The sequence below is a fragment of the Pseudorhodoferax sp. Leaf274 genome (assembly GCF_001422445.1).
Taxonomy (GTDB): domain Bacteria; phylum Pseudomonadota; class Gammaproteobacteria; order Burkholderiales; family Burkholderiaceae_C; genus Pseudorhodoferax.
On record NZ_LMNA01000001.1, the window covers coordinates 1,001,056 to 1,226,407 of the forward strand.

General features: G+C 71.6%; 193 protein-coding genes and 2 pseudogenes (2 of these 195 running past the window's edge). 108 read left to right on the forward strand and 87 right to left on the reverse strand.

Annotated features, from left to right (window positions below):
* A protein-coding gene (locus ASF44_RS04630; RefSeq protein WP_162243781.1) for a transporter substrate-binding domain-containing protein crosses the window boundary here: on the reverse strand, positions 1-241 show its 5' portion. Its footprint begins 590 nt before the window's first position; 241 of the gene's 831 nt are visible here — the first part of the coding sequence; it begins with the start codon at positions 239-241; its stop codon lies beyond the left edge, outside the window.
* A gap of 164 nt (positions 242-405) precedes the next feature.
* Here ASF44_RS04630 and ASF44_RS04635 point away from each other — a divergent pair, with 164 nt between their 5' ends.
* The 5 genes from ASF44_RS04635 (at position 406) to yccS (ending at position 5,947) form a co-directional block, all read left to right on the forward strand.
* Positions 406-1,494 (forward strand): ABC transporter substrate-binding protein, encoded by a 1,089-nt coding sequence (locus ASF44_RS04635; RefSeq protein WP_056897937.1) that lies wholly within the window; start codon positions 406-408, stop codon positions 1,492-1,494.
* Positions 1,495-1,567: 73 nt separating this feature from the next.
* The gene (locus ASF44_RS04640; RefSeq protein WP_056897938.1) at positions 1,568-2,416 is read left to right on the forward strand and encodes an ABC transporter permease; all 849 of its coding nucleotides are present in this window, start codon (positions 1,568-1,570) and stop codon (positions 2,414-2,416) included.
* Entirely contained in the window at positions 2,413-3,195 is a 783-nt protein-coding gene (locus tag ASF44_RS04645) for an ABC transporter ATP-binding protein (RefSeq protein ID WP_056897939.1), read from the forward strand. The genes ASF44_RS04640 and ASF44_RS04645 overlap by 4 nt, the downstream gene beginning before the upstream one ends.
* Positions 3,192-3,638 (forward strand): hypothetical protein, encoded by a 447-nt coding sequence (locus ASF44_RS04650; protein WP_056897940.1) that lies wholly within the window; start codon positions 3,192-3,194, stop codon positions 3,636-3,638. The genes ASF44_RS04645 and ASF44_RS04650 overlap by 4 nt, the downstream gene beginning before the upstream one ends.
* 170 nt (positions 3,639-3,808) lie before the next feature.
* A complete protein-coding gene (gene yccS, locus ASF44_RS04655) occupies positions 3,809-5,947 on the forward strand; it encodes a YccS family putative transporter (RefSeq protein WP_235579121.1) in 2,139 nt (712 codons plus the stop codon).
* A 27-nt stretch (positions 5,948-5,974) separates the two neighbouring features.
* Here yccS and ASF44_RS04660 read toward each other — a convergent pair whose 3' ends face one another.
* Positions 5,975-6,181, reverse strand: a complete 207-nt coding sequence (locus ASF44_RS04660) for a dodecin (protein WP_056897941.1) — start codon at positions 6,179-6,181, stop codon at positions 5,975-5,977.
* Between the two features lie 45 nt (positions 6,182-6,226).
* The gene (locus ASF44_RS04665) at positions 6,227-6,460 is read right to left on the reverse strand and encodes a hypothetical protein (protein ID WP_056897942.1); all 234 of its coding nucleotides are present in this window, start codon (positions 6,458-6,460) and stop codon (positions 6,227-6,229) included.
* A 170-nt stretch (positions 6,461-6,630) separates the two neighbouring features.
* Here ASF44_RS04665 and ASF44_RS04670 point away from each other — a divergent pair.
* The 6 genes and pseudogenes from ASF44_RS04670 to ASF44_RS04695 form a co-directional block, all read left to right on the forward strand.
* Positions 6,631-7,026, forward strand: a pseudogene (locus tag ASF44_RS04670) (LLM class flavin-dependent oxidoreductase); the annotation flags it as partial.
* A gap of 38 nt (positions 7,027-7,064) precedes the next feature.
* The gene (locus ASF44_RS04675) at positions 7,065-8,600 is read left to right on the forward strand and encodes an FAD/NAD(P)-binding protein (RefSeq protein WP_156374343.1); all 1,536 of its coding nucleotides are present in this window, start codon (positions 7,065-7,067) and stop codon (positions 8,598-8,600) included.
* A gap of 121 nt (positions 8,601-8,721) precedes the next feature.
* On the forward strand, positions 8,722-9,993 hold the full coding sequence (locus tag ASF44_RS04680) for a putative Na+/H+ antiporter (protein ID WP_056897945.1): 1,272 nt from the start codon (positions 8,722-8,724) through the stop codon (positions 9,991-9,993).
* Positions 9,994-10,016: 23 nt separating this feature from the next.
* The gene (locus ASF44_RS04685; protein WP_056897946.1) at positions 10,017-11,381 is read left to right on the forward strand and encodes a chloride channel protein; all 1,365 of its coding nucleotides are present in this window, start codon (positions 10,017-10,019) and stop codon (positions 11,379-11,381) included.
* 225 nt (positions 11,382-11,606) lie between these two features.
* Positions 11,607-13,328 (forward strand): tetratricopeptide repeat protein, encoded by a 1,722-nt coding sequence (locus ASF44_RS04690; RefSeq protein WP_056897947.1) that lies wholly within the window; start codon positions 11,607-11,609, stop codon positions 13,326-13,328.
* Positions 13,329-13,415: 87 nt separating this feature from the next.
* The gene (locus tag ASF44_RS04695; RefSeq protein WP_056897948.1) at positions 13,416-13,679 is read left to right on the forward strand and encodes a helix-turn-helix domain-containing protein; all 264 of its coding nucleotides are present in this window, start codon (positions 13,416-13,418) and stop codon (positions 13,677-13,679) included.
* Between the two features lie 121 nt (positions 13,680-13,800).
* On the opposite strand, the gene ASF44_RS04700 is transcribed toward ASF44_RS04695, so the two are convergent.
* Positions 13,801-14,202 carry a carboxymuconolactone decarboxylase family protein gene (locus tag ASF44_RS04700; RefSeq protein WP_056897949.1) on the reverse strand — a complete coding sequence of 134 codons (402 nt, stop codon included), beginning with the start codon at positions 14,200-14,202 and terminating at the stop codon, positions 13,801-13,803.
* Positions 14,129-14,623, reverse strand: a complete 495-nt coding sequence (locus ASF44_RS04705; protein WP_056897950.1) for a MerR family transcriptional regulator — start codon at positions 14,621-14,623, stop codon at positions 14,129-14,131. Before ASF44_RS04705 ends, ASF44_RS04700 begins: the two co-directional genes overlap by 74 nt.
* A 228-nt stretch (positions 14,624-14,851) precedes the next feature.
* Between ASF44_RS04705 and ASF44_RS04710 the strand changes: the two genes are divergently transcribed.
* The 5 genes from ASF44_RS04710 (at position 14,852) to ASF44_RS04730 (ending at position 20,444) form a co-directional block, all read left to right on the forward strand.
* Positions 14,852-16,462 carry an ABC transporter substrate-binding protein gene (locus ASF44_RS04710; protein WP_056897951.1) on the forward strand — a complete coding sequence of 537 codons (1,611 nt, stop codon included), beginning with the start codon at positions 14,852-14,854 and terminating at the stop codon, positions 16,460-16,462.
* Positions 16,443-17,402 (forward strand): ABC transporter permease, encoded by a 960-nt coding sequence (locus ASF44_RS04715; RefSeq protein ID WP_056897952.1) that lies wholly within the window; start codon positions 16,443-16,445, stop codon positions 17,400-17,402. The genes ASF44_RS04710 and ASF44_RS04715 overlap by 20 nt, the downstream gene beginning before the upstream one ends.
* Positions 17,399-18,256 (forward strand): ABC transporter permease, encoded by an 858-nt coding sequence (locus tag ASF44_RS04720; protein WP_056897953.1) that lies wholly within the window; start codon positions 17,399-17,401, stop codon positions 18,254-18,256. The genes ASF44_RS04715 and ASF44_RS04720 overlap by 4 nt, the downstream gene beginning before the upstream one ends.
* Positions 18,253-19,875 (forward strand): ABC transporter ATP-binding protein, encoded by a 1,623-nt coding sequence (locus tag ASF44_RS04725; protein WP_056897954.1) that lies wholly within the window; start codon positions 18,253-18,255, stop codon positions 19,873-19,875. Before ASF44_RS04720 ends, ASF44_RS04725 begins: the two co-directional genes overlap by 4 nt.
* Positions 19,876-19,943: 68 nt before the next feature.
* Positions 19,944-20,444 (forward strand): hypothetical protein, encoded by a 501-nt coding sequence (locus ASF44_RS04730; protein WP_056897955.1) that lies wholly within the window; start codon positions 19,944-19,946, stop codon positions 20,442-20,444.
* Positions 20,445-20,456: 12 nt separating this feature from the next.
* On the opposite strand, the gene ASF44_RS04735 is transcribed toward ASF44_RS04730, so the two are convergent.
* The 4 genes from ASF44_RS04735 to ASF44_RS04750 are packed head-to-tail and all read right to left on the reverse strand — an operon-like array spanning position 20,457 to position 23,843.
* Entirely contained in the window at positions 20,457-21,113 is a 657-nt protein-coding gene (locus tag ASF44_RS04735) for a methionine ABC transporter permease (protein WP_056897956.1), read from the reverse strand.
* Positions 21,094-22,173, reverse strand: a complete 1,080-nt coding sequence (locus tag ASF44_RS04740; RefSeq protein WP_056897957.1) for a methionine ABC transporter ATP-binding protein — start codon at positions 22,171-22,173, stop codon at positions 21,094-21,096. Before ASF44_RS04740 ends, ASF44_RS04735 begins: the two co-directional genes overlap by 20 nt.
* A gap of 4 nt (positions 22,174-22,177) precedes the next feature.
* A complete protein-coding gene (locus tag ASF44_RS04745) occupies positions 22,178-23,014 on the reverse strand; it encodes a MetQ/NlpA family ABC transporter substrate-binding protein (protein ID WP_056897958.1) in 837 nt (278 codons plus the stop codon).
* A 10-nt stretch (positions 23,015-23,024) separates the two neighbouring features.
* Entirely contained in the window at positions 23,025-23,843 is an 819-nt protein-coding gene (locus ASF44_RS04750) for a MetQ/NlpA family ABC transporter substrate-binding protein (RefSeq protein WP_056897959.1), read from the reverse strand.
* Between the two features lie 427 nt (positions 23,844-24,270).
* Here ASF44_RS04750 and ASF44_RS31510 point away from each other — a divergent pair, with 427 nt between their 5' ends.
* Positions 24,271-24,426, forward strand: coding sequence for a hypothetical protein (locus ASF44_RS31510; protein ID WP_156374344.1), 156 nt, complete (start codon positions 24,271-24,273; stop codon positions 24,424-24,426).
* A 224-nt stretch (positions 24,427-24,650) separates the two neighbouring features.
* Here the strand turns inward: ASF44_RS31510 and ASF44_RS04755 are convergent, their stop codons facing one another.
* The 3 genes from ASF44_RS04755 to ASF44_RS04765 all read right to left on the reverse strand — a co-directional run bounded on the left by ASF44_RS04755 (position 24,651) and on the right by ASF44_RS04765 (position 26,864).
* The gene (locus ASF44_RS04755; RefSeq protein ID WP_200930551.1) at positions 24,651-25,031 is read right to left on the reverse strand and encodes a hypothetical protein; all 381 of its coding nucleotides are present in this window, start codon (positions 25,029-25,031) and stop codon (positions 24,651-24,653) included.
* A 97-nt stretch (positions 25,032-25,128) separates the two neighbouring features.
* Positions 25,129-25,659 carry a PEP-CTERM sorting domain-containing protein gene (locus ASF44_RS04760; protein WP_162243782.1) on the reverse strand — a complete coding sequence of 177 codons (531 nt, stop codon included), beginning with the start codon at positions 25,657-25,659 and terminating at the stop codon, positions 25,129-25,131.
* 113 nt (positions 25,660-25,772) lie between these two features.
* Positions 25,773-26,864 (reverse strand): SPOR domain-containing protein, encoded by a 1,092-nt coding sequence (locus ASF44_RS04765; protein ID WP_056897961.1) that lies wholly within the window; start codon positions 26,862-26,864, stop codon positions 25,773-25,775.
* A gap of 117 nt (positions 26,865-26,981) precedes the next feature.
* Between ASF44_RS04765 and ASF44_RS04770 the strand changes: the two genes are divergently transcribed.
* Positions 26,982-30,425, forward strand: a complete 3,444-nt coding sequence (locus tag ASF44_RS04770) for an EAL domain-containing protein (protein ID WP_156374345.1) — start codon at positions 26,982-26,984, stop codon at positions 30,423-30,425.
* Here the strand turns inward: ASF44_RS04770 and ASF44_RS04775 are convergent.
* From ASF44_RS04775 to ASF44_RS04810, 8 genes are all read right to left on the reverse strand, one after another.
* Positions 30,374-32,467 carry a molybdopterin-dependent oxidoreductase gene (locus tag ASF44_RS04775; protein ID WP_056897963.1) on the reverse strand — a complete coding sequence of 698 codons (2,094 nt, stop codon included), beginning with the start codon at positions 32,465-32,467 and terminating at the stop codon, positions 30,374-30,376. The genes ASF44_RS04770 and ASF44_RS04775 overlap by 52 nt on opposite strands.
* 15 nt (positions 32,468-32,482) lie before the next feature.
* A complete protein-coding gene (gene argE / locus ASF44_RS04780; RefSeq protein WP_056897964.1) occupies positions 32,483-33,640 on the reverse strand; it encodes an acetylornithine deacetylase in 1,158 nt (385 codons plus the stop codon).
* 139 nt (positions 33,641-33,779) lie between these two features.
* On the reverse strand, positions 33,780-55,205 hold the full coding sequence (locus ASF44_RS04785; RefSeq protein WP_056897965.1) for a CARDB domain-containing protein: 21,426 nt from the start codon (positions 55,203-55,205) through the stop codon (positions 33,780-33,782).
* A 47-nt stretch (positions 55,206-55,252) separates the two neighbouring features.
* Positions 55,253-56,122, reverse strand: a complete 870-nt coding sequence (locus ASF44_RS04790; RefSeq protein WP_056897966.1) for an efflux RND transporter periplasmic adaptor subunit — start codon at positions 56,120-56,122, stop codon at positions 55,253-55,255.
* Between the two features lie 13 nt (positions 56,123-56,135).
* On the reverse strand, positions 56,136-58,133 hold the full coding sequence (locus tag ASF44_RS04795; protein ID WP_056897967.1) for a hypothetical protein: 1,998 nt from the start codon (positions 58,131-58,133) through the stop codon (positions 56,136-56,138).
* Between the two features lie 13 nt (positions 58,134-58,146).
* Positions 58,147-60,321, reverse strand: a complete 2,175-nt coding sequence (locus ASF44_RS04800; protein WP_056897968.1) for an efflux RND transporter periplasmic adaptor subunit — start codon at positions 60,319-60,321, stop codon at positions 58,147-58,149.
* Positions 60,322-60,340: 19 nt separating this feature from the next.
* Positions 60,341-62,248, reverse strand: coding sequence for an HlyD family efflux transporter periplasmic adaptor subunit (locus ASF44_RS04805; RefSeq protein WP_056897969.1), 1,908 nt, complete (start codon positions 62,246-62,248; stop codon positions 60,341-60,343).
* 87 nt (positions 62,249-62,335) lie between these two features.
* Entirely contained in the window at positions 62,336-62,995 is a 660-nt protein-coding gene (locus tag ASF44_RS04810) for a PEP-CTERM sorting domain-containing protein (protein ID WP_056897970.1), read from the reverse strand.
* A 219-nt stretch (positions 62,996-63,214) separates the two neighbouring features.
* Here ASF44_RS04810 and ASF44_RS04815 point away from each other — a divergent pair, with 219 nt between their 5' ends.
* The 3 genes from ASF44_RS04815 to ASF44_RS04825 all read left to right on the forward strand — a co-directional run bounded on the left by ASF44_RS04815 (position 63,215) and on the right by ASF44_RS04825 (position 66,624).
* The gene (locus ASF44_RS04815; protein WP_056897971.1) at positions 63,215-64,411 is read left to right on the forward strand and encodes a M20 aminoacylase family protein; all 1,197 of its coding nucleotides are present in this window, start codon (positions 63,215-63,217) and stop codon (positions 64,409-64,411) included.
* Positions 64,412-64,514: 103 nt separating this feature from the next.
* Positions 64,515-65,603 carry a M14 family metallopeptidase gene (locus ASF44_RS04820; protein WP_056897972.1) on the forward strand — a complete coding sequence of 363 codons (1,089 nt, stop codon included), beginning with the start codon at positions 64,515-64,517 and terminating at the stop codon, positions 65,601-65,603.
* A 67-nt stretch (positions 65,604-65,670) separates the two neighbouring features.
* Positions 65,671-66,624 carry a LysR family transcriptional regulator gene (locus ASF44_RS04825; protein WP_056897973.1) on the forward strand — a complete coding sequence of 318 codons (954 nt, stop codon included), beginning with the start codon at positions 65,671-65,673 and terminating at the stop codon, positions 66,622-66,624.
* A gap of 14 nt (positions 66,625-66,638) precedes the next feature.
* Here ASF44_RS04825 and ASF44_RS04830 read toward each other — a convergent pair whose 3' ends face one another.
* From ASF44_RS04830 to ASF44_RS04850, 5 genes are all read right to left on the reverse strand, one after another.
* Positions 66,639-67,403 carry a type III pantothenate kinase gene (locus ASF44_RS04830; protein WP_056897974.1) on the reverse strand — a complete coding sequence of 255 codons (765 nt, stop codon included), beginning with the start codon at positions 67,401-67,403 and terminating at the stop codon, positions 66,639-66,641.
* Positions 67,404-67,463: 60 nt separating this feature from the next.
* Positions 67,464-68,891, reverse strand: coding sequence for an amidase (locus ASF44_RS04835; protein ID WP_056897975.1), 1,428 nt, complete (start codon positions 68,889-68,891; stop codon positions 67,464-67,466).
* Positions 68,892-68,919: 28 nt separating this feature from the next.
* Positions 68,920-69,906 carry an AEC family transporter gene (locus tag ASF44_RS04840; RefSeq protein ID WP_056897976.1) on the reverse strand — a complete coding sequence of 329 codons (987 nt, stop codon included), beginning with the start codon at positions 69,904-69,906 and terminating at the stop codon, positions 68,920-68,922.
* A 31-nt stretch (positions 69,907-69,937) separates the two neighbouring features.
* The gene (locus ASF44_RS04845) at positions 69,938-70,933 is read right to left on the reverse strand and encodes a tripartite tricarboxylate transporter substrate binding protein (RefSeq protein ID WP_056897977.1); all 996 of its coding nucleotides are present in this window, start codon (positions 70,931-70,933) and stop codon (positions 69,938-69,940) included.
* Positions 70,934-71,060: 127 nt separating this feature from the next.
* Positions 71,061-72,632 (reverse strand): methyl-accepting chemotaxis protein, encoded by a 1,572-nt coding sequence (locus ASF44_RS04850; RefSeq protein ID WP_056897978.1) that lies wholly within the window; start codon positions 72,630-72,632, stop codon positions 71,061-71,063.
* 190 nt (positions 72,633-72,822) lie between these two features.
* Here ASF44_RS04850 and ASF44_RS04855 point away from each other — a divergent pair, with 190 nt between their 5' ends.
* From ASF44_RS04855 to ASF44_RS04865, 3 genes are all read left to right on the forward strand, one after another.
* A complete protein-coding gene (locus ASF44_RS04855; RefSeq protein WP_056897979.1) occupies positions 72,823-74,892 on the forward strand; it encodes an ATP-dependent helicase in 2,070 nt (689 codons plus the stop codon).
* A complete protein-coding gene (locus tag ASF44_RS04860; RefSeq protein WP_156374346.1) occupies positions 74,889-75,323 on the forward strand; it encodes a hypothetical protein in 435 nt (144 codons plus the stop codon). The genes ASF44_RS04855 and ASF44_RS04860 overlap by 4 nt, the downstream gene beginning before the upstream one ends.
* Before the next feature lie 80 nt (positions 75,324-75,403).
* A complete protein-coding gene (locus ASF44_RS04865) occupies positions 75,404-76,624 on the forward strand; it encodes a phospholipase A (RefSeq protein WP_056897981.1) in 1,221 nt (406 codons plus the stop codon).
* Here ASF44_RS04865 and ASF44_RS04870 read toward each other — a convergent pair.
* The 4 genes from ASF44_RS04870 to ASF44_RS04885 form a co-directional block, all read right to left on the reverse strand.
* Complete coding sequence (locus ASF44_RS04870; RefSeq protein WP_156374347.1) at positions 76,593-77,057, reverse strand: hypothetical protein; 465 nt, start codon at positions 77,055-77,057, stop codon at positions 76,593-76,595. The genes ASF44_RS04865 and ASF44_RS04870 overlap by 32 nt on opposite strands.
* Positions 77,054-78,376 (reverse strand): hemolysin family protein, encoded by a 1,323-nt coding sequence (locus ASF44_RS04875; RefSeq protein ID WP_056897983.1) that lies wholly within the window; start codon positions 78,374-78,376, stop codon positions 77,054-77,056. Before ASF44_RS04875 ends, ASF44_RS04870 begins: the two co-directional genes overlap by 4 nt.
* 117 nt (positions 78,377-78,493) lie before the next feature.
* Positions 78,494-78,820: a hypothetical protein gene (locus ASF44_RS04880; protein WP_156374348.1), complete on the reverse strand. Its 327-nt coding sequence runs from the start codon at positions 78,818-78,820 to the stop codon at positions 78,494-78,496.
* Between the two features lie 50 nt (positions 78,821-78,870).
* The gene (locus ASF44_RS04885; RefSeq protein ID WP_056897985.1) at positions 78,871-79,245 is read right to left on the reverse strand and encodes a hypothetical protein; all 375 of its coding nucleotides are present in this window, start codon (positions 79,243-79,245) and stop codon (positions 78,871-78,873) included.
* 139 nt (positions 79,246-79,384) lie between these two features.
* Between ASF44_RS04885 and dbpA the strand changes: the two genes are divergently transcribed.
* From dbpA to ASF44_RS04930, 9 genes are all read left to right on the forward strand, one after another.
* Positions 79,385-80,782: an ATP-dependent RNA helicase DbpA gene (gene dbpA, locus ASF44_RS04890; RefSeq protein ID WP_056897986.1), complete on the forward strand. Its 1,398-nt coding sequence runs from the start codon at positions 79,385-79,387 to the stop codon at positions 80,780-80,782.
* A gap of 25 nt (positions 80,783-80,807) precedes the next feature.
* Entirely contained in the window at positions 80,808-81,506 is a 699-nt protein-coding gene (locus ASF44_RS04895) for a TetR/AcrR family transcriptional regulator (RefSeq protein WP_056897987.1), read from the forward strand.
* Between the two features lie 52 nt (positions 81,507-81,558).
* Positions 81,559-82,107, forward strand: coding sequence for a TRAP transporter small permease (locus ASF44_RS04900; protein ID WP_369820892.1), 549 nt, complete (start codon positions 81,559-81,561; stop codon positions 82,105-82,107).
* Positions 82,104-83,384: a TRAP transporter large permease gene (locus ASF44_RS04905; RefSeq protein WP_056897988.1), complete on the forward strand. Its 1,281-nt coding sequence runs from the start codon at positions 82,104-82,106 to the stop codon at positions 83,382-83,384. Before ASF44_RS04900 ends, ASF44_RS04905 begins: the two co-directional genes overlap by 4 nt.
* A gap of 35 nt (positions 83,385-83,419) precedes the next feature.
* On the forward strand, positions 83,420-84,421 hold the full coding sequence (locus tag ASF44_RS04910; RefSeq protein WP_056897989.1) for a TRAP transporter substrate-binding protein: 1,002 nt from the start codon (positions 83,420-83,422) through the stop codon (positions 84,419-84,421).
* 56 nt (positions 84,422-84,477) lie between these two features.
* Positions 84,478-84,924, forward strand: a complete 447-nt coding sequence (aroQ, locus tag ASF44_RS04915; RefSeq protein ID WP_056897990.1) for a type II 3-dehydroquinate dehydratase — start codon at positions 84,478-84,480, stop codon at positions 84,922-84,924.
* A gap of 141 nt (positions 84,925-85,065) precedes the next feature.
* The gene (locus tag ASF44_RS04920) at positions 85,066-85,959 is read left to right on the forward strand and encodes a DUF4394 domain-containing protein (protein WP_056897991.1); all 894 of its coding nucleotides are present in this window, start codon (positions 85,066-85,068) and stop codon (positions 85,957-85,959) included.
* Between the two features lie 26 nt (positions 85,960-85,985).
* Complete coding sequence (locus ASF44_RS04925) at positions 85,986-86,615, forward strand: methylamine utilization protein (RefSeq protein ID WP_056897992.1); 630 nt, start codon at positions 85,986-85,988, stop codon at positions 86,613-86,615.
* Positions 86,612-89,008, forward strand: a complete 2,397-nt coding sequence (locus ASF44_RS04930) for a bifunctional diguanylate cyclase/phosphodiesterase (RefSeq protein ID WP_056897993.1) — start codon at positions 86,612-86,614, stop codon at positions 89,006-89,008. The genes ASF44_RS04925 and ASF44_RS04930 overlap by 4 nt, the downstream gene beginning before the upstream one ends.
* A gap of 43 nt (positions 89,009-89,051) precedes the next feature.
* Here the strand turns inward: ASF44_RS04930 and ASF44_RS04935 are convergent, their stop codons facing one another.
* The 4 genes from ASF44_RS04935 to ASF44_RS04950 all read right to left on the reverse strand — a co-directional run bounded on the left by ASF44_RS04935 (position 89,052) and on the right by ASF44_RS04950 (position 92,315).
* Positions 89,052-89,594 (reverse strand): MOSC domain-containing protein, encoded by a 543-nt coding sequence (locus ASF44_RS04935; protein WP_056897994.1) that lies wholly within the window; start codon positions 89,592-89,594, stop codon positions 89,052-89,054.
* A gap of 92 nt (positions 89,595-89,686) precedes the next feature.
* On the reverse strand, positions 89,687-90,595 hold the full coding sequence (locus tag ASF44_RS04940) for a sugar phosphate isomerase/epimerase (protein WP_056898221.1): 909 nt from the start codon (positions 90,593-90,595) through the stop codon (positions 89,687-89,689).
* 5 nt (positions 90,596-90,600) lie between these two features.
* The gene (locus ASF44_RS04945; protein WP_056898222.1) at positions 90,601-91,509 is read right to left on the reverse strand and encodes a VOC family protein; all 909 of its coding nucleotides are present in this window, start codon (positions 91,507-91,509) and stop codon (positions 90,601-90,603) included.
* Positions 91,510-91,544: 35 nt separating this feature from the next.
* A complete protein-coding gene (locus ASF44_RS04950; RefSeq protein WP_056897995.1) occupies positions 91,545-92,315 on the reverse strand; it encodes an SDR family oxidoreductase in 771 nt (256 codons plus the stop codon).
* Between the two features lie 96 nt (positions 92,316-92,411).
* Between ASF44_RS04950 and ASF44_RS04955 the strand changes: the two genes are divergently transcribed.
* Positions 92,412-93,485 carry an adenylate/guanylate cyclase domain-containing protein gene (locus ASF44_RS04955; protein WP_056897996.1) on the forward strand — a complete coding sequence of 358 codons (1,074 nt, stop codon included), beginning with the start codon at positions 92,412-92,414 and terminating at the stop codon, positions 93,483-93,485.
* 23 nt (positions 93,486-93,508) lie between these two features.
* Here the strand turns inward: ASF44_RS04955 and ASF44_RS04960 are convergent, their stop codons facing one another.
* Positions 93,509-94,312 carry an IclR family transcriptional regulator gene (locus tag ASF44_RS04960; protein ID WP_056897997.1) on the reverse strand — a complete coding sequence of 268 codons (804 nt, stop codon included), beginning with the start codon at positions 94,310-94,312 and terminating at the stop codon, positions 93,509-93,511.
* Between the two features lie 281 nt (positions 94,313-94,593).
* On the opposite strand from ASF44_RS04960, the gene ASF44_RS04965 reads away from it, so the two are divergent.
* On the forward strand, positions 94,594-96,609 hold the full coding sequence (locus ASF44_RS04965; protein WP_235579122.1) for a PQQ-binding-like beta-propeller repeat protein: 2,016 nt from the start codon (positions 94,594-94,596) through the stop codon (positions 96,607-96,609).
* 67 nt (positions 96,610-96,676) lie between these two features.
* Positions 96,677-97,444 (forward strand): PEP-CTERM sorting domain-containing protein, encoded by a 768-nt coding sequence (locus tag ASF44_RS04970; protein ID WP_056897999.1) that lies wholly within the window; start codon positions 96,677-96,679, stop codon positions 97,442-97,444.
* Between the two features lie 76 nt (positions 97,445-97,520).
* On the opposite strand, the gene ASF44_RS32760 is transcribed toward ASF44_RS04970, so the two are convergent.
* Positions 97,521-97,823 carry a PEP-CTERM sorting domain-containing protein gene (locus tag ASF44_RS32760; protein WP_235579123.1) on the reverse strand — a complete coding sequence of 101 codons (303 nt, stop codon included), beginning with the start codon at positions 97,821-97,823 and terminating at the stop codon, positions 97,521-97,523.
* Here ASF44_RS32760 and ASF44_RS32765 point away from each other — a divergent pair.
* From ASF44_RS32765 to ASF44_RS04995, 5 genes are all read left to right on the forward strand, one after another.
* Entirely contained in the window at positions 97,816-98,082 is a 267-nt protein-coding gene (locus ASF44_RS32765; protein ID WP_235579124.1) for a hypothetical protein, read from the forward strand. The genes ASF44_RS32760 and ASF44_RS32765 overlap by 8 nt on opposite strands.
* Before the next feature lie 303 nt (positions 98,083-98,385).
* Entirely contained in the window at positions 98,386-99,363 is a 978-nt protein-coding gene (locus ASF44_RS04980) for a ThuA domain-containing protein (RefSeq protein ID WP_082524516.1), read from the forward strand.
* A gap of 44 nt (positions 99,364-99,407) precedes the next feature.
* A complete protein-coding gene (locus ASF44_RS32770) occupies positions 99,408-99,749 on the forward strand; it encodes a hypothetical protein (RefSeq protein WP_235579125.1) in 342 nt (113 codons plus the stop codon).
* Between the two features lie 11 nt (positions 99,750-99,760).
* Positions 99,761-100,453 carry a ThuA domain-containing protein gene (locus ASF44_RS32775; RefSeq protein ID WP_056898003.1) on the forward strand — a complete coding sequence of 231 codons (693 nt, stop codon included), beginning with the start codon at positions 99,761-99,763 and terminating at the stop codon, positions 100,451-100,453.
* Between the two features lie 2 nt (positions 100,454-100,455).
* Positions 100,456-101,916 carry an ELWxxDGT repeat protein gene (locus ASF44_RS04995; RefSeq protein ID WP_056898004.1) on the forward strand — a complete coding sequence of 487 codons (1,461 nt, stop codon included), beginning with the start codon at positions 100,456-100,458 and terminating at the stop codon, positions 101,914-101,916.
* A 496-nt stretch (positions 101,917-102,412) separates the two neighbouring features.
* Here ASF44_RS04995 and ASF44_RS30825 read toward each other — a convergent pair whose 3' ends face one another.
* The 11 genes from ASF44_RS30825 to ASF44_RS05050 all read right to left on the reverse strand — a co-directional run bounded on the left by ASF44_RS30825 (position 102,413) and on the right by ASF44_RS05050 (position 112,418).
* Positions 102,413-102,793, reverse strand: coding sequence for a type II secretion system protein (locus ASF44_RS30825; RefSeq protein WP_235579138.1), 381 nt, complete (start codon positions 102,791-102,793; stop codon positions 102,413-102,415).
* A gap of 196 nt (positions 102,794-102,989) precedes the next feature.
* The gene (locus tag ASF44_RS05005) at positions 102,990-103,472 is read right to left on the reverse strand and encodes a type II secretion system protein (RefSeq protein WP_056898006.1); all 483 of its coding nucleotides are present in this window, start codon (positions 103,470-103,472) and stop codon (positions 102,990-102,992) included.
* A 71-nt stretch (positions 103,473-103,543) separates the two neighbouring features.
* Entirely contained in the window at positions 103,544-105,760 is a 2,217-nt protein-coding gene (locus ASF44_RS05010) for a secretin N-terminal domain-containing protein (protein WP_056898007.1), read from the reverse strand.
* Positions 105,760-106,353, reverse strand: a complete 594-nt coding sequence (locus ASF44_RS05015; RefSeq protein WP_056898008.1) for a hypothetical protein — start codon at positions 106,351-106,353, stop codon at positions 105,760-105,762. The genes ASF44_RS05010 and ASF44_RS05015 overlap by 1 nt, the downstream gene beginning before the upstream one ends.
* Positions 106,354-106,358: 5 nt before the next feature.
* A complete protein-coding gene (locus tag ASF44_RS05020; protein WP_056898009.1) occupies positions 106,359-106,841 on the reverse strand; it encodes a hypothetical protein in 483 nt (160 codons plus the stop codon).
* On the reverse strand, positions 106,838-107,356 hold the full coding sequence (locus tag ASF44_RS05025) for a PilN domain-containing protein (protein ID WP_056898010.1): 519 nt from the start codon (positions 107,354-107,356) through the stop codon (positions 106,838-106,840). Before ASF44_RS05025 ends, ASF44_RS05020 begins: the two co-directional genes overlap by 4 nt.
* Before the next feature lies 1 nt (position 107,357).
* Positions 107,358-108,155: a hypothetical protein gene (locus tag ASF44_RS05030; protein WP_056898011.1), complete on the reverse strand. Its 798-nt coding sequence runs from the start codon at positions 108,153-108,155 to the stop codon at positions 107,358-107,360.
* Positions 108,133-109,821 (reverse strand): GspE/PulE family protein, encoded by a 1,689-nt coding sequence (locus tag ASF44_RS05035; protein WP_056898012.1) that lies wholly within the window; start codon positions 109,819-109,821, stop codon positions 108,133-108,135. The genes ASF44_RS05030 and ASF44_RS05035 overlap by 23 nt, the downstream gene beginning before the upstream one ends.
* A gap of 73 nt (positions 109,822-109,894) precedes the next feature.
* Positions 109,895-111,106, reverse strand: a complete 1,212-nt coding sequence (locus ASF44_RS05040) for a type II secretion system F family protein (RefSeq protein WP_056898013.1) — start codon at positions 111,104-111,106, stop codon at positions 109,895-109,897.
* A 14-nt stretch (positions 111,107-111,120) separates the two neighbouring features.
* Positions 111,121-111,549: a type II secretion system major pseudopilin GspG gene (gspG, locus tag ASF44_RS05045; protein WP_056898014.1), complete on the reverse strand. Its 429-nt coding sequence runs from the start codon at positions 111,547-111,549 to the stop codon at positions 111,121-111,123.
* A gap of 59 nt (positions 111,550-111,608) precedes the next feature.
* Positions 111,609-112,418 (reverse strand): IclR family transcriptional regulator, encoded by an 810-nt coding sequence (locus ASF44_RS05050; protein WP_056898015.1) that lies wholly within the window; start codon positions 112,416-112,418, stop codon positions 111,609-111,611.
* Positions 112,419-112,540: 122 nt separating this feature from the next.
* Here ASF44_RS05050 and ASF44_RS05055 point away from each other — a divergent pair, with 122 nt between their 5' ends.
* Genes ASF44_RS05055 through ASF44_RS31515 form a run of 5 tightly spaced genes read left to right on the forward strand, consistent with a single transcriptional unit; the run spans position 112,541 to position 116,170 of the window.
* Positions 112,541-113,548, forward strand: coding sequence for a TRAP transporter substrate-binding protein (locus ASF44_RS05055; RefSeq protein ID WP_056898016.1), 1,008 nt, complete (start codon positions 112,541-112,543; stop codon positions 113,546-113,548).
* Positions 113,549-113,578: 30 nt separating this feature from the next.
* Positions 113,579-114,022: a type II 3-dehydroquinate dehydratase gene (locus ASF44_RS05060; protein WP_056898017.1), complete on the forward strand. Its 444-nt coding sequence runs from the start codon at positions 113,579-113,581 to the stop codon at positions 114,020-114,022.
* Between the two features lie 5 nt (positions 114,023-114,027).
* Complete coding sequence (locus ASF44_RS05065; RefSeq protein ID WP_056898018.1) at positions 114,028-114,591, forward strand: TRAP transporter small permease; 564 nt, start codon at positions 114,028-114,030, stop codon at positions 114,589-114,591.
* Positions 114,588-115,868: a TRAP transporter large permease gene (locus tag ASF44_RS05070; protein ID WP_056898019.1), complete on the forward strand. Its 1,281-nt coding sequence runs from the start codon at positions 114,588-114,590 to the stop codon at positions 115,866-115,868. The genes ASF44_RS05065 and ASF44_RS05070 overlap by 4 nt, the downstream gene beginning before the upstream one ends.
* Before the next feature lie 8 nt (positions 115,869-115,876).
* Positions 115,877-116,170: a hypothetical protein gene (locus tag ASF44_RS31515; protein ID WP_156374350.1), complete on the forward strand. Its 294-nt coding sequence runs from the start codon at positions 115,877-115,879 to the stop codon at positions 116,168-116,170.
* On the opposite strand, the gene ASF44_RS05080 is transcribed toward ASF44_RS31515, so the two are convergent.
* From ASF44_RS05080 to ASF44_RS05095, 4 genes are all read right to left on the reverse strand, one after another.
* Positions 116,160-117,143 carry an MDR family oxidoreductase gene (locus ASF44_RS05080; protein WP_056898021.1) on the reverse strand — a complete coding sequence of 328 codons (984 nt, stop codon included), beginning with the start codon at positions 117,141-117,143 and terminating at the stop codon, positions 116,160-116,162. The genes ASF44_RS31515 and ASF44_RS05080 overlap by 11 nt on opposite strands.
* A gap of 49 nt (positions 117,144-117,192) precedes the next feature.
* Positions 117,193-119,160, reverse strand: a complete 1,968-nt coding sequence (locus ASF44_RS05085) for a TRAP transporter large permease subunit (protein WP_056898022.1) — start codon at positions 119,158-119,160, stop codon at positions 117,193-117,195.
* Positions 119,157-119,786 (reverse strand): TRAP transporter small permease subunit, encoded by a 630-nt coding sequence (locus ASF44_RS05090; RefSeq protein WP_056898023.1) that lies wholly within the window; start codon positions 119,784-119,786, stop codon positions 119,157-119,159. Before ASF44_RS05090 ends, ASF44_RS05085 begins: the two co-directional genes overlap by 4 nt.
* Before the next feature lie 74 nt (positions 119,787-119,860).
* Entirely contained in the window at positions 119,861-120,982 is a 1,122-nt protein-coding gene (locus ASF44_RS05095; RefSeq protein ID WP_056898024.1) for a TRAP transporter substrate-binding protein, read from the reverse strand.
* Between the two features lie 145 nt (positions 120,983-121,127).
* Between ASF44_RS05095 and ASF44_RS32785 the strand changes: the two are divergent.
* The 3 genes and pseudogenes from ASF44_RS32785 to ASF44_RS05105 all read left to right on the forward strand — a co-directional run.
* Positions 121,128-121,628, forward strand: a pseudogene (locus ASF44_RS32785) (MBL fold metallo-hydrolase); the annotation flags it as partial.
* Positions 121,629-121,748: 120 nt separating this feature from the next.
* Positions 121,749-122,237 (forward strand): rhodanese-like domain-containing protein, encoded by a 489-nt coding sequence (locus ASF44_RS32790; RefSeq protein ID WP_369820902.1) that lies wholly within the window; start codon positions 121,749-121,751, stop codon positions 122,235-122,237.
* An 18-nt stretch (positions 122,238-122,255) separates the two neighbouring features.
* Complete coding sequence (locus ASF44_RS05105; RefSeq protein ID WP_056898026.1) at positions 122,256-122,525, forward strand: DUF2277 domain-containing protein; 270 nt, start codon at positions 122,256-122,258, stop codon at positions 122,523-122,525.
* Here ASF44_RS05105 and ASF44_RS05110 read toward each other — a convergent pair.
* Complete coding sequence (locus ASF44_RS05110; protein WP_056898027.1) at positions 122,515-123,501, reverse strand: response regulator transcription factor; 987 nt, start codon at positions 123,499-123,501, stop codon at positions 122,515-122,517. The two genes, ASF44_RS05105 and ASF44_RS05110, sit on opposite strands and share 11 nt — an antisense overlap.
* Before the next feature lie 99 nt (positions 123,502-123,600).
* Here ASF44_RS05110 and ASF44_RS05115 point away from each other — a divergent pair, with 99 nt between their 5' ends.
* The gene (locus tag ASF44_RS05115; RefSeq protein WP_056898028.1) at positions 123,601-124,248 is read left to right on the forward strand and encodes a helix-turn-helix transcriptional regulator; all 648 of its coding nucleotides are present in this window, start codon (positions 123,601-123,603) and stop codon (positions 124,246-124,248) included.
* A 1-nt stretch (position 124,249) separates the two neighbouring features.
* On the opposite strand, the gene ASF44_RS05120 is transcribed toward ASF44_RS05115, so the two are convergent.
* The 3 genes from ASF44_RS05120 to ASF44_RS05130 form a co-directional block, all read right to left on the reverse strand.
* On the reverse strand, positions 124,250-125,704 hold the full coding sequence (locus tag ASF44_RS05120; protein ID WP_200930552.1) for an amidase: 1,455 nt from the start codon (positions 125,702-125,704) through the stop codon (positions 124,250-124,252).
* A 28-nt stretch (positions 125,705-125,732) separates the two neighbouring features.
* Entirely contained in the window at positions 125,733-126,155 is a 423-nt protein-coding gene (locus ASF44_RS05125; RefSeq protein WP_056898030.1) for a YgiW/YdeI family stress tolerance OB fold protein, read from the reverse strand.
* 93 nt (positions 126,156-126,248) lie between these two features.
* The gene (locus ASF44_RS05130) at positions 126,249-127,433 is read right to left on the reverse strand and encodes an amylo-alpha-1,6-glucosidase (protein ID WP_056898031.1); all 1,185 of its coding nucleotides are present in this window, start codon (positions 127,431-127,433) and stop codon (positions 126,249-126,251) included.
* Positions 127,434-127,483: 50 nt separating this feature from the next.
* Here ASF44_RS05130 and ASF44_RS05135 point away from each other — a divergent pair, with 50 nt between their 5' ends.
* Positions 127,484-128,584 carry a DNA glycosylase AlkZ-like family protein gene (locus ASF44_RS05135; RefSeq protein ID WP_056898032.1) on the forward strand — a complete coding sequence of 367 codons (1,101 nt, stop codon included), beginning with the start codon at positions 127,484-127,486 and terminating at the stop codon, positions 128,582-128,584.
* A 216-nt stretch (positions 128,585-128,800) separates the two neighbouring features.
* Here the strand turns inward: ASF44_RS05135 and ASF44_RS05140 are convergent, their stop codons facing one another.
* The 3 genes from ASF44_RS05140 to ASF44_RS05150 are packed head-to-tail and all read right to left on the reverse strand — an operon-like array spanning position 128,801 to position 131,483.
* Positions 128,801-129,016, reverse strand: coding sequence for a hypothetical protein (locus ASF44_RS05140; RefSeq protein ID WP_056898033.1), 216 nt, complete (start codon positions 129,014-129,016; stop codon positions 128,801-128,803).
* Positions 129,004-129,789 (reverse strand): class II aldolase/adducin family protein, encoded by a 786-nt coding sequence (locus ASF44_RS05145; RefSeq protein WP_082524520.1) that lies wholly within the window; start codon positions 129,787-129,789, stop codon positions 129,004-129,006. The genes ASF44_RS05140 and ASF44_RS05145 overlap by 13 nt, the downstream gene beginning before the upstream one ends.
* A complete protein-coding gene (locus ASF44_RS05150) occupies positions 129,786-131,483 on the reverse strand; it encodes an FAD-dependent monooxygenase (protein ID WP_056898034.1) in 1,698 nt (565 codons plus the stop codon). Before ASF44_RS05150 ends, ASF44_RS05145 begins: the two co-directional genes overlap by 4 nt.
* A gap of 87 nt (positions 131,484-131,570) precedes the next feature.
* On the opposite strand from ASF44_RS05150, the gene ASF44_RS05155 reads away from it, so the two are divergent.
* On the forward strand, positions 131,571-132,350 hold the full coding sequence (locus tag ASF44_RS05155; protein WP_056898035.1) for a LuxR C-terminal-related transcriptional regulator: 780 nt from the start codon (positions 131,571-131,573) through the stop codon (positions 132,348-132,350).
* Positions 132,351-132,474: 124 nt separating this feature from the next.
* Here the strand turns inward: ASF44_RS05155 and ASF44_RS05160 are convergent, their stop codons facing one another.
* Genes ASF44_RS05160 through glnE form a run of 5 tightly spaced genes read right to left on the reverse strand, consistent with a single transcriptional unit; the run spans position 132,475 to position 137,965 of the window.
* A complete protein-coding gene (locus ASF44_RS05160) occupies positions 132,475-132,699 on the reverse strand; it encodes a hypothetical protein (RefSeq protein ID WP_056898036.1) in 225 nt (74 codons plus the stop codon).
* Positions 132,696-134,267 carry an FAD-dependent oxidoreductase gene (locus tag ASF44_RS05165; protein WP_056898037.1) on the reverse strand — a complete coding sequence of 524 codons (1,572 nt, stop codon included), beginning with the start codon at positions 134,265-134,267 and terminating at the stop codon, positions 132,696-132,698. The genes ASF44_RS05160 and ASF44_RS05165 overlap by 4 nt, the downstream gene beginning before the upstream one ends.
* A 10-nt stretch (positions 134,268-134,277) precedes the next feature.
* Positions 134,278-134,682: a hypothetical protein gene (locus ASF44_RS05170; RefSeq protein WP_156374352.1), complete on the reverse strand. Its 405-nt coding sequence runs from the start codon at positions 134,680-134,682 to the stop codon at positions 134,278-134,280.
* The gene (locus ASF44_RS05175; protein ID WP_235579126.1) at positions 134,679-135,125 is read right to left on the reverse strand and encodes a cytochrome c family protein; all 447 of its coding nucleotides are present in this window, start codon (positions 135,123-135,125) and stop codon (positions 134,679-134,681) included. Before ASF44_RS05175 ends, ASF44_RS05170 begins: the two co-directional genes overlap by 4 nt.
* A 23-nt stretch (positions 135,126-135,148) precedes the next feature.
* Entirely contained in the window at positions 135,149-137,965 is a 2,817-nt protein-coding gene (gene glnE, locus ASF44_RS05180; protein ID WP_082524521.1) for a bifunctional [glutamate--ammonia ligase]-adenylyl-L-tyrosine phosphorylase/[glutamate--ammonia-ligase] adenylyltransferase, read from the reverse strand.
* A gap of 27 nt (positions 137,966-137,992) precedes the next feature.
* On the opposite strand from glnE, the gene ASF44_RS05185 reads away from it, so the two are divergent.
* Genes ASF44_RS05185 through ASF44_RS05200 form a run of 4 tightly spaced genes read left to right on the forward strand, consistent with a single transcriptional unit; the run spans position 137,993 to position 145,583 of the window.
* Positions 137,993-142,039, forward strand: a complete 4,047-nt coding sequence (locus tag ASF44_RS05185; RefSeq protein ID WP_056898039.1) for a YhdP family protein — start codon at positions 137,993-137,995, stop codon at positions 142,037-142,039.
* A complete protein-coding gene (locus ASF44_RS32505) occupies positions 142,036-142,851 on the forward strand; it encodes a carbon-nitrogen hydrolase family protein (protein WP_056898040.1) in 816 nt (271 codons plus the stop codon). The genes ASF44_RS05185 and ASF44_RS32505 overlap by 4 nt, the downstream gene beginning before the upstream one ends.
* Positions 142,852-142,873: 22 nt before the next feature.
* Positions 142,874-144,970, forward strand: a complete 2,097-nt coding sequence (locus ASF44_RS05195; protein ID WP_082524522.1) for a nitrogen regulation protein NR(II) — start codon at positions 142,874-142,876, stop codon at positions 144,968-144,970.
* Positions 144,957-145,583 (forward strand): response regulator transcription factor, encoded by a 627-nt coding sequence (locus tag ASF44_RS05200; protein ID WP_056898041.1) that lies wholly within the window; start codon positions 144,957-144,959, stop codon positions 145,581-145,583. Before ASF44_RS05195 ends, ASF44_RS05200 begins: the two co-directional genes overlap by 14 nt.
* 352 nt (positions 145,584-145,935) lie before the next feature.
* Here the strand turns inward: ASF44_RS05200 and ASF44_RS05205 are convergent, their stop codons facing one another.
* Together ASF44_RS05205 and ASF44_RS33065 are read right to left on the reverse strand one after the other, a co-directional pair.
* Positions 145,936-147,765 carry an ABC transporter ATP-binding protein gene (locus ASF44_RS05205; RefSeq protein WP_200930569.1) on the reverse strand — a complete coding sequence of 610 codons (1,830 nt, stop codon included), beginning with the start codon at positions 147,763-147,765 and terminating at the stop codon, positions 145,936-145,938.
* Between the two features lie 69 nt (positions 147,766-147,834).
* Positions 147,835-147,966, reverse strand: a complete 132-nt coding sequence (locus tag ASF44_RS33065; protein WP_255358188.1) for a hypothetical protein — start codon at positions 147,964-147,966, stop codon at positions 147,835-147,837.
* Between ASF44_RS33065 and ASF44_RS05210 the strand changes: the two genes are divergently transcribed.
* Positions 147,965-149,161: a murein transglycosylase A gene (locus ASF44_RS05210; protein ID WP_235579127.1), complete on the forward strand. Its 1,197-nt coding sequence runs from the start codon at positions 147,965-147,967 to the stop codon at positions 149,159-149,161. The genes ASF44_RS33065 and ASF44_RS05210 overlap by 2 nt on opposite strands.
* Here ASF44_RS05210 and ASF44_RS05215 read toward each other — a convergent pair.
* The 5 genes from ASF44_RS05215 to badH are packed head-to-tail and all read right to left on the reverse strand — an operon-like array spanning position 149,148 to position 154,555.
* Complete coding sequence (locus ASF44_RS05215; RefSeq protein WP_056898044.1) at positions 149,148-150,125, reverse strand: tripartite tricarboxylate transporter substrate binding protein; 978 nt, start codon at positions 150,123-150,125, stop codon at positions 149,148-149,150. The two genes, ASF44_RS05210 and ASF44_RS05215, sit on opposite strands and share 14 nt — an antisense overlap.
* A gap of 28 nt (positions 150,126-150,153) precedes the next feature.
* Positions 150,154-151,794, reverse strand: a complete 1,641-nt coding sequence (gene aliA / locus ASF44_RS05220; protein ID WP_056898045.1) for a cyclohexanecarboxylate-CoA ligase — start codon at positions 151,792-151,794, stop codon at positions 150,154-150,156.
* A gap of 25 nt (positions 151,795-151,819) precedes the next feature.
* Positions 151,820-152,971 (reverse strand): cyclohexanecarboxyl-CoA dehydrogenase, encoded by a 1,152-nt coding sequence (gene aliB / locus ASF44_RS05225; RefSeq protein WP_056898046.1) that lies wholly within the window; start codon positions 152,969-152,971, stop codon positions 151,820-151,822.
* 10 nt (positions 152,972-152,981) lie between these two features.
* Positions 152,982-153,764: a 2-ketocyclohexanecarboxyl-CoA hydrolase gene (gene badI / locus ASF44_RS05230; RefSeq protein WP_056898047.1), complete on the reverse strand. Its 783-nt coding sequence runs from the start codon at positions 153,762-153,764 to the stop codon at positions 152,982-152,984.
* A gap of 23 nt (positions 153,765-153,787) precedes the next feature.
* On the reverse strand, positions 153,788-154,555 hold the full coding sequence (badH, locus tag ASF44_RS05235) for a 2-hydroxycyclohexanecarboxyl-CoA dehydrogenase (protein ID WP_056898048.1): 768 nt from the start codon (positions 154,553-154,555) through the stop codon (positions 153,788-153,790).
* Between the two features lie 145 nt (positions 154,556-154,700).
* On the opposite strand from badH, the gene ASF44_RS05240 reads away from it, so the two are divergent.
* Complete coding sequence (locus tag ASF44_RS05240) at positions 154,701-155,219, forward strand: MarR family winged helix-turn-helix transcriptional regulator (protein WP_056898049.1); 519 nt, start codon at positions 154,701-154,703, stop codon at positions 155,217-155,219.
* Positions 155,220-155,274: 55 nt separating this feature from the next.
* Here ASF44_RS05240 and ASF44_RS05245 read toward each other — a convergent pair whose 3' ends face one another.
* The 3 genes from ASF44_RS05245 to ASF44_RS05255 all read right to left on the reverse strand — a co-directional run bounded on the left by ASF44_RS05245 (position 155,275) and on the right by ASF44_RS05255 (position 157,053).
* The gene (locus ASF44_RS05245; RefSeq protein WP_056898050.1) at positions 155,275-155,697 is read right to left on the reverse strand and encodes a putative toxin-antitoxin system toxin component, PIN family; all 423 of its coding nucleotides are present in this window, start codon (positions 155,695-155,697) and stop codon (positions 155,275-155,277) included.
* Entirely contained in the window at positions 155,681-155,923 is a 243-nt protein-coding gene (locus ASF44_RS05250) for a hypothetical protein (protein WP_056898051.1), read from the reverse strand. The genes ASF44_RS05245 and ASF44_RS05250 overlap by 17 nt, the downstream gene beginning before the upstream one ends.
* Before the next feature lie 110 nt (positions 155,924-156,033).
* A complete protein-coding gene (locus ASF44_RS05255; protein WP_056898052.1) occupies positions 156,034-157,053 on the reverse strand; it encodes a LacI family DNA-binding transcriptional regulator in 1,020 nt (339 codons plus the stop codon).
* Positions 157,054-157,239: 186 nt separating this feature from the next.
* Between ASF44_RS05255 and ptsP the strand changes: the two genes are divergently transcribed.
* From ptsP to ASF44_RS05280, 5 genes are all read left to right on the forward strand, one after another.
* Complete coding sequence (ptsP, locus tag ASF44_RS05260) at positions 157,240-159,768, forward strand: phosphoenolpyruvate--protein phosphotransferase (protein ID WP_056898053.1); 2,529 nt, start codon at positions 157,240-157,242, stop codon at positions 159,766-159,768.
* On the forward strand, positions 159,768-160,730 hold the full coding sequence (locus tag ASF44_RS05265) for a 1-phosphofructokinase family hexose kinase (protein ID WP_056898054.1): 963 nt from the start codon (positions 159,768-159,770) through the stop codon (positions 160,728-160,730). The genes ptsP and ASF44_RS05265 overlap by 1 nt, the downstream gene beginning before the upstream one ends.
* An 18-nt stretch (positions 160,731-160,748) precedes the next feature.
* Positions 160,749-162,482, forward strand: coding sequence for a fructose-specific PTS transporter subunit EIIC (locus ASF44_RS05270; protein WP_056898055.1), 1,734 nt, complete (start codon positions 160,749-160,751; stop codon positions 162,480-162,482).
* Positions 162,483-162,586: 104 nt separating this feature from the next.
* Positions 162,587-163,405, forward strand: coding sequence for a shikimate 5-dehydrogenase (locus ASF44_RS05275; RefSeq protein WP_056898056.1), 819 nt, complete (start codon positions 162,587-162,589; stop codon positions 163,403-163,405).
* A 53-nt stretch (positions 163,406-163,458) separates the two neighbouring features.
* Positions 163,459-164,670, forward strand: a complete 1,212-nt coding sequence (locus ASF44_RS05280) for a 6-phosphofructokinase (RefSeq protein ID WP_056898057.1) — start codon at positions 163,459-163,461, stop codon at positions 164,668-164,670.
* 15 nt (positions 164,671-164,685) lie between these two features.
* Here ASF44_RS05280 and ASF44_RS05285 read toward each other — a convergent pair whose 3' ends face one another.
* Positions 164,686-165,360: an alpha/beta hydrolase gene (locus ASF44_RS05285; protein WP_056898058.1), complete on the reverse strand. Its 675-nt coding sequence runs from the start codon at positions 165,358-165,360 to the stop codon at positions 164,686-164,688.
* A 154-nt stretch (positions 165,361-165,514) separates the two neighbouring features.
* Between ASF44_RS05285 and ASF44_RS05290 the strand changes: the two genes are divergently transcribed.
* Positions 165,515-167,605 (forward strand): TonB-dependent siderophore receptor, encoded by a 2,091-nt coding sequence (locus ASF44_RS05290; protein WP_082524523.1) that lies wholly within the window; start codon positions 165,515-165,517, stop codon positions 167,603-167,605.
* A complete protein-coding gene (locus ASF44_RS05295; RefSeq protein ID WP_056898059.1) occupies positions 167,602-170,025 on the forward strand; it encodes a sulfite reductase flavoprotein subunit alpha in 2,424 nt (807 codons plus the stop codon). The genes ASF44_RS05290 and ASF44_RS05295 overlap by 4 nt, the downstream gene beginning before the upstream one ends.
* Here the strand turns inward: ASF44_RS05295 and ASF44_RS05300 are convergent.
* The 3 genes from ASF44_RS05300 to ASF44_RS05310 are packed head-to-tail and all read right to left on the reverse strand — an operon-like array spanning position 170,019 to position 171,940.
* Positions 170,019-170,492, reverse strand: a complete 474-nt coding sequence (locus ASF44_RS05300) for a TerB family tellurite resistance protein (RefSeq protein ID WP_056898060.1) — start codon at positions 170,490-170,492, stop codon at positions 170,019-170,021. The genes ASF44_RS05295 and ASF44_RS05300 overlap by 7 nt on opposite strands.
* Before the next feature lie 34 nt (positions 170,493-170,526).
* On the reverse strand, positions 170,527-171,072 hold the full coding sequence (locus ASF44_RS05305) for a Rossmann fold nucleotide-binding protein (protein WP_200930553.1): 546 nt from the start codon (positions 171,070-171,072) through the stop codon (positions 170,527-170,529).
* 13 nt (positions 171,073-171,085) lie between these two features.
* The gene (locus tag ASF44_RS05310; RefSeq protein ID WP_369820893.1) at positions 171,086-171,940 is read right to left on the reverse strand and encodes a MurR/RpiR family transcriptional regulator; all 855 of its coding nucleotides are present in this window, start codon (positions 171,938-171,940) and stop codon (positions 171,086-171,088) included.
* Between the two features lie 91 nt (positions 171,941-172,031).
* Between ASF44_RS05310 and iolC the strand changes: the two genes are divergently transcribed.
* The 8 genes from iolC (at position 172,032) to ASF44_RS05350 (ending at position 180,192) form a co-directional block, all read left to right on the forward strand.
* Positions 172,032-173,969, forward strand: a complete 1,938-nt coding sequence (gene iolC / locus ASF44_RS05315) for a 5-dehydro-2-deoxygluconokinase (protein ID WP_056898063.1) — start codon at positions 172,032-172,034, stop codon at positions 173,967-173,969.
* A 55-nt stretch (positions 173,970-174,024) separates the two neighbouring features.
* The gene (locus ASF44_RS05320) at positions 174,025-175,011 is read left to right on the forward strand and encodes a tripartite tricarboxylate transporter substrate binding protein (protein ID WP_056898064.1); all 987 of its coding nucleotides are present in this window, start codon (positions 174,025-174,027) and stop codon (positions 175,009-175,011) included.
* Between the two features lies 1 nt (position 175,012).
* Positions 175,013-175,765, forward strand: coding sequence for an SDR family NAD(P)-dependent oxidoreductase (locus tag ASF44_RS05325; RefSeq protein ID WP_056898065.1), 753 nt, complete (start codon positions 175,013-175,015; stop codon positions 175,763-175,765).
* A 40-nt stretch (positions 175,766-175,805) separates the two neighbouring features.
* A complete protein-coding gene (locus tag ASF44_RS05330; protein WP_056898066.1) occupies positions 175,806-176,630 on the forward strand; it encodes an SDR family NAD(P)-dependent oxidoreductase in 825 nt (274 codons plus the stop codon).
* Between the two features lie 58 nt (positions 176,631-176,688).
* A complete protein-coding gene (locus ASF44_RS05335) occupies positions 176,689-177,324 on the forward strand; it encodes an HAD-IA family hydrolase (RefSeq protein WP_056898067.1) in 636 nt (211 codons plus the stop codon).
* A gap of 47 nt (positions 177,325-177,371) precedes the next feature.
* Positions 177,372-178,397: a tripartite tricarboxylate transporter substrate binding protein gene (locus tag ASF44_RS05340; protein ID WP_056898068.1), complete on the forward strand. Its 1,026-nt coding sequence runs from the start codon at positions 177,372-177,374 to the stop codon at positions 178,395-178,397.
* Positions 178,398-178,567: 170 nt separating this feature from the next.
* Positions 178,568-179,065, forward strand: coding sequence for an N-6 DNA methylase (locus tag ASF44_RS05345; RefSeq protein WP_056898069.1), 498 nt, complete (start codon positions 178,568-178,570; stop codon positions 179,063-179,065).
* Positions 179,066-179,127: 62 nt separating this feature from the next.
* Positions 179,128-180,192 carry a YhcG family protein gene (locus ASF44_RS05350; RefSeq protein WP_200930554.1) on the forward strand — a complete coding sequence of 355 codons (1,065 nt, stop codon included), beginning with the start codon at positions 179,128-179,130 and terminating at the stop codon, positions 180,190-180,192.
* A 258-nt stretch (positions 180,193-180,450) separates the two neighbouring features.
* Here the strand turns inward: ASF44_RS05350 and ASF44_RS05355 are convergent, their stop codons facing one another.
* The gene (locus ASF44_RS05355; RefSeq protein ID WP_056898071.1) at positions 180,451-181,815 is read right to left on the reverse strand and encodes a PLP-dependent aminotransferase family protein; all 1,365 of its coding nucleotides are present in this window, start codon (positions 181,813-181,815) and stop codon (positions 180,451-180,453) included.
* Between the two features lie 282 nt (positions 181,816-182,097).
* On the opposite strand from ASF44_RS05355, the gene ASF44_RS05360 reads away from it, so the two are divergent.
* The 8 genes from ASF44_RS05360 (at position 182,098) to ASF44_RS05395 (ending at position 189,171) form a co-directional block, all read left to right on the forward strand.
* Positions 182,098-182,580, forward strand: coding sequence for an MSMEG_0572/Sll0783 family nitrogen starvation response protein (locus tag ASF44_RS05360; RefSeq protein ID WP_056898072.1), 483 nt, complete (start codon positions 182,098-182,100; stop codon positions 182,578-182,580).
* Positions 182,580-183,581, forward strand: a complete 1,002-nt coding sequence (locus ASF44_RS05365; protein WP_056898073.1) for a Nit6803 family nitrilase — start codon at positions 182,580-182,582, stop codon at positions 183,579-183,581. Before ASF44_RS05360 ends, ASF44_RS05365 begins: the two co-directional genes overlap by 1 nt.
* Before the next feature lie 73 nt (positions 183,582-183,654).
* Positions 183,655-184,746 carry an MSMEG_0568 family radical SAM protein gene (locus ASF44_RS05370; protein WP_056898227.1) on the forward strand — a complete coding sequence of 364 codons (1,092 nt, stop codon included), beginning with the start codon at positions 183,655-183,657 and terminating at the stop codon, positions 184,744-184,746.
* Positions 184,747-184,758: 12 nt separating this feature from the next.
* Positions 184,759-185,337, forward strand: coding sequence for an MSMEG_0567/Sll0786 family nitrogen starvation N-acetyltransferase (locus tag ASF44_RS05375; protein ID WP_056898074.1), 579 nt, complete (start codon positions 184,759-184,761; stop codon positions 185,335-185,337).
* On the forward strand, positions 185,334-186,371 hold the full coding sequence (locus ASF44_RS05380) for a sll0787 family AIR synthase-like protein (RefSeq protein WP_056898075.1): 1,038 nt from the start codon (positions 185,334-185,336) through the stop codon (positions 186,369-186,371). Before ASF44_RS05375 ends, ASF44_RS05380 begins: the two co-directional genes overlap by 4 nt.
* A complete protein-coding gene (locus ASF44_RS05385; protein WP_056898076.1) occupies positions 186,368-187,540 on the forward strand; it encodes an MSMEG_0565 family glycosyltransferase in 1,173 nt (390 codons plus the stop codon). Before ASF44_RS05380 ends, ASF44_RS05385 begins: the two co-directional genes overlap by 4 nt.
* 9 nt (positions 187,541-187,549) lie before the next feature.
* Positions 187,550-187,840, forward strand: coding sequence for an MSMEG_0570 family nitrogen starvation response protein (locus ASF44_RS05390; RefSeq protein WP_056898077.1), 291 nt, complete (start codon positions 187,550-187,552; stop codon positions 187,838-187,840).
* Between the two features lie 20 nt (positions 187,841-187,860).
* The gene (locus ASF44_RS05395; RefSeq protein ID WP_056898078.1) at positions 187,861-189,171 is read left to right on the forward strand and encodes an MSMEG_0569 family flavin-dependent oxidoreductase; all 1,311 of its coding nucleotides are present in this window, start codon (positions 187,861-187,863) and stop codon (positions 189,169-189,171) included.
* Between the two features lie 15 nt (positions 189,172-189,186).
* Here the strand turns inward: ASF44_RS05395 and ASF44_RS05400 are convergent, their stop codons facing one another.
* Positions 189,187-189,657, reverse strand: coding sequence for a hypothetical protein (locus ASF44_RS05400; RefSeq protein WP_056898079.1), 471 nt, complete (start codon positions 189,655-189,657; stop codon positions 189,187-189,189).
* A 53-nt stretch (positions 189,658-189,710) separates the two neighbouring features.
* Between ASF44_RS05400 and ASF44_RS05405 the strand changes: the two genes are divergently transcribed.
* Positions 189,711-190,811: a PQQ-dependent sugar dehydrogenase gene (locus tag ASF44_RS05405; RefSeq protein ID WP_235579128.1), complete on the forward strand. Its 1,101-nt coding sequence runs from the start codon at positions 189,711-189,713 to the stop codon at positions 190,809-190,811.
* 34 nt (positions 190,812-190,845) lie between these two features.
* On the opposite strand, the gene ASF44_RS05410 is transcribed toward ASF44_RS05405, so the two are convergent.
* On the reverse strand, positions 190,846-191,433 hold the full coding sequence (locus ASF44_RS05410) for a DNA-3-methyladenine glycosylase I (protein WP_056898081.1): 588 nt from the start codon (positions 191,431-191,433) through the stop codon (positions 190,846-190,848).
* Positions 191,434-191,553: 120 nt separating this feature from the next.
* Here ASF44_RS05410 and ASF44_RS05415 point away from each other — a divergent pair, with 120 nt between their 5' ends.
* From ASF44_RS05415 to ASF44_RS05445, 7 genes are all read left to right on the forward strand, one after another.
* The gene (locus ASF44_RS05415) at positions 191,554-191,973 is read left to right on the forward strand and encodes a universal stress protein (RefSeq protein ID WP_056898082.1); all 420 of its coding nucleotides are present in this window, start codon (positions 191,554-191,556) and stop codon (positions 191,971-191,973) included.
* A gap of 162 nt (positions 191,974-192,135) precedes the next feature.
* Positions 192,136-194,358 carry a TonB-dependent siderophore receptor gene (locus tag ASF44_RS05420; RefSeq protein ID WP_056898083.1) on the forward strand — a complete coding sequence of 741 codons (2,223 nt, stop codon included), beginning with the start codon at positions 192,136-192,138 and terminating at the stop codon, positions 194,356-194,358.
* Positions 194,359-194,369: 11 nt separating this feature from the next.
* Positions 194,370-195,503, forward strand: coding sequence for a PepSY domain-containing protein (locus ASF44_RS05425; RefSeq protein ID WP_056898084.1), 1,134 nt, complete (start codon positions 194,370-194,372; stop codon positions 195,501-195,503).
* Entirely contained in the window at positions 195,503-195,688 is a 186-nt protein-coding gene (locus tag ASF44_RS05430) for a hypothetical protein (RefSeq protein WP_056898228.1), read from the forward strand. Before ASF44_RS05425 ends, ASF44_RS05430 begins: the two co-directional genes overlap by 1 nt.
* Before the next feature lie 74 nt (positions 195,689-195,762).
* Complete coding sequence (locus tag ASF44_RS05435) at positions 195,763-197,868, forward strand: TonB-dependent siderophore receptor (RefSeq protein ID WP_056898085.1); 2,106 nt, start codon at positions 195,763-195,765, stop codon at positions 197,866-197,868.
* A gap of 12 nt (positions 197,869-197,880) precedes the next feature.
* Positions 197,881-199,995: a TonB-dependent siderophore receptor gene (locus ASF44_RS05440; RefSeq protein WP_082524525.1), complete on the forward strand. Its 2,115-nt coding sequence runs from the start codon at positions 197,881-197,883 to the stop codon at positions 199,993-199,995.
* A 32-nt stretch (positions 199,996-200,027) separates the two neighbouring features.
* The gene (locus ASF44_RS05445) at positions 200,028-202,172 is read left to right on the forward strand and encodes a TonB-dependent siderophore receptor (protein WP_056898087.1); all 2,145 of its coding nucleotides are present in this window, start codon (positions 200,028-200,030) and stop codon (positions 202,170-202,172) included.
* Between the two features lie 13 nt (positions 202,173-202,185).
* Here the strand turns inward: ASF44_RS05445 and ASF44_RS05450 are convergent, their stop codons facing one another.
* Both ASF44_RS05450 and ASF44_RS05455 read right to left on the reverse strand, forming a co-directional pair.
* Positions 202,186-202,809, reverse strand: coding sequence for a Crp/Fnr family transcriptional regulator (locus tag ASF44_RS05450; protein WP_056898088.1), 624 nt, complete (start codon positions 202,807-202,809; stop codon positions 202,186-202,188).
* Between the two features lie 153 nt (positions 202,810-202,962).
* Positions 202,963-203,565, reverse strand: coding sequence for a YigZ family protein (locus tag ASF44_RS05455; RefSeq protein ID WP_056898089.1), 603 nt, complete (start codon positions 203,563-203,565; stop codon positions 202,963-202,965).
* A gap of 149 nt (positions 203,566-203,714) precedes the next feature.
* Between ASF44_RS05455 and ASF44_RS05460 the strand changes: the two genes are divergently transcribed.
* From ASF44_RS05460 to ASF44_RS05500, 9 genes are all read left to right on the forward strand, one after another.
* On the forward strand, positions 203,715-204,332 hold the full coding sequence (locus tag ASF44_RS05460) for a helix-turn-helix domain-containing protein (RefSeq protein WP_200930555.1): 618 nt from the start codon (positions 203,715-203,717) through the stop codon (positions 204,330-204,332).
* Positions 204,333-204,550: 218 nt separating this feature from the next.
* On the forward strand, positions 204,551-204,937 hold the full coding sequence (locus tag ASF44_RS05465) for a RidA family protein (RefSeq protein ID WP_056898090.1): 387 nt from the start codon (positions 204,551-204,553) through the stop codon (positions 204,935-204,937).
* Between the two features lie 90 nt (positions 204,938-205,027).
* A complete protein-coding gene (locus tag ASF44_RS05470; RefSeq protein WP_162243783.1) occupies positions 205,028-205,984 on the forward strand; it encodes a tripartite tricarboxylate transporter substrate binding protein in 957 nt (318 codons plus the stop codon).
* Positions 205,985-206,057: 73 nt separating this feature from the next.
* Complete coding sequence (locus ASF44_RS05475; protein WP_082524526.1) at positions 206,058-206,858, forward strand: ABC transporter permease; 801 nt, start codon at positions 206,058-206,060, stop codon at positions 206,856-206,858.
* Between the two features lie 2 nt (positions 206,859-206,860).
* Positions 206,861-207,814 (forward strand): MlaD family protein, encoded by a 954-nt coding sequence (locus tag ASF44_RS05480; RefSeq protein ID WP_056898093.1) that lies wholly within the window; start codon positions 206,861-206,863, stop codon positions 207,812-207,814.
* Positions 207,811-208,443, forward strand: a complete 633-nt coding sequence (locus tag ASF44_RS05485; protein WP_056898094.1) for a hypothetical protein — start codon at positions 207,811-207,813, stop codon at positions 208,441-208,443. Before ASF44_RS05480 ends, ASF44_RS05485 begins: the two co-directional genes overlap by 4 nt.
* Positions 208,444-208,570: 127 nt before the next feature.
* Positions 208,571-209,245, forward strand: a complete 675-nt coding sequence (locus ASF44_RS05490; protein ID WP_056898095.1) for a CsgG/HfaB family protein — start codon at positions 208,571-208,573, stop codon at positions 209,243-209,245.
* On the forward strand, positions 209,242-209,637 hold the full coding sequence (locus ASF44_RS05495; protein ID WP_200930556.1) for a DUF4810 domain-containing protein: 396 nt from the start codon (positions 209,242-209,244) through the stop codon (positions 209,635-209,637). Before ASF44_RS05490 ends, ASF44_RS05495 begins: the two co-directional genes overlap by 4 nt.
* On the forward strand, positions 209,634-210,305 hold the full coding sequence (locus ASF44_RS05500) for a DUF799 domain-containing protein (RefSeq protein WP_056898097.1): 672 nt from the start codon (positions 209,634-209,636) through the stop codon (positions 210,303-210,305). The genes ASF44_RS05495 and ASF44_RS05500 overlap by 4 nt, the downstream gene beginning before the upstream one ends.
* Positions 210,306-210,309: 4 nt before the next feature.
* Here the strand turns inward: ASF44_RS05500 and ASF44_RS05505 are convergent, their stop codons facing one another.
* Positions 210,310-211,056: a hypothetical protein gene (locus ASF44_RS05505; protein WP_056898098.1), complete on the reverse strand. Its 747-nt coding sequence runs from the start codon at positions 211,054-211,056 to the stop codon at positions 210,310-210,312.
* 146 nt (positions 211,057-211,202) lie between these two features.
* Between ASF44_RS05505 and ASF44_RS05510 the strand changes: the two genes are divergently transcribed.
* Positions 211,203-211,628 carry a YciI family protein gene (locus tag ASF44_RS05510; protein ID WP_056898099.1) on the forward strand — a complete coding sequence of 142 codons (426 nt, stop codon included), beginning with the start codon at positions 211,203-211,205 and terminating at the stop codon, positions 211,626-211,628.
* Between the two features lie 3 nt (positions 211,629-211,631).
* Here ASF44_RS05510 and ASF44_RS05515 read toward each other — a convergent pair whose 3' ends face one another.
* Together ASF44_RS05515 and ASF44_RS05520 are read right to left on the reverse strand one after the other, a co-directional pair.
* Entirely contained in the window at positions 211,632-213,986 is a 2,355-nt protein-coding gene (locus ASF44_RS05515; protein WP_200930557.1) for a FepA family TonB-dependent siderophore receptor, read from the reverse strand.
* Positions 213,987-214,305: 319 nt separating this feature from the next.
* Positions 214,306-214,863, reverse strand: a complete 558-nt coding sequence (locus ASF44_RS05520) for an RNA polymerase sigma factor (protein ID WP_056898100.1) — start codon at positions 214,861-214,863, stop codon at positions 214,306-214,308.
* Positions 214,864-215,059: 196 nt separating this feature from the next.
* Between ASF44_RS05520 and ASF44_RS05525 the strand changes: the two genes are divergently transcribed.
* Positions 215,060-215,686 carry a LysE family translocator gene (locus tag ASF44_RS05525; RefSeq protein WP_056898101.1) on the forward strand — a complete coding sequence of 209 codons (627 nt, stop codon included), beginning with the start codon at positions 215,060-215,062 and terminating at the stop codon, positions 215,684-215,686.
* Positions 215,687-215,692: 6 nt separating this feature from the next.
* On the opposite strand, the gene ASF44_RS05530 is transcribed toward ASF44_RS05525, so the two are convergent.
* Positions 215,693-216,664, reverse strand: a complete 972-nt coding sequence (locus ASF44_RS05530) for a TauD/TfdA family dioxygenase (RefSeq protein WP_056898231.1) — start codon at positions 216,662-216,664, stop codon at positions 215,693-215,695.
* A 25-nt stretch (positions 216,665-216,689) separates the two neighbouring features.
* Positions 216,690-217,718 carry a tripartite tricarboxylate transporter substrate binding protein gene (locus tag ASF44_RS05535; protein WP_082524529.1) on the reverse strand — a complete coding sequence of 343 codons (1,029 nt, stop codon included), beginning with the start codon at positions 217,716-217,718 and terminating at the stop codon, positions 216,690-216,692.
* Positions 217,719-217,880: 162 nt separating this feature from the next.
* Between ASF44_RS05535 and ASF44_RS05540 the strand changes: the two genes are divergently transcribed.
* The 4 genes from ASF44_RS05540 to ASF44_RS05555 all read left to right on the forward strand — a co-directional run bounded on the left by ASF44_RS05540 (position 217,881) and on the right by ASF44_RS05555 (position 220,063).
* Positions 217,881-218,336 carry a metallophosphoesterase family protein gene (locus ASF44_RS05540; protein ID WP_056898102.1) on the forward strand — a complete coding sequence of 152 codons (456 nt, stop codon included), beginning with the start codon at positions 217,881-217,883 and terminating at the stop codon, positions 218,334-218,336.
* Positions 218,337-218,491: 155 nt separating this feature from the next.
* Complete coding sequence (locus ASF44_RS05545) at positions 218,492-219,055, forward strand: GNAT family N-acetyltransferase (RefSeq protein WP_200930558.1); 564 nt, start codon at positions 218,492-218,494, stop codon at positions 219,053-219,055.
* Between the two features lies 1 nt (position 219,056).
* Positions 219,057-219,422, forward strand: a complete 366-nt coding sequence (locus ASF44_RS05550; RefSeq protein WP_056898233.1) for a DUF5329 domain-containing protein — start codon at positions 219,057-219,059, stop codon at positions 219,420-219,422.
* A gap of 11 nt (positions 219,423-219,433) precedes the next feature.
* A complete protein-coding gene (locus ASF44_RS05555; protein ID WP_056898104.1) occupies positions 219,434-220,063 on the forward strand; it encodes a LysE family translocator in 630 nt (209 codons plus the stop codon).
* Here the strand turns inward: ASF44_RS05555 and ASF44_RS05560 are convergent.
* Positions 219,965-221,968: a cyclic nucleotide-binding and patatin-like phospholipase domain-containing protein gene (locus tag ASF44_RS05560; protein WP_082524530.1), complete on the reverse strand. Its 2,004-nt coding sequence runs from the start codon at positions 221,966-221,968 to the stop codon at positions 219,965-219,967. The two genes, ASF44_RS05555 and ASF44_RS05560, sit on opposite strands and share 99 nt — an antisense overlap.
* A 146-nt stretch (positions 221,969-222,114) precedes the next feature.
* Here ASF44_RS05560 and ASF44_RS05565 point away from each other — a divergent pair, with 146 nt between their 5' ends.
* From ASF44_RS05565 to ASF44_RS05580, 4 genes are all read left to right on the forward strand, one after another.
* Positions 222,115-223,287 (forward strand): GNAT family N-acetyltransferase, encoded by a 1,173-nt coding sequence (locus tag ASF44_RS05565; RefSeq protein ID WP_056898105.1) that lies wholly within the window; start codon positions 222,115-222,117, stop codon positions 223,285-223,287.
* Between the two features lie 96 nt (positions 223,288-223,383).
* Positions 223,384-224,511, forward strand: coding sequence for an ABC transporter permease (locus ASF44_RS05570; RefSeq protein ID WP_082524531.1), 1,128 nt, complete (start codon positions 223,384-223,386; stop codon positions 224,509-224,511).
* Positions 224,508-225,326: an ABC transporter ATP-binding protein gene (locus ASF44_RS05575; protein WP_056898106.1), complete on the forward strand. Its 819-nt coding sequence runs from the start codon at positions 224,508-224,510 to the stop codon at positions 225,324-225,326. The genes ASF44_RS05570 and ASF44_RS05575 overlap by 4 nt, the downstream gene beginning before the upstream one ends.
* A 1-nt stretch (position 225,327) precedes the next feature.
* A protein-coding gene (locus ASF44_RS05580) for an MlaD family protein (RefSeq protein ID WP_056898107.1) crosses the window boundary here: on the forward strand, positions 225,328-225,352 show its 5' portion. The gene runs 980 nt beyond the window's last position; only the first 25 of its 1,005 coding nucleotides appear in the window; its start codon is at positions 225,328-225,330; its stop codon lies off the right edge, out of view.

Here is a 225,352-nt window from a genome sequence, read left to right on the forward strand (position 1 = left end):
CGCCCAGGCGTTCGCCGAGCGCGCGGGCCAGCGTCAGTTCATGGCCTTCCTCGGTGTAGGCCCGCGTGGGGCTGTGCAGCGGCATGGCACTGGCCAGCACGCCGATGCGCAGCAGGGGCCAGCGCGCGGGCGGCGGTTCGGGCGGCACCAGGGCCCAGGCGGCCGCCGTCGCGGCGGCGGCACAGGCGAGCGCGAGCAGCCACACGGGCACGCGCTGGACGAGGCGGGGGAGGGCTTGCACGGCGGCGATTGCAGCACCGGCGGCGGCGCCGACCAACTGCGCAATGCGCAGATGCATATGCGAAATGCGCGGTTCACAAGCGGCCCTGCCATTCCAAGAATGCGTGCCGCACGCTGGGCCGCCGGTCCGGTGGCCTTGTCTTTTTCACCGACCACGGGATCCGCATGAACGACGCTTCCTCCACCTCCCTGCGCCGCGGCCTGCGGCGTCCGCTGCATGCCATGGCCATCGCACTGGGCCTGGCGCTCGGTGCCGGCGCCGCCACCGCCGAAGTGCTGCCCGAGATCAACCTGCAACTCTCGCCCTGGACCGTGGTGGCCCGCGAGAAAGGCTTCTTCAAGGAAGAGTTCGACAAGATCGGCACCAGGAAGATCAACCTGATCGCCACCAGCACGGCCGAGCTGATCGGCGCCGAGAGCGCGGCCGTCGGCGGCGGCAAGCTGGCCATCGCCCAGCGCATGATCTACCCGGCCACGGTGCACCGCGCCAACGGGCTGGACGGCGTGGTGGTGTGGGTCTCCGAGCCCTCCAACCGCTACCGCGCGCCCATCCTCGCGCGCGCCGACAACGACAGGATCAAGACCGTGGCCGACCTGGACGGCAAGAAGTTCGGCAGCAGCCGCATCAGCTGCTACTGGTCCTCGCCGTTCGAGACATTGACCAAGGCCGGCCTGCCGCTGGATTCGCGCGAGAAGAAGGGCCGCGTGCGCTACGAGTCCATCGACAACGGCTCGGTCGTGGTCTCGGGCATCCTGTCGGGCGCCATCGACGCGACCTCCGCCCACCTGGCCTCCGGGGCGTTCACGGGCGCCTGGCTGGCCGGCAAGCTCAAGGTGGTGGGCCGTTCGCCCGACGACGGGGTCTACGTGCAGAACGGCGGCCGCGTGACCTACTTCGCCCGGCGCGAGTTCGCCGAGAAGCACCCCGACGTGGTGAAGGCCTTCCTGGCCGCGCGCGAGCGCACCTCCGAGTGGGCCACCGACAACGTGGACGAAGCCGCCAAGATCATCGCCCGCGAAACGCGGGTGCCGGTCGAGGTCGCCAAGTTCCAGATCACCCACCTGGGCCAGTGGGACTTCATGGCCGGCGAGCCCAACGCCGACAAGGCACGCCTGGCCATCAAGACCTTCCGCGACTGGTACATCGCCAACGGCGACGACATCCTGTCCGAGCGCAAGCTCACCGATGCCCAGGTCGATGCCTTCATCGACGGCCGCTTCTTCGTGGGCGGCTCCCACACGATCTACCGATGAGCGCCGCGCTGGGCCGCCCCGAGCAAGCTCGCTCCCCCTCGGGGGGACAGGCCGCAGGCCGAAGGGGGCATCAATGAGCGCGACCGCTGACGTGATCGGCGCCGTGCAGGCGCCAGCTGCTCGGCTCGCCGGGCCGGGAAGGCTGCGCCGCGCGCTCGGCAACGGCGGCTGGATCGGCTTCATGCTGCCGCTGCTGGTGCTGGCCTGGTGGCAGACCGCCGTCTCGCTGCAGTGGGTCGACAAGGTCTTCCTGCCCGAGCCCGTCGCCGTGGTGAAGGCGTTCTGGACCATGCTGACCACGCAGAACCTGCTGCTGGACTTCGTGGTCAGCCTGAACATCGTGGGCCAGGCCTTCCTGTACGGCAGCCTGCTGGGCGTGGGCCTGGGCATCGCGGCCGGGCTGTCGCAGAAGGTCGAGCGCTTCTTCGGGCCGACCTTCGACACCATCCGCCACATCCCGGGCATCGCCTGGTTTCCGCTGATCGTGCTGTGGCTGGGGCTGGGCGCGCCGGCCAAGATCCTGGTGATCGCCAAGTCGGTGTTCTTCCCGGTGTTCCTGAACACGCTGCAGGGCATCCGCAGCGTGGACAAGAACTACGTGGAGCTGGCCGAGGTGCTCACGCTTTCGCGCGGCCAGCTCGTGCGCAAGGTGATCCTGCCGGCCGCCACGCCCAGCATCATGGTCGCGCTGCGCTACGCCGCGGGCCTGGCCTGGGCGCTGGTGGTGGTGGCCGAGGGGCTGAGCGGGCTGGAAGGCCTGGGCTTTCTGATCTTCCGCGCGCAAAGCCTGCTCATGACGGACCAGCTCCTGGTCTGCATGGCGGTGATCGGGCTGATCGGCTTTGCAATCGACCGCGGCATGTACGCGCTGCAGCGGCGCGTGCTGCGCTGGAAGCAGGGCTTCGAAGGAGCTGCCAGATGAGCAAGGGGCAACTGCAGATCCGCGATGTGTCCAAGAGCTACGACGTCGAGGGACGGCCGCGGCTGGACGTGCTGCAGCACGCCAGCTTCGACGTGGCGCCGGGCGCCTTCGTCTCCATCGTCGGCCCCAGCGGCTGCGGCAAGTCGACGCTGCTGCGCCTGATCGCCGGGCTCGACCGTGATTACTCGGGCGACATCCTCGTGCACGGCGAACGCATCGCGGGCGCCAGCCTGTCGCGCGGCATCGTGTTCCAGGACCACCGGCTGCTGCCCTGGCTCACGCTGGAGCAGAACGTGGGGCTGTCGCTGCTCAACTCGCCCTGGCCGCAGGCGCGCAAGCACCAGTCGGTGCGCGAGCACATCGCGCTCGTGGGTCTGTCGGGCTTCGAGAAGGCCTACCCGCACCAGCTGTCGGGCGGCATGGCGCAGCGCGCGGCGATCGCGCGGGCGCTGGTCAACAAGCCCGAGATCCTGCTGCTGGACGAGCCGCTGGGCGCGCTGGACGCGCTCACGCGCATCCGGCTGCAGGAGGAGATCCAGCGCATCTGGCGCGTCGAGGGCGTGACCATGATCCTGGTCACGCACGACGTGGACGAGGCGCTGTTCCTCAGCGACAAGGTGATCGTGATGAACTCCGGCCCGGGCCGCATCGTGCGCGAGCTCGATGTGGCACTGGACCGCCCGCGCGACCGCGCCGGTGCGCGCTTCGCCGCGTACAAGCGCGAGATCCTGTCGGCGATGGGCGAGTACCAGCGCAGCCCGGAGAGCGTCGCCGCATGAAGCCGCTGGCGGCCCTGGCGCTGCTGGCCGCGCTGGCGCAGGCCGCACCCGCCCACGCGGTGGCGGCCGCGCCCAGCGGCGACCTGCCCGACCTGGCGGCCGAGAAGGCGCTGATCTACGCCGGCGAGTACGCGCAGGCTATCGCCCGGCTCGAAGCGCGCGCACGCGCGGTGCAGCACGCCGAGATCTACAACCTGCTGGGCTACAGCCAGCGCCAGCTGCGCCGCTACGACGACGCCGCGCGCAGCTACCAGGAGGCGCTGTTCTTCGACGGCAGCTACCGGCCCGCGCTGCAGTACCAGGGCGAACTGTTCATCGCCACCGGCGACATCGAAGGCGCGCGGCGCAACCTGGGCTACCTGCGCATCGTCTGCGGCCCGGCCGGCTGCGAGGAGATCGACAGGCTGGCGGCGGCGCTGGAGAAGGCCGGGCACCGGCCCTGAGCCGCGCGCGGCCCTGCAAGGCCATGCGCCAGAGGGCGCGCGGCGCTTCGCGCTAAGCTCCGCGGCTTTTGCCGTGCCGCCCGCATGCCACTGTTCCATTGCCAGGCCGATGCCCTGGTTCCCATTGCCGTCCGCGCGCTGAAGCCTGGCTGCGCGCCGCAGGTGCCGCGGTGAGCGCCACGGGCCTGGACTGGCGCGTCACCTGGAGCCGCACGCGCAACCACGAGGGCGTGGCCCGCGGCGTGCGCGCCTTCGTGGCGCTGCTCTGCGTGCTGCTGCTGGGCTGGTGGGCCGGCTGGGACCATCGCTTCATGCCGGCCATGCTGGGCGTGATCGCCAGCGCCCTGGCCGAGTCCGACGACGGCTGGCGGGGCAGGCTGCGCGCGCAGCTGCTGGCGCTGGCGGCGTTCGCGGTGGTCGGCCTGGCGGTGCAGGCCAGCCAGCCGCTGCCGCTGCTCCAGGCCCTGGTGCTGGCCGCCGCGGCGCTCGCGCTGACGCTGGTCGGCGCGTTGGGCGAACGCTACCGCGCGGTGGCGCTCGGGGTGCTGGTGTTCGCCATCTACATTGCGATGCTGGGGCGGCAGGGCCGTGCCGATGGCGCCCTGGTGCTGCTGTTGCTGGGTGCGGCCTGGTATGGCGTGGTGTCGGTGCTGTGGGCGGCGCTGCTGCCGCGCGCGACGCTGCGCCACCGCATGTCGCGCCTGTATGCGCTGCTCGGCGAGCAGCTGCGCCTGAAGGCCCAGCTGCTGGAGCCCGTGCGCGACGTCGACCAGGCCGGGCGCCGCATGGCGCTGGCCCTGCACAACGGCCGCGTGGTGCTGGCCTTGACGGCCACCAAGGAGAGCCTGTTCAGCCGCCTGCATGACAGAGAGGGGAAGGGGGAGGGGCCGCGCCCGGTGTGGCTGCAGCTGGCGATGCGCCAGTACCTCGCCGCGCAGGACATCCACGAGCGCGTGAACTCCTCGCACGAGGACTACGGCCTGCTGTCCGAGACCCTGTTCCATTCGGATGCGCTGTACCGCTGCCAGCGCGTGCTGACCCAGCTGGGCGAGCAGCTGCTCAAGTTCGCCGAGGCGATCGCAGCCCGTGGCAGCCCGGTCCACACCGGCAGCACCGCACGCGCCATCGAGGACATGCAGGCGGCCATCGCGCACCTGCTGGCCGGCCCGCTGCCGCGACAGCCCGAGGCCGCGCGGGCACTCGGCGCGGTGCAGCAGCTGGGCCGCAACCTGGCCGCGATGGCCGGCGTGCTGCCCGCGCTCGAGCAGCCGCTGCAGGGCGGGGCCGGCGAGGCGCTGCACGACCGCGGCCCGCGCGACTGGCGTGCCGCTTGGCAGCGCGTGCGCGAGCAGCTGCATTTGCAGTCGCCGCTGCTGCGGCACGGGCTGCGGCTGGCACTGACGCTGCTGCTGGGCAGCGCCATCGTGGCGACGACCCGTGACCCGCATGCCTACTGGGTGCTGCTGACCATCGTCTTCGTGAGCCAGCCGCGCTATGCCGACACGCGCCACCGCATGGTGCAGCGGGCCACCGGCACGGCGCTGGGCCTGTGCCTGGGCTGGGCGGCGATCCGCCTGTTCCCCGCCACGGTGCTGCAGTCGGCCCTGCTGGTGGTGGCGGGCGGGGTGTTCCTCGGCAGCCGCCACACGCATTACACGCGGGCCACGGCCTCGGTCACGGTGCTATTGCTGCTCAGCTTCCACCAGGCCGGCATGGGCGACGGCGTGATTCCCACGCGCATGCTGGACACCGTGGTCGGCGGCGTGCTGGCCTGGCTGGCCGCATGGCTGGTGCTGCCGAACTGGCAGTCGCGCCAGTGGCCGCAGCTGGCCGAACAGGCCCTGCGCAGCCAGGCCGGGTATCTGCAGGAGATCGTGGCGCAGGCGGGCGCCGGCAAGCAGGACCACCTGGCCTACCGGCTCGCGCGGCGCAACGCCCACAGCGCCGACGCGGCGCTGTCCAACGCCTATGCGTCCATGCTCAGGGAGCCGGCCCATGCGCGGCGCATGTTCGAGGCCTGCGGCCGCTTCCTGGTGCTGTCGCACACGCTGCTCAACTACCTGTCGGCGCTGGGCGCGCACCGCGGCACGCTAGCGGACGCGGGGCAGGACGGGGTGCTGCGCCGCGATGCCGCCGCGCTCGGTGCGCAGCTCACGGCGCTGGCCGGGTGCATGCGCCAGCCGCAGGCACAGATGGCCACCGCGGCCCTGCACGAACCCAGCGCATCGGCCCAGCCGCAGCTGGCGCTGGCCATGCAGCTGCTGCCGCAGTTGCAGCGCGAAGCGCAGACCATGCTGCCAGCGGCGTGACCGGCGCCTGTGGCGCCGGCCCGGGCTTCACTCCAGCGTGAAGCCGATCTTCAGGCCCACCTGCCAGTGGGCCACCTTGCCGTCGACCACATGGCCGCGCGTCTCGGTGACCTGGAACCACTGGATGTTGCGCACCGTCTCGTGCGCCTTGGCGATGGCGGTCTGCACGGCGTCTTCGACGCCCTTGGGCGACGAGCCCGTGAGCTCCAGCGTCTTGTAGACATGGTTGGACATGGTGGTTCTCCTGTGGTGGTGGGGGGATGGACCGTGAACACGGTCTCAGTGTGCGCCAGCGCCGCGCTCGATGAAGGCGCGCGCCTTCGCGGCCAGCGCCACCAGGGCGGTCGATCCGCGCCGGTGGTCGCTGTCGAGTTCCAGCAGGTGGCGCCTGGCCGAGGCGTCCAGCAGTTCCGCGCGCGCGCTGAGCCGGCCGAGGTCGGGCCGGCCGTGCAGGCTGATGCGCACGTCCCATCCGAGGTGGGTGAAGCGGTGGATGTTGGTCAGGGCTTGCATGGGCCCATCCTAGGGCCGGCAGCCGGTCGGGTGGCGCGCTTTTCTTCCATGCTTATGCGGGCATGCGCAGCATCGCTAACCGCATAAGCAAGCGCGCAAAGCGCATTCGACAAGCGCGCCGAGGCTTCCTAAGCTGGCCGGCCCCCCTGCACCGACGCCAAGGATTGCCCGTGCCTTCGAACCGTCAACTGCACCTGGGCGCCTTCATGCGCCCGGTCAGCATCCACACCGGCGCCTGGCGCTACCCAGGCGCCTGGCGCGATGCCAACTTCAACTTCGAGCGGCTCAAGACGCTGGCCCAGGCGCTGGAGCGGGCCTGCTTCGACGCCTTCTTCGTGGCCGACCACCTGGGCCTGGTGGCCACGGCCTCGACCACCTTCGACGAGCCCTTCCACATCGCGCGGCGCTTCGCCTCGCTGGACCACCTGAGCGGCGGGCGCGCGGGCTGGAACATCGTCACCACCTCCAACCCCGACGCGGCGCTGAACTTCGACCCGGACCGCCTGCACACGCTGGACCACAAGGGCCAGTACCTCAGCGTGCGCGGCCCGCTGCACATCGCCCGCCAACCGCTTCTTTCCTGACCGAACCGCTCGTGCACACCATGCCAACTCCTGACACCCGCCCCCATGTCGTCATCGTCGGCGGCGGCCTCGCCGGCACGGCCGTCGCGCTGCGCATCCTGAAGGATGTGGAGCAGCCGATCCGGCTGTCCATCGTCGAATCGCGCCCCACGCTGGGCCTGGGCATCGCCTACGGCACGGCGCACCCCGAGCATCTGGTCAACGGCCTGGCCAAGCTGTTCAGCCTGTACGACGACGAGCCCGACCACCTCGTGCGCTGGCTGCGCGCGGGCGCCGGCGTGGGCGGCTGGCAGCCGCCGGCCGGCGTGGCGATTGAGGAGAGCATGCCGCCGCGCCAGGTCTACGGCGCCTATGTGCTGGCCAGCCTGACGGCGGCGCTGTCGCGCGCGGGCCATCGCGTGGAGTTCCGCCACCTGCGTGCGCGGGCGGTCGACGTGCTCGCGCAGCACGACACCGGCCAGCCGCGCTACCGCGTGGTGCTCGACGACGGCAGCCAGCCGCTGGCCGATGCGCTCGTGCTGGCCACCGGCATCTTCGCCAAGCCGCTCGCGCGCCAGGCCTTCACGGTGGGCGCGGGTGTGGCGCCATCGCCGCGCTACGTGGGCGACATCTGGCAGGCCGGGGCGTGGGACGGCGTGGCGCGGGACGCGCAGATCGTCTACCTGGGCGCGGGCCTCAGTGCCGTCGACAGCCTGATCATGGCCGAGAAGGCGGGCTTCAAGGGCCGGCACCTGGTGCTGAGCCGGCGCGGCCAGGGCGTGCGCGTGCGCGAGGACGTGCAGCCCTGGCCCGACTTCCTGCGCTACGCGCCGGACGCGGTGTCGCTGCGCGACCTGCTGGCGCAGATCCGCGTGCAGCGCCGCGAGATCCGCCGCCAGGGCGCGTCCTGGCAGCGCCTGGTGCCGGCCATCCGCGCCCACGTGCCGCAGCTGTGGACGCTGGCCAGCCCGCGCGACCGCCAGCGCTTCCTGGGCCGGCTGCGGGCCTACTGGGAGGCCGCGTTGCACCGCAGTGCTGCCGCGCCGCTGGCCTGGCAGGCGCGCGTGCACGAAGAGGGCCGGCACCGGCACGAGGCCGGCCGCGTGCAGTCCATCGCCGCGCAGGCCGATGGCCGCCTGGCCGTCGCCTGGCTGCCGCGTGACGGCCGCCCCGTGCAGACGCTGGTGGCCGACCGCGTGGTCAACTGCCTGGGCTTCGATTTCGACTGGCGCCAGATCGACGATCCGCTGGTGCGCCAGCTGGTCGCGCGCGGCCTGGCGCAGCCCGACCCGCTGGGCTTCGGCGTGCAGGCCACGCGCGAGACGCATGCGCTGCGCGACGCGGCCGGCCAGCCCCAGCCCGGGCTGTATGCCGTGGGCCATGCGCTGCGCGGCTTGATCTGGGAATCGAACGCCATCGGCGAGCAGGTGCCGCAGGCCGGCACCGTGGGCCGCGCCATCCTGCAGCAGCTGGCGCCTGCGGCGGCGGCCACCGTGCTGGCGCGCGCGGCCGCCGCGGCCGGTGCGACGGTGCGCGCGCAGCGTGCCGGCCAGGAAGCCGGGACGGCGCCGGGCTGAACCGCCGGCCTGCGAGGCCGTGCAAGGATGCCGCCTAGAATGCCCCGCAGGGTGCTGCGCCGGATCTTCGGCCAGCAGGGCACATGCGTTGGTCGGGCCGCCACGCGGAAAGCGTTCGCCCATGCCCGCACCGTCTCCCGACACGGTCCAGACCATTGCCGCCGTCCTCTTCGGCATCGCCCTCGTCCACACCTTCGCAGCCAAGCAGTTCGAGCGGCTTGCGCACCGGATGCCGGCCCACGCCGGCCTGTTCCACCTGCTCGGCGAGGTCGAGGTCGTCTTCGGCTTCTGGGCCATCGTCCTCGTGGGCGCGATGGCCCTGCTGGCAGGGCCCGCAGACGCGCTGGCCTACGCCGAATCGCGCCAATACACCGAGCCGCTGTTCGTCTTCGTGGTCATGGTGGTCGCGGCTTCGCGGCCGATCTTCCAGGCCGTGACCGTTGCCGTCGGCGCGGTGGCGCAGCGCATGCCGGTGCGAACGCCCCTGGCCACCGCCTGGCTGGGCCTGGCGGCCGTGCCGCTGCTCGGCTCGCTGATCACCGAGCCGGCCGCGATGACCATCGCCGCGCTGCTGCTGTCGTTCCTGGTCTTCCGGCCAGGCGTGCCCGAGGCGCCCAAGTACCTGGCGCTCGGCGTGCTGTTCGTGAACGTCTCCATCGGCGGCACGCTGAGTTCCTTTGCCGCGCCGCCCGTGCTGATGGTGGCCGCCACCTGGAACTGGGACAGCGCGTTCATGGTGGCCAACTTCGGCTGGAAGTCCGCCCTCGCGGTGGTCGTCAACGCCACGCTCGCCACGGTGTTCCTCGCGCGGCATCTGGGCCATGCGCCAGACCCGGCCGACGCCATGGCGCGGTCGGCACCCGTGCCCTGGCCCGTCGTGGCGATCCACATCGCCTTCCTGGCCGGCGTCGTGCTGCTCGCGCACCATCCGGTGGCGTTCCTGGGCCTGTTCCTGCTGTTCCTGGGATTCACCCAGGCGTATGTGCGGCACCAGAACCCACTGATCGTCAAGGAAGCCTTGCTCGTCGCCTTCTTCCTGGCCGGGCTGGTCGTGCTGGGCGGAATGCAGCAATGGTGGCTGCAGCCCATCGTGGCCGACATGTCTTCCGAGGCCTTGTTCTTCGGCGCCGTCGGCCTGACGGCCATCACCGACAACGCCGCGCTGACCTACCTGGGCTCGCTGATCGAAGGCATGACGGACGAGGCCAAGTACGCGCTGGTGGCCGGCGCAGTCGCGGGAGGCGGGCTCACGGTGATCGCCAACGCGCCGAATCCGGCCGGCGTTGCGCTGCTGAAGTCCGGCTTTGCCGACGAGACCGTGAGCGCGGGCGGGCTGTTGCTGGGAGCCCTCGTGCCCACGGCCGTGGCCATGGCCGCGCTGCTGTGGCTGTAGCGCTGCTGACAGAATCCCGTGGCATGCAGCAAGAGCCCGACTTCCTCCAGAACCTGCGCGCCGAGTTCTCCAGCTGGCGCCTGTGGCTCGACCGCGCGATCGTGCTCGGCTACGCCGTGGCCGCCGGGCTGTTCGTGGTGGGCTTCACCGTCGCGGCCGAGTGGGCTTCCCGCTGGTTCGAGCGGCTGCACCATGCCCAGCCCTGGGCCGTGCTGTTCTGGACGCCGGCGCTGACCGCCGGCATCGTCTGGGCCACCCGGCGCTGGTTCCCCGGGGCCGGCGGCTCGGGCATTCCGCAGATCAAGGCGGCGCTCGATCCCGCGGTGCTGGCCGCGCAGCGTGGGCTGTTCGCGTCGCTGCGCCTCACGGTGGCCAAGATCGGCCTGGGTGTCGCCGGGTTCGCGGCCGGCCTGTCGATCGGGCGCGAAGGCCCCTCGGTGCAGGTGGCGGCCGGCGTGATGCAGCATGCGCGGCGCTGGCTCTCGCCGGGCAGCACGATCGACGCGCGGGCGCTGTTGATCGCAGGGGGCGCCGCAGGCATCGCCGCGGCGTTCAACGCGCCGCTGGCCGGCGTGGTGTTCGCCATCGAGGAGCTCTCCGGCCGGTTGGAGGCGCGGGCCAGCGGCGTCATCATCACGGCCATCGTGCTGGCCGGGCTGGTCGCCGTCTCGGCCTTCGGCAACCTGAGCTACTTCGGCATCATCCGCGTGCCGCCGCTGGGCTGGGACCTGCTCGGGCCGGGCCTGCTGGTGGCGCTGGCCAGTGGCGTGGCAGGGGGCCTCTTCGCGCGCCTGATGGTCGCGTCGCTGACCGGCTCGCCGCAACGGCTGAACCGCTGGCGTGCACGCTGGCCGGTGCGTTTCGCGGCCGCGGGCGGGCTGGCCGTCGCCGTGATCGGGCTGGCCACGGGCGGCGCCACGTTCGGCGCGGGTTCCGAGGCCGTCAAGCAGATGCTGGCCGGGCACGACGAGCTCACGCCGCTCTACACGCTGCTCAAGTTCATCGCCACCTGGCTCACGGCCTGGTGCGGCGTGCCGGGCGGCATCTTCGCGCCGTCGCTGTCCATCGGTGCCGGCATCGGCGACGGCATTGCCCAGCTGGCCGGGCCGGGCCTCGGGCCGGCCCTGATCGCCATGGGCATGGCCGGCTTCCTGGCCGCCGTGACACAGGCGCCGTTGACGGCCTTCATCATCGTGATGGAGATGGTCGACGGCCATTCGATGGTGCTGAGCCTCATGGCCAGCGCGATGCTCGCCAGCCTGGTCTCGCGCATGATCAGCCGGCCCCTGTACCACACGCTGGCAGAGCACATGGTGGCCGCGGCGCGCCAGCCGTCCAGCGGCGAGCCGCGCACGGCCCCGGCGGGGCCGCCCGGCACGCCCGGGTAGCGCTTGCGGGCCTGGCGCCCGCGGGAGGCGGCAGGGGCGAAGCAGGCGGTGCGTCCCTGCGCATCCGTTGCGCGCCCGCGGTCTACGCCGATGCGTGGTCGCCATGCGCCGCCGTGCGCACGTGCGGCGCGGCGCCGGATCGCCGGGCGCATACTCGGCCGCACCCAGCCGCCGCCACGCCCCCGTCCATGCACCGTTCCACCTGCTGCATCCCGGCCTTCGCGCATGGCCACTGACGCACTGGTGCGCGTGCTCGATGCGCTTGACAACGGCGATGCCGAAGCGGCCTGCCGGCTCGGCATGCTGGCCCTGCAGGCCGACCCCGAAGACGCCAGGCTGTGGAGCGCCTGCGGCATCGCCGCCCGGCTGTGCGGCCGCGATGAGGAGGCCGAACGCTGCTGGCGCCGCGCGCTCGCGCTGCGGCCCGACGCGCTCGTCACCCACCACCTCGCCAGCCTGCTGCGCGCGCGGGGCCGGGACGGCGAGGCCCTGGCCTGCTACCAGGCGGCTGCCGACGATGGCAGCGCCGACGCGCGCTGCTGGCTCGGCCTGGGCGTGCTGCTCGCGGCCCGCAGGCGCCTGGCGCAGGCCGAGGCGGCCTACCGCAGCGCCCTGGAACTGCAGCCCGACGACGTGGCCGCCCTCACCAACCTGGGCCTGGTGCTGGAGCAGCAGCGCCGGATCGACGAGGCCGAGGCCTGCCAGCGCCGGGCCCTTGCGCTGGCGCCCGACGAGGCCGAGGTGCACAACCACCTGGCCGGCGTGCTGGCGCGCCGCCCGTCTGCCGACGGCCGCTGCGAGGCCGAGGCCGAGTGGCACTACCGCGAGGCGCTGCGCCTGCAGCCGCGGGACGCGCGCCACCTCTCCAACCTGGGCGCGCTGCTTTACGACCTGGGCCGCGTGCACGAGGCCGAGCGCGTCCTGCGCGCCGCCGTGGCGCAGGCGCCCGGCCTGGCTTCGGCACGGATCAACCTGGGCCAGCTGCTGCTGTCGGTGGACCGGCTGGCCGAAGGTTTCGCACAGGCCGCGGCGGGCTACGCGCTGCTGCCGCCCGGCGCGGTGGCGCCCGGCTTTCCCGACCCGCCGCCGCCCGGCGCGGCGCCGCAGTGGACCGGCCAGCCGCTGCAGGGCAAGCGCCTGCTGGTCTGGGCCGGGCAGGGGCATGGCGACCAGTTGCAGTGGTGCCGCTACCTGCCGCTGGTGCGCGGCCAGCACCGGCCCGCGCACATCACGCATGCGGGCGCGGCCGCGCTGCAGGGGCTCCTGCGCGGCATGGCCGGCGCCGACCGGCACATCGCGCTGCACGACGCGCCGGCCGCCTTGCCGCTGCACGACTACTGGGTGCCGCTGCAGAACCTGCCGCTGTTCTGCGGCACGCGCACCGGGTCCGTTCCTGCCCAGGCGCCTTGCCTGCGGCCTGCCTCCGCCGCGCTGGCGCGCTGGGCGCCGCGCATTCCGGCCGCGCCGCTCAAGGTCGGCCTGGTCTGGCGCGGCAACCCAAACCACGACAACGATGCCGACCGCTCGCTGCCGGGCCTGGCCACGCTGGCGCCGCTGTGGCAGGTGCCTGGCGTTGCCTTCGTGAGCCTGCAGAAAGGGGCCGGCGAGGAGGAGGGCCTGCAGCCACCGGCCGGCCAGCCGCTCGTGCACCTGGCCAGCGCCGTGGAGAATTTCGCCGACACGGCGGCGGTGCTGTCCCAGCTCGACCTGCTGGTCTCGGTCGACACCGCCGCCTGCCACCTGGCGGGCGCGCTCGGTCGCCCCTGCTGGGTGCTGCTGCCCGCCTACCGCGTGGACTGGCGCTGGCTGCGCGCGCGCAGCGACACACCCTGGTATCCGCGCACGCGGCTGTTCCGCCAGGGCCGGCGCGGCGACTGGGCGGGCGTGGTGGACGCCGTGCGGCAGGCGCTGGCCCGGCTGCGGCAGGACGCGCCCGGCGCCACTTAGCCCCGCGCGCCGGGTGGTGGCCCGGCCAGCCGGACACCGCGGCCGCAGTGGTGCGGGCCATGGCAGGCTTGTCGGCACAATGGCGGCATGGCCCAAGGCAAACGCATCTCCGTCGACATCGGCAACGAGGCGCTCGGCGCGATCAAGGCGCTCGGCGAGGCCGCCAGGGCCGCGCGCCTGGCGGCGGGCGAAGGGCAGGCCGCCGCGGCGGCGCGCCTGGGCGTGCACGTGCAGACGATCGGCCGCATCGAGGCCGGCGAAGCGGGCGTGGCCATCGGCCATGTGCTGGGCCTGCTGGCGCTCTACGGGCTCGCCGTGCGCAGCGGCCCCGCGGCCACGCCCACGTCCTGAGCGGCGGCATGGCCACGCCGCGACGCCGACATGGCGGATCCTGGCCGGTACGGCCTGGCGGGCGTTTCAGGTGTCCAGGGCGTCGCGGGTGTTTCCGGCGCGCGGCGTGGGATGCCGTGTCTCACGCCGCCACCGCATCGGCAGCGCCGGCCGCGAACACCTCGCGTGCGGCCGCCAGCGCGTTGAGTGCCGCCGGGAAGCCCGCGTACACGGCCATCTGCATGATGACCTCCACGATCTCCGCGCGCGTGACGCCCACGTTCAGCGCTGCCTGCAGGTGCACCTTGAGCTGCGGCGCGGCGTTGCCCATCGCGGTCAACGCGGCCACCACCGCGATCTCGCGGCTGCGCAGGTCCAGGCCGGGGCGCGAATAGATGTCGCCGAAGGGGAACTCGATCAGGTAGCGGGCGAAGTCGGGCGCGATGTCGGCCAGGCTGGCAACGACGTGCTCACCGGCTTGCCCGTCGATCTCGCGCAGCTTGGCGAGGCCCTGCAGGTAACGTGGACTGGTCTCGGGGGACATGGGGATCTTCTCCTTGGCGTGGTGGCGTTGGCGTTGGCGTCGGCGTGTTGCGAAGGGAAGCCTCCAGGCCCCGGTAGTGCCCGATCTTGGCCTGCAGCGCCTGGGCGGCCTGCTGCATCGCGTTGACCGTGGCCAGCACCTGCGCGAGGTGCTGCTCCAGCATGGCGCGCCGTTCGGCGGCGGTGGCGTTCCCCTCGCTGCGCAGCCGCGCGAACGCCTGCATCTGCCCGATGGGCATGCGGGTGTCGCGCAGGCGCAGCAGGAATCCGATCCATTCCATGTCCGAGGCCGCATAGCGGCGCTGGCCGCCAGGCGCACGCGCCACGGGCGCGATCAGGCCCGCGCGCTCGTAGTAGCGCAGCGTGTGCGCGCTCAAGCCCGTGCGTTCGGCGACTTCGGCAATGGTGAGGAGGGATGCCATGGGCGCGATTCTGGAAGTTCGAGCGCACTCTAAGTCAAGCGCCAGCTGCAAGAAGCCGCGGTGGGCCGGCGGCGCGCGCGCCCGCGCCTGCTGCGCAGACCGAGATTGCTTATGCGAAACCATGCTGAGCCGCACGCGGCATTCGCCCTACATTGCCAGCGCCGCCGGCAGCTGCGCACCCATTGCGCGTTCGCCGGCCTGTCGGTTCAACTCGCAAGGATTTCCCTCATGAAGAAGCTCGTGTCGCGCCGCACCGTCGGCGCGCTGGCGCTGTCGTTGCTCGCCACCAGCGCCGTGCTGGCGGCACCCGCTGGCGAGGCCGGCCCGCCCCAACGCGGTGGCCAGCTGGTGGTGGCGCTGCGCGCCGAGCCCGTGCTGCTCAATCCGCTGGTGGACCAGGGCTCGGGCGCGCACTCGGTGCGGCCCGTGCTCGACTCGCTGGTCTGGGACAACGGCGACGGCAGCTACGACCCCTGGCTGGCCGAACGCTGGGACATTTCTGCCGACGCCAGGGTCTACACCTTCCACCTGCGCCGCGACGTGAAGTTCCACGACGGCACGCCGTTCAACGCCGAGGCCGTGAAGGCCAACTTCGACTTCATCGCCAACCCGGCCAACAAGTCCACCGGCTCCACGGCCAAGCTCAAGCCCGTGGCGCGCGTCATCGACGCGTACACGCTGGAGGTGACGCTGGGCACGCCCGAGTCGAGCTTCCTCACGCTGATCGCGGCGCCGTACTTCGGCATCGTCTCCAGGCAGCAGCTGGAGCAGGATCCGAAGTCGCTGGCCAGCAAGCTGATCGGCACCGGCCCCTTCAAGTTCGACCGCTGGGTCAAGGGCCAGAGCCTGTCCTATGTGCGCAACGACGAGTACAACTGGGCGCCGCCCAGGTTCCACCGCGGCAACGCCTACGTGGACAGCGTGCGCTACGTGTTCCTGCCCGAAGACCAGACCCGCTACAACGCGCTGCTGACGGGCGAGGCCCATGTGGTGGACTACATCCCGCCCGAGCACGCCAGGACCGTCAAGGCCGGCAAGTACCAGACCTCGGAGTTCCTGCTGCCCGGCGTGGGCTACAGCCTGCACCTGAACACGCGCCGCCCGCCCTTCGACCAGAAGGAAGTGCGCCTGGCCCTGCTGGCGGGCCTGGACCGCGCCGGCATCGCGAGCGCCGCGAGCTTCGGCGCCTACCCGGTGCAGGAGTACCTGGCCACCAGCACGCCGGACTTCGCCAAGAGCCTCAAGAACAGGATCCGCCACGACCCCAAGCGCGCCGGTGAACTGCTGGACGCCGCGGGCTGGACCCAGCGCGACGCGCAGGGCTACCGCACCAAGGACGGCAAGCGCCTGTCCACCGCGTCGCCCTATGCCGACAACGACCAGCTGGCGCAGCGCACCCTGGAGCAGGTGCAGGTCGACGCCCGCAAGCTGGGCATCGAGATCCAACTGCAACCCGTGACCGCGACCGACCTGGCACAGCGCCTGTACAACGGCAACTACGGCATCCTGGGCTCGTTCCAGTCCGAGGCCACGGGCATGCAGCTGTGGCGCCTGTACGGCAGCGACAACATCAGCGATGGCAGCACGGTGGGCTCGAACGCCTCGTTCCTGAGCATCCCCGAACTCGACGCCGTGCTGGCCAAGGCCCGTGCGTCCGGCAAGGCCGCCGACCGCGCGCGCCACTACGCCGAGGCGCAGGAGATCCTGCCGAACTACGCACCCTCGGTGCCGCTGTACACGCGCGGTCGCCTGGTGGCGGCGCAGTCCAACGTGCATGGCGTGTCCTGGGACAAGGCCTGGCCGCAGCCCTACCTGTTCGATGCCTGGATCGCCAAGTAAGCGCAGCACCCTGCTGCTGCGCCGCCTGGGCCTGGCGCTGCTCACGCTCTGGGGCGCGGCCACGTTCGCGTTCCTCGCGCTGCGCTTGGTGCCCACAGACCCGGCCCTGGTCATCGCCGGGGCAGGGCTGGATGCCGTCGCCATCACCAAGGAGGTGCTGGACGCGATCCGCGTCGAATACCACCTGGACCAGCCGCTCGTCGTGCAGTACCTGCTGTACCTCGGGCGGCTGCTGCGTGGCGACCTCGGCATCTCCTACGCGCAGGACCAGCCCGTGCTGGCCCTGATCGCCGAGCAGGCCTTGCCCACGCTGGCGCTGGCCGGCCTGGCCAGCCTGTTCGCGGTCGTGCTGTCTGCGGGCGTCGCCCTGCTGACCGCAGGGCACCGCACGGCCAGCGCCTTGGCCAGCGCGGTGGAACTGGTGCTTGCCTCCACGCCCGTGTTCTGGGTCGGCTTCCTGCTGATGCTGGGGTTGGCCGTGCAGTGGCGCGTGTTCCCGCTGCTCGACACGGGCGACCTGCGCACGCTGGTGCTGCCCGCGCTGACCATCGCACTGCCCACGGCGGCGCCGCTGGCCCAGGTGCTGCGCCGTGCGCTGGACGAGGTGCTGGAGCAGCCCTTCATCCTCACGGCGCGTGCGCGCGGCCTGTCGCGCCTGGGCGTGAAGCTGCGGCATGCGCTGCGCCATGCCGTGATCCCCTACCTCACGATGCTGGGCTTTTCGTTCGGCGCGCTGCTGGGCGGCGCGGCCATCACCGAGACGCTGTTCGGCCGCCCCGGCCTGGGCCGGCTGCTCGTCAACGCCGTCACGCGGCAGGACATGCCGCTGGTGCTGGGCCTGGTCATCGTCGGCACGCTGGCCTTCATCGCCATCAACACGCTCATCGACATGGCCTACATCCTGATCGACCACCGCATCGACGCGGCGCCTGCCACATGAGTTCGGCCGCTGTTCCTTCCGGCCTGGCGCTGCCGGCCGTGCGCTGGCCCGGCATCGGCGAGCTGTTCGCCGCGCTGAGCCTGGCCGTGGTGCTGCTGTTCGCCGTGGCCGCGCTGTGGCCCGAACTGCTGGCACCCGGCGATCCTCTGGCGGCCGACCGCAGCGCGCTGCTGGCGCCGCCTTCGGTTTCTCATCCCTTCGGCACCGACCAGATCGGCCGCGACGTCTACACGCGCGTGGTGCACGGCGCCCGCTCCTCGCTCGCGCTGGGCTTCGGCGCCGTGGCGCTGGCCGTCACCTTGGGCTCGGCGCTGGGCCTGGTGGCCGGCCTCACGCGCCGCTTCGCGCCGACCATCGTCATGCGGCTGACCGACATCGGCGCGGCCTTCCCCGAGCTGCTGCTGGCCATCTTCATCGTCGCGCTGTTCGGCAGCGGCGTGCTGCATGCCGCGCTGGCCATCGGCGTGGCCGGCATTCCCTACTACACGCGCGTGGTGCGGGCCCAGGCCCTGCGCACGCGCGCCGAGCCGTATGTGGAGGCGGCGCGCGCGCTGGGCCTGTCGCCGGCCGAGGTGCTGTGGCGCCACACCATCCCCAACGCGCTGCGGCCCGTGGGCACCATCGCCACGCTGGGCCTGGGCGGTGCCACGCTGGCGGGCGCGGCGCTGAGCTTCCTGGGCCTGGGCAGCCCGCCGCCCGCGCCCGAGTGGGGTTCCATGCTGACCAATGCGCGCAGCTTTCTGACCATGGGCTGGTGGGCCGCGGTGTTCCCGGGCGCGGCACTGACGGTGTTCGTGGCCAGCACCACGGTGCTGGGGCAGTGGCTGCAGCGGCGGTCGGAGGGCCGGTCATGAGGCTGTTGCCAGAGCATGCGGCGCAAGGCGCTGCGCCCGCCAAGGCCCCGCCGCTCGTGCGCGTGCGCAACCTCGCGGTGGATTTCCGCCAGGGCTGGCACTGGCGCCAGGCCGTCGGCGGCGTGAGCTTCGACATTCCGAGCGGTGGCTGCGTGGCGCTGGTGGGCGAGTCCGGTTCGGGCAAGAGCGTCACGGCGCGCAGCCTGCTGGGCTTGCACGGTGCCGGCGCGCGCGTGCGTGCCGATGCGCTGGAACTGGGCGGCCGCGACCTGCTGCGCCTGCGCGAGCGCCAATGGCGTGCGGTGCGCGGCCGCGAGATCGGCTACATCCTGCAGGACGCGCTGGTCTCGCTCGACCCGCTGCGCAGCATCGGCCAGGAGCTGGCCGAGGCCGTGCGCGCCACGGGCGGCCCGCGCGGCGCAGCCACCCAGGCGCGCGTGATGGAACTGCTGGCACGCGCCCGGCTCGACGGTGCGGCCGAGCGCCTGCACGCCTACCCGGGCCAGCTGTCGGGCGGGCAGCGCCAGCGCGCGCTGATCGCCAGCGCGCTGGCCGGCGCGCCGCCGCTGCTGATCGCCGACGAGCCGACCACGGCGCTGGACGCCTCGGTGCAGCAGCAGATCCTGGCGCTGTTCCGCGAACTGCGCGACGCCGGCACGGCGTTGCTGCTGATCAGCCACGACCTGGGCGTGGTGGCGCAGCTGGCAGACCATGTGCTGGTGCTGCGCGGCGGCGAGGTGGTCGAGTCCGGCCCCACGGCCCAGGTGCTGCGCCGGCCCCGGCACGCCTACACGCGCGCGCTGCTCGACGCGGTGCCGCGCGTCCATGGTCCGGCGCGCGGCGGCGCGCCGGCTGCGCCCGTGGCGCCGGGCGCCGAACCGCTGCTGCGCGTGCAAGGCATCCGCAAGCGCTTCGGCGACCGCGAGGTGGTGCGTGGCGTGGACCTCGTGCTGCACCCGGGCCGCACGCTGGGCCTGGTCGGCGAATCGGGTTCGGGCAAGACCACGCTGGCGCGCATCGTGGCCGGGCTGGAAGTGCCCAGCGCGGGCGAGATCGTCGCCGGCCCGCTGCTGCAGCGTCCAGCCGCCGGCCGCGCGCGCGCGGTCCAGTTCGTCTACCAGGACCCCTTGTCTTCCTTCGACCCGCGCCACACGGTCGGCACCATCCTGGCCGAGGCGCTGGCCCTGCGTTTCGGCCGCGAGCCGCCGGCGCGCGTGCGCGGGCGTGTGGCCGAATGGCTCGCGCGCGTGGAGCTGCCGGCCGCCCTGGCCGCGCGCCGTCCGCTCCTGCTCTCGGGCGGGCAGCGCCAGCGCGTGGCCATCGCCCGCGCGCTGGCCGTGGAGCCGCGGCTGGTCGTCATGGACGAGCCTGTGTCCGCGCTCGACGTCTCGGTGCAGCAGCAGGTGCTGCGGCTCGTGGCGGCGCTGCAGCGCGACACGGGCGCCGCCTTCCTGTTCATCTCGCACGACCTGGGCGTGATCCGGCAGGTCAGCCACGACGTGGCGGTGCTGCAGGGCGGGGTGCTGCGCGAGGCCGGGCCGGCGCACGAGGTGCTGGACCACCCGCGGGACGCCTACACGCAGGCCTTGCTGGGGGCGGTGGCGCGGTTGCCGGCGTGAGGGGCGGCGGGTACGCCGCATGCTTGGCAAGACGGACAATGCGCCGCTGACCCGCCGAGGCCACCACGATGCTCTTTTCTCCGTCCACGTTCCATTCGCTGCCCCCGGGCTTGCTGCGCGACCCGCCGTCGGCGCGGACCAGCGCGATCGCGCAGGCCTTCCGTTCGGGGGGCGTCGACGAAGGGCTGCGCGCCATGAACGCCGGCGTTGCGCACCGCTACTCCGGCATCTTCGCGCTGGACGGCGAGCTGCTGCGCAACACGCACATGTTCGACAAGCTCGGCGAGGTGAGACCCGAGGCGCTGGAGGTGGTCGTGCTCAAGGACAGCTTCTGCCAGATCGTGCTGCGCGAAGGCTATTTCCTGACCGACAACACGCGGCAGGACCGCCGGCTGGACTACAGCCCCTTCCAGGGCGTGGTGATGGCCTACCACGGCGTTCCGCTGCTCAACGACCGCGGCGACCTGCACGGCACGCTGTGCCATTTCGACCTGGTCGAGCAGGCGATCTCGGACGAGGAACTGGCCTGCCTGCAGTTCACTGCCAGGCTGTTGCCGGCGTATCTATAGGGGCGCGGTGGCTCAGGCCCGGTGGTCGGTGCGCCGCGCCAGCCACTCGCCGGCGAACTGCAGCACCGAGACCAGCGCGATCAGGATCACGATGACCTCGAACATCACGCGCGTCTCGTAGCGCTCGTAGCCGTAGCGGATGGCCAGGTCGCCCAGGCCGCCGGCACCGACCGCGCCGGCCATGGCCGAGGCGTTGACCATGGCGATCACGCTGACCGTCATGCCGCCGATGATGCCGGGCAGGGCCTCGGGCAGCAGCACGTGGCGCACGATGTGCCAGCGCTTGCAGCCCATCGCGCGCGCCGCCTCGATGAGGCCGCCGTCCACCTCGTTCAGGCTGACCTGCGCGATGCGCGCGTAGAACGGGATCAGGTTGGCCGCCAGCGGCACCACCGCCGCCCAGGTGCCGAGCGTGGTGCCGACGATGGCGCGCGTGACGGGCAGCAGCGCCACCAGCAGGATGATGAAGGGGATGGCGCGGCAGATGTTGACCGTGACCGACAACCCCTTGTGCAGCCGCGGCCGCGCATAGACGCCGCGCGGCCCCGTCACGTTCAGCACGATGGCCAGCAGCAGGCCCACGCCGATGGCGATGACGGCCGAGACGCCGACCATGGCCAGGGTTTCCAGCAGGGCCTGCAGGTAGCGTTCAAGCGGGGGCAGGGACATGGCCGAGCAGTGCGAGGTGGTCGGCGCCGAGGATCTGGCGCAACCGGTCTTCGGAAGGGGCGGTGTCGGCCGGCAGCGACAGCAGCAGCCGGCCGTGCGCATGGCCGCGGATGCGGTCCAGGCCGCCGTGCAGCAGCTCGGCGCCGGGGCCCAGCGCGGCCAGGGACGCCAGCGGCAGGCCCTGGGCCGGCGTGCGGCCTGCGAAGCCGGCGCTGTAGATGGCGCGGCCGGGCCGGCCGTCCAGCGTGGGCACCAGCGCCTGCGCCAGGTCGGCCGGCAGCTCCTGCTGCAGCGGGCGCAGCAGCGCGCGCGTGGCCTCGGCCTGCGGATCGCCGAACACGCGCCAGACCTCGCCGATCTCCTGGCGCCGGCCCGCGTCCAGCACCAGCACGCGGTCGCAGATGGCGCGGATCACGGCCATGTCGTGCGTGATCAGCACCACGGTGAGGCCGAGCGTCTGGTTGATCTGGCGCAGCAACGCGAGGATGGACTGGGTGGTCTCGGGGTCCAGCGCCGAGGTGGCCTCGTCGCACAGCAGCACCTCCGGGCCGTGCACCAGCGCGCGTGCGATGCCCACGCGCTGCTTCTGGCCACCCGAGAGCTTGGCGGGGTAGACATCGGCCTTGTCGGCCAGGCCGACCAAGGCCAGCAGTTCCTCCACCCGGGCGTGGATGGCGGCGGGACGCCAGCCGGCCACGCGCAGCGGCAGCGCCACGTTCTCGCGCACGGTCTTGGCGGCCAGCAGGTTGAAGTGCTGGAAGATCATGCCGATGCGCCGGCGCAGCGCGACGAGGGCGTCCTCGTCCAGCGCGCCGACCTCGACGCCGTCCACGGTCACCTGGCCGCCGCTGGGCGCCTCCAGTGCATTGATGGCGCGCAGCAGCGTGGACTTGCCGGCGCCGCTGCGGCCGATGATGCCGAACACCTCGCCGCGCAGCACCGAGAAGCTCAGCGCCTCGAGCGCCTGCACGTCGCCGTGCGGGCCGGCGAAGCGCTTGTGCACCTGCTCGAAGACGATGTGGGGCGTGGCGATGTCCACGGCGGGCGGGGGACCGCTCATGGACTCAGAACGCCGGGACGACCGAGCCCTGGTACTTGCTTTCGATGAAGGCACGCACCTCGGGCGACTGGTAGGACTTGACCAGCGGTGCGACCCAGGCCGCGCCGCGGTCCTGCTCGCGCACCACGATGATGTTGACGTAGGGGTTGTTCTCGCGCTTTTCCACCGCGAGCCCGTCGCGCGTGGCGATCAGGCCGGCCTGGTAGGCGAAGGTGTTGACGATGGCCGAGGCGTCCAGGTCTTCCAGCGAACGCGCCAGCACCACGGAGGCGGCCTCTACCAGCTGCACCTTCTTCTTGTAGCCCGTGATGTCGGCCAGCGTGGCCGTGCCCTTGGCCGGATCGAAGCCGTTGCGCAGCGTCAGCACGCCCTGGTCGCGCAGCACCACGAGCGCGCGCGTCTGGTTGCTCGGGTCGTTCGGGATGCCCAGGCGCGCGTTCTCGGGCAGGTCGCCAAAGCGCTTGTGCTTCTTCGAGTAGAAGGCGATGGGCGAGATGTAGGTGTCGCCCACCGAGACCAGCTTGTAGCCGCGCTGCTGCACCTGGTCGCGCAGGAAGGGCACGTGCTGGAACGAGTTGGCCTCCAGGTCGCCGTTGTTGAGCGCCTCGTTGGGGCTGGCCGCGCCCGTCACCACCACGGGCTTGACGTTCAGGCCGTTCTTCTTGGCCACCTGGGTCACCACCTCCCAGATCTCCTCGTCGGTACCGCCGCGCACGCCCACGCGCAGGGTGGGCGTCTGGGCCTGGGCGCCGCCGAAGCGGGCCGCGGTCAGGAACACGGCCAGGGTGCCGATGCGGCGCAGGCTGGCCCGCTTGTCGTTGTGTTGTTGGTTGTTGTGCATGGCAATGTCCTCAGAAGGCCGGCACCAGGGCGCCGTTGAATTGGGTCTCGATGAACCGCTTGACCTCGGGCGACTGGTAGGCCGCCACCAGGCGCTTGGCCCAGGGCTTGTCCTGGTCGGCGCGGCGCACCGCGATCAGGTTGGCGTAGGGGCTCCTGGGCGATTCCTTGATCACGGCGTCGCGCGCCAGCGACAGGCCGGCCTTCTCGGCGTAGTCGTTGTTGATCGAGGCGATGGCCAGGTCGTCCAGCGAGCGCGGCAACTGCGCCGCATCCAGCGCAATGAGCTTGAGCTTCTTCGGGTTGCCCACCACGTCGAGCGGCGTGGCCGTGTTGTTCTTCACGGCCTCGGGCTTGAGCGTGACGAGGCCGGCGCTCTGCAGCAGCAGCAAGGCGCGGTTGCCGTTGGACGGATCGTTCTGGATGCCGACCGAGGCGCCGTCGGGCAGCGCGTCCAGCGACTTGATCTTGCGCGAGTAAAAGCCCAGCGGCGCGGTGACGGTCAGGCCCACGGGCACGATGTCGAAGCCGCGCGCCTTGTTCTGGTTGTCCAGGAAGGGCTGGTGCTGGAAGGCGTTGGCGTCCAGGTCGCCGGCGGCCAGTGCGGCGTTGGGCAGCTGGTAGTCGTTGAACACCACCACGTCGAGCTGCAGGCCCTGCTGGGCGGCGACCTTCTTGACCACCTCGAAGATCTGCTCGGCGTTGCCGACCGAGATGCCGACCTTCAGGCGCTGCTTGTCCTGTGCAAAGGCCGGGCCGGCGCCCAGGGCGAGCAGGGCGGCGGCGGTGCCGGCCAGCAGGTTGCGTCGGTGGCGGAGAAATGGGGTCATGGCGCGCTGTGCGAAGTGTTGGAGCCGGCACTGTCGCTGCGGGCCGTGCGCAGGGGAACGAAGGAAGCCGCATGTGCATATGCGCCGCGCAGTGCCTGCGGCTGCGGCCCAAGAAAAAGCCCCGGAGCTTGCGCGCCGGGGCTGAACGGCCCCAAGAGGCCAGGAGACAAGGGTGAAAACGGGCCGCCTGCAGCAGCGGGCGGCGTTGCCACTCTAGGCCCGCCGGGGTCATGGGCCAAGGAACGAAAACCGATATGCATAGACGCTTTGCGTGGGCGGGGCGCATCCTCGTTTTCCGAGCAAGCATCTGAACAAGTCTTCGTTCGCGCGCGCCTGGGCCGCGCCAAGAATGCAGCCACTGCCCAGTGCCAGGCCGCATCGGCCGGCGCGCAGGAGACCCAACCGACGCGCAAGGAAGCTCTTCACCATGGCCAGCATCCGCCCCCTGCACGACCGCCTGGTCGTCCGATGCAGCGAACCCGAGACCGGGACCGCCAGCGGCATCGCCGGGACGAGCCGGCACCTGCTCCCGGCGCTTGCCTCCGGCGGTGCGCCAGGTGGCTTCGGCGGCGCGGACGTCTGAAGGACGGCCCGCCACGCGGCGGGCCCATCCGGGATTCGACAGGGTTCAGGCTGTGGCCGGGCTTGCGGCGGGCGTGGGGCTCGCGGGGACCGCAAGACCGGCCACGGCCCTGGACCTGGGCTTGTGCAGAGACTCAAGATCGATGCCGGTCCCGGTTCTGGCGCAATGCGCGCACGCACACGCCGCGCAGCAGGATCGCGCGGGACGTGCCCGGCCAGGCGGCTTCAGGGCGCCGCGGTGCCGTCTGGGTCGGGGTCCGAGGCCAGCGGCCCGGATGTGCGCCAGTCCGTCACCGTGGCGCGCGTGTGCGGGCGCGGGTTGTCTGCGTGTGCGGGGCGCGCCGGCGGTGCGCCGGCCCAGCGGCGCAGGCCATCGCGGCCGGACGCGGCGCGCAGCAGCAGCGCGCCGGCCACCATGGCGTGCAGCACCGCGCCCAGCCGGGTCGGTGCGCGCAGGGCGCACAGCGCAAAGGCGCCCGCGCCGAGCAGCGTGGCGGCATGCTCCTGTGGCGCGCTGTCGCGCGCGTCGTCGTAGGCGATGAGCGCGCGCACCTGCTGCTTCAAACCCGTGGCGGACGGGGTGGTGGTGTCGAAGGCGTCTGGCATGGCGTGGTCTCCCAAATAGGGCACCACTGTGCGCGCGACGGCCGGCTTCGGCTGGGCGGGGCGCGGCCATCCCGCCGTCGGAGAAGGCGCCGACCTGTCAGGTGCCGGGGCGGCGGCGGCGGGCACCGGCCCAGCCCGCAGCGCCCAGCGCCGCCAGCCACAGCAGCATGCTGGACGGCTCGGGCACCGCCGAGGCCGTGAACGTGATGGCGTCCTCGCTGTAGCTCGACGCGGTGGTGAACACCTCCATGTAGATCGCCGGGTTGTTGAAGTCGGCGAAGAAGGGGTTGGCGTAGCCACCCGACGCGGTGGTGAAACCGAAGCCATGCACCGTGATCTGTCCCTGCGGGCCGGAGCGGATCAGGTTGTCCAGCGCGTAGGGCGCGTTGCCTGGAATGGCCGCGCCGGTGGGGTACAGGCCGGTGATCGCATCGCCGTTGCGCATGCCGGTGATGGCCGTGATCAGGTGGAAGCCATCGGCATCGGCGGCGTCCGCCGTGGTGAGCGTGCCGCCGGCCTGGATGCCGGTGCCGGCGTAGTTCCAGTTCCAGACGATGTCTGCCCATGCGGGGGTTGCAGCGAGCGCGCTGGCCATGGCAATGGCGGCGAGGGCCTGTGGTGCTTTCATTCGATGTTGGGGAAGGTTGAGAGGCCCGCGCAGCATACCGAGGCAGGCGCGGCCCGGGCCGGCCAGCAGTCCTCCAAACAGAGGATGCGCGGCGGGCCGGTGCGGCCGTGCCGTCAGGCCCCGCCGTCGCGGGCGGCCTTGGCCTGGGGCGCCGCGGGCAGCCGCACCACCACCGCCGGCAGGCCCTGCGCGCGGATGCGCTCGCCCGCGCGCTGCGCCTGCTCCTGCGTGGCGAACGGACCGGCACGCACGCGCTGCTGGCCTGAAGGCGCCAAGGTCTCGCTGCGCGCCGGCAGGCCGGCCGCCTGCAGCCTGGCCAGCGCCGCCTGCGCATTGGCGGCTTCGGCGAACACGCCGATCTGCACGGCGTAGCGGGCCACCGCTCCGGTGGGCCCGGTCGCGGCCGGCGGGGCTTCGGCGGCGGGCGATGCCGCGCGCCGGGGCTCAGCCGCGGCCGCCGCCGTGCTGGCCGTCGTGGCGGGCACCGCCGGGCCGGGGGCGCTGGCTTGGGGGGCCATGGGTGGCGCGGCCGGAGCATCGGTGGCGGGGGCCGTTGCAGGGGCCGGCGCGGAGGCCGCTGCGGGGGATGCGGCCGGCACTGGTTCGGGCCTGGGCGCGGGTACCGGCGCAGTGCGCACGGCAGTGGCCTGCGCGCCGGCGGGTGCAGCCGCCGCCACGCGCACCGCAGGTGGTTGCGCCGGCAGCGGCCGCAGCGCCAAGGCCAGTCCCGCCAGGGCCGCCAGCACGGTGGCCTGCAGGGCCAGCAGCGCGGCCCAGCGGCCCAGGCGGCCGGGTTGGCGCCGCTGCAGTGCGGCGCAGGCCTGGGCGACGCTGGCGTGCGTGGCCACGGCGTCGAGGATGCGGCGGCTGCACACCCGGTGGTAGAGGCTTTCGGCCCCGAGCCCCCAGGCCAGCGAGGCCGCGAGCGTGAGCCCCAGCAACAGCAGGGCCAGCTGCGTGGCGTCGGCGCCGAACACCAGGCGCGCCAGGCCCAGCGCCAGCACGCTGCCCAGCAGCGCCGCGCCGGCCCACAGGGCGGCCGTGCCGATCAGGCCGCGCCAGGCGAGCCAGGCCACTGCCGAGGCGAAGGCCCCCCAGTGCCAGCGGCGCGTGCGCGGCGCCTGCGCAGCACCGGCGTCCAGGGCCTGGAAACGCTGCAGGTAATGCCCGTCCCGGTCCGGGCCAATGGCCGCGCGGTACAACATGGCAGAGACATCCGTCGCATCGACCGGCTTGGAAGAGGGGTCCACCGCACGACTGTCGCACAACCTACACTGTCTGCCCCGCCGTGCCCGCGGCACCGATGGAGATCCGCAGCTTCCATGAGCCCCGCCCCGCCCAGAGTCGTGCACGCGGATGCGCGCATCGTGCTGGATGCCGCGGGGGCGGTCTGCGAGGCGAACGGCAAGGCCGCGCGGCTGCTGCGGCGTTCGCTGGCCCGGCTGCAGGGCCTGTCGCTGCAGGCGGTGTTCGAGGCCCCGGGCGAGGCGGTGTTCGCCGCCGAGTGCGCCTGGGCCCTGCGCGAGTCCTGCGCCGTGGCCTTCGAGGCCTATGCCGCCAGCCTGGACCGCTGGCTCGAGGTGCGCGCCCAGCCGCTGCCCGACGGCCGCCTGCAGGTGCTGCTGCGCGATGTGTCCAGGCGCAAGCAGGCCTCCGACACGCTGCGCGAGGGCGAGGAGCGCTTTCGCCACCTGCTGCGCGCCATGGCCGATGCGGTGTGGGACTGGGACCTGCAGGCCAGCACGGTCTGGTGGAGCGACGGCGCGCAGCGCGTCATGGGGCCGCAGGCCGCCGCCTGGTTCGAGGCCGGCCGCGGCTGGCTGGCCGACGTGCACCCGGAAGACGCCACACGCGTGCAGGCCGCGCTGGACGCGGCATTGGCCGGCAGCCAGGACACCTGGACCGACAGCTTGCGGCTGCAGCGCGACGATGGCGTGGTCGTGCCCGTCAGCTTGCGCGCCTATCTGATCCGCGACGCGGCCGGGCGCGTGCGCCGCGTGGTCGGTGGCCTGGCCGACGTGACGCTGCGGCTGCAGGCCGACCGCGAACTGGCGCGGCTGAGCCGGGCCCAGCGCATGCTCAGCGCCTGCAACGAGACGCTGATCCGCGCCGAGTCCGAGGCGGGCCTGCTGCGCGGCGTGTGCCGCATCTCGGTGGAGATCGGCGGCTACGCCATGGCCTGGGTCGGCTACGCGCACGACGATGCCGGCCGCACCATCGACGTGATGGCCCATGCCGGCGACGACGCCGATTTCATGAAGGGCATCCCGATGTCCTGGGCCGAGGACGGGCCCAACGGCCAGGGCCCGGCCGCGCGCACCGTGCGCAGCGGCGAGCTCGTGATCGTGGAGGACATCGCCCAGGACCCGACCTTCGCACCGTGGCTGGCGCAAGCCCAGGCCAGCGGCTTTCGCGGCGTGGCCTGCCTGCCGCTGCGCGACAAGCAGCGCACCTTCGGATTCTTCTACCTGTATGCGCCCGACGTGGTGCAGATCGGCCGCGACGAGATCGCGCTGCTGCAGGAGCTGGCCAACAACCTGGCCTTCGGCATCGGCAACCTGCAGACCGAGCAGCGCCAGCGCCGGCTGCACGCCGCCGTGCTGCAGGTGGCGGCCGCGGTGTCGGCCTCCACGGGCGACGCCTTCTTCCGCACCATGGCCCAGCACATGGCGCAGGCCGTGGCCGCGCGTGCCGCCTTCATCGGCCGCATGCACCACAGCGGCCACCAGACGGTGCGCAGCATCGCCGCCGTGGTCGATGGCCAGTTCCGCGAGAACGCGGAGTTCGCGCTGCTCGGCACGCCGGCCGAGCCGCTGCTGCACCAGCCCAGCTGCTACACCGAGACGCTGCCGCCGCCTTCGCCGGCCATGGCGCACGCGCTGGGCAGCTGGCGGCCCGCGGCCTATGCCGGCGTGCGGCTGGAGGATTCGGCCGGCGGGCTGCTGGGCATGCTCGTGACGCTGTTCGACGTGCGCCCGCCCGATGTGGCGCTGGTGCTGTCCACCATGCAGATCTTCGCCGCGCGCGTCGGTGCCGAGCTCGAGCGCCAGGAGCAGGACCGCCGGCTGCGCCGCCAGGCCTCGTTGCTGGACCTCGCGCAGGACGCCATCGTGGTCTACGGCATGGACCACCAGGTGCTGTTCTGGAGCCAGGGCGCCGAGCGCCTGTACGGCTGGCGTGGCAGCGAGGTCGGCGAGGACTTCCGCGTGACGCAGCTGCAGCACGACCGCGCCGCGTTCGACCAGGCGCTGCACGACGTGCACGCGCGCGGCGAGTGGAGCGGCGAGCTGGTGCAGACGCGGCGCGACGGCCACGCCGTGACCGTGGGCGCGCGCTGGACGCTGGTGCGCGACGAGCAGGGCGCGCCCGAATCGGTGCTGGCCATCCACACCGACATCACCGAGCGCAAGGCGGCCGAGCGCGAGATCCAGCAGCTGGCCTTCTACGATCCGCTCACGCAGCTGCCCAACCGCCTGCTGCTGATGGAGCGGCTGCAGCATGCGCTGGCCACCGAGCACCGCAGCGGCCGCGGCGGCGCGCTGATGTTCATCGACCTGGACAACTTCAAGACGCTCAACGACACGCTGGGCCACGGCATGGGCGACCTGCTGCTGCAGCAGGTCGCCGCGCGGCTGCTGCACAGCGTGCGCGAGAGCGACACCGTGGCGCGCCTGGGCGGCGACGAGTTCGTCGTGATGCTCGAAGACCTCGGCCAGGACGACCAGGCCGTGGCCCAGCACGCGCGCCAGATCGGCGAGAAGATCCTGTCCGCGCTGAGCACGCCGTTCGCGCTGGCCGGCAACGAGCACCTGTCGACCTGCAGCATCGGCATCGCGCCGTTCCATGGCCACGGCGGCGGCATGGGCGAGCTGCTCAAGCAGGCCGACATCGCCATGTACCAGGCCAAGGGCGCGGGCCGCAACACGCTGCGCTTCTTCGATCCCGGGCTGCAGGCGGCCGTGTCCGCGCGCGCGGCGCTGGAGGCCGACCTGCGCGTGGCGCTGGCCCAGAGCGCGCTGACGCTGCACTACCAGCCCCAGATCGGTGCCGACGGCCGCGTCACCGGGGTGGAGGCGCTGGTGCGCTGGCAGCATCCGCGGCACGGCCCCATCGCGCCGGCCGATTTCATCCCGATGGCCGAGGACACGGGCCTGATCATGCAGCTGGGCCGCTGGGTGCTGCGCCAGGCCTGCTTCCAGCTGGCGCGTTGGGCGCAGAACCCGGCCACGGCCGGCCTGGAGATGGCCATCAACGTGAGCCCGCGCCAGTTCCGCCATCCCGATTTCGTGGCGCAATGCACCAGCGTTCTCGCGCGCACGCGCGCCGATGGGCGACGCCTCAAGTTCGAGCTGACCGAGGGCCTGCTGGTCGAGGACATGGAGGGCACCTCGGCCAAGATGGCGGCGCTCAAGGCCTACGGCGTGGGTTTCGCGCTGGACGATTTCGGCACCGGCTACTCCTCGCTGGCCTACCTGCGCCGGCTGCCGCTGGACCAGATCAAGATCGACCAGTCGTTCGTGCGTGCGCTGGGCCGCGACGCCAACGACGACGCCATCGTGCGCACCATCATCGGCCTGGCGAAGAGCCTGGGCCTGCAGGTCATGGCCGAGGGCGTGGAGACGCAGGCGCAGCGCGACTTCCTGCTGCGCGAGGGCTGCCGCGACTACCAGGGCTACCTGTTCAGCCGCCCGCTGCCGGTGGCCGCGCTGGCCAGCTACCTCGCAGGGGCCGGCGTGTCGGCCGCCACTTCCACCAGGCAGTCGTAGAAGGTCGGCGCGCGGCCCAGGTCGGTCAGGCGCTGGCTGGTCAGCTCGTTCACGTTGCGCCCGTCCAGGCCGAGCTTGCGCCACCAGATGCCCAGGCCGTTGACCACGCCCTCGCGCGCCCGCGTGGAGACGGCCGCGCGCACGCGGTAGGCGCCGCGCGCATTGAACACGCGCACCGTGCTGCCGTCCGCGATGCCGCGCGCGGCCGCGTCCGCCGGGTGGATCTCCAGCAGCTGCTCGCCCTCGATGGCGCGCAGGCTGGTCACGTTGACGAAGCTGGAGTTCAGGAAGTTGCGCGCCGGCGGCGAGATCATGGCCAGCGGGTAATCGGCCGAGCTGCCAATGGCCTCGTGGTTGGGCAGGTAATCGGGCAGGCCGTCCAGGCCCTGGGCTGCCAGCCGGCTGCTGAAGAACTCGCAGCGGCCCGAGGGCGAGGGAAAGCCGCCCTGCGCAAACGGCGCATCCGGCAGGTCCAGCGTGGCGAAGCCGTCCTGCAGCAGCGCGGCGAAGTCCACCTGCCCGCCGAAGGCCTGGCGGCACAGGGCCTCGTCGTCGTCCTGCAGGCAGGGATGGTCCAGGCCCATGCGCGCGGCCAGCGCGCGGAAGATGGCGGTGTTGGGACGGGCCTGGCCCAGCGGCGCGATGGCCGGGCGGTTCAGCAGCACGTCGGTGTGGCCGTAGGCCGAGTGGATGTCCCAGTGTTCGAGCTGGGTGGTGGCCGGCAGCACGTAGTCGGCATGGTCGGCCGTGTCGGTCTGGAACTGCTCCAGCACCACGGTGAACAGGTCCTCGCGCGCGAAGCCGCGCACCACCTTGGCCGATTCGGGCGCCACCGCCACCGGGTTGCTGTTGTAGACCACCACGGCCTCGATCCGCGGGCCGAAGGCGGCGTCGCCCGGGTGCAGCAGCGCATCGCCGATGGTGCTCATGTTGACGGTGCGCGGGCTGCGGCCGGCCAGCAGGTCGGGGCGCTGCAGGGCCGCGCGCTGGACGGGGAATTGGCCGGAACTGCTCAGCAGCACGCCGCCGGCGCGGTGGCGCCAGGCGCCGATCAACGCGGGCAGGCAGGCCACGGCGCGCACGGCGTTGCCGCCGCCGCGGGCGCGCTGCATGCCGTAGTTCAGGCGGATGGCGGCGGGGCCGGCCCCTTCCGAGCTTGCCCTGCAGGCGCCGTAGTCGCGTGCGAGCCGCTCGATCTGCTCCACGGGGATGCCGCAGACCTCGGCCGCGCGCGCGGGCGGCCACTGCAGCGCACGTTCGCGCAACGGCTCCCAGCCCAGCGTGTGCTCGCGCAGGTAATCGTGGTCCAGCCAGTCGTGATGGACAAGCTCGTGCATGAGCGCCAGCGCCAGCGCGGCATCGGTGCCGGGCCGCAGCGCGATGTGCTCATGGCATTTGTCCGCTGTCTCGGTGCGCCGCGGGTCGATGCACACCAGCCGTGCGCCGCGGCGCTTGGCCTCCTGCGCGTAGCGCCAGAAGTGCAGGCTGCTGGCGATCGCATTGCCGCCCCAGACCAGGATCAGCTTCGACTCGGCGAAGAACTCCACCTTCATGCCGACCTTGCCGCCCAGGGTCTGCGTCAGGCCTTCGGCGCCGGCCGAGGCGCAGATGGTGCGGTCCAGCAGCGAGGCGCCCAGCGCGTGGAAGAAGCGCGCCGCGATGCTCTCGCCCTGCACCAGGCCCATGGTGCCGGCGTAGCTGTAGGGCAGCACGGCCTCGGGCGCCCGCGCGGCGATGGCCGACAGGCGCGCGGCGATGTCGTCCAGGGCCTCGTCCCAGCCCACGGGCTCGAACCGGCCCGCGCCCTTGGGGCCGACGCGCTTGAGCGGCTGCAGCAGGCGCTCGGGGTGGTAGCTGCGTTCCACGTAGCGCGAGACCTTGGTGCACAGCACGCCGCCGGTCTGCGCGTGGTCCGGGTTGCCCTGCACGCGCGTGGCCACGCCGTCCGCCACCGTGGTGACGAGCGCGCAGGTGTCGGGGCAGTCGTGCGGGCAGGCGCCGCGCACCTGGCCGTTGCGTGGGGGGGCGAGGACGATGGACATAGGCGGGCGGCTCCGTCAGGCGAGTGCGGGTGTGCTGGCCAGGCCGCGCACGAAGGCCTCGGCGCGCGCCAGTTGGTCCAGGCTCACGTATTCGTCGGGCTGGTGCGCCTGCGTGATGCTGCCGGGGCCGCAGACCACGGTCGGGATGCCGGCGCTCTTGAACAGCCCGGCCTCGGTGCCGAAGGCCACCAGCGTGGTCTGGCGCTCGCCCGAGAGCTGCAGCGCCAGCTGCGTGACGGCGTCGTTGGCCGAGCCGAGGAAGGCCGGCACCTCGCAGATGGTCTCGAAGCGAAAACCCGCGTCGGGCGCCACCTGCTGCATGGGCGGCTCCAGTGCCTGCGCGGCCTGGCGCACCGCCTGCTGCATCGCATGCGCATCGGCGGTGGGCAGGTTGCGGAATTCGTAGCGGAACTCGGCATCTCGCGGCACCACGTTGTCGGCGATGCCGCCGTGGAACTGGCCCACGCTGGCGGTGGAGAACGGCACGTCGAAGCCGGCGTAGCGCGGCTCCTCGCGCTCGAAGCCCTCGGCCATGTCGCGCACCTTGCCGACCAGCCGCGCGGCCATCTCGATGGCGTTGACCGACAGCGGTGTCAGCGAGGAATGCGCCTCCTTGCCGCGCACGCAGCACTTGTAGCGGTACACGCCCTTGTGGGCGATGGCCGGCACCATGTTCGTCGGCTCGCCGACGATGCAGGCCACGGGCCGGATGCCGGCTTCGCGCAGGTCGGCGATGAGTTCGCGCACGCCGAAGCAGCCGACCTCCTCGTCGTAGGACAGCGCCAGGTGCACGGCGAACGGGGCCGATCCCTCGGCCAGCCAGCGCGCGTTGGCCAGCGCCACGGCGATGAAGCCCTTCATGTCGGCGCTGCCGCGGCCGTACAGCCGGCCGTCCCGCACCTGGGCCGACAGCGGATCGACCGACCAGTCCTGCCCGTCCCAGGGCACGGTGTCGGTGTGGCCCGAAAGGACCACGCCGGCGGGCCGGTGCTCGCCCAGCGTGGCGAACAGGTTGGCCTTGGTCCTGTCGGTGTTGTAGGTCAGCCGGCTCGCGATGCCGAGCCCGGCCAGGTGGTCGCGCACGAAGTGGATCAGCGGCAGGTTGCTGACGTGGCTGCGGGTGTCGAGCTGCACCAGGGCCTGGGCGAGCTGCAAGGAGGTGTCGGACAACATCGCGCCATTTTGCGCGCTGGCGTTCCCGTCACACACCTCTGCACCACTTCCACCCCGGCCAGCAGCTGGCCAGCACCGCCAGGCCGCCGGCCGGCAGCAGCAGGCCGCCGGGGCGGTTGCCGCCCGGCGGCGTGCCCCATCAGGCCCTTGCGCCTTGCGACACGGCCGACGGCACCACCTTCAGCGCGACGGTCGGCAGCGCCGCGTCGCGGCTGGCGGCGGCGCTGCGGGTGGCGCTGTCGCTGGAGGCCGTGGCCAGCCCGATGCTGCCGCCGTTGGCCAGCGCGAAGTTCGCCAGGCTGCCGGAGAGGTTCAGCACCGGCACATCGGACTGCACCGGCGTGGCCGGGATCGCCGGGATGGTGGCGGTGGAGCCCGACACCGCCAGCCGGCGCTGCTGGACCATGGCGGAGTCCATCGCGTTCAGGGCACCGTCGCCGTTGACATCGCCCACCACCAGGAAGTCGATGTCGTTGGCCCAGGGCAGGTGGTTGTCCAGCCGCACGATGAGCCGCTGCACGCCCGTCACGTCGGCGGCCTCGTACTTGCCGTTGCCGTCCATGTCGCCGGCGTAGCCGACGAAGACCAGGCCGGCATCGGCCGACTCGGGCCGGGCCGCGCCGTTGACCACCAGCTGGTCGACCACCAGCAGGCCCGCGCTGCCCAGCGTGGCCGTGGCGCTGACCGTGCCGACCACGCCCAGCAGCTGCAGGCTGCCGGCGGGCAGCGCGGATGCGGTGGTGATGGTGATGCGCACGCCACCCTCGGCCGCCTGCACCGTCAGCGTGGCGCCGGCCGGCAGCTGGCTGCCGCGCCGCACCTCGGTGATGCGCAGCAGCGCCGGGTCGGCCTTGAGCAGGAAGCTCAGGCTGGTGACCGTGCCGTCCGTGGACAGCGTGATCGGCATGCCGCCGTTGGCCGTGGCCGGGACCGCCTGGCCCGGACCGCGCGCGAAGTCCGGCAGGCGCAGCCGCACGGCCGGCAGGGTGCCGACCTGGAACTGGCCGCCCCAATCGCCGCCGGCCTGGCCATCCGCATCGCCGTCCAGGTGGCCGCGTTGCGTGCTGGTCAGCGCCTGCGCGCCGGACTTCAGCTGCAGCGTGTAGGCATCGGACTCCAGCGCCGCGCCGGTGCGCACCCAGGTCAGGCCCTTGCCGTCGGCATCGAACACCACCGAGCCGAACACCTGGCCTGCGCGCGCGCCCGTCACCGTGAAGTCCGGGTTGGCGCCGTACAGGTTGAACTGGCTGGCGTCGATGGTGTCGTTGAAGCGCAGCGAGAAGCCCCAGGCGAACTGTTGCACCGCGCTCACGCGCAGCGTGCCCATCTGCACGGCGACGCTGAAGCTGCGCTCGGCCGTGCCGCCCTGGCCATCGCTGACCTGCACACGCACCGTCTGCGGGCCGGGCAGCGCCACGGCGGTCCAGCGCAGCTGGCCGGTGGCCTCGTCGAGCGTGGTGCCCTCGGGCGCCTGCAGCAGGGTGTAGCGCAGCGTGTCGCCGTCCACGTCCCGGGCCTGCAGCTGCAGCACCAGGGCCTGGCCTTCGCTGAGCTGCTGGTCGGGCAGGGTGTCGAGCGTCGGCAGGTCGTTCACGGCACGCACCGTGATCTGCACGGTGGCGCTGCTGCTGCGCCCGCCCGGGCCGGCGATGTTGTAGGCGAAGCTGTCGCTGCCGTGGAAGTCGGCATCGGGCGTGTAGACCAACTGGCCTTCGACCAGGGCCACCGTGCCGTGCGCCGGGCCGTCGCCGATGACGCTCAGCACCAGCCCCGCGGCGTCGGCGACCTGGTCGTTGGCCAGCACGTTGACCGTCACCGAGCCGTCCTCGTCCAGCGTGGCTTCGTCGTCGGTCGCCTGGAAGGCGCCGGCGTCCACGCTGCGCAGGCCCAGCGCGATGCCGGCCTGGTCCAGCCCGCTCGTGACGGCCAGCGGCAGGCTGTTGCCGGCCACCTGGCCGCTGGGCGCCACCGCCCGCAGCGTGACGCTGCCCGGGCCCATGCCGTGGAAGGCGAAGCGCCCGTCCGCACCCGTCACCATGGACTGTTCGCCCTGGTCGAGGCTGCCGTTGTCGTTGGCGTCCAGGTAGACCTGGATGCCGGCCTGCACGGCCTCGCCCGCATCCTGCTGGCCGTCCTTGTCGGCATCGGTGTAGACCACGCCCGCCACCTGGCCGAGCCGGAAGTTGCCGAAGTCCTGGCCGCCCACGGAGGCGCCCGGCGTCACCGTCAAGGTGCGTGCGCTGTAGGCCGACAGCGGGCTGTCCGTCGGCGTCTCGGCCTGGCCGCCGCCGCCCGTGCTGCCGCCGCCGGCCGCCGCGTAGGCCTGCAGGCCGCGCAGCAGCTTGGGGATGTCCAGCTTGTTGTAGGACGCGCTGGTGTTGACCACGTTGTCGCTCTCGTCGTCGCCGTCCACCGCGCGGTAGGTGTTCTTGGCCAGCAGGTCGGCGAACTCGCCGGTGGTCAGGTAGCGGCCCATCAGCTGCTTGGCCGCCTGCTGCACGAGCGCCGCCGCGCCGCTCATGAAGGCCGCCGCCTGGCTGGTGCCCTGCATGGTCGACAGGCCGCCGTTCAGGCCGGCCGAGGTGAAGCGGGCGCCCGGCGCCATCACGTCGATCTGGTCGGGGTCGCGCTGCGTGAAGCTGGCAATCCGCCCGTAGGCCGTGGTGTAGTCGGTCGCGCCGCTGGAGAAGCGCCACGGTCCGCCGAAGTTGCCGGCCCACATGGCGCCGACCGACAGCACGGCCGGGTCGGAGCCGGGGTAGGCCACGCCCATTGCGCCACCGGTCTGGTAGTAGTTGTTGCCGGCCGCGGCGATGGTCACCAGGCCGCGGGCGGCCAGGCGCTCGAACAGGTCGCCCATGCCGTAGCGGCTGATGGCCTCGCCCCAGTTGCCGCCGTCGCCCAGCGACATGTTGACCACGCCGATGTTGTAGGCCTCGGCGTTGGCATCGACCCACTCCAGCGCGGCCTTGAGCTTGCTGAAGTAGCCCTGGCTGTTCGCATCGAACACCTTGAGCACGACCAGGTCGGACCCGGTGGCGATGCCGCTGTACTGCGCGTCCTGCCCGGCGATCACGCCGGCCACGTTGGTGCCGTGGCCGATCATGTCGTTGGCATCCGCATCGCCGTCGCCGAAGTCGTACTGGTACACGATGCGGTCGGCCACGCCGTCGCCATCGCTGTCCGGGCCGAAGAAGCTCGAATCGGTGTCGATGCCGGTGTCGATCACCACCACGCGCACGCCCTGGCCGGTCAGCGAGGCCAGCATGGGGTCGGTCAGCGTGTCCATCTTGGAGAAGTGCGAGGCGGCCTGGCCCTGCGTGTACTTCTCCAGCACGAAGGTGCCGCAGCCGCAGTCGTAGTTCATGCCGGTGCCGTTGAGGTAGGCCTGCAGCAGGTCTTCCTCCACGTCGGCCACCATGCCGGGCAGGGTCAGCAGCGCGTCCAGCGCCTGCTCGTGCCCGCCGCCGGCCTCCACCGTGCCGGGCGCGGTCTGGATCCAGCCGGTGCGCGCCTGCTCCACCACGCGGAAGCTGCCGGGCAGGAGGCCCGTGAACACATAGCGGCCCTCGGCGTCGGTCAGCGTGGAGCGCTCGCCGGCGTCCAGCGCGTCGTTGCCGTTGTCGTCCAGGAACACGGTCCAGCCGGCCACGCCGAGCTCGCCCGCGTCGCGCTGGCCGTTGCCGTTGGTGTCCTCGTACTTCACGCCGCTGATGCTGCCGGAGCGCACCGCGGCGATGTCGCGCGTGAAGGCCTCGCCCGACTTGGGCGAATACACCGTCGAGGCCAGCAGCGGCAGGTAGCCGTCGCCGGCGAACAGCACCACGCGCAGCGTGGCCGGCGCCAGGTCCTGGAAGCTGTAGCCGCCCTGCGCGTCGGTGGTGGTGGTGGCCTCGCCCGCGTCGGCCACGCCGTTGTTGTTGGCGTCCAGCAGCACCAGGCGGCCGGCCAGCGCGGCCTCCTCGATGTCGCGCAGGCCGTTGGCGTTGGCGTCGTCGAACACCGTGCCCGACAGGCTGGCCAGCGCGAAGGCGCCGAAGTTCTGCGTGACCTCCGGCGCGTCGGCGCCCACCGTCACCTGCACCAGCGTGCCCGGCGTCATGGTCCAGCCGCTCGGCGCGACCACCATGATGCGGTGCGTGCCGATGGACAGGCCAGACAGCGTGTAGCGCCCGGTGACCTCGTCGGTCACGGCCGAGACCTCGCCGGCGTCGAGCCGTCCGTTGCTGTTGTCGTCGGCGAACACGGTCCATCCGCCCTGGGCCAGTTCGTCGGACTCGCGCGTGCCGGTGCCGTCGATGTCGTCGTAGACCACGCCGCTGATGGATCCGGTGCTGGCCTGCAGGCCCGAGAACTGCAGCGCCACGCTGCCCTCGCCGGCATTGCCGACCTCGTCGCGCACCTGCGGCATGGCCACGCTGAAGCGGTAGCTGCCGGCGTCGGCCGTGCGCGCGGCCAGGCCGCCCAGCACGTACTGCGTAGCGCTCACGCGGGTCAGCGTCGCGCCCTGCAGCAGGTTGGCGCCGCCGTCGCGGGTCAGGCTCAGCGCGGCCAGCGTGAGGCTGGCCGCGTCGATCGCCTCGCTGAAGTTCAGCGTGAGCGTGTCGACGTTGCCGTCGGCGTCGCGGTGCAGCACCGGCTCGGCCAGTGTCGGCTTGACCACGTCGACGAACACGGTCACCACGGCATCGGCCAGGTTGCCGGCCGCGTCCACGGTGCGCACGCGCAGCTCGTGGATGCCGGCGGCGTCGAGCTGGACGGCGATGCGGAAGGACTGGCCGTCCACGGTGGCGTAGCCGATCTCGTTGCCGGTGGTGCGGTCGGTCACGCGCACCGACAGGCCCGCCTCGCCCAGCGACCCAGTCAGCGTGAAGTTCAGCTGGTTGCTGCGCATGTCGCTGCCGGAGACGCCGTTGTCCGGCGCGATCTGGAGGTTGGTGGCGGCCGCCGGGTCGTGGAAGTCCATGAACCAGCTCTGGCTGGCCTGGCCCGTGCCGGCGTTGCCGGCCTCGTCGGCCAGGCCCGCGCCATCGACGCTGAACTGGTAGCTGCCCTCCAGCCCGCTGACCCAGTTGAAGCCGCTCACGCGGTAGGTGTTGCCCGACAGGTACTCGACCTTGGTCTGCGCGTCGATGAGGTTGCCGCTCTTGATGCCGTTCACGGTGCGCGTGAGCACGATGTCGCGGTAGTCGAAGGTGGCCAGGTCCACGCGCTCGGACAGCTCCACGTCGAGCCCCAGCACCACCGTCTTGCGCACGGTGTCGATGAGGTCCACCACGTCGAGCACGCGCGGCGCCACCGTGTCCATGCGCCAGCCGACCGACTGGCTGCCCAGGCCGGCCGCGCCGCCGGACGACAGCAGCCCGGTGGACAGCAGCGTCAGCGTGTAGTTGCCATCGGGCACCGTGGCGGACGCCAGCCCGCCCAGGCGGTACTGGTTGCCGGCCAGCGCGGTCAGCGTGAGCGTGGCACCGGCCAGGCTCTGCACCACGCCGTCGCGCTCCAGGCGCAGGTCGCCGGCGCTGAAGCTGGCGGCGTCCAGCGCGGTGTTGAACGTGATGTCCACCACATCCAGCGCGGTGTGGCGCGCGGCCGGGCCGGCCGCCATGCTCAGCACATAGGGGCCGATGTCGCCCATGCCCCAGGTCTCGGTCAGCACGCCCTGGCCGGCGTTGCCGGCGTAGTCGGCGATGCCGGTGGCGTTGACCGTCAGCCGGTACAGCCCGCTGCCGGCGGTGAAGTTGGCCAGGCCGGAGATGCGGTACAGGTGGTCGGCCGCGGCACCGATCTGCGCCACCGTGATGCCGCTGGCACCGGCCAGGAGGTTGCTGCCGTCGCCGCCTTCCAGCGCCAGCGCCAGGTCGGCCACCGAGAAGCTGGCCAGGTCCAGCGCCTCGCTGAAGCGCACGTCCACCGTGTCGACCGGCGCGGTGGCCGGGTCGGGCGAGACCGCCAGGATCTCCACCAGGCGCGGCGCCACCGCGTCGTCGATCTTGAAGAAGGCGGTGTAGCTGCCGGTGGAGTTCTCGTCGATGAAGTGCAGCACGTTCTCGCGCACGGCGCCGGTCAGCGCGTCGGGGAAGCTGCGGTCGGTGCGCCAGACCTCGCGGCCCAGGCTCAGCACCTTGCCGTCCGAGCGCACGATGCGGTCCAGCGCGTAGCCCACGCCGGGGTCGGCGATCTTGAAGTAGCCCCAGCCCGATGCGGCATCCGCCTTGAGCGCCACCGACAGGGCGCCCGGCGCGGCCGTGCGGTTCGCGCTGGTGTTGGCCAGCGTCCTGACCACGTGCTGCGAGCCGTCGTTCATGTACAGCCGGTCGGGCGTGTGCGCGCTGTCGGGGTCGTCGTTGGCCAGGAAGTCGGGCGCATCGCCCGCATTGGCCTTGACCGAGCGGATCAGCTCGTGGATGTTGACCGACTCGATCAGCGACAGCCGCGTGTCGCCCATGCCGTCCAGGTGCTCGAAGGTGGCGGTGTAGTCGATGAACTTGCCCTGCAGCGTGGAGGTCAGGTTCCACTGCGCCACCTGCGTCTGGCCGGCGGCGATGTTGCCCAGGTTGGCGGTCAGCGTGGGCGCCACGGCCTGGTCGCCCACCTGCGTGCCGACGATCTTGAAGTCGATCAGCAGGCCCTTCTCGTTCTCGATGATCTTGGGCTGGGCCGAGGTGATCGTGAAGTTGCGCGCATCGCCCTTGCCGTCGTTGTAGGCCAGCAGGCCCAGCGCGAATTCCTCGCTGGGTTCCACCTCCTCGGTGAACGGGTCGTCGCTGAACACGTCGCGCTGCTGGAAGTAATGCAGGTTCAGCCGCGCCTCGGGGTAGACCGTGATCTGCGCGGCCATCAGCGGCACCGTGATCTTCTGGCCGCCCTCCACATAGCTCAGCGTGCCGCCGATGGTGTAGCGCGTGGGCAGGTCGCGCGCCGCGTCCACCGTGGGGATGAACATGTACTGCGCGCTGCCGGTGGCGCCGCCGGCCAGCACGCCGCTGCCGTCCAGCGCGGTCAGGCCGGTCAGCGTCGGGCCGCGCGTGGCGAACAGGCCGTTGACGGCGTTGCCGGCTTCGTCGCGGATGTCCAGCACCAGCTGCACGCCGGTCAGCGGCACGCCCGTGTTGCCGTTGACGATCTGCAGCGTGCCCTGGAAGGCGGTGCGCGTGAGCACGGCCTCCTGCTCGATGCTGATGCGCACTTGCGCGCAGATGCCGGCTTCCTCGGCGTTGAGGATGCCGTCGCCATCGGCGGCCAGCGCCGCGAGTTTCTCGGCCCGCGCTTCGTTGTGCGCCTCCACCGCCGCGATCGCCTCGGGCGCCACGGCGCCGGAGGCCACGGCGGCCATCAGGCCCTCGTCGGCGCGCTGCTGCTCGACGGCGGAGACCGGCTCGCCGCGGCAGTTCACGTACTGGATGTTGTAGGACCAGCCGGTGCCACTGGCGTAGCCGCCGCCCGGGTACCACCAGCCCCAGCCGCCGCCGCCGCCGGACGGCCCGCCCGTCACCGTGCCGCTGCCGCCGCCCAGCGGCCCCAGGATCTGGCACAGGCAGGCCAGCAGGTCGCTGGCCGCGCCCGCGGCGCCGGCCGCCGCGCCGGCCGGGCCGGCCGTGATGCCGCCCACGATGGCGCCGCAGGCGGCGTTGATGATGAAGGAGATGCAGTCGTTCTCGACGATGCCCGTGCAGTTGAGCAGCAGGTCCAGCGCATCGCAGCCCAGGTCCAGCAGGTTGAAGTCGCCGCCGATGTAGTCGAGCAACTGGCCGCGGGCGGCTTCGTTGAAGTCCATCGCGCACAGCACGGGCTTGATGTCGGTCTTCTCGCTGTACCAGCGGCCATCGGCGCCGCAGCGCAGCTTGTAGGCGGTGTCGATGCCCAGGCACTTGACGATCGCAGAGCCCCAGCCTTCGGTCTCGACGGGGTTGCCCGAGAGCGAGGCCGCGGCCACCATCTGCGGCGTCACGCCGTCCTTCAGCCGGATCGTGATCGGCACCTCCACCGTGCTCTTGGCCGGCAGGATGTCGATCACGTTGGTCAGCGCCACGATCTCGAACAGGTCGTCGTTGGGCACGTTGATGCGCACGTCCTCGGCCTGGATCAGGCCGTGGTTGGTGACCTTGATCGTGATGGTCGAGGTCACGCCGGGCAGGATCACCGGCATCTTGAGCGCGTCCACCGTGATGACGGGCACCGGCACCTCGGTCTCGAAGGTCGATTCCAGCTTGATCTGGTAGCGGTCCTGGATGTCCACCGGCACCACGTTCCACGAGTAGCTGACCAGCTGGCGGTCCAGGAAGATGGTCTCTTCGCTGGTGGTGCCGGCCGTGATGGTCTTGGTGGCGCGGTAGCTGCTGTGCTTGTCGGCGTTGACCGTGAGGATGTAGTTGCCCTCGGGAATGCCGGAGAGCAGCACGCTGCCGCTGGCGTCCGTGGTGGCCGTGGCGACCACGTCGAAGGTGTAGGGGTCGGTCAGCGTCACCGTGGCGCCCGCGAGCTTGGGCGCGCCCTCGGCGTAGTAGGTCAGCTGGTCTTCCACCGAGACGCGCATCTCGCCCTTGGCCTCGCTCGTGGCGCGGAACTGGAAGGGCATGGCCAGCCCGCCCAGCCGCGCGTTCAGCGCGATGTTGCCGTCGTAGCGGATCAGCTCGGCGTTGTCCGCCGTGGGCGTGAGCGCCACCGTCACGGTGGCCTTGCCGCCGGCCGCGATGTTGTCGATCACCGAGGCGCTGACGAGCTTGAGCCACGGGAAATCCGGCAGCTGCACCGTGACGGGGCCGGTGTCGGCCGCGCCCTGGTTGGTGACCTCGAACGAGACCAGCGTCTGGCGGCCCAGCAGCATGCCCTGGGCCAGGTAGCCCGGCGTGGCCACCAGCTTGGGCGTCTGCGGGATGCAGGCCAGGTCCAGCACCAGGCGCTCGGTCGCGCCCTCGGCCGTGGTCAGCACCAGCATGCCCTTGCTGGCCACCAGCTGGTCGGTGATGCCGTGGCCCGTGAGGCGCCAGTTGACCGTGACCGAACCGTCGCCGGCCAGGCCGGAGGCCAGGTTCACCACCTCGAACTGGAAGTTGCTCGCCAGGCCTTCGACGGAGGCCGTGAGGCCGGTGAGCGGCACGTTGCCCATGTTCTCGAGCACGAAGCTGCCGGCCAAAGGCGTCTCGTTGGTGCCCATGGCGCGGATGTAGGGCACGCTGGCCTCGATGCCCAGCAGCTTGAAGCTGTCCTGCACCGTGAAGTCCTTGTCGCCCGCGAAGCCCGCGCCGATCTCGAACACGCCGGCCTCGCCCGGCAGCGGCACGAAGTCCACGCTGAACTTGCCGCTGGCGTCGGTGGTGGCGTCCAGCAGCCGCTCTACCGTGCCGACCCGCACCATCACCTTGACGGCGGTGTTGGCCGCGGCCTGGCCGGTGCGCGCGTCGGTGGCGGTGCCGGTCATGGGCACCACGGTCTGCCCGGCCTCGCCGCTCACGGCCAGCTGCGTGACGGCGGTCTGCACGGTGGCCGTGACGGGCGCGCGCACGTTCAGCGGCAGCGAGGACACGCCCACGTTGTTGCGCTCCGATCCCTCGTTCACCGTGCTCAGCGCGTCGGTGACCACGATCACGCGGTACACGCCGGTCTCCTCGGGCAGCAGGATGGAGGCGGTCTGGGTGTACGACTGGCCCTGCGGCACCGGGTTGGTGTGGATCACGGCGGCCACCAGGCGGTCGGCCGCGCTCAGAACGTCGTCGCGCGACAGGAACACGCGGTCGCGGAAGCCGCCGTTGGCCGTGACCAGGCCCTGGTTGGTGACGGTCCAGCTCAGGTCGATGCGGGTCTGCGCGTAGCCGCTGGCGGGCTGGCCGATCTCGCTGACGACGAGGTCGGGCAGGTCGCCTTCGGTCACGTTGAGGCCGGCGGCACCGCTGCTGTAGCCGCTCGCGCTGGCGCGGATGGTGACGGCCTGCGTGCCGTCCACCACGTTGTCGGCCTGCGGCGCGACGCTGAAGGTGGCGGAATTTTGGCCGGCCAGGATGGTCACGGTGGCGGGCACGCGGGCCTCGGTGGTGTCGCTGCTCGTCAGCGTGACCACCAGGTCGCCCGTGGTGCCGGTGTTGCGCCGCACCGTGCCGGTGAGCGCGCCGCCCAGCTCGCCGACGCTGTCGGCCGACAGCGTGACGGACAGCGTCGGCCCGTCGTCGTCGGTCACCAGCATCACGGCCGACGTGTTGTTCTGTCGAATCTCCGAGCCGGAGGGGTTCAGCATCTTGGCGAACACGGTGGCGCTGCGGATGCCGTCGCCCGAGAGGGTGTTGTCCACCGGGCTGGCGTTGAAGTGCACCGTGGTCTCGCCGGCCGGGATCACCACGCGCGTGGGCACGGTCAGCGCGTCGAGGTTGTCGCTGAACACGTTCAGCACCAGGTCGTAGGTGCCCGGGCGGTCGCGCCGCAGCGTGACGCCCACGGCGTTGGCGCCTGCGCCTTCGGCCACCTGGTTGCTGCTGAAGCTCATCGTGAGCTCGGGCAGTTCGTCGTCGGCGATGGCCACGTTGACCGAGTGGGCGGTGTAGCCGTCCGCCGCGGCATTCACGCGCACCTCGCGCGTGCCCCAGACCTCCTGGTCGTCCAGCAGCTGGGCCGAGAAGCTCACGCTGGTCGCGCCAGCCGGGATGGTCACGATGCCGGGCACGCGCAGCGCCGCCGTGTTGGCGCTGTTCAGGCGCACCTGCAGCGCGCCGGCGCTGGCGTCGGTGTTGCGGCTCACGGTCATCGTGAGCGTGCCCTGGTTCTCCTGCACCGCCAGCACCGCGCTCAGCGTGAGCGCGGCGGTGTTGCTGTCGGTCACGCTCAGCGCGCGGCTGTCGCCCAGCACGCCGTTGGCGCTGGCGGCGATGTTGACGGTCTGCGTGCCGTCGACGATGCCGTCGGCCGGCAGCGCGATGGTGAAGTTGACGAGTGCCTGGCCGGCCGGGATGGTCACGGTGGCCGGCACCGTGGCCTCGCTGGTGTCGCTGGAGACCAGCGCCACGGTCAGCGGGCCGCTCAGGTCGCCGTTGCGCTGCAGGCTGGCCGTCACGGTGCCGGCGGCTTCGGCCACGCTGGCGACCAGGTTCAGCTGCAGCGCCGCGGACACCTGGCTCGCGTTGGCGGCGATGGCGGCGTTGTCCAGCTCGTCGCGTTCGGCCACGCGGTTGGCGCTGTCGGTGCGCACCACGAAGCGCCAGGCGCCAGGCGCCAGCGTGGTCGGCAGCTGCACCTCGGCCGAGCGCGCCACCTGGCCGTTGGCCGCCAGGCCGCCCGTGAAGTTGGCCGTGCCGACCAGGATGTCGCCGCCGATGGCGTTGTCGGACGACAGGTAGATCTGCGCCGACCAGTCGCCCGTGGCGGGCTCTGCGAGCGTGTTGCGTTCGGTCCAGGTGACGGTGGCGGCCTGGCCGGGGCGCATGCTGGCCGGGCCGGCCACGTTGCCCACCGCCAGGTTGGGCAGCGGCGCCTCGGCCACCGAGAAGGCGGCGGACATGCTCACGTTGTTGTTCTCGCCAGCCAGCTCGCGCAGCGCGTTGCCGGCATCGCTCTGCACGATGATGCGCCAGCTGCCCGCGGCCAGGCTGGCCGGCAGCTGGGCCTGCACGCTGCGCTGCAGCACGCCGTTGGCGTCGATGGCGCTGCCCACGGTGGCCGTGGCCAGCAGGATGTCGTTGCCGTCCAGCAGATCGTCGGACGACAGGAACACGCGCTCCAGCCAGTCCGGCGGCGCCGCGGCGCTGCCGTCGTTGCGGGCGGTCCAGGCGATGGTGCTGGCGCGGCCGGCGGCGGCGCCTGCGGCGACCGTGATGTCGGTGGCGCGCACGTCGGGGTGGGTCACCGCCGTGGCGGCGGCGGCCTGGCCGGTGTTGGCGCTTTCGGCATCGGCGGCGCCGCTCTCGTAGACCTGGTTGGCCGCGTCGGTGACCACCAGCACGCGCCAGTTGCCGTCGGCCACGTCGGGCATCCAGAACTGGGCGTTGGCCTGCGTGGTGGCGTTGCCGGCCAGCGGGCTCTGGTGCGTGAAGCTGGTCAGGTAGATCGCGCCCGACAGGCTGCCGTTGGACGACAGGTAGAGGTGGTCGGTCCAGGGCGCGGCGGCCGCGCCGGCACCCGCGTTGCGGATCTCCCAGCTGACGGTCTGCTGCTGGCCGGGGCGGGCCGTGGCCGGGCCGGCCACGTTCTGCACGCGCAGGTCGACCGACGGCGCCTCGCTCAGCACGATGGCGGCGGTGGACACGGCGCTGTTGTTGCCGTTGAAGCGGCTCTCGGCCACCCAGTTGTAGATGTCGGACTCCACCACCAGCTTGAAGCTGCCGCTCACGCCGTTGGGCAGCGTGACCTGCTGCTGGTCGACCCGGCTGGCGCCGGCGGCCAGGGCGCCGCCGCTGCGCGCGAAGTCGCCGAGCAGGATGGCGCCCGAGCCCTCGCCGATGGCGCCGGTGGGCGACAGCCAGAGCCGGTCGTACCACCAGGTGTTGCCGGTGGCGGCGTCGCCCTGGTTGGTGGTGCGCCAGGTCACGGTGACGCTCTGGCCACCGTTGCCGCTGGCCGGCAGGGCCAGCTCGCCGACGGTGAGGTCGGCGTGGTAGGGCGTCAGCAGCGCGGCGCGCAGCGCGCTCACGTTGTCGTTCTCGGCGTCGGGCTCGGCCACGGTGTTGAACACGTCGGTCACCAGCGCGAAGCGGTAGTTGCCGTCGTAGCCGGCGGGCACGGTGGCCGACCATTCGACGGTGTAGCTGGCGCCCACGGCCAGCGCGCCGTTGCGTGCCACGGTGGCCACGGTCACGTCGTCGGCGTTGCCGATGGTGGCATCGGCCGACAGCACGATGCGGTCGTGCCAGGCCGTGCCCGGCGTGGCCGCGTTGCCGCTGTTGCGCACCGTCCAGGCGAAGGCGGCGGCATCGCCGCTGCGCTGCGTGGCGGGGGCCGTGAAGGCCGTCACCACGAGGTTGGCGGCCTGGCTCAGCACGGCGGCCTTGGTGACCTGGGCCTGGTTGTTGGCCTCGTTGGTCTCGGCCAGCGACGAGGCGCCGCTGGCGTTCTGGTCGGCCACCACGGTGAAGCGGATGTTGCCCACCGAGGCCTGGCCGTCCGGCAGCCGCAGCTGGAAGGTGCGCGTGGCCGAGCCGCCCACGGCGAGCGCCGTCGTCGGCGTGTAGAACACGTCCAGGTTCAGCAGCGTGGCGCCGGTGTCCACGTTGGTCGCGACGATGTGGTCGAACCAGCCCGTGGGCGTGGGCGCGTTGCCCTGGTTGCGCACCGTCCACTGCAGGTCGACCAGGCCGCCGGAGACCGGCGTGGCGGTCAGCACCGTGAGGCCGTCGATGGAGAGGTCGGGTGCAGACGTGAAGGCCACGCTGGCCGCGTTGTTCGACTCGGCCGTGTCGGTGGCGTTGTACTCGGCCACGGCGCCGTCGGCGTCGGCGGTGATGGTGACCTCGAAGTTGCCGATGCCGTTGACGCCGGCCGGCCAGCTGAACACGTACTGCCGTGCCAGCGTGCCACCCGCGGCGATGGCCGCGCTGCCCGTGGGCACCGCCACCCGCTGGTCGAGCACCACCGCGCCGGTGCTCAGGTTGCGCACCACGACGCGGTCGACCCAGCCGTTGGCGGGTGCGGCGTCGCCGCGGTTCTCGTCGCGCCAGCTCACCGTGACCTGGTCGCCCGCCTTCAGGCCCGCGGCCGGCGTGATGCCCAGCTGCGTGACGCCCAGGTCGGGGTAGACCAGCAGCGTGGAGTTGACGGTGGCCTGCAGCGTGTTGTCCGACTCGCCGGCCGCGCCCTTCTCGCGCACGGCGTTGGCGGTGTCGGTGACGACGGTGACGGTCAGCGCGCCCGCGCCGGCCGCGCCCGGCGGCAGCAGCACCTGCGTGCTGCGCGCCTTGGCCTGGCCGATGCCGATCGCGCCCAGCACGGCCGGGTCGTAGGCCAGCAGCGCGTTGACCACGGTCTGGCCCTGCGCGTTGGTGACGATCACCCGCTCCTGGAACGCGGTGTCGAGCGCGCGGTCGCCGGTGTTGATGGTCTGCCAGGCGATGTTGAGCGTGCCGCCGGAATGCACGCTGCCGTCGGCGCCGCTGAGCTGCAGGTTCTGCACCTGCAGGTTGGGCGCGGGCTGCAGGCCGATGCTGAGCGCCACCGGTGCCTGCGGCAGCACGGGCACGACGTTGAAGCTGTAGCTGGCGCTCTGCGTGTTGCCCGGGTAGCCCTCGATGGCCAACGTGTAGCGGCCGGTGTAGGCCAGCTGCGTCACGTCCACGTCCTGCAGGTCGGTGCCGCCCCACACGCGCTGGCCGTACGGGTCGTACAGGCGCCAGTACATGGTCTGGTTGGTGGTGCGCGAGACCATGTCGAAGAAGAAGCTGTCGCCGGCCTGCGCGTTGAAGGCGTAGAAGTCGACCTCGGTGCCCGGTGTGAGCGTGCCGCTCTGCGCCGTGCCCGGCGTGACCAGCGCCGCAGCGCCCACGTCCACGAGCCGGAAGCTGTAGGCGCCCGCCGCGGCGACGCGGCCGTCGACCTGCAGCGTGTAGCTGCCGGCGGCCAGCGTGAAGGGGTCGTACCAGTTGGTGTAGTCGCGGATGTCGCGGTCGCTGAACACGGCCACGCCGTCGGCGTCCAGGATGCGCCAGACGATGTCCGAGCGCTCGGTGAACGAGTCGAACCACAGGCGCTTGGCGGCGTCGAGCGTGAAGGTGTAGTTGCCAGTGTCGCCGGGCTGCGCGAAGCTGGCGCTGACGGTGCTCCCGAGCGTGAGGGCCGATGTGGCGTCGGCGTCGCGGTACAGCGTGAAGCCGTAGCTGGACTGGCCGGCGGTGTCGTAGTAGCCCTCCAGCGTCAGGATGTAGCTGCCGTCGCGCGGCACCGTGAGGCCGTCGCCCTGGTTGTTGAAGTAGCCCTGCTGCACCGTGGCCAGCGTCTGCGCGTCCAGCAGCCGCCAGTAGGCATTGCCGGTGTTGGTGGTCGTGGTGGCGTTGAGGAAGTAGCGCGCACCGGCCTCGCCGTCGAAGCGGAAGAAGGCCGCGGTGTTGGCCGGCGCCAGCGTGCCCGACACGGCGGTGCCGGGCGTGAGCGTCTGCGCCACGGTGTCGATGTCGATGAGCTTGAACGCGAAGGGCGTGAGCGCCCAGTCGTAGGGCGTGCGCACCGAGAAGGCGTAGTCGCCGGCCGGCAGGTCGTAGTAGCTGCGCTGGTTGGGGCCGTCGGTGTCGTGGGCCCAGCGCTCGGCCACCGTGCCGGCCGCGCTGCTCAGGTTCCAGAGCTTGTAGTAGGCGTTGTTGGTCGAGGGGGTGAGCGTGTCGATGTAGATGCGGCGCGGCTGCGCCAGCGTGAAGGTGTAGACCGCCGGTGTGTCCACGGCCGTGCTGGTGCCGTTGACGGTGGCCACGCCGGCCGTGAACGTGAGGGCCGTGCCCGTGGGCAGCGCCGGCGGCGCCACGGTGCCGGCCAGGTGCACCTGGAAGGTCTGCGTGGTGGTGCCTCGCTGGTCGACCTGGCCCTCGATGGCCAGCACGTAGGTGCCGGTGCGTGCGAGCGTGAGCGTGGGCGAGTCGCTGTAGAAATAACTCTCGTGGATCTGGTTGCCGAACGGGTCGTACAGGCGCCAGTAGGGCCAGTTGTTGCCGGCCCAGGCCAGCTCGTCGAGCACGATCTGCTGGCCGGCCACGCCGGAGAAGCTGAACAGGCGCGTGGCGTTGGCGGGTTCGGCGGTGTAGGCGGTGCTCTGGTCGTAGCCGATGGCCTGGGCATTGGCCAGGTTGAGCAGGCGGAACGCGAAGTCGCCCGTGTTCTGGCCGTCGGCGTCGACCACCAGCGTGTAGCTGCGGCCGGCGCGCAGCAGCATCAGGCTGTTGCTGGAATGCGCGGCATCGGCATCGCGCAGGCGGCGGTTCTGCAGCGCCTCGCCATTGACCTTGGCCACCACGCCGCCGCCTTCGTCCAGCAGCGACCAGGTGAAGTTGCCATCGGTGGTCAGCGTGTCGAACAGCACCCGCGTGTCCTGCGCCACGCTGAGCTGGTAGAGCACGCGCTGGCCGGGCTGGGTGATGCTGCCCTCGACCACGGTGGCGGACAGCCCCGCGTTGACGCTTTGCACGCGGCCGCCCAGGCCGCTGCTGCCGCTGCCGGCCAGCACGTTGCCGCTGCCGCCCGTGATGGGCAGCAGCAGCACCAGGCCGGCCTCGTTGCCGGCCAGTGCGGTGGTGCTTTGTGTGGCGCCGATCTGGGCCGCCGTGCGCGCGGTGTTCCACACGCGCAGGTCGGCCACGGCACCGTACAGCGGCGTGCGGTCGGTGAGTTCGGTCGCGCCGACGAACAGCTTGGCATTGGGCTGGCTGCTGGCCGCGCCGTCCTGGTAGTACTGCAGCTGGGCCGAGCCCACCTGGGCGCCGTCGACATAGACCGCCACCGCGCCGGTGCTGCGGTTCACGCTGGCGCTCAGCCGGTGCCAGGCGTTCAGCGAGACGGCGCCGGCGGCCGAGCCGACGTTCCAGAACTGGTCGTAGGGGTAGTCGGGGTTGTTGCTGCCGAGCTGGTGGCTGTCCAGGTAGATCTGCCCCTGCGCGCCGACCCACAGGCCGAAGGTCTGGTGGTTGAAGTCGCTGCCGCGCGAGACGATGGGCATCCAGCCGCCGCTGTAGCTGTCCAGCCGGACCATGGCCTCGATGGTGAAGTTGCCGGTCAGGTCCAGCGCCGCGCTGGCCGGCACCTCCAGCTCGCGGCCCTCGCCCAGGCGCACCGCGCTGCCCGCGCCTTCGGGGCCGGCCACCCATTGCGGGGCGCGGATCTGGCTGGTGCCCAGCACCAGGTTGGTGGTCTGGTCCTCCACCGTGCGCACGGTGAAGCGCACGTCGCGCTCGCTGGCGGCGCTGCCCGCGGCGGTGTAGTCCTCCAGGATCAGCGTGTAGGTGCCGGTGCGGCCCACCGCGAAGGTGTCCACGTCGTTGGCCCAGCCCACGCCGAACACCTGGGCGCCGGTGGGGTCCAGCAGGCGCCAGGCGGGCTGGGCGCCGGTGTAGGACAGCATGTCCAGGAACAGGCGCTGGCCGGCGCTGGCGCTGAAGGTGAACAGGCGCGCCATGGCGCCCGGCTCCAGCCGCGTCTGCACCTCGGCGTCGAGCGCCACGGGCTGCTGCGCGGCCGCCGCGTCGACGAGGCGGAACGCGTATTCGCCCACCGCGGCACCCGCCCCGTCGATGGTGAAGGTGTAGGTGCCGGCGGGCAGCTGCAGCAGGTTGTAGCTGTTGGTGCTGTCGGCGCCGTACAGGCTGGTGCCGATGTCCACGGTCGGGCCGGCCAGGCGCCAGTTCAGGTCGTGGCGGTGCGTGAAGTTGTCCAGGTAGATGGCGCGCGCGCTGTCCAGCGTGAAGGTGTAGGTGCGCACCTGGCCGGGCGTGTCGATGCGGCCGACCACCAGGCCGGGCAGCTCGTCGGCCAGGCGCACCAGCCGGCCGCTGGCGCCGGCGGCGCCGGTGGCGTCCACCACCGTGGCGCCGCTGGCTTCGTTGAAGCGGTACAGCGCGGCCAGGCCGGCCTCGTTGCCCTGCAGGTTGCTGGCCATGCCCGCCGCGATCTGGGCGTTGCTGCGCGCCACGTTCCAGATGCGCAGCTCGTCCACGCTGACGCTGTAGCCCTCGTGGGCGGCATGGCCCTCGGCATTGCGGCCCAGGCGCAGCGCGTCGTCCAGCTGCAGCGATGCCTGCGGCGAGAGGTAGCCGCTGGCCACCTCGGTGCCGTTGAGCAGCAGGCGCATCTGGCTGTTGGCGCGGTCCAGCACCAGCGCCACGTGCTGCCACTGGCCGTTGGCCTCGTTGGGCACCAGGCCGGCCGCGCTCGTGATGCTGCGGCTGTCGTTGTTGAGGTCGGTGGCCTCGGCGTAGATCTGGCCGTCGGCGTTGATCCACACGCCGTACTGGCGCGAGGAGGCTTCGTCGGTCTTGACGAAGAGTTCGGTCCAGGTGCCGGTGCTCGGCCGGTCGATGCGGAACCAGGCTTCCACGGTCATCTGGCCGGCGAGGTTGGTGGCCGCGCCGTCGATCTCCACGTACTGCGTGCCGCTGATGGCCACGGCGCCGCCGCCGTTGCGGCCGGCGGTGCGCTGGGCCTGGCCGTCCAGCGACTGGCCGAGCACGATGGGTTGCGGCGCCGCGGGCGTGACCTTGCGCAGCGAGAAGCTGTAGCTGGACCAGCGGTCGCGCTCGTAGGCGTAGCCGTCGACCACCAGCGTGTAGGTGCCGGCCACCGCGAGCGTGGTGTTCTCGCGGTCGGCCAGCCCGGCCTGCGTGAACACGGCGCGGCCGTAGGGGTCGATCAGGCGCCATTGCGCCGCACTGGCACCGCCTTCGGCCAGCGCGTCGAAGAACACCACCTCGCCGGCCTGCGCGTCGAAGCGGTAGAGCTGGGCCTCGTCGCCGGGACGCAGCTCGCCCTGCACCGTGGTGTCGTAGGCGATGGCGGTGGCCTGGGCGGCGTCCAGCAGCCGGAACGCGAAGCTGCCGGTGTGCTGGCCCTGGCCGCGCACCGTGATGCGGTATTCGCCCGCGGGCAGGTCGAGCAGGTTGTTGGCGTTGTCCACCCAGGCCAGGTCGGTGCTGGCGAGGTTGGTGTTGGGCCCGCTCAGCGTGACGTTGAACTGGCCGGGGGAGACCAGCGCGTCCATGAACACGCGCCGCGCCTGCGGCAGGCTCAGCGTGTAGGTGATGCTCTGGCCGGGCACCGCGATGTCGCCGACCACCGCGCCGGCAATGCCGGCGTAGACGCTGGAGACGGTGGCGTTGCGGCCTTCGCCCGAGGCATCGGCCAGCACCGTGGCGCCCGAGGTGTTCAAGGGCAGCCACAGCACCAGGCTGGTGTCGCTGGCGCTCGGCGCGGTGGTCTGGAAGGCGGTGACGTTGGCCGCCGTCAGCGCCCGGTTCCAGACGCGCACCTCGCTGATGCTGCCCTCGAAACCGGAGACGGCGTTGGACCAGTTCTCCTGCGCGTTGCCGATGGTCAGCGGCGTGGCGTAGGTGCGGTTGGTCACGGTGGCCGGCGGCAGCGCGCTGGCCGATTCGACGGCCTGCACGCCGTCGATGTAGATGCGCAGCTTGCCGCTGGTGCGGTCGACCACGCCGACCACGTCGTACCAGCGGTCGGCCTGGATGCTGGCGTCGGCCGTGCGCACGGTGTATTCGCCCCAGTCGGTGCCGATGGACAGGTGCAGGTAGCCGGCGCTGTTGAGCCACATCGAGTAGTTGCGCTGGGCGCCGTCCTGCACCTGGTTGCCCTTGTAGAGCAGCGATTGCCAGGTCTGGTCGAGGTTGTCGGCCTTGAAGCGCAGCTGGAAGCTCACGTCACCCGGGATGCTCAGGGCCGGGTCGGCCGCCACGGTGGCCACCTGGTTGCCGTCGAAGTGCAGCGCGGGGTTGGCGCCGTCCGTGCCCCATTGCACGCCGGGCAGCTGGGCCACGCCGATGTCGTAGGCCACGGTGCGGTCGACCGGCCGCTCCAGCACGAAGCTGTAGGGCTGGGGCGTGGCGATGCTGTTGTGGCCCTCGACCAGCAGCGTGTAGCGGCCGGCGTAGGGCAGCGCCACCTCGAGGTTGTCGGTGCCCGGGTTGGCGGTGCCGCCCGCCACCGGCCGGCCCCAGGGGTCGAGCAGGCGGCGTTCCAGGTTGGTGAAGCCGTTGGAGCGGCCGTCCAGGAAGATGCGCTCGCCCGCGGCCGCGTCGAAGCTGTAGACGGCCACGCCGCTGCCGGGGTTGAGCTCGCCCTGCACCACGCTGCCCGACGGCAGCGGCGAGGCCGCAGCGGCCAGGTCGAGCAGCCGGAAGCGGTAGGCGGCCACGGCCGAGCTGCTGGAGCTGATGGTCAGCGCATAGTCGCCAGCGGCGAGGTTCCAGGCCTGCGCGCCGTCGTCGCCGTAGCTGTTGTAGTAGCCGCCGAAGCGCGTGCCGGATGCGGTCTCCGTGCCGCGCGGGCCCTGCAGTGCGACGTACATGTCGTAGGGCATGCCGGCCGTGAGCGGGTCGAAATACACCGTGGTGGCCGTGGCCAGCGTGAAGCGCCAGACCTGGCTGCCGCCGGCCGCGGCGATGGAGCCGCTGGTGGGCGCGGTGCCCAGCGCCACGTTGGTGCCGGCCGGCAGGCTGACCGGCGTGTTGCCCAGGCCCACCACGGTGAAGGCGTAGTCGGTGGCGGGCGTGCGGTCGTTGTCGCCGCGCACCACCAGCGTGTAGTCGCCGGACAGGGCCAGCGCGATGTTGTCGACGTCGTACCAGCTGGAGGCCTGCGTCACGCGCCGGCCGTACGGGTCGTACAGGGTCCAGCCCAGCACGCCGGTGTTGCTGACGCCGCCCACGGTGGCGGTGCCGGTGTCCAGCCGGATGCTGTCGCCGGCCGTGGCCGCGATGCGGTAGACATGGGCGGCGCCGCCGGGGTTGAGCTGGCCGGCGGTGGACTGGCCACGCACCACCGCCGTGGGGCTGCTGGCGTCGAGCAGGCGCAGCGCGTAGGCGCCCACGGCGGCGCCGGAGCCGTCGATGCGCAGCGTGTAGCTGCCCGCGGGCAGGTCGAGCACGCCCCAGGGCGAGGCATAGCTGTCGACGTTGCCCAGGCCCTGGTTGGCCAGGGTGCTGCCGCCCGTGGCCTCGGTAACCACGCCGGCCGGGCCGGTCAGCGTCATGGACAGGTTGTTGCTGACGCTGCGCGAGTCGATCAGGATGCGGCGCGACCCGTCGACCGTGAAGCGCACCACCGCGCTGTCGCCGGGCTCGGCGATGTTGCCGCTGACGGTGGCGCCGGCGGCGGGCAGGGTGCCCAGGTCGGTCACGGGCGCGGCCAGTTCACGCAGTTCGAACGCGTAGGCGGCGTTCAGCGGCGTGCTGCTGTTGCCGTCCAGGATCAGCGTGTAGCGGCCGGTGTAGGGCAGCAGCGGCAGCTCGGTGTCGCCGGCCCAGGTGCCGATGCGGTTGCCGAAGGGGTCGTGCAGGCGCAGGTTGCTGCCGCTGGGCAGCGTGACGGTGTCCAGCCACAGCGCGTCGCCGGCCTGGGCGTCGAACTGGTAGGCGACCTGCTGCGCGCCGTCGGCGAAGGTGCCGTTGACGGGCTGGCCCAGCGTCAGGCTGTTGGCGCGCGAGAGGTCGAGCAGGCGAAAGCCGTAGGCGCCCGTGGTCTGGCCCGCGCCGTCGATCTGCAGCCGGTAGTCGCCGGCCGCCAGCGTGAGCGGCGCGTAGGCCGCGGCGTTGCTCTGGCTGTCCAGGCCCTGGGCGTTGACCACCGTGCCGCTGGGGCCGGTCAGCGTCCAGCGCATGTTGCCGTTGTCGGTCTGGCTGTCGAACGAGACCGTGGTGGCGTTGTCCAGCGTGAAGGTGTAGACGTCCACCTCGCCCGGGCTGTCGAGCCGGGCGCTGACGGCGGCCACGGCGAGCGGGTCGGCGTCCATCAGCACGCGCTGCTCCAGCGTCTCCACCAGCAGCTTGCGCTTGAACGGTGCGGCCGCGCGGCCCTTGCGTCGCGGCAGCAGACGGGCGAGCCGCGACAGAGGGCCGGCGGTGGGCGTAGGAAGTTCGACGGCGGTGCGGATCGGGTCGCGGTGCATGGTGTCTCTCCTGGTGCGCGGTTTCGCGGTGTGTCGGGTGCGGGCGTTCAGCCCTTGCTGGGGTCGAAGCGGCGCTGCTCGCGCCGGGCCGGTGAGGCGGGAACGTCGGGCAGGTCCACCCGGCAGGCGATGCCGGCGGGAATCTCGGCCTGGGCGTTGGGCAGCTCCAGGCGCACGCCGAAGGTGCCGGAGGCGGCGTCCAGCACCTTGTCGACCACGCGCACGGTGGCGGCGGCGTTCACCTTGACGGGCAGCTCGGCGCGCACCTGGCCCTGCTGGCCCACGCGCACGTGGGCGTAGGCCTCGGCCGGCAGCACCGCCTCCACGTACAGCGTGGAAATCTCGGCGATGCGCAGCAGCGGCTTGCGCTGCTCGCCGGGGTCGGCCAGCTCGCCCACGTGCACGTTGCGCTCGACCACCACGCCGGTCACCGGGCTGCGGATGGCGCGCAGGCGGATCTGCTCCTCGTTGCGGCGCACCTCGAGCTCGGCCAGGCGGCGGTTGTCGCGCGCGTCCAGCAGCTCGCTCTGCGCCAGCCGCATCTCGGTGCGCGATTCGTCGTGGTCCTGCTGCGAGACGTATTTCTGCGAGAGCAGTTCGTCGCGGCGCTGGAACTTCTGCGAGGCGAAGGCGAGGCGGCTCTCGCCGGTCTTGATGGCGCCTTCCATCGTGGCGCGGTGGCGCGCGATGTCGAGCGCGGCGCGCTCCAGGCCCGAATCCAGCGAGACCAGCACCTGACCGGCGCGCACGAGCTGGCCGCGCTCGGCGTCGACGCGGTCGACCACGCCGGTGCTGGGGCTGCGCAGCTCGACCACCTTGCGCGGCTCGATCAGGCAGTTGAACTCGGCGGCCAGCGCACAGGGGTGGACGGCCCAGGCGGCGGCCAGCAGGCCCATCAGGTGCAGGTTCTTGGTCATGGCGGATGTGTCCTCATTCGGGGCGGCCGGCAAAGGCCAGCAGCCGGTCGTTGTCGCGCTCGTGTCCCAGGGTCTGGCGCCGCACGTCGGCGTGGTGCGCTTCGGCCCGCTGCTGGGCCCAGCGGCGCAGCGCGCGCGCGGCCCAGCCGGGCAGGCGGCCTTGCGCGTCGGGCCGGCAGCGCGCGCGCACCCAGGCCTGCAGCGCCGCGGCATGGGTGGCGAACAGTTCGTCGTCCAGCGCCACCAGGCTCTCGAAGCTGCCGGGGTCGCCCTGGCGGCCGGAGCGGCCGTAGAGCTGGCGGTCGATGCGCGTGGAGTCGTGGAACTCGGTCAGCACCACGTGCAGGCCGCCGGCGCTGCGCACGGCCGCATCGAGGTGGATGTCGGTGCCGCGGCCGGCCATGTTGGTGGCCACCGTGATGCGGCCCGGCGCGCCGGCGCCGGTGACGATGGCGGCCTCCTCGGCGTCCTGCTTGGCGTTGAGCACCTGGTGCGCCGCGCCGGCGGCGGCCAGCAGCGCGCCGATGCGCTCGGACGCCGCCACCGAGCGCGTGCCCACCAGCACGGCGCGGCCGGTGGCCGCCTGCGCCAGCGCCGACTGCACCACCGCCGCGTCGCGCTGCGCGCCCTGCGCGAACAGCCGGGTGCCCAGGTCGCGCCGCAGGATGGGCCGGTGCGTGCCGATGCGCAGCACGTCCAGGCCCAGCACGGACTTGAGCTCGCCCGCGGTCTCGGTCACGGTGCCGCTCATGCCGCCCACGCGCAGGTAGCGGCGGAACAGGCGCTGGTAGGTGATGCGCGCCGTGGTGTGGCGGCGCGCCGTGATGTCCAGCGCCTCCTTGCGCTCGACCATCTGGTGCAGGCCGCTTTCCCAGCTGCGGTCGGCCATCACGCGGCCGGTGTACTCGTCGACGATCTGCACCTTGCCGTCGGCCACGATGTAGTGGCGGTCGCGCGTGTAGCAGTGCAGGGCCGACAGCGCCTGCTCGATCACGCGCGTGCGCTCGACCTCGGCGTGGGGCAGCGCGGCGTCCTGCAGCGCCAGCACCCAGGCGCGGCCGGCCTCGGTCAGCACCACGTGGCGTTCGCGCTCGCGCAGCAGGTAGTGCGGGCCGGATTCCAGCCGCGCGGCCTGGGCCAGCGCGGCGTCGTACTCGGGGATGCCGGCGCCGCCGGGCCGCGTGGCCGAGATGATCAGCGGCGTGCGGGCCTCGTCGATGAACACGCTGTCGGCCTCGTCGACGATGGCGAACCACAGGCCGCGCATCACGGCGCGCTGCGCGGCCCGGCCGGCCACCAGCGTGGCCACGGCCGCGCGCGCGCCCAGCGTGCCGCGCAGCACCTCGATGCGGTCGCGCAGGTAGTCGAAGGTCAGGTCCTTGTTGACGCAGTAGGTCACGTCGGACAGGTAGGCTTCGCGCCGCTCGGGCGGCTCCTGGTCGGGCAGCACCTTGCCGACCGACAGGCCGAAGAAGGCGTAGACCGGCGTCATCTCGTCGGCATCGCGCGCGGCCAGGTACTCGTTGACGGTGACCACGTGCACGGGCACGCCGGCCAGCGCCATGGTCACGGCCGGCAGCAGCGCGGTGAGGGTCTTGCCCTCGCCCGTGGCCATCTCGGCGATCACGCCGTCGAGGATGGCGCGCCCGCCCATCAGCTGCACCGCAAAGTGGCGCTTGCCCAGCTGGCGGCCGCTGACCTCGCGCACCAGGGCGAAGGCGGCCACCACATGGTCCTCGGCCAGTCCGTCGGCCAGCAGCGCGGCACGCAGCGCCTGCGCGCGGGCCTGCAGCTGCGCCAGCGACTCGGCCTGCAGCAGCGCGTCGGTGGCCAGCACGCGCCGCGCGAAGGCGCGCACGCGCTGGCGCCGCAGCGGGCTCACCGCGGCCAGCAGCTTGCCGGCGGCGTGCAGCAGGGCCCGGTCGATGCCGTTCTGGCGGGCTTCCGCGCGCTCGACCCAGGGCGAGGGGGCGAGGGCTGCGGCGGCGGGGGCCAGGGCGGCGCGGAGCATGGCGGTGCCGGCCCTACAGCGTGAGCTTGGACAGCAGCAGCTGGCGCAGCCGGCGCCAGCCCTGCAGGCCCAGGGGTTCGTCGTCGAGCACGAAGCGCACGTGGGCGCGTTCGCCGATGCGCGCGGTGGCGACCGTCCCGGGCAGTGCCAGGTCGAACTGGAACACGCGGTTGAGTGCGCGCGGTTCCTCGCCCTGGCGCGGGTCGACCGCCACGGTGCCGCCATGCTCCAGCGCCAGGGCCAGCGAGGGCAGGCTGTTGTCGCCGCCGGGCACCTCGCGCACCAGCTGCGCGGGCACGGTCTGGCCCAGGTCGCCAGCCAGCCGCACCTGGATGCGTTCGGGGCCGGCGCGCACGCCGTCGATGTCGTCCTGCGTGACCACCACGCGCACGGTGGGCGCGTCGCCGGTGCGCAGGTGGCCCACGTTCTCGCCCTTGCGCAGCCAGCGGCCGGGCAGGTCGGCGGCCAGCGGCAGTGCCAGCACGCCGTCGCGCTGGGCCACCACGCGCAGGCCGGCCTGCTTGCGCAGCGCGTGGGCGTGTTCGTCCTCGGCCTGGTGCAGCGCCGCGGTGGCCACGGCCAGTTCCACGCGCGCACCGGCCACGTCCACGCGCGTGCGGGTGGCGGCCAGCGCGGCCTGCCAGCGCGCATGCGCCTGGTGCTCGCGCGCCTGGGCGGTCTGCAGGTCGCGCTCGAGCTGGTCGTTGGCCAGCGCCAGCACCAGCGCGCCTTCGCCCACGGGCTGGCCCGGCGCGCCGCGCACCGCGGCGACGAAGCCCGATTCCTCGGCCCGCAGCTGCGCCGATTCGGCCGGCCAGACCACGCCCTGGGCGTAGCTGCTGTGCGGTGCCGGAATGACGAGCAGGCCCAGCGCCAGCACGCCGGCGAAGAGCGCGGTCACCAGCGCCGGGCGCAGCCTGCGGCCCACCAGGTCGGTGCCGGCCCACAGCCAGCGCAGGCCCTTGAGCAGCGGCCAGGCGAACTGCGTCAGCATGCCCCAGATGCCGATCGCCAGGCCCAGGTAGAGGTACTGCTGCCCCAGGAAGATGGCGATGCCCAGCGTGATCGACAGCCGGTAGCCCAGCGACAGCGGCGCGTACGCGGCCAGCCACTTGCCTTCGCCGTCCGTCGTCTCGGGCCGGCGCGCCTGCTCCAGCCCGAAGGCGTAGCGCTTGATGAGCCAGATCCAGAACGCGTTGCTGCGCTGCGCCAGGTTGGGCACCTCGATGGCATCGCACAGCACGAAGTAGCCGTCGAAGCGCAGCAGCGGGTTGCCGTTGAACAGCAGCGTGGACAGCCCGCCCAGCACCATCACGCTGAAGGCCAGCGAGCGCACTAGGCCGGGCTCGACCGCCAGCCAGATCCACAGCGCCAGCGCGGCCAGGAACAGCTCGGCCAGCATGCCGATGCCGGCCACCAGCGCGCGCTGGCTGCGCCGTGGGAAGGCCGCGCTGCCCGAGGCGTCGACATAGGGCACGGGCGCGAACACCAGGAACATCAGGCCCATGTCGTGCACTTCGGCGCCATGGCGGCGCGCGGCGTAGGCGTGCGACATCTCGTGGATGAACTTCACGCCAGGGTAGACCACGGCCATGGTCAGCAGGCTGGTGGCCGACAGCAGCGTGTCCGACGCATTGCCGGCGATCTCGCCCCAGTTCTGCCAGGCCAGCACGCCGGCGGGCAGCACCACGGCCAGCCATAGCAGGGCGCCCAGCGGGCCGAGCAGCCAGGCGACAAAGGGCAGCGTGCGCAGCAGGAAGCGGTCCGGGTCCCACAGCCGAAAGCGCAGCGCCATCGGGTTCTTGAGGTTGCGTAGCCACTGCTGGCGCCGCTGGCGGTCGCGCCGGCGCAGCTGGTCGTCCATGTCGGGCATGGTGTCGGAGGCCAGCGCATCGGCCTCGTGCAGCTGCGACAGCAGCTGGATCAGCTCGTCCTGCGGCGGTGCCTTCTCGCCCAGGGTGTCGACGGCGGCCTGCCACAGGTCCTGCACGCTGCGGCGCCCGTCCATGCGCGAGACCACGAACCAGGCCTCGGGCGTGAGCCGGTGGGTGCGCTGGTTGAGCGGGTCGAACAGCACGTACCAGGGCGTGCCGCGGATGGTCTGGCGCTGGGCCCGCAGCTCGGGCGCCAGGCGCGGCCGCACGGCGGACACGCGGTACCAATGCGCGGACTGGAATTCCTGGCCCATGGCGCCGTGCCTCGCGTGTTCAGGGCAGGTAGCGCCACAGCGTGACGCGCACCCAGTCCACCAGCCGCCGCGTGGCGATCCACAGCAGCGTGCGCTCGCCCGCCTCGATCTTGCCCACGCCTTCCATGCCGGGCCGCAGGCGCTCGGGCGTACCGACCAGGTCGGCCTCGACGCGGAACAGGTTGGCGCCTTCCTCGGCCGTGGCCACCGAGATCTGGCGCACCACGAAGGGCAGGCGTTCGGCGGCCATGCCCGACAGCACCACCGCGCCGTGCTGGCCGGGTGCCACGTCGCGCACGTCGCGCTCGTCGACCTTGAGCACCACGCGGTAGCCGGTCAGCGGCGCGAGCGTGAACAGCGTCTTGCCCTGCTCGATGGGGCTGCCGATGGCCTGCGACCAGTCGCCGGCCACGAGCACGCCGTCGAACGGCGCCTCCACGCGCGTGCGCTGCATGCGCTGCGTGACCTGTTCCAGCTTGGCCTGCGTCTCGCCGACCTGGGCCGAGACCACGGCCGATTCGGCCCGGTTGTGGGCGGCCATGGCCTCGGCGAGCTTTTGCTCCTGCTGCGCGAGTTCGGCGCGCAGGCGGGCCTGCTCGATGGCCAGGTCGCGGTCGTCCAGGCGGGCCAGCAGCTCGCCGCGCGCCACGCGCTGGCCGGCCCGCACGGGTGCCTCGGCCACGAAGCCTTCGAACGGCGCGGCCATCACGCGCTGCACCTCGCCTTCGAGCACGGCACGGGCCGGCACGCGGTAGGCCGTGGGCACCAGCGCCACCGCCGCCAGCGCCAACAGCAGCAGCGTGCCGCCGACGGCGAAGGCCGGGCGGCGCGGGTCGCGCAGCGCGGTCCAGCCCTGGCGCAGCTGGGCCGGCACGGCGCCCGAGAACCAGCGCGAGGCATCCTGCAGGCGCGCCAGCAGCGGCGCCAGCACCACGGCGATGCCCTCGATCTGGGCCATGAAGGCCGGCGTGACCTGCGCGGCCGGCAGGTGCCAGACCACGGCGCCGACCGCGCGCGCGCCGGCCACGATGGGCACGGTCAGCACGCCGCCGGGCGCATCGTCGGGGCCGGGCATGGCGGCGGCCACGTCGTGCTGGGCGCGGTCCACGCGCTGCGGATCGCCGTGCACAGGCGGCCAGGAGAGGCTGCAGCGCTGCTCCACGGCCTCGGCCATGGCGCGCTCGATGGCGGCGGCCTGCTGGCTCTTGCGGTCGAACCAGGCCGCGTGCGAGAGCGCCACCAGGCGCAGCCTGCCGCCCGGCGCCACCAGGCCGATGGCCACGCGCAGGCCGCCGACGGCACGGGCCAGCTCGGCGGCCACGGCCAGGCAGGCGTCGTCCACCTGGTCGTACTGGGCGATCAGGGCCACCAGGTCGAGACCGGAGCGCGCGCGCTGCAGCGCGGCCTGCTCGGCCTCGCGGCCACGGCTGCGCGACAGCGCGTCGAGCCAGCCGGCGCCCCATTGCAGGTCGGTCACGGCGCGGGCCACGTCGGCCTCGCCGCCACGGCGCGTCATGAACACCAGCGCGCCGATCAGGCGCTGGGCGCTGAACAGCGGCGAGGCCACCACCACCTGGTCCCGGGGCGGCTGCACCCGCTTGATGGCCGCGGCGGCGGGCTCGGCCGGCGGCGGCAGCGGCAGCACCACGTCGCGCCGGCTGTCGACGCAGGCCTGGGCGGCCTGGGCGTAGGGGCCGACATCGGCGATCTGGTCGGGCCACATGGCACCGGGCACCAGCACGCCGGCCTCGTCTTCCACCAGCAGCAGCGCACCGTCGACCTGCGGCAGGCGCGCCACGGCCAGGGCCAGCCACTGGCGCAGGAAGGCACGCGCGTCGGAGGCGTCACCGAGCATGCGGTGCGTCGCCTCGTTGGCCGCGCCGGACGCGGCCGCGGTGGTGCTTGTCGAAGGCGCAGCAAGGCCCATCGTGCTTCCTCTGGCAGGAGACGAACATGCCGCAGCACGTCAGGGGCACGCATGCCGCCGACGGTCACGACCCGGATGGAGGGGGATTCAGGTGGTGGCGGTGCCGCCGGCGCGCCGGCGGCGGGTGGACCAGCCGCCCACGCCCAGGCCCAGGGCCACCAGCGCGAGGCTGGCCGGCTCGGGCACGGTGTTGGCTTCGGCGGTGACGACGAATCCAGTCGACTCGGCTGGCGCGAAGTCGTAGACGGGCGGGTCGCCGGCCCGCAGCGTGAAGGGCGCGGCCACGATGGCACCCGTGCCGCCGGCACCGGCCTGCACGGTGAAGCTCAGGCTGAAGAGTTCGGTGCGGCCCGTGGGCGCGGCGTAGTCGTTCGAAGGGTCGCCATCGCTGTTGAAGTCGAACAGCAGGAACAGGTCGAAATCGATGAAGGCCAGCGTGCCGCCCAGGCCGGTGGTGGCGCCCGGAGATGCGATGGCCGCAAGGGGATCGTTCACCCCCAGCACGGAACCGCCGAGGACCGGCGCATCGACCAGTGCGGTATCGAACGTCACCCGCACGTTGCCGTAGCAGCCAACGGCATCGCAGAGCGCGCTCGGGTCGTCGTCGACGAAGCGGGCCAGCAATGTCTGGCCCGCGGAGAACGACCCTGTGCCGTCCACCACCACCTTGACGGGCGCCGCCTGCGACAGCGCGCCGATGAACACCATGCCGGCAGCCAGCCAGCGCTTCCAACTGTTCGCAAACATGTGGTTCCTCCTCCTCCCGCTACCCGCTGATCGCGCCGCGGCCAACTTGCAAAAATTTGTTCTTGCGGCGCACTATGTCACACCGCCTCACAAAAACAATCCATCGATTTGCTTAAGTCGCGCTTGTTTTGTGTCGTCTGTTTCATCCCCCTGGAATTCCCCGAGGGAGGGCGTCGACGCTAGACTGGAACGCCCGCCACCCGACATGACGCCAGTCACATGAAGCTCATCGATTCCATCGTCGGCCAGGCTGCCGGCATTGCCGCCATCCGCCGCGACATCCATGCCCATCCCGAACTGTGCTTCGAGGAGGTCCGTACGGCCGACCTCGTGGCCGCCAAGCTCACGGAGTGGGGCATCCCCATCCACCGCGGCCTGGGCACGACCGGCGTGGTCGGCATCGTCAAGAACGGCACGTCCGACCGCGCCATCGGCCTGCGCGCCGACATCGATGCGCTGCCCATGCAGGAGTTCAACACCTTCGCCCACGCCAGCCGGCACCAGGGCAAGATGCACGCCTGCGGCCACGACGGCCACACCGCCATGCTGTTGGCGGCTGCGCAGCACCTGGCGAAGAACCGCCATTTCGACGGCACCGTCTACCTCATCTTCCAGCCGGCCGAAGAAGGCGGCGGCGGCGCGCGCGAGATGATCAAGGACGGCCTGTTCGAGCAGTTCCCCATGGAGGCCGTGTTCGGCATGCACAACTGGCCCGGCCTGCCGGTGGGCAGCTTCGCGGTCAGCGAAGGGCCGGTGATGGCGTCCAGCAACGAGTTCAAGATCACCATCCGCGGCAAGGGCAGCCACGCGGCGCTGCCGCACATGGGCACCGACCCCGTGCCCATCGCCTGCCAGATGGTGCAGGCGTTCCAGACCGTCATCAGCCGCAACAAGAAGCCGGTGGACGCGGGCGTGATCTCGGTCACCATGGTGCACGCCGGCGAGGCCACCAACGTGGTGCCCGACAGCTGCGAGCTGCAGGGCACGGTGCGCACCTTCACGCTGGAGGTGCTCGACCTGATCGAGCAGCGCATGCAGGCCATCGCGCAGAACATCTGCGCGGCCTTCGACGCGCAGTGCGAATTCGAGTTCGTGCGCAACTACCCGCCCACCGTGAACCACCCGGCCGAGACGGCGTTCGCGCGCGAGGTGATGGCCGGCATCGTCGGTGCCGGCAACGTGCGCGTGCAGGAGCCCACGATGGGCGCGGAGGACTTCGCCTACATGCTGCAGGCCCGGCCCGGCGCCTACTGCTTCATCGGCAACGGCGACGGCGCGCACCGCGACATCGGCCATGGCGGCGGCCCCTGCACCATCCACAACCCCAGCTATGACTTCAACGACGAGCTGATTCCGCTGGGCGCGAGCTACTGGGTGCAGCTGGCCGAGCAATGGCTGGCCCGGCCCGCTGCATGAGCGCGCAGGCGCAGGCCCCTGCCTGCGGTGGCCGGCGCGGCGGAGGCGGCCAGGGCGCCGACAGCGCAGAGCCGGCGATGGCATCGCGCTGCAGGGCCGGCCCATGATCGGCATCGCGCAGGCGTTCTCGGCCAGCTACCGCGAAGCGCGCGCCAAGTTCCTGGAGGGGGCGGCCCGCGCCGGCCTGGCCATCGCCTCGCTCGACCACCCGCTGCCTGGCCGCGACGGCGAGACGATGGCGCTGGACACGGCGCGCGACGGCCCGGTCGACGCCGAGCGGCTGCTCGTCGTGACCAGCGCCTGCCATGGTGTCGAAGGCCACTGCGGCAGCGGCGTGCAGGTGTCCGCGCTGCACGACGGTGCGTGGCGCGACAAGGCCCGCGCAGCCGGCGTGGCCGTGCTGTACGTGCATGGCCTGAACCCGTACGGCTTTTCGTGGACGCGCCGCGTGACGCACGAGAACGTGGACCTGAACCGCAACTTCCACGACTTCGCGCAGCCGCTGCCCGCGAACCCCGCCTATGCCGGGGTGCACGGCCTCATGCTGCCGCAGCAATGGCCGCCCACGCCGGCCAACCGCGCGGCCGTGGCGGCCTATGTGGCAAGCCACGGCGCGGCGGCGCTGCAATCGGCCGTGAGCCGCGGCCAGCAAGAGTTCGCCGACGGCATGTTCTTCGGCGGGCAGGCGCCGACCTGGAGCAACCAGGCCTGGCGCACGGTGCTGCGCCGCGAGGCCGGCCGCGCGCGCCGGCTGGCCTGGATCGACGTGCACACGGGCCTGGGGCCTTCGGGCGTCGGCGAGCGCATCTTCGCCTGCCGCGACGATGCCGCCGCGCTGGCGCGCGCGCGTGCCTGGTGGGGCGCGGGCGTCACGTCGATCTACGACGGTTCCTCGACCTCGGCCTTCCTGACCGGCATGGCCTTCAACGCCATCTACGAGGAATGCCCGCAGGCCGAGTACACGGGCCTGGCGCTGGAGTACGGCACGGTGCCCTTCGACGAGGTCATCGAAGCGCTGCGCGGCGACCACTGGCTGCACCTGCACCCCGAGGCGCCGGCCGCGCTGGCCGCACAGATCCGCGCGCGCCTGCTGTCGGCCTTCTACACCGACACCGACGCCTGGAAGGGCCAGGTCGTCAGCCAGGCGCGCCAGGCGATGTTCCAGGCCGTCGACGGCCTGGCGCGGGCTTGAGATGAAACGAAACAAACCGAAACCCGGCTGAGATTCCATGTCGGTTGCTGCGCCGCACCATGCGCCCATGGACCGACTCAAAGCCCTCGAGATCTTCGCCGCTGTCGCCGAGCGCAACAGCTTCACGCGCGCCGCGGCGTCGCTGGACCTGTCCACGCCCGTGGTCACGCGGGCGGTGCAGGAACTGGAACAGAGCCTGGGCCTGCGCCTGCTGCAGCGCTCCACGCGGCGCGTGTCGCTCACGCGCGAGGGCGAGGCCGCGCTGGCGCGGGCGCGCGGCGTGATCGGCGCCTACGCGGCGCTCATGCATAGCAGCCGCCAGCACGGTGCCGAGATGGCGGGCGACATCCGCTTCTCGGCCCCGGCCTCGTTCGGCGCGGCCCGGCTGGCGCCGCTGCTGGCCGGCTTCATGGCGCAGCACCCGCGGGTGCGCATCGACCTGGTGATGGGCGACTGCGCCGACGCCATGGAGGACGGCGGCGTGGATCTGGCGCTGCGCATCGCGCAGGTGCTGCCCGACGACCTGGTGGCACGCCGCATCGGCGAAGTGCCCATGGGCGTGTACGCCGCGCCGGGCTACCTGCGCACGCGCGGGCTGCCGCGCCATCCCGACGAACTGGCGGGCCACGACTGCGTGGTGCACAGCGGCCCGGGCGGCGGCCGGGCCTGGCAGTTCAGCCATCCGGTGACGCAGGAGCGCACCCAGCCGGTGCTGCGCCAGGCGCTGCGCGCCAACCATGTCGAGGCGCTGATGGCCGCGGCGCTGCTGGGCCAGGGGCTGGCGGTGCTGCCGCGCGTGCTGGCCGACCCGGCCGTGGCGCGTGGCGAACTGCAGCCGGTGCTGGCGGCCTGGAACTGCCCGGCGCCGGGCATCTTCCTGGCCTACCGCGAGCGCCAGCACCAGCCGCTGCGCGTGCGCAAGCTGATCGACCATCTGGCCGAGGCCTTCGACAGCGGCGACGTGCCGCTGCTGCAGGCCGGTGCGGCGGTGCAGCGCACGCAAGCTGCGCTGCTGCACTGATCCGACGCCGGGTCTCAGCCGAAGCGGGCCTTGCCCAGCTCCAGCAGGCCGTCGAAGATCAGGTTGTCGACGAGCTCGAACGGCCGCGTCATGTGCGGCGCCATCTTCCAGCCCGCGCCGCCGGTCATGATGCAGGCCGGCTCCTCGCCGGCGTGCTGCTGCAGGTGCTGCACCATGCGTTCGACCGCGCCGGCGATGGCGTAGGTGCCGCCGCTGGTCAGTGCATCGCTGGTGTTGGTTGGAAAGCCGCGCACGTCGCCCGTGGGCACGTGCAGGCCGGCGGTGCCCGATTCCAGCGCGCGCAGCATGATGCCGTGGCCGGGCAGGATCAGGCCGCCCAGGAAGGTGCCTTCGATGTCCACGGCCTCCACCGTCACGGCCGTGCCCACCATCACCACCACCATGGGGCGCGGCCCGTCGCGCCGCAGCACGCGGTGGCGCGCGCCGACCATGGCGACCCAGCGGTCGGTGCCCAGGCGCGTGGGGTGGTCGTAGCCGTTGCGCAGGCCCGCCTCCTCGCTGTTGGAGACGACCCATTGCGGCGCCACGTCCCACAGCTCCATCTGTTCTTCGGCGCGGCGCTTCAGCGCGTCGCCCGCGACCTGGCAGCCCAGCATGTACTGCGGCTCGCTCAGCGCGGACCAGGGGCCGTCGCCGAGCTTGTCGATGTTCTCCAGGAATTCCGCGCCGTGCGCGAGCAGCCGGGCGCCGGGGGCCGGGGCTTCGTACTGCGCCCACTTGAGCCGGGTGTTGCCGATGTCGATCGCGAGAAATGTCATGTGCCGTCCCCTCCCTGCCGCGCGCCGTGCGCGTGCACGGCGCGCATTATCAGCGCTGGTCTACAGCAGCGGGCCCAGGTCCGGGCGAGGGATCGGGTGCATGCTCTCGTAGGCGCGCGCGGCGCGCAGCACCATGGCATCGCCGAACATCGGGCCGACGATCTGCAGGCCGATCGGCAGGCCGTCGCCGGTCAGGCCGCAGGGGATGGCGCAGGCCGGCTGCTGCGTGAGGTTGAACGGGTAGCTGAACGGCGACCAGCCCAGCATGCTCTGCGCGTCCATGGGCCGGTGGCCGGCGGGCAGCGCGTCGAAGGCGGGGATGGAGACGGCCGGCGTCAGCAGCAGGTCGTAGCCGCCCATGAACTGGCGCATGTGCGCGCCCAGCGCCCCGCGGCGCAGGTGCAGGTCCTGCACCTCCAGCGTGGACAGGCGCGCACCCAGCTGCGCCTGGGCCGCGAAGTCCGGGTCGGTCTGGGCCTGCTGCGCGGGCGTGAGGCCGTTCCAGACCTGCCAGGCGCCCAGGAACCACAGGCCCGCGGAGATGTCCAGCGGGTCGGCGAAGCCGGGGTCGACATGCTCGACCAGCGCCCCCATCTCGACGAAGGCCTCGGCCGCGCGCAGCGTGGCCGCCGCCACCTCGGGGTGCACGTCCCGGGCATAGCCCAGCGTGGGCGACCAGGCCACGCGCAGGCCGCGCACGCCGTCGTTCAGGCCGACCAGGTAGTCGCGCGCGTCGAAGGGCAGGGAGGTCCAGTCGCGTGCGTCGGGCTGCTTGATCACGTTCATGACCAGGGCCGCGTCGAGCACGCTCATGGTGTGCGGCCCCAGGTGCGCGACCGTGCCGAACGGCGACAGCGGCCAGGCCGGCACACGGCCGAAACTGGGCTTGAGGCCGAAGGTGCCGCACAGCGCCGCCGGGTTGCGGATGGAGCCCGCGCCATCGGTGCCGATGGCGATCGGCGCCATGCCGGCCGCCACGGCCGCAGCGGCGCCGCCGGAGGAGCCGCCCGTGGTCTTGGCCGGGTTCCAGGGGTTGCGCGTGAGGCCGGTCAGCGGCGAGTTGGTCTCGCACTTGCAGCCGAACTCGGGCGTGGCGGTCTTGCCCACGATCACGGCGCCGGCCGCGCGCAGCCGGGCCGTCACGGGGGCATCCACCTCCCAGGCCTGGTCGGCGGCGATGGTCGCGCTGCCGCGCCGGGTCGGCATGCCCTGGGTGAGGATCAGGTCCTTGATCGACACGGGCACGCCATCCAGCGGGCCGATGGGCGTGCCCTGCTGCCAGCGCTGCGTGCTGGCCCGGGCGGCCTGGGCCGCGCCCTCGGGGTCGATGTGGCAGAAGGCCTTGAGCGTGCCGTCCACGCGGTCCATGCGGCCGAACACGGCGCTGGCCACTTCCAGCGGCGAGGCCTGGCCGGTGCGGTAGAGCTGCACCAGTTCGTGGGCAGTGCAGTCGGCGAGGGCGTATCGGTCGGTACGGTGCGATGGCATCTGGACTCCAGGTGACGCACGGCGGGGATCAGCGCAACAGCGCGACCGCCGCCGAGAAGGTGAAGAAGGCTGCGGCCGTGGACCACAGGATGATGCGCGCGATGCGGCCGTTGTTCGCGCCGAAGCGCTCGGCCAGCAGCGAGACGTTGCTGGCGCTGGGCAGGGCCGCGGCCAGCACCATCGCCGTCAGCGAGAACGGCGTGATCGGCAGGCCCAGCGCCATGGCGCCCATGCCGGCGCCCCACACCAGCAGCGGGTGCGCGAACAGCTTGAGCACCACGACCGGCAGCACCTCGCGCCACGGCACGGGCCGGTGTTCGCGCTGGCCGTGGTCGCTGTCCTGGTCGCGGCTGGCCAGCATCTGCGAGCGCGCCAGCACCGCGCCGATGGTGAACAGGGCCACCGGCGAGGCCGCCGCGGCCAGCAGCGCGACGGTGGCGTCCAGCGGTTGCCACAGCTGCACGCCGAAGGCCTGGCAGGCCATGCCCAGCACGATGGACCAGGGCATGGGGTTGCGCGCCACGCCTTGCAGCGCGCGCGCCAGCGCCTGGCGCGCGCCGGCGGCACCGGCGGCGTCCAGCCGCGACAGCGCCACGCACAGCGAGGTGGTCAACAGCAGGTCGACCACCAGCGTCAGCATCACCGGGCCGGCGGCGCTGGCGCCCAGCAGCGCCACCAGCAGCGGCACCCCCATGAAGCCGCTGTTGGGAAACGCCGCCACCAGCGCGCCGAGGGCGGCATCGTTCCAGCCCAGGCGGCGCCGGTCGGCCGCCACCACGCCCACGACCAGCACCAGCGCACACAGCGTGTAGACGGCCGCCAGCACCGGGTCGAGCAGCAGCGCCAGCGGCGTGCTCGCGCCGAAGCGGTAGAGCATGCAGGGCAGGGCGAAGAACAGCACGAAGCCGTTCAGCCCCGGGATCGCATCGAGCGGCAGCAGGCGCCGCCGCGCTGCCACGTAGCCGGCCAGGATCAGCGCGAAGAAGGGGAAGGTGACGGACAGGATGGCAAGCACGGGGCGCGATTGTCACAGCCCCGTGCCGGCCTCAATCGAGGCGAGCGCCGGAGTCGGCCACCAGCTTTTCCCAGACCGGCAGGTCTTTCTTGTAGACCGCCTCGAAGTCGCGCACGCCGTTGGCCGCGGCCTCGAAGCCCATGCCGGTCACGCGCGTGCGCACGTCCTCCAGCTGGCCGATGGCCTGCATCTCGCGCGCCACCCGTTCGACGATCTCGCGCGGCGTGCCGGCCGGCGCGGCCATGCCGATGAAGCCGACCACGCTGTAGACCTCGTCCGTCATGCCTTGCTCGAGCAGCGTGGGCACGCCCGGCAGCACGCCCATGCGGCGCGTGCCGGTCACGCCGACGATCTTCAGGCGGCCCGTCTCGGCATGGGGCTTGACGCCCATGGCGCTGGCATAGGCCAGTTGCACCTGGCCGCCGATCAGGTCCTGCAGCATGGGCGCCTCGCCCTTGTAGGCCACGTGCACCATCTCGGCCTTCTGCACGCGGCTCATGTGCGCGCCGGCCAGGTGCGCGTGCGAGCCCACGCCATACGAGCCGTACGACACCTTGCCCTTGTGGGCCGCGATGTAGGCCATGAGTTCGGGCCCGGTGTTCACAGGCACGCTGGGGTGCACGGCCAGCGTGATGGGCGCGGCCGCCAGCTGCGAGACCAGGGCCAGTTCCTTGCGCGGGTCGTAGGGCAGCTTGGCGTAGAGGAACTGGTTGGTCAGCATCGAGGTGCTGAGCGAGACCAGCAGCGTGTAGCCATCGGGCGCGGCCTTGGCCACGGTGTCCGTGCCCAGGATGCCGCCGGCACCGGCCTTGTTGTCGATCACCACCGGCTGGCCCAGCCGCGCGGCCAGCTTCTCGCCGAACACGCGGCCGATCACGTCGGTGGCGCCGCCGGCCTGGTAGGGCACGACCACGCGGATCGGCTTGCCTGGATAGGCCTGGGCGTGCACGCTGGGCAGCGCGAGGGCACCGGCGGTGCCGGCGCACCAGGTCAGCAGTTGGCGGCGGTTGAGCGCGGGATGGGGCATGCGGGCGGGTCTCGTGGAGGGGGTTGGAAGAATGGGTCCGCGGCATTCTTCATGCCCCGCCATGCGCCTGCCATCCGGGTTTGCGGGGGCCGCAGTCCCACCGGAGACACCGTGGGTTGCGGGCTGCTCAGGCCGGTGCCGGCAGCTGCAAGGTGCGGTCGGACAGGCGGAACACCGCGACCGCATCGACCAGGTGCTGCGCCTGCTGGCTCAGGCTGGCGGCGGCCGCCGCGCTCTCCTCCACCAGCGCGGCGTTCTGTTGCGTCACATGGTCCATCGTGGTGACCGCGTCCCCGATCTGGGACACGCCGGTGCTCTGCTCGCTGCTGGCGCTGCTGATCTCGCCCATGAGGTCGGTCACGCGCTGGATCGAGGTCACGATCTCCTGCATCGTCGTGCCCGCGCGGTCGACCAGCACGGTGCCTTGCTCCACGCGCTGCACGCTGGCGGAGATCAGGGCCTTGATCTCCTTGGCCGCGTCCGCGGAACGGCCGGCGAGGCTGCGCACCTCGCTGGCCACCACCGCGAAGCCGCGGCCCTGCTCGCCGGCACGCGCAGCCTCGACCGCGGCGTTCAACGCGAGGATGTTGGTCTGGAACGCGATCCCGTCGATCACGCCGATGATGTCGACGATGCGGCGGGAACTCTCGTTGATGCCCTTCATGGTGTCCACGACCTCGCCGACCACGGTGCCGCCCTCCTGCGCGACCGCGCTGGCGCCTTGCGCCAGCTGGTTGGCCCGGCGTGCGTTGTCGGCGTTCTGGCGCACGGTGGCGCTCAGCTGTTCCATCGACGCGGCCGTCGTCTGCAGGGTGCTCGATTGCTCTTCGGTGCGGTGGCTCAGGTCGGCATTGCCCTGCGAGATCTCCACGCTGGCACTGGCCACGCTTTGCGCGCTCTCGCGCACGCCGGACACGACGCGGCTCAGCGCGGTCTGCATGTCGCCCAGAGCCGCCAGCAAGGGCGAGAACTCGTCGCGGTGCGGATCGTGCACGGCCACGCTGAGGTCGCCGTCGCGGACACGCTCGGCCACCGTGCTGGACAACGCGACGCGGCGTTGCAGCACGCGCGAGATGTACCAGGCGAACAGCAGCAGTCCCGCCATGGTGCCCACCACCAGCGCAACCAGCACGTACATGGTCTTGCTGGCGTCGTCGCGGACCGCCGACAGGTCGCTGCGCAGCGCTTCTTCCTGGAAGCGCACCGAGTCGGCCAGGGCGGCGAGCAGCAGGTTGCGGGCGGGAATGGTCTCGTCCACCAGGTAGGCGAAGGCCTCGGCCTTCTGCCCGGCCTGGATCAGCTGCAGGTTCTTCTCGCCGACCTGCCAGAACTTGTCCACCAGCGGCGGAATGGCGGCGAAGCGTGCGCGGCCTTCCGGCGATGTGGCGCGGGCGTAGTCGTCCATCGCCTTGGCCATGGCCTTGCGCTTCTCGCCAATGTCCGTGACCGAGGTGGCCTGCTCCTGTGGCGTGCGGGCCAGGATGGCGTGGCGCAATTGCAACGAAACGCGGGTCACGTTGAGCTCGGTCTGCGCGATCCGCTGCATTTGCGGGACCCGCGTGTCTTCCATGCGCGACGCCGAACCTGCCATTTCTCCCAGCTCCACGCTAGCGAACCAGGCCACCCCGACCAATGCCGCCGCGAGGAGGAACACGACCAGATAGAGGCGGTGGGCGATGCCGAAGGAAGAGCGGTCCATGGCGGAGTCTTGGGATGTGGAGACGCTGGACAATGTATCCATTCGCTTAAATTCTGTGTCGAATTTTTTGATGCATACGTTTGCTGGATGGAAGAATGCTCCGCTGCAAGCGGCCGGTATGATCCGCCCGCCTTGCGGCGCCGGCCGGCCGACAAGCCACCGTTTCCGTCCGCATTCCGTCCCACCGCCCATGTCCGCAGGTCTCAACGTCGCCCAGCAGGAAGCCGTCAACTACATGCACGGGCCTTGCCTCGTGCTGGCGGGCGCGGGCTCTGGCAAGACGCGCGTGATCACGGCCAAGATCGGCCGGCTGATCCAGGCCGGCGTGGCGGCAAAGAGCGTGGCGGCCATCACCTTCACCAACAAGGCCGCGGCCGAGATGCGCGAGCGCGCCAAGGGCCTGATCGGCAAGCCGGCCAAGGACGTGGTGATCTGCACCTTCCACGCGCTGGGCGTGCGCCTCGTGCGCGAGGACGGGCACCGCGTCGGGCTCAAGTCGCAGTTCAGCATCTTGGACAGCGACGACGTGACCTCCATCCTCAAGGACGCCGGCGGCACCACCGACGCCAACACTGCGCGCCAGTGGCAGTGGACCATCAGCAAGTGGAAGAACATGGGCCTGTCGGCCGCGCAGGCCGAAGAGCAGGCGGCGGACGACAACGAGCGCATCACCGCACGCATCATGGCCCGCTACGAAGAGCGGCTCACGGCCTACCAGAGCGTGGACTTCGACGACCTGATCGGCCTGCCGCTGCGCCTGCTGCGCGACCACGCCGAGGTGCGCGAGAAGTGGCAGCGCGTGCTGGGCCACGTGCTGGTCGACGAATACCAGGACACCAACGCCACGCAGTACGAGGTCTTGAAGCTGCTGGTCGGCGAACGCGCGCGCTTCACGGCCGTGGGCGACGACGACCAGTCCATCTACGGCTGGCGCGGCGCCACGCTGGACAACCTGAAGCGCCTGCCGGTCGACTACCCGAACCTCAAGGTCATCAAGCTGGAGCAGAACTACCGCTCCACCAGCGCCATCCTGCGCGCGGCCAACAACGTGATCGGGCCCAACCCCAAGCTGTTTCCCAAGACCCTGTTCTCCGAACTCGGCGAGGGCGAGCCCGTGCGCATCGTCGACGCCGACAGCGAGGAGCACGAGGCCGAGCGCGTGGTGGCGCGCATCCAGTCGCTGCGCGCGAACTCGGTGCACAAGGATTTCCGGCACTTCGCCGTGCTGTACCGCGCCAACCACCAGGCCAAGCCCTTCGAGAAGGCGCTGCGCAAGGCGCAGATCCCGTACAAGGTCTCGGGCGGGCAGAGCTTCTTCGACCGGGCCGAGATCAAGGACCTGTGCTCGTGGTTCCGGCTGTGGATCAACAACAACGACGACCCGGCCTTCCTGCGCGCCGTGACCGTGCCCAAGCGCGGCATCGGCCACCAGACGCTGGGGCAGCTGGGCGTGTACGCCACGCAGTACAAGCTGAGCTTGTTCGAGTCGCTGTTCTCTTCTTCGCTGGCCAGCCTGCTGCCGCGCCGTGGCCACGAGAGCCTGACCGAGTTCGGCCGCTACGTGAACGACCTGGAATACCGCGCGCGCCAGACCCTGGGGGCGGAGGCCGCGCGCGCCTTCATGCTGGAGTGGTTGAAGGAGATCGGCTACGAGCAGCACCTCTACGACAACGAGGAGAGCGAGCAGGCCGCCGCGACGCGCTGGTCCAACGTGATGGACTTCGTCGACTGGATGTCGGGCCGCTGCGGCGGGCAGATCGACGACACGGCCGGTGTCTCCACGCAGGCCGAGGTCAAGTCGCTCATGGAGGTGGCGCAGACCATCTCGCTGCTGTCCACCATGAGCGAGCGCCAGCAGGACCAGGACCTGGTCACGCTGTCCACGCTGCACGCCTCCAAGGGCCTGGAGTGGCCGCACGTGGTGCTGGTGGGCGTCAACGAGGGCATGCTGCCCTTCAAGCTCGACGACGACGATGGCCGCCAGCAGAAGGTCAGCGACGAGACCGCGCAGCGTCTGCAGGAAGAGCGCCGCCTCATGTACGTGGGCATCACGCGGGCCCAGCGCAGCCTGGCCGTGAGCTGGACGCGCAAGCGCAAGAAGGGCCGCGACCTGGTGCCCGCCCAGCCGAGCCGCTTCATCGCCGAGATGGGACTGGACAAGACCACCGCCAAGGAAGACCCGCGCGAGAAGCTGCGCGCGTTGCGCGCGGAGTTCGCGGCCAAGAAGGCGGCGGGAGCCACGCCGGAGAAGAGCGCGTGAGGGCCATCGTGGCAGCTTGCCTGGGCTTGCTGCTGGCCGGTGGCCCGGCCCATGGACAGGCCCCGGACGCCACGCCGGCCTGCCCGGCACCGCATGAGATGCGCGCGCTGAACCTCTACGGCGCCTGGCGCGCGCAATGGCAGGGCAGCGACGCGCCTGCCGCGGCGCTGCAACTGGAGCGCCACCCCGAGCTCGGCGACAGCGTGCGCGGACGCGTCGAGCGCGATGGCATCACGGCGCTGCTGGCCGGCGACGTGGACGACGGCGACCTCACGCTGGAGGAGTCGCGCGACGGCAAGCGCATCTCGGCCACCTGGATCGGCCATGTCGTGCCCGAGTCCTGCGGCAAGGAGATCCGCGGCACGTGGAACGATGCCGACTCCGGCGCCAAGCGCGATTTCATCCTGCGCCGCCAGTCGGGCTGGCAATAGTGGCCGGCAGTCACGGATCGCAGTGGCGGCGCGCAACACCGATCGGCAACAGCACCCTTTTTTCACACCAAGGATCTTCCATGCCCAGTCTTCTCCCTGCGCGACGACCCTCGCCCTATGCCGCCCTGCTGCTGAGCCTGGGCGCGCTGCCCGCTGCCCAGGCCCAGACCGCGTCGGCGCCGACCGGCCCGGTGGCGAGCTGGCAGACCTGCGCGGCCCAGGCCGGCAACGATGCCGCGCGCCTGCGCTGCTTCGACCAATGGGCGCGCCAGCAGCAGGCCGAGGCGGCCGCCATCAACCAGAAGGCTGCGGCCAACGAGCCCAAGGCGGGGCCCACGATCAACAAGCCCGAAAGCACGGGCGCCACGGCGACGACGGCCGTGGCCGGCGGCGCGGTGCCGGCGGCGGCGCCCGAGGCGCCCGTCGTGCCGCGCTGCCACGACACGCGCTTCTCCACGCTGTCGCGCATCTGGGAGTTGGAGTCCGGCACCGACTGCGGCGAGTTCAGCCTGCGCGGCTACCGGCCCATCACGCTGTCGCTGGCGCAGTCCAGCAGCGTCAACCGCACACCCGGCACGCCCAACCCCGAGAACCAGTCCACCGAGGTGGAGGAATACCGCCGCACCGAGGCGCGCATCCAGCTGTCGGTGCGCACCAAGGTGGCCCAGGGCCTGCTGACGCCGCGCGAGGGCAGCGCGGTCGACTCGCTGTGGTTCGCCTACTCGCAGCAGTCGTTCTGGCAGGTGTTCACGCCGCAGCTGTCGCGCCCGTTCCGCGCCACCGACCACGAGCCCGAGCTCATCTACGCGTATCCCAGCTACGCAGAGTTCGGCAGCTGGCGCCTGCGCTACACCGGCCTGGGCCTGGTGCACCAGTCCAACGGCCAGAGCCTGCCGCTGTCGCGCAGCTGGAACCGCGCCTACCTGATGGCCGGCCTGGAAAGCAAGGACGAGCGCTTCCGGCTGACGGGCCGCATCTGGCACCGTTTCCACGAGAAGGTGGAGAGCGACGACAACCCGGACATCACCGACTACATCGGCCGGGCCGAGCTGACGGGCGGCTGGACGCTGTCGAGCCGCGACAACCTGTCGCTGACGGTGCGCCACGCGCTCAAGTCCAACGGCAAGGGCTCGGCGCGCTTCGAGTGGTTCCATGCGCTGGGCCCGCAGGGCGAGGGCGGCTGGCTGCGCAGCGGCCTGCGCCTGCACACCCAGATCTTCCATGGCTACGGCGACAGCCTGATCGACTACAACGTGCGCAAGACCGTGTTCAGCGTGGGTCTGAGCCTGATGGACTTCTGAGCGCAGCGTCGGCCTCGGCGCAGCGGCGCTGCAGCTGCTGCAGCAGCGAGCGCGTCTGCACCCAGTCGACCCAGCGGCCGCCCTGCTGGATGACGGCGGGCGCGTCCTCGCCACGCACCTGGCCGCGCGCATAGACCAGCACCTCGTGGTCGGGGGCGTCCTCGTCGGTCAGCCGCGTGGTGATCTCGGCGCCGTCCAGCGGCACGCGCTGGGGCTCGTCGTCATCGGCCCGCACCTCCAGCACGCACGCCGGCTGCAGCGCATGGCGGTAGCGTGCACGCAGGTGCGACCGGGCGCCGACCTGGTCGAGCGTCTGCAGCAGCTGCGGCACGCTCATCGCCGATTCGTCGAGCAGGGTGGCGTCTTCCGTCGTGTAGGCGTCGCAGCCGGCCAGCATCCATGCGGTGGCCAGCACCGCCAGGCCTGGCCTCAAGCGTGGGTCTCCTCGTTGCCGTCCGGCTCGACCAGCTCGGGCAGGCGCTGGGCCAGCACCTTGTCGATGGTGCGGCCGTCCATGTCGACGATCTCCAGCTTCCAGCCTTCCCATTCGGCCGTGTCGGCCACGTTGGGCAGCCGGCCCGACAGCAGCATCAGCATGCCGGCCAGCGTGTGGTAGCGGCCGCGTTCCTCCTCCGGCACGCTGTCCAGCTTCAGCCGGTCCTTCAGCTCGGGCACGGGGATGTGGCCGTCCAGCAGCCAGCTGCCGTCCTCGCGCTGCACGGCCCAGGAGGTCTGCGGGTCGCGCGGCTGGAATTCGCCGGTGATGGCCTCGATCAGGTCCTGCAGCGTGACGATGCCCTGCACCTCGCCGTATTCGTCGATCACGAAGGCCATCTGCATGTCGCTGGAGCGGAAGTTGTCCAGCAGCTCCATGCCGGTCAGCGTCTCGGGCACGTACAGCGGCTGCGTCAGGGTCTGGGTCGACAGGTCGCGCTGGTCCTCGCGCAGCGCACGCGACAGCCATTGCCGCGCGTTCAGGATGCCCAGCACGTTGTCGAGCCCGCCGCGCACCACGGGGAAGCGCGCGTGGTCGCTCTCCTCGATGCGCCGCAGGTTTTCCTCGAAGGGCAGGTCGGCATCCAGCGTCACCACGTCGCTGCGCGGCACCATCAGCGAGACGATCTGGCGGTCGTCCAGGCGGAACACGTTGCGCACCATGTCGTGCTCATGCGACTCGATCACGCCGGCGGTCGTGCCCTCGGCCAGCATGGCGTGGATCTCTTCGGCCGTGATGGGGTTGGGGTTGCCGTCCTTCACGCCCAGCACGCGCAGCAGGAAGTGCGTGGAAATCGTCAGCAGCTTGACGAAGGGCTTGGTGGCGGTGGCCAGCCAGTCGATCGGCCGCGCCACCAGGCGGGCCAGGGTTTCCGGATGCGTCTGGCCCAGGCGCTTGGGCACCAGTTCGCCGGCGACGATGGAGACGTAGGTGATCAGCACCACCACCAGCGCGGTGGCGGCGTAGCCGCTGGACGCGGCCGGCACGCCGACCTCGTTCAGCCAGTCGGCCAGCGGTGCGGCCAGCGCGGCCTCGCCGACGATGCCGTTCAGCACGCCGATGGAGGTGATGCCGATCTGGATGGTCGACAGGAAGCGCGTCGGGTCTTCGCCGAGCTTGATGGCAGCGCCGGCCGCCAGGTCGCCTTCATCGACCAGCTTCTGCAGGCGCGCGCGGCGCGCCGTGACGAGCGCGATTTCCGACATCGCGAACAGGCCGTTGAGCAGGACCAAGGCCAGTAAAACAAATATTTCCACAGGGCACCCAAAGGGTAAGAAAAGAGGTTGGCGCCGCCGCGCAGGCAGCGGGCTTGGCCAGGTTGGCCGGTGTGTTCAGTGCAGGTGGCGCCGCGGTGCGGGGGCTGGCCGCGCGCCCTATCCGCGTGCGATCGGCGGGCGCTGCAGGCGTGCCAGGTGGGGCGCCAGCCAGCCGCTGGGGCGTGGCGCGTCCGGCCGCACGCCAATGCCCGCGGCCGCATGGGACTCGCCCGGCCCCAGCAGGCCGAGCAGGTCGGCCAGCAGCTGGAACGGCAGGTTGTCGAGGTGGTGGTCGTCGAGGGAGCCGCCGGAGGCGTCCAGCGGGCCGGCCTGGAACTGTTCGGTGAGGGCATCGGAGCAGACTTCGGCGGCCTGCTCCTGGGCCGACAGTCCCATCCATGCCATGACCAGGGCAAGGAAGATGGCAAGGGCCCGGGAACGCATGGTGGCCCGGATTTTACGGGCCCGGCCTGAGGCGGCCCCGCGGGGCCGCCTCAGGCCCGGGCGCGGGCGCTGCTGAACTTGCCGTGCGGCAGGCTGGCCAGGCGCGAGAACATGCGCCGGCAATAGCCCGCGACCGACAGGCACTTGTTGATCTCGTCCACGGGCAGCGGGCCGGAGACGACCACGATGTCGTTGGCGCTGTCCTGCGCGCCCGCTGCGCGCAGGCGGCGCCGCGCGCCATTGGCCCAGGAGTGGATGCGGGCGGGGTTGCCGTGCTCGTGCAGGTGCCCGGTGCTGGCATCGAACGCGATGGCCACGGTGTCGGTCTTGAGCTTCAGCCGGTGTTCGCCCGTGGCCAGGCTGGGCGGCGTGGCCAGGTCGTACAGGTAGTAGCTGCCGGCTTTCAACTGGTACTGCAGATCCATACGGTGTCCTTTTCGGGGGCATTCTGGTGGGCGTTCAAGCCAGCCAAACGCCGGTGCAACAGCGGGAATCGGTGCCAGTTCGCGATTTTGCGCCGCAATCTGCGCATTTCTTGGCTTGACCAGCGCGGACAATCGGCCGATGTCTGAATCCAATACCGCGGACCTCGCGTTCGCACGGCTCCCGCTGGCCCCGGCCACGCTGGAGAACCTGGCCAGCCTCGGCTTCACGCAGATGACGCCGATCCAGGCCGCCAGCCTGCCGCTGGCACTGGCCGGCCGCGACCTGATCGCCCAGGCCGAGACCGGCAGCGGCAAGACCGCTGCCTTCGGCCTGGCCTTGCTGGCGGGCCTGAACCCGCGCTTCTTCGGCGTGCAGGCCCTGGTGCTGTGCCCCACGCGCGAGCTGGCCGACCAGGTGGCGCAGGAGCTGCGACGGCTGGCACGCGCGCAGGACAACATCAAGACCGTGGTGCTGTGCGGCGGCGTGCCGCTGCGCAACCAGACCGCCAGCCTGGAGCACGGCGCCCACATCGTGGTCGGCACGCCCGGCCGCGTGCTCGACCACCTGGAACGCGGCCACCTGGTGCTGGACGGGCTGCGCACGCTGGTGCTCGACGAGGCCGACCGCATGCTGGACATGGGCTTCATGGACGACATCGCCGCCGTGGCGCGGCGTTGTCCGGCCGACCGCCAGACGCTGCTCTTCTCGGCCACCTACCCCGACGGCATCGCCAGCCTGGCGCGCCAGTTCCTGCGCGAGCCACAGCGCATCACGGTCGAGAAGAAGCAGGATGTGAGCCACATCGCGCAGCACTGGTACGAGGTGGAGGAGGGCGCGCGGCTCGATGCCGTGGTGCGCCTGCTGCGCCACCACCGGCCCGACAACGCGCTGGCCTTTTGCAACACCAAGCAGCAGTGCCGCGACCTGCTGGCGGTGCTGCGCGGCCATGGCTTCGCGGCGCTGGCGCTGTATGGCGAGCTCGAGCAGGTCGAGCGCGACCAGGTGCTGGTGCGCTTCGCCAACCGCAGCGCCAGCGTGCTGGTGGCCACCGACGTGGCCGCGCGCGGGCTGGACATCGCGCGGCTGGGCGCCGTCATCAACGTGGAGGTGACGCCCGACCCCGAGGTGCACGTGCACCGCATCGGCCGCACCGGCCGCGCCGGCGAGAAGGGCCTGGCCTTGAACCTGGCCAGCATGGACGAGATGGGCCGCGTGGGCCGCATCGAGCAGCTGCAGGGCCAGCCCACGCGCTTCGAGCCGCTGGCGTCCCTGCGCGATGAGGGCATGCCGCCGCCCCCGCCCATGGCCACGCTGCAGATCCAGGGCGGGCGCAAGGAAAAGATCCGCGCTGGCGACGTGCTGGGCGCGTTGACCGGCGAGGCCGGTTTCACGCGCGAGCAGATCGGCAAGATCGACGTGAACGAGTTCTCCACCTATGTCGCGGTGGCGCGCGGCATCGCGCAGGATGCCGCGAACCGGCTCGACCGCGGCCGCATCAAGGGCAAGAGTGTGCGCGTGCGCCTGCTCGACGATTGAAGGGGCGGCTTCCTATACTGCAGGAATGAACCAGACGGTACATTCCCGGCGCCGCGTGGCTGCTGCCAAGCCCGCGGCCAAGGAAAAGGAGACAAGCCGGACCAACGATCCCGCACGGACCATGGCCAACATCCTGGACGTGGCGCTCACGGAGTTCGCCGAGAAGGGCCTGGACGGCGCGCGCATCGACGAGATCGCCGCCGCCACGCAGACCTCCAAGCGGATGATCTACTACTACTTCGGCAGCAAGGAAGGCCTGTACCTGGCCGTGCTGGAGGCCAGCTACCGCGCCATGCGCGAGACCGAGGCCGACCTGCACCTGGACGACCTGCCGCCCGAGGCCGCGCTGCGACGGCTCGTGGAATTCACCTTCGACCACCACCTGTCCAGCGAACCCTACATCCGCGTGGTGATGGCCGAGAACATGCAGCGCGGCCACTACATGGCGCAGAGCCAGAGCATCGAGCAGCTCAACGTGCCCGCGATCTCGGCCATCGAGGGGCTCTACGCGCGCGGCCGGGACAGCGGCGTGTTCCGCGCCGGCGTGGACGCGATCGACCTGCACGCCACCATCTCGGCGCTGTGCTTCTTCAACGTGGCCAACCGCCACACCTTCGGCCTGATCTTCAAGCGCGACTACACCGATCCGGCGGTGGTCGCCGCGCGGCGCGAGTCCATCGTGCAGACGGTGCTGCGTTTCGTGCAGGCCAGGGTAAGCCCCTAGAAAAGAAAACTAACCAGTTCGTACATTACTGGGTTCGCAAGGAGACACGAGCGTGATCCAGAAAATCATCCAAGGCTACTGCCGGCTGCTGGGCTGGCTGATGGTCGCCAGCCTGGCCCTCATGGTGGTCATGGTGTTCGGCAACGTGGTCATGCGCTATGCGTTCAACTCGGGGCTCACGCTGTCCGAGGAACTCTCGCGCTGGCTGTTCGTGTGGATGACCTTCATGGGTGCCGTGGTGGCACTGCACGAGCGCGCCCACCTGGGCACGGACGCGCTGGTCTCGCGCCTGCCGCGCGGCGGCCAGAAGCTGTGCCTGGCCGCCAGCCTGCTGCTCATGCTCTACATGTGCTGGCTGATGTTCGACGGCGCGCTGCAGCAGGTGAAGATCAACTGGGATTCCACCAGCGCCGTGATGGAAACCTCCATGGGCTACTTCTACGCCAGCGGCATGGTGTTCGCCGTGCTGGCCGCGCCGGTGCTGCTGCTGAACCTGTTCCGCCTGTTCGCCGGCCAGCTGTCCGACGAGGAACTGGTCGGCATCCGCGAGTCGGAGGAGGGCAATCCCAACGACTACATCCCCCAGGAGCAAGCCAAGTGACCATCGCCATCTTCCTGGGCTCGCTGCTGGCCGCGCTGGCCATCGGCATGCCGATCTCGTTCGCGCTGCTGGCCTGCGGCGCCGCGCTGATGTGGCACCTGTCGATGTTCGACGCGCAGATCCTGGCGCAGAACGTGATCGAGGGCGCCAACAGCTTCCCGCTCTTGGCCGTGCCCTTCTTCATGCTGGCCGGCGAGATCATGAACACGGGCGGCCTGTCCAAGCGCATCGTGAACTTCGCGATGGCGCTCGTGGGCCACGTGCGCGGCGGCCTGGGCTACGTGACCATCGTCGCGGCCTGCCTGCTGTCGGCGCTGTCGGGCTCGGCCGTGGCCGATGCGGCCGCGCTCACCGCGCTGCTGCTGCCCATGATGGTCAAGGCCGGGCACGACAAGGCACGCTCGGGCGGGCTGATCGCGGCCTGCGGCGTGATCGGCCCCATCATCCCGCCGTCCATCGGCTTCGTGATCTTCGGCGTGGCCGCCAACGTCTCGATCTCCAAGCTGTTCCTGGCCGGCATCTTCCCGGGCATCCTCTTGGCCGCCGGCCTGTGGGCCACCTGGTGGTGGACCACGCGCAAGGAGCAACTGGAGCCGCCGCCGCGCAAGAGCGCCGCCGAGGTGTTCGCCGCGTTCCGCAGCGCGGGCTGGGCGCTGCTGCTGCCGTTGATCATCCTCGTGGGCCTGCGCATGGGCGTGTTCACGCCGACCGAGGCGGCCGTGGTGGCGGCCGTCTACGCGCTGTTCGTGGCCGCCGTGATCTACCGCGAACTGAACCTGAGCCAGCTGTACGGCGTGTTCCTCAACGCGGCCAAGACGACCGCCGTGGTCATGTTCCTGGTGGCCGCCGCCATGGTCTCGGCCTGGCTCATCACCGTGGCCCAGCTGCCCGACCAGATCGTCTCGCTGCTGCAGCCGCTGCTGGACAGCCCCACGCTGCTGATGCTGGCCATCATGGTGCTGGTGATCGTGGTCGGCACGGCCATGGACATGACGCCCACCATCCTGATCCTCACGCCCGTGCTGATGCCCATCGTCAAGGCCGCCGGCATCGATCCGGTCTACTTCGGCGTGCTGTTCATCATCAACAACTCCATCGGCCTGGTCACGCCGCCGGTGGGCACGGTGCTCAACGTGGTGGCCGGCGTGGGCCGCATGCGCATGGACGACGTCACGCGCGGCGTCTGGCCCTTCATGCTGGTGCAGTTCGCCGTGATGTTCCTGATGGTCTTCTTCCCGCAGCTCGTGATGTGGCCGGCCAAGCTGCTGTACGGCTGATCTTCCTCCCCTTGTCCAACCCTTCGGAGACACCCATGAAACGACTCATGCTCAAGACCCTGGTGGCTGCTGCCGCCATCGCCGCGTTCGGTGCCGCGCAGGCCCAGGACACCCGCACCATCAAGTTCGCCACGCAGAACCCCAAGGGCCACCCGCTCGTGATGGGCATGGAGAAGTTCGCCGAGATCGTGGCCGCCAAGTCCGGCGGCAAGCTCAAGGTCAACCTGTTCCCGGGCGGCACGCTGGGCAGCGACCAGGCCAACGTCTCGGCCATCCAGGGCGGCACGCTGGAGATGGCGACGATGAACTCGGGCATCCTTGCAAGCCAGGTCAAGGAATTCGCGGTCTACGACTTCCCGTTCATGTTCGGCAGCAATGCCGAGGCCGAGGCCATCGTCGACGGCCCCTTCGGCAAGAAGCTGCACGACAAGCTCAAGGACAAGGGCCTGATCGGCCTGTCGTACTTCGAGCTGGGTTTCCGCGACATCACCAACAGCAAGCGGCCCATCACCAAGGTCGAGGACCTGGCCGGCCTCAAGCTGCGCGTGATCCCGAACCCGATCAACGTCGACTGGGTCAAGGCGCTGGACGCCAACCCCACGCCGCTGCCCTTCCCCGAGGTCTATGCCGCGCTGGAGCAAAAGGCCATCGACGGCCAGGAGAACCCGGTCACGGTGATCAACGCCAACAAGTTCTACGAGGTGCAGAAGCACGTGGTGCTGAGCCACCACCAGTACAACCCGCAGTCGGTGCTGATCAGCAAGAAGTTCTGGGACAGCCTGCAGCCCGCGCAGCAGAAGATCGTCGCCGACGCCGCCGTCGAGGCCACCAAGTACCAGCGCCAGCAGGCGCGCGAACAGGTGGCCATCGCGCTGGACAACATGAAGAAGAACGGCATGCAGGTGACCGAGCTGCCGCCCGCCGAACTGACCAAGCTGCGCGACAGGATGCGCCCCGTGACGGCCAAGCACGCCGTGACCGTGGGCCAGGACGTCGTGGCCGAGCTGCAGGCCGAACTGGCCAAGGTGCGCAAGTAAGCGCGGCGCCGCCCGGGGACCCAGGTCCCCGTACCCCATCCCCGCAAGGAAAACCCATGAAGATCCTCACGCTGCACGGCATCAACCTGAACATGTTCGGCAAGCGCGACCCCAAGACCTACGGCACGACCACGCTGGCCGAGATCGACGCGCAACTCGTCGCGCTGGGCCAGGAGCTCGGCGCCGAGGTCGAGTGCTTCCAGAGCAACTTCGAAGGTGCGATGGTCGAGCGCATCCACGCCGCCCACACCGAGGGCGTGGATGCCATCGTCATCAACGCCGGCGCCTGGACCCACTACAGCTACGGCATCCGTGACGCGCTGGCCATCCTCAAGTGCCCGATCGTCGAGGTGCACATGTCCAACGTGCATGCGCGCGAGGCCTTCCGCCACCACTCGGTGCTGGCCGAGATCGCGCAGGGCCAGATCGCCGGCTTCGGCGTGGACAGCTACCTGCTCGGCTTGCGCACGGCCGTCACGCACGCCAAGGCCCGCCAGGGCTGAACCGCTGCCTGCGGCGCGCACGCAACGCTGGATGTAACAGGCAGGCGGCTGCCATGGCCGCCGCCAAATTGTTGCGCTGTTTTGTCTATATCCTGAGAATAAACTGATCAGGATCGAGACAAATCCACTGTGGAGCGCGCCATGACCTTTTCCATCCCCCGCCTTCGCCTGACCCTTGCCGCCGTGGCGGCCACCGCCTTGCTGGGCTGCGCCAGCGTGCAGGAGCCTGTCGGCCAACTGCGCAAGGAAAACGTGTTCGCCGTCACGGCGGGCAACGAACTCATCAGCTTCAACGCCGGCCAGCCGCAGCGCGTGCTGACGCGCAAGCCGGTCACCGGCGTTGCCGCGGGCGATGCGCTCATCGGCATCGACTACCGCGTGTCGCGCGGCGTGCTGTTCGCGCTGTCGCGCCAGGGCCGGCTCTACACGCTGAACACCGGCACCGGCGCGCTGACGCAGGTCGGTTCGGCGCCGGCCATCCTGCCGCTGGCCGGACCGTTGTTCGGCTTCGATTTCAACCCCGCGGCCGACCGCATCCGCGTGGTGGGCGAGGGCGGCCAGAACCTGCGCCTGCACCCGGAGACGGGCGCCGTCGTCGATGGCAATCCGAACCTGGACGGCGTGCAGCCCGACGGTGCGCTGGCCTACGTGCCCGGCGACGTGAACGCCGGCAAGCAGCCCGCCATCGTGGCCGCCGGCTACACCTACAACAAGCAGGACGAGAAGATCACCACCAACTACGCCATCGACCGGCGCCTGGGCGTGCTGGTGATGCAGGGCTCCAAGGAGGGCGCGACGCCCGTGGTCTCGCCCAACACCGGCCAGCTGCGTACCGTGGGGCCGCTGGGCCTGGGTGAACTGGCCGACGCCACGCTGGACATCGCCGACGTGTCGAACGCCGCGTTCGCGGCCGTGCGCACCGCCAGCGACGCGAAGACCAAGCTCTACCAGATCGACCTGGACACGGGCCGCGCGCGCTTCGTCGGCACCGTGGCCGATGGCGGCCCGCTGCTGGGCATGGCCATCGAACCTTGAGTTTGCGCGCGGCGGACGGTTTGGTCATGCGCACGACGCGTTCGCGGGCCGGCTGGCTGCAGGCCCTGGCCCTTGGCGTCGGTGCGGGACTGGTGGCCGGCGCCGCCGCCGCAGGCACCGTGCAGGTCACCGTGCAGGACAGCGCGGGCAAGCCGCTCGCCGATGCCGTGGTGTTCCTTGAATCGCGCGAGGCGCGCGCCCAGGCCAAGCCCGTGGCCGGCGCCGAGATCGCGCAACGCGCCAAGCGCTTCGAGCCCGAGGTGACGGTGGTGACGGTGGGCAGCGCGGTGACCTTCCCGAACCAGGACACGGTGCGCCACCACGTCTACTCGTTCTCGCCCGTCAAGACCTTCGAGCTCAAGCTCTACATCGGCACGCCGGCCAACCCGGTGGTGTTCGACAAGCCCGGCATCGCCGTGCTGGGTTGCAACATCCACGACCAGATGGCGGCCTGGGTCGTCGTCGTCGAGACGCCGTACTTCGGCCGCAGCGCCGCCAGCGGCCAGGTGGCGCTGGCCAACGTGCCGGCCGGCAGCTACCGCCTGCGCGTGTGGCACCCGGGCCTGGCCGTCGGCGCGCCGGCGGCCGACCAGGCTCTGACCGTGGGTGCGGCCGACCAGGCCACCGTGTTCAAGCTCGCCGGCGTGACGCCATGAAGGCGCGCGCCTGGCGTGGGTGGTCGTTGCCGGGCGGGCTCTCGTCCCGCATCGTGCTGCTCTCGCTGGTGCTGCTGCTGGTGGTGCAGGCGGCGGTGTTCAGCGTGGTGCGCATCGCCATCGAGCAGAGCGCGCGCCGCCAGGTCGCGCAGGAACTGCGCGTGGGCGAGCGCGTGTGGCTGCGCCTGCTGGAGCAGAACGCGCAGAAGCTGAACCAGGGCGCCTCGCTGCTGGCGGCCGACTACGGTTTTCGCGACGCCGTCGGCAGCGGCGACCTGGACACCATCGCCTCGGCGCTGGAGAACCACGGTGCGCGCATCGGTGCCACGGCCACGGCGCTGCTGGACACGCGGCTGCAGCTGCGCGCCGTCGCGGAAGGCCAGGACGCCGCCGCGCTGCACTCGGTGCTGGACGGCTCGCTGCGCGCACTGGCCGACGATCCGAGCGCCTACCGCATCGCGCTGGTGGGCGGCGATGCCTTCCAGTTCGTGCTGGTGCCCATGCGCGCACCGGTCGTCGTGGGCTGGGTGCTGATGGGCTTTCCGCTGAACCAGAAGCTGTTGGAAGACATGCGCGCGCTGTCGGACGTGCAGCTGGCGCTGTTCGGCCGCACGCCGGGCCAGCCATCGCGCGTGCTGGCCACCACGCTGTCGCCGGCGGCGCTGCAGGCCCTGAAGCAGGCCGGCGGCCAGCCCGCCGAACTGCCCGTGGACGACGACATGCTGCTGGCGCGCACGGTCGAACTGGACACCAGCGCCGACACCGCCGTCTACACCGTGCTGCTGCGCTCCGTGAACCAGGTCGTGGCGCCGTTCCACCAGGCCCAGGTGGCGCTGGCCTGGATCACGGCGCTCGGCGTGCTGCTGTTCGGCGCCGGCAGCGTGGTGACGGCGCGGCGCGTGACCACGCCGCTGCGCGCGCTGGTCTCGGCCGCCGGCGAACTCGGCCGTGGCCGCTACGACCAGCCGCTGCAGCACACCGACCGGCGCGACGAGATCGGCGGCCTGGCGCGCGCGTTCGACACCATGCGCGTGGACATCGCCGCCCAGCAGGCCGAGATCCGCCGCCTGGCCTACTGGGACCGCCAGACCGGCCTGCCCAACCGCGCGCGCTTCCGCGAGGCCGTGGAGCAGGAAATCGCGCGCCGCAGCGGCGAAGACCCACCGCGCAGCCTGTCGGTGCTGATGCTGGACCTGGACCGCTTCAAGCACGTCAACGACGTGATGGGCTACGCCTTCGGCGACCAGCTGCTGAGGGCCGTGGCCAAGCGCCTGACCCAGCAGGGCCTGCGCAACGGCGACATGGTGGCGCGGCTGGGCGGCGACGAGTTCGCCGTGCTGCTGGCCGACAGCGACGCCACCAGCGCTCAGCAGGTGGCCCGGCGCATCGCCAAGGGCTTCGAGCAGCCGCTGGCGCTGGGCGAGCAGACCGTGGACATCTCTGCCGGCCTGGGCATCGCCTGCTGGCCTGTGCATGCCGTCGACACCGACACGCTGCTCTCGCGCGCCGAGGTCGCCATGTACGCGGCCAAGTCCAAGACCACCGTGGTGCAGCTCTACGATGCCGCGCTCGACGTCGGCAGCGTGCAGACCCTGTCGCTGCTCACCGAATTGCGCCGCGCCGTCGAGCGCGACGAACTGCGCCTGTTCATGCAGCCCAAGCTGCGCCTGGAGGACTCCACCGTGGTGGCCGCCGAGGCGCTGGTGCGCTGGATGCACCCCGAGCGCGGCCTGGTGCCGCCGCTGGATTTCATCCCGTTCGCCGAGCAGACCGGCTTCGTGAGCCAGCTCACGCTGTGGGTGTTCAACGCCGCGGCCGAGCTGCTGGCGCAGATCGGGGCGGGCACGCTGCGCATCTCCGTGAACCTCTCCACGCGCGACCTGCTGGACCTGGAATTCCCGGCGCGGCTGGACGCCATCCTCGAACGCCACGGCATGCCCGCCACCGGCTTTTGCCTGGAGATCACCGAGAGCGCCATCATGGACGACCCGCAGCGCGCGCAGGCCGTGCTGCAGCGCCTGTCCGACCGCGGCTTCAAGCTGTCCATCGACGACTTCGGCACCGGCTATTCGTCGCTGGCGTACTTGAAGCGCCTGCCCGTGGACGAACTCAAGATCGACAAGTCCTTCGTCATGAACATGGAGAAGGACGAGGACGACGCCAAGATCGTGCGCTCCACCGTCGACCTGGCCCACAACCTGGGCCTGACCGTGGTCGCGGAGGGCGTGGAGAACGCGCTGATCTGGCACCAGCTGCGCGCGCTGAACTGCGACGAAGGCCAGGGCTACTTCATGAGCAAGCCGATGCCCTCCGCCGACTTCCTGCACTGGGCGCAGCGCTGGCACCAGGGGGAGGTGCTGACGCACACGGGGCACGGGGCCTTGCTGCGCTGAGGGCGCGTCTTGCCGGCCAGCGCGGTCGCGCGCGCCCCGCGGTTCAGACCGGCACCAGCGGCTTGCGCTTCGCGGGCGTGGACAGGACGGCGATCGCGTCGCCCGGGTGCACCACCCCGCCTGCGACGACGATCGCCATGACACCGGCCTTGCGGACGACCGAACCATCGGCAGCACGGGGGCGCACGGCAGCCAGCAGACCGGACCGGAACCGCTCGATCTGCGCGCAAGGGTTGCGCAGGCCGGTGATCTCGATGACGGCGTGCGCGCCGAGCCGCAGCTGCGTGCCCGGGCTCAGCGCCAGCAGGTCGATTCCGCGTGTGGTGATGTTCTCGCCCAACTGGCCCGGCAGCACCTGTGGGCCATCTCCCGAGAACTCGGCGAGCAACTCTTCGGACAGAAGATGCACCTGCCGCAGGTTGGGCTTGGTCGGGTCCTTCGCGACCCTTGACCGGTGCTTGACGGTGGTTCCGCAGTGCGCATCGTCTCGGACGCCGTGGCCCTGCACCAGCTCGATGCGCTCGACCACCGCTTTCGAGAACGTGTGCTGGGCACTTCTGCTGACCTTGACGACTTCGCAGCGCATGGTCCGTGCGGCCTAAGGTGTCATGTCCCGCGCGCCAGCGCCGGGTACCACGGCCATGGCGGGCGCATCGCGCTGCCCTGCATGCACGGCGGTCACTGGCCCGCCATCGCCTTCAGCCGCATCTGCCCCGGCAGCGGCACCGAGCGCTTGAGGACATCCTCGGCCAGCCACAGCGCCGATCTGCGGGCCCGCTCGGCCACCGTGGGCAGCGGCAGGTTCAGGAAGTCGTCGTTGAACACCTCGAAGCTGTAGTCGCCGCGGTAGCCCAGCTTGTCCAGGCGCAGCACCAGCTCGACCACCTGCTCGCTGTGCACGCCTTCGCCGGGGAACACGCGCATGGTGCGCGCGGTGGCCATGCGCTCCTCGAAGGTCGGGGTGTCCTGCCACAGGAAGTCGGCCAGCTGCACGAGGAAGATCTTGCTCGGGTCCAGGTAGTCGATCTCCGACAGCGGCGTCTTGGCCGCCAGCACGTGGAACGAGTCCATGCACACGCCCAGGTTGGGGCAGTCGGCGCGGCAGACCACGTCCCAGGCGGTGGTGTACTCGTTGACCGTGTGGCCCCATGACAGCCCCTCGTAGGCGATCTTGATGCCCAGCGGCACGGCCAGCATGGCCAGCTTGCGCAGGTCGCGCGCGATCAGGTCCAGGTCCTGCGTGGCGTGGCGCGAGGTCGACGAGCAGGCCAGCAGCACGGTGCAGCCCAGCGCGGCGGCCATCTCCAGCATGCTCTTGGCGATGTCGACCTTGTAGTGGTGCAGGTGCCCGGACAGGCCCTCGAAATCGCGCAGCACCTGGAAGCCCGTGCCGCGCAGCCCGCTGTCCTTGACCGCCTGCACGGCGGCCGACAGGCCGCCCGGGTGGCCCACCAGGTCGTTGGCCTTGAGCATCACCTGCGTGAAACCGGCCTCGCGCATGGCGGCCAGCTTGGCCTCCAGCGGCCCGGCCAGCGTGATGGTGTCCATGCCGAAGCCTTCGAAGTTGCCCTCGGTGTGCAGCCGCATGCCCATCACTCCTGTGCGCTGTGCACGAGCTCGAACACCACCGAGCCCAGGTAGGTCTTGGTGATGGCGCCGCGCCGCTCGGTGTGGGCGGCGGCCGTCTCGACAAACTCCACGCCCAGCGCGCGCAGCGCCTGCACGGCGGCCAGCACGTCGGGCACGCCCAGGCCGATGCGCTGCAGCTTCTCCCCGGTGTCCAGCACGTGCGGCTCGGGCTCGACCAGCTGCAGCATGAAGCGCTGCGTGGCATCCAGCGCCGGCGTGCGCAGCAAGGTGCCCTTGGGCATGATGCCGAAGCGCAGGTCGTCGGGGATCAGCTCGGTGCCGAACAGCTCGCGGTAGAACTCGATCCAGTCGTTGCTGCGGCCCGGGCCGATGTACTGCACCACGCCGAAGAAATGGATGCCGGCCGTCGCGGCGGGCTGCTGGTCGACCGAGGGGATGGGCACGAAGTCCACGCCGTAGATCGAGAACTCCTTGTAGCGGTCGACGAAGTAGATGCGGCTGCCGCCGGCGCCGTGGATGGCCGGGATGTTCAGCTCCATGACCTCGGCGCGCGTGGGCACGGCCCAGGCGCCGCGCTCCAGCACGTAGCGGTAGGCGGCCCGCGCGTCGCGCGCGCGCAGGGCGATGGCCGAGATCGTCGGCACCTCCTGGCTGGCGCCGGGCGCATCGGCCGCGTGGGCGTTGACCACGATGTTGAGCGCGCCCTGGCGGTACAGCAGGATCTCGCGCGAACGGTGCCGCGCGATGGGGCGGAAACCCATCATCTCCAGCACCTGGCCCAGGGCCTGGGGCTTGGAGGTGGCGTACTCGATGAATTCGATGCCGTCCAGGCCCAGCGGGTTGGCGGCGTCGCTGAACGAAGCCTGCAGGGGCTCGCGCGGGTCGGGGGTATTCAGCAGCAGATCACTCATGCGCACATTCTGCGCCAAGCTGCCCCAAAACCTGCTTATCGGACGAGCAGAACGCCGCCGTCCACGGTCAGTGTCGTGCCGACCACATAGTCGCCCGCGCGCGAGGCCAGGTAGATGGCGGCGGCGGCCATGTCCTCGGGCTGGCCGATGCGCCGGGCCGGGATGCGTTGTGCCACCTCGTCGCCCTGGTCGCGCGCGGCGCGGTTCATGTCCGAGGCGAAGGCGCCCGGCGCGATGGCGCTGACCACGATGTTGTCCTCGATCAGGCGCAGCGCCATGCGTTTGGTCAGGTGGATCAGGCCGGCCTTGCTGGCGGCGTAGGAGTAGGTCTCCAGCGGGTTCACGCCCTGCCCGTCGATGGAGGCGATGTTGATCACCTTGGCCGACCGGCCCTGGGCCGCCAGCCGCAGCGGCGCGGCCAGCGCCTGGGTGAGGAAGAACGGCGCCTTGAGGTTCAGGTCGACCACCTTGTCCCAGCCGGCCTCGGGAAAGTCGTCGAAGGGCTCGCCCCAGGCCGCGCCGGCGTTGTTGACCAGGATGTCCAGCTTGGGCTCCAGTGCGACGAAGGCGTCGGCCAGGGCCCGGGCGCCGGCCACGCTGGACACGTCGGCCGGCAGCGCGATGCAGTGGCCCAGCGCGGCCATCTCGTGCGCGGCCTGGGTGCAGGCCTCGCCCTTGCGCGCCGAGATGTACACGCGCGCGCCCTGCGCCAGGAAGCCCTCGGCGATCATGCGGCCGATGCCGCGCGAGCCGCCGGTGACGAGGGCCGTGCGGCCGGCCAGGGAGAACAGGTCTTGGGTCTGCATGGGGGATGTCTCGCTTCGTGGGAGGGGAAGCGGACCAGCTTAGCGGGCCTACACTTGCCCGTCGCCACTTTGGCGACACCGCCACACCGATCCCGCATGAAACAGATCCACCGCCAGCAGCTGGCCGAGCGCCTGCTGGCACTGGCCGAGACAGGTGCATTGCTGCAGCCCGATGCGCGTGGGCGCATCGCGGACGTGATCGACAGCGTGGAGCATGCCGATGCCGCGGCCGACCTGCGGCGCGTGACCATCCTGCTGTCCGACCTGCGCGGCTTCACGGCGCTGGCGGAGCAGCATTCGGCGCTGGCCATGGTGGAGGCGCTGAACCGCTACCTGGCGCGCATGACGGAGATCATCCTGCGCTGGGGCGGCGCCATCGACAAGTTCATGGGCGACGCGATCATGGTGCTGTTCGGCGCACCCGATGCGCTGCAGGACGACATCGTCTCGGCCATCGCCTGCGCCATCGAGATGCAGATCGCCATGGACGAGATCAATGCCGACAACCGGGCCCACGGCATGGCGCCGTGGTTCATGGGCATCGGCATCAACACCGGCGAGGTGGTGGCGGGGCAGCTGGGCTCGCGGCTGCACAGCGAGTACACGGTGATCGGCGACCAGGTGAACCTGGCCTCGCGCATCGAGGCGCACAGCCTGCGCGGGCAGATCCTGCTGTCGGAGTCCACCTGGCAGCAGGCGCAGGGGTTCATCGAGACCGGCGATGTCAACGAGGTCAGCGTCAAGGGCAAGCGCGACACCGTGCGCATGTACGAGCTGCAGGCCACGCAGCGGCCGCACCGGTTGGTGGCGCCCAAGCGCGAGATCCGCAACAGCCCGCGCGTGGAGGTGGACATGCCGCTCGTGTTCCGCCGGCTCAAGGGCAAGGCCGTGGGCACGCGCCAGCTGGAGGGCTGCATCACCGACCTCAGCTACGGCGGCATGTTCGTGCGCAGTGCCGTGGCGCTGCAGGCCTTCGACGACATCTGCTTTGCGCTGTCGCTGTCGATGATGGGCCGCGAGCTGACCGAGATCTATGCCAAGGTGCTGCGCGTGGTGCCGCAGCCCGATGGGCAATTCGGCTACCCGGTGGAGTTCACCGCCATCGAGGCCAAGGCCCAGCAGTCGATCAAGGAGTTCGTCGACGGCATCGTCGAACTCGGCCGGCCTTAGCGGGCGTTAGAGCGCTGCGGCGCTCAGCCCGCAGCCTGGCGTGCGGCGGCCTGCCGCACGAAGATCGGCGAGGCCGTGCTGGCCATGGCCAGCTCGCCGGCCGCGGTCACCAGCGCGGCGCCCAGTTCCTGCATGCGCTGGCCCGTCAGCCGGATCGCCGGGCCGGCGATGGTGATCACGCCGATGGTGTCCTCGCCGCGGCGCTGCACCGGTGCCGCCATGGCGTTCATGCCGGGCGCGTAGACCTCCTCGATCAGCGAGAAGCCGCGCGCACGGTCTTCCTGCAGCACCTGCTCCAGCGCCTTCCAGGTGGTCGGGGCGCGCGGGCCGTAGGCGGCCGGCTCGCCGAAGCCCTGGCGCACGACGAGCTCCAGCGCGCGCTCCTCGTTCAGCGTCATGAGCCAGGCGTGGCCGCCGGCGCTGCACGACAGGCGCAGGTCGATGCCCATGTCGGGGTCGTAGCGCAGCCCGAAGCGCGCACCCTGGGCCTTGGCCACGAAGGTCAGCCGGTCGCCGTCGACGATGGCCAGGCGCACCAGTTCGCCGGACACGTCGGCCAGCCGGTCGATGATGGGCTGGGCGATGTCCACGATGCCGGAGCCGCCCAGGTAGGACAGCCCCAGCGCGGCCAGCTTGGTGGTCAGCGCGTAGTCGCCGTGGTCGCGCATCTGGCGCACGTAGCCGCAGCGCACCAGCTCGGTCAGCACCCGGTGGCAGGCCGACAGGGGCAGTTCCAGGTCCTGCGCGACGGCCGACAGGGCCTTGCCTTCCGGCCGCGCGGCCAGGTATTCAAGGACGGACAGGGAACGTTCCAGGGGGCTGCTCATGGCCGGGATTGTCACCCGAAGCCGGACGCGCCCACACCGCATGCGCTGCGCCGCCATCGCGCTGCTCGGCCGAACTGCGTACAGGTTTACCCCAGGTGCCAAAGCTGGGTCGGCGCTTAACATGGAAACATATTCCATATGGAAACAGTTTCTGACAAGTTGGGTCCGACTTCCATCGGATCCGACCCAGGCACCGCACGCCTGCCGGCGTGCGGTGCCGGCCGCCATTTTCACAACCACCGGAGACCTGCATGCGCCTTGCGCTTCTACCTTCCCTGATCATGACGCTGGGCGTCCTGGCGGCCGCGCCGCCGGCGCTGGCGCAGCCCGCGAGCCAGTCCCCCGGCTGCTGCACGGCCACCACGCGCGACGTCGAGAAGGTCGGCGGCAACCTGGGCAACCAGAATTACTCGGCCCTGCGCCAGATCAACAAGGCCAACGTCAAGCAGCTCGGCGCCATCTGGCTCAACGAGATCGAAGGCGGCATCACCACCGGCACCAACCAGAGCACGACCATCGTCAAGGACGGCGTGCTCTACATCGAGTCGGCGCTCGGCAAGCTGCACGCGGTCGATGGCGTCACCGGCCAGACCAAATGGGTCTATCCGGGCAAGGGCACGATCACGCGGCGCGGCCCGGCCATCGGCCAGGGCATGGTCTACACCATCGCCACCGGCAACACGGTGGTGGCGCTGAACAAGGACACCGGCCAGGTCGTCTGGGAGAAGCAGATCAATGGCTACGGCAACGTGGCCAAGGTCGGCGTGGTCTACCACGACGGCATGCTCTACCTGGGCACCAACGACGGCTCGCGCGGTGCCGCGCTGGCGGTGGATGCCAGCAACGGCGCACTCAAGTGGTATTTCTTCGGCATCCCCGGCCCCGGCGAGTTCGGCTACGACACCTGGGGCGGCGGTCCGCAGAGCGGCGCCACGCCCTGGATCCACCCGGCCGTGGACCCCGAGCTCAACCTCGTCTACTGGACCTTCGGCAACGCGCGCGGCGGCTCCTCGCAGGACGGCTCGCAGCGCCCGGGCCAGAACCTGTTCGCCAACTCCATCGTCGCCACCGACGCCAAGACCGGCGCCTACAAGTGGCACTTCCAGTCGGTGCACCACGACATCTGGGACATGGACAACGTCAACGCGCCGGTGCTGGCGGACGTGACCGTCAAGGGCCAGCCGCGCAAGGCCGTGATCTACGGCAGCAAGACGGCCATGTGGTACATCCTGGACCGCACCGACGGCACGCCGCTGATCGGCATCGACGAGAAGCCCGTGCCGCAGGATGCGCGCCAGAACACCTGGCCCACCCAGCCCTATCCGCGCGGCGACGCCTGGATGCCGCTGTGCGTGACCGACAGTGGCCCGGCCCGCGCGGTGCCCAACTTCAAGCGCGGCTGCCTGTATTCCGCGCACTGGGACGAACCCGTCCTGTCCATCCCCGGCCAGGGCGGCGGCGGCGACTGGAGCCACGTGTCCTTCAGCCACAGCACCAAGCTGGTCTACACCGGCTTCGGCTATGTGAGCTCGGCCCACTCGCTGACCGAGGCCAGCAACGGCCTGCGCCCGCTGGGCACGGAGATGACGGGCGGCATCGTGGCCATCGACCCGGCCACCAACAAGATCCGCTGGAAGAAGGACATGCCGTACTCGCTCGCGCACGGCAACGGCATCCTGACCACGGCCTCCGACCTGCTGTTCATCGGCCAGCCCGACGGCAACCTGCTGGGCATGGACGCGCTCAATGGCCGCGAGCTGTGGCGCTTCCAGACCGGCGCGGCGATCAGCGCCAGCCCCATCACCTACGAGGTCAACGGCGAGCAGTACATGGCGATCTACGCCGGCGGCACCGGCATCCCCTACGGTGACTCGGCCCAGCGCGGCGACCACCTGTGGGCCTTCAAGGTCGGCGGCACCGTGCCGCAGGCGGCCGAGCCGACCAAGCCCGTCATCCGCCGGCCCATCTCGGCAGCCGCGGTGGAGGGCAGCGTCGTGAACAACACCGTCACGCTGGCGCGCCAGTGGAGCGGCGGCCAGGTCGGCGGGGCCGAAGCCGGCGGCACGAACGCGATGGCACCGCAGCACCTGCGCGTGCCGGTGGGCACCACGGTGACCTTCCACAACCCGGCCACCAATGCCAAGCAGCATTGCGCCACGCAGTTCTTCGAAGGCCTGTTCAACGCTGGCCCGCTGGCACCGGGCCAGTCGTTCCAGTACACGTTCAGCGAACGCGGCGAGTACTTCTACAACGACTGCACCGACCCGCGCTCGACCGGCAAGGTCGTCGTGTATTGACAGCCCCCGAAGCCCCGCCGCCGGATGGCGGTGGGGCGCACTTTCCTGATCCCACCGGAGACATGACTTGAACCACCGCATCACCTCGCTCGGCCTGGCCCTGGCCCTCACGCTCGGCGCCGCCACCAGCCACGCGGCCATCGCCCGTTTCGACACCACCAGCTTCGGCTACAGCGTCTCCAGCGGCACCCTGGCCTGGACCACCGACGGGCAGTACCAGCGCCTGGACACCGAGGCCGCCTCCGCCGGCGGCACGCTGGGCTACGACAGCGTGGCCAACGACTGGACCAACTGGTCCAGCCAGGCCCTCTCGGCGTCGACGGCGTATGCCAGCGCTTCGGCCGCCACCGGCACGCAGACGCTGCAGGGCAACGCGCAGGCCACCCGCACCGACCTGCTGCCCATCGACCTGCCATCCCACATCAGCCGCGCCTACGGCAACCAGGCCGGCGTGTTCAGCCTGACCGACGACGGCACCGTCACGTTCACCATCGGCTGGCGCATCGAGGTGCAGGGCGACGCGTCCGACCCGCTGGCCGACTACGGCCATGCCTTCCTGTCGCTGCGGGCTGGCGCGTACGACGGCAGCTCGGACAACTTCCTGGACGAGGAGCTGTTCTCGTTCGACGCCGTGAGCGGCATGGCCGTGGCCAGTGGCACCTGGGTCGTCGAGGTGGCCCTGGCCGCCGGCCAGCTGGGCTACTACGACCTGACCGGCACGGCCAGCGCCGAAGCCAGCGCCCAGGGCCCCAGCGAAGTGCCCGAACCGGGCAGCCTGGCCCTGATCGGCGCCGGCCTCGCGGCGCTGGTGGGCCTGCGCCGGCGCCGCGCCTGAATGCGCAACGGCCCCCGTGCCTGCAGGCGCGGGGGCCGTCGTGAAGAGAGGGCCCGGCACTGCCGGGCCTTGCGTTTCAGGCCTTCGGGCGGCGGGCGCGGCGCGACCAGCCCAGGCCGGCCAGGCCGGCCAGCAGCAGGGCGGCGCTGGCGGGCTCGGGCACGTCGTTGACCAGGGTCAGCGTCAGGCTGCCCAGGTTCACGTAGCCCAGGTACTCCTTGCTGACGGACAGGTCCAGTGCGCCGTCCTGCAGCAGCGCCAGTTCGGCGCCCGTGAAGGAGTAGCTCCAGGCGGTCGGCGGGCTGACTTCGCTGTTGTTCGAGCAGTCGTCCCACAGCGAGCAATAGGCCACTTCCACGCCGTCGCCATAGATGAGCACCTCGGTCGTCGTGCTGGAAAAGCCATTGCCGAAGGTACCGCTCAACGTGGCCGAAATGATATTGCCGCCGGTCGAGAAATTGAATTGGCCGACATTCAGGCTCAGTGGCCAGGACGACCACACGCTGTCTGGGCTACTGAAATCTGCGAGCGTGCTGGTCACCACGCCGGCCTGTGCCACGACGGCACCCGCTGCCAGCAATCCGGCGGCGGCCAGCTTTTTCATTCTGGAAAAACGCATAAACACTCCAAGTCGTTGAATCTACAAGCCCCCTTCGTCCCAACCCATTGTCAAGACACAAAAAATTGGTGGCATGCGAGTCTAGCGAGGCTTGGTGGAAGATCTTTCCATGCTTCCCCTCTTGACGCTCGTGGCTTTTTGCAACAGGATTGGAAAAGTATTCCACATGCTTTGATTCTCTGAAATCAGGCGAATAACGAAAGGGGGAGACATATTCGTCCAGCCAAGATGCACAGCACCTGAGCGCCACGCCAGGTTCTGAAGATTCGCCTATTTGGACAGGCGCAGCTTCGTTTTCTCATTTCTCTGAAGGATTAACTCCATGCATCGAAGAATCGATGGCCAGGGCGGCAGCCGCATGCTCGCCTGCGCCTTGGCGCTGGCGGGCGCAGGCCTCGCGCCCGCGGCCTATGCCCAGCAGGGCGCGCCCGCGCCGGGCAGCCTCGACACGCAGTACAACGCCTGCCGCGGCACCAACCCCAATTGCTACAACGACTGGGGCGCGTTCGCCAACACGCCCAACAAGGTGCTGATCTACTCGCGCACGGCCGGCCCGCGCCATGCCAACCTGGGCCCGGCGCTGGCCGCCGGCCTGAACCCGCCGCTGGTGGCCGCCAATGCCGTGCAGAACGGCCTGATCCGCCTGCTGGCCGCCGAGGGCATCACGGCCGACTGGACCGAGGACGTGGCCCGCATGACCAGCCTGAACGGCTACAAGGCCATCATCTTCGCCAGCCCCACGCGTGACGCGCTGTGGGACCACGCCAAGAGCGCGGCCGGCGGCACCCAGCTCGATGCCGCGCGCCATGCGCTGCGCCAGTACATGCGCCGCGGTGGCGGCTTCGTGGGCATCCACAACGCCTTCGGCACGGAATACAACTGGCCTTACTACGAAGGCCTCTTGGGCAATGCCAACTTCTACGACCACGGCGCCAACCAGAACGGCACCGTGCGCGTGGTCAACAAGACCGACAGCTCCACCTCCATGCTGCCGGCCAGCTGGGGCTTCAAGGACGAGTGGTACACGCTGATGCCGTATCCGACGAACGTGAAGTTCCTGATGGTGGTGGACACCAACTCGCTGGCCACCAAGCGCAGCACGCACCCGGGCCACGGAAAGATGCACCCGGTGTCGTGGTGCCAGTACTACGACGGCGGCCGCTCCTGGGTGACCACGCTGGGCCACGACGCCGGCGCCTTCGCGCAGGACACCTCGACCTTCCCGGGCGCTGCCGAATTCCAGAAGCACGTCGTGGCCGGCATCAAGTCGGCCATGGGCCTGGTGCCGTTCTGCAAATGAGCGCGCCCCGTCCGGCTTTCAATCTTTCGATCCAAGGAAACACCATGTCCCGTATGACCCGCGCCCTCGGCGCCGCCGCCGCCCTGTTCCTGGCCGGCACCGCCCAGGCCCAGACCGGCGCGCCCGCCCCGGGCAGCCTCGACCCCTACTACAAGGTCTGCCGCGGCACCGACCCGAGCTGCTACAACGACTGGGGCGCGTTCGCCAGCACGCCCAACAAGGTGCTGATCTACTCGCGCACGGCCGGCCCGCGCCACGCCAACCTGGGCCCGGCGCTGGCCGCCGGCCTGAACCCGCCGCTGGTGGCCGCCAATGCCGTGCAGAACGGCCTGATCCGCCTGCTGGCCGCCGAGGGAACCTGGGCCCGGCGCTGGCCGCCGGCCTGAACCCGCCGCTGGTGGCCGCCAATGCCGTGCAGAACGGCCTGATCCGCCTGCTGGCCGCCGAGGGCATCACGGCCGACTGGACCGAGGACGTGGCCCGCATGACCAGCCTGAACGGCTACAAGGCCATCATCTTCGCCAGCCCCACGCGCGACGCGCTGTGGGACCACAGCAAGACCGCCTCGGGCGGCACGCAGCTGGACGCCGCACGCCACGCGCTGCGCCAGTACATGCGCCGCGGCGGCGGCTTCGTCGGCATCCACAACGCCTTCGGCACCGAATACAACTGGCCTTACTACGAAGGCCTGCTGGGCAACGCCAACTTCTACGACCACGGCGCCAACCAGGACGGCACGGTGCAGGTGGTCAACAAGAACGACGCATCCACCGAGATGCTGCCCGACAACTTCGGCTTCAAGGACGAGTGGTACACGCTGATGCCGTTCCCGACCAACGTGAAGTTCCTGCTGACGGTGGACACCAACTCGCTGGCCACCAAGCGCGGCACGCACCCGGGCCACGGCAGCTTCCATCCCGTGTCGTGGTGCCAGTACTACGACGGCGGCCGCTCCTGGGTGACCACGCTGGGCCACGACGGCGGCGCATTCGCGGCCGACACGTCCACGTTCCGCGGCGCGGCCGAGTTCCAGAAGCACATCGTGGCCGGCATCAAGTCGGCCATGGGCCTGGTGCCGTTCTGCCGTTGAGCATGGCTGGACAAGGCCGGTACTGGCGCCGCCCGTGGGCGCGCCTGGCGGTGCTGGCGGCCGGCCTTGCCGTGCTGCACGGCGCGGCGCAGGCCGACCCGGCGCCGCTGCGCCATCCTGGCGGCATGGTCGCGCTGCCGGACGGCACGCTGCTGCTGGCGGCCGATGCCGGCGACGGCGGCCATGGCGCCGAGCTGTGGGCCGTCGACCCGCGCGACGGCAGCCGCCGCCTGGTGCGCGACATCCGGCCCGGGCCGCTGGGTTCGCACCCGAGCGGGCTCACGCTGTGGCGCGGCCACGCCTACTTCGCGGCCGATGACGGCCAGCACGGGCTGGAGCTGTGGCGCAGCGACGGCAGCACCGAGGGCACGGCGCGCGTGGCCGATCTGCGCGCGGGGCCCGAGGGCTCGCTGCCCAACGGCTTCGTGGCCTTCGGCGACGCGCTGTACTTCTCGGCCGACGACGGGCGCCACGGCTTCGAGCTGTGGCGCACCCAGGGCACGGCCGAGACCACGCACCTGGTGGCCGACATCCACCCCGGCGCGCCGGGCGGCCTGCCGCGCCAGCTCACGGTGCTCGGCGGCGCCCTGCTGTTCAGCGCCAACGACGCCGAGGGCGGCACCGAGCTGTGGCGCAGCGACGGCACGGCCAGCGGCACCCGCCGCGTGCTGGACATCCGCGCCGACGGCGACGCCAACCCCGAGCAGCTCACGCGCGTGGGCGACACGCTGTTCTTCACCGCCGACGACGGCCGCCACGGCCGCGAACTGTGGCGCAGCGACGGCACGCCGGCCGGCACCCAGCTGGTCGCCGACATCCGCCCTGGCCGCGACAGCGCGCAGCCGCGCCACCTGGTGCAGGCCGGCCGCTGGCTCTGGTTCGCTGCCGACGACGGCCGCCACGGCATCGAGCTGTGGCGCAGCGACGGCAGCGCCGCCGGCACGGCCCTGGTGGCCGACATCCGCCCCGGCCCCGCCAATGCGCTGCCCAGCCACCTCACCGCGCTGGGCGATCAGGTGGTGTTCGCGGCCTACGACGGCGTGCACGGCGTGGAGCCCTGGATCAGCGACGGTACGGCCGCGGGCACGCGGCTGCTGGCCGACATCCACAGCGGCCCTGGCCATTCCAACGCCTGGGCGTTCACGCGGCTGGGCGAGCGCATCGTGTTCGCGGCCGACGACGGCCGCCTGGGCATGGAGGTCTGGCAGACGCGCGGACAGCCGCAGGACGTGCAGCTGCTGCGCGACGAGCGCGCCGGTGCACCCGGTGCCTTCCCGCGCGGCTTCGTCGCGGTGGGCGAGCGCATCGCCTTCGTGGCCGAAGCCGCCGACGGCGCGACCTACCTCGCGCTCGACGGGCTGCCGGCGCGGAACTGCGGCAGCGCCGACAGCGGCACCGTGGGCAAGGCGCCGGGCGCGGCCGGCTGCGTGGCTTCGGCGCCGTCTTCCTCGGCCACGCGGTAGACGAAGCGCCAGTCGGCCAGGGTGGCGGCATCTTCGAAGGCCGTGTCGAAGCGGCCGAAGCCCTGGCGCTTGAGCGGCACGGCCGTCGAGCGGCTGTGCACGCCCAGGATGCCGCCGCTGGGTGCCGGCACCAGCACCCAGTCGCCACCCGTCACCGGGTCGAGGTAGATGCGGCGCAGGTGGCGCTGCGTGGTGGGCCAGCGCTTGTCCAGCAGCAGATCGTCCAGCCGCTGCGGAAAGCGGTGCTGCTGGCCCAGTGGCACGTCCTCGTAGTAGCGCTTGATCGCCATGCGGATCTGGTCGCCCGCGAACAGCAGCTCGGCTTCGCGCTCGCGCTGGGCGTGCACGCTCCACAGGCTGCCGGTGGCCGCCAGGCCCGCGCCCAGCAGCGCGACTGCCAGCAGCAGGCCCAGGTAGGTGAAGCCGCGCTGGCCACCGCACCGGCTCACGGGAGCACCCTTCGACCTGCGGCCTGTTGTCCGCCCCGGCGCTGCGCTCATAGCGTGGACAGCTCGGTGCCGCCGCGCGTCTTGCCCGGCGCGCCGCTGCGCACGTCGTACACGCGGCCCGGCGCGGCGCGGCCGTCGGCGGCGGCCGGCGGCGGCACGAAGATCCAGCTCTCGGTGCTGTCGGTGTAGGGGTCCGTCGGCAGTGCGCGCAGGTAGCGCCGGCGCACGAGTTCGGCCAGGTCTTCCGGGTAGCGGCCGGTGTCGGCGTAGAACTTGTCGATGTTGTCGCGCATCACCGCGAGCGACTGGCGCAGCGCGTTCTCGCGCGCATGCTCGACCGCGCCGAAATAGCGCGGCGCGGCGATCGACAGCAGCGTGGCCAGGATGGCCATGACCACCAGCAGTTCGACCAGCGTGAAGCCGCGCAGAACGTGGCGATATGCACGCGCACGGTGCGCCGTCTTCTCCGCATGGACCCGATCCGCAAGCCGCTGTTCAAGCGGCCGCGGAGCAGGCCATGCCAGCAGACGCCGCGGAACGGGCTCTGCCCGGCCGCTGGCGGCGCCCCTGGAGGGGGATGGAATGGCTACACGAAGTGAGCCATTCAAACGGGGTGGCGTCATGTCACCACTCCCGGTACGGGCGGCCGTTCAGGCCCGTGCGCTCGGACAGCGAGTGCACGTCGTACACGTCCTTGCCGGGCTGGGGCTGGTCGGCCGGCGAGGCGTAGCTGCGCAGGCCCCAGGTCTGCGCCGCGGGCACGCTGCCTTCGCCCGTGAAGAAGGGGTCGGGCGGCACGCGGCGCAGGAAGCGCACGGGCCGGCCCTGCGGGTCGCGCGCGTTGGTGGCGCCGGCCACCAGCGCCTCCAGCGTGGGCGGGTAGCCCGTGGCATCGCTCGCGCGCGGCACGCTGCCGGCCTCGGTGGCGCGCTTGTAGTCGTCGATGGCCTGGCGGATCTGGCGCAGCGCGCTGCGCAGCTCGGCCTCCTTGCTGCGCTGCACCGCGAGTTCGGCCAGCGGCAAGGCCATGGCCGCCAGCACGCCGACGATGGCCACCGTGACCACCAGCTCGACCAGCGTGAAGCCGCGCTGGAATGTGGCCCCCACGCTCCCTGCTGCGCGAGGTTCGCTGCCCCCCGAGGGGGCGCGCGCTTGCTTGGGGCGGCCCGGCGCTGCGCTCATCGAACCACGATGCCGATCTGCACGGGCGGCGGCGCCTGCACCGGCAGGTTGGCGCTGGCCACGTCGAAGCCGATCTCGGCCTGGCCGGGCGCCTTGGCCAGCACGCGCATGCGCACCGTGGCGGGCGGCGCGGCCACGCCGGCCACGCCGGAGGACGACAGCTCCACGCTGGCATCGGCCGTGCCGCCCACGGGCGCGAGCAGCGCCGGGTCGTAGCGCAGCTGCACGCGCGTGCTGATGGCCTGGTTGCCATCGGGCAGCGACAGCTGCACGCTGAATTCCTCGCCGATGCCGACCTGCGCCGGCACCTGCACGCCCAGCGCTGCCGGGGCTTCGGCCACCGGCGCGGCAGCAGCGGCCTGGCCGGCCGGCGTGGCGGTGGCCGCGGCTGCGGCAGGCGGTGTCAGGGCCATGGCCGAGCCGTCGCGAAAGCGCAGCGGCACGCGGCCCGGCACGGCCTCGGTGCCCGAGGCGAACTGGCTCTGCACCGTCTCCGGCCGGCGCACGTTGCGCAGCACGCGCGGCGTGACCAGCAGCACGATCTCGGTCTTGGCCACCGTCTGGTCGTTGTTGCGGAACAGCCGGCCCAGCACGGGCAGCTCGGCCGCACCGGGCAGCTTGGCCATGCTCTGGCGGTCCTCGTTGTTGATGAGGCCGGCCAGCACCTGGGTCTCGCCGTCGCGCAGGCGCAGCGTGGTGGTGGCGTTGCGCGTGCCCAGCCGGTAGGCCACGGTGCCCGAGATGTTGAGCTGCGAGAGGATGTTGGAGACCTCCAGCTGCACCTTGATGGCGACCTCGTCCTCCAGGTAGACGTTGGGTTCCACGTCCAGCTTCAGGCCGGTTTCCAGGTAGCTCACGGCCGAGGACACGCCCACGTTGGCGGTGGAGGTGGTGGTGATCACGGGCACCTTCTCGCCGATGTGCACCTTGGCCTTCTCGCGGTTGCGCACGCGGATGCGCGGGTTGGCCAGCAGGTTGGCCCCGCCGTCGCTCTGGCGCAGGTTCAGGATCAGCAGCGGGTTGGCCGTGAACGCGCGCAGGCCGCCGCTGCCCAGCTGCACCAGGCCGTCCGACGTGGTGCCGTTGCTGCCCGGGATGCGGCCGACGATCTGCTCGGGAAAGCGCAGGCCGATCTCCTGCGCCACGCTGGAGGCGATCTCCAGCACCTCCAGCTCCAGCATCACCTCGGGCTCGCCCAGGTCCTGCGTGGCCACCAGCTGCTCGGCCAGGCGGATGGCCTCGGGCGTGTCGCGCATGATCACCAGGTTCAGCCGCTCGTCGACGAACAGGTCGCGCGTCTTGACCAGCGCGCGGATCATCGCGGCGGTCTGCTTGGCGTCGGCATTGGCCAGGTAGAAGCTGCGCATCACGAGCTCCTGGTACTCGCGCTGCTTGGCCTGGGTGTTGGGGTAGACGATCAGCGTGTTGTCGTTGAGCAGCTTGCGCTCGAGCTGGTTGGTCTGCAGCAGCACGCCCAGCACGTCGTACAGGCTGGTGTCGCGCACGAAGATGGTGGTGCGCTGGTCGCCCTTGACGTCCTTGTCCAGCACGAAGTTGAGCCCGCCGTGGTTGGACAGGATCTCGAAGATCGTGGCCAGCGGCACGTCGCGCAGCTCCAGCGTGAGGCGCCGCGCCATGGCCTGGCGCAGCTGCGGTTCCTTCTGTTCCAGCAGCCGGCGCCGCTCGGTCACGCCGCGCACCACCGCCTCGGCGCCGCGCTGGCGCGAGTCGCGCGCGAGCACGCTGCGCGCGATACGGTCGGCACCGTCCAGGTCGCCCGCGGCCAGCAGGCGCTCGGCCTCGGCCACGGACACGCGGTGCGCGCGGTCGGCCTGCACGGCCTGGATGCCGCCCTGCGCCACCACCGAGGCCGGGTCCATGCGCAGCGCGGTGCGGTACCGGTCCTCGGCGATGTCCAGCGCGCCGGCCGCGCGGGCGGCGTCGCCGTCGCGCACGACGACGCCCACCAACGAGTCGCGTTGCAGCACGTAGGCGTTGTAGGCGTTCGGGTCCAGTGGCGGCGTGCGCGCCGCGCGTTCCAGCTGCGCCAGGCCGGCCTCCACCTGGCCGGCGGCGATCAGCTGCTGGGCCGACTGCACGGAGGCCTCGCGCGGCGAGGCACAGGCCGCCAGCAGTGCCAGCAGCACCAGGGCAGGCCAGCGCCAGTGCGGCTGGGGGGCATGCGCGCGGTTGGCGCTGTGGGGCGATGTCACTAGTTCTGCTCCTCGGTGTCGGCCGCGGCGGGCGCCGGTCCGGCCGCTGGCGCGCTGGCGCCTGGGCTGGCCACCAGGGCCAGCGCATGGCGGGTGCCGGTCGGCACATGCAGCAGGCGCAGTTCGCGCGTGCCGATGTGCTCGACCAGGTAGTCGGGTGTGAGGTGGCGGCCGGCCACGGCCGCGAGCTGGCGCGGGCCGTGCGCGAGGAACACGGTGCTCACGCCGTCCTCGGTCCAGCGGCCCAGGAAGCGGAAGGGCAGCGCTGCTGCGGCGGTGGGCAAGGGGGCGGCGGCCACCACGGGCGGCGTTGCCGCAGCAGCTGCTGCGGCGGCCGCCTGTGCGGCAGCCGCAGCGGCCAGGGCCGGCTCGCCGAAGGGGCTGCGGCCGGCGCCGGCGTAGGGGCGCTGCGGCACCTCCAGCGTGGCCGCGGGCCCGGGCTCCGCAGGCGCGGCGCGGGCTGGCCGCGTTGCAGGCAGGCTGGCGGCCGGCGCGCCCGCCTCTTCCTGCGGCTGCACGGCCAGCATGGCCGCGCCCGTGAGCAGGGCGGCCAAGCTATAGAGCATCCAGCGCTGGCGGGTCGACAGGGCCATGGCGTTCAGCGGCGCAGGTAGAGCGACAGCCGCAGGTCGGCCTCGAGCGTGGCGTCGGCCGCGCGGCGGAACTGCACGTCGTCGAGCGCGACGAAGGCGTTGCGCTCCAGCAGCCGGCCCAGGAAGCCGCGGATCTGCGCGTAGTCGCCCGTGGTGCGCAGCGCGATGCGGTAGCGCGCCAGGCGTGGGTCGTCGGCGCGCTGCTCCAGCCGGTACTCGGCCGCGCGCAGCGGCACGCCGGCTTCGCGCGCCGCGCCGTCCAGCGCGGCCAGCGCCTCGGGCAGCGCCTCCAGCGGCGGGAACGCGGCCTGGAACTGCGCCAGCTGCGCGGCTGGTGCGGCCTGCGCCGCATCGGCCCGCGGTGCCGGTGGCACCACGGCTGCGAGCGCGGCCTGCTCGGCGCGCAGCGGGCCCACCAGCGCCACTTCCGCGGCGGCCGCCAGCGCCAGCAGCAGCACGCCGGCCAGTGCCAGGCGGCCCGTCGTCATGGCGCCTCCCATTCGGCCGTCAGCGTGAAGCGCAGCGGCTGCGCGCCCGCGTCTTCCTGCAGCGCATGGTCCACCAGCAGCACCTGGCGGAAGCCGGGCGCCTGTTCGAGCCGCGCCATGTAGGCCAGCACCTGGGCCAGGTCCGTGGCCTGGCCGCCCACGCGCGCGCGCCGGCTGCCGCCCTCGGGCTGCAGCGCGGTCAGCACCACGCCGGGCACGCTGACCGATTCGAGCGCGCGGAACCAGGCGTCCCAGGGCACGGCCAGCGTGGCGGCCACCGCCTGCGCGGCCGCGATCTCGGCGGCCAGCGCGTGCGGCATCGGCGCCGCCGCGCGTGCGGCGCTGGCTTGCGGCTGCAGCCGGGCGAGCGCAGCGGCCTGGGCATCGGCCGCCTGGCTGTGGCGCAGCCCCACCAGCGCGCAGGCCGCCAGGCCGAGGGCCAGCACGCCGTGGCCCCACCAGCGGGCCCAGGGCGATGGCGGCAGGAACTCGAGCTCGGGTGCGCGCAATGCCATGTCAGATGTCCGCGCCCGTCAGTGCGAGGGTGTGGGCCTGCCAGCCGGCCAGTTGCAGCGGTGCCGGCGGCGCCAGTGGGTCGGCCGGCGCCAGGCCCTGCCAGGCCACGTGCACCAGCGGCAGGTCTGCGGGCTCCAGGCCATCGAGCAGCGCGCAGCGCGCGAGCCAGGGCGCCAGCGCGTCCGCGCCCTGCATGGCGTCGAAGGGCAGGCTGCGCAGGCTTTGCCAACCCTGTGCCGGGTCGATGCGCGCCAGCAGCGCGCCGTCGGCCTCGGTGACCAGCAGCCAGGCGTGGCGGCCGGCCAGGCGCGGCCAGGCCTGCGCGGCGGCCAGCGCCAGCAGCGGGCGCACCGACACGGCGCGCAGCCCGGCCTGCAGCGCCTGTTGCTGCAGGCGCTGCAGCCAGCCCGTGTCGAGCGCGGCGGCGGGCATGCCGGGGCCGGCCGCGCCATCCACCGCCAGGTCCCAGCCGTCGACCGCGTCGCCGTGCACGCCGCGCAGCAGTTCGCGCGCGGCCACGCGGCGCTCGGCCGTGCCACGCAGCACGCGGGCGTCGGGCAGCAGCGTGGTGCGCACGAAGCGGCTGGAGACCACGATGCGCGCGTGCGCGCGGCGCGGCGCGGCCGTGCCCGCCAGCTGCGCCAGCGCGCGCAGCGCGGCGTCGGCGCCGTCCGGTCCGTCCACGGCCTGCTGGTGGTGCGCGACCGACCTGCGCCAGCCGCGCCGCTGCAGCGCCAGGCCGACCTGCGAGGGCGCCAGCCAGACGGCGGCCTGCTCACGCCACGGCGGTCGTGACACGGTCTACCTCCTGCAGGCTGGTCGCGCCCATGCGCAACAGGTCGAGCGCGGCATCGCGCAGCAGCCGCGTGCCGTTGCGGCGCGCAGTCTCCTTGAGCACGCGCACGGGCTGGCGCGTGATGATGAGTTCGGCCAGTTCGTCGGTCATCACCAGGATCTCGGCAATCGCCACGCGGCCCAGGTAGCCGGTGGCGCGGCACTGGCCGCAGCCCTGCCCGGCCATGAAGCGGAAGGACGAGAGGTCCTGGCCGGCCAGGCCCGCGTCGGCCAGTTGCTCGACCCCGGGCTGCACGGGCACGCTGCAGTGCGGGCAGTTGCGGCGGACCAGACGCTGCGCCACGATGCCGTTCAGCGCGGCCGTGAAGCTGTAGGCGTCGATGCCCATGTGGGCGAAGCGGCCCAGCACGTCGAACACGTTGTTGGCGTGCACGGTGGTGAACACCAGGTGGCCGGTCAGCGAGGCCTGGATCGCGATCTGCGCGGTCTCGGCATCGCGGATCTCGCCCACCATCACGCGGTCGGGGTCGTGCCGCAGGATGGAGCGCAGGCCGCGCGCAAACGTCAGCCCCTTCTTCTCATTCACGGGGATCTGCAGCACGCCGGGCAGCTGGTACTCCACCGGGTCCTCGATGGTCACGATCTTCTCGTGGCCATGGTTGATCTCCGAGATCGCGGCGTACAGCGTGGTCGTCTTGCCGCTGCCGGTGGGGCCGGTCACGAGCAGCATGCCGTGCGGCTCGCCGGCCAGGCGGCGGATGGTGCGGCGGGCCGGCGCGCCGAAGCCCAGGCTGTCCAGCGTGAGGCCGCGCGCGGCGTCGGCCAGCTGCTGCTTGTCCAGGATGCGCAGCACCGCGTCCTCGCCGAAGATGGACGGCATGATGGACACGCGCAGGTCGATCTCGCGGCCGCGCACGGCCACGGTGAAGCGCCCGTCCTGCGGAATGCGGCGCTCGGCGATGTCCAGCTGCGCCATCACCTTGATGCGCGAGATCACCTGCTCGGCCAGCTCCATGCCCTCGTCGCTGCGCACGGCCACGAGCACGCCGTCGATGCGGTACTTGATCGCCAGGCCGCTGGCGCCCGTCTCCAGGTGGATGTCCGAGGCGTTGGCCTTGAGCGCGTCGTACAGCGTGGAGCGCACCAGGCGCACCACGGCGCTGCCGCCCTCGGCGATGCTGTGGAACGACAGGTCTTCCGCCTCGCTGCCGGCGGCCACGCCGGTGCCGGCGGCGATCTGCAGCTGCTCCAGCGCCGACAGGCCTTCCTCGTGCCGTGCCAGCCGGGCGGCGATGTCGCCCGGATGCGCCAGCACCCAGCGCGCCGGCTGGACCAGCGCATGCTGGGCGCGCGCGCAGCGCGTGTCGTCGAACGGGTCGCCCAGCACCAGCAGCAGCGCGCCGCTGCCGTCGCGCATGGCCAGCATCTGCAGCGCGTGGCAGTCGGCGAAGGGCAGGGCGTCGAAGGCCGGCTGCCAGGCATGCAGGTCGGCGATGCGCGCCAGCGGGTAGTGCAGGCTGGCCGCCAGCCGCGCGGCGAAGCGCTCGGGCGCGTCGCCGGACAGTTCCTCGAGCATGCGCACCACGGTGGCGCCGCGCTCGGCGGCCAGCACGCGCGCCTGCGCGATCTCGCGCGCCGCGAACGGCGGCAGGGGCAGCGCGGCGTTCATGGGTGCAGCCTTCGGCCTGCGGCCTGTTCGGCCAGACGTGCGCGCACTTGCTGGGGACGGCCCGGCACCAAGCTCATCCCAGGCTCCCCGCCAGCTCGAAGATCGGCAGGTACATCAGGATGACGATGGCGCCGATGACGACACCGATCACGGCCATCAGCACGGGCTCGAACAGCTTGGTGAACCACTCGATCCAGCGCGCGAGTTCCTCGTCGTGGAAGCCGGCGATGCGCTCCATCATGGCGGCCATGTCGCCGCTGTTCTCGCCCACGCGCAGCATGCGTGCGGCCACGGGCGTGGTCAGGCCCGCGGCGGCCATGGCGTCCGACAGCACGATGCCTTCACGGACCTGCTGCGTGGCGCGCGCCAGGCCCTGCTGCATGTGCAGCGGCAGCAGGCCGGCCACCATGCCCAGGGCCGGCACGATGGGCGTGCCGCCGCGCAGCAGCATGCCCAGCGAGCGGTAGAAGCGCGCCAGGTGGTAGGTGGCCAGCCGCGCGCCCACGGCCGGGATGCGCGTGAGCAGCGCCACGAAGCGGGGCAGCAGCCGGCGCGCCGTGGCGGCGGCCAGCACCGCGAGCACGAGCAGCGCGGCGCCGATGGCCGCGCCGTGCGCCTGCATGCCCTGGCCCCAGCGCAGCAGCAGCATCGACATCCAGGGCAGGTCGCGGCCCGACTCGGCGTAGATGCTGGAGAAGCGCGGCACCACGTAGCCCAGCAGGAACAACACCACCAGCCCGCCCAGCAGCAGCAGCGCGACCGGGTAGATCGAGGCCGACACCACCTTCTTGCGCACCAGGTCCAGCCGCTCGTGGTAGTCGGCATAGCGCGCCAGCGATTCGACCAGGTCGCCGCTGCGCTCGGAGGCGCGCACGGTGGTCACGTAGAGCACCGGGAAGGCCTGGGGCAGCTCGGCCAGCACGCGCGAGAACGACTGGCCCTCGAACATGCGCGCGCGCATGGCGGCCAGCACGGGGCGCACGTCGCCGCGGGTCTCCTTCTCCAGCAGTGTGTCCAGCGTCTCGGGCAGCGAGAGGCCGGCCTGCAGCAGGGCCATGAGTTCCAGCGTGAGCTGCAGCAGCGGAAAGCGCGGCGCGCGGCGCAGGCGCAGGGCAGGCAGGCCATGCACGCCAGGCAGGCGCAGCAGGCTGCGCTGCGGCGCGGCCGACAGCACCGCCAGGCCCTGCGCGCGCGCGCGCTGCGTGGCCATGGGCAGGTCGTCGGCCTCGACCACGAGGCGCACCACGCCTTCGCCCGGGCGGAAGCCCCGCACATCGAATTGCATCGCGCGCGGCCCGGCTACCAGCTGGTCACGTCGGCGGCGTCGCCGCTGCCGCCGGCCTGGCCGTCCTTGCCCAGCGAGTACAGGTCGAACTCGCCATGCTGGCCGGGCGACTTGTAGAGGTAGGGCCGGCCCCAGGGGTCCGGCGGCACGCCCTTCTGCAGGTAGGGGCCGTCCCAGCGGGCCACGCCCGTGGGGCGCGCGGTGAGCGCGGCCAGGCCCTGCTCGTCGCTGGGGTACTGGCCCACGTCGAGCCGGTAGGTGTTGAGCGCGCTGGTCAGCGCGGCGATCTGCGCCTGCGCGGCGCGCACCTCGGACTTGCCGACCTGCGAGAAGTAGCGCGGTGCCACGTAGGCGGCCAGCAGGCCGATGATGACCATCACGACGAGCAGTTCGAGCAGGGTGAAGCCGCGCGCACGGCGGCGCAGGGGCGGGGCGGGTGGCATCGCGAAGGTCTCCTGGAATGCGCAAGGGCTGGCCATGGGCTGCCGCGGCGTAGCCGCGTTCACCGCGCGGCGCCCGGCGGGGCCGCGGCCGGCCGGCGCGCCAGGATCGGCGAGGCCGCCGTGGCCAGTGCCAGCTCTTCGGCGGCGGCCAGCAGCGGTGCGCCCAGTTCGCGCATGCGCGGTTCGGTAAGGCGGATGGCCGGCCCGGCGACCGTGATCACGCCCGTGGCGGCCTCGCCGGGCCGGCGCACCGGTGCCGCCATGGCGCTCATGCCCGGCGCGTACATCTCGTGCATCTGCGACACGCCGCGCGCGCGGTCCTGCGCCAGCAGGTCGACCACGGCCTTCCAGCCGGTCGGTGCGCGCGGCCCGTAGTCGTGCGGCGCGCCGAAGCCCTGGCGCACGATCAGCTCCAGTGCGCGTTCCTCGGTCAGCGTCATGAGCCAGGCATGGCCGGCGGCGCTGCACGACAGCCGCACGTCCACGCCCATGTCGGGGTCGTAGCGCAGGCCGAAGCGCGCGCCCTGGGCCTTGGCGACGAAGGTCAGGCGGTCGCCGTCGACGATGGCCAGGCGCACGAGCTCGCCGCTGGTCTCGGCCAGCCGGTCGATGATGGGCTGCGCGACCTCGACAATGCCCGAGCCGCCCAGGTAGGACAGGCCCAGCGCGGCCAGCTTGGTGGTCAGCGCGTAGTCGCCGTGCTCGCGCGTCTGGCGCACATAGCCGCAGCGCACCAGGTCGCTCAGCAGCCGGTGGCAGGCCGACAGCGGCAGCGCCAGCTCTTCCGACATGGTCGACAGGGTCTTGCCCGTCGGCCGCAGGGCGAGGTATTCCAGGATGGTCAGGGAGCGTTCCAACGTGCTTGCCATGCGGCGGATTGTTGAGCGGAAGTGCTTTTCTGAATGGAAGGGTTTTCCTTAATGGAAAAGATTTCCTAAAAATTTAGCATCCCGGGACCGACCACCACACCCATCCCCCGAGAGGACACAACGTGAAACCCCTGATCCGCTGCGCTTTGGCCACTGCCGTGCTCGCCCTGTCCGCCACGGCGGCCCTGGCCCAGGACATCCAGGAACGCACCATCAAGTTCGGCCACCTGAACAACACCGACCACCCCGTGAGCTTCGGCGTGAAGCGCTTCTCCGAGCTGCTGGCGGCCAAGACCGGCGGCAAGTTCAAGGTGCAGGAGTTCCCGTCCAACCAGCTCGGCAACGAGATGCAGCAGCAGTCCGCGCTGCAGGGCGGCGTGCAGGAGATGTCGGCCCCGGCCACCACCTCGCTGGCCGGCATCGTCAAGGAGTTCGGCCTCATCGACTTCCCGTTCGCGGTGTCCAACTTCGAGCAGGCCGATGCGCTGCTCGACGGCCCGCTGGGCCAGGCGCTGATCGCCAGGCTGCCCGAGAAGGGCCTGGTGGCGCTGGGCTACTGGGACCTGGGCTTTCGCAACGTGACCAACAGCAAGCGCGCCATCGCCAAGGCCGAGGACCTGGAGGGCCTCAAGCTGCGTGTGATCCCGAACCCGGTGTTCCTCGAATCGTTCAAGGCGTTCAAGGCCAACCCCGTGCCCATGCCCTTCGCCGAGCTGTACGGCGCGCTGGAGGCCAAGGCCGTGGACGGCCAGGAGAACCCCTTCGCGGTGATCCTGTCGAACAAGTTCTTCGAGGTGAACAAGTTCGTCAGCGCCACCAACCACGTGTACGCGGCCAACATCGTGCTGGTCAGCAAGCGCTTCTGGGACAAGCTGTCGCCGGCCGAGCAGAAGGCCATGAACGAGGCCGCCGCCGAGGCGCGCGGTTACCAGCGCCAGGTCAGCCGCGCCGCGGCGCAGAAGGCCGTGGGCGAGCTGCAGGCCAAGGGCATGCAGTACAACACCATCGCCCCGGCCGAGCAGGCCCGCATGGGTGCCATCGTCAAGCCGGTGCTGGAGAAGTTCGCCAGCAGCTACGACCCGGCCATCGTCAAGCTCTACAACGACGAGCTGGCCAAGGTCCGCAAGTAAGGCAACCCGCGATTTCCGGAACAAGAAAAAATGAAGATCCTCGTCCTGCACGGCCCCAACCTGAACCTGTTCGGCCGGCGCGAACCCCACATCTACGGCACCACCACGCTGGCGCAGATCAACGAGCAACTGGCCGCGCTGGCCGGCGAGCTCGGCGTCGAGCTGGCGACGCTGCAGTCCAACCACGAGGGCGCGCTGATCGACTTCCTGCACGCGCACATCGACACCGCGGCCGGCGCGCTGGTCAACCCGGCCGGCCTCACGCAGCACGGCGTGCCGCTGCACGACGCGATCAAGGCCATGCCGTTCCCGGTGCTGGAGATCCACATGTCCAACATCGCCGCGCGCGAGGCCTGGCGTGCGCACTCCATCATCTCGCCGGCCGTGAAGGGCACGATCCAGGGCCTGGGCCCGCAGTCGTACCTGCTGGGCCTGCGCGGCGTGGTGTCGCTGGCGTCGGCAGCCAAGGGCTGAGTCCCATGAACCGCATGATCGACGGGCTCTGCAGAGGGCTCGAAGGCCTCATCGCGCTCGCGCTGGCCACCATGGTGGTGCTGGTGTTCGGCAACGTGGTGCTGCGCTACGGCTTCAACACCGGCATCACGGTGTCGGAAGAGGTCTCGCGCTGGCTGTTCATCTGGGCCACCTTCCTGGGCGCCGTGGTGGCGCTGCGCGAGCGCGGCCACCTGGGCGTGGACATGGTGGTCGCCCGCCTGCCGGCCTGGGGCAAGCGCGCCTGCCTCGTCATCGGCCATGCGCTGATGCTGTTCATCGTGGTGCTGCTGTTCCAGGGCAGCCTGGAGCAGACCAAGATCAACTGGGACGTGACCGCGCCCACCACCGGCTGGTCCATGGCCTGGGTGGCCGGCGCCAGCCTGGTGTTCTCGGTGCTGGCCGGCGGCCTGCTGCTGCTGGACCTGGTGCGCGTGCTGGCCGGGCGCCTGCGCGACGACGAGCTCGTGATGGTGCAAGAGTCCGAAGAGGCCACGCAGCTGCGCCAGGTGCTGGCCGACGCGCAGGCCGGCAAGGAGTTGGTGCGATGACGCTGCTGGTCTTTGGCGGCGCCCTGCTGGGCGCGATGGCGCTGGGCATCCCGATCGCGTTCGCGCTGCTGGCCTCGGGCGTGGCGCTGATGTGGCACCTGGACCTGTTCGACGCGCAGATCCTCGCGCAGAACCTGGTCGGCGGCGCCGACAGCTTCCCGCTGCTGGCCGTGCCCTTCTTCATGCTGGCCGGCGAGGTCATGAACGTGGGCGGCCTGTCGCGCCGCATCGTGAACCTGGCGCTGGCCCTGGTCGGCCACGTCAAGGGCGGGCTGGGCTACGTGGCCATCATGGCGGGCTGCCTGCTGTCGGCGCTGTCGGGCTCCGCTGTGGCCGATGCCGCCGCGCTCACGGCGCTGCTGCTGCCGATGATGGTGCAGGCCGGCCACGACAAGGTGCGCGCCAGCGGGCTGATCGCCTCCATCGGCGTGATCGGGCCGGTGATCCCGCCGTCCATCGGCCTGGTGATCTTCGGCGTGGCGGCCAACGTGTCGATCTCCAAGCTGTTCCTCGCGGCCATCGTGCCGGGCCTGTTGATCGGCGGCGCGCTGTGGATCACTTGGGCCTGGCTGGTGCGGCGCGAGGCCATCGTGCCGCCGCCGCGCAAGCCCATGGCGGAGGTGCTGCGCACGGCACGCGAGGCCACCTGGGCGCTGCTGCTGCCCGTCATCATCCTGGTGGGCCTGCGCATGGGCGTGTTCACGCCGACCGAGGCGGGCGTGGTGGCGGCGGTCTATGCGCTGTTCGTGGCGACCGTCGTCTACCGCGAGCTCAAGCCCTCGCAGCTGTACGGCGTGTTCGTGAGCTCGGCCAAGACCAGCGCGGTGGTGATGTTCCTGATCGCCGCCGCCATGGTCAGCGCCTGGCTGATCACGGTGGCCAACCTGCCGGCCGCGGTGGTCGACCTGCTGCGGCCCTTCCTGGACAGCCCCATCCTGCTCATGTTCGCCATCATGGTGCTGGTGATGCTCGTCGGCACGGCCATGGACATGACGCCCACCATCCTGATCCTCACGCCGGTGCTGATGCCGGTGGTGCAGGCGGCGGGCATCGACCCGGTCTACTTCGGCGTGATGTTCATCATCAACAACTCGATCGGCCTGGTCACGCCGCCGGTGGGCACGGTGCTCAACGTGGTGGCCGGCGTGGCGCGCATGCGCATGGACGATGTCACGCGCGGGGTGCTGCCGTTCATGGCGGCGGAGTTCGCCATCATGTTCGTGATGGTGGCGTTCCCGGCGCTGGTGACCGTGCCGGCGCGCTGGCTGGCAGGGTGACTGCGGTCATGCCGGCAGTGAAAACACATAACTTCCACCATCTTGCAGATGGCAGGCGGGTGCAATGGTGGTTTCATCGCCGGATGTCCTTCACCCGTCTTGTTTCCGTCTGCTGCCTGATGCTGTTCGCCAGCGCCACGGCGGCGGTCGTGTTGCTGCCAGAGGTGCCGGCCGCCGCGTTCGGCTGGCACATGCCGGAGCCGCCGTTCGGCGCGCTCCTCTTCGCGCTGGGCTGCGCCCTGGTGATGGCGCTGGGCCGCGCGACGGTCCCGCCGGCGCGCCAGGAGCCGTTCAGCGATTGACGTCCACCACCAGCCGGCCGCGCACGCTGCCGGCCAGGATGTCGGCACCGGCCTGCACGGCCTCTTCCAACCCGATCTCGGTGGTGATCGTGTCCAGCCTGGCCAGGTCCAGGTCGCGCGCCAGCCGCTCCCAGGCCGGCATGCGCACCGAAGGCCTGGCCATCACGCTGTCGATGCCGTAGAGCGTGATGCCGCGCAGGATGAACGGCGCCACGCTGGCCGGAAAGTCCATGCCCTGGGCCAGCCCGCAGGCCGCCACGGCGCCGCCATAGCGCGTGGTGGCGCAGGCGTTGGCCAGCGTGTAGCTGCCGACCGAATCGACCACCGCGGCCCAGCGCTCCTTGCCCAGCGGCTTGCCGGGCGCGGAGAGTTCGGCGCGGTCGATGACCTCGGCCGCGCCCAGGCCCTGCAGGTAGGCGGCCTCGCCGGTGCGGCCGGTCGACGCCACGACGCGGTGGCCCAGCCCGGCCAGCAGCACGATCGCCACGCTGCCCACGCCGCCGTTGGCGCCCGTGACCAGCACATCGCCCATGCCGGGCACGAGGCCGTGGCGCTCCAGCGCCAGCACGCACAGCATGGCGGTGTAGCCGGCCGTGCCGATGGCCATGGCCTGGCGCGTCGTCAGGCCCTCTGGCAGCGGCACCAGCCAGTCGGCCTTCACGCGGGCCTTCTGCGCCAGGCCGCCGCTGTGCGTCTCGCCCACGCCCCAGCCGTTCAGCACCACGCGGTCGCCGGCCTTGAAGCGGGCATCCTCGCTGGCCTCGACCACGCCCGCGAAGTCGATGCCGGCATGCAGCGGAAAGCTGCGCACCACCGGCGACTTGCCGGTGATGGCCAGGCCATCCTTGTAGTTGATGGTGGAGTACTCCACGCGCACCAGCACCTCGCCCGCGGGCAGTGTGCTGTCGTCCACCTGCTGCACGCCGGCGCGGTAGCCGGCGGCGTCCTTCTCGATCACCAGGGCCTTGAACATGGATGGGCCTCCTTGGGGCCATTTTTGCAGCAAGGTGCGCGCGGGCCTGTCAGCGTCCGTACAGAGTCTGGGGCAACCACAGGCCGATGTCCGGCCAGAGGTACAGCAGCACGATGGCCAGGATCTGGATGCCCATGAACGGGATCATGCCCAGGAAGATCTGGTTCAGCGTCACGTGCGGCGGCGCCACGCCCTTCAGGTAGAAGGCCGACATCGCCACCGGAGGCGACAGGAAGGCGGTCTGCAGGTTCAGCGCCACCAGCAGGCCGAAGAACAGCGGGTCCACGCCGAAGTGGTCCAGCAGCGGGATGAAGATGGGCATGAAGATCACGATGATCTCGGTCCACTCCAGCGGCCAGCCGAGCAGGAAGATCACGATCTGCGACAGCACCATGAACTCCACCTTGGAGAGGTTCATGGACAGCACCCACTTCTCGATGAGTTCCTGCCCGCCCAGGAGCGCGAACGCGGCCGAGAAGATGGCCGAGCCGACGAACAGCCAGCACACCATGGCCGAGGTCTTGGCAGTGAGGTAGACCGATTCCTTGACCACGCCCATGCTCAGGCGCCGGTACGCCGCGGCCAGCAGGAAGCCGCCCAGCGCGCCCATGGCGGCCGCCTCGGTCGGTGTGGTCAGGCCGAACACGATGGAGCCCAGCACCGCCAGGATCAGCACCAGCAGCGGGAAGAACGAGGCCAGCAGCATCTTGAAGATCTCGAGCCGCGCGAAGCTCAGGAACAGGTAGAAGCAGGCCACCGCCGCGCCCAGCACGGCAAAGCCCACCCACCACCAGGTCGGCGCCGCCTGGCGGGCCAGGGGCTCGGCCGCGGCGGCGGCCGGGGGCGCGGCCACGGATGGCGTGGCCGCAGCGGCGGGCGCCGGTTCGCTGCCCGGCGGCTCGGCCAGTGCACCGGGCGGCGCCTGCACGCCGCCTTCGACGGGCGGCTCCTGCAGCCCGTCCTCGGCCGGTGGCTCCTGCAGCCCGCCTTCGACCGGGGGGTCCGCCAGGCCGCCCGCGCTGGGCGCTGCGCTGCCGCTCTCCATGCCGATCTGCGGGATGTCGTATTCGGCCTCGATCTGCACCGTGGTGGCGGCGCGCCAGGTGCTGGTGGCTAGCACCGCGAACAGCAGGCCAGGCAGCAGCACCAGGCCCAGCTGGCGCAGCACATGGGCCAGCGGCACGTCGGCGTTGCGCTTGCCCTTCAGGGCGTTCAGCAGCCGCGCGGGCGCGTACTGGGCGGTGTCGGCCGGCAGAGCCTGCGTGAGCGGCGGCAGCTGCACCATGCGGTCGGCCGCCGACAGCGGCGGCGCCCATTGCGGCTTGAGCTTGGCCACCACGACGAAGTAGCCCACGTACAGCGCAGCCAGCATCAGCCCCGGGAAGAAGGCCCCGGCGTACAGCTGCACCACCGACACGCCGGCCGTCGCGCCGTACAGGATCAGCAGCACCGAAGGCGGCAGCAGGATGCCCAGGCAGCCACCGGCCGTGATGGCGCCGGCCGCCATCGGCGTGCTGTAGCCCGCGCGCAGCATGGCCGGCAGCGCCAGGAGGCCCATCAGCGTGACCACCGCGCCGACGATGCCGGTGGCCGTGGCGAAGATGGTGCAGGTGACCAGCGTGGCCACGCCCAGCGAGCCCGGGATGCGCGCCATCGCCAGGTGCATGCTCTTGAACAGCTTCTCGATCAGGTTGGCGCGCTCGACCAGGTAGCCCATGAACACGAACAGCGGGATCGCGATCAGCACGTCGTTGGCCATGCTCTTGTAGGCCGCCTGCACCATGAGGTCGAGCGTGCGCTGGATGTCGCCGTCATAGGCCAGCCAGGTGAAGATCATGCCCATGCCCATCAGCGTGAACGCCGTGGGAAAGCCCAGCATGATGGCGATGACCACCAGCGACAGCATCAACAGACCCTGGTGGCCGTGCGTGACCTGGTCCACGCCCAGCAGCAGCCAGACGATGGACAGCAGCACCGCGCCCATGATGGAGAAGCCGAACCACAGTTCCTTCCTCATGCCTTGCCTCCGGCGGTTTCCTTGGCGGCGAGCTGGCGGTCCAGCGCGGCGATGTCGCTGTCGTCCACGTGCACCATCTTCTTGAGCTTGTCGACGTCCACCTCCTGCACGTCGTCGGCGCGCCGCGGCCAGGCGCCGGTGCGCAGGCAGATCACGCAGCGCGCGATCTCGGCGATGCCCTGCAGCAGCAGCGCCGCGCCCGCGACCGGGATCACGAACTTGAACGGGTACAGCGGCAGCGGCGTGGCCGAGAAGGTTTGCTCGCGGATCGCGAGCGACTCCTGCGCGTAGGTCCATCCGGCCCACGTCATCGCGAACACGCCGGGCAGGAAGAACACGATGTAGAGCGTGAAGTCCACGCCAGCCTGCGCGCGCGGGCTGAAGAAGCCGTACAGCACGTCGCCGCGCACATGGCCGTTCTTGGCCAGGGTGTAGGCCCCGGCCAGCATGAACAGCGTGCCGTACAGCATGATCTGGGCGTCCAGCACCCAGGCGTGCGGGTTGTTCAGCGCGTAGCGCGAGAACACCTCCCAGCTGATCAGCACCGTGAGCCCGACCACGGCCCAGGCCGCGGTCTTGCCGATGAAGGTCGAGATCGCGTCGACCGCGAAGAGTAGCTTTTGCATGGCACCGTTCGAGACAAGTCCAGGAACGACGAGGGCGCCGCACAGGGCGCCCTCGTCACGCGTGCAGCCCTGCATCAGCCGGTCTTCTTCGCGGCGAAGTAATGGTTGTAGGCCATCTTGAAATCGACCGTGTAGTCGTTGTGCCACTGGCCCGCACGCTGGGCGAAGGCGCGCTGCGAGTCGAGCACCTTCTTGAACATCGGGTTCTCCTTGGCCTTGGCGGCCACCGTCTTGTCCCACGAGGCCAGCTGCGCGCGCAGGATCGCATCGGGCGTCTTGTAGAAGCGGATGCCCTGCTTCTTGAGCTCGGCGTAGTCCCTGGAATTGCGCTCGATCGCCTTCCAGCTCATGTCGGCGCTGGCGGCCTGCACGCCGTAGTCGATGATGGACTTGAGCTCGGCCGGCAATGCGTCGAGCTTGGCCTTGTTGAACAGCACCTCGAACTGCTCGCCGCTCTGGTGGAAGCTTTGCAGCATGCAGTTCTTGGCCACGTCGGGAAAGCCCAGCACGCGGTCGCTCGAGGCGTTGTTGAACTCGGCAGCGTCGATCAGGCCGCGGTCCAGCGCCGGCACGATCTCGCCGCCGGGCAGCGGGTTCACGGCCGCACCCATGTCGGTGAACACGTCCACCGCCAGGCCCACGGTGCGGAACTTCAGGCCCTTCATGTCCTCGGCCTTGGCCACCGGCTTCTTGAACCAGCCCAGCGGCTGCGTGGGCATGGGGCCGTACATGTAGGAGACCACGTCGAGGTTCAGGCTCTTGTAGATCTCCTCGACCAGCGCCTTGCCGCCGCCGTAGTTGTGCCAGGCCAGCACCATGTTGGCGTCCATGCCGAAACCCGGGCCCGAGCCCCACAGCGCCAGTGCCGAGTTCTTGCCGTACCAGTAGGCGATCACGCCGTGGCCGCCATCGAGCGTGCCCTTGCTCACCGCGTCGAGCAGCTGGAACGCGGGCACCACGGCACCGGCCGGCAGCACGTCGATCTTCAGGCGGCTGCCGGCCATGTCGTTGATCTTCTTGGCGAGGTCCTGCGCGTACTCGTGGAAGATGTCCTTGGCCGGCCAGGTGCTCTGGAAGCGCAGCGTGGTTGTCTGCGCCTGGCTGACCATGGGCGCCGACAGGGCACCCGCGGCCACGGCGGCTCCCTTGAGCAGGTTGCGACGGCGCGGTGCGGCAGAGGACTTGGCTTGGGTCATCGGTCGTGTCTCCAGTGGTTGTGAAAGAACGGAACGCGAAGGCGCGTGGATGTTGGGTCATATGACAACCTGGGCCAACACGGAATGTCCCCGAGAGGGAATACCACTACGTACACTGGCGTAGATGCAATCACCCTGGCGCACCATGGAACCCATCCAGCTCTTCGATTCCGCCTCCAGCACCTACACCTATGTGCTGGCCGACCCGGCCACGCGCGCGGCCGTGATCATCGACCCGGTGGACGCGCAGCTCGAGCGCGACCTGGCGCTGCTGCGCGAGCGCGGGTTGCAACTGGCCTGGACCTTGGAGACGCACGCCCATGCCGACCATGTGACGAGTGCCGGCCTGCTGGCCGAGCACGCCGGTGCGCGCACCGCCGCGCCGGCCGGTTGCGGCATCGCCACCGCCTCGGTGCAGCTGCAGGACGGCGAGGAGATCGCCTTCGGCGGCGAGCGCCTGCGCGTGCTGCACACGCCCGGCCACACGGCCGGCAGCATGTGCTACCTGTGGCGCGGCCACGTGTTCACGGGCGACACCTTGCTGATCGGCGGCTGCGGCCGCACCGACTTCCAGTCCGGCAGCGCGCAGGCGCTGTACCGCAGCATCACGCAGGTGCTGTTTGCGCTGCCCGATGCCACCGTGGTCTGGCCGGGCCACGACTACCAGGGCCGCACCAGTTCGACCATCGGTGCCGAGAAGCGGTCGAACCCGCGTGTGGCCGGCAGGAGCGAGGCCGAGTTCGTGGCCACCATGGAGGCGCTGAACCTGCCGCGCCCCAAGCGCATGGACGAGGCCGTGCCGGCCAACCTGCAGTCCGGCCTGGGCCATGCGGCCGCGGTGGCCGACGCGGCGCCACGGCCTGCCAGCGGCTATGCCGGCGACGTCTCGCCCGCGCTGGCTGCCCAGTGGTTCGCCGATGGCCGCGCGGTGCTGGTGGACGTGCGCACCGACGCCGAGCGCGAGTGGGTCGGCTTCGTGCCCGGCGCCGTGCCGGTGGCCTGGAAGCAGTGGCCCGGCATGGCGCTGAACCCGGACTTCGACAGCGCGCTGCGTGCGGCCGTGCCCGCGGGCGGCAAGGTGCTGCTGCTGTGCCGCAGCGGCGTGCGCTCGGTGGCCGCGGCCAAGCGCGCGGCCGAACTGGGCATCGAGGCCTACAACATCCTCGAAGGCTTCGAGGGCGACCCGGATGCCGACGCGCACCGCAACCGCAAGGGCGGCTGGCGCCACCGCGGCCTGCCCTGGCGGCAGAACTGACACGCGCAGGAGGTTGCCATGTGCCGCAGCATCAAGACCCTGTTCAACTTCGAGCCGCCCGCCACCGAGCTGGAGATCCGTGCCGCTTCGCTGCAGTTCGTGCGCAAGCTGTCGGGCTTCTCGGTGCCGTCCAAGGCCAACGAGGAGGCCTTCGCGCGTGCGGTGGAGGCCGTCGCCGCCACGGCCACCGAATTGCTCGCGCAACTGGTGACCAGCGCCGAGCCCAAGAACCGCGAGGACGAGGCGGCCAAGGCCCGCGCGCGCAGCGCGGCCCGGTTCAGCGCCTGACCTGCCGCTCGGGCTGGCGCGCCAGCCAGGCGCTGTAGCTGCTGTCGGCCGGCAGACTGTGCGCCGTGCCCAGCATGAACAGGGCGCCGAGCAGTGCACCGTCCTGCCCGACCGGGAAGGCCGGCTGCAGCCGCGGCGGCGCGCCGAGCGCCAGGGCCTGGCCCAGTTCCAGGTCGACCAGCTGGCGGCCGTGCCGGATGTCGGCCAGCGCGCTGGAGCCCAGGCCCGCGGATTCGGCCAGCTGTTCGAGTTCCTCGAGCCCGGACACGGGTTCGAGCTGCAGCCAGCCGACCGCGCCGTCCGCGGTGCGCGCAAGGATGCCGAACGGATCGCCCAGCACCACATGCTCGACGAAGCCGTGCTGGTCCAGCAGCTGCTGCAGCGCGCGTGCGGTGGAGGGCACGCGCAGATGCGCGTTCTGCACCGGCGACAGCGTGCCGCGCCAGATCTGCGAGGCGCGCGTGTTGGCATTGGACGGCATGTGGCGCAGCACACCCAGCAGGCGCGCGCCTACGTCCGGGTCCTGCTTGGGCAGGAACTGGTCGATCAGTGCGCGGTTGAAGGCATCGACCGCCACCTGCTCGTCGGCCTGGCCCGTCAGCAGCACGCGCAGGCCGGGCCAGTCGCTCAGCGCGGCCAGCGCATCCAGGCCGTTCATCTGGGGCATGGAGTAGTCGACGATGCAGGCGTGCGTCAACGCGTAGCGCGCGCGGGCCGGGCCGGCCCAGTAGGCCAGCACCTGGGGCAGCAGCGGCGTGGCGCCCTGGCGCCAGCGGTCGATGATCTGCTGCTGTGTCCAGGCGTCGTCCTCCCAGACGGCGGACTCCTGCTGCAGCAGGCCCAGGCATTCGTCCACGCGGGTGTGCAGGCGCACGTTCCAGTGGCCGGGCAGCATCAGCGCCAGCATCTGGAGGTAGTCCGGATCGTCGTCCAGGAACGAGAAACTGCCGGGGCAATGGAACAGCGGAAGGCTCATGGGGAGGGGGCAGGCGTGCCCTGGAAAATGCCGGTGGTATTGTCGCGGCAAGGTTTTCCCATGCCCCCTCGCTTACCTGTCAGAACTGCCAGCCGCTCCTTGATCGACCTGTTGCGCGAGTGGCTGCATGCACTCGCCGCGCAGGATGTCGGCGCCATCGTGGTGCTGGGGCCGGAGCTGAACGGCCCACCGTCCGAACGCCGCGTTCTGGCGGTCTACCCGCTCAGCGCGCAGCAGGCCGCGTATGCACTGGCCCGCAGTCCCGATTTCGGCGAAGGCCCGCACCGGCACGGCATGCCGGCGGCACTCTGGCAGCCGTTGGCGCGGCCCCTGCACCTGCCGCAGGCCGAGGTGGATGCGCAGTGGCGCCAGGCCTGGCTGGCACTGGGGCTGCAGGCCGTGGTGCGCGTCAGCTTCGGGCTGCCGGCCGGGCGCAGCTTCGACTGCTTCCTGTTCGTCTCCGGCGAGCTGCAGCAGCGCAGCCAGGCGGCCACGCTCGGGTGGCTGGCCCAGGGCTTCTGGCCCACCTTGCGCAGCGCGCTGGTGGCCGCCTGGAGCCCGCTCACGCGGCGCGAGGAGGAGTGCCTGCGCCTGGCCTTCGACGGGCTGACCGCGCGCGCCAGCGCCGAGCGCATGGAGTGCACCGAGCGCACGGTGAACTTCCACATCGCCAACGCCATGGCCAAGCTCGGCGCGGACAACAAGATGGCGGCCATCCAGCGCGCCTGCTGGCTCGGCGCGTTGTAGCTCAGGCCGGTGGCGGGGCCATGCGCAGCAGCGCCTGCTCGGCCGCTTCGTAGGCCGCCGCCAGACGCAGCACGCCGGCGTCGTCGCGCGGCCGGCCGATCAGCTGCAGGCCCATGGGCAGGCCTTCGTGCAAGCCCTGCCCGAAGCCGGCCGGAATGCTGATCGCCGGAAGGCCGGCGAAGGTGGCGTAGATCACCACCTCCATCCAGCGGTGGTAGGTGTCCATGCTGCGGCCGGCGATCTGCGCCGGCCAGCGCTGCGTGGCTTCGAAGGGCCAGACCTGGGCACTGGGCAGGGCCAGCACGTCGTAGCGCTCGAACAGGCCCAGCAGGTGCTGGTGGAAGGCCGTGCGGCGGCTGCTGGCGGCCATGAACTGCGCAGCGCTGGTGCCCTGGCCCTGCTCGTATTCCCACAGCGCTTCGGGCTTGATGCGCTCGCGCGCATTCGGCAACGCCAGCAGCGGCGCGATGCGCGCGCCCACCAGCACGCGGCGCCAGACCAGCCAGGCGTCCCAGACGGGGTCGGGCGCCGTGCCCAGTGCGGTGGGCTCGACCACGCAGCCCAGGCCTTCGAGGCGACGCAGCGCCGCGGCGCAGCAGTCCAGTACGCCGTCCTCCATCGGCAGGTAGCCGCCGAGGTCGCCGAGCCAGCCGATCCGTGCGGGCCGGGCCGCGCGATGGGCCTGGCCCAGCGCATCGGCGAAGCGCGCACCGTCGTCCAGCGACAGCGGCGCGCGCGGGTCGTGGCCGGCCTGGGTGTCGAGCATGCGCGCCAGATCGCGCACCGTGCGCGCCATCGGCCCGGCCGTGCCCAGCTGGGCGAGCCACGCATCGGCGGCCGGCACCTGGGGCACGCGGCCCTGGCTGGGCCGCATGCCGAAGATGTGGTTCCAGCCGGCCGGGTTGCGCAGGCTGCCCATGAAGTCCGAGCCGTCGGCCACGGCCAGCATGCGCTGCGCCAGCGCCACGGCCGCGCCGCCGCTGCTGCCGCCGGCCGAGCGCGTTGCATCCCAGGCGTTGCCCGTGGTGCCGAAGACCTCGTTGAAGGTGTGCGAGCCCAGGCCGAACTCGGGCGTGTTGGTCTTGCCGATGACGATGCCGCCGGCTGCCTTGATGCGCGCGACCATGAGCTCGTCCTCGCGCGGGACCGTGTGCGCCAGCAGCGGCGAGCCCTGCGTGGTGGCGATGCCGGCCGTGGCCGACAGGTCCTTGATGGCCTGCGGAATGCCGTGCAGCCAGCCCTTGGACTGGCCGCGCGCGAGCAGTGCGTCGTGCGCGTCGGCCTCGGCCAACAGGGCCTCGGGGTCGCGCAGGCTCACGATGGCGTTGAAGCGCGGGTTGCGTTCGGCGATGCGGGCCAGCGTGGCCTGCATCAGTTCGCGGCAGGACAGCTGGCCGGCGTGCAGGGCCTGCGAGAGGCCGGTGGCGTCCAGGGAATCGAGGATGTCGGATGGCATGCCCGGTTTATAGGGCATGCCGCGGCCGTCAGTTCACCAGCGTGATGCGGTCGACCTCGAACTCGCGCTTGCGCAGGCCCTTGTCGAACTCGCCGAACAGCTCCACGCGCTGTTCGGCGCCGATGCTCTGGCCGGGCGGGAAGCGGTCGTCGTCGATCTCCACCGTGATGCGGCCGCTGTCGTCGGCGAAGGTGTACTTGTCGCCGCCATCGTGCGAGACGATGCGGCCCTGCAGGCGCGCATGCTGGTCGTCCTGGCCGGTCTCCAGCAGCTGCTTGACGGTCATCAGCTGCACCGAGCTGGGGCCGTTGTAGCTGCCGTGCTGCGCGGTGGCCGCCGGCCGCGCGCCCACGCTGGGGCCGGTGTAGCCGGCGGCCGGCTGGGCATGTGCGGCGGCGCCTGCGAACAAGGCGGTGGCAAGGGCTGTGGCGGTGGCGATGTGGTGGCGCATGGTGGTCAACTCCTTCGGTGCGGTTGCCGCGAACCCGTTTCGCGGCATGGCTGCATTGGACGCGCCGCAGATGAAGGCAATCTGATGTGTGCGCTACCAGCTGGCCGGCCCGCCGTCGAGCATGCGCTGCGCGAGCAGGAAACCCGCCGCGTTCCAGCTCTGGCCCGGCATGCCGCGCGGCGCGAGCGTCTTGCCGTGGAACCATTCGGTGAAGCGCCAGCCGTGCGCCGCGTTGGCCTGCGCCAGCCGCAGCAGCACCGACCGCGCTTCGTCGGTACGCCCCAGCCGCGCCAGCGCCATGGCCCAGAAGCCGCCCACGAAGGGCCAGATGCCGCCGTTGTGGTACTGGTGCACGAGGTTCTGCTGGTGCCGCTCCATGTAGCGGCGCCATAGTTCGTGCTGGCGCGTGAGAGGGTGCAGCACCACGCGCACCGGGTAGGGCGCGTCCGCCTGCGCTGTGGAAATGGTGTCGGCGATGCGTGCGGCCATGGCCTCGTCGGCCAGGCCGCAGAGCATGGCCAGCACGTTGCCGAACACGTCGCCCTCGTCGCCGACCACGGCGAGGTTCACGAACGAGAGGTACAGCCCCGGATCGCGCCGGCCGCGCCGCGCATAGTGGCGCAGCAGCCGCGCGCGGTGGTACTCGGGCAGGTCGCGCTGGAACGGGTTGAACAGGTGGTTGAAGTGGTGCCGCGTGGCCTCGGCGTCGTCGAGGGCGAAGCGGCGCTTGACCTCGAACCACAGCGCGTTCGTGTAGAGCACGTAGCCAGAGCGCGGCATGATGTCGGCCCAGTCGCTGGCCTCGTTCTGCTGCAGCAGCCGGAAGTGCTGGTGCTCCTGCGCCAGCAGCCAGCCGATGGCGCGCTGCACGCCCTCCTGCCAGTGCGTGGCGCCCACGTCGCCGTGGCGGCGCACATGGTCCACGGCGATCAGCCACCACAGCGTGGCGTCGATGCAGCCCAGGTACCAGAAGTCCGCATCGAAGCCGTCGGGGTCCACGTATTTGGGAATCTGGCCGTTGGCCGCCTGCTGCGCGGCCAGCGCCTCCAGGCTGGCGACGGCGCCGCGCTCCAGCGCCGGCACGCCGCTGCCGCACATGGCCATCACGCAGATGGCGGCGTCGCGGCCGAAGATGCGCGTGTAGCGCCGCGCCTCGGCGGCCTGCGTGCGGCTGGCGGCCAGGACGCCGTGCGGCGTGCAGTTGGCCTCCAGCAGAGCCAGCGAGGCCTGGGTGCATTCGGCCAGCAGCGTGGCGGGAGCGTGTTGCGTGTCGGTCATGGCCGGTTCATTCTGATGCAGCGGCGAAAGTCCCACGGCATGATGCGGCCATGCCGACCGTGCCCACCCTGGAGCAGCTGCGCCGCCACGCCATCGCGCGCACGCTGTTCACGCCCACCACGCTGCCGCGCGCCATCGCCCGCCTGGGCTTCGTGCAGGCCGACCCGATCCGCGCGCCCGCGCGTGCGCAGGACCTCACGCTGCGCCACCGCGTGCGCGACTACCGCGCCGGAGACCTGGAGCGGCGCTACGCGCGGTTGGGGCTGGAGGAGGACTTCTTCGTCAACTACGGCTTCCTGCCGCGCGCGCACGCGGCGCTCATGCATCCGCGCACGCCGCGCCAGGCCTTCACGCCCGAGCGGGCGGTGCAGGCCGCGGCCGTGCTGGAGTTCGTGCGCGCGCGCGGCGCCGTGCACCCGCGCGAGGTCGATGCGCAGTTCGCGCATGGCAAGACGCGCAACTGGTTCGGCGGCTCCTCCAACGCCAGCACCCAGCTGCTCGATGCGATGCACTACGGCGGGCTGCTGCGCGTGCAGCGGCGCGACAGCGGCACCCGCGTCTACGCCGTGCGCGATGCCGGCACCGAGGCCGCCGATGCCCCGGCCATCGCCGCGCGCATGGACGCGTTGATCGACCTGACCGTGGCCAAGTACGCGCCGCTGCCGGCCGCCAGCCTGGGCCAGCTGCTCAGCCACCTGTTGCGCGGCGGCGCGCCGCAGTGGGCGGCCGAACGCGCCGCCGCGCTGGCGCGTGCCCGTCTGCGGCTGGCGCGCGCGCGCATCGACGGCGTGGACTGGTACTGGCCGGCCGACGAGAACCCTGCCGCTGCGCGCTGGCGGCCCGACGACAGCGTGCGCCTGCTCACACCCTTCGATCCCGTGGTGTGGGACCGCCGGCGCTTCGAGCTGTTCTGGGGCTGGGCCTACCGCTTCGAGGCCTACACGCCCGCGCCGCGCAGGCAGCTGGGCTACTACGCGTTGCCACTGCTGTGGCACGAGCAGGTGATCGGCTGGGGCAACCTGTCGGTGGCGGGCGGTGCGCTCGTGGCGCAGTTCGGCTATGTCGCCGGCAAGCCGCCGCGCGCGGCGGCGTTCCGCGCCGCGTTGGACGAGGAGCTGGCGCGCATGCGTGCGTTCCTGGGGCTGGCCTGACGCGCGCAGCAGCAGGAGGCAGCTGGGGCGACGGCGGTGGGCCCCGTGCGGAACACACCGTCATGGCGTTGAATCGGGCGCGATGCGCCGGGCCACCGAGCGTGGTGGCCCGTGACGGATGGCGATGGACCATCCAGATCCGCTGGCCTGCTGGCGGGAGCCCATGTCGCCGCGGCCCGAAGCGTGCGGGCCCATCCCGGTGTCGGAAGCCCTCTCTCAGCTGGCGGACAGCGAGGGCAGGGGCAACTGGTGCAGGGCTTCGTCCAGCGCCGCGCGGCAGCGGGCCTCGTTGCCCACCTGCTCCATCAGCAGCAGCGCCAGCCGCGCCAGGAACAGGGCCTCGCGTGCGGCCCCGGCCTTTGTGATGGCGTCGGCGCAGGCCGCGTAGAGGCGGTCGCGGGCATCGGCGTCCAGGGCGCTCACTGCTTCCATGTCGGATCCAGCCGGTCGATGCGCCGCAGCATCGCTGCGAACAGGTCCTGGCCCATCGCGTCGCCGCGCAGGAAGCGGCGCGCATCCTCCACGCAGCCCTGGCGCACGGACTCGGCGATGGGCTGGCGCAGGCCCAGCGCGGCGCCGGCCACCTGCACTTCGCAGGCGCGTTGCAGCGCCCACAGCGTGTACAAGGCCTTGGGCAGGGTCTCGCTCCAGACCAGCAGGCCGTGGTTGCGCAGCACCACGGCCTGGCGCTCGCCGACGCTGGCGAGCAGGCGCGGGCCTTCGTCGGCGTGCAGCGTGATGCCCTCGAAGTCGTGGTAGGCCACGCGGTCGCTGAGCTGGGCCGCGTAGAAGTTGGTGATCGACAGGCCCTCCGCGCTGCAGGCCACCGCCATGCCGGCCGTGGTGTGCGTGTGCATCACGCAGCGGGCGCCGTCCAGGTGGCGGTGCAGCGTCGCATGCGGCGTGAAGCCGGCCGGGTTGATGGGCCAGGGGCTGTCGCTGAGCAGGCGGCCGTCCAGGTCGACCTTCACGAGATTGGAGGCCGTGACTTCGCTGTAGTGCAGGCCGAACGGGTTCAGCAGGAAGTGGTGGTCGGGCCCGGGAACGCGCAGCGAGATGTGGTTGTAGATGCCCTCGCTCCAGCCCCACAGGTCGAAGATGCGGTAGCAGGCGGCGAGCTGCAACCGGGCCTCCCATTCGGGCGCGGTGATGCCCGGCGGGCATGCGGCCAGGGCCTCGGGTACAGGGTCGTGGGGGATGGTCATGCGGTGGTCTCCTCGTGGTGGATGCTGTCCTGGCCCAGGGCCCGGCACAGGGCCTGTGCGATGGCGCCGGCCGGCGGCGCACCGGGCCAGCGTGCGGCGATATGGCCGTCCGGCCGCAGCAGGTAGCTGGCCTGCTGCTGGCCGACGAACCCGGCGTTTCCAGCGTTGCCGGCGGTGTCGGCGGTGTCGGCAGGCAGCCGGCGCAGCGCCAGCGGCAGGCCGCTGCGCTGTTCGGCCGCGCGGACCTCGTGTTCCAGCGCGTCGCCGCCGCCCATCTGCAGCAGCGTGAAGCCGAGGCCCATGCCGTCGAGCAGGTGGCCGCGCGCCAGCGGCCGGTCGGGCAGCACCTCGCCCGGGCCAGGGCCGGCCAGGTCGGCCGCATCGGGCGTGGACAGCGGCGAATCCGCATAGCGCACGGCCTCGGTCTGGCGCGGGTTGACGAGCTGGGCGATGCCGCGGTGCCGCTCGGCCAGCGACAGCGCCGCCTCGCGCAGCAGGTCGAAGCCGCGCGAGGGCGGCGACATGAACTCGGTGCTGCGCATGGCGCTCGCGGCGTTGGTGTGGAAGGCGGCGATGCGTTCGTGCGAATAGCTGTCCAGCAGCGCGGTACCGGCCTTGCCCTGGGCCACCAGCGCCAGCTTCCAGGCCAGGTTGTCGGCGTCGTCGAAGCCCGAGTTGAGCCCGCGCACGCCGAAGATCGGCATGGCGTGTGCGGCGTTGCCGGCGAACAGCACGCGGCCGTGGCGGTAACTGTCGAGCGTCATCGCACCGGCGCGGTAGACCGAGGTCCAGACCGGCTTCCAGGGCAGATGGCCTTCGCCGATGGCGTCCAGGTGGCGCTGCACGAAGGCGCGCACGGCCTCGGGCTGCAGCGCCTCTTCGGTGCTCTGGCCCGGGCGCAGCTGGTAGTCGATGCGCCAGATGTCGTCGGGCTGCGGATGCATGAGCACGGTGGAGCCGGGGTTCCACGGCGGGTCGAACCAGGCGCGGCGTTCGGCCGGGTGCCGGCTCGGCAATTCGATGTCGATGATCACGTAGCGGCCCTCGTAGGCCGCACCGTGCAGTTCCAGGCCCATGGCCTTGCGCACGAAGCTCTGGCCGCCGTCGCAGGCCACCAGCCAGTCGGCATCGAGCGCGTAGTCGCCCAGCGCGTTGCGGGCCTGCAGGCGCACGCCGTCGGCCTGCTGCGCGAAGCCGGCCAGCGCCGTGCCCCAGCGCAGGTCGATCAGGCCGGGCGTGGCCGCGTTGCGGCGGACGATGGCGTCCAGCAGGAACTGCTCGATGTAGTACTGCGAGAGATTCAGCATCGGCGGCAGCTTCTCGCCGGCGCTGTGCGGCATCTCGAAGCGCAAGACCTCGGTGGTCTTGTAGAAGCTGCGCCCGCTGCGCCAGGGCAGGCCCTTGGCCAGGAACGCATCGAGCGCGCCCAGGCGCTGCAGGATCTGCAGGCTGCGGCGCGACACGCAGATGGCGCGGCTGCCCGTGCAGACCGTGTCGTCGGCTTCCAGCAGCACGCAGGCCACGCCCTGCGCGGCCAGGCCCAGCGCCAGCGCCATGCCGACCGGGCCGCCGCCGGCGATCGCCACGGCGTGGCGGCGCTGCTCCACGCCATCGCGCAGCGGCGGGAGCAGAGGCGCGAAGCGCATGTAGTGGAAAGCGCCCACGGGCGGCGGCAGCGGTTCGGTCTCGGGCATGCGTGTCTCCTGCTCTGCGGTTGGCGGGATTGTCCGAAGCACGCCCGGCCCCGTGTGTAGTAACTTCTGATGACAACACCCACAAGCATGCAACGCTGGCGCCTGACCCCGGACGACCTGCCGCTCGCCCCCCGCGTGGTGGCCGGCGTGCTGGCCGGCGTGGGCACGCCGCGGCTGGCCGCGCACTACCTGGCCGCGGTGCAGGGGCTGTTGCCCGTGACCTTCTGCACCGTGTTCGCCGTGGGTGCGAGCGGCCGCATCGAGACGGTCTCGGCCGCCAGCAGCTACGGCGATACCGCCGAGCGCACCGCCGGGCGCTACGTGGCGCAGCGCTATGACCGCGTCGACCCGATGATGGTCTGGCTGGCGGCGCGCAAGCGGCCGGCGCGCGCCCAACTGTGGCTGGGCCACCACCGCGGCGAGGAATTGGCCGATGCCGGCTACCGCGCGGCCTGCTACACCGACGTCGGCATCCGCGAACGGGCCTCGGTGCTGGTGCTGTCGCCGGGCGGGCAGCGCGCTGCGATCAGCTTCTACCGCAGCCTGGCGCAGCCGGAATTCGCGGCGGCCGACTTCGCGTTGCTGCAGGCGCACGCTTGCCTGCTGGCCGATGCCACGGCGGCGCATGGCCGTGTGGCGGCGCCCGGTGCATCCGGAGCGGCCGTGGTGGCGGGCGAGCTGCTGCGCCTGAGCCCGCGCGAACGCGAGGTGCTGGACCGGCTCGCGGCCGGCCGCACGGCCAGCCAAGCCGCGCAAGACCTGGGTGTGGCGCTCAGCACCGTGCGCACGCTGCAGTACCGCGCGTTCCGGCGGCTGGGGCTGCGTTCGGTCAAGGACCTGCTGTGCGGCGCTGGGCACGCGGGGTAGCGGTCAGGTCGGCAGCGAATCGGAGGTCCTGCGGCGAACGGCCGCGTGCCGCCGCGCTGGCGCGCATGCGTGCGTTGCTGGGGCTGGCCTGAGGGCGCCCCACCCGGCACGGCCGGGCGACCGGTTACGCGTCGACTTCGATGGTCGTGGTCAGCACGGTCAGCGTACCGACCGCGGCGAACAGCAGCATGCCGGGCCCGGACCACCGCAGCGCCGCGCACAGCAGGGCCGCACTCCAGAGGACGAACAGGCATCCCGCCAGGACCCAGCGGCGTTGGTAGACGGCCACGGACCAGGGCAGGAAGAACACCACCCACGGTGCGATCAGTTGGATGAGCCAGGCCTTCATGCGCGCTTCCAGGTGGTCTGCAGATGCTCGGCCAGCCGCAGGGCGAAGGCCACGATCATCATGGTCGGGCCCGAATAGCCAGCCGTCGTGAAGATGCTGCTGCCGCCCACGTACAGGTTGCCGACGCCATGCACGCGGCAGTCGCGGTCCACCACGCCATCCTCGGGGCGCGCGCTCATGCGTGTCGTGCCGATGTGGTGGAAGTGACCCTTGACCGATTCGCGGATCCGCTCAGGCGTCAGCGGTGGCGCTTCGACCCGGCCCAGCCCCAGGCGTTCGACCGATTCCCGCATCAACTCCTGGCCACGCGAGAAGGTGTGGTAGTCCAGGTCGTTCAGCGCCCAATGCAGCACGACCTCGGGGACGCCCAAGGCATCGCGGGCAGGACCGAGCGTGACGCGCGAATCGGGGTTGGGCGCCTGCTCGATGCGGTGGTCCAGTTCATAGGCCGCGACCGGCGGCACGCCATCGCGCAGGCGCGAGGTGATGAACCGTGCAGCGCCTGGCATGTCGCCTGCCACCGTCTTCAGCGCCTCGATCGTGGCCAGGCTGCCGCGCGACCAGAAGTCGCCGATCAGGTGGCCATAGGCCCCCTCCATCGTCTGGTCCAATGGAATCGGCACGAAGCGGCAGTAGTACTGCAGCAGCTTCTCGCGCCGCATGGCTTTTGCGGAGAAGCCCAGGTTGGCGTTGGTGTCGTACCGGGTTGCCCAACGGTAGTTGTACAGGACGGGAAACTTGGCGCTCGGGAACAACAGGCCGGACTGCACGTTGGCGTGCTCCATGAAGTAGCGTCCCACATGGTCCGAGCGGTTGCCGATGCCCATCGGCATCACATCGTTGGACGCCAGCAGCAGCCGCGCGTTCTCCACGGCGTGCGCGCACAGCACGAAGGCCTTGGCCTTGACCACGGATGCCGTGCCGCCCAGGGTCTTGACCGTGGCGCTGACGACGCGGTTCGCCTGCGGGTTCAGCTGCAGGTGGGTGACGTTGGCGTGTAGGTAGATGTCCAGGGCGCCCTGCGCCGCCAGCGCCTCGCCGTGCAGGTCGTGGATGCGGCGCTTCGGGACGATCTGGAACACCTTGGTCTCGAAGTCATCGGACATGCTGTCGATGAGCCGTTCGCGCGGCACCCCATGCCGCGCCGCCTTGACGAACGGATCGAACTCCGCCGCCGGAAGACGCATCACGCTGATCGCCTTCTTCACATACGGCGAGATCTCGTCGTAGGTGATCGGCCAGGCCGGCACCCCCATGTCGGGTCGTCCCTCGTAGTCGATCGGGTCGTTCTCGCGGCAATAGCCGCTCCAATGGTTGGTCGTGCCACCGAAGTAGCGCAGGCGGCATGCCGCCATGTTGTAGTAGCGCAGGCCGGTCTGGCGCGCGTTGTACAGCTGCTGCGTTTCGCCTTCGAGCTGCAGCGATCCGGATTCGATCAACACCACTTTCAGGTCTGGCCGTGCGAGTGTCACGGCCAGCGTCACGCCTGCGGCACCGCCGCCGACGATGCAGACATCCGCCTGGATCTCGGCGGGCAGCGTGGTTCGCGCGTCGATGTAGTTCGCCATGCCGATCCGCCTAGCCGTTGCCGACCAGTGCGAACACCGCGATCTCGGTGTCCGCAAAGCGCAGGCCTCCCACGGTCGTCGTGCGGTCCTGCGAGAAGTCGTCACGCGCCCACATGCGAACCAGGTCGGCCATCTCGTCCATCGCGCAGCCACAGGCGTCCATGCGCTGCATGAGGGCCAGCCGCTGGCGCTCCATCTGCTGCGGTCCCAGCGCGTCGCCGACCCGGCGGATCAGGCCGCGCGCGCCCATGCCGGTCAGGCCGAGTTCATGCGCCAGCGCCAGCAGGCCCGAACCGCCCGAGGCATTGCCCGTCGCGGCCAGGCAGGGCGCCACGGCGGCGCTGCCCGCGAGCACCAGCATGCTCCTGCGGCGCCAGGCGGCGAGGGCATCGTCCTGCACACATCTCGCGGTCACTTGTTGTCCTCCAGAAAGTCGATGATGGCCTGTGCATCGTCGGGCGATACCCCGCCGATGGCCATGGCCGTGCCGGGCACGGTGCCGGCCGGATCCAGCAGGAACTTGCGCAAGGTGTCCTGGTTCCAGACGATGTTGCTGTCGCGCATGGCCTGCGAATAGGCGAAGCCCGCGGCGGTGCCGGCGCGCCTGCCGAACAGATCCTGCAAGGGCGGGCCGATGCGGTTCTCGCCGCCCGAGAAGGCATGGCAGGCCGCGCAGGTGGCCACCACCTCGCTCCCGCGCAACTGGCGGCCGGCCGAATGCTCCTGGACCGCCATCTGCGGCTGCCGCGGGTTGCTGAAATACTGGAAGGTCTGCCACGCCAGGATGGCGATGAACCAGGCCAATGCGCCGCGCCACAGGCGCACCGTCTTCTTGTTTCTTGGGGGGGATGCTTGCATGCAGGAACTTGGATGAACTCGGCTCAGGCGTCGTGGCCGAACACGGCGTGCCACAGCGCCAGCACCGCATCGCGCTCGCCGGCCACGTCCTGTGCGTCGACCTGGGTGGGTGCTTCGTCCAGCCGCGCACGGTGCTGCAGGTGGCGCAGTTCGCGGTAGGCGTCGGCGGCGGCGTGGCCCACGCCCGTGGGCAGAAGGCCGCAGGCTTCGGCGCGGTGCAGCAGCGCGATGTTGCCCACGTTGTCGATCAGCCCGGCATGCCGGGCCGAATGCGCCAGCACCAGGTACTGCACGGCGAACTCGGCATCGACCATGCCGCCAGGGCTGTGCTTGAGGTCGAACTTCTCGCCGCGCACGGGGTGCGCCGTGCGCACCTTCTCGCGCATGGCCACGATCTCGCTGCGCAGCGACTGCGGGTCGCGCGCCGCCGTGACCACGGCACTGCGCACGGCATCGAAGCGCGGGCGCAGCGCCTCGACGCCGACGACGAAGCGCGCGCGCGTCATGGCCTGGTGTTCCCAGGTCCAGGCGGTGTTGCTGCCGCGGCCCTTCTGGTAGTTGGCGTAGCCGTCGAAGCTGGTGATCAACAGGCCCGAGCTGCCGTTGGGCCGCAGTGCGGTGTCGATCTCGAACAGGTCGCCCTCTCGCGTCTTGACGGTCAGCCAGTTGATCATCTTGCGCACGAAGGCGGCGTAGGCCTCGGGCGCGCGCTCGTCCTCGTCCTCGTAGACGAACACGATGTCCAGGTCGCTGCCGTAGCCGAGCTCCTTTCCGCCCAGCTTGCCGTAGCCGATGATGGCGTACTGGGGTTCCTCGCGGTGCGCGTTCTTCAGGCGCTGCCAGGCCCAGCGCGCGGTCACGCGCAGCATGGTGTCGGCCAGCGCCGAGAGGTCGTCGGCCACCTGCTCCACGGTCAGCCGGTGCTCGACGTCGCGCGCCAGCGTGCGGAAGGCCTCGGCGTGGTGGGCGCGGCGCAGCAGGTTCAGCAGCTCTTCCTCGTCGTCCTCGCCGGTGCGTGCCAGCGATGCGCGGCGCTCTTCGAGTTCGCGCTCGAAGGCCTCGGGCACGAAGCGTTCGGACAGCATCGTGGCCGAGGCCAGCTCGTCGATCACGCCTGGGTGCTGGATCAGGTAGCGCGCCGGCCAGCGCGCCGCGCCCAGCAGGCGCAGCAGGCGTTCGTGCGTGGCCGGGCGTTCCAGCAGCAGCGCGAGGTAGCTCTCGCGGCGCACCAGCGTCTCGACCCAGTCGGTCCAGCGCAGCACGCCCTGCAGCCGGTGCGCGGCATCGATGCCCTCGTCGGCGCCTTCGTCGCGCAGCCAGTCGGCCGTGCGTTGCACCAGGCGCAGCAGCCGGCCGCGGCTCTCGTCGCGCAGCGCCAGCAGGCGCGGGTGGTCACGCCAGGCCTCGATGCGCTGGCGGAAGTCGGCGGGCAGGCGCTCGAGCACGGCGTCGAAATCGGGCGCGCTGCTGCCCGGCGTGGCCGCGCTGCCTTTCTTGCAATTGCCGGTGCAGGGCTTGGCGTCGCCGCCCAGCAGGATGTCGAACTCCTGCGCCACGAACTCGCGGTGCTGGTCCAGCTCGGACAGGAAGGGGCAGCACGAGGCATAGCCCAGCGTGCCGGCGATCCAGGCGAGGTCGTCGTCGCCCGAGGGCAGCACGTGGGTCTGCTGGTCGTCCAGGTACTGGATGCGGTGCTCCACGCGGCGCAGGAACACGTAGGCCTGGGCCAGGGCCTCGGCGGTGGCCTGCGGCATCAGGCCGGCGCGGGCCAGGCGCGGCAGTGCGTCCAGCGTGGAGCGCGTGCGCAGCTCGGGGAATTGGCCACCGCGCACCACCTGCAGCAGCTGCACGATGAATTCGATCTCGCGGATGCCGCCGCGCGAGAGCTTGACGTCGTTGGCGCGCTCGGGGTGGCCGGCGGCGCGGCGCGCGGCGTTCTCGCGGATCTGCCGGTGCAGCGTGCGCAGCGCCTCGAACACGCTGTAGTCCAGGTAGCGGCGGAACACGAAGGGCAGCACCACGCTGCGCAGCTCGCTGGCCGAGCCGTCCTCGACGCAGCGGCGCGGGGCCACCACGCGGCTCTTGAGCCAGGCGAAGCGCTCCCACTCGCGGCCCTGCACCTGCAGGTAGTCTTCCAGCGCACCCAGCGAGACCGCCGGCGGGCCGGAGTTGCCGTGCGGGCGCAGTGCCAGGTCGACGCGGAACACGAAGCCGTGCTCGGTGGTGTCGCCGACCAGCGCGTAGATGGTCTTGATGGCGCGCGCGAAGTACTCGTGGTTGCTGATGCGCCCGCGCCCATCGGCCGCGCCGGCGGTCTCGCCGTCCTGGTCGTAGATGTAGATGAGGTCGATGTCGCTGGAGACGTTGAGCTCGCGTGCGCCCAGCTTGCCCATGCCGATGACCCACAGCTGGGCGCGCCGTCCATCGGCCGTGCGCGGCATGCCGTGGCGCTCGTCGAGTTCGCGTTCGGCGTGCAGGAGGGCCTGGTCCAGCGCCAGTTCGGCCAGCTCGGTCACGGCGAGGGTCACCACCGCCAGTTCGGACTGTTGCTCGCAGTCGAGCACCACCAGGCGCTCCATCACCATCTGGCGCAGCATGCGCAGCGCTGCGCCGAGGCCATGGCCCTGGGCCATCAGCTGCGCCAGCACGGCCTGCATGGCGGCCTTGCGCGGGGCGCCCGGTGGCAGCAACGCCAGCTCGGCGGCGTAGCGGCGGCGCAGCCGCTGGACGAAGCGCGAGTGCAAAGCCAAGACCGGTGCGTCGGCAGGGGAATCGGAAGAGGGTTGCGTTAACAAAGGGTCACGGGGGATGACGGAACCGGTGCCGGGGTCGCGGGTCATAATTCCTGGCCGATCTAGCTACTCAAAGTGACAGTTCCGACGCCACGTCCTTCTCGCCTGCTCAAGCTGGCGGCCGTCCTGGCGCCCTGGGTGCTCGGGCTGGTGCTGGGAGCCTGGTTGGTCGTTGGCATCGCATGGGCGGCGTTGCACGGCTGGATTGTGCCGCGTATCGGCGAATTCCGTCCGCAGCTGGAGGCCGCCGCGAGCCGGGCGCTCGGGGCCGAGGTGCGGATCGGCGCGATCACCGCCAGTTCGGCCCGCATCCTGCCCAGCTTCGAGCTGACCGACGTCGTGCTGCGCGACGCCCAGGGCCGTGAAGGCCTGCGCCTGGCAAGGGTTTCGGCGCTGCTGTCGCCGCGTTCGCTGGTGCGGCTGGGTTTCGAGCAGGTCGTCGTCGATGGCCCGGTGCTGGACCTGCGCCGCAGCGCCGACGGGCGCCTGCTGGTGGCCGGCATCGCGATGTCCGAAGGCGCGGGCGGCAGCAGCCCCGCCGCCGACTGGGTCTTTTCGCAGCGCGAGCTGGCCGTGCGCCAGGCCACCGTGCGCTGGACCGACGAACGCGCCGGCCTGCCCACGGCGGAACTGACGAACGCCGACCTGGTCATCCGCAACGGCGCGCGGCGCCACCAGATCCGCTTCGATGCCACGCCGCCGCCGGATTGGGGCCAGCGCTTCAGCCTGCGCGCGGCCATGCGCCAGTCGCTGCTGAACCCGCGCCGCGGCAACTGGCGCGAATGGGACGGCCCCGTCTACGCCGAGTTCGCGCAACTCGACCTGGCGCAGCTGCGCGCCCACCTGCCGCCCGGCGTGGTGCGCGATGTGGAGCTGCTGGCCGGCCGCGGCAGCCTCAGGGCATGGCTCGACGTGGTGCACGGCGAGCCGATGGGCGGCCAGCTCGACCTGGCCCTGGCCGACGCGAGCGCCCGCCTGGGGCCGGGCCTGGAGCCGCTCGCGCTGGCACAGCTGCAGGGGCGCATCCGCGGCCGCCTGCTGGCCAGTGGCATGGAGCTGGAGACCCGGGCGCTGCGCTTTGCCACGGCCGAGGGCGCGCAATGGCCGCAGGGCGATGTGTTCCTGAGCTACATGCGCGGCGAAAGCCGCGTGCCCGGTCAGGGCGAGCTGCGCGTGGACCACATCGACCTGGCCGCGCTGGCCGAGATCGCGGGCCGCCTGCCGCTGGCATCCAACATGGACACCGGTTGGCAGGCCGCACTGCAGGCGCTGGCGCCGCGCGGCCGTGTCGAGCAGCTGCAGGCGCACTGGACAGGCCGCATCGAGGCGCCGGCCAGCTACCGCGTGCAGGGCCACGTGCAAGACCTCGCGCTGGCCGCCGGCCCGCTTGCGGCGCGCCGCCCCGACCTGCACTACCCCATGGGTCGCCCGGGCGTCGAAGGCCTGTCGGCCGGTTTCACGCTGACCGAAGGCGGCGGCGAGGCGCGCCTCGCACTGGCCGACGGCGCGTTGGAGTTCCCCGGCGTGTTCGAGCAGGCGCGCGTGCCCATCGCGCAGCTCGACGGCCTGGTGCGCTGGCAGCACGAGGGTGCGCGGCTGGCCGTGCAGGTGCCCGAGCTGCGCTTTGCCAATGCCGATGCCGCCGGCCAGCTGCAGGCGCGCTGGGACAGCCGCGCCGAAGCCGCGGGCGATGGCGCGCCGCACGGTCCCGGCACGCTGGAGCTCGAAGGCCGGCTCACGCGCGCCGATGGCACGCGCGTGCACCGCTACCTGCCGCTGGCCGTGGGCGACGAGGCCCGCCACTACGTGCGCGACGCCGTGCAGCGCGGGCGCGCCAGCAGCGTGCAGTTCAAGGTGCGCGGCGACCTCGACCACTTCCCCTACCAGGACCCCAAGCTCGGCGAGTTCCACATCGCTGCCGAGGTCGAGGACGTGCAGTACGCCTACGTGCCGACCAGCCTGCAGGACGCCGGCGAACGCCCCTGGCCGGCGCTGACCGGCCTGGCCGGGCGGCTGGTGTTCGACCGCAACGGCATGCAGGTGCGCAACGCGCGCGGCCAGCTGGCAGAGGCCGGTGGCTTCACCGTGGCCAAGGCCGAGGCGGACATCGCCGACTTCAACCACCCCGAGGTGGCCGTGCGCGCCGAGGGCCGGGGTCCGCTCACCGGCATGCTGGCCGCTGTCGCCGCGTCGCCGCTGGCGCAGATGACCGAGGGCGCGCTGGCCGAGGCCCAGGGCAGCGGCGCCGCCGACCTCAAGCTGCAGCTGGCCCTGCCGCTGGGCCGGCTGGACAACAGCCGCGTGCAGGGCAGCGTGCTGCTGGCCGGCAACGACATCGTGCTGCGGCCCGGCACGCCGCAGCTGGCGCGCACGCGCGGAACGGTGGCCTTCAGCGACACCGGTTTCACGCTGGCCGGCGTGCAGACCGCCGTGCTGGGCGGCGAGATGCGGCTGGACGGCGGGTTGCAGGCCGGCGCGCTGGCCGTGCGCGCGCAGGGCACGGCCACGGCCGAGGGGCTGCGCCAGGCCGGCGAACTGGGCGCGCTCGCGCGGCTGGCCGCGCGCACCAGCGGCAGCGCGGCCTACACGGCGGCCCTCACGCGCGGTGCCGATGGCGCGCTGGCCTTCACGCTCGACAGCCCGCTGCAGGGCCTGGCCCTGGACCTGCCGGCGCCGCTGGCCAAGCCGGCCGACACCGCCATGCCGCTGCGGGTGGCGCTGGCGCAGCAGGCCAACCAGCAGGATGTCCTTGCGCTGGGCCTGGGCACGGTGCTGCAGGCGCGCTTCGAGCGCGACACCGCGGGCGCCAGCCCGCGTGTGCTGCGCGGCGGCATCGGCGTGGGCCTGCCGGCCGGCGAGGCCGCCACGCTGCCGGCCCAGGGCGTGGCCATCGACCTGCGGCTCGACGCCGTCGCGCTCGACGCCTGGCTGGCGCTGGCGGGCGGGCTGGGCGACGACCCGGTGGCCGCTGGGGCGGGCGCAGGCATCGATGCCGGCTACCTGCCCGACCGCTTCGCGCTGCGCGCAGGCGAATTGCGCTGGGGCAGCCGCCGCCTGCACCAGCTGGCGCTGGACGGTTCGCGCGAAGGCGGCACATGGCGTGCCCGCATCGAGGCACGCGAGCTGGCCGGCCAACTCGAATACCGCCAGGGCACCGGCAGCCAGCCCGGCAACGTGCACGCGCGGCTGCAGCGGCTCGTGATCGCCGCCGGCGAGGAGGAAGAGGTCACCACGCTGCTGGACGAGCAGCCCTCCAGCGTGCCGGCGCTGGACATCGTGGTGGACGACTTCGAACTGCGCGGCAAGAAGCTCGGCCGGCTGGAGGTCAACGCCGTCAACCAGGGCGCGGAGTGGCAGCTGCACAAGCTGGCGCTGCGCCTGCCCGAGGCGCGCTTCGAGGCCTCGGGGCAGTGGGGCGCGCGCGGCGGCGTGGGCGGCCCCGGCCGCCGCACGGCCATGGACTTCAAGCTCGCCATCGACGATGCCGGCGCGCTGCTCACGCGGCTGGGCATGGCCGGCGTGTTCCGGCGCGGCAACGGCCAGCTGGACGGCACGGTGGCCTGGGACGGCTCGCCGCTTGCGCTGGACTACCCCAGCATGACCGGGCGGCTGCACCTGGACGTGCGCGAAGGCCAGTTCCTCAAGGCCGACGCGGGCGTGGCGCGGCTGCTCGGCGTGCTGAGCCTGCAGGCGCTGCCGCGCCGGCTCACGCTGGACTTCCGCGACCTGTTCAGCGAGGGCTTCGCGTTCGACTTCCTGCGCGGCGACGCGCAGGTGGCGCGCGGCGTGGTCAGCTCCAACAACCTGCAGATGAAGGGCGTCAACGCGGCCGTGCTGATGGATGGCCGGGCCGACATCGCCCACGAGACGCAGGACCTGCGCGTGGTGGTGGTGCCCGAGATCAACGCTGGCACGGCCTCGCTGGTGGCCTCGGTCATCAACCCGGCCATCGGCCTCGGAACCTTCCTCGCGCAGTGGGTGCTGCGCCGTCCGCTGATGGAGGCGGCCACGCAGCAGTTCCAGATCGACGGCACCTGGAGCGAGCCACGCATCGAGCGCGTGGCGCGCAGCGCGGCGAGCGCGCAGGCCGATGACAGCGACAAGAAGGGAACCGTGCGATGAAACTGGCCGCCCTGCAGATGGTCTCCGGCATGCGCCTGGAGGACAACCTGGCCGCCGCGCGCGGCCTGCTCGAAGAGGCCGCCCGCGCGGGCGCCGAGCTGGCCGTGCTGCCCGAGTACTTCTGCCTGCTCGGTGCGCGCGACACCGACAAGCTCGCGATCCAGGAGCCGTTCGGCGCGGGGCCGATCCAGGACTTCCTGGCCGGCGCGGCGCGCGAACTCGGCCTGTGGATCGTCGGCGGCACGCTGCCGGTCACGGCCGGCGATGGCACGCGCGTGCGCAACACCTCGCTGGTGTTCGACCCCGGCGGCGCCTGCGTGGCCCGCTACGACAAGATCCACCTGTTCCGCTTCGACAACGGCACGGAGCGCTTCGACGAATCGCGCGTGCTCGAACGCGGCAGCGCGCCCGCGCTGTTCACGCTCACCGCGCGCGACGGCCGCGCCTGGCGCGTCGGCCTGTCGGTCTGCTACGACCTGCGCTTTCCCGAGCTGTACCGCACGTATGCCGCGCAGGGCGCCGACCTGCTGCTGGTGCCCAGCGCGTTCACGCACACCACCGGCCAGGCGCACTGGCAGACGCTGCTGCGTGCGCGCGCCATCGAGAACCTGGCCTACGTGCTGGCGCCGGCCCAGGGTGGCCTGCACGAGAACGGCCGGCGCACCTGGGGCCACAGCATGCTGGTGGACCCCTGGGGCCAGGTGCTGGCCGAGCAGGCCGAAGGTCCGGCCTGCGTGCTGGGCGACCTGGACGCCGAGCGGCTGGCGCAATCGCGCCGCCAGCTGCCCGCGCTGGAGCACCGGCTGCTGTGAGCGCAGGCCAAAGGGGCGACCCATGAGCGGCTTCTTCCTGCCCGGGCTGCTGCGCCAATGGGCGCAGTTCATCCAGCGGCGCTGGTCGCTGTGGACGCTGCTGACCGCATTGGTGGTCGGGCTGCTCGGCACGCTGGTCTGGCTGGCCGGGCGCTACGAGGCCACCCAGGTGCAGGGCAAGGTCGAGCGCGACACCGCCGATGCCGTGGCCGACATCCGCACCGCGCTGATCCGCAATGTGCAGAGCCTGCAGGCCCTGCACGCGGCCGACCCGCTGGCCGAGGACTGGGGCCGGCGCGCGTCCGAGCTGCTGCGCGAGCGGCGCGAGATCATGCGGCTGGAGTGGCGCAGCAGCGGCCAGCGGCTGCTGGGCGAAGCCGACACGCCCTACCGTGCGCCCGTGTTCAGCCTGCTGCCGCGGCAGGAAACGCTGGGCGACGTGGCGCTGAACTGCGCCACGGCGCGCCGCCTGAACGGCCCGGCCTATTCCGCCAGCTACTACCTGCCGCAGCGCGACGGCCGCGGCATGGAGGTCATGGACCTGTGCCTGCCGCTGCAGGCCGATGGCCGCGTGACCGGCTACGTGCTGGCCACCTACGCGCTGCAGGACATCCTGGCCGAATTCCTGGGCCGCCAGCTGCCGCACTACCAGGAGGCCTCGTTCATCGAGGCCGACGGCACGCGGCTGGCGCTGCACGGCGCCACGCGCCGCGGTGCCCGCGTGTTCACCGCGCAGCAGCTGCTGGATCTGCCCGGCAACCCCATGCTGCTGCGCCTGGCCAGCTGGCGTGCCGCGCCCGACCTGTTGCCCAACGTCATGACCGCGCTGGTCACCGGCATGTCCATCGCGCTCGTCTCGGTGCTCATGCTGCTGGCCAAGGACATGCGCCGGCGCCAGCGCGCCGAACGCGACCTGGCCGATGCGCTGGCCTTCCGCAAGGCCATGGAGGACTCGCTGCTGACCGGCCTGCGCGCGCGCGACCTCGACGGCCGCATCACCTACGTCAACCCCGCGTTCTGCAGCATGGTCGGCTATGCGCCCGAGGAGCTCTGGGGCAAGGCCGCGCCGGCGCCGTACTGGCCGCCCGAGCTGATCGGCGAGTACGAGCAGCGCCAGGCGATCCGGCTGGCCGGCAAGATGCCGCCGCGCGAGGGCTACGAATCGGTGTTCCAGCACAAGGACGGCACGCGCTTTCCGGTGCTGATCATCGAGGCGCCGCTGATCAACGCGCAGGGCTTGCAGACCGGCTGGATGAGTGCCTTCCTGGACATCAGCGAGCAGCGCCGCGTGGAAGAGCTCTCGCGCGCCAGCCAGGAGCGGCTGCAGGCCACGGCGCGCCTGGCCACGGTGGGCGAGATGGCCTCGCTGCTGAGCCATGAGCTGAACCAGCCGCTGGCCGCCATCTCCAGCTACGCCACCGGCGCGCTGAACATGCTGGCGCACGAGCCGGCCGCGGCGGCCGACATGGCGATGGCCATGCGGCGCATCGCCGAGCAGGCCGAGCGCGCCGGCCGCGTGATCAAGAGCGTGCACGACTTCGTGCGCCGGCGCGACGAGGTGCACGAGGCGGTGGCGCCGCAGGACCTGCTCGATGCGATCTGGCCGCTCGTGAGCCTGCAGGCGCGCAAGCTGGCCGTGCGCGTGCGCACCGAGGTCGCGCCCGGCCTGCCGCGCGTGCAGTGCGACCGCACCATGGTCGAGCAGGTGCTGCTGAACCTGGCGCGCAACGGCATGCAGGCCATGGACGGCGCACCCGTGGCCCAGCGCGAGCTGCTGCTGCGCGTGGCGCCGGCCGGCCCGCGCGCCGGTGCCACGCGGCCGCAGGGCTGGCTGGAATTCAGCGTGGCCGACTGCGGCGCCGGCATCGCGCCCGAGGTGGCGCAGCGCCTGTTCACGCCCTTCTTCACGACCAAGGCCGAAGGCATGGGCCTGGGCCTGTCGCTGTGCCGCACGGTGGTCGAGCAGCATGGCGGCTCCATGGTGTATGAGGCGCGCCAGCCGCGCGGCACCGTGTTCCGCTTCACGCTGCCGACCGCGCCGGCCGACCTCGAACCCCCCACCGACCCCATGCCACTGCTTCCGGGCAGCGTGGCGGAGACCTCGCATGCAACTTCCTAAGGACGCCCTGGTCCACATCGTCGACGACGACGCCGGCGTGCGCGACGCGCTGTCCTGGCTGCTGCGCTCGCGCCGGCTGCTCTCCGAAGGCTTCGACAGCGCCGAGGCCTTCGACGCGCGGCTGCAGGCCGGCTACCTGCCCACGCAGGCCAGCTGCCTGCTGCTGGACGTGCGCATGCCCGGCATGAGCGGGCTGGAGCTGTTCGACCGGCTCGTGGCCCAGGGGCTGCACCAGGTGCTGCCGGTGATCTTCCTGACCGGCCATGCCGACGTGCCGACCGCCGTGGATGCCGTCAAGCGTGGCGCCTTCGACTTCTGCGAGAAGCCGTTCTCGGACAACGCGCTGGTCGACCGCATCGAGCAGGCGCTGGCCCTGTCGGCCCGCACGCTGCAGGCCCGCCAGCGCGAGGCGCTGCTGCGCACGCGGCTGACGGAGCTGACCGAGCGCGAGCGCGACGTCATGCGCCTCGTGGTCGAGGGCATGCCCAACAAGCTCATCGCCGACCAGCTGGAGATCAGCGTGCGCACGGTGGAGGTGCACCGCGCGCGGGTGTTCGACAAGATGGAAGTCAAGTCGGCCGTGGAACTGGCCAACCTGCTGCGCGGGCTCTGAAAGCGTCTTCAGGCGTCCTACAACGGGCGCCGACGGGCGCCGACAGCGGCCAGGCGCCCGGCAGCGCATGCTCAGGCTGTCTTCAACAAAACCGTTCTTACACCATGAACTCCGTCATCTACATCGTCGGTCTGGTCGTCGTCGTCATCGCCGTCCTGTCGTTCTTCGGCCTGCGCTGAAGTCAGGTCCGCCCCGCTCGGCTGGCGCACTGCGCGTGTAGCCATCCGAGAGACCCCTCAAGGGGCGCACCCAGCGGCCGGGCGGTGCCCGTCCCGCGGGTGCAGTGGCCACACCAGTGGCTGGCCGACCCCGTTCGTGTCCTGCCGGCAGGCGATCGTCGCCTGCAGCTTGCTCATTCCTCGCCCAGGAAGCCGCCGCTCTGGTGTGCCCACAGTCGGGCATACAGCCCGTCGCGGGCCAGCAGTTCGCGGTGCGAGCCTTCCTCGACCACCCGCCCACCGTCCAGGATGATCAGCCGGTCCATGGCCGCGATGGTCGACAGCCGGTGCGCGATGGCGATCACGGTCTTGCCTTCCATGAGCCGGTTCAGGCTTTGCTGGATGGCCGCCTCCACCTCCGAATCCAGCGCGCTCGTGGCTTCGTCCAGCAGCAGGATGGGCGCGTTCTTGAGCATCACGCGGGCGATCGCCACGCGCTGGCGCTGGCCACCCGAGAGTTTCACCCCGCGCTCGCCCACATGCGCCGCCAGTCCCGTGCGGCCCTGCAGGTCCGTCAGCTGGTCGATGAAGCCGGAGGCCTCGGCACGTTCGGCGGCGGCGCGGATCTGCGCCTCGCTCGCGTCCGGCAGGCCGTAGGCGATGTTGTCGGCCAGCGAGCGGTGCAGCAGGCTGGTGTCCTGCGTGACCATGCCGATCTGCGCGCGCAGCGAATCCTGCGTGACCTGGGCGATGTCCTGCCCGTCCACCAGCACCCGGCCGCCGGCCACGTCGTGGAAGCGCAGCAGCAGGTTGACCAGCGTGCTCTTGCCCGCGCCCGAACGGCCGACCAGGCCGATGCGCTCGCCGGGCCGCACCGTGAGGTTCAGGTGCTCGATGACGGGCGGCTTGTCCTTGCCGTAGCGGAACGTCACGTCCTCGAACCGCACCTCGCCCCGCGTGACCTGCAATGTGCTGGCGCCCGGTGCGTCGACCACCACGCGCGGCCGGCTGAGCGTGTTGATGCCGTCCTGCACCGTGCCCACGGCCTCGAACAGGCTGGTCATCTCCCACATGATCCATTGCGACATGCCCTGCAGCCGCAGCGCCATGGCGATCGATGCCGCCACCGCGCCCACGCCGACCTCGCCCAGCGACCACAGCCACAGCGCCGTGCCGGCCATGCCCGCCACCAGCCCCATGGCCAGCGTGTGGTTGACGATCTCGAAAGCGCTGACCAGGCGCATCTGCCGGTAGCCGGTGACCATGAATTCCTGCATCGCGCTGCGGGCGACCTGGGCCTCGCGCTGGGTGTGCGAGAACAGCTTGACCGTCATGATGTTGGTATAGGCGTCGGTCACGCGGCCGACCATGGCCGAGCGCGCGTCGGCCTGGGCCTTGCCCACGCGGCCCAGGCGCGGCACGAAGTACACGGCGGCCACCACGTACAGCAGCAGCCAGACCACGAAGGGCCAGACCAGCCCGCCCGCGAACACGCCGGCCAGCACGGCGATGGTCATGGCGTAGATGGTCATCGTGACCAGCACGTCGGCCAGCACGAACAGCGTGTCGCGCACTGCCAGCGCGGTCTGCATCACCTTGGTCGTGATGCGGCCGGCGAACTCGTCCTGGTAGAAGGCCATGCTCTGGCCCAGCATGAGCCGGTGGAAGTTCCAGCGCAGCCGCATCGGCAGGTTGATGGCCAGCACCTGGTGCTTGACGATGGTCTGCAGCGCCACCACCCCCACGCTGGCCGCCAGCGCCGCGCCCAGCCAGAGCAGCGCGCCGCCGCGTTCGGTCCACAGCTGCGCCGGCTGCACGCCGCCCAGCCAGTCGATCACGCGGCCCAGGAAGGCGAACATCAGCGCGTCGAAGGCGGCCATCGCCGCCGTCAGCAACGCGAGCCAGGCAACCTTGCCGCGCAGCCCTTCGGTGCAGGCCCACAGGAAGGCAAAGAAGCCCTTCGGTGGCAGGGTCGGCTCGGCGCCGGGGTAGGGGGGAAGAAGTTTCTCGAAGTAGCGGAACAGCAAGGCGGGGGTCTCCGGAAGGGCCGGAGACTGTAGCCGCCCGCGTGTGACGCAGGGCGCGTAGGGGCTTCAGTCGCGCGGGTCGTCCGCCTTGCGTTCCTGCGGCAGCTCGCCCTTGTCGCGGCCCGAGAACATGGTCCACCAGACGATACCCACCAGCAGCAAAAGGGCTGCCAGGGCTTCGAGCAAAATCAGGACCATGAAGCGACTCTCCTGGTGGGTGGGATGCGCGGCGATTGTAGGAACGCTCGTCGCCTGCTCCAGCAAGCCCCCACGGCCCGAACCCCCAAGCCTGCCCAGCACGCCACCGGCCACCACGGTGCCGGCTTGGCCGCCCCTGCCGCCCGTGGCCGACTGGCCCGGCGACACCGCGCCGCTGCCCGCGCCCATCCTGCGCGGGCGCAGCCAATGGATTCCCGTGCGCTGGAACGAGTTGCCCGGCGTGGGCCAGGACGCATTGCACGAGGCCTGGAACGCCTGGATGCGCAGCTGCGAACGGCCGGGCACGACCTGGGCCCAGCTGTGCGCCGAGGTGCGCCGCCTGTCCATCGCCACGCTGGAAGACCAGCGCGCCTGGATGATCGCGCGGCTGCAGCCCTACCGCATCCAGCCGCTGCCCGGCCAGCCGGCCGGCGAAGGCCTGCTGACCAGCTACTACGAGCCCATGTTCGAGGCCACGCGCCAGCCCAGCGCGGCCTTCCCCGTGCCGCTGTACCAGCCGCCGGCCACGCTGGTCCAGCGCAGGCCCTGGTACACGCGCCAGGAGATGGAGACGCTGCCGCAGGCGCAGGCCGAGCTCGCCGGCCGCGAGATCGCCTGGCTGGCCGACCCCGTCGACGCGCTGGTGCTGCAGATCCAGGGCTCGGGCCGCCTGCGCCTGACCGAACCCGACGGCAGCCAGAAGCTGGTGCGCCTGGCCTATGCCGGCACCAACGAGCAGCCCTACAAGAGCGTGGGCCGCTGGCTGCTGGACCAGGGCGCCATCCGCGACGCCACCTGGCCCGGCATCAAGGCCTGGACCCTGCAGAACCCCGGCCGCGTGCGCGACATGCTGTGGGCCAACCCGCGCATGGTGTTCTTCCGCGAGGAGCCGCTGCCGCCCTTCGATGCTGCCTTCGGCCCGCGCGGCGCCCAGGGCGTGGCGCTGACGCCCGGCCGTTCCATTGCGGTGGACCCGCAGAGCATCCCCTATGGCACGCCGGTCTGGCTGGCCTCGCAAGGCCCGGTCACGACGCTGGCCCGGCTGGTGCTGGCGCAGGACACGGGCAGCGCCATCGTCGGCGCCGTGCGGGCGGACTACTTCGCGGGCTGGGGGGCGGAGGCGGGGGATTTTGCCGGCCGGCTCAAGCAGCCCTTGAAGATGTGGGCGCTGTGGCCGCGCACTATTCCACCGTGATCCCCTGCGCCTTGATCAGCGTCTCCAGCTGCTTGCCCTCGCGCTGCAGCAGCGCGCGGAACTCGGCCGTCTCCATCGCCACCGGCTCGGCGCCCAGGTCGCCGTAGCGCTTGGCCAGCGCGGGCTGGGCCAGCGCGCGGGCCAGTTCCTTGTTCATGCGCGCGAGGATCTCGGGCGGCGTGCCGTTGGGCGCCCACAGGCCGAACCAGATGTCCAGGTCGGCGCCGGCCACGCCCTGTTCGCCCACCGTGGGCACGTCCGGGAAGAACGGGGAGCGCTTGGCGCTGACGACGCCCAGCAGCTTGACCTTGCCGCTGCGGATGTGCGGGAACGCGATGCCCGGGTCGCACACGAAATCGGCCTGGCCCGACAGCACGTCCTGCAGCGCCGGCGCCGCGCCGCGGTAGGGGATGTGGGTGACGAAGGTGCCGCTCGCGGCCTTGAACATCTCGCAGGCCAGGTGCGGCGGCGTGCCGGTGCCGGCCGAGGCGTAGGACAGCTTGCCGGGCTGGGCCTTTGCCAGCGCCACGAGTTCGCGCACGTCCTTCGCCGCCATCTGCGGCTTGGCCACCAGGTACATCTGCGTCTTGCCGATGGTGCCCACGGGCGTGAGGTCGCGCGAGGGCAGCAGCGCGGACTTGAACAGCCAGGGGTTGGCCGTCTCGACCGAGGTCGGCGCGATCAGGAAGGTGTGGCCGTCCGGCGCGGCGCGCACCACTTCGGATGCAGCGATGTTGCCGCTGGCGCCGGGCTTGTTGTCGATGAGCACGGTCTGGCCGATGGCCTCGCCGACCGACTGCGCCACGATGCGGGCCATCACGTCGGTGCTGCCGCCCGGCGCGAAACCGACGACGATGCGCACGGGCTTGCTGCCGGGCCAGGCGGGTGCCTGGGCCCAGGATGCGCCCGCCAGGGCCAGGCATGCGGCGGCCAGCGCGCCGCGGCGCGCGATGTTCTTCTTCATGGGTGTCTCCTCGGGTCGTTGTGGGGAATCAGGCGGTGCCCTGCACCAGCTCGCGCAGCTTGAACTTCTGGATCTTTCCGGACGGCGTGGCCGGCATGGCCTCGAGCACGATCAGCTTCTCGGGCGCGTACTGCACGGCCACCTTCTCGGCCTTGAGGAAACGCACGATCTCGGCCAGGTCGATGGCCTGCCCGGGCTTGGGCACGACGAAGGCGCAGGCCCGCTCGCCCAGGCGTTCGTCGGGGTAGGCCACCACGGCCACCTGCAGCACGGCCGGGTGCTTGTAGAGCAGCGACTCGACCTCGAACACCGGGATGTTCTCGCCGCCGCGGATGATCACGTCCTTGCTGCGCCCGCTGATGCGGATGTAGCCCTGGTCGTCCATGCGGGCCAGGTCGCCGGTGTCGAACCAGCCGTCGGCGTCGGTGCCGTTGAGGTGCGGACGCTTGAGGTAGCCGCCGAAGTTCGAGGCCGCGCGCACCAGCAGCTTGCCGGATTCGCCGCGCGGCAGTTCCGTGCCGTCGAAGTCCACCACCTTGAGTTCCACGCCGGGCAGCGGGGAGCCGTCGGTGGTGTAGGCGCGCTCATCGGCGTCGTCGAGCCGGATCAGCGTGACCGCGCCGTTCTCGGTCATGCCCCAGGCCGAGACGATCTTGGTGCCCAGCGTCTCGCGCGCCTGCTGCACCAGCGGGCCGGGGATGGGCGCGCCGGCGCACAGGAAGGTGCGCAAGGTCGGCACGCCCTGGCCGCCTTCGCGCACGGCCCGCGTGAGGTCGGTCAGGAACGGCGTGGACGCCATCGTGAAGGTGGCGCCCTCCGCGCGGATGGCCTGCACCGCGCGCGCCGGGTCCCAGATGTCCTGCAGCACGGCCGGGCACTGCAGCAGGATCGGCATCAGCAATCCATACATGAAGCCCGTCTGGTGCGCCATGGGCGAGGCCATGAACACCGTGTCCGCGCTGGACAGGCCTAGCCGTTCGGCGTACGGCCGGATGTTGGCCAGCAGCGTGTTGGCGCTGTGCAGCACGCCCTTGGGCTCGCCGGTGGTGCCCGAGGTGTAGATCAGCTGCACGATGTCGTCCGGCCCCGGGCGGCTCTTGTGCAGGATGTCCTCGGCGTCGCGTTCGCGCTCCCAGGCCGGGCCGGACAGCAGCGCTTCGAAATCGTCCGCGCCGCCGCTGCCGACCACCACCACGTGCTGCAGCGTGGGCAGTTCGGCCTGCAGCGCGCGTGCCATGGCGGCATGGCCGAAGCCGCGGAACTGCGCGGGCACGACGAAGACCTTGGCCTCGCCGTGGCGCAGCATGAACGACAGCTCGCGCTCACGGAAGATCGGCATCAGCGGATTGATGACCGCGCCCAGCCGCGCGCAGGCCAGCGCCAGCAGGCTGAACTGCCACCAGTTGGGCAACTGCATGGCGACCACGTCGTTGCGTCCCACGCCCAGGCGCGACAGGCCCACGGCGATGCGGTCGGCCATGGCCGCCAAGGCGCGGTAGGTGAAGCGGCGCGGCTGGTCCGCATCGCTGCGCAAGGCGGTCAGCGCCACGCGGTCGGGGTGCGCGGCCACCGCGGCGTCGAGCAGATCGCAGGCGGTCTTGTCGGCCCAGTGGCCTTGCGCCACGCTCGCGGCGCGCCGCGGCGGCAGCAGGACGGCATCGAATTCCATGAGGTGTCTCCTTGCTTGTGGTCGTTCAGTTCGGCACGGCCAGGCGGCCGGCGCGGGCGCGCGCGATGACGGTCTTCATGATCTGGGCCGTGCCGTCGCCGATCTGGAATCCCAGCACGTCGCGCAGGCGCTGCTCCATCGGCCCGCGGTCGTAGCCGCCGTGGCCGAAGGACAGCAGGCACTGGTGCACCACGTCGTAGGCCAGCTTGGGCGCCCACCACTTGCACATGGCGGCCTCGGCGCTGTGCGGCAGGCCCTTGTCCTTGCGCCACAGCGCCTGCAGGCACAAGAGCCGTGCGGCCTCGACCTGGGTGTCGCCATCGGCCAGCGGGTGCGACACGCCCTGGAAGGCCGTCAGCGGCTTGCCGAAGGCTTCGCGCTGTGCCGCGTAAGCCCAGGCTTCCTCCAGCGCCACGCGGGCCACGGCCAGCACCTGCAGGCCGATCAGCGCGCGCGAGTAGTCGAAGCCCTGCATGACCTGCACGAAGCCCTTGTTCTCGTCGCCGAGCCGGTGGTCCACGGGCACGCGCACGTTCTCGAAGAACAGCGAGCCGCGGCCGATGGCGCGCTGGCCATGGCAGTCGAAGCGGTTGCGCGTGATGCCGGGCAGGTCCATGGGCACCAGCAGCGCGGTGACGCCGTGGGCCTGCGATTCGACGCTGCCGGTGCGGCCGAAGACCACGGCCGCGTCGCACTGGTCGGCGGCCGAGATCGAGGTCTTCTCGCCGTTCAACACATAGTGCTCGCCCGCGCGCTCCACGCGCAGCCGCAGGTTGGCCGCGTCCGAGCCGCCGCGCGGCTCCGTCAGCGCGATGGCCAGCAGCGCCTCGCCGCGCGTGAGCCGGCGCAGCCAGGGCGCGGCCACGCCGGGCTGGCCGTGCGCCGACAGGATCTGCCCGTTCAGCGAGGCCAGCAGGTTGATGTAGCTGATCGACAGGTCGGCCCGCGCGATCTCTTCGTGGATGACGCCGGCTGCGAGTGCGCCCAGTCCCTGGCCGCCCTGGGCCTCGGGCAGTTCGGGCGCGATGAAGCCCATCTCGCCCATTTCGCGCATCAGCGTGCGGTCGAGCACGCGCGTGCGGTCGCGTTCCTGGAAGCCCGGCGCCACGCGGTCGGTGGCGAAGCGCCGCGCCTGCTCGGCAATCGCCGCCAGGTCGTCGTCGATGTAGGGGTTCATGGCGCGGCCTCTACTTGGCGTACTTGCGGAAGTCGGGCTTGCGCCGCTCGCCGAGCGCCTTCACGCCCTCGCGCGACTCCTCGGTGTCGTAGTAGAGCTTCAGCGCGTACATGCCCAGGCCCGCGATGCCGGCTTGGTGCGCGGTGTCGGCGTTGAAGCTGCGCTTGGCAATCGCGATCGCCGTGGGGCTGCGCTCGCAGATCTCCTCGGCCCACTGCTGCACGGTGGCGTCGAGCTGCTCGGGCGGCACGCAGACGTTGGCCAGGCCCATGGCCACGGCCTCGGCGCCGCTGTAGCGCCGGTTCAGGTACCAGATCTCGCGCGCCTTCTTCTCGCCCACCACACGCGCCAGGAAGGCCGTGCCGTAGCCGGGGTCGACCGATCCCATCTTGGGGCCGACCTGGCCGAAGATGGCCTTCTCGGAGGCGATGGTCAGGTCGCAGATGGTGCACAGCACGTTGCCGCCGCCGATGGCAAAACCCTGCACGCGGGCGATCACCGGCTTGGGCACGTCGCGGATGGCGGTGTGCAGCTCTTCCATCGGCAGGCCGATGGTGCCGCGCCCGTCGTAGTTGCCGTTGTGGGCCGACTGGTCGCCGCCGGTGCAGAACGCCTTCTCGCCAGCGCCGGCCAGCACGATGGCGCCGACGCCCTTGTCGTAGCCCGCCTTGTTCAGCGCGCGGATGAGCTCGTCGCAGGTCTGGCCGCGGAACGCGTTCATCTTCTCGGGCCGGTTGATGGTGATCCAGGCCACGCTGTTGCGCACTTCGTACAGGATGTCTTCGTATTCCATGGTGTCGTCGTCCTCTGTGGTGGTCAGCCGTTCATGGTCAGGCCGCCCGAGACGGACAGCACCTGGCCGGTGATGAAGCCGGCGTCGTCGCTGGCGAAGAAGGCAATGGCGCCGGGCAGGTCGTCGGGCTGGCCGATGCGGCCCAGCGGGATGGAGCGCGTGAAGGCCTCCATCAGCTTCTCGGGGTTGCCGGCACCCTCCTTGTAGTCGGCGAACAGCGCGGTGTCGGTCGGGCCGGGGCAGACCACGTTCACGGTGATGCCGTGGCGCGCATGCTCGCGGGCGATGGTCTTGGAGAACGCCACCAGCCCGCCCTTGCAGGCCGCGTACACCGCCTCGCCCGAAGAGCCCACGCGCGCCGCGTCGGACGCGATGTTGACGATGCGCCCGCGCTTGCGCGCCGCCATGCCCGGCAGCACCGCGTGGTGCATGTGCAGCGCGCCGGTGAGGTTGATGGCGATGAGCTGGTCCCACTGCGCCGGCTCGGTCTTGGTGAAGGGGCGGAACACGTCCCAGCCGGCGTTGTTGACCAGCACGTCGATGGCGCCGAACGCGTCCACGGCGGCGGCCACGGCTGCGTCCACGCTGGTGCGGTCGGTGATGTCGCAGCGGAAGGCGCGGGCCTGGCCGCCGGACCCGCGGATCTGCGCGGCCACCTTGTCGGCAGCCTCGGCGTTGCGGTCGAACACCGCGACCTGGGCGCCCTCGCTGGCGAAGCGCCGGCAGCTTGCGCCGCCGATGCCGCCGCCGCCGCCCGTGACCACCACGGTCCTGCCTTCGAATCTGTTCATGCTGCTCTCTCCTGGGGTGGGGCCTCGGCATCCCTTGCTATCGTCGGAGCAAGGCATTGCACGCGTCGGCCATTTAGGTAAATATGTTGTCTCAATTCTGGGCCGATCCGATCTGCAATGCAAGTGCCGATTTTTTGGAGAATTCATGGTTTACCCTGAAGAAGAAACGCAGGCTGCGCGCATGGCATTGGCCAATCGCCTGTTTTTCCGTCTGTACCAATGTGCAAATATGTTGCATAAAACCGGCACGCGAGCGGTGGAGCAGGAGGGCTTGACCACGCAGCAGTGGGCGGTGCTGGGTGCGCTGTCGCGGCCCGAAGCCGGCGTCGGCATGAGCGTGGGCGACCTGGCGCGCTACCTGAAGGTGAGCCGGCAGAACCTGTCGGGCCTGATCGGCCGGATGGAGCGCGATGGCCGTGTGCAGAGCGGCCCCGATCCGGCGGACCGGCGCTCGCGCATCGTCAGCATGAGCGCGGACGGCCGCCGCGTCTGGCAGGAGGAGGCGCTACCGAAGATCCACGGCTACTACGGCCAGGTGCTCGACGGCTTCTCGGTCAACGACGTGACGCACAGCCTGCACTACCTGCTCAAGCTGCTGGAGAACATGCAGCGCGTGGACGACGCGCAGGGCGGGGGCGAGAGGCCCGATGCCGCCGCTTCCTGACGCTGATGGCGGCGGTGCGATGCAGGGACGCTAGGAGGCGCGCTGCCTGCGCAGGCTATGCAATCGGGCCGATATGCTGGACGGCTGCAGAGGCCGTCACGATGGCCATGCCCTGGAAGTGCTTCAGATCGAGCAGGTGCGCATCGCCCGATACGATCAGATCGGCACGTGCAGCCAGTGCGGCAGCCAACACGGCGTCGTCTGCAGGGTCACGCAGGATGGTGGGTGCCATGGCTGCGGGCGTGACCACGATGGACATGGCGGCATAGCCATGGAAAACGTCGTCCACCGTCAGCCCGCGCCGCGTGAGCTGCCGGGTGAACTTGTCGCGCGACAGCACGCCATGCAGTTCGGCGAGCAGCGCGGCGCTGGTGGCGATCTCGATGCGTTGCGCCAGGACAGCATCGATGAGATGGCTCGGCGTGCCACCCCACAACAGGCCCGACAGCGCCGTATTGGTGTCAAGAACCAAGCGCATGGCGCTGCGCAGTCCGATAGGCGCTGATCTCCGCGCTGATTTCGTCCGGCGTCATGGGCGCCAGGGGCTCTGCTGCCAGCGCGGCGCGGGCAGCCTTCATCTTGTCGATGCGCTCCTTGCGCAGTTGCTCACGCAGGATGCGTTCGAGCATTGGCGGTGCCAGCAGGCCGGCGCTGGCCGCTTCGCGGGCCAGCGCGTCGGGCAAGGTGATCTGCAGATTGGTCATGGACGGACTCCCTGCGCATGTGCGCTTGCCTGGAAGTTTCTCACGCGCTGGTGGGTGGCGGATACCGCGACGGCATGGCCTTGCCGGCGAAATCCCGGGCCGTACCCGGCTCACCCCGCCCGCAGGCTCGACCCCCGCACCACCAGCTGCCCCTGCAGCACGACGCGGCGCGGCGCCCGCTCCGGCTCGGCCAGGCGCTGCAGCAGCAGCTCGGCGGCGCTGCGGCCGATGTCCTGGGTAGGCTGGGCCAGCACCGTGATGGCCGGATCGGGCATGGTGGTCCAGTCGTTGTCGTCGAAGCCGGCCAGCGCCAGGTCCATCGGCAGGGCCAGGCCGGCCGCCCGCGCGGCGCGCCAGCCGCCCAGCAGCAGCAGGCCGCTGGTGGCCAGCAGGGCGTCCGGCCGCGTGCTTGGCGGTTCGGCCAGCAGCCGTGCCGCGCCGTCCTGGCCGGCCTGCGCGTCGGGCCGCAGCGCCAGCACGCGCGGCGTGAGCCCCGCGGCGCGCAGGGCCGCCTCGTAGCCGGCCTGGCGCTGGCGGCCGGTGGTGCTGTGGCTGCCTGCCAGCAAGGCGATGCGCCGGCAGCCCTGCGCCAGCAGGTGGCGCGTGAGGTCGCCGGCCGCGCCGAAGTTGTCCAGCAGCACGGCATCGTTGGCCGCGGCCTGCGGCGCGCGGTCCACCATCACCAGTGGAAACGGCCACTGGCCGGGCGTGTGGCGCTCGGTGAACTCCAGCGTGGGCGCCAGGATCACGCCGCTGGCGCGTTCGTCGGCCATGAGCTCCAGGTAGGACTGCTCCTTGGCCGGGTCCTCGTCGCTGTTGCACAGGATCAGCCGCAGCCCGGCCGCATAGGCCATGTCTTCCACGGCCCGGCTGATGGCGGTGAAGAAGGGATTGCGGATGTCGGCCACCACCAGGCCGATCAGCGAGGTGGTGCGCTGGCGCAGCCGCCGCGCCGCCAGGCTGGGCCGCCAGCCCAGCTCGGCGATGGCCTGCTGCACGCGCTCGCGCAATGCCGGGCGCACGGCCTGGGCATCGGTCAGCACGCGCGAGACGGTGGTGGTCGATACCCCGGCGCGCTGCGCCACATCCTTGATGCTGGGGTTGCCCGGTGTGGCCAGGGGTGAGGACATGGCGTGCGGTTCGTATTTGGTATCGATTCCTTGATTTTCCGTGTCGAAACCCGCTCTCCTGCGATGGATTTATCGGTGTTTACCCTTGGTTTTAAGGCGCGTCAGCATGAATCTTCTGGACCGATCGCTTCCGCTTGCGGAATAATTTTGGAATCGATTCCAGAACTTCGGGAGACACGCTTGGAAATGCTTCCTACCGCCGTGGAGGTCAGCCTCGCGGCCAGCCCGGCCGACCGCGAGGACGCCGTGCGCAGCGCCGGCGCGCTGCTGGTGCAGGCCGGCTTCTGCGACGCCGCCTACGTCGCCAGCCTGCTGCGCCGCGAGCAGGTCGCCACCACCTACCTGGGCCAGGGCGTGGCCATTCCCCATGGCATGGTGGAAGACAAGGGCCTGGTGCGCCGCACCGGCCTGGCGGTGCTGCAGGTGCCGCAGGGCGTGGCCTGGGGCAGTGCCGACAAGCCGGTGCACCTGGTGGTGGCCATCGCCGCCGCGTCGGACGAGCACATCACGGTGCTGCGCCGGCTCACGCGGCTCATGCGCGACGGCACCCGCATCGAACAACTGGTGCGCACGCAGCGTGCCGACGAGATCGTCGCCGCGCTGACGAGCGACGCCGCGCCCGATGCCGCCGCCACGCCCGCGCAGGACTTCTCGCTGGGCCTGGACCTCACGCTGAACTACCCCAACGGCCTGCACGCCCGCCCGGCCGGGCAATGGGCGCAGCTGGCCGCGCGCTTCCAGGCCGCGCTGCGCGTGCGCCATGGCGATGCCGTGGCCGACGCCCGCAACATGGCCGCGCTGCTGAGCCTGGGCGCGGGCCGGGGCGCCGCGCTGCGGCTGTCCGCCCAGGGCCCGGACGCCGAGGCCGCGCTGGCCGCGCTACGCGACCTGGTGCTGCGCCTGGGCGACGAGGAAACCCGCCAGGCCGAACTGGCCGCCGCGCGCCAGGCGCAGGCCCAGGGCCTGGGCCGGCTGCTGGGCGACTGGCAGCCCGCCGCGCGCCAGACCATCAGCGGCATCGCCGCCAGCCCGGGCCTGGTGATCGGCACGCTGGTCAGCGCCGAGGCGGGCACGCTGGAAGTGGCCGATGCGCACCGCGGCTTCGCCGAGGAGGCCGCGCAGCTGGACCGCGCGCTGAACGCCGCCGCCGCGCAGATCTACCACCTGGCCGAGCAGGCCCGCGCCCAGGGCCGCGCCGAGCAGGCCGGCATCTTCGACGCGCACGGCCAGATGCTGCGCGACCCCGTGCTGCTGCGCGAGGTCAGCCGCCTGGTGGTGCAGGGGCACGGCGCGGCCTGGGCCTGGCGCCATGTACTGGCCGAGCGCGTGGCCACCCAGCGCGCCGTGGCGGACGCCATGCTGGCCGCCCGCGCGGCCGACCTGCAGGACGTGGGCGAGCGCGTGCTGCGCCACCTGCTGGGCCGCGGCGACGACGCCGGCACCGACCCCTCCACCTGGCCGCGCGATGCGCTGCTGCTGGCCGACGACCTGTCGCCCTCGGTCACGGCGCAGATCGACGTGCAGCGCGTCAAGGGCTTCTGCACCGCGCGCGGCGGCCCCACCGCGCACACGGCCATCCTGGCGCGTGCGCTGGGCCTGCCGGCCGTGGTGGCCGCCGGCCCCGGCGTGCTGCACCTGCAGCCGGGCGAGCGCGCCATCCTCGATGGCTACCGCGGCCAGCTGCATATCGCGCCGACCGAGGCCGCGCTGCAGGAGACCGTGGGCATGATCGAGCGCCTGGCCCGCCACCAGGCCGAGGAAGCCGCCAGCCGCCTGCAGCCCGCCACCACCACCGACGGCCACACCATCGAGATCGCCGCCAACGTGAACCGTGCCGACCAGGTGGCACGTGCGCTGGAGCAGGGCGCCGAGGGCGTGGGCCTGATGCGCACCGAGTTCCTGTTCCTCGAACGCGACCACGTGCCGGACGAGGAAGAGCAGTTCGCCGTCTACCAGGCCATGGTGCAGGCCCTGGGCGGGCGGCCGCTGATCGTGCGCACGCTGGACATCGGCGGCGACAAGCAGGTGCCGCACCTGAACCTGCCGGTGGAGGAGAACCCCTTCCTGGGCGTGCGCGGCGCGCGCCTGTGCCTGCAGCGCGACGACCTGCTGCTGCCGCAGCTGCGCGCGCTCGTGCGGGCTGCGCAGACGGGGCCGCTGTCCATCATGTTCCCGATGATCAGCACGGTGGACGAGGTGCGGCAGCTCAAGGCCCGGCTGGCCGAGGTGCAGCAACAGCTGGGCCTGGCGCACCAGCGCATCCCGTTGGGCATCATGATCGAGGTGCCCTCGGCCGCCCGCATGGCCGACCGGCTGGCCGCGCACGTGGACTTCTTCTCCATCGGCACGAACGACCTCACGCAGTACACGCTGGCCGTGGACCGCCAGCACCCGCAGCTGGCCGGCATGGCCGACAGCCTGCACCCGGCCGTGCTGCGGCTGGTGGCCGACACGGTGGCCGGCGCGCGCCGCCATGGCCGCTGGGTCGGCGTGTGCGGCGGCCTGGCGGGCGAGCCGCTGGGCGCCGCGCTGCTCACCGGCCTGGGCGTGCAGGAACTCAGCATGAGCGTGGGCGACACCACGGCCATCAAGGCGCTGCTGCGCCGCCACAGCCTGGCCGAGCTGCAGGCCCTGGCGCTGCAGGCGCTGGACATGGACGACGGCGACCAGGTGCGCGCACTGGGCGCGCAGCTGCGCGCCGGGGGGGCGGCGTGATGGACGCGGTGCAGGTCATCACCCTCACGCCGAACCCGGCGATCGACCACACCGTCACGGTGGATCGGCTGGACCCCGGGGCGGTGCACCGCGCGCGGGCCGAGCAGTTCGAGGCTGGCGGCAAGGGCATCGGCGTGGCGGCCGTGCTGGCCGCGCTGGGCGTGCGCGTGGCCGCCGGCGGCTGGCTCGGCGCGGAGAACCCGGAGCGTTTCGAGCGCAGCTTCGCGCAGGCGGGCATCCTCGACGCCATGTGCCGCGTGCCCGGCCGCACCCGCACCAACATCAAGCTGGCCGACGCCACGCACGGCGAGACCACCGACATCAACCTGCCCGGCATCGCCTTCGATCCCGTGCTGCAGGCCGGTGCCGAGGCCGGGCTGCTGCACAAGCTGGTGCCGCTGGTCGGCCCCGGCACCTGGGTCACGCTGGCCGGCAGCCTGCCGCCCGGCCTCACGCCGGCCGACATGGCGCGCATGGCGGCCACGCTGCGCGGCCATGGCGCGCGGCTCATGGTCGACACCGGCGGCGCGGCGCTGCGCGCGCTGCTGGCGGCGCTGCAGCCCGCGCCCGATTTCATCAAGCCCAACCGCGCCGAACTCGAGGAACTGGTCGGCCGCGCGCTGCCCACGCCCGCTGCCGTGGCCGATGCGGCCGCGCAGCTGCAGCAGGACGGCATCGCGCTGGTCGTGGTCTCGCTGGGCGGCGAGGGCGCCGTCATCGCCAGCCAGGGCCAGCGCTGGTTCGCCGCCACGCCGCGGGTGCCCGTGGCCACCACGGTCGGCGCGGGCGACGCGCTCGTGGCCGGCACGCTGGGCGCGCTGATCGCCGGCCGCGCGCCGCTGGACGCCGCCGTGTTCGGCATGGCCTGCGCGGCCGCGCGCATCCAGCGCATCGCGCCCGGCCTGCCGCCGCGCGCCGAGATCGACGCGCTGGCCGCGCAGATCCAACCCCGATCCATTTGAACGACGGAGACACCCACCATGGCCCAACTCTTTGCCATCGCCGCCAGCCAGGCCGGCCCCGCCCACAGCTTCATGCTGGGCGAGGCGCTGCTGGCCGCCGCCACCCGGCTCGGGCACGAACTCAAGCTGCGCGTGGTCAGCAGCTTCGGCACCCAGGAAGGCTTCTCGCCCGAGGAGCTGGCGCAGGCCCACGCCGTGATCCTGGCGGCCGACGCGGGCAGCGGCATCGACCGCAGCGCGCTGCCGGCCGACCGGCTGCTGGAGGTCGCGCCCGAGGCCGTGTTCCGCGATGCCGCGCAGGTCGTGCAGCAGGCGCTGGCGCGGCTGGGCATGCCCGCGGCGCCAGCCCCGGCCCAGGCTGCGGCCAGGCCGCTGCGCATCGTCGCCATCACCTCGTGCCCCACCGGCGTGGCCCACACCTTCATGGCGGCCGAGGCGCTGGAGCAGGGCGCCAAGGCCCTGGGCCACCAGATCCATGTGGAGACACAGGGCTCCGTCGGCGCGCAGAACGCCTTGAGCGCGCAGGCCATCGCCGATGCCGACCTCGTGCTGATCGCCGCCGACACGCAGGTCGACCGCGCGCGCTTTGCCGGCAAGCGCCTGTACAGCGCCAGCACCAAGGCCGCCATCCACGACGCCGCCGCACTGATCGGCAAGGCCCAGGCCGAAGCCGCGCCGTGGCAGGACGCCGGGGCCACCAGCGCCGCGCCCGCGGCCGGTGCCAGCAAGGGCGCCGCCAGCGGCCCCTACAAGCACCTCATGACCGGCGTGTCCTTCATGCTGCCCTTCGTGGTCGCAGGCGGCCTGCTGATCGCGCTGGCTTTCGCGCTGGGCGGCATCTACGTCTACGACGATGCGCACCAGGGCACCATCGGCTGGTCGCTGTTCCAGGTCGGTGCGAAGGCTGCCTTCGCGCTCATGGTGCCGGCGCTGGCGGGCTACATCGCGTTCTCCATCGCCGACCGGCCCGGCATCGCGCCCGGCATGGTCGGCGGCATGCTGGCCGGCACCGTCGGCGCGGGCTTCCTGGGCGGCATCGCGGCCGGCTTCATCGCGGGCTACGCCGTCAAGTGGCTGAACCAGTGGATCCGCCTGCCGCGCGGGCTGGAGGGGCTCAAGCCCGTGCTGCTGCTGCCATTGCTGGGCTCGGCCATCGTCGGTCTGCTCATGCTGATGGTCATCGGCCACCCCGTGGCCGCGGCCATGACGGCGCTGACCGGGTTCCTCAAGGGCATGCAGAGTTCCAGCGCCGTGCTGCTGGGCATCGTGCTGGGCGCCATGATGGCCGCCGACATGGGCGGCCCCATCAACAAGGCCGCCTACGTGTTCTCGACCTCGCTGATCGCCAGCGGCGTGGCCACGCCCATGGCCGCCGCGATGGCCGCCGGCATGGTGCCGCCGCTGGGCATCGCGCTGGCCTGCAGGCTGTTCGCGAGCCGCTTCAATGCCGAGGAGCGCGAGGCCAGCAAGGCCGCCGCCGTGCTGGGCCTGGCCTTCATCACCGAAGGCGCCATCCCGTATGTGGCGCGCGATCCGCTGCGCGTGATCCCGGCCTGCGTGCTGGGCGCGGCCACGGCCGGCGCGCTGTCGATGTGGTGGGGCGTGGCGCTGCAGGCGCCGCACGGCGGCGTGTTCGTGCTGGCCATCCCGAACGCGGTGAACCACGTGCTGCTGTACGGCGCGGCCATCGTCGCGGGCACGGTGGTGACGGCCTTGGCATTGGGGCTGTTCAAGAAGAAGATCGCGGCATGAGCGCCATGGAGACGAGTCCCGCTTGCGGGGATCGGACCAGCGAATGCGGCAGGGCGCGCCGACAGCGCCACGCTGCAACACACACCGCCTGAAGGAGGCGCCGCATGAACATCAGCCGCGACACCCAGCTGTGCATGTCGCTGTCGGGCCGGCCCGGCAACTTCGGCACGCGTTTGCACAACCACCTGTACCAGGCCCTCGGCCTGGACTACGTCTACAAGGCCTTCACCACCACAGACCTGCCGGCCGCCATCGGCGGCGTGCGGGCCCTGGGCATCCGCGGCTGCGCCGTGTCGATGCCGTTCAAGGAGGCCTGCATCCCGCTGCTGGACGAGCTGCGGCCCTCGGCCGCGCGGCTGCAGTCGGTCAACACCATCGTCAACGAGGGCGGGCGGCTGGTGGCCCACAACACCGACTACGTGGCCGTGGCCGCGCTGCTGAAGACCCATGCGGTGGACCCGGCCACGCGCTTCGTGCTGCGCGGCAGCGGTGGCATGGCGCGCGCCGTGCTGGCCGCGCTGGTGGACCATGGCCTGCAGGGCTGCGTGCTGGCGCGCAACGCGCAGGCCGGCCAGGCCGTGGCGGCGCTGCATGGCCTGCCATGGCAGGCCGATCTGGGCGACGCGCACCAGGCCGAAGGCGCGTTGCTGGTGAACGTGACGCCGCTGGGCATGGCGGGCGCCGACGCCGACGCGCAGGCCTTCCCGGACGCATGGATCGCGCGCGCCGCCGGTGTGTTCGACGTGGTGGCCCTGCCGCCCGAGACGCCGCTGCTGCGCGCCGCGCGCCGCCTGGGCAAGCCCGTGATCGGCGGCGACGAGGTCATCGTGCTGCAGGCGGTCGAGCAGTTCGTGCTGTACACCGGCGTGCGGCCCGGCGCGGAGCAGATCGCCGCGGCCGCGGCGCACGCGCGCGCCGTGTGAGATGCTGCTGCATCCCGCGCTCGCCGGGATGCAGCAGAAACGGAGACAAGCCCATGGACCCCATCAACATCCTCGTCGCCCAGGGCGGCGGCCCCACCGCCGTGATCAACCAGTCGCTCGTGGGCGTGGTGCGGGAGGCGCAACGCCACGCCGGCGTCGGCGCCGTGTACGGCGCGCGCCACGGCGTCAAGGGCATCGTGCGCGACGAACTCGTGGACCTGGGCAGCGCGAGCGCCGAACTGCTGGAGCAGGTGGCCGCCACGCCCGCCGCGGCGCTGGGTTCCACGCGCGACAAGCCCGACGCGGCCTACTGCGCGGCCATCTTCGAGGTGCTGCGCGCGCGCCAGATCGGCCAGTTCTTCTACATCGGCGGCAACGATTCGTCGGACACCGTGCGCATCGTCAGCGAGGCGGCGCAGTCCCACGGCCATCCGCTGCGCTGCATCCACATCCCCAAGACCATCGACAACGACCTGATGGGCAGCCACCACACGCCGGGCTACCCCTCGGCGGCGCGCTTCGTGGCCCAGGCCTTCGCCGGGGCCGACCTGGACAACGCGGCGCTGCCCGGCGTCTACATCGGCGTGGTGATGGGCCGCCATGCCGGCTTCCTGACGGCCGCTGCCGCCGCGGCGCGCCAGCATCCCGACGACGGCCCGCACCTGGTCTATTTGCCCGAACGCGTGTTCGACACCGAGCGCTTCCTGGCCGACGTGCAGGCCACGGTGCAGCGCCTGGGGCGCTGCGTGGTGGCGGTGTCCGAAGGCATCCACGGTGCCGACGGCCAGCCCGTGCTGGCGCAGCTGGGCAAGGCGCTGGCGCGCGATGCGCATGGCAACGTGCAGCTGTCGGGCACGGGCGCGCTGGCCGACCTGCTGTGCGAGCAGATCAAGGCGCGGCTTGGCCTGTCGCGCGTGCGCGGCGACACGCTGGGCTACCTGCAGCGTTCCTTCGTGGGCTGTGTGTCGGACGTGGACCAGCGCGAGGCCCGTGCCGTGGGCGAGCAGGCCGTGCGCTACGCCATGCAGGGCCATGTGGCCGGCTCGGTGGCGGTGCAGCGCCATGCGGGCCAGGAGGCGCACTACCCGCTCATCCCGCTGTCCGAGGTGGCCGCGCGCACGCGCACCATGGACGATGCCTTCATCGCCGCCAGCGGCAACGACGTGACGCCGGCCTTCCTCGACTACCTGCGGCCGCTGCTGGGCAGCCCCCTGGTGCAGCCGCAGCGGCTGCGCCTGCCGGTGGTGCCGCCGCGGGCCGGCTGACCGCCCAGGGGCGCTTCAGGCCGCCGGCAGCACCTGCCGCAGGAAGGCCGAGATGTCGGCGATCTCGCGCGGGTGCACGCTGTGCGGCATCGGGTAGGTGTGCCACTGCACGGCGTAGCCCAACGCTTGGAGCGCCGCGCGCGACTCCTCGGCGCGCGGCAGCACCACCACCGGATCGGCCGTGCCGTGCGCCATGAAGATCGGCGTGCCGAAGTTGGCCGGGTGCCGCTCGGCCGCCAGGTTGCCGGCCAGCGGCAGGTAGCCCGACAGCGCCATCAGCCCGGCCAGGCGCTGGGGATGGCGCAGGCCGGTGTGCAGCGTCATGGCGCAGCCCTGCGAGAAGCCGGCGAGCACGATGCGGTTGGCCGGGATGCCGCGCGCCACCTCGTGCGCGATCAGCGCCTCGATGGCGAGCTCCGAGCGGGCGATGCCCGCGGCGTCCTCGCGGCGCACCAGGTCGGGCGCGAAGATGTCGTACCAGGCCGGCATCTCGAAGCCGTTGTTGATGGTCACCGGCATCACCGGTGCGTGCGGAAACACGAAGCGGATCGGCGCGCAGCCGGACAGGTCCAGCTCGGGCACGATGGCGGCGAAGTCGTCGCCGCTGGCGCCCAGGCCGTGCAGCCAGATGACGGCGGCGGTGGGCGAGGGGGCGGATTCGATCTGGATGGCGTCGAGCAGTGGGGACATGGCGGGGCCTCAAAAGGCGCGATGTTACGCAGCCGGTCCCGCCGCGGCAGCCGAAGGGCATCGCGTCGCGCGGGCGCAACGCGCGGCTCAAACATGAGAATTGCTCTCATTCGGGAGGAGACAATCCGCGCCCCAGTCCTTTTGTTGATCCGCCATGCGAAGAATCCTTCCTGCCCTGGCCGCGCTGGCGCTGCCCTGCGCCGTCCAGGCCCAGACCTCGGCCCTCGAGGCCGTGGACGTGCGCGCCGAGCGCAGCCGCGGCTTCGTGCCCAACACCGTGGAGGCGGGCACCTTCCGCGGCGCCGACATCATGGACGTGCCGGCCACGGTGAACGCCGTCACCAGCGCCGTGATCGAGCTGCAGGACGCCGACAGCCTCTACGACGTGGTGCGCAACACCGCCGGCGTGACGCGCCAGCAGAACGGCGGCGAGACCTTCGACCAGCTCGTGATCCGTGGCATCGGCGTGGAGAACCGCACCAACTACCGCCTCAACGGCTCGCTGGCGATCCCCAACATCTCCGAGATCCCGATGGAGAACAAGGAGCGGGTGGAGGTGCTCAAGGGCGCCTCGGCGCTGTACTACGGCTTCACCTCGCCGGCCGGCGTGGTCAACTTCGTGACCAAGCGCGCCGGCGCCACGCCGGTGGCCACGGTCGGCATGCGGGCGGACAACCGCGGCGGCCTGCAGGGCCTGGTCGACGTGGGCCGCCAGTTCGGCGACCAGAACCAGTACGGCCTGCGCGTCAACGCGGCTGGCGGTCGGATCGGTTCGGCCATGGACGGCGTGGACGGCAACCGCCAGGCCTATGCGGCCGCGTTCGACTGGCGCGTCAATTCGCGGCTCGTGCTGAAGGCCGATCTCGAGCGCTACCACCGGTCCATCGTGGAGCAGGCCGGCATTGCGCGCCTGGCCGCGGTGGGCGGCGTGATCGCACTGCCGGCCTTGCCGGACCCGACCAGGCTGCTGGGCCCGACCTGGGCGAACTTCGACGCCACCGTCACCAACCTGCAGCTGCGCGCCGACTATTCGATCAGCGACAACTGGGCGCTGCTGCTGGAGGCCGGCCGCTCCGAGGGCGAACGCGACCGGCGCTTGGCCAGCTTCAGCAACTACAACGTGGCGACCGGTGCCGGCCGCATCACCGGCAACGTGCAGCACCTGGAGCAGAGCTCGCAGCTGCTCCGCGGCGAACTGTTCGGCAGCTTCGCCGCGGGCGGCGTGCAGCACGAGCTGACGCTGGGCGTGGCGCAGAACCGCCGCACGCAGGACCCGGTCTACAGCCGCAACTACGGCGGCGCCAGCGTCACGCAGAACCTCTACAACCCGGTTGCGATCGGTGCGCTGGCCGTGGGCAACGTGCCGGCGCAGCCCACGGCCGGCAGCCAGGACACCACCGACCTGGGCCTGTACGCGCTGGACCGCATCGTGCTGTCGCCGCAGTGGCAAGTCGTCGCCGGCCTGCGCCACACGCGCTACGAGAGCACGCAGGGCGCGAGCAGCACGGTGCCGCAGATCGACTACGACGTGCGCAAGACCACGCCGCTGGCCGCCTTGACCTACAAGTTCACCCCGCAGCTGGCCGTCTATGTGTCGTACGCCAGGGGCGTGGAAGAGGGCGACGCAGCCCCCAACGGCACCACCAACCAGAACGAACGCCTGGCGCCCGGCGTCAGCAAGCAGAAGGAGCTCGGCATGCGCTGGCAGGTGCCGGGCGGCACGCTGCTGTCGGCCGCCGTGTTCGACCTGCAACGCCCGGGCGCCTACACCGACAGTGCCAACACCTTCGTCGGCAGCGGCCGCGTGGTGGTGCGCGGGCTCGAACTGTCGGCGCAAGGGCAGCTGACGCGGGCGCTGTCGTGGCAGGCCTCGGCCACGGCGCTCGATGCCGAGTTCCGCGATATCAACGCCCAGTACAACGGCAAGACCCCTGAGAACACGGCCAAGCGCACCGCCAGCGCCTTCCTGGCCTACGACATCGCAGCGCTGCCCGGCCTGTCGGTCAACGGCGGCGCGTTCTACACGGGCCGGCGGCCGGTGGACGATCTCGACCAGGCCTTCATCGGCGGCGTCACCGTGTTCGACGCCGGCGTGCGCTACGTGGCGCGCGTGCTGGGCAAGCGCACGCAGTGGCAGCTCAACGTCGAGAACCTGGCCGACAAGCGCTACTGGGCCGCCGCCGGTACGCGGCTGGCCGTGGGCGCGCCGCGCACCGTGAAGGCCGTCGTCAAGGTCGACCTTTGACGCTGCACCCGCCGCGCTGGTGGCTGGCCCAGCTGCACTGGCTGCTGGGCATCACCGCCGGCACGGTGCTGGTGCTGGTCGGCCTGACGGGGGCGCTGATGGCCTTCCGCGCCGAGATCGTCGAGGCGCTGCATCCCCAGCTGTTCCAGCGCGCAGCGCCCACGCCGCAAGCGCAGCCGCTGGCACCCGCCGATCTGGTGGCGCGCCTGCAGGCGGCCGCTGGCGCGCGCGTGCAGACGCTCACCTTGCACGCCGCGCCTGGCCGGCCCGTGCGCGTGGGCTTTGCGCCCGCGCCCGGCGCGCGCCGTGGCGCGCAGCACTGGGCCGACCCGTGGACGGCCGAGCTGCTGCCCGAGCCGCGTGCCGATGCGCTGTTCGAGCCCGTCGAGGCGCTGCACCGCTGGCTGCTGCTGCCGCGCGAGGCCGGCAAGCTCGCCACCGGCACGCTGGCCGCGGCATTGCTGCTGCTGGCACTGAGCGGCCTGGTCCTGCGCTGGCCGCGGCGCCCGCTGGACTGGCGTGCCTGGCTGCGGCTGGACTGGCGGCTGCGCGGCCGCGCCTTCCTGTGGAACCTGCACGCCGTGGCCGGCACGCTGGCCCTGCTGTGCTACCTGGTGTCGGGCCTGACGGGCGTGTACTGGGGCTTTACGGTGGTGCGCACGGCCATCGACGCGGCGGCCGGCGAAGGCCAGGCGGCACGCGCCGAGCGCACCGGGCGCGGCGCCGATGCCGCGGCGGCCGCAGCCGCAGCCGCGCAGCCGCCCGACCTCGGCCGGCTGTGGCAGGGCTTCCTGCAGGCCAGCGGCGGCGACTGGAGCCAGGTCACGCTGCGCCTGCCGGCACGCGCCGCGCCGCGCGTCGAACTCACCTACCTGCGCGCCGCGCCCGAGCACGACCGTGCCCGCAACCGCCTGTACCTGGACGCCGCCACCGGCGCGGTGGCCGAGCACCGACGCTATGCCGAGCTGCCGCTTGCCAACCGGCTGCTCAACAGCGTCTACCCGCTGCACACCGGCAGCTACTGGGGCTGGCCGGGCCGCGTGGCGATGGCGCTGGCCGCGGCCGCGCTGGCGCTGTTCGCGGCCACCGGCTGGTTGCTGTACCTGGACCGGCGCCGTGCCCAGGCGGCCGTGCGCGCCGAGCAGCAGCGCCTGGGCGCCGGGCCGACGGGGGGCGCTGGCGGCGGTGCCGATGGCGATGGCGATGGCGTGCTGGTGGCCTACGCCAGCCAGACCGGCCGGGCCGAGCGCATCGCCTGGCAGACGGCTGCGGCCCTGCGCGATGCGGGCCTGGCGGCCCAGGTCCGGTCCCTGGCCGGGCTGGCACCCGCCGAACTGCTCCGCCACCCGTGCGTGCTGCTGGTGGCCAGCAGCTTCGGCGAAGGCGAGGCGCCCGACGCCGTGCGCGGCTTCGCCCGGCGCCTGGCGCAACTGGCGGCGCCGCCGCAGGCCGCGCCGGCCTACGGCCTGCTGGCGCTGGGCAACCAGCAGTACCCCGCGTTCTGCGGCTTCGGCCGTGCGCTGGACGGGCAGTTGCGGCGGCTCGGCGCGCAGGCCCTGTTCGCGCCGGTGGAGATGGACGATGGCGATGCCGGCGCGCTGGCCCGCTGGCGCCACAGCGTTGGCACCGCCTTCGGCCGCGCGCTGGGCGGCCTGGCCGCGCCGGACGAGGCGCCGTGGCTGGCCGCCACGCTGGCCGGCCGCCGGCTGCTCAACCCCGGCAGCCAGGGGGGGCCGCTGGTGGAGGTGGCGCTGGCGCTGCCACCCGGCACGCACTGGGCGCCCGGGGCGCTGGCCGAGGTGCTGGTGGCCGACGGCACCGCGCCGCGCAGCTACTCGGTGGCCTCGCTGCCCGCCGATGGCCCGCTGCAACTGCTGGTGCGCCAGCAGCAGCGCGCCGACGGCAGCCTGGGCCTGGCCTCGGGCTGGCTGACGCAGGCCGCGCCCCTGGGGACGCCGGTGCGCCTGCGCCTGCTGGGCAACCCGGGCTTCGCGCTCGTGGACGACGCGCGGCCCTGCATCTTCATCGGCAACGGCTCGGGCTATGCCGGGCTGCGTGCGCACCTGCGCGAACGCGCGCGCCGCGGCCACGGCCGCAACTGGCTGCTCTACGGCGAGCGCCAGGCCGCGCACGACGCCTTCGTGCAGCACGACGTGCAGGCCTGGCAGGCGGCGGGCCTGCTGGCGCGCGCCGACCTGGCCTACTCGCGCGATGGGGCCGGGCCACGCTACGTGCAGCACAGCCTGCGCGCCGCGGCCGGCCTGCTGCGCCAGTGGATCGACGAGGGGGCGGTGCTCTATGTCTGCGGCAGCCTGGCCGGCATGGCACAGGGCGTGGACGAGGCGCTGTGCGAGATCCTGGGTCCGGACGCGCCGCAGACGCTGGCCGCGGAAGGGCGCTACCGGCGGGACGTCTACTGAGGCTGGCCGCTCGCCGCCTCCTTGGCGTGCAGCTTGGCCGCGATGTATTCGCCGTGCGTGACATGCAGCAGGTCGGCGATCTTGAGGATGGTGTGGTTCTCGTGCGCGGCCACGTGCAGATCGGCATAGGCCACCGTCCACAGGGCCTCGACCAGCGCGATCTTCTGCGCCTGCGTGAAGCGCTCGTTCAGCACGCTGGTGAAGCGGTGGTAGTCGTACAGCGCCTGGGCTTCGGCATCGGCCAGTTCCAGCAGCCGCTCGATCTCGTCGTCGGTCAATGCGAACTTGCGGCGCAGCGCTGTCAGCACCGCCGCGCGCTCGGCCGGGCCGGAACCGGGTTCAGCGCGCATGACCTCGACCAGCAGCACGGCTACGGCCAGCTGGTGGGTGTGCGCGCGCTGGGCCAGCGACTGGCCGGCGGCGGGGGCGGTGAAGGCGTCGAACAGGTCCTTGAGGTTGCGCAGCATGCAAAGGCTTTCGGGGCGGCAATGGGGGGTGGATTCACGCAGGCTGGCGCGGGTTCCCTGCGGGCGCCACCAGGCCGAGCGCGCGCAGCTGCGCCTCCAGCGCCTCCACCGAGTCCCAGGGCAGGATCGGCGCGTTCTGGCGTTCGTCCGGCGGGTTCTGCAGCAGCCCGTCGGACCAGCCGCCGCAGCCCGTCAGCGGCAGCAGCGGCCGGTGGTGCAGCCAGGCCAGGCAGACCTCGGAGATGGTGCCGGCGCGCCCGCCGATGACCAGGCAGGCATCGCCTGCCAGGGCCATCAGCAGGTTGCGCGCATCGCCCATGCCGCAGGGGATGACCACCGTGGCTGGCCAGTCGGGCGCCGGCATCTCGCCCGGCGGCACGATGCTGACGACCAGGCCGCCCGCGGCCAGGGCCTGCTCGGCCGCCACGCGCGTGGCCGGGCTGCCGCAGCCGCTCACCAGGGTGATGCCGAGCCGCGCCAGCAGCCGGCCGGCCTCGGCGGCCAGGGCGTAGGCGGCGCTGCCGGGCTCGGCGCTGCCCAGCACGCAGACCTGTGGGCGGCGGTGTCCTGTGTGTTCCAAGGGAGACTCCTTTCTATCCGGGGTGTTGGCCCTTGTAGGCCAGTTCCATGCGCCAGGCCAGCCCCAGGAACAGCGACTGCGCCAGGCACAGCGTGCTGGTCAGCGAGCGGAAGCCGAAGGTCGCGCCGTCCTGCGCCAGCAGCACGGCGTGGGCGCGCTGGGCCAGCGGGCTCAGCCGGCTGTCCGTCAGCGCCAGCACCCTGGCACCGCGCGCCGCGGCGGCCTCGACCACGTCGAGCGTCTCGCGCGCATAAGGTGCGAACGACACTGCCACCAGCACGTCGCCCGCGGCCAGCGCGCGCAGCTGGCCTTCCTGCATGTGGCCCAGGCCGTGCAGCCAGTGCACGGGCTTTTCGGTGTGCTGCAGCGCATAGGCCAGGTAGGCCCCGACCGGGAAGGCGCGGCGCGAGGCCACCAGCCACAGCGCGGGCGCCTGCGCCATGAGGTCCACGGCGGCATCGAAATCGCCCTCGGGCAGGGCCTGCTGCAGCGCCTGCAGGCTCGCGATGCTGCCGCCGATGACCTCGTGCGCGATCTGCGCGGGCGAGCCGGCACCGGCCAGCGCGCGCACGCGCTGCTGGTAGCCGCCCTCGGGCGCGAGCTGGCGTGCCGCGCCGGCGCGGAACAGTGCCTGCATCTCCGAATAGCCGGCCAGCCCGAAGTGCTTGGCAAAGCGCACCACGGCCGAGGGCTGCACCTCGCACTGGCGCGCGGTGTCCTGGATGCCGTCCAGCGCGAGCCGGTCGCGCTGTGCCTCCACGTGCCGCGCGATGGCCTTCAGCTGGCGCGACAGCGGCTCGTAGCCGGCCCGCACGTCGGCCAGGAAGGCATCGGCATCGGCGTACGGCGCCTGCGTGGCCGCGGCCATCGGAATTGAATTTCTATTTTTCAAAGTAATGGAAATTAATTTCTAATCACGATACCATGGCGGCCATTCCAACGACGCACCCTGGGTTCCGATGCCGAGTTTGCACTTCCCCAGCGCCGCCGAGCGCGACTTCGACGTGGCCTGCCTGGGCCGCCTGGCCGTGGACCTCTACGCGCAGCAGATCGGCTGCGCGCTGGAGGACGCCCACAGCTTCAACAAGTACCTGGGCGGCTCGTCCGGCAACATGGCTTTCGGCACGGCGCGGCTGGGCCTGCGCTCAGCCATGCTCTCGCGCGTGGGCGACGAGCAGAACGGCCGCTTCCTGCTGCAGACGCTGCGACGCGAAGGCTGCGACGTGAGCCAGGTGCAGATCGACCGCGAGCGCCTCACGGGCATGGTGCTGCTGGGCCTGCGCGACCAGCACAGCTTTCCGCTGCTGTTCGCCCGCGAGAACTGCGCCGACATGGCCATCGACGCGGCGGCGATCTCCGAGGACTTCCTCGCGCGCTGCCGCTGCCTGGTGGTCACGGGCACGCACCTGTCCACGCCCGGCACGCTGGCCGCCAGCCGGCGCGCGCTGGAGATCGCGGGCCGCCACGGCCTGGTGCGTGCGCTGGACATCGACTACCGCCCCGTGCTGTGGGGGCTGGCGGCCAAGGGCGACGGCGAGACGCGCTATGTGGGCAGCGACAGCGTCTCGGCGCATCTGCAGGCGCAGCTGGGCCGGTTCGAACTCATCATCGGCACCGAAGAGGAATGGATGATCGCCGGTGGTGCCGAGGGGGATCTGATGGCCAGCCTGCGCCGCGCGCGCGAACACACGCAGGCCGTCTTCGTCGTCAAGCGCGGCCCGCTGGGTTGCAGCCTCATCGAAGGCGCGGTGCCCGCCGCCATCGACGACGCGCCCACCGTGCTGGGCGAGCGCATCGAGGTGCTCAACGTGCTGGGCGCGGGCGATGCCTTCGCCTCGGGCCTGCTGGCCGGCCTGCTGCGCGGCAAGACGCTGGCCGAGTCGGCCGCCATCGCCAACGCCTGCGGCGCGATCGTGGTCTCGCGCCACGGCTGCGCGCCGGCCATGCCCACGCAGGCCGAGCTCGCGCACTGGTTCTCCGGGCACCGGCATCCCCAGCCCGACAAGGACCCCGTGCTCTCGCACCTGCACCGCGTGTCGGCCCCGCGCGCGCAGTGGCCCGAGGTCTGCGTGCTGGCCTACGACCACCGCTCGCAGCTCGAAGACCTGGCGCGCGAGAGCGGTGCCGATGCCGCCCGCCTGCCCGCGCTCAAGCTGCTGCTCAATGAGGTGGTTGCAGAGGTCGAGCAGGACGCCGGCAACCGCGGCCGCATCGGCGTGCTGGTCGACGGGCGTATCGGCCAGGCTGCGCTGCACGCCGCCGCGGGCCGCGGCTGGTGGATCGGCCGGCCCGTTGAAAAGCCCGGCTCGCGCCCGCTGCGCTTCGACTGCACGGCCTCTCTGGCCACCGAGCTGGCGCACTGGCCGCGCGAGCACACCGTCAAGTGCCTGGCCTTCTACCACCCCGACGATGCGCCGGCGCTGCGCACGGAGCAGGAGGAATGGCTGCAGCAGGTCTGGGAGGCCACGCGCGGCAGCGGGCACGAACTGCTGCTGGAAGTGATCCCTCCCGCCGACACGCTGGCAGCGGGCGACCAGGGCGAGGCCGTGGTGCGCGCCGTGCGCCGCTTCTACGACCTGGGCTTCAAGCCGGAATGGTGGAAGCTGCCGCCCATGGCCGCCGCGCAGTGGCAGGCGCTGGACGCGCTGGTGCGCGAGCGCGACCCCTGGTGCCGCGGTGCCGTGATCCTGGGCCTGTCGCAGCCCTTGCCCCAACTCATCGACAGCTTCCAGGCCGCGCAGGCGCCCATCGTGAAGGGCTTCATGGTCGGCCGCAGTTGCTGGACGGCGCCCGCCGCGGCCTGGCTGCGCGGCGAGATCGACGACGCCGGCTTCACCGCGCAGGTCGCGGCCCACTTCCGCCAGCTGATCGCCGGCTGGCGCGCGAGCCGCCGCTGACGCCTGCGCCGCCGCGGCGGCCCCCACCGTTTTCATTCCACAGGGAGACCCACCCATGCCACAACTCCGCCCCGGCGCCACGCGCCGTTCCGTGCTGCTCGCCGGCGTTTCGGCCGCCACCGCCATCGCGGCCCCCAGCTTCGCGCAGGGCGCCTACCCGAACAAGCCCATCGAGTTCATCGTGCCCTTCCCGCCCGGCGGCGGCACCGATGCGCTGGCCCGCACGCTGGCCGAGGCCTCGCGCAAGTACCTGCCGCAGAGCCTGGTCATCATCAACAAGGCCGGCGCGAGCGGCGGCGTGGGCTGGGCCGAGCTCGTGGCGGCGCGGCCCGACGGCTACAAGATCGGCATCATCACGGTGGAGATCACCATCATTCCGCACATGGGCGGCGTGCGCTTCACCTCCGACGACGTGACGCCCATCGCGCGCCTGAACGCCGACCCGGCCACCATCGCCGTGCGCGCCGATTCGCCGATCCGCACCATCGAGGAACTGCTGGCCGCCAGCAGGAAGGCCGGTCCCGAGGGCCTGAAGGTCGGCAATGCCGGCCCGGGCTCGCTGGGCCACCTGGCGGCGGTGGTGCTGTCCGACAAGACCGGCGTGCCGTTCACGCACGTGCCCTACCGCGGCGCCGGCCCCGGCCTGCTGGACCTGACGGGCGGCCATGTGGACGCGCTGTCGCTGACGCCGCCCGACATGGCCGCCTTCGTGGCCGACGGCAAGGTGCGGCCGCTCGCCGTGATGGGCGCGCAGCGCATCGCCTCCGGCTGGGAGCAGGTGCCCACGCTCAAGGAGCGCGGCATCGACGTGCTGGTCACCGGCTGGCGCGGCCTGGCAGCGCCCAAGGGCACGCCGCCCGAGGTCGTCGCCGTGCTGCGCCAGGCCTTCGCCAAGGCCATGCAGGAGCCCGCGCTGAAGGAAACCATGCTCAAGCTCAACCTGCGGGAGGGCTACCTGGACCAGCCCGAGTTCCGCGCCGTGATGGAGCAGGACAACGCGATGTACCGCGCGCTCATCAACAAGCTCAACCTCAAGGTGTGACATGCCGGCTGCTCTCCCGCTCCAGGACAAGGTCGCCGTCGTCACCGGCGCGGCCGGCACCATGGGCCGCGCCACCGTCCAGGCGCTGCGCGCGGACGGCTGCCGCGTGGCCATGGTCGACCGGGCCGAGGCGCCGCTGCGCGAGCTCGAGGCCGCGCACGGCGCGCGCGTGGCCGGCTTCGCCTGCGACATCGCCGACCCGGAGGCCGTGGCCAGCACGCACGCGGCCGTGCGCGAGCGCTTCGGCGAGGTCGACATCCTCGTCAACAACGCCGGCGTGCTGACCAACAACAAGCTCGAAGCCACCGCCGCCGCCGAATGGCGCCAGGTGCTGGCCGTGAACCTGGACGGCGCCTTCTACTGGGCCCAGGCCGTGGTGCCGGCCATGAAGGCGCGGCGCTGGGGCCGCATCGTCAACACCGGCTCGCTGGCCGCCAAGACCGGCGGGCTGACGGCCGGCACGGCCTATTCGGTGTCCAAGGGCGCGATGGGCGCGCTGACCTTCTCGCTGGCGCGCGAGCTGGCCGGCCACGGCGTCACCTGCAACGCCATCGCGCCGGCCTATGTGCGCACGCCCATGGTCACGGCGCAGCTGTCGGCCGGGCAGCAGGCCGAGCTGCTGCGCCAGATCCCGGTGGGCCGCTGGTGCGAGCCCGAGGAGTTCGCGCACGCCGTGCGCTTCCTGGCCTCGCCGCTGTCGGGCTTCATCACGGGCGAGATCCTCGACATGAACGGTGGTTTGCTGATGGATTGACGGCAGGCATCATGCGCAGGCGCGAACAACGGAGACAGCCATGACCGCACCCACCCCCTCCGGCCACCTCGGCCACTTCGGCCGCTTTGCCGGCAAGACGGCCTTCATCACCGGCGGCGCCAGCGGCCTGGGCCTGGCCAGCGCGCGCCGGCTGCTGCGCGAGGGCGCCCGCGTGGCGCTGGCCGACGTCAACGCGCACGAGCTGCGCCGCGTGGCCGAGGAGCTGGCGCAGCCGGCCGGCCACGTGACGCAGCACGCGCTGGACGTGACCCACGCCGCCCAGGTCGAGGCCGCCGTGGGCGCCGCCTGGCAGGCGCATGGCGCCATCGACGTGCTCGTCAACAGCGCGGGCGTGAGCTTCCAGGGCTCGGTGCTGGACACGCCCATCGAGGCCTGGCGCCGCGTGCTGGACATCAACCTGACCGGCTCCTACCTCACGACCCAGGCCGTGGCCCGGCGCATGGTCGAGCGGCGCCAGGGCCGCATCGTCATGATCGCGTCGATCTCGGGCCAGCAGGTCTGGTCCGGCCGCGTGGCGTATTGCGCGTCCAAGGGTGCGGTGCTGGCGCTGGCCAAGTCGTGCGCCATCGACCTGGCGCCCTACGGCATCACCGTCAACTCGGTCTCGCCCGGCCCCATCGAGACGGCGCAAACGGCCGCGCTGCACGGCCCCGTGATCCGCCAGGCCATCGTGCAGGCCACGCCCATGGCCCGCTACGGGCAGGCCGACGAGGTGGCCGACGCCATCGCCTTCCTGGCCAGCGACGATGCCCGCTTCGTCAACGGCCACGACCTCGTGGTCGATGGGGGACTCACGAGCGCGGCTATCCTGTACGACCTCAAGCAGAACCCGCAGAACGCATGAGCACCGCCGGGCCGCCCCAAGGGGCTCGGCACCGCAGTGCGCAGCACGAAGGCACCCAATGAATTCCATCCGCGCCCTGATCTTCGACTGCGACGGCACGCTGGTCGACAGCGAGCCCTGGCTCGTGGAGGCCATGCTGGCCGAGGGCGCGTTGCACGGATTGCCTGGAGCGGCACGCGAAGTGCTGGACGCCCAGCGCGGCGCGCCCATGTCGCGCCAGATCGCCGTGGTGGCCGCGCGCAGCAGCCAGCCGCTGCCGGCCGACTTCGAAGACCGCGTGCGCGCGCGCATGGCCGGCTACTTCAAGGCCCACCTGCAACCCATCGAAGGTGCGCTGGAGCTCGTGCGCGGCCTGCAGCTGCCGTTCTGCGTGGCCTCCAACGGCCCGCGCCACAAGATCGAACTCGTGCTGGGCCTCACGGGCCTGCTGCCCTGGTTCGAGGGCCGCATCTTCAGCGCCTACGACATCGGCGCCTGGAAGCCGGCACCCGACCTGTTCCTGCACGCCGCACGCGCGATCGGCTTCGCGCCCGCCGAATGCGCGGTGGTCGAGGACAGCGCCTCGGGCATCGCGGCGGGCATTGCCGCCGGCATGCGCGTGTTCGCGCTCGGCGAGCACCCGGCCGATCTGCCATCCTCGGTGCGGCGCATCGCCAGCCTGTCGGCCCTGCAGGGCAGCCTGGCCGCGCACTGAGATCCGACGACCACGACGATTCCATCCACCCGACGAGGAGACAACCCATGCGTCACCACCCCTACCCCGCCGCCACGCGCCGCACCGTCCTGCAACAGGGCCTGGCCGGCGCCGCGGGCATCGCCGCGGCCATCGCCAGCCCGCAGGGCTTCGCCCAGGGCGCCGCCTGGCCCAACAGGCCCGTCACGCTGGTCGTGGGCTACCCGCCCGGCGGCCAGACCGACTTTGCCGGCCGCATGGTCACCACCGGCATGCAGACCGTGCTGGGACAGGGCGTGGTCATCGACAACAAGGCCGGCGCGGGCGGCAACATCGGCACCGACAACGTCGTGAAGGCCGCGCCCGACGGCTACCGCCTGCTGGTGGGCAACGGCAACATCACGCTGAACCCGCACACCTACCGCAACACGGCCATGGCCGACCCGCTCAAGCTGGTGCCCATCGGGCTGCTGCTGACCTCCTCGCTGGTGCTGGCGGTGCCCAACACGGTGCCGGCCAAGAACGTCAAGGAGTTCATCGAGTGGGTGAAGGCGCAGGACAAGGCCGGCAAGGACATCGACTACGCCAGCGCCGGCCCCGGCAGCCTCACGCACGCCAGCATGGAGCTGTTCCGCGACCGCATCGGCAAGCCCAAGATGAACCACGTGCCCTACAAGGGCAGCGGCCCGGCCATGACCGACCTGATCTCGGGCCGCGTGAGCGCCATGTTCGACGCCGCCTCGGTGGTCGCGCCCTTCATCAAGTCGGGCCAGCTGCGCCCGCTGCTGGTCACGGGCGCCAAGCGCGTGCCGGCCTTCCCCGACATCCCGACCGCGGCCGAGAGCGGCGTGAAGGACTTCGAGGTGATCTCCTTCATCGGCCTTTATGGCCCGCCCGGCCTGCCGGCCGACATCGTGGCCAAGGCCAACGGCGCGATGAACACCGCGCTGAAGGACCCCAAGATCCAGGCCGGCATCCTCGAACGCGGCGACGAGCCCGGCGGCGGCACGCCCGAGCAGCTGGCCAAGTTGACGCGCTACTACTTCGACCTGTGGCGCGACATCGTGAAGGCGAACGACATCCGGGCGGAGTAGGGCGGAGTCCAGGCTTGCGACCTGCCTGCACACAGGGTGTGCGGGTTGGCGCGGGCGATGGCTCCGAACATGGGTCTCACGCTTCGGGCGGGCATCCAGGGCGACAGGCCATCGCGCCCGCCCAAACGGCGAGAATCGCGGCTCTTTTTGCCCTTTCTCCCAGCGCGCCCGTGTTCGAACAGACCTTCAAAAACATCGACGACATCCTGCACAAGGATGCCGGCTGCACGAGTGAACTGGACTACACCGAGCAGTCGTCCTGGCTGCTCTTTCTGAAGTACCTGGACGCTCTGGAGCAGGACAAGGCGGCAGAGGCCGAACTGGAAGATCTGGTGGACGCACTGCGTTTCGGCTCGCAGACCGAGAAGCACGAGCTCTCGCACCTGTACGAAGCCAAGATCAAGAATATGGGCAACGCCGGGCGCAACGGCGGCGAGTACTACACGCCCAGACCGCTGATCCGCGCCATGGTCAAGGTGCTGGACCCGAAGATCGGCGAGCGCATCTATGACGGTGCCCTCGACGGCACGGGCTTCGATTTGTCGGTGAAAAACCCGAATGGCGGCGGCGAAGTGGTGCTGCGCTCACCCGCTGAAATCCTGGATGGGATTGCGGCGCTGGATGCCGAGATCGCGAAGGTGCTGGCGGTGATCAGGGGCCTGGTATGACGCAAAAGCGTGCCATCAAGCCGGCAGCGACGGCGGCCGCGCGGGGGGCAGGCGATGACCCTTTGTACGCCCGCATCCACGCGCTGGTGCTCGCGGCCCGGCAATCCGTGGCACGCGGCGTCGACCTCGTCCAGGTGCGCACCTGCTTCGAGATCGGGCGCCACATCGTCGAGCACGAGCAAGGTGGGCAAGGGCGTGCCGCCTACGGGCAAGCCTTGCTCAAGGGCTTGGCCGAGCGCCTGACGCAGGCCTTCGGGCGCGGCTTTGCCAAGAGCAACCTTGAGTACATGCGGCGCTTCTACCTGGCCTATGCAAGCCGTGCAGACATCGCCCAGTCGCCAACTGGGCGATCGGGCGCCGCCGATTCCGCCACGGCAATTGCCCAGTTTTCAACTGGGCCATTGCAAGCTGCTGCCCCCTTCAGCCTGAGCTGGACGCACTACGTCTTTCTGCTGGGCATCAACAACCCGGACGAGCGCAGCTTCTACGAGATCGAGGCCAGCCAGCAGGGGTGGAGTCTGAAGCACCTGCGCCGGCAGTTCGACAGCGGGTTGTTCGAACGCCTGGCCCTGAGCCGCGACAAGGACGGGCTGCGCCAGCTGGCGCAACAAGGCCATGTCGTGGCCCGGCCGGAGGACATGCTCAAAGAGCCCCTGGTGCTGGAATTCCTGGGCCTGTCGGAACAGGCCGGCTACTCCGAATCCGACCTGGAGGCCGCCGTCATCAACCAGATCGGCCAGTTCCTGCTGGAACTCGGCAAGGGCTTCTTGTTCGAGGCGCGGCAAAAGCGCTTCAGCTTCGATGGCGACCACTTCTTCGTCGACCTGGTGTTCTACAACCGCCTGCTGCGCTGCTATGTGCTGATCGATCTGAAGCTGGGCAAGCTGACCCACCAGGACCTCGGGCAAATGCAGATGTACGTGAACTACTTCGACCGCCACGTGAAGACCGAGGCCGAAAACGCCACCGTCGGCATCGTGCTGTGCAAGAAGAAGAACGAGGCCCTGGTGGAAATCACCCTGCCCACCGACGCCAACATCCATGCGCGGGAGTACAGCTTGTACTTGCCGAGCAAGGAGGAATTGCGGGCGAAGTTGCGGGAGTGGACGGACGGGAGTGGCGAATGAGCAGGCGCATGCGGGATGACATTGCGGCGCGGGATGGGCAGGGCGCTCAAGTGTTGGCGACGATCAGGGGAATCATGGCGTGAGAGCTGATGGGTCCATCGCGCCGCTGAGTGAGGTCTGCGCTATCAAGCCCCCCAAGGCTGAAGCACGAGCGGTGCTCGGTAGCGGCGACGCCGTTTCCAGCGCCATCTGTGCGTGACCTGACGCAGGGGCAACTGAGCTTGCCTGCTGGGCGCCGATGTATTGACGCCAGGCCTTTCATGCCAGCGCTTCGCGCACGGCATGCAACGCCCGCCCGCAGTCGTCGCGCGTGAGCCCGCCACCCAGGCACAGCCGCAGCGCTTCGGGCGGTTGCCGGTCGGTCGAGAAGGCCGTGCCGTCCACCGCGGCGATGCCCAGCGCGCGCAGCTCGGCCGCGATGCGCGTGGCCGGGCTGCTCTCGCTGTCCGAGGCCGGCACCGGCAGCCAGCCATGGAAGCCATGCGGCTGCGTGCGCACGCCGTGCGGGCCCAGCACCTGGCGCATCTGCGCGCTGCGCCAGGCGCATTCGGCGCGCACGGCCTGCAGCACGGCTTCGGCCTGGCCGCTCTCCATCCAGTTCGCCACGATGGCGTTGACCAGCGGCGAGGCCATCACGGTGGTCGCGCGCAACGCGCCGGCCAGGCGCAGGTGCGCCGCGGCGGAGGGCGCCTGCACGTAGGCCAGGCGCAGGCCCGCGCCCAGCCACTTGGACATGCCGCTCACGTAGTAGACGAGGTCGGGCGCGAACTCGGCCATGGACGGCGGGATCGCGGCCGGCAGCATGCCGTAGGCATCGTCCTCGATGAGGGGGATGCTGTAGCGCAGCGCAATGTCGGCGATCTGCTCGCGCCGCTTGATCGGCAGCGTGGCCGTGGTCGGGTTGTGCAGGTTGGGGCACAGGTGCAGCGCGCCGATGGGCGTGCTCTTGCAGGCGGCCTCGAACTCGTCGGGCAAGAGGCCGTGTTCGTCCATGGCCAGCGGGTGCAGGCGCATGCCCAGCTGCGCGGCGATGGCCTTGATGCCCGGGTAGGTCAGCGCCTCCACGCACAGGCTCTGGCCCGGCTTGACCAGCAGCGAGACCAGCGCCAGCAGCACGGCATGGATGCCGGGCGCCACCAGCACGCGCGCGGCATCGGCCTCGACCCACTGCGACATCCATTGCGCACCGAGCGCGCGGTCGCGCGGCGTGCCGCCGAAGTCCTGGTAGCGCATGAGGTCGTGCAGCGGCACGGCCGCCAGGCCCGCATTGGCACCCTCCAGCAGCGCCTGCATGGCCGGGTGCTCCTCGATCTCGGGCGGCATGTTCATGGTCATCTCGGCGCCCGTGCCGGCGCGCAGCGGCAGGCCGATGAAGGAGCCGCGCACGAAGGAACCCATGCCGGGCCGCGAGGCGATCAGCCCGCGCTCGCGTGCCTCGGCAAAGCCGCGCACCACGGTCGTGTAGTTCAGCTGCAGCCGGGTGGCGAGCTCGCGCAGCGGCGGCAGCCGTTCGCGCGGGGCCAGGCGGCCCTGCTGCAGGTCCTCGGCGATGAGGTCGGGGATCAGCTGGTAGGCCGGCAGCGGGCTGGACTTGAGGCGGTGGACCCAGTGGGCGAAGGGCATGGGGCAAGTGTGCCTGCCGTGCGGCCTGGTTGCATGGCCGCCGCCGGCGTGTCGTGGTGCACGCGGGCCATTGATCGGGTGCATTGATTGGATCGGCCGCGCGTTGTGCTGGTGCATGGGCCTGGTGTGCTGCGGCTGCCGTGGCGAAGCCGGGCAGGGCCGCTGTCGCTGGCTTGATCGGCACTTGATCGCATGGCCCGCAAAGCCGGTGGTACGGCGTTCGCAAGAGGTCTGGCGTCCGGCCATCCCGCCGGCATCCACCGAACCGCACGAGGAACCACCATGCCCCAAGTCACGCACCCCGCCCACCGCAACGGCGACTTCCTGGTCGACTACGAAGAGAAGGTCTTCGAGGACGTGAAGGCCGATCCCGGCGAGAAGGCCCTGGTCACCTTCCACACCGTGGCTTTCGAAGGCTCGATCGGCTTCGTCAACCTGCTGCAGGCCACACGGCTGCAGCGCAAGGGCTACGACACCTCGGTGCTGCTGTACGGCCCCGGCGTCACGCTGGGTGTCAAGCGCGGCTTTCCGAAGATCGGCGACGAGGCCTTCCCGGGCCACCAGAACTTCAACAACCAGATCACCAAGTTCATCGCCGAGGGCGGCAAGGTCTACGCCTGCCGCTTCGCGCTGCAGGCGCTGTACGGCCATGGCGAGGGCTCGCTGATCGAGGGCGTGCGCCCGATCAACCCGCTGGATGTGCTGGACGTCGTGCTGCTCCATAAAAAGGCCGGCGCGGTGATCATCGACACCTGGACGCTGTGATGGCCCAGCGCACCGTCCGCGCGGCCGCGGCGCAGATCGCGCCCGACCTCGCGAGTGCCGACGGCACGCTGGCGCGCGTGCTGGAAACCCTGCGCGAGGCCGCAAGGCAGGGCGTGGAGCTGATCGTCTTCCCCGAGACCTTTGTGCCCTACTACCCCTACTTCTCGTTCGTGCAGCCGCCCGTGCTGCAGGGCGCGGACCACCTGCTGCTGATGCAGCGCGCGCCGACCGTGCCCGGCCCGATGACGGACGACGTGGCCGCTGCGGCGCGCGAGCACGGCATGGTGGTGGTGCTGGGTGTGAACGAGCGCGACCACAGCAGCCTGTACAACACCCAGCTCGTGTTCGACGCCGACGGCCGCCTGGTGCTCAAGCGCCGCAAGATCACGCCCACCTACCACGAGCGCATGGTCTGGGGCCAGGGCGACGGCGCCGGCCTCACGGCCGTGGACACGCGCGCCGGCCGCGTCGGCGCACTGGCCTGCTGGGAGCACTACAACCCGCTGGCGCGCTACGCGCTGATGGCCGAACACGAAGAGATCCACTGCGCGCAGTTCCCGGGCTCGCTGGTCGGGCCGATCTTCGCGGAGCAGATGGGCGTGACGATCCGCCACCATGCGCTGGAATCGGGCTGCTTCGTCGTCAACGCCACGGGCTGGCTGCACGACGCGCAGATCCGCGCCATCACGCCCGACGAGAAGCTGCAGGGCGCGCTGCGCGGTGGCTGCCACACAGCGATCATTTCGCCCGAAGGCAAGTATCTGGCCGAGCCCTTGACCGAGGGCGAGGGCTTGGTCGTCGCCGACCTGGACTTCGCGCTGATCGCCAAGCGCAAACGCATGATGGATGCGGTGGGCCACTACGCGCGCCCCGAGCTGCTGCGCCTGGCGATTCGGCGCGATGCGGCGCGCACCACCATGCCCTTGCCCGATGGCGAGCCGCTGCTCGACGAAACCGAGCTTCCCCTTGAAACCGACGCGCCGCTGCGCCGCGTCGCCTGACCCCGGAGCCACGTCCATGACCACCGCCGTCCTCGAACCCGTCGCCACCTCCGCCGAGAGCGCACGCCAGCTCATGACCGAGCTGCAGAGCCAGGGCCTGCGCCTGGTCGACCCCAGCGCGGGCGCGGCCAGCCGGCGCGGCGGTGCCGGCCCCTCGGACCACAAGGCCGTGACCATGGACGGGCTCACGCTGATGGTGCCCGTGCACACGGCCACCGCCTTCAGTTCTCCCTTCGTGGCCGACGCACCGGGGCCGGACGGCCGCAGCCTGCTGAGGCGCAACAGCATCCCGATTGCCAGCATCGCCTTCCCGCGCGCGCCGCGCTTCCACGGCCTGCAGACGGCAGAGGGCGTGCCCTACCACCAGATCGCCACGCTGCACGGCGCCGACGTGCTGGCCACCACCGTGCTGCAGACCTGCATCCGCTACGAGAGCCGGCGCAAGGCCTGCAAGTTCTGCGCGATCGGCCAGTCGCTGGCGGCCGGCCGCACCATCGCACGCAAGACGCCGGCGCAGCTGGCCGAGGTGGCCAAGGCGGCCGTGGAGCTCGACGGCGTCAAGCACATGGTCATGACCACCGGCACACCGCCCACGCCCGACCGCGGCGCGCTCGTCCTGTGCGAGAGCGCCCAGGCCATCCGCGCCGCCGTCGACCTGCCCCTGCAGGCCCAGTGCGAGCCACCCGACACCGACGCCTGGTTCCAGCGCCTGAAGGACGCTGGCGTGGACACGCTGGGCATGCACCTGGAAGTGGTGGGCGACGACCTGCGCCGCCGGATCCTGCCCGGCAAGGCCGAGGTGCCGATGGCGCGCTACTGGGATGCGTTCGAAGCCGCCGTCGAAGTGTTCGGCCGTGGCCAGGTCAGCACCTATCTGCTGGCCGGCCTGGGCGACAGCGCCGAGACGCTGCTGGCCACCAGCCGCCGCCTGCTGGACCTGGGCGTCTACCCCTTCGTCGTGCCCTTCGTGCCGATCAGCGGCACGCCGCTGGAAGACCACCCCGCGCCCAGCCCAGAGTTCATGCGCAACGTGCTGGAGCCGCTGGGCGCGCTGGTGGCCGCGGCGGGCGTGCGCGCCTCCGACATCAAGGCCGGCTGCGGGCGCTGCGCCGCGTGCTCCACCTTGTCCCGCTACGAAGTGACCGAAGCGCCCCTGGCCGCCTGAAGGAGTTCCGCCATGCTGACCGCCCACGCCATCCCCTGGTGCGAACTCGCCACCGACTACCGGCCGCAGGCCTTCCGCGTGCAATGGGCCAGCGACGGCTGGATGCTGCGCGAGGCGGCCGCGCTGCGCCGCCAGGTGTTCTGCGTGGAGCAGGGCCTGTTCGGCGGACGCGCTGGCGACGACCGCGATGCCATCGACGCCGACCCCAGCCTGCACACGTTGGTCGCCTCGTCCGTGCTGGCCGGCGAGGCCGACCAGATGGTGGGCACCGTGCGCATCCATGCGGCCTCGCCGGGCCTGTGGTGGGGCTCGCGCCTGGCCGTGCGGCGCGCGTTCCGGCAGAGTGGCGCGCTCGGCACCGAACTGATCCGCCTGGCCGTCAGCAGCGCGCATGCGCTGGGCTGCCGCGAGTTCCTGGCCCATGTGCAGGCGCAGAACGTGCCGCTGTTCGAACGCCTGCATTGGCAGGTGCTGGACGAGATGGTGCTGCACGGCCGCATGCACGCGCTGATGCGGGCGGACCTCGCCCACTACCCGCCGTGCGAGACGCCGTACGCGGGATTCGTCGTCTCGCCGCGGAGGCCGTCATGAGCGCCGTGTTCGACGTCGACATGCTGCAAGGCCTGGCCACGGCGCTGCGCGCCAGCCGTGGCTTCGCGCACAAGCGCGACATCGCGGCCGTGCTGCCGCAGCTGGGGCCCTCTTCCTTCGCCACGGCCGTGCCCAACGGCGACGACTGCGCCGTGCTGCCCGACGCGGACGGTCAAGGCCACCTGCTGCTGGCCATCGAAGGCCTGGTGCAGGACTTCGTCGAGCAGCAGCCCTGGTTCGCGGGCTACAGCGCGGTGATGGTCAACCTGTCCGACATCGCCGCCATGGGCGGCCGCGCGCTGGCCGTGGTCGATGCGCTGTGGGCCGGCAGTGCGGCGCAGGGCCGCGACGTGCTGGCCGGCATGCGCGCCGCGTCGGAGCGCTATGGCGTGCCGCTGGTCGGCGGCCACACCAACCTGCGCAGCGCGAGCGGCCAGCTGGCCGTGGCGGTGCTGGGCCGGGCGCAGCGCCTGATCAGCAGCTTCGCCGCGCAGCCCGGCGACAGAGTGCTCGTGGCGGTGGACCTGCGGGGCCAGTGGCAGGGCGATGCGCCGTTCTGGAACGCATCGACCACGGCACCGGCCGAGCGCCTGCGTGGCGACATGGCACTGCTGCCTGCGCTGGCCGAGGCAGGACTGGTGGATGCCGGCAAGGACATCAGCATGGCCGGCATGCTCGGCACCGCGCTGATGCTGCTGGAATGCTCGGGCGTGGGCGCCACCGTGGACCTGGCAAGGCTGCCGCGCCCGGCCAGCGTGCCCGACTGGTCGGCGCCGGGCGACGCGGCCGCGGCGCAGCGGCTGCGCTGGCTCAACGCGTTCCCGAGCTTCGGCTACGTGCTGAGCGTGCGGCCGGCGCAGGCCGACGACACCATCGCGCGCTTCGCCCAGCGCGGCATCGCCTGCGCCGACGTGGGCACCGTGCACCGCGGCAGCGTGCTGGCCCTGCAGCTCGGCGACGCCCGTGTGCCTCTATGGGACCTGGCGGCCCAGCCCTTCATCGCACCGGCCGTCGAGCCGCGGAGAGCGGCATGAAGATCGGCCTGTTCACGCACTCGCTGCGCCCGCGCGGCGGCGTCGTCCACACGCTGGAACTGGCGCGTGCGCTCGTTCGGCGCGGCCATGCCGTGACCGTGCTCGCCGCCGCAGAGCCTGGCGAGCGGCTGTTCCGCACGGTGGGTTTTCCGGTCGAGACCATCGCGCTGCCGCCGATGCAGGGCGATCTCGTCGCCCAGGTGGCGCAGCGCATCGACACGCTGGTGGCGGCCCTGCCGCCGCTGCTGGCGCGCGGCGGCCATGACCTGCTGCACGCGCAGGACAGCCTCTCGGGCAACGCGCTCGCGCTGCTGCGCGAGGCCGGCCACGTGCTGCCGCCCTGGCTGCGCACCGTGCACCACCTGGACGATTTCAGCCAACCGGTGCTCAACCGCTGGCAGGAGCGCGCCTGGCGCGCGGCCGACGGCGTGGCCTGCGTCAGCGACTTCTGGTGCCAGCACTTGCGCGTGCAGTGGAACCAGCCGGCCGAGCGCATGTTCAACGGTGTCGATCTGGCCCGCTACCGGCCTGGTGCAGAGCCTGGCGATGCCGCCGCCGTCGCGGCCCTGGGCCTGCCCGAACGCACGGGCCCCGTGCTGCTGCTGGTCGGCGGCGTGGAGGAACGCAAGAACAGCGTGCGGCTGCTGCAGGCCTTCGCGCAGTTGCGCGCTGCCGATGCGGCCTGGGCCGACGCGCGCCTGGTCGTGGCCGGTGGTGCCAGCATGCTGGACCATGGCGCCGCGCGCCGCGACTGGCTGGCCGTGCTGGCCGCAACCGGCCTGGCCGAAGGGCCGCAACAGCCCGTGCTGCGCACCGGCCCGCTGCCCGACGCGCTGCTGCCGGCGCTGATGCGCCGCGCCGACGTGCTGGCCATGCCCTCGCTGGTCGAAGGCTTCGGCCTGGCCGCGCTGGAGGCGCTGGCCTGCGGCACGCCGGTGCTGGTGTCGCGCCGGCCCCCCTTCACCGAAACGCTGCACGGCACGCCGGCCGTGGCCTGGTGCGAACCCGAGCACGTGGCCTCCATCGCCACCGGCCTGCAGCAGGCACTGGCCCTGCCGCGCCTGCCCGCGCCGCCGCCCGTCTGCGTGGCCCACAGCTGGGCCCGCAGCGCCGCGCTGCACGAAGACTGGTACCGGCGCGTGCTGGCGGTTGAACCCGCCATCGCCTGAAGGAAGCCCATGCCCGCCATGCACTACCGCCTGCGCTGGCCCGACGCCAGCGAGAGCCTGGCCTACTCGCCCTCGCTGGTCATCGAAGACTTCTTCACGCCCGGCCAGGACTACCCGCTCGCCGACTTCTTGCGCCGCGTGCGCGAAGCCACGGCGATCGCCAGCGCGCGCGTCGAAGCCAGGTACGGCTTCGCCTGCTCGCGCGCGCACGACCAGCTGGCCGACACCGAGGCGCGCGCCGCGCCCTTCGCAGGCCTGCCCGACGCACGCGTGCACGTCATCGCCTTCCTCCCCGCCTGAACACTCCAGGAGATGCCACCATGACCACTTCCACCATCCCCCGCCACAGCGTCGTCGTCGTCGGCGGCGGCCAGGCCGGCCTGTCGCTCAGCCACCACCTGCAGGCCCGGGGCCTGGACCACATCGTGTTCGAGAAGCACCGCGCGCTGCACGCCTGGAGCACGCAGCGCTGGGACAACTTCTGCCTCGTCACGCCCAACTGGCAGTGCGCGCTGCCGGGCCATCCCTACGCGGGCGACGACCCGCACGGCTTCATGAAGAAGGCGCAGATCGTCGAGTACCTCGCGGCCTTCAAGGCGGCCGTGGACGCGCCGTTGCGCGAGGGCGTGGCGGTGCAGCAGGTCCGGCCCGCGCCTGGCGGCTTCCTGGTGCGCAGCAGCGAGGGCGAATGCTTCGCCGAGCAGGTGGTGGTGGCCTCGGGCGGCTACCACACCCCCATCGTGCCGCGCCTGGCGGAACGCCTGCCGGCGTCCGTCCGCCAGATCCACTCGGCCGACTACCGCAACGCCGAACAGCTGCCGCCCGGCAAGGTGCTGGTGGTGGGCTCGGGCCAGAGCGGCGCGCAGATCGCCGAAGACCTGCACCTGGCCGGCCGCCAGGTCGTGCTGGCCGTAGGCGACGCACCGCGCTGCGCGCGCTTTTACCGCGGGCGCGACGTGGTCGACTGGCTGGCCGACATGCAGTACTACGACATGCCCGTCACCCAGCACCCGCTGCGCGAAGGCGTGCGCGACAACACCAACCACTACGTGACCGGCCGCGACGGTGGGCGCGACATCGACCTGCGCCGCTTCGCGCTGGAGGGCATGGACCTGTTCGGCGTGCTCCAGGGGCTGGACGCCGACGGCGACACCCTGCGCTTCGCACCACGCCTGGCCGAGGTGCTGGACCAGGCCGACCGCACCTACAACGGCATCAACGCGTCCATCGACAAGTACATCGCCGAACGCGGCATCGATGCGCCGGCCGGCGCGCCTTACGAGCCGGTCTGGCGGCCGGGCGAGGAGCGGGCCACGCTGTCGCTGGCGCAGTCCGGCATCGCGGCGGTGGTGTGGTGCATCGGCTTCGCGCCGGACTTCGGCTGGCTCGACGCGCCGGTGTTCAACGGCCGCGGCCACCCGGTGCACGAGCGCGGCGTGACGGCCGTGCCCGGCCTGTACTTCCTGGGCCTGCCCTGGCTGCACACCTGGGGCTCGGGGCGCTTCAGCGGCGTGGCGCGCGATGCGGCCTACCTGGCCGAGCGCATCGCGCAGCGCAGGCTGGCACCGGGTGCCGCGCCCGCGGTGCCGGCCAAGCCGGCGCAGGGGCCGCGCCAGGCCGCGCTTGCCTGAGCCACGCGCGGGCGGTCAGCGCCTGGTGCGTGCGGCGAGCCGCGCGTAGAGCCAGCCGCCCAGGGCAGCGCCCGCAGCCATGCCCAGCAGGCCGGGCCAGCCACGGGTGGCGTCGATGAACACCGGCATGGGGGCGAACGCGTCCACCGCACGCACCGCCGCCACCATGCCGGCGCCGGCGGCCACGGTGAACAGGGCCGTGCGCAGCGCCGGCCAGCGGCGCGCCAGCCAGGCCGCCAGGCCCAGTGCCGGCAGCCAGCCGGCGGCCAGGATGCCGGCGTAGACCGGCGCGAAGCCGGCCAGGTCCTGCAGCGTGGTGCGCGCGCGCAGGCCCGGCGGCACCGGCACGTCGAGCGCCACCAGCGCCTGCAGGTTGAACTGCGTCTGCACCACGGAACCCCAGGCCGCAGCCAGCAGCCAAGCCGCGACCAAGGCCAGCAGGTGCGCCGGCAAGGGAAGGGGCCGCCGCGCGCTACCCGCAGCCATCGAAGGGTTTGGTGACGTCATGCGAAGGGACGGTGTTCCATACTGCCCCGATGATGCGACATGGATGGATGGGCCTGCTGTTGGCCATGGTGTTCCTGGGCAAGGCGCTGGCCGCCGACTACCGCGTGGACACCGTGGCCGCCGGCCTCGTCCACCCCTGGGCGCTGGCCTTCCTGCCGGACGGGCGCATGCTGGTCACCGAAAGGCCGGGCCGGCTGCGCGTGATCGAACCCGGTGCCGATGGCCGGCTGGCCCTGCGCAGCGCGCCCGTGCCAGGCCTGCCGGCGGTGATGGCGGTGGGCCAGGCCGGGCTGTTCGACCTGCTGCTGCATCCGCGCTTTGCCGACAACGGGCTGCTGTACCTCTCGTTCGCCCACGGCACGCCGCAGGCCAACCATCTGCGGGTGGTGCGCGCACGCTTCGACGGTGCGCAGCTGCACGAGGTGACGCCCGTGTTCACCTCGCAGCCGGCGAAGAAGGCGACGCAGCATTTCGGTGGCCGCCTGGCCTGGCTGCCCGACGGCACGCTGGTGCTGGGCATGGGCGACGGCAACCTGGAGCGCACCGACGCGCAGCGCCTGCACACCCACCTGGGCAAGCTGCTGCGCATCGACGCCGATGGCCGCGTGCCGGGCGACAACCCCTTCATCGGCACCGCGGGCGCGCTGCCCGAGATCTACAGCCGCGGCCACCGCAACCCGCAGGGCCTGGTGGTGGTGGACGGGGTGCTCTATGCGCACGAGCACGGCTCGCGCGGCGGCGATGAGCTCAACCGCATCGCGCCGGGTGCGAACTACGGCTGGCCGCTCACCACGGGCGGCATCGACTACACCCATGCCCGCATCACGCCCTACCGCGCGCTGCCGGGCATCACGCCGCCGTTGCTGGAGTGGACGCCCTCGGTCGCGCCGGCCGGGCTCGCCTGGTACGACGGCGCGCTGTTTCCGCAATGGCGCGGCAGCCTGTTCGTCGCCACGCTGAAGGAGCGCAGCGTGCGGCGCGTGCCCCTGCGCGGCGGCGTGCCGGGCGCACAGGAGGTGCTGTTCCAGGAGTTGGGCGAGCGCCTGCGCGACGTGCGCGCCGGGCCGGACGGCGCGCTCTACCTGCTCAGCGACAGCGCCGAGGGCCGGGTGCTGCGCGTGCGCCCGAAGTGAGTGCGGCCTGGCGGCCGCACGGGCGGGCAGGGCCTCAGCGGGCCTGCTGCGCGCGCCGGAAACAGTGCGCGGCGTGGTCGTCCACCATGCCGATGGCCTGCATCCAGGCGTAGACGATGGTCGGGCCCACGAACTTGAAGCCGCGCTTCTTGAGGTCCTTGGAGATGGCTTCGGACAGCGGCGTCGAGGTGGCGAAGTGCACGCCGTCGCCGCGCAGCACCTGGCCGCCGCTGAAGGCCCAGCAGTACGCGGCGAAGTCCTCTCCGGCCGACTGCATGGCGTTGTAGATCCGCGCGCCCGCGATGGTGGCCTCGATCTTGGCGCGTGCGCGCACGATGCCGGGATCGGCCATCAGGCGCTCGACATCGGCGGCGCCGAAGCGCGCCACCTGCTGCGGGTCGAAGCCCGCGAAGGCCCGGCGAAAGCCTTCGCGCTTGCGCAGGATCGTGATCCACGACAGCCCGGCCTGGAAGCCCTCCAGCATCAGCATCTCCCAGAGCATGCGGGCATCGTGCTGCGGCACGCCCCACTCGGTGTCGTGGTAGTGCCGGTACAGCGCGTCGGTGCCGCACCAGGTGCAGCGGGGCAGGTCGGTGGCGGGGGGCGTCGGGACGGGGGTCATCGGGGCGGGATTTTGCCTTGCGCGCCGGCTGCTTTCGCCTGCTGGCTTGAGGGAGATCAGGGCCTGCGCGCAGCCTTGGGCAGATACTGGATTCATCAAAACCAACCCAGGAGATGGACCATGAAGATCCTGATCGCCGTCGACGGCAGCGAACAGACCCAGCGCATGCTGGCCTACCTGGCCCAGCACCAGCTGCTGGCCGCAGGCAACACCTACACCGTGCTCACCGTGGTGCTCGAGCTGCCCAAGCGCGCGGCCTCGTATGTCAATCCAGACACGGTCAAGGGCTACTACCAGGAAGAGGCCGACAAGGTGCTCGAGCCCGTGAAGGCGTTCTTCGCGCAGAAGGGCGTGGACGCGCAGTTCGAGTTCAAGGTGGGCCACCCGGCGCACGAACTCGCGCAGGCCGCCGAGCAGGGCGGCTACGACCTGCTGGCCCTGGGCAGCCACGGCCATGGCGCGCTGGGCAACCTGCTCATGGGGTCGGTCGCCACCAAGGTGGTCAGCCAGAGCAAGGTGCCGGTGCTGCTGCTGCGTTGAAACGGTTCTTGCAAGCGCCCGGGGCGTTGCCGATGCGCAACGTTTCGGTCCATTTCTGGCAGGGGCAGGCGTAAACTCGCCGTCCCCTGCCAGCCAGGCACGCGTCTTCCCGACGCCATCTGCCGAGCCAGCCAACCAAACCCCCATTTGGGTGAGCTCGCCATGCCTGTCCGTTCCTCTTCCTTCCGCGCCGCCGCCGGCTGCGCGCTGACGCCCCTGGCCCTGTGCCTGTCGCATGCCGTGTGGGCGCAGGCTGCGCCGGCTGCCGGGGAGAAGTCGCTGTCCACCGTGACCGTGACCGTCAACGCCAGCGCCGACGCGTCGGCCGAGGGCTTGTCTCCTCCCTACGCGGGCGGGCAGGTGGCGCGCGGCGGGCGTGCAGGCATCCTGGGCACCCGCGACAACATGGAGACGCCGTTCTCCATCACCAGCTACACCAACGAGTTGATCCAGGACCGCCAGGCCAAGAGCGTGGGCGAGGTGCTGCTGAACGATCCGAGCGTGCGCACGGCACGCGGTTTTGGCAACTTCCAGGAAGCCTACTTCGTGCGCGGCTTCATCCTGAACTCTGACGACACGGCCTACAACGGCCTGTACAGCCTGCTGCCGCGCCAGTACATCGCCACCGAACTGTTCGAACGCGTCGAGGTGCTGCGCGGCGCTTCGGCCTTCCTGACGGGCGCTTCGCCCAACGGCAGCCTGGGTGGTGCGATCAACCTGCTGCCCAAGCGCGCGCCCAACGAAGCGCTGAGCCGCGTCACGCTGGGCGTGGGCAGTGGCGGTGCGGTCAATGCGGCGGCCGACATCGCGCGCCGCTTCGGCCCGGATGGCAGCACCGGCGTGCGCCTGAATGTCGCGCGCCGCGACGGCGGCACCGCGGTCAGTGGCGAGGACGCCGAGCTGAGCCTGGCCGCCATCGGCCTGGACTGGCGCAGCCGCAACGTGCGCCTGTCCGGCGACCTGGGCTGGCAGGAGAACAAGCTGCAGCAAACTCGACCCAACGTCTCGCTGGGCGGCGTGACCGCCGTGCCGGCCGCGCCGGACGGCAGCAAGAACTTCGCCCAGCCCTGGTCGTTCTCGAACGAACGCGACGTGTTCGGCACGTTGCGCGGCGAGTGGGACATCAACGACAGCCTGACGGCTTACGCTGCCTACGGCATGCGCCGCAGCCGCGAACTCAACTCGCTGGCCAACCTGCAGGTGAACGACGCCACGACCGGCGCCGGCACCACCTACCGCTTCGACAACGGCCGCCGTGACCGTGTGGACACCGGGGAAATCGGCCTGCGCGGCAAGCTCAAGACTGGCAGCGTGGGCCACGAGTGGGTGGTCTCGGCCTCGCACTTCTCGCTGGAAAAGGACAACGCCTACGGCTTCGACTTCCTGAACTCGCTGGCGACCGGGCTGTACCGGCCGACGTCGTACGCGCAGCCGGCCTGGAGCGCCAACGCCTTCTTCGGCGGCACGGTCGCATCGCCGCAGCTGCAGGGCGAGGTCAAGCTGACCAGCTATGCGATCGGCGACACGCTGTCGCTCCTCGACGACCAGTTGTTGATCACGCTGGGCGTGCGCCACCAGAAGCTCGAATCCACCGATTACGAATACGGCGGCACCGGCGTGGTGACCGGCAGCTACGACAAGAGCCGCAACACGCCGGTGGCCGGCGTGCTGTTCAAGGCCAGCAAGCAACTGTCCGTCTACGCCAACTACATCGAATCGCTGATCCAGGGCGGCACCGCGCCTGCCACGGCCAACAACCAGCCGGTGGTGAACATCGGCACAACCTTGTCGCCCTACGTCTCCAGGCAGAAGGAGATCGGCCTCAAGTACGACGCTGGCCGCCTGGGCGCCAGCGCCGCGCTGTTCAGCATCACCAAGCCGAGCGCCTTCACCGGCACCGACCAGATCTTCCGTGCATCGGGTGAGGACGAGCACCGCGGCCTGGAGCTGGCCACCTGGGGCGAGGCGGCCCGCGGCGTCAAGCTGCTGGGTGGCTTGACCTGGCTGGACGCGGAGCAGAAGACCACCGGCGATGCCGCCACGCAAGGCAAGCGCGTGATCGGCGTGCCGCGCGTGCTCGCCAACCTGGGCGCCGAGTGGGAGCTTTCCGCCGTGCGCGGCTTGGCGCTGGACGGCCGCGTGCTCTACACGGGTGCCAGCTACGTGGACGCCGCCAACACGCTGCGCGTGCCGGGCTGGACGCGCTTCGATGCCGGTGTGCGCTATCTGATGGAAGTGCAGGGCAAGGCCGTGACGCTGCGTGCCCGCGTGGACAACCTGTTCGACCGCAAGTACTGGGCTTCCAGCGGCGGCTATCCGAACTCTGGTTACCTGGTCGTCGGCGGCCCGCGCACCTTCTCGCTCAGCGCGTCGGTCGACTTCTGATCCCGGAGAAGATGCTCAGCACCCGCGCCATCCGCACCTGGACCTGGACCCACAAGTGGTCCAGCCTGGTCTGCACGGTGTTCATGCTGCTGCTGTGCATCACCGGCCTGCCGCTGATCTTCCACCACGAGATCGGCCATCTCCTGGGAACGGAGATCGAGGCGGCAGACATGCCCGCCAACACCCCGCGCGCCGACCTCGACGCCGTGATGCGCACGGCCATCGCGCGCCACCCCACGCTGCAGGGCATGTTCGCCTCGCAGGAGGAGGACGACGACCGCGTCTGGTACGTGACGCTGGCGCCCACGCCGGACGCCACGGCGGGCTTCAAGCAGGTGGCCGTCGACGCGCGCACCGGCCAGGCGCTGGGCGAGCCCTCGCTCGACAGCGGCTTCATGTACATCATGCGGTCGCTGCACATCGACCTGTTCATGGGCTTGCCGGGCATGCTGTTCCTGGGCCTCATGGGCGTGCTGCTGCTGGCCTCGCTGGTCTCGGGCGCGGTGCTGTACGCGCCCTTCATGCGCAAGCTGCGCTTCGGCGAGATCCGGCGCGAACGCAGCGCGCGCGCCAAGTGGCTGGACCTGCACAACCTGGTCGGCATCGTCACGCTGGTCTGGTTCACCGTGGTGGGCGCTACGGGCGTCATCAACGCCTGGGCCGACCTCCTGGTCAAGTACTACCAGTCCACCGAGGTCGCGGCCATGCTCGCGCCGTACAAGGACAAGCCGCCGCTGGCCTCGCCCGGCTCGCTGCAGGGCGCGGTGGCCGCCGCGCTGGCGCACGAGCGCGGCATGAAGGTGGCGTTCGTCGCGTTCCCGGGCACCAGCTTCGCGAGCCCGCACCACTACGGCGTGTTCCTGCGCGGCGGCGAGCATGTCACGGCCAAGCTGCTCAAGCCGGTGCTGGTCGACGCCGCCACCAGCCAGGTGACCGACAGCCGCGAACTGCCCTGGTACCTCAAGACACTGCTGGTCTCGCAGCCGCTGCATTTCGGCGACTACGGCGGCCTGCCCATGCAGATCCTGTGGGCGCTGCTGGACCTCGCGACCATCGTGGTGCTGGCGACGGGCCTTGTGCTGTGGTGGCGCAAGCGCGCGCCGGCGCGCCAGGCCGGCACGGCCCCCGCCAGGGCCCGCGCCTGATGCGCCGCCCGTTCTGGCGCCTGTGGGGCTGGCCGCTCGCCGTCGGCCTGGCCAGCGGCACGGGCCTGGTCACCGCGCTGCTGGCCGATGGCTGGGGCGACTGGTGGTCCTGGATCGGCCTGGGCATGCCGCTGTTGCTGGCGGCCTGGCACTGGTGGGGCCCGCCGAAGGAACCGCAGCCCTAGTTTTTCATCGCAACGCAAGCCCGCAGCCGCCGCCACGTGTCTTGCTCCAAACCCAGTATTGGAGGGAGCTTTTCATGTCGCACGACATCGCCGGCCCGCGGGCCGTCACTGCACTGGCCTTGCTGGCCTGGTGCGCAACCGCCGCCGCGCAGGCGCTGCCCGAGGTGCGCGTCACCGACAGTGGCACGACCACCGAGGGCACCTACACCGCGCGCGAGCTGGACATCGGCAAGACCGGCTTGTCGCCGCGCGAGACGCCGCAGTCCGTCAGCGTCATCACGCGCCAGCAGCTGGACGACCGCAACCTCACCAAGCTGGAGGACGCGCTCAAGTCCACGGTCGGCGTCAACATCACCCGGCTGGACGGCGCCGGCAACTACAACAGCATCCAGGCGCGCGGCTTCGACATCGGTGCCGTGCTGCTGGACGGCCTGCCCATCGCGCAGGGCCCCAACTACGCCACGGCGCTGGACCTGGCGCTGTATGACCGCGTGGAAGTGCTGCGCGGACCGGCCGGCCTGCTGCAAGGCGCTGGCGAGCCCGGCGGCGCGGTCAACCTGGTGCGCAAGCGCGCGCTGGGCACGCTGCGGGTCGGCGGTGGTGCGCAGCTGGGCTCGTTCGGCCTGCGTCGCGTGGACGCCGACATCACCGGCCCGCTGAACGCCGCCGGCACGCTGCGCGGCCGTGTGGTGGTGGTGGAAGACCGGCGCGACAGCTTCGTCGACCTGCTGTTCTCCAACAAGCACGCGGCCTACGGCACGCTGGAACTGGACCTTGCGCCTTCGACCACGCTGTCGGTCGGTGCCACGCGCCAGCGCGTGCGCTCCATGGTCGACCAGGGCCTGCCGGCCTATGCCACCGGCGAGCTGCTCGACGTGCCGCGCAGCACCGTCGTGGGCACGCGTTCCAACCGGCAGGACATGGACACGCGCGACGTGTTCGCCGAACTCGAACATCGGCTGGGCAACGGCGGCACCGTCAAGGCTGCGCTGCGCGACGTGCGGCGCGACAACTTCTACCGCTCGGGCCGCGCCAACGGCGCGGTTGCCGCCAATGGCAACTTCGCCTTCGAGACGGTGGACCTCAAGGGCCAGCTCAAGGACCGCAGCGCCGACCTGTACCTGGCCACGCCGTTCACGCTGGCCGGGCGCGAGCACCGGCTGCTGCTGGGCCTGAACCGCAACGAGCGCGAGAGCGGCGAGGGCAACTTCGCCTACGGCCCGCGCTCGATCTTCAACATCTTCGCGCCGGCCTACATCGACATGGCCTATCCGCAGATCACTCTTCCCGGCTTCACGAGCACCACCACGCGCAGCAAGACGGCGCTTTACGGCCAGGCGCAGTTCAGCGTGACCGAGCGGCTGCGCCTGCTGGCAGGCGGCCGCATGAGCTGGGCCGAAGTCGAAGTGCAGCGCAACAGCGATGGCCAGGTCACCGCGCGCAGCAAGCCCGGACGCCAATTCACGCCCAACCTGGCGGCACTGTTCGACCTCACGCCGCAACTGACGGCCTACACCAGCTACGCCGAGAGCTTCGTCGTGCAGAGCCAGCTCGACAGCCGCAACCAGTTGCTGCCAGCGCGCAGCGCCAAGCAGGTGGAAGTCGGCATGAAAGGCGAGTTCCTGAACAAGCGGCTGCAGGCCCAGGCGGCGCTGTTCCGCATCGACGATGCCAACCGCGCCATGGCCGATCCCGTGGTCAGCACCGCCTACATCCCCGGCGGCGAGGTGCGCAGCGAAGGGCTGGAGCTGGAAGCCAGCGGCCAGATCGCGCCCGGCTGGGACGTGCTGGCCGGCTACGCGTACACGAAGACCGAATACCTGAAGGCCCCTGCCGCGCAGCTGGGCCTGGCGTTCGCACCTGCCACGCCCAAGCACGTGGTCAACCTGTCGAGCCGCTACGCCTTCCGCGATGGCGCGCTGCGTGGCTTCAGCGTCGGCGGCGGCGTCTCATGGCGCAGCAGCTTCTACGCGCAGGCCGGCAGCCTGCGCCTGGTGTCGGGCAACTACGCCCTGGCCAACCTGCAGCTGGGATACGCCTTCAATGACCACGTCGAGCTGGGCCTGACGGTCGACAACCTGTTCGACAAGACCTACTACGAAAAGGTCGCCGGCCTGGGCCGGCAGAACTTCTACGGCACGCCGCGCAGCGCGGTGCTGGCACTGAAGCTTCGCTACTGAGAGGAGAGAGGGATGAGAGGAACCACCGCAACGCCAGTGCTGCTGGCCGCGGCGCTGGCGGGGCCAGCCGCCTGGGCCCAGGCTAGCGCCACGCTGCCCGAGGTCAAGGTCACGGCCGAGGGCGAGACCGCCAGCGGCCCGGCCAGGGGCTTCGTCGCCAAGCGCAGCGCCACCGGCACCAAGACCGATACGGCCCTCGTCGAGACGCCGCAGTCCATCACCGTCGTCACGCGCGAGCAGGTCGAAGCCCAGGCTGCCGACTCGCTGGACCAGGCCTTCGGCTACTCGGCCGGCATCACGCCGCTGTCGGGCGGCTCGCAGCGCCGCATCTCGACCAGCTTCACGGTGCGCGGCTTCAACGTGACGGGTTCGGCGCCGCTGTATGTGAACGGCAGCAAGTTCCCGATCAACTCGCTGTCGGGCGCGATGGAGCTGTACGCGTTCGAGCGCATCGAGCTGCTCAAGGGCCCGGCGTCCATCCTGTACGGCCAGGCCGCGCCGGGCGGCATCATCAACCTCGTCAGCAAGCGGCCCACGGCCACGCCGCTGCGCGAGGTCGAGCTGCAGGTGGGCAGCTGGGACCGGCGCCAGGCCGCCGTCGACCTGGCCGGCCCGCTGAGCGAGGACGGCCGCGTGAGCTACCGCATCACGGCGCTGGCGCGCAGTGCCGATGCCATGGTGTCGCAGATCGCCGACGACCGGCGGCTGCTGAATGCGGCCCTGGCGTGGAAGCTCACGCCCGACACCGACCTCCTGCTCCTGGCGGGCTACAACAAGGGCAAGAGCAACTACGACTACGGCAAGCCGTACGACGGCACGCTGCTGCCCAACCCCAACGGCCGCATCGCACGCGAACTGTTCGTCGGCGAACCGGGCTTCGACAAGTTCGACACCGAAGGCAGGACCGCTGGCTGGCTGCTGGAGCACCGGTTGAACGCGGACTGGACGCTCAAGCAGAACCTGCTGGTGTTCGACTACACCTCGGACAACGCCTACGCCTCCATCGACAGCCGGGCCGACGCCCGGACCGGCTTGCGCACGGTGATCCGCACGCCGTACGCGCGCTACGACACCGACGACGGCTGGAGCCTGGACCACCAGGTGCAGGGCCGGTTCGCGACCGGATCGTTCCAACACCTGCTGGTGGCGGGGCTGGACTTCAGCGACCGCGACTTCACGCGCGCGCAGCGCACCGGCACGGCGGCCGCGCTCGACTTGTACAACCCGTTCTACGGCAGCGGCGTGAACCTGGATGCCGCGGGCTCGCAGTCGTCGACGTCGGCGCGGCAACTGGGCCTGTACCTGCAGGACCAGATCAAGCTCGGCGCGGGCTGGGTCGCGCTGCTCGGGGCGCGTTACGACAAGGCACGCAACGACGGCCGCTCCGTTTCGGCCACTGGCGCATCCTCGTCCACGGACGCGCGTTCGCACGCCTTCACGCCGCGCGCAGGCCTGCTGTACCACTTCGACAACGGCCTGGCGCCCTACTACAGCTACACGCGCTCGTTCCAGCCGTCATCGGGCACGGACTTCTTCGGCACACCGTTCAAGCCGACCGAAGGCACGCAGCACGAGCTGGGCCTCAAGTACGAACCGTCGGGCACCAACCTGCTGGTCACCGCCGCGGTCTACGAGCTCACGCAGACCAACGTCTCCACACGCGACCCGGACCATGCGGGCTTCTCGGTCCAGACCGGCGAGATCCGCTCCAGGGGCTTCGAGCTGGAAGCGCGCGCCAGCCTGGACCGGCAGTGGGACGTCACGGCCGCACTGGGCGCGATCGATGCGCGCGTCACCAAGAGCAACACCGCCAACCTGGGCACGCGGCCGACCTCGGTGCCGCGCAACACGGCCTCGGTCTGGGTCGACCACCGCTTCGCGGCGGTGCCAGGCCTGTCGGCCGGCCTGGGCGTGCGGCGCGTGGGCGCGCAGGCCACCGCGGTGGCGGGCCTGAACGTGCCGTCGTTCACGTTGGTCGATGCGGCGCTGCGCTACGAGACCGGGCCGTGGCGCTTCGCGCTCAACGTGAAGAACCTGGCCGACAGGAACTACGTGGCCGACTGCACCTATGCCTGCTTCTACGGCGACGAGCGCAACGCCACGCTGACGGCGCGCTACAGCTGGTGACACCCCTTTCCTCATCGACGTTCTGCAACACCATGACCATTGCACAAGCTCCCTTCGCACGCCGCGCCGCCACCCTGGCAGCATTGGCCTTCGCCAACACCATGCCGGCGTTCGCGCAGCAGGCTGCGCCCGCCACGGCCGGCACGCTCGGCGAGATCCGCGTCAACGCCAACGCCGAGCGCGAGACCGCCACGTCGCCCGTCGTCGGCTACCGCGCCAAGCGCGCGGTGACCGCCACCAAGACCGACACCCCGCTGGCCGAGACGCCGCAGTCCGTCACCGTGGTCACGCGCGAGCAACTGATCGACCAAGGCGCCACCAACCTGCAGGACGCGCTGGCGTATGCGGCCGGCGTGCGCTCGGACGCCTACGGCCTGGACTCTCGCGCCGACTCGGTGAAGATCCGCGGCACCGAGCCGAGCATCTACCTGGACGGGCTGCAGCAGAACTCGGCCGGCTGGTACACCAGCACCACGCGGCCCGACCCCTACACCATGGAACGCATCGAAGTCCTGCGCGGGCCGGCCGGCATGCTGTTCGGCGCCGGCACGGCGGCCGGCGTGGTGAACATGGTGAGCAAACGGCCTTTGCAGGAAGCGCAGCGCGAAGTGGGCGTGCAGTTCGGCAGCTGGAACCGCAAGCAGGTACAGGCCGACCTGACGGGGCCGTTGTCGGAGCAGTGGTCCTACCGCCTGGTCGCGCTGCACCGCAAGGCCGACACCCAGGTCGACCATGTGCCCGACGACCGCACGGTGATCGCGCCTTCGCTCGCCTGGCGGCCGGACGGGGCCACGTCGCTGATCCTGCAGGGCTTCTGGCAGAAGGACCAAACGGGCAGCACCTCGCAGTTCTTCCCCTGGGCCGGCACGCTGCTGTCCAACCCGAACGGCCAGCTGCCGACCAGCCGGTTCATCGGCGAGCCCGGCGACCGCTATGACAGCGACCGCAAGTCCTTCGGCTGGCAGTTCGAGCACAGGTTCAACGACCAGTGGACGCTGCGCCAGAACCTGCGCACCTCGCGCAACGAGAACGACTCGGACTACTTCTACGCGAACTTCTTCGGCAATGGCGCCGACGTGGCCGCCGGCGGCTGGAGCGTGGACCCGGTCAACCAGCGGCTCATCCAGCGCATCTACGGCCGCGGCATCACGCGCACCCGCATGACGGGCGCGGACACGCATGCCGAAGGCCGGCTGCAGACCGGCGCAATGCAGCACACGCTGCTGACCGGGCTGGACTATTCGCGCCAGCGCGAGCACGTGCGCGAGAGCGATGCCCAGTTCAGCGTGATCGACGCCTATGCGCCGGTCTATGGCGTGGCTTTGCCCGATCGCGGCGATCTGCCGAACACGCGCAGCACCACGCAGCGCAACGTCGGCATCTACCTGCAGGACCAGATGAAGCTGGACCGCTGGATCTTCGTCGCCGGCCTGCGGCACGACCGCGCCACGGCCAGCACCGATGGCGGCGACAGCGAAACCACCACTGCCACGACCAAGCGCCTGGGCCTGATGTACGCGCTGCCGGCGGGCTGGTCGCCCTACCTGAGCTACACCGAGTCGTTCACGCCGCAGGGCGGGCGCACGATCACCGGCGGGCTGTTCAAGCCCCTGCGCGGCGAGCAGGTCGAGGCGGGCGTGAAGTACCTGCCCGACGGTGTGCCCGTGGCGTTCACCGCGTCGGTCTACCGGCTCAAGGAGAAGAACCGCACCGTCTCCGACACGACCGACCCGGTGCGCTTCGGCCGGCAACTCGACCAGACGCTCAACAAGGGCGTGGAGCTTGAACTGAAGTCGACCGTGGGCAAGAACACGGACGTCATCGCGCACTACAACTACCTCGACGCCGACCGCAAGCTGGAAGGCACGCCGCGCCACCAGGCCTCCGTCTGGGCCAAGCATCGCTTCGCCATCGCGGGCGTCACGGGCTTTTCCGTCGGCGCCGGCCTGCGCTACATGGGCGACTTCGTCGATGCGCAGGGGGGCCCGCCCGGCCCGCGCGTGCCCTCGGTCACGCTGCTCGACCTGATGCTGGCCTACGACACGGACACCTGGCGCTTCGCGCTGAACGCGAACAACGCGACCGACAAGACCTATGTGAGCACCTGCCTGGCGCGTGGCGATTGCTGGTGGGGCGCGCGCCGCAACATCGTGGCCAGCGCGACCTACCGGTTCTGACGCGCGCTGCGCTTCAGCCCGCGGCGATCTGCTGCAGCCCGTCCGGATCGGGCAGCAGCAGCAGCGCACCGCTCTGCAGCACCAGCCCGCGTTCGCGCAGGTTGCGCAGCACGCGCGAGAAGGTCTCGGGCGCCATGCCCAGTTGGGCCGCGATGGAGCGCTTGCGCTGCTGCAGCGCGATGCCCACGCGGCCGTCGTCGGCGCGCCGGGCATGCTGCAGCAGCCATTGGGCGCAGCGTGCCTCGGCGTCCTGCACCAGCAGGGCCAGCGTGGCCTCGGCCTGGCGGCGCTGGGCCCGGGCCAGGTCGGTCAGCATGCGGGCTGCGGCTTCGGGCAGCGTGGCGTGCCATCGGCGCAGCGTGGCCGCGGGCAGGGCGCGCAGGGCCACCTGCGTCTCGGCCACCCAGTCGCAGGGCGAGGGCAGCTCCAGCAAGGCGGAGGCCGCATCGAGCCAGCACGGCGCCTCGAACGCCACCAGCCGGTGGCGCAGCACGCCGCGCTGCAGCAGGCCGGCGACCACCCGGCCGCTGTGCAGGTACAGCGCCGTGCTGGGCACGGCGAAGCGGGCGGCCAGCAGTTCGCCGGGCGCCGCGCTGCGGGGCGATGCGTCGGGCAACAGGGCTGCGGACAAGGGCATGGCGGCACTGTGGACCACGGCGGCGTCGCGGCATTTGCGCTAGCGCAAGACTTGCGCATTCAGCGGTGTGCGCATCCGGTGGCGTGCGCTGTGGAAGGGCTGCGCGGCCAGGGGATTGCGCGGTCGCAGGCTGGCGCGTTCAGGCTGGCGCGGTCAGAGGCTCGCGCGTCGGGTGTCGGGCCAGCCGATGCGGCCCTGGCCCAGCTGGTCCAGCCGCTCGCGCAACGCGGTTTCGGCGTCGCCCGCCACCTCGAAGCGCATGTGCACCAGCGGCCCGTGCTCCACCGCCAGGCTGCGCGCACCGGCCGCCTCGAGCGCACGGCGCACGCCACCCTCCAGCGCATAGGGCAGCACGCAGGCCAGCGGCTGCCAGCGCACCAGCGCCACCTTGTCGGCCAGCAGCAGCGCCTGCGCCACGGCATCGGTGTAGGCGCGCACCAGGCCGCCGGCACCCAGCTTCACGCCGCCGAAGTAGCGCACCACCGTGGCCAGGACGCCGTCCAGGTCCTGCTGGCGCAGCACGTGCAACATGGGGCGGCCGGCGGTGCCGCCGGGCTCGCCGTCGTCCACCGCGGCAGAGTCGCCGCCGGCCAGCAGCGCCCAGCAGACATGGGCGGCGCCAGGGTGCTCGCTGCGCAGCCCCGCGACCACCCGCAGCGCCTCGGCGCGGTCGGCCACCGGCTGCACCTGCCCGAGGAAACGGCTCTTCTTGATGACGAGTTCGTGCTGGGCGGGGCGGGCGATCGACTGCGGCATGGGCCGAGCTTACCCAGCCGCTGCCATCCAGTACCGTCGAGCACCTGCGGCGCGCGGGCGGGCCTGCGCGGCGCGGGCCCGCCACTACACTGGCCGCTTCCGATTCACTCCCGTGAAATTCCGGTGACCCGCATTCACGCCTTCGCCGCATGAGCACGCCCCGCCCACCGCGCAGGCGGGTGGCCGCCGCAGCGGCCCCGGCCGCACCGCCGGATCCGATGGGCTGGATCGGCCCGGAGATCAAGAGCCTGCGCAAGGCCAAGGGCCTGTCGCTGCAGGCGCTGGCGCAGGCCTGCGGCAAGTCCATCGGCTTCCTGAGCCAGGTCGAGCGCGGCATCAGCCAGGCCACCATCAGCGACCTGCACGCGATCGCGCAGGCGCTGGGCGTGCAGATCAACTGGTTCTTTCCGCCGGGCGACGCGGCACCCTCCGACGGCGGCACCGTGGTGCGCAAGGCCCAGCGCCGCCAACTGCCTTTTGCCAGCGGCATCGCCGATTTCCTGCTCTCGCCCAACCTGGACGGACCGCTGGAGCTGCTGTGGTCCGTCATGGAGCCCGGCGCCGACAGCGGCGAGGCCTACCGCCATGCCGGCGACGAGGCCGGTGTCGTGATCCGCGGCCGGCTCGAGCTGTGGGTGGGCACGCAGTTCTTCGCGCTGGCCGAGGGCGACAGCTTCAGCTTTGCCAGCACGCTGCCGCACCGCTACCGCAACCCGGGCGACACCCGCACCGAACTGGTCTGGGTCGTCACGCCGCCGTCCTACTGATCCCTTTTGCGGTGCAGGTCGGGCGCCGGGGGCACGCCAGTCCAGGGCTTGCGCGCTGGCGCGAAACCCGCGCCTGGATTAGGTTGCGTGAAATTTCTGAGTGAAATTTTCATGTTCGTGTAAGTCTGGCGCGGAACCTGCTTGGTCGGTGGCGCCGCTGTGCACCGAACATGACGCCTGCCCTGTTCCAACTGTTCAACGCCTGAAAGCCCCTTGCCATGCCCAAGCGCGCCATTGCCTCCGACCGTGTCTTCAAACCCTCGCTGCCTTTCGCGCAGGCCACGCTCGCGGGCGGTTTCCTGTTCGTCTGCTGCACCGGCCGCGACCTGCAGGGGCAGTTCGCCGTGGGCGACGTGCAGGCGCAGACCCAGCAGGCCATCGACAACATCCGCGTGCTGGTCGAGCAGGCCGGCGGCAGCCTGCGCGACGTGGTCAAGTGCACGGTCTACGTGACCGACCGCGCCAACTGGGCGCCCATGAACGCGGTGTACTTCGCCAACTTCGCCGAAGACCCGCCGCACCGCGTCTCCGCCATCGTCAGCGGCCTCGGTTCGCCCGACTGCCTGGTGGAGATCGATGCGACCGCCTACCTGGGCACCGACTGAGCCGCCGCGTCCCGCGCGTGCGGCGTTGCTGATTTCCCCACCACCCTTGCAGGACCTACCATGCTGAGCCGCCGTTCCTTTCTGCCCCTCATGCTTGCCTTGCCCGCTGCCCTGCAGGCGCAGATCCTGCCGGGAGGCCGGCCGATGCGCTGGGTCGTGCCGTATCCGGCCGGCGGCGCGGCCGACGCCATCGGCCGCAACTGGGCCACGGCCTACACCGCGGCCACGGGCCAGCCGGTCGTCATCGACAACCGCGGCGGTGCCAACGGCGCGATCGGCATGCAGGCCGTGAAGGACGGCGCGCCCGACGGCAGCGTGCTGGGCGTGCTGAACGTCTCGCTGTTCACGGCCCTGCCGCTCATGATGGCCAAGCCGCCCTACGACGGCATGCGCGACTTCACGCCGATCGCGCGCCTGGTCACCTCCACCGTGGTGTGCTGCGTGACGCCCGAACGCGCGAAGAAGAACGGCTGGACCGATTTCCGCAGCCTGCTGCAATGGGCGAAGAAGCCCGGCAACCAGCTGACCAAGGGCTCGGCCGGCAACGGCTCGCCGGCGCACCTGCTGATCGCCACCGTGGCCAGGCGTTCGGGCGCCAACATCCTGCACGTGCCCTACCGCGGCGGCGCGCCGGCCCTGACCGACCTGCTGGGCGGACAGATCGACATGGTGTTCGACTTCATGCCGGCGCTGATGCCGCACATCGCCTCGGGCAAGCTCATCGCGCTGGCCGTCGGCAGCCGCGAGCGCAGCCCCATCATGCCGGAGGTGCCGGGCCTGGGCGAGTTCGCCGACCTGGGGCTGGGCGACCTCGACCTGCAGTCCTGGAATGCATTGACCGGGCCGGCCCGCATGGACCCGGCCGTCGTGCAGGCCATCTTCGAGGGCGTGCAGCAGGCCGCCACGCCCGAGCTCGCGGCCCGGCTCAAGACGGCTGGCCTGGTGCTGGCCACCACCGCCAGCGTGGACGCCACGCGCGCGCTGCTCGCGGCGGACGCACCGCGCTGGAAGGAGATGGTGCAGACCTCGGGCGCCGTCATCGACTAGGCGCAGCGCGGCAGCCCCAGGCGGCGTACGGGTGGGCGCCGGGTGCGCAGACCCCGCTCGCTATCATCGTCCGATGCCCGCCAGCCTTCCGTTTCCGCCAGCGCACATGCCATCGGGCGGGCGCGTCCGGCGCACGTTCGCGCAGTGGGGGGCCGTGCTGCTGTTCGGTGCCGTGGCGGCGGTCTATGCGCTGTCGCCGTCCAGCCACGACGCGCGCAGCCGCGCCGCCACCGCCCGCCTGCTGCATGCCACGACCTGGCTGGCGCTGCCCTGGTTCGCGCTGCTGAGCGCCCTGATCAGCCTGGCGCTGATCCGCACGCTGGTGGTCACGGCGCAGAGCTACGGCCTGTCGCAGTTCGCGCTGGAGATGGTGGTGCGCGTGCTGGTGCTCGAGTTCGTGCCGCTGGGCGCGGCGCTGTTCGTGCTGCTGCGCGTGGCGCTGGCCGGCGACCTGCTGCCCACGCCCGACGCGGCGGGCGGCCTGGCGCCGCAGGCCATCGCGGCCGCGCGCTGGCGGCTGGAGCTGGTGCCGCGCGTGCTGGCGCTCGGCTTCGCGGTGCTGGCCCTGGCGATCGCCAGCGGCGTGCTGGCACTGCTGCTGGCCTACACCGTGGTGTATGGCGTCTCGCCCTGGGGTTTCGAGGCCTACACGCGCATGGTGGGCCGGGTGTTCGATCCGGCCGTGGGCCTGGCGCTGGCGCTCAAGACCGCGCTGTTCGCGCTCACCGTGGCCGTGGTGCCGCTGGCCAGTGCGCTGCAGGAACCGATGGCGCAACGCCGCGCCGGCGGCTTCGCGGTGCGCAGCGGCACGCGGCGCGTGCTGGCGGTGCTGGTGCTGCTGCAGGCGGCCTCGCTGGCGCTGAAGTTCCTGTAGCCATGGACGACCTGCAGGACGCTCCGCCGCCGCGCAACGTGGGCTTCAAGGCCGGCGTGCTGCTGGCCCTGGTGCTGGTGCTGCTGTGCGGCGCCGTGGCCTATCTGCTCTATGCGCGCGGCGTGTTCGAGGAGACACAGGAGCTGCGGCTGCTGGCCGACGATTCCGAGGGCGTGAGCGTGGGCATGGACCTGACCTTCGCCGGATTTCCGGTGGGCCGCGTGCGCCGCATCGAGCTGGCCGATGACGCCAAGGTGCGCATCGTGGTGGCCGTGGCGACCAAGGACGTCGGCTGGCTGCGCAGCTCCAGCATCTACACGCTGGAGCGCGGCCTGGTCGGCGAAGCCCGGCTGCGGGCCTTCACCGGTGTGCTGGGCGATCCGCCGCTGCCGCCGGATGCCGAACGCCCCGTGCTGCGCGGCGACGTGAGCGCCGAGATCCCGCGCCTGGTGGCCACCATGCAGACGCTGGTGGGCAACCTCGAACGGCTGACGCAGGAGGGTAGCCATGTGGACGCCAGCCTGGCCAACCTGCGCCATTTGAGCGAAGGCCTCAACGGCCGCTACGGCGTGCTGGGCGCCGCCCTGGGCGGCGAGGACAACGCGAAGAAGCTGGTCACGGCGCTGGACCGCGCCAACGCGCTGCTGGGCCGCACCGACCAGCTGGTGGGCAACGCCGACCGGCGCCTGTTCGGCGAGAAGGGCATGGCCGACGACGCCCAGGCCACGCTGCGCCAGGCCAGCGCCTTGCTGGCCGATGCGCGCGCGAGCCTGCAGAAGCTCGACGCCGTGCTGGTCGAGGCGCAGGCCGTGGGCGCCAATGCCCGCGTGGCCACGGCCGACCTGGCGCCGCTGCGCGCCGAGGTCGAACGCAGCCTGCGGCGCGTGGATGCGCTGCTGGGCGAGGTCAACCGCAAGTGGCCGTTCGCGCGCGACACGGAGATCAAGTTGCCATGAGGGCGGCGCTGCCCGTCGCCTGCCTGGCCGCCCTGGTGCTGGCAGGCTGTGCGGCGCGCCCGCCCGTGCCCGACTGGCAGGCCAACGCGCAGGGCGCGCTGCAGGCCGCCGTGGCCGCCACGCTGAATGGCGAGGCGCGTGTGGCCCAGGCCGAGATGGCCCGCGCACGCAGCGAGATCGCGCGCACCGGCCAGCCGGCCCTGCTGGCGCGGGCCGAACTGGTGCTGTGCGCCGCGCGCGTGGCCAGCCTGGACCTGGACGGCTGCCCGGCCTACGCGGCGCTGGCCCAGGACGCCGAGGCGCCCGAGCAGGCCTATGCGGCCTTCCTGTACGGCACCGCCACGCCCGCGCAGATGGCGCTGCTGCCGGCCCAGCACCGGGCCGTGGCGGCCGGCGGCCCCGTGGCGCCGGACGCCGAGCCGCTGGCCCGGCTGGTCGGCACCGCTGTGCGGCTGCGCCAGGGCCGGGCCACGCCGGCCGATGTCGCGTCCGCCGTCCAGGCCGCCACCGCCCAAGGCTGGCGCCGGCCGCTGCTGGCCTGGCTGGGCGCGCAGCTGCGCGGGGCGCAGGCGGCTGGCGATGCGGGGGCGGCCGAGCGCATCCGCAGGCGCATCCAGCTGGTCGATTGACCGTTGGGCAAGGCGCGCGGCCTGAGTCCGCGCATTGCATTCGATGCGACGAACCACGGCCCCTGTCTACAATCGCGCGCCCGGCCGCAATGGACGGTCCCTTTCCCCCTGAACCGGAGTTTTTCCCATGCAACGACGCCTGGCCGTCTCTCTGGCCGCATTGGCCACGCTCGCCCTGGTGGGCTGCGCCACCGAAAGTTCGCGCACCGTCGCGGTGGCGCAGGTCGCTTCCGCCGCCACGCCCTACAGCGGCCCGCGCTTGCCGGTCGCGGTCGGCAAGTTCGACAACCGTTCCAGCTTCATGCGCGGCGTGTTCTCCGATGGCGTGGACCGGCTCGGCAGCCAGGCCAAGACCACGCTGATCGCGCACCTGCAGCAGTCGCAGCGCTTCTCGGTGCTGGACCGCGACAACATGGCCGAAGCCGCGCAGGAGGCCCGGCTGCAGGGCCAGGCGCAGCAGCTGCGCGGTGCCTCCTACGTGGTCACCGGCGACATCACCGAGTTCGGCCGCAAGGACGTGGGCGACCGCCAGCTGTTCGGCATCCTGGGCCGCGGCAAGGAGCAGGTGGCCTACGCCAAGATCACGCTCAACGTGGTCAACACGCTGACCTCCGAAGTGGTGTTCTCGGCCGGCGGCGCCGGCGAGTACGCGCTGTCGAACCGCGAAGTGCTGGGCTTCGGCGGCACCGCCGGCTACGACGCCACGCTCAACGGCAAGGTGCTGGACCTCGCCATGCGCGAGGCCGTGGACGCGCTCGTGGCCGGCCGCGATGCCGGCCGTTGGGGCCAGGAGCGCAAGTGAGCCGCACGTCCTCGATGTGGCGGGCGCTGCCGCTCGCCGGTGCGCTGCTGCTGTCGGCCTGCGCGGCGCCGAACAAGCCGCTGTACCTTTGGGACGGCTTCCCGCGCCAGCAGTACGAGGTGCTGCAGCGCACGGGTGCCGACGCCAATGCGCAGATCCAGGCCATGCAGGCCCAGGCCGAGAAGGCGCGCGCCGCGGGCGCCGCGCTGCCGCCGGGCTTCCGTGCGCACCTGGGCATGCTGCAGCTGTCGGTCGGCGCGGCCGACCAGGCGCGTGCCAGCTGGCAGGCCGAGAAGGTGGCCTTCCCCGAGTCGGCGCCCTACATGAACCAACTGCTCAGGCGGCTCGACGGCGGCGCCGTGGCCCCACCGACCAACGGAAACCCGTCATGAAGATCCGCCTTGCCAGCCTGGCCGCCGCTGCCGGCCTGTTGCTGCTGACCGGCTGCGCCAGCCAGCGCGCGCCCTACGACTACAGCGCCTTCCAGCAGGCCAAGCCGGCCACGCTGCTGGTGCTGCCACCGCTCAACGATTCGCCCGACATCAACGCCACGGCCGGCCTGTGGTCGCACACCACGCTGCCGCTGGCCGAGGCGGGCTACTACGTGCTGCCGGTCGCGCTGGTGAACGAGACCTTCCACCAGAACGGCGTGCAGACGGCGCAGGACGCGCAGGCGATTGCGCCGGCGAAGCTGCGCGAGTTCTTCGGTGCCGACGCGGCCGTGTATCTGCGCATCACGCAGTACGGCACCAGCTACCAGGTGCTGGCCAGCGACACGCGCGTGACGGCCGAGGCCCGCATCGTCGACCTGCGCACGGGCACCCAGCTGTGGGCCGGCAAGGCCACGGCTTCGTCGGCCGAGCAGCAGCAATCGCAGGGCGGCCTCATCGGCCTGCTGGTCACGGCCATCGTGCACCAGATCATCAACACCAGCACCGACGCCGCGTACAACTACGCCGGCATCGCGGGCCAGCGCCTGCTGGGCGCGCCCCGGCTCGATGGTGTGCTGCCCGGCCCGCGCTCGCCGCTGTACGGGCAGGTGCCCGGCAACGCGCGCTGAGGTCTCAACCCGCGTTGCGGTAGGCCGCCAGGGCCATCGCGCTCAGGCTGCTGCTGGCGCTGTTGACCTGCGAGAGCTTGGTCGCCGTGCTGAGCACGGCGGCCTGCTGGTCCTTGAGCGCCTGCGAGCGCTTGCCCAGCCGGTCCAGGTAGTTGTTCAGGCGGCCGTCGTCGGCCAGTGCCTCGGTGCTGGCCTTGGCGAGGCTGTCGCCCAGGCGTGAGAAGGCTTGCGCGACGCCGGCCGCATCGCCGGACCGGGCCTTGCCGAGCGCGCCGTTGTCCAGCGCCAGCGTGCCGTCCGCCTGGCGGGCGATGCCCAGCCTGGCCAGGTTGCCGCGCGGCATGTCGAGTGCGTCGACCGCGCTGTCCAGCGCGCGCTGGGTGCGGGCGGTCGCATCGCTGCCCGCGGCGGCGGCGCCCTTGAGCGTCGCGTTGTAGGCCGTGACCAGCTTGGCCAGCGCCGCCTGGACCGCCTCGGGCGTGCTCGAGGCCGACAGTGCGCCGAGCCCCTTGGCGGCCGTGCCCAGGTCGGCCAGGCCGGACTTGAAGCTGCCCAGCGCCGACAGCGAGGCCGTCACGGTCTGCGACTGCGCCGTGATGCGTTCCTGCACCTGGGCCAGCACCGGCGAGATCTTGCCGAGCGCCTCGGTGTCGGCGGACTTGCCGCCCGATGCGGTCTGCTGCGTGCTGCTGGCCAGCTTGGCCTGGGCCTGGGCGAGCACGCTGTCGACGGAGATGGTGCCGGTGCGCATGGCCACGAGGATAGCCAGCCATGCGCGCCGGCAGGGCCGGAAATGGCGGGCGAATGCGGGCCAGTTCGGCGCGTGTCGAAACGGCGGGCCGCCGTGCGTCGTGCAGGCGCAAGAGAATGTTTTGCGCAACTTCCAAGGAGAGACACATGCGATTCATGGTCATCGTCAAGGCCACGGCCGACAGCGAGGCAGGCGTCATGCCCAGCACGGAACTGCTGGCCGCGATGGGCCGCTACAACGAGGAGCTCGTCCAGGCCGGCGTGATGCAGGCCGGCGAGGGCCTGCACCCCAGTTCGCGCGGTGCGCGCGTGCGCTTCTCGGGGCCGCAGCGCACGGTGGTCGACGGCCCGTTCGCCGAGACCAAGGAGCTCGTCGCCGGCTTCTGGCTCTGGAAGTGCGCCTCGCTGCAGGAGGCCATCGGGTGGGCCAAGCGCTGCCCCAACCCGATGCCGGGCGACTCCGAACTGGAGATCCGCCAGGTGTTCGACGCCGAGGACTTCGGCGAGGCGCTGACGCCCGCGCTGCGCGCGCAGGAAGAACGGCTGCGCGCGCAGGCCTCCACGCAGCGCTGACCGTCAGAACCCGGCCGTCATCGTCACGTAGAACGCGCGCCCGGGCTCGTTGTAGGTCTGCGCACCGGCCGCGCTGTTGTTGGAGCGGCGCTGGATGCGCTTGTCCAGCAGGTTGCTGACGCCGGCGCCCAGGCGCAGGTTCCTGTCGTACTGGTAGGTCGCGCCGATGCCGAACAGCGCGTAGCTGCCCACCTCGTCCAGCTGGGCGCCGGTCGCGTCCGTGCCCGTGCTGGTCACCGTGCGCGGCTTCTGGCGGCCGTACAGCGTGGAGGTGAACTGCGCCGACACCTTCTCGCCCACGCGCCAGTCCAGCGTGCTGTTCAGCGTGTACTTCGGGATCACGGTCACGGGCTGGCCGGTCTCCCTGGTCTTGTTGCTGAACATCCAGGTGAAGTTGTTGATGAGCTTGAGCGTGCGGCCCGCGCTGCCCAGCAGCGGCACGTTGAAATTGCCCTCCAGCCCGTGGATCAGCGCCGGGCCGCCGTTGTGCCACTGGAAGTAGCGGTAGGTGCCGGCGTCGACCACGGTCTGGCCGGGCATGTCCGAGACGATCTTGTTCTGGTAGTCGTTGCGGAAGTAGGCCAGGCTCGCGTCCCAGCCGGCGTGGTTGTTCCAGGCCAGGCCGAGTTCCTGGTTCACGCTGATCTCGGGCTGGAGGTCCGGGTTGCCCTGGATGTAGCAGGGCCCCGCCACGCCGCTGGGGCAGCCGTTGCCGCGCGTGGTGTACCAGTAGTCGGGGTTGGTCTGGTACAGGTTGGGAGCCTTGAACACGCGCGCCACGCCGCCCTTGAGCGTGAACGCGTCCGACAGTTCGTAGGTGGCGTTCAGGCTGGGGCTCCAGTTGCTGCCGAACTGGTCGTGGTAGTCCAGGCGCAGGCCGGGCGTCAGCATCAGCCGGTCGGCCACGGCGATGTTGTCTTCCAGGTACATCGCGTAGGACCTGGCCTCCATGGTGCTTCCGGTGGCCGTGCTGCCCGTGGGCGAGGCCTGCTGCGTGGCGTTGGGGTCGTCCAGCTTCTGGTGGCGCACCTCGAAGCCGCTGGTCAGCGTCTGCGACAGGCCGGCGATCTTGAGCGGCGTGTTCAGTTCGCCGTTCAGGTAGACGGTGCTGAGGTCGGCCTGCGTGAACGACAGCGGCGCAGAGCAGCTGCCCTCCGGCCCGCCGGCCGTGGCCTTGGTGCAGTTGACGTTGCGCGTGTCCTCCAGCTGCAGCGTCAGGCGCGACCTGCCGAGCGTGCCCCAGTTGCCGCGGTGCGTGGCCGAGGCCGTCTGGCGGTAGGTGCGGCGCACCTCGGCGCCGGCGTTGGCCAGCTCCTGCGCGATGGCGGCGCCGTCGGCGCTGGTGCTGACCGGGTATTCGCCCGTGTAGATGTTGCCCTGGCGGCTGATGCCGGCCTCGAACTCCAGCAACTGGTCGGGCGTCAGCTGCCAGCGCAGCAGGCCGTCGACGTCGCGGTTGCGCGTGCCCTCGATGCCGGCGGCGGTGGAGCCGGCCGCCGCGTTGATGCCGGGCGCGTTGGCGTCCGTCTTGGCCACGTTGCCGTAGAGGCGGAACGAGAGCCTGTCCGACAGCGGGCCCGCGAGGTTGAAGCCCAAGCGCTGCGTGCCGTTGCCCTCGTCGCCGTGCTGCGGCGTGCCGAGGTAGGTGGTGACCGAACCGGTCAGCTGGTCGGCCGGCTTCTTGGTGACGATGTTGACCACGCCGCCGGCCGCGCCGGAGCCGTAGCGCGCCGCCGCCGGGCCGCGGATGATCTCCACGCTCTCGATGGCGTCGGCCGGCACCCAGTTGGTGTCGCCGTGCGTGTCGCGCTCGCCGCTGCGCCGCATCATGGCCGCGTCGCGCGAGTTCACGGGCTTGCCGTCGATCAGGATCAGCGTGTTCTCCGGCCCCATGCCGCGCAGGTCGATCTGGCGGTTGTTGCCGTAGGCGCCCGTGGAGCTGGCGCCGGTCAGGTTCACGCCGGGCTGGGTGCGCAGGATCTCCGCCAGGTCGTTGGCGGGCGGGCGGCGTTGCAGGTCTTCCTGGGTGATGCGCGAGGAGCCCAGTGCCTGGCGCAACGCCTGCTCGGCCGTGGCGACCACGCGCACCTCGCCCAGCGTGCCGGCGCTGGTGGCGTTGGTGGTGCCGGCCGCGCGCAGCGTGAGCGCGCCGTCGGCGGTTTCCTCGGTCTCCAGGCCGGAGCCGTCCAGCAGGCGGGCCAGCGCCTGCTGCGGATGCAGGCTGCCATACACGGCCGGCGCGTTGCGGCCGCGCACCAGGGCCTCGCTGAACACGATCTTGCGGCCGGTCTGCTCGGTGTAGCGGGCCAGCGCCGCGGCCAGCGGCTGCGCCGGGATCGCGAAGGCGATGCGGCGCACGTCGGCGCGGCAGCGGCCTGGGCCTGGGCCGCCAGCGGCAGGGCCAGGGACAGGCAGGCCGCGAGCAGGGCGCGCTGCAGGGTGGAGAGGCGGCGGGCGGCAGGGGCTGCGGTGTGGTGGGCGGTGTGGTCGGCCGGTGAGGGGCGCATGGGGATGGGTGTCCTTCGGGAGCAGCGGGCGCCGCGACAGTGCGGCGTGGTCGTTCACAAGACGTTCGGCGCCGCAGGGTGGGAACCTGTCTTTACGGCCTCTTTACCCAAACATGGCCCAGCGGGCACCGGCGTGACGCCGTGTCACGCGGCGTGCGGCGCCTGCAGGTTCAGAACGCCGGCGCGCAGTCCTGTGCGCCGCGCACGGGGTAGTCCGCGCGGCTGGCGCAGTGGGCCAGCGCCAGGTTCAGGTGCCGCACCACCATGCGCCGCGAGATGCCCATGCGCGCGGCAATGGCGTCCTGCGTCAGGCCTTCGAAGCGGCTCATCACGAGCGCCTCGCGCTGGCGCTGCGGCAGTTCCGCGATGGCCCGCTCCAGCAGCGCGAGCAGCTGGCGGTGCTCGGCCCGCGCGGCCGGGTTGGCGGCCGTCGGTGCCGCCGCGGCATGGACCGTTGCATCCACGTCGGCGCCGAACAGGCCCTGGTTGCGCGCCGCGTGGCGCAGGTGGTCGCAGGCCAGGTTGGCCGCGATGCGGAACACGAACTGCCGCGGCCTCTCGACCACGGTGCCGCCGCGCTCGGCCGCTGCCAGCCGGACGAAGGACTCCTGCACCACGTCTTCGGCGTCGCTGGCATTGCCGAGCTTGCGCTGCAGGAACCGCAGCAGCGGCAGCCGCCACGAGGCGAAGGCGCCTTGCAGCGAAATGGGGGCGTCGGGGTCGTGCACGGGCAGGGAAATCGGGCGGCGAAAACGGCGGCGGGAGGGCGGAGGGCGAGGGCCGCGGAACAAGGCGGCGCAAGTATATAGATGACAATAGTTCTTGTTTGGAAGGGTGTGGTCGCGCGCCCTGCCTGCGGGAACCGCCCATGCGGCGGCCGTGCGCCAGGCGTAAGCTGCGCCGTTTTGCTGCACAGGAATGCCCATGTCCTTCGAACTCTGGCTCGCCTTCGTCGCCGCGTCCGCGGTGCTGCTCGTCATCCCGGGCCCGACCATCCTGACCGTGATCAGCTACTCGGTCGCGCATGGCCGGCGCGCCAACGTGCCGCTGGTGGCAGCCGTCGCGCTCGGCGACTCCACGGCCCTCGTGGTCTCGTTGCTGGGGCTGGGCACGCTGCTGGCCGCGTCGGCGTTCTGGTTCACGGCGGTGAAGCTGGCCGGCGGGCTGTACCTGCTCTACCTGGGGATCAAGCTGCTGCGCGCGGGCGTGTCGGCCACCGAACTGGCGGCGCCGGCCGTGCCGCAGTCGCGCTGGCGGTTGTTCGCCAACACCTACCTGGTGACTGCGCTGAACCCCAAGGGCATCGTGTTCTTCGTCGCCTTCCTGCCGCAATTCCTCGATGCGCGGGCCGACGTGGCGCCGCAGCTGTGGGTGCTGGGCACCACCTTCGTGGCGCTGGCCACGCTGAACGCCACGCTCTACGCGGTGTTCGCAGGCGCGGCGCGCCGGCTGCTGGCCTCGCCACGCGCGCAGCGGCGCTTCCACCTGGGCGGCGGCGCGCTGCTGTCGGCCGCTGGCGTCTGGGCCCTGCTGGCGCGCCGGCCGGCCTGAACGGGCTCAGTAGGCCGCGCCGTGCGCGGCCAGCATCGGGTCGCCCGCGATGGCGGTGGATGCCCGGCCGTCCGCACCCACGGGCACCTGCCCGACCAGCGTGGTGCGGTACAGCTGGCGGTCGAAGTCCAGCGCGAAGATGTCGCTGGGCGCCACGTGCGCGGTGGCGCGGTTGTCCCAGAAGGCGATGGAGCCGGGCTCCCACTTGAAGCGCACCGTGAACTCGCTGCGCACCGCGTGTTCCCACAGGAACTCCAGCAGCACGCGGCCTTCGCGCGGGTGCAGGCCGAGGATGCGCTTGAGGAAGCCCGGGCTCACGTAGAGCACCTTCTCGCCGGTCTCGGGGTGCACGGTCACGAGCGGGTGCTCGCTCACGAGTTCGTGCTGCCGCACCGCCTGCAGGTACTCGGCCGTGGCCTGGGTGCCCGCTGGCGGCGCGAAGCGGTGCTCGCCGCGCAGGCCGTCCAGGAAGCCCTGCAGCGGCGCCGACAGCGCGGCGTAGGCCGCGGCCAGGTTGGTCCATTGCGTGTCGCCGCCATAGGGCGGGATCGTCACGCCGCGCAGGACCGAGGCGGCCGGCGGGTTGTGCGCGGCCGTCACGTCGGCATGCCAGCCCGTCCAGGGCCGCTGCTCGGCCTGGCCGGCGTGGCGGTTGGCCTTGCGGTGCTTGGCGATGCTGTAGAGCTCGGGGTGGCCTTCGACATGGCCGAACACCGGGTGGCCCAGCGTGAGCTCGCCGAACTGGCGCGCGAACGCGATGTGCTGGCCGTGCTCCAGCGGCTGGTCGCGGAAGAACACCACCTTCCACTGCAGCAGCGCGGCGCGCACGGTGGCGATCTCCTCGGCGCGCAGCGGCTGGCGCAGGTCCAGGCCCGTGATCAGCGCGCCGATGTGGGCCGATTGCGGCAGCACCTGGACGTGCGGCGTGGCGTGCAGCGCCTGTTCGAGCTGGCGTTGCAGGGGGTGGGGCAGGGGCATGTTCATGGCGGTCTCCTCGGGGTTGTCAGCGGGCGGCGGCCTGCACCTGGGTGGCGGCGTCGGACGGCTGCAGGTTCAGCTCGCCCAGCAGGGCCTGGGTCTGCGCGATCTGCTTGCGCAGCGCGGCCTGCGTGTCCTGCGGCCCCAGGAAATGCGGCTTCCACTGGTTCAGCGCGACGAAGGCCTGCCAGTCGGCGGTCTGCGTCACGCGCTGCAGCGCCTGCACCCAGAACTGCTGCTGGGCCGGCGTGATGCGGGCCGTGGTCATCACGCCCTGGAACGAATCGCTGACGTAGTCCACGCCTTGCTCCTTCCAGGTCGGCGCGTCGGCGAAGGCGCCGGCCAGGCGCTGTTCGGCTGCGATGGCGATCACGCGCACACGCTTGGCCTGCAGGTAGGGCAGGAGGTTGGGCGTGGTGGCCGAGACCACGTCCAGGTGGCCGCCGGCCAGCGCCGTCATCGACTCGGCCGAGGACTTGTACGGCACCACGCGCAGTTCGCGCACCGGCACGCCGGCCTGCTTGAGCGGCTGGGCGATGCCCAGATGGATGTGGTTGCCCAGCGTCGTGGCGATGCCGATGGACAGGCCGGCCGGGTCGCGGCGCAGCGTGGCGACGAGGTCCTGCACGTTCTGCACCGGCGAATCGGCGCGCACCACCACGGTGGTGAACTCGCGCACCAGCGTGGCCAGCGGCGTGAACTCCTGCAGCCGCGGCGGCAGCGCGCCCTGGGCCACGCTGGTCACGTAGCCGCTGGACAGCGTCATGAGCACGTTGGCGTTGCCGGCCTGGCGCTGCAGGATCTCCAGCGCCTGGATGGAGTGCGCGCCCGAGCGGTTGCTGACGACGAAGCTCTCGGTCAGGCCCTCGCGGGCGAGCAGTTCCGTGAGCTTGCGCGCGGCCGAGTCCAGCGCGGCGCCGGCACCGCTGGGCACGATGAATTCGGGCTTGGACGGGGCCCAGGGGGCATCGGCCGCGAAGGCTGGCAGCGCACGGGCGGCCAGCAAGGCGAGCGCTGCGCGCCGTGTGGGCGTGGCGTGGGGAAGGGCGTGCATGGGGGAGGTCTCCGGGTGGGCATGCGGCGCCGCGTGGGGCTGCGGCGCCGGCCTTGCACTCTAGGAAGGCCCCCCGGTGGCGGGAACGAAGATTTCCGCATGACCTCATGCGCAAAGCGAGCAAGGCGCCCGTGCCCGTGCGCACCTGGGCATACTGCGGCGATGTTCCGCATCGGCCTGCTTTCCGACACCCACGGCCTGCTGCGCCCGGAGGCCCTGGCCTTCCTGCGCGGCAGCGACCACATCGTGCACGCGGGCGACATCTGCGATGCGTCCATCCTCGACCAGCTGGCGGCCATCGCGCCGCTGACCGCCGTGCGCGGCAACAACGACGTCGGGCCCTGGGCCGAGCGCCTGCCCGAGACCTGCGTGGTGGACGTCGGCGGCCTGCGCCTGTGCGTGCTGCACGACATCGCGCAGCTGCGGCTGGACCCGGCCGACGGCGTGCAGGCGGTCGTCACGGGCCACTCGCACAAGCCGCGTATCGCGCGCGAGGGCGGCGTGCTCTACGTGAACCCCGGCAGCTGCGGACCGCGCCGCTTCACCCTGCCGGTCGCGGCGGCCGAACTGCTGGTCGACGGGGGCGAGGCGACGGCGCGCATCCAGGAGCTGGTGTGAGCGCAGTGTCGGGCCGCCCCAAGCAAGCGGGCACCCCCTCGGGGGGCAGCGAACCACGCGCAGCGGGGAGCGTGGGGGCCACACGCGCAGCGCCGGGCCGCCCCAAGCAAGCGGGCACCCCCTCGGGGGGCAGCGAACCACGCGCAGCGGGGAGCGTGGGGGCCACATCCGCAGTGCCGGGCCGCAGCAAGCAAGCGCGCGCTCCTTCGGGGGGCAACGTCGCCGAGACCCCGCGCCTCGCGCTGCGACGGCTGACGCTCGACGACGCGCCGTTCTACCTGCAGCTGCTCAACGGGCCGACCTGGCTGGCCCACATCGGCGACCGCGAGGTGCGCACGCTGCAGGACGCGCAGGCCCACATCGCCGCCCACATCCTCGTGCCCTATGCCGCGCAGGGCTTCGGCATGTACCTGGTGCTGCGCCGCAGCGACGGCGCGCCGCTGGGCCTGTGCGGCCTGGTGCAGCGCGAGGCGCTGCCCGCGCCCGACATCGGCTTCGCGGTGCTGCAAGCGCATGAAGGCCTGGGCTACGCACGCGAGGCCGCGCAGGCCGTGCTGTGGCATGCCTTCGAGGTCTTGCAGCTGCCGCGGCTGCTGGCCATCACGGCGCCGACCAACCTGCGCTCCACCAAGCTGCTGAGCGCGCTGGGCTTCGACTTCCAGGGCATGGTGCCGGTCGGCGACCGGTCGCTGCGCCTGTATGCGCTGGCGCGCGGCTGACATGCGTCGTGCCCTGCTCGGCGTGCTGCTCTGCTCTTGCGCACTGGCGCAGGCCGCGCCGCCACCCGCGCCCGTGCAGGCCGAGATCGACGCGCTGATCTCTCGCCTGCAGGCCTCGGGCTGCGAGTTCCAGCGCAACGGCCGCTGGCATGCGGGCGCGGAGGCCGTCGCCCACTTGCAGAAGAAGCGCGACTACCTGGAGGGCCGCGATGCCATCCGCAGCGCCGAGGATTTCGTCAACCTGGCGGCATCCGAAAGCAGCCTGAGCGGCGAGCCTTACCGTGTACGCTGCGCCGGTGCCGAGCCGGTCGACAGCCGGGCCTGGCTGCAGCAGCGGCTGCAGGAGCTGCGGCGCAAGAAACCCTGAAGGAGACCCCTGTGTTCCCCACCGACATCCTGATCGCCTACCTGCTCGCCACGCTGCTCGTGGTGCTGGCCCCCGGGCCGGACAACATCCTCGCGCTGAGCCGCGGCCTGGGCCAGGGCCGGGCGGCGGCGGTGGCTTCCTCGGTCGGTGCCGGGCTGGGCATCATGGTCCACACGCTGGCCGCCACGCTGGGGCTCACGCTGGTGCTGCAGGCCTCGCCGCTCGCGTTCTGGGCCGTCAAGATCGCCGGCGCCGGCTACCTGCTGTGGCTGGGCGTCAAGGCGCTGCGATCGCGCAACCTGATCTCCTTCGCGCCGGCGGCGCACCAGAGCCTGCCACGCGTGTTCTACACGGGGCTGCTGTCCAATGTGCTGAACCCCAAGCCGGGCCTGTTCGTGCTGGCCTTCATCCCGCAGTTCGTGCGTGCAGAGCGTGGCTCTGTGCCGCTGCAGATGCTGGTCTACGGTGCCATCTTCGCGGTGCTGACCGCCGTGATCTTCTCGCTGCTGGGCGCCTCGGCCGCGCGGCTGTCGGGCTGGCTGTCACGCCGGCCGCGCGCCACGGCCTGGCTCAACCTCGGCGCCGGTGCCACCTTCGTGCTGTCCGGCCTGTCCATCCTCGCCCTGGGCAACCGACGCTGAGGCCATGCCCAGCTGCTGGCGCTGGCGCGCGTCGAGCGCGGCCACCACGGTCTTGCCGTGCGTGTAGCCACGCGCCACGATCTGGTCGATGCTCTTCCACTGCAGCATGCCCACGCGCTCCAGCGCCGGGTGGAAGTACAGGTCGCAGCCCTGCTGCGCCTGGGTCTGGCGCGACATGCTGTACAGCCCGGTCACCGTCATCAGGTAGGTGGGCAGCGAGGGCAGGCGGTAGCGCCGCTGGGCCGGCGGGCGCAGCCGGTCGCGCCACAGGCTGATGTTGCCGGGCATCTCGCCGGCCGGCACCTGCGTGGGGCCGCGCGTGTTCAGGTTCACGCCGATCACATGGCCCACGCCGCGCATGCTGCGCATCTGGTCCACCGGGAAGTTGTTGAAGGTGCCGCCGTCGCAGAGCAGCTCGCCGTCGCGCACCACGGGCGGCAGCGCGCCCGGGATGGAGATGCTGGCCAGCAGCGCCTGCACGAGGTTGCCGTGCGCGATGCGCTGCTCGCAGGCGCGCGAGTAGTTGGTGGCCACGCAGTGGTAGTTCTTCCAGAGGTCCTCGATGTCGGCATCGAAGCCCACCAGCGCCTGCACGGCGTTGCGCAGCACGCCGCGCAGCCGCACGCCCTTGAACAGCGAGAGCAGCGGGAACAGGTTCATGTCGCCCGTGGGGTTCACCGCGAAGGCGCTGCGCGCGTTGGCCATCACCGTGTCCAGCGACTGGTCGGAGGCCACGTAGGCCGCCATCACCGCGCCGATGCTGGTGCCGCCGACCCAGTCGATCTCCACCCCCTGCTCGCGCAGCACGCGGTACACGCCCAGGTGGGCGAAGCCGCGCGCGCCGCCGCCGGCCAGCACCAGGCCGACCGCGGTGCGCGTGAGCAGCCGCGCCATGCGCGCCATGTCGCGCGCCAGGCCGGGGCGCAGGTGCACATGGCCGGCCAGCGGCCGGCGGCTCAGCCAGGCCGCCGTGCCCTGGGGCGAACGCAGCGCGGCCGGGTGCAGCAGCACGAGCAGCTCGGCCACCTCGGTGCGCGGCGGGCGGTGCATGAGGAACTGCTGCTCCACCGGGTGCAGCGCGGCCGGTTGCGTGGCGTCGGCCAGCAGCAGCAGCTCGTCGCAATGGCGGCAGCAGCGCTGCGTCCAGGCGGTGGGGCCGGCATCGGCCAGCAGCAGCACGGCGTCGTGCGTGGCCTCGATCTCGTCCAGCAGCAGCGCCACGCGGCGGCTGGCATCGGCCCGGGCCTCGGGGTCGGCGTCGTCGAGCGACACGCCGGCATCGGCCAGGGCCTGGCGCACCTGCGCCGCATCGACGATGCGCACGCGGCCCTGGCCGTGCCCATGGGCCTGGGCCAGCCGCTCGCCGATCTGCAGCGCCAGGCCGGCGGCGAAGGCTGCCGCGTCCACGCCGGCGGTGATGGGCACCAGGCCGATGGCCACCGGCCGCTCGTGCGTCTGCTGGCGCTGCTCGCCCTTCAGGCGCTGCACGATCTGGCGCGTGAGCGCAATCGACACCTGGGCGCTGCTTTCCAGCAAGGGCACGAATTCCGACTTGGCCAGGCGCACCAGCACCGAATCGCGCACCGCCACGACGGTGGCCGCGCGCGGCTCGCCGGTGTACAGGCTCATCTCGCCCACGGTCTGGCCGCGCGCCATCTCGCCGACCATGCGCTCGTGGCCGTCGGCCGCGCGCACGTAGGCGCGCAGGCGGCCGCTGACGATGAGGTACATGGAATCGCCCTGTTCGCCCTGGTGCATGAGCGTCTCGCCGCCGGCGATCTCGACCCAGCGCAGGTGGCGGCGCAGGTGGGCCAGGGCGCTGGCCTCGACCTCTCCGAAGATGGTCTTGAGGTGCCGTGCGAGCAGTTCGTCGTGAAAGCGCTGGCGGGCCGTCGAGGAGTCCATGGGCCGGGGGCGGGCTGGGTGGTCGCGGATTGTAGGTGGCCGCCTGCGTGGCTCGGCCCGGTCGACAATGGCACGATGGGCTCTTTGCAGCAGGCCGGCACGCAGCTCGCCTCGGCCGCTGTCTTCTTCACGGGAACCGGACCACCATGACCCAGCGCGCGAATGCCTTCGACCAACCCATCGGTGCCGCCGTGCCGGACTGGACGCCACGCCCGCGGCCGCAGCGCGTCACGCTCGCCGGCCGCCTGTGCCGGCTGGAGCCGCTGGACCCCGCACGCCACGCGGCCGACCTGTACGCCGCCTATGCCGACGCGGCCGACGGGCGCGACTGGACCTACATGGCCAGCGAGCCCTTCGCCGATGCGGGCGCCTACCTGCGCCACGCGCAGGCCATGGCCGAGAGCGCCGACCCGCTGCACTTCGCCGTCGTCGACCTGGCCAGCGGCCGCGCCGTCGGCACGCTGGCGCTCATGCGCATCGACGCGGCCAACGGCGTGGTCGAGGTCGGCCATGTGACGTTCTCGCCGCACCTGCAGCGCACGCCCGTGTCCACCGAGGCGCAGTACCTGCTCATGCGCCATGTGTTCGACGACCTGGGCTACCGCCGCTACGAGTGGAAGTGCGACAGCCTGAACGCGCCCTCGCGTCGCACGGCGCAGCGCCTGGGCTTCACCTTCGAGGGCGTGTTCCGCCAGGCCATCGTGACCAAGGGCCGCAACCGCGACACGGCCTGGTTCTCCATCATCGACAGCGACTGGCCGGCCGTGCGGACGGGCTTGCAGGCCTGGCTGGCACCCGGCAACTTCGATGCCGACGGCCACCAGCGCCAGGGCCTGGCCGCGCTGCGCGCCGCGCACAGCGGCGAGGCCCGGGCCGATGTGCAGCTGCGCCCGCTGGTGGCTGGTGACCATGCCGCCTGGCTGCCGCTGTGGCAGGGCTACCAGCGCTTCTACCAGGTGGCGCTGGGCGCGGCGCTCGATGCGCGCACCTGGCAGCGCCTGCTCGACCCGGCCGAGCCCATGCACGCCATCGGCGCCTTCGACGAGGCGGGCCAGTTGCTGGGCATCGTGCACTGCATCTTCCACCGCTCGACCTGGACAGAGGGCCCGTACTGCTATTTGCAGGACCTGTTCACCGCGCCGGCCGCGCGCGGCCGTGGCGTGGGCCGTGCGCTGATCGAGGCCGTCTATGCGCGCGCCGCCGAGGAAGGTGCCAGCCGCGTCTGGTGGCTCACGCACGAAAGCAATGCGCCGGGACGGCTGCTGTACGACCGGGTGGCGCAGAACGCTGGTTTCATCCAGTACCGCAAGAGTCTGTAAGCATTTGTCGCTGCGGTCCTACGGCGCCGGGTGTGGGGCGCTTGGTACGATGCCTGCTCCACCACTGGCCCGCCGTACCCCGCCCTTCCCGTCTGCATGGACGCTGCTTCCCCGTCAACTCCGCACATCGAAGCCTCAGGGCAGGGCGACGACCGCAAGGCCGTGCTGACAGGCCGCTGGACCGCTTCCGACCTGGCCGGCGGCGACCACCTCGGCCGGGTGCGCCAGGCCCTCGCGTCCCTGCCGGCCGCCGCCGGCTGGGATCTGCAGCAGGTGGAGCGGCTGGACCACCTGGGCGCGCAGCTGCTGTGGAACCACTGGGGCCGCGAGTGGCCGGCCCAGCTGGCGCTGCTGCCCGAGCAGCGCAGCATGCTGGAGCGCGTGGCCGAGTTCAGCTGCACGCGCAAGCCAGAGCCCGATGGCGGCTTTGCGCAGTCTTTCGACGCGCTGGGCGCCAGCGTGCTGCGCCGCCTGGGCCAGCTCAAGAGCGGCGTGCGGCTGATCGGCCAGTTGGCGCTGGACAGCCTGCGCTTCGCGCGCCGGCCGCAGTTCGGCCCGTGGCGCGACATCTCGGGCCACCTCTACCAGATGGGTGCCATGGCGCTGCCCATCACCGCGCTGGTCGGCGCGCTGATCGGCGTGGTGCTCGCCTATCTGACGGCGTTGCAGCTGCGCCAGTTCGGCGCCGAGTCGTTCATCGTCAACATCCTGGGCGTCTCGCTGGTGCGTGAGCTCGGGCCCATGCTGGCCGCCATCCTCGTGGCCGGGCGGTCCGGCTCGGCCATCACGGCGCAGATCGGCGTGATGCGCGTGACCGAGGAGCTCGACGCCATGCGCGTGATGGGCATCGCCCACGGCTTCCGGCTGGTGATGCCGCGTGCCATCGCGCTGGCCATCGCCATGCCGCTGATCGCCACCTGGACCACGCTGTCGGGCCTGGCCGGCGGCATGCTGGCGGCCGACCTGGCGCTGGGCATCACCCCGGCCTATTTCCTGGGCGCGCTGCCGGACGCCGTGAGCGCGGCCAACCTGAGCCTGGCGATCGGCAAGTCGGCCGTGTTCGGCATCCTGATCGCCTTGATCGGCTGCCACTACGGCCTGCGCGTCAAGCCCAACACCGAGAGCCTGGGGCAGGGCACGACGGCCTCGGTGGTCTCGGCCATCACGGCCGTGATCCTGGTCGACGCGCTGTTCGCGGTCGCCTTCCGCAGCATCGGCATATGACGGACGAAGTCGTTTCCATCCGCGGCCTGTGGACCGCCTTCGGCGAAGGCCGCGACCAGGTCGTGATCCACAAGGACCTGGAGCTGTCGATCCGCGCCGGCGAGGTGGTCTCGCTGGTCGGCGGCTCGGGCACGGGCAAGACCGTGCTGCTGCGCCAGATGCTGGGCCTGGAGAAGCCCTACCGCGGCGATGTCACGGTGCTGGGCGAGCCTGCCGCGCAGCTGGGCCGGCGTGGCGCGGCCAGCCGCGTGGGCATGCTGTTCCAGCAGGGCGCGCTGTTCTCGGCGTTCAGCGTGCTCGACAACATCGCCTTTCCGCTGCGCGAGCTGCGCCGCCTGCCCGACGAGCTGGTCTACGACACCGCGCTGGTCAAGCTGCAGATGGTCGGCCTGGGCCCGCAGCACGCCAGCAAGATGCCGGCCGACCTGTCGGGCGGCATGGTCAAGCGCGTGGCGCTCGCGCGCGCGCTGGCCATGGACCCGCCGCTGCTGCTGCTGGACGAACCCACGGCCGGGCTGGACCCGCACGGCTCGGACGAGTTCGTGGAGCTGCTGCGCTCGCTGCACCGCGAGCTGGACCTGACCGTGGTGATGGTCACGCACGACCTGGACACGCTGTTCGCGCTGTCCAGCCGCGTGCTGGTGCTGGCCGAGAAGCGCGTGCTGGTGCACGGCACGCCGCAGGAGGTCGCGGCCTACGACCACCCCTTCGTGCGCGATTTCTTCCAGGGCGAGCGCGGCCGCCGCGCCATGACGCCCATCGACCACATCGTCGCCGCACCCGCACCTGCGCCCGTGCCTCCGAAAAAGGACTGAGATGGAAAACAAAGCCCATGCCATGG

Excerpts from the sequence above, each read along its gene's own strand:
- ASF44_RS04635 (WP_056897937.1), top strand. The coding sequence starts at position 406 with ATGAACGACGCTTCCTCCACCTCCCTGCGCCGCGGCCTGCGGCGTCCG.
- ASF44_RS04640 (WP_056897938.1), top strand. The coding sequence starts at position 1,568 with ATGAGCGCGACCGCTGACGTGATCGGCGCCGTGCAGGCGCCAGCTGCT.
- ASF44_RS04645 (WP_056897939.1), top strand. The coding sequence starts at position 2,413 with ATGAGCAAGGGGCAACTGCAGATCCGCGATGTGTCCAAGAGCTACGAC.
- ASF44_RS04650 (WP_056897940.1), top strand. The coding sequence starts at position 3,192 with ATGAAGCCGCTGGCGGCCCTGGCGCTGCTGGCCGCGCTGGCGCAGGCC.
- ASF44_RS04660 (WP_056897941.1), bottom strand. The coding sequence starts at position 6,181 with ATGTCCAACCATGTCTACAAGACGCTGGAGCTCACGGGCTCGTCGCCC.
- ASF44_RS04665 (WP_056897942.1), bottom strand. The coding sequence starts at position 6,460 with ATGCAAGCCCTGACCAACATCCACCGCTTCACCCACCTCGGATGGGAC.
- ASF44_RS04675 (WP_156374343.1), top strand. The coding sequence starts at position 7,065 with ATGCCAACTCCTGACACCCGCCCCCATGTCGTCATCGTCGGCGGCGGC.
- ASF44_RS04680 (WP_056897945.1), top strand. The coding sequence starts at position 8,722 with ATGCCCGCACCGTCTCCCGACACGGTCCAGACCATTGCCGCCGTCCTC.
- ASF44_RS04685 (WP_056897946.1), top strand. The coding sequence starts at position 10,017 with ATGCAGCAAGAGCCCGACTTCCTCCAGAACCTGCGCGCCGAGTTCTCC.
- ASF44_RS04690 (WP_056897947.1), top strand. The coding sequence starts at position 11,607 with ATGGCCACTGACGCACTGGTGCGCGTGCTCGATGCGCTTGACAACGGC.
- ASF44_RS04695 (WP_056897948.1), top strand. The coding sequence starts at position 13,416 with ATGGCCCAAGGCAAACGCATCTCCGTCGACATCGGCAACGAGGCGCTC.
- ASF44_RS04700 (WP_056897949.1), bottom strand. The coding sequence starts at position 14,202 with ATGTCCCCCGAGACCAGTCCACGTTACCTGCAGGGCCTCGCCAAGCTG.
- ASF44_RS04705 (WP_056897950.1), bottom strand. The coding sequence starts at position 14,623 with ATGGCATCCCTCCTCACCATTGCCGAAGTCGCCGAACGCACGGGCTTG.
- ASF44_RS04710 (WP_056897951.1), top strand. The coding sequence starts at position 14,852 with ATGAAGAAGCTCGTGTCGCGCCGCACCGTCGGCGCGCTGGCGCTGTCG.
- ASF44_RS04715 (WP_056897952.1), top strand. The coding sequence starts at position 16,443 with ATGCCTGGATCGCCAAGTAAGCGCAGCACCCTGCTGCTGCGCCGCCTG.
- ASF44_RS04720 (WP_056897953.1), top strand. The coding sequence starts at position 17,399 with ATGAGTTCGGCCGCTGTTCCTTCCGGCCTGGCGCTGCCGGCCGTGCGC.
- ASF44_RS04725 (WP_056897954.1), top strand. The coding sequence starts at position 18,253 with ATGAGGCTGTTGCCAGAGCATGCGGCGCAAGGCGCTGCGCCCGCCAAG.
- ASF44_RS04730 (WP_056897955.1), top strand. The coding sequence starts at position 19,944 with ATGCTCTTTTCTCCGTCCACGTTCCATTCGCTGCCCCCGGGCTTGCTG.
- ASF44_RS04735 (WP_056897956.1), bottom strand. The coding sequence starts at position 21,113 with ATGTCCCTGCCCCCGCTTGAACGCTACCTGCAGGCCCTGCTGGAAACC.
- ASF44_RS04740 (WP_056897957.1), bottom strand. The coding sequence starts at position 22,173 with ATGAGCGGTCCCCCGCCCGCCGTGGACATCGCCACGCCCCACATCGTC.
- ASF44_RS04745 (WP_056897958.1), bottom strand. The coding sequence starts at position 23,014 with ATGCACAACAACCAACAACACAACGACAAGCGGGCCAGCCTGCGCCGC.
- ASF44_RS04750 (WP_056897959.1), bottom strand. The coding sequence starts at position 23,843 with ATGACCCCATTTCTCCGCCACCGACGCAACCTGCTGGCCGGCACCGCC.
- ASF44_RS31510 (WP_156374344.1), top strand. The coding sequence starts at position 24,271 with ATGGCCAGCATCCGCCCCCTGCACGACCGCCTGGTCGTCCGATGCAGC.
- ASF44_RS04755 (WP_200930551.1), bottom strand. The coding sequence starts at position 25,031 with ATGCCAGACGCCTTCGACACCACCACCCCGTCCGCCACGGGTTTGAAG.
- ASF44_RS04760 (WP_162243782.1), bottom strand. The coding sequence starts at position 25,659 with ATGAAAGCACCACAGGCCCTCGCCGCCATTGCCATGGCCAGCGCGCTC.
- ASF44_RS04765 (WP_056897961.1), bottom strand. The coding sequence starts at position 26,864 with ATGTTGTACCGCGCGGCCATTGGCCCGGACCGGGACGGGCATTACCTG.
- ASF44_RS04770 (WP_156374345.1), top strand. The coding sequence starts at position 26,982 with ATGAGCCCCGCCCCGCCCAGAGTCGTGCACGCGGATGCGCGCATCGTG.
- ASF44_RS04775 (WP_056897963.1), bottom strand. The coding sequence starts at position 32,467 with ATGTCCATCGTCCTCGCCCCCCCACGCAACGGCCAGGTGCGCGGCGCC.
- argE (WP_056897964.1), bottom strand. The coding sequence starts at position 33,640 with ATGTTGTCCGACACCTCCTTGCAGCTCGCCCAGGCCCTGGTGCAGCTC.
- ASF44_RS04785 (WP_056897965.1), bottom strand. The coding sequence starts at position 55,205 with ATGCACCGCGACCCGATCCGCACCGCCGTCGAACTTCCTACGCCCACC.
- ASF44_RS04790 (WP_056897966.1), bottom strand. The coding sequence starts at position 56,122 with ATGACCAAGAACCTGCACCTGATGGGCCTGCTGGCCGCCGCCTGGGCC.
- ASF44_RS04795 (WP_056897967.1), bottom strand. The coding sequence starts at position 58,133 with ATGCTCCGCGCCGCCCTGGCCCCCGCCGCCGCAGCCCTCGCCCCCTCG.
- ASF44_RS04800 (WP_056897968.1), bottom strand. The coding sequence starts at position 60,321 with ATGGGCCAGGAATTCCAGTCCGCGCATTGGTACCGCGTGTCCGCCGTG.
- ASF44_RS04805 (WP_056897969.1), bottom strand. The coding sequence starts at position 62,248 with ATGGGCCTTGCTGCGCCTTCGACAAGCACCACCGCGGCCGCGTCCGGC.
- ASF44_RS04810 (WP_056897970.1), bottom strand. The coding sequence starts at position 62,995 with ATGTTTGCGAACAGTTGGAAGCGCTGGCTGGCTGCCGGCATGGTGTTC.
- ASF44_RS04815 (WP_056897971.1), top strand. The coding sequence starts at position 63,215 with ATGAAGCTCATCGATTCCATCGTCGGCCAGGCTGCCGGCATTGCCGCC.
- ASF44_RS04820 (WP_056897972.1), top strand. The coding sequence starts at position 64,515 with ATGATCGGCATCGCGCAGGCGTTCTCGGCCAGCTACCGCGAAGCGCGC.
- ASF44_RS04825 (WP_056897973.1), top strand. The coding sequence starts at position 65,671 with ATGGACCGACTCAAAGCCCTCGAGATCTTCGCCGCTGTCGCCGAGCGC.
- ASF44_RS04830 (WP_056897974.1), bottom strand. The coding sequence starts at position 67,403 with ATGACATTTCTCGCGATCGACATCGGCAACACCCGGCTCAAGTGGGCG.
- ASF44_RS04835 (WP_056897975.1), bottom strand. The coding sequence starts at position 68,891 with ATGCCATCGCACCGTACCGACCGATACGCCCTCGCCGACTGCACTGCC.
- ASF44_RS04845 (WP_056897977.1), bottom strand. The coding sequence starts at position 70,933 with ATGCCCCATCCCGCGCTCAACCGCCGCCAACTGCTGACCTGGTGCGCC.
- ASF44_RS04850 (WP_056897978.1), bottom strand. The coding sequence starts at position 72,632 with ATGGACCGCTCTTCCTTCGGCATCGCCCACCGCCTCTATCTGGTCGTG.
- ASF44_RS04855 (WP_056897979.1), top strand. The coding sequence starts at position 72,823 with ATGTCCGCAGGTCTCAACGTCGCCCAGCAGGAAGCCGTCAACTACATG.
- ASF44_RS04865 (WP_056897981.1), top strand. The coding sequence starts at position 75,404 with ATGCCCAGTCTTCTCCCTGCGCGACGACCCTCGCCCTATGCCGCCCTG.
- ASF44_RS04880 (WP_156374348.1), bottom strand. The coding sequence starts at position 78,820 with ATGCGTTCCCGGGCCCTTGCCATCTTCCTTGCCCTGGTCATGGCATGG.
- ASF44_RS04885 (WP_056897985.1), bottom strand. The coding sequence starts at position 79,245 with ATGGATCTGCAGTACCAGTTGAAAGCCGGCAGCTACTACCTGTACGAC.
- dbpA (WP_056897986.1), top strand. The coding sequence starts at position 79,385 with ATGTCTGAATCCAATACCGCGGACCTCGCGTTCGCACGGCTCCCGCTG.
- ASF44_RS04895 (WP_056897987.1), top strand. The coding sequence starts at position 80,808 with ATGAACCAGACGGTACATTCCCGGCGCCGCGTGGCTGCTGCCAAGCCC.
- ASF44_RS04910 (WP_056897989.1), top strand. The coding sequence starts at position 83,420 with ATGAAACGACTCATGCTCAAGACCCTGGTGGCTGCTGCCGCCATCGCC.
- aroQ (WP_056897990.1), top strand. The coding sequence starts at position 84,478 with ATGAAGATCCTCACGCTGCACGGCATCAACCTGAACATGTTCGGCAAG.
- ASF44_RS04920 (WP_056897991.1), top strand. The coding sequence starts at position 85,066 with ATGACCTTTTCCATCCCCCGCCTTCGCCTGACCCTTGCCGCCGTGGCG.
- ASF44_RS04925 (WP_056897992.1), top strand. The coding sequence starts at position 85,986 with ATGCGCACGACGCGTTCGCGGGCCGGCTGGCTGCAGGCCCTGGCCCTT.
- ASF44_RS04930 (WP_056897993.1), top strand. The coding sequence starts at position 86,612 with ATGAAGGCGCGCGCCTGGCGTGGGTGGTCGTTGCCGGGCGGGCTCTCG.
- ASF44_RS04935 (WP_056897994.1), bottom strand. The coding sequence starts at position 89,594 with ATGCGCTGCGAAGTCGTCAAGGTCAGCAGAAGTGCCCAGCACACGTTC.
- ASF44_RS04940 (WP_056898221.1), bottom strand. The coding sequence starts at position 90,595 with ATGCGGCTGCACACCGAGGGCAACTTCGAAGGCTTCGGCATGGACACC.
- ASF44_RS04945 (WP_056898222.1), bottom strand. The coding sequence starts at position 91,509 with ATGAGTGATCTGCTGCTGAATACCCCCGACCCGCGCGAGCCCCTGCAG.
- ASF44_RS04950 (WP_056897995.1), bottom strand. The coding sequence starts at position 92,315 with ATGCAGACCCAAGACCTGTTCTCCCTGGCCGGCCGCACGGCCCTCGTC.
- ASF44_RS04955 (WP_056897996.1), top strand. The coding sequence starts at position 92,412 with ATGAAACAGATCCACCGCCAGCAGCTGGCCGAGCGCCTGCTGGCACTG.
- ASF44_RS04960 (WP_056897997.1), bottom strand. The coding sequence starts at position 94,312 with ATGAGCAGCCCCCTGGAACGTTCCCTGTCCGTCCTTGAATACCTGGCC.
- ASF44_RS04965 (WP_235579122.1), top strand. The coding sequence starts at position 94,594 with ATGACGCTGGGCGTCCTGGCGGCCGCGCCGCCGGCGCTGGCGCAGCCC.
- ASF44_RS32765 (WP_235579124.1), top strand. The coding sequence starts at position 97,816 with ATGAGCACCTCGGTCGTCGTGCTGGAAAAGCCATTGCCGAAGGTACCG.
- ASF44_RS04980 (WP_082524516.1), top strand. The coding sequence starts at position 98,386 with ATGCATCGAAGAATCGATGGCCAGGGCGGCAGCCGCATGCTCGCCTGC.
- ASF44_RS32770 (WP_235579125.1), top strand. The coding sequence starts at position 99,408 with ATGTCCCGTATGACCCGCGCCCTCGGCGCCGCCGCCGCCCTGTTCCTG.
- ASF44_RS04995 (WP_056898004.1), top strand. The coding sequence starts at position 100,456 with ATGGCTGGACAAGGCCGGTACTGGCGCCGCCCGTGGGCGCGCCTGGCG.
- ASF44_RS05015 (WP_056898008.1), bottom strand. The coding sequence starts at position 106,353 with ATGGCCCTGTCGACCCGCCAGCGCTGGATGCTCTATAGCTTGGCCGCC.
- ASF44_RS05020 (WP_056898009.1), bottom strand. The coding sequence starts at position 106,841 with ATGACGACGGGCCGCCTGGCACTGGCCGGCGTGCTGCTGCTGGCGCTG.
- ASF44_RS05025 (WP_056898010.1), bottom strand. The coding sequence starts at position 107,356 with ATGGCATTGCGCGCACCCGAGCTCGAGTTCCTGCCGCCATCGCCCTGG.
- ASF44_RS05035 (WP_056898012.1), bottom strand. The coding sequence starts at position 109,821 with ATGAACGCCGCGCTGCCCCTGCCGCCGTTCGCGGCGCGCGAGATCGCG.
- ASF44_RS05040 (WP_056898013.1), bottom strand. The coding sequence starts at position 111,106 with ATGCAATTCGATGTGCGGGGCTTCCGCCCGGGCGAAGGCGTGGTGCGC.
- gspG (WP_056898014.1), bottom strand. The coding sequence starts at position 111,549 with ATGCCACCCGCCCCGCCCCTGCGCCGCCGTGCGCGCGGCTTCACCCTG.
- ASF44_RS05050 (WP_056898015.1), bottom strand. The coding sequence starts at position 112,418 with ATGGCAAGCACGTTGGAACGCTCCCTGACCATCCTGGAATACCTCGCC.
- ASF44_RS05060 (WP_056898017.1), top strand. The coding sequence starts at position 113,579 with ATGAAGATCCTCGTCCTGCACGGCCCCAACCTGAACCTGTTCGGCCGG.
- ASF44_RS05065 (WP_056898018.1), top strand. The coding sequence starts at position 114,028 with ATGAACCGCATGATCGACGGGCTCTGCAGAGGGCTCGAAGGCCTCATC.
- ASF44_RS05070 (WP_056898019.1), top strand. The coding sequence starts at position 114,588 with ATGACGCTGCTGGTCTTTGGCGGCGCCCTGCTGGGCGCGATGGCGCTG.
- ASF44_RS31515 (WP_156374350.1), top strand. The coding sequence starts at position 115,877 with ATGCCGGCAGTGAAAACACATAACTTCCACCATCTTGCAGATGGCAGG.
- ASF44_RS05080 (WP_056898021.1), bottom strand. The coding sequence starts at position 117,143 with ATGTTCAAGGCCCTGGTGATCGAGAAGGACGCCGCCGGCTACCGCGCC.
- ASF44_RS05085 (WP_056898022.1), bottom strand. The coding sequence starts at position 119,160 with ATGAGGAAGGAACTGTGGTTCGGCTTCTCCATCATGGGCGCGGTGCTG.
- ASF44_RS05090 (WP_056898023.1), bottom strand. The coding sequence starts at position 119,786 with ATGCAAAAGCTACTCTTCGCGGTCGACGCGATCTCGACCTTCATCGGC.
- ASF44_RS05095 (WP_056898024.1), bottom strand. The coding sequence starts at position 120,982 with ATGACCCAAGCCAAGTCCTCTGCCGCACCGCGCCGTCGCAACCTGCTC.
- ASF44_RS05105 (WP_056898026.1), top strand. The coding sequence starts at position 122,256 with ATGTGCCGCAGCATCAAGACCCTGTTCAACTTCGAGCCGCCCGCCACC.
- ASF44_RS05110 (WP_056898027.1), bottom strand. The coding sequence starts at position 123,501 with ATGAGCCTTCCGCTGTTCCATTGCCCCGGCAGTTTCTCGTTCCTGGAC.
- ASF44_RS05120 (WP_200930552.1), bottom strand. The coding sequence starts at position 125,704 with ATGCCATCCGACATCCTCGATTCCCTGGACGCCACCGGCCTCTCGCAG.
- ASF44_RS05125 (WP_056898030.1), bottom strand. The coding sequence starts at position 126,155 with ATGCGCCACCACATCGCCACCGCCACAGCCCTTGCCACCGCCTTGTTC.
- ASF44_RS05130 (WP_056898031.1), bottom strand. The coding sequence starts at position 127,433 with ATGACCGACACGCAACACGCTCCCGCCACGCTGCTGGCCGAATGCACC.
- ASF44_RS05135 (WP_056898032.1), top strand. The coding sequence starts at position 127,484 with ATGCCGACCGTGCCCACCCTGGAGCAGCTGCGCCGCCACGCCATCGCG.
- ASF44_RS05140 (WP_056898033.1), bottom strand. The coding sequence starts at position 129,016 with ATGGAAGCAGTGAGCGCCCTGGACGCCGATGCCCGCGACCGCCTCTAC.
- ASF44_RS05145 (WP_082524520.1), bottom strand. The coding sequence starts at position 129,789 with ATGACCATCCCCCACGACCCTGTACCCGAGGCCCTGGCCGCATGCCCG.
- ASF44_RS05150 (WP_056898034.1), bottom strand. The coding sequence starts at position 131,483 with ATGCCCGAGACCGAACCGCTGCCGCCGCCCGTGGGCGCTTTCCACTAC.
- ASF44_RS05155 (WP_056898035.1), top strand. The coding sequence starts at position 131,571 with ATGCAACGCTGGCGCCTGACCCCGGACGACCTGCCGCTCGCCCCCCGC.
- ASF44_RS05160 (WP_056898036.1), bottom strand. The coding sequence starts at position 132,699 with ATGAAGGCCTGGCTCATCCAACTGATCGCACCGTGGGTGGTGTTCTTC.
- ASF44_RS05165 (WP_056898037.1), bottom strand. The coding sequence starts at position 134,267 with ATGGCGAACTACATCGACGCGCGAACCACGCTGCCCGCCGAGATCCAG.
- ASF44_RS05175 (WP_235579126.1), bottom strand. The coding sequence starts at position 135,125 with ATGCAAGCATCCCCCCCAAGAAACAAGAAGACGGTGCGCCTGTGGCGC.
- glnE (WP_082524521.1), bottom strand. The coding sequence starts at position 137,965 with ATGACCCGCGACCCCGGCACCGGTTCCGTCATCCCCCGTGACCCTTTG.
- ASF44_RS32505 (WP_056898040.1), top strand. The coding sequence starts at position 142,036 with ATGAAACTGGCCGCCCTGCAGATGGTCTCCGGCATGCGCCTGGAGGAC.
- ASF44_RS05195 (WP_082524522.1), top strand. The coding sequence starts at position 142,874 with ATGAGCGGCTTCTTCCTGCCCGGGCTGCTGCGCCAATGGGCGCAGTTC.
- ASF44_RS05200 (WP_056898041.1), top strand. The coding sequence starts at position 144,957 with ATGCAACTTCCTAAGGACGCCCTGGTCCACATCGTCGACGACGACGCC.
- ASF44_RS05210 (WP_235579127.1), top strand. The coding sequence starts at position 147,965 with ATGAAGCGACTCTCCTGGTGGGTGGGATGCGCGGCGATTGTAGGAACG.
- ASF44_RS33065 (WP_255358188.1), bottom strand. The coding sequence starts at position 147,966 with ATGGTCCTGATTTTGCTCGAAGCCCTGGCAGCCCTTTTGCTGCTGGTG.
- ASF44_RS05215 (WP_056898044.1), bottom strand. The coding sequence starts at position 150,125 with ATGAAGAAGAACATCGCGCGCCGCGGCGCGCTGGCCGCCGCATGCCTG.
- aliA (WP_056898045.1), bottom strand. The coding sequence starts at position 151,794 with ATGGAATTCGATGCCGTCCTGCTGCCGCCGCGGCGCGCCGCGAGCGTG.
- aliB (WP_056898046.1), bottom strand. The coding sequence starts at position 152,971 with ATGAACCCCTACATCGACGACGACCTGGCGGCGATTGCCGAGCAGGCG.
- badI (WP_056898047.1), bottom strand. The coding sequence starts at position 153,764 with ATGGAATACGAAGACATCCTGTACGAAGTGCGCAACAGCGTGGCCTGG.
- badH (WP_056898048.1), bottom strand. The coding sequence starts at position 154,555 with ATGAACAGATTCGAAGGCAGGACCGTGGTGGTCACGGGCGGCGGCGGC.
- ASF44_RS05240 (WP_056898049.1), top strand. The coding sequence starts at position 154,701 with ATGGTTTACCCTGAAGAAGAAACGCAGGCTGCGCGCATGGCATTGGCC.
- ASF44_RS05245 (WP_056898050.1), bottom strand. The coding sequence starts at position 155,697 with ATGCGCTTGGTTCTTGACACCAATACGGCGCTGTCGGGCCTGTTGTGG.
- ASF44_RS05250 (WP_056898051.1), bottom strand. The coding sequence starts at position 155,923 with ATGACCAATCTGCAGATCACCTTGCCCGACGCGCTGGCCCGCGAAGCG.
- ASF44_RS05255 (WP_056898052.1), bottom strand. The coding sequence starts at position 157,053 with ATGTCCTCACCCCTGGCCACACCGGGCAACCCCAGCATCAAGGATGTG.
- ptsP (WP_056898053.1), top strand. The coding sequence starts at position 157,240 with ATGCTTCCTACCGCCGTGGAGGTCAGCCTCGCGGCCAGCCCGGCCGAC.
- ASF44_RS05265 (WP_056898054.1), top strand. The coding sequence starts at position 159,768 with ATGGACGCGGTGCAGGTCATCACCCTCACGCCGAACCCGGCGATCGAC.
- ASF44_RS05270 (WP_056898055.1), top strand. The coding sequence starts at position 160,749 with ATGGCCCAACTCTTTGCCATCGCCGCCAGCCAGGCCGGCCCCGCCCAC.
- ASF44_RS05275 (WP_056898056.1), top strand. The coding sequence starts at position 162,587 with ATGAACATCAGCCGCGACACCCAGCTGTGCATGTCGCTGTCGGGCCGG.
- ASF44_RS05280 (WP_056898057.1), top strand. The coding sequence starts at position 163,459 with ATGGACCCCATCAACATCCTCGTCGCCCAGGGCGGCGGCCCCACCGCC.
- ASF44_RS05285 (WP_056898058.1), bottom strand. The coding sequence starts at position 165,360 with ATGTCCCCACTGCTCGACGCCATCCAGATCGAATCCGCCCCCTCGCCC.
- ASF44_RS05290 (WP_082524523.1), top strand. The coding sequence starts at position 165,515 with ATGCGAAGAATCCTTCCTGCCCTGGCCGCGCTGGCGCTGCCCTGCGCC.
- ASF44_RS05300 (WP_056898060.1), bottom strand. The coding sequence starts at position 170,492 with ATGCTGCGCAACCTCAAGGACCTGTTCGACGCCTTCACCGCCCCCGCC.
- ASF44_RS05310 (WP_369820893.1), bottom strand. The coding sequence starts at position 171,940 with ATGGCCGCGGCCACGCAGGCGCCGTACGCCGATGCCGATGCCTTCCTG.
- iolC (WP_056898063.1), top strand. The coding sequence starts at position 172,032 with ATGCCGAGTTTGCACTTCCCCAGCGCCGCCGAGCGCGACTTCGACGTG.
- ASF44_RS05320 (WP_056898064.1), top strand. The coding sequence starts at position 174,025 with ATGCCACAACTCCGCCCCGGCGCCACGCGCCGTTCCGTGCTGCTCGCC.
- ASF44_RS05325 (WP_056898065.1), top strand. The coding sequence starts at position 175,013 with ATGCCGGCTGCTCTCCCGCTCCAGGACAAGGTCGCCGTCGTCACCGGC.
- ASF44_RS05330 (WP_056898066.1), top strand. The coding sequence starts at position 175,806 with ATGACCGCACCCACCCCCTCCGGCCACCTCGGCCACTTCGGCCGCTTT.
- ASF44_RS05335 (WP_056898067.1), top strand. The coding sequence starts at position 176,689 with ATGAATTCCATCCGCGCCCTGATCTTCGACTGCGACGGCACGCTGGTC.
- ASF44_RS05340 (WP_056898068.1), top strand. The coding sequence starts at position 177,372 with ATGCGTCACCACCCCTACCCCGCCGCCACGCGCCGCACCGTCCTGCAA.
- ASF44_RS05355 (WP_056898071.1), bottom strand. The coding sequence starts at position 181,815 with ATGCCCTTCGCCCACTGGGTCCACCGCCTCAAGTCCAGCCCGCTGCCG.
- ASF44_RS05360 (WP_056898072.1), top strand. The coding sequence starts at position 182,098 with ATGCCCCAAGTCACGCACCCCGCCCACCGCAACGGCGACTTCCTGGTC.
- ASF44_RS05365 (WP_056898073.1), top strand. The coding sequence starts at position 182,580 with ATGGCCCAGCGCACCGTCCGCGCGGCCGCGGCGCAGATCGCGCCCGAC.
- ASF44_RS05370 (WP_056898227.1), top strand. The coding sequence starts at position 183,655 with ATGACCGAGCTGCAGAGCCAGGGCCTGCGCCTGGTCGACCCCAGCGCG.
- ASF44_RS05375 (WP_056898074.1), top strand. The coding sequence starts at position 184,759 with ATGCTGACCGCCCACGCCATCCCCTGGTGCGAACTCGCCACCGACTAC.
- ASF44_RS05380 (WP_056898075.1), top strand. The coding sequence starts at position 185,334 with ATGAGCGCCGTGTTCGACGTCGACATGCTGCAAGGCCTGGCCACGGCG.
- ASF44_RS05385 (WP_056898076.1), top strand. The coding sequence starts at position 186,368 with ATGAAGATCGGCCTGTTCACGCACTCGCTGCGCCCGCGCGGCGGCGTC.
- ASF44_RS05390 (WP_056898077.1), top strand. The coding sequence starts at position 187,550 with ATGCCCGCCATGCACTACCGCCTGCGCTGGCCCGACGCCAGCGAGAGC.
- ASF44_RS05395 (WP_056898078.1), top strand. The coding sequence starts at position 187,861 with ATGACCACTTCCACCATCCCCCGCCACAGCGTCGTCGTCGTCGGCGGC.
- ASF44_RS05400 (WP_056898079.1), bottom strand. The coding sequence starts at position 189,657 with ATGGCTGCGGGTAGCGCGCGGCGGCCCCTTCCCTTGCCGGCGCACCTG.
- ASF44_RS05405 (WP_235579128.1), top strand. The coding sequence starts at position 189,711 with ATGCGACATGGATGGATGGGCCTGCTGTTGGCCATGGTGTTCCTGGGC.
- ASF44_RS05410 (WP_056898081.1), bottom strand. The coding sequence starts at position 191,433 with ATGACCCCCGTCCCGACGCCCCCCGCCACCGACCTGCCCCGCTGCACC.
- ASF44_RS05415 (WP_056898082.1), top strand. The coding sequence starts at position 191,554 with ATGAAGATCCTGATCGCCGTCGACGGCAGCGAACAGACCCAGCGCATG.
- ASF44_RS05420 (WP_056898083.1), top strand. The coding sequence starts at position 192,136 with ATGCCTGTCCGTTCCTCTTCCTTCCGCGCCGCCGCCGGCTGCGCGCTG.
- ASF44_RS05425 (WP_056898084.1), top strand. The coding sequence starts at position 194,370 with ATGCTCAGCACCCGCGCCATCCGCACCTGGACCTGGACCCACAAGTGG.
- ASF44_RS05430 (WP_056898228.1), top strand. The coding sequence starts at position 195,503 with ATGCGCCGCCCGTTCTGGCGCCTGTGGGGCTGGCCGCTCGCCGTCGGC.
- ASF44_RS05435 (WP_056898085.1), top strand. The coding sequence starts at position 195,763 with ATGTCGCACGACATCGCCGGCCCGCGGGCCGTCACTGCACTGGCCTTG.
- ASF44_RS05440 (WP_082524525.1), top strand. The coding sequence starts at position 197,881 with ATGAGAGGAACCACCGCAACGCCAGTGCTGCTGGCCGCGGCGCTGGCG.
- ASF44_RS05445 (WP_056898087.1), top strand. The coding sequence starts at position 200,028 with ATGACCATTGCACAAGCTCCCTTCGCACGCCGCGCCGCCACCCTGGCA.
- ASF44_RS05450 (WP_056898088.1), bottom strand. The coding sequence starts at position 202,809 with ATGCCCTTGTCCGCAGCCCTGTTGCCCGACGCATCGCCCCGCAGCGCG.
- ASF44_RS05455 (WP_056898089.1), bottom strand. The coding sequence starts at position 203,565 with ATGCCGCAGTCGATCGCCCGCCCCGCCCAGCACGAACTCGTCATCAAG.
- ASF44_RS05460 (WP_200930555.1), top strand. The coding sequence starts at position 203,715 with ATGAGCACGCCCCGCCCACCGCGCAGGCGGGTGGCCGCCGCAGCGGCC.
- ASF44_RS05465 (WP_056898090.1), top strand. The coding sequence starts at position 204,551 with ATGCCCAAGCGCGCCATTGCCTCCGACCGTGTCTTCAAACCCTCGCTG.
- ASF44_RS05470 (WP_162243783.1), top strand. The coding sequence starts at position 205,028 with ATGCTTGCCTTGCCCGCTGCCCTGCAGGCGCAGATCCTGCCGGGAGGC.
- ASF44_RS05475 (WP_082524526.1), top strand. The coding sequence starts at position 206,058 with ATGCCCGCCAGCCTTCCGTTTCCGCCAGCGCACATGCCATCGGGCGGG.
- ASF44_RS05480 (WP_056898093.1), top strand. The coding sequence starts at position 206,861 with ATGGACGACCTGCAGGACGCTCCGCCGCCGCGCAACGTGGGCTTCAAG.
- ASF44_RS05485 (WP_056898094.1), top strand. The coding sequence starts at position 207,811 with ATGAGGGCGGCGCTGCCCGTCGCCTGCCTGGCCGCCCTGGTGCTGGCA.
- ASF44_RS05490 (WP_056898095.1), top strand. The coding sequence starts at position 208,571 with ATGCAACGACGCCTGGCCGTCTCTCTGGCCGCATTGGCCACGCTCGCC.
- ASF44_RS05500 (WP_056898097.1), top strand. The coding sequence starts at position 209,634 with ATGAAGATCCGCCTTGCCAGCCTGGCCGCCGCTGCCGGCCTGTTGCTG.
- ASF44_RS05505 (WP_056898098.1), bottom strand. The coding sequence starts at position 211,056 with ATGCGCACCGGCACCATCTCCGTCGACAGCGTGCTCGCCCAGGCCCAG.
- ASF44_RS05510 (WP_056898099.1), top strand. The coding sequence starts at position 211,203 with ATGCGATTCATGGTCATCGTCAAGGCCACGGCCGACAGCGAGGCAGGC.
- ASF44_RS05525 (WP_056898101.1), top strand. The coding sequence starts at position 215,060 with ATGTCCTTCGAACTCTGGCTCGCCTTCGTCGCCGCGTCCGCGGTGCTG.
- ASF44_RS05530 (WP_056898231.1), bottom strand. The coding sequence starts at position 216,664 with ATGCCCCTGCCCCACCCCCTGCAACGCCAGCTCGAACAGGCGCTGCAC.
- ASF44_RS05535 (WP_082524529.1), bottom strand. The coding sequence starts at position 217,718 with ATGCACGCCCTTCCCCACGCCACGCCCACACGGCGCGCAGCGCTCGCC.
- ASF44_RS05540 (WP_056898102.1), top strand. The coding sequence starts at position 217,881 with ATGTTCCGCATCGGCCTGCTTTCCGACACCCACGGCCTGCTGCGCCCG.
- ASF44_RS05550 (WP_056898233.1), top strand. The coding sequence starts at position 219,057 with ATGCGTCGTGCCCTGCTCGGCGTGCTGCTCTGCTCTTGCGCACTGGCG.
- ASF44_RS05560 (WP_082524530.1), bottom strand. The coding sequence starts at position 221,968 with ATGGACTCCTCGACGGCCCGCCAGCGCTTTCACGACGAACTGCTCGCA.
- ASF44_RS05565 (WP_056898105.1), top strand. The coding sequence starts at position 222,115 with ATGACCCAGCGCGCGAATGCCTTCGACCAACCCATCGGTGCCGCCGTG.
- ASF44_RS05570 (WP_082524531.1), top strand. The coding sequence starts at position 223,384 with ATGGACGCTGCTTCCCCGTCAACTCCGCACATCGAAGCCTCAGGGCAG.
- ASF44_RS05575 (WP_056898106.1), top strand. The coding sequence starts at position 224,508 with ATGACGGACGAAGTCGTTTCCATCCGCGGCCTGTGGACCGCCTTCGGC.